The 225,370-nt window shown below is 69.5% G+C and carries 216 protein-coding genes (2 of these 216 cut by a window edge); 111 read left to right on the plus strand and 105 right to left on the minus strand.

All coding sequences use genetic code 11. From position 1 onward, the window contains the following. From mutM to BM228_RS00840, 4 genes are all read right to left on the minus strand, one after another. Window positions 1–863, minus strand: the 5' portion of a protein-coding gene (gene mutM, locus BM228_RS00825; protein ID WP_092036266.1) for a bifunctional DNA-formamidopyrimidine glycosylase/DNA-(apurinic or apyrimidinic site) lyase. Its footprint begins 28 nt before the window's first position; the window shows 863 of its 891 coding nt (coding positions 1–863); the start codon lies at window positions 861–863; its stop codon lies beyond the left edge, outside the window. A 124-nt stretch (window positions 864–987) separates the two neighbouring features. After that, window positions 988–1,632, minus strand: a complete 645-nt coding sequence (locus tag BM228_RS00830) for a Smr/MutS family protein (protein WP_092036268.1) — start codon at window positions 1,630–1,632, stop codon at window positions 988–990. Continuing rightward, a complete protein-coding gene (gene mltA / locus BM228_RS00835) occupies window positions 1,629–2,810 on the minus strand; it encodes a murein transglycosylase A (protein WP_092036270.1) in 1,182 nt (393 codons plus the stop codon). Before mltA ends, BM228_RS00830 begins: the two co-directional genes overlap by 4 nt. An 18-nt stretch (window positions 2,811–2,828) precedes the next feature. Then, window positions 2,829–3,545, minus strand: a complete 717-nt coding sequence (locus BM228_RS00840; protein ID WP_092036272.1) for a Tim44/TimA family putative adaptor protein — start codon at window positions 3,543–3,545, stop codon at window positions 2,829–2,831. Window positions 3,546–3,884: 339 nt separating this feature from the next. Here BM228_RS00840 and secB point away from each other — a divergent pair, with 339 nt between their 5' ends. Next, window positions 3,885–4,385: a protein-export chaperone SecB gene (gene secB, locus BM228_RS00845; protein WP_092036274.1), complete on the plus strand. Its 501-nt coding sequence runs from the start codon at window positions 3,885–3,887 to the stop codon at window positions 4,383–4,385. Between the two features lie 28 nt (window positions 4,386–4,413). On the opposite strand, the gene BM228_RS00850 is transcribed toward secB, so the two are convergent. Continuing rightward, window positions 4,414–5,289, minus strand: a complete 876-nt coding sequence (locus tag BM228_RS00850) for a LysR family transcriptional regulator (RefSeq protein ID WP_092036275.1) — start codon at window positions 5,287–5,289, stop codon at window positions 4,414–4,416. 91 nt (window positions 5,290–5,380) lie between these two features. Here BM228_RS00850 and BM228_RS00855 point away from each other — a divergent pair, with 91 nt between their 5' ends. The 4 genes from BM228_RS00855 (at window position 5,381) to BM228_RS00870 (ending at window position 8,271) form a co-directional block, all read left to right on the plus strand. Beyond that, on the plus strand, window positions 5,381–5,941 hold the full coding sequence (locus tag BM228_RS00855; RefSeq protein ID WP_092036720.1) for a DUF4865 family protein: 561 nt from the start codon (window positions 5,381–5,383) through the stop codon (window positions 5,939–5,941). Window positions 5,942–5,956: 15 nt separating this feature from the next. After that, complete coding sequence (locus BM228_RS00860; RefSeq protein ID WP_092036277.1) at window positions 5,957–6,349, plus strand: tautomerase family protein; 393 nt, start codon at window positions 5,957–5,959, stop codon at window positions 6,347–6,349. An 87-nt stretch (window positions 6,350–6,436) separates the two neighbouring features. Beyond that, window positions 6,437–7,669, plus strand: a complete 1,233-nt coding sequence (locus BM228_RS00865) for an MFS transporter (protein ID WP_092036279.1) — start codon at window positions 6,437–6,439, stop codon at window positions 7,667–7,669. 95 nt (window positions 7,670–7,764) lie between these two features. Next, a complete protein-coding gene (locus BM228_RS00870; protein WP_167367626.1) occupies window positions 7,765–8,271 on the plus strand; it encodes a GNAT family N-acetyltransferase in 507 nt (168 codons plus the stop codon). A 21-nt stretch (window positions 8,272–8,292) separates the two neighbouring features. On the opposite strand, the gene BM228_RS00875 is transcribed toward BM228_RS00870, so the two are convergent. The 6 genes from BM228_RS00875 to BM228_RS00905 form a co-directional block, all read right to left on the minus strand. Beyond that, on the minus strand, window positions 8,293–9,168 hold the full coding sequence (locus BM228_RS00875) for an RNA polymerase factor sigma-32 (RefSeq protein ID WP_007559662.1): 876 nt from the start codon (window positions 9,166–9,168) through the stop codon (window positions 8,293–8,295). A 351-nt stretch (window positions 9,169–9,519) separates the two neighbouring features. Continuing rightward, on the minus strand, window positions 9,520–10,116 hold the full coding sequence (locus BM228_RS00880; protein WP_092036283.1) for a CarD family transcriptional regulator: 597 nt from the start codon (window positions 10,114–10,116) through the stop codon (window positions 9,520–9,522). Between the two features lie 556 nt (window positions 10,117–10,672). Then, window positions 10,673–11,011 (minus strand): ferredoxin FdxA, encoded by a 339-nt coding sequence (fdxA, locus tag BM228_RS00885; RefSeq protein WP_092036285.1) that lies wholly within the window; start codon window positions 11,009–11,011, stop codon window positions 10,673–10,675. 217 nt (window positions 11,012–11,228) lie between these two features. Further along, window positions 11,229–11,522: an RNA-binding S4 domain-containing protein gene (locus tag BM228_RS00890; RefSeq protein WP_092036287.1), complete on the minus strand. Its 294-nt coding sequence runs from the start codon at window positions 11,520–11,522 to the stop codon at window positions 11,229–11,231. Window positions 11,523–11,531: 9 nt separating this feature from the next. Further along, the gene (locus BM228_RS00895) at window positions 11,532–14,861 is read right to left on the minus strand and encodes a helicase-related protein (protein WP_167367627.1); all 3,330 of its coding nucleotides are present in this window, start codon (window positions 14,859–14,861) and stop codon (window positions 11,532–11,534) included. Window positions 14,862–15,358: 497 nt separating this feature from the next. Next, on the minus strand, window positions 15,359–16,036 hold the full coding sequence (locus BM228_RS00905; protein ID WP_208611965.1) for a TetR/AcrR family transcriptional regulator: 678 nt from the start codon (window positions 16,034–16,036) through the stop codon (window positions 15,359–15,361). A gap of 24 nt (window positions 16,037–16,060) precedes the next feature. Here BM228_RS00905 and BM228_RS00910 point away from each other — a divergent pair, with 24 nt between their 5' ends. Continuing rightward, a complete protein-coding gene (locus tag BM228_RS00910) occupies window positions 16,061–16,417 on the plus strand; it encodes a darcynin family protein (RefSeq protein ID WP_092036291.1) in 357 nt (118 codons plus the stop codon). 10 nt (window positions 16,418–16,427) lie between these two features. Here BM228_RS00910 and BM228_RS00915 read toward each other — a convergent pair whose 3' ends face one another. Beyond that, window positions 16,428–16,718, minus strand: a complete 291-nt coding sequence (locus tag BM228_RS00915; protein WP_092036293.1) for a DUF1330 domain-containing protein — start codon at window positions 16,716–16,718, stop codon at window positions 16,428–16,430. Between the two features lie 78 nt (window positions 16,719–16,796). Beyond that, window positions 16,797–17,660 (minus strand): DUF3108 domain-containing protein, encoded by an 864-nt coding sequence (locus BM228_RS00920; RefSeq protein WP_092036726.1) that lies wholly within the window; start codon window positions 17,658–17,660, stop codon window positions 16,797–16,799. Window positions 17,661–18,036: 376 nt separating this feature from the next. Here BM228_RS00920 and rpmB point away from each other — a divergent pair, with 376 nt between their 5' ends. After that, window positions 18,037–18,339: a 50S ribosomal protein L28 gene (gene rpmB, locus BM228_RS00925; RefSeq protein WP_058190906.1), complete on the plus strand. Its 303-nt coding sequence runs from the start codon at window positions 18,037–18,039 to the stop codon at window positions 18,337–18,339. Window positions 18,340–18,432: 93 nt separating this feature from the next. Here rpmB and BM228_RS00930 read toward each other — a convergent pair whose 3' ends face one another. After that, window positions 18,433–18,888 (minus strand): MarR family winged helix-turn-helix transcriptional regulator, encoded by a 456-nt coding sequence (locus tag BM228_RS00930; RefSeq protein WP_092036295.1) that lies wholly within the window; start codon window positions 18,886–18,888, stop codon window positions 18,433–18,435. 79 nt (window positions 18,889–18,967) lie between these two features. Here BM228_RS00930 and BM228_RS00935 point away from each other — a divergent pair, with 79 nt between their 5' ends. Further along, window positions 18,968–19,450: a carboxymuconolactone decarboxylase family protein gene (locus BM228_RS00935; protein WP_092036297.1), complete on the plus strand. Its 483-nt coding sequence runs from the start codon at window positions 18,968–18,970 to the stop codon at window positions 19,448–19,450. Between the two features lie 27 nt (window positions 19,451–19,477). Here BM228_RS00935 and cobT read toward each other — a convergent pair whose 3' ends face one another. From cobT to BM228_RS00955, 4 genes are all read right to left on the minus strand, one after another. Next, window positions 19,478–21,385 carry a cobaltochelatase subunit CobT gene (gene cobT / locus BM228_RS00940; protein WP_092036299.1) on the minus strand — a complete coding sequence of 636 codons (1,908 nt, stop codon included), beginning with the start codon at window positions 21,383–21,385 and terminating at the stop codon, window positions 19,478–19,480. Window positions 21,386–21,391: 6 nt separating this feature from the next. Continuing rightward, window positions 21,392–21,901, minus strand: coding sequence for a DUF29 domain-containing protein (locus tag BM228_RS00945; RefSeq protein WP_244536978.1), 510 nt, complete (start codon window positions 21,899–21,901; stop codon window positions 21,392–21,394). A 5-nt stretch (window positions 21,902–21,906) separates the two neighbouring features. After that, the gene (cobS, locus tag BM228_RS00950) at window positions 21,907–22,890 is read right to left on the minus strand and encodes a cobaltochelatase subunit CobS (protein ID WP_092036301.1); all 984 of its coding nucleotides are present in this window, start codon (window positions 22,888–22,890) and stop codon (window positions 21,907–21,909) included. Window positions 22,891–23,100: 210 nt separating this feature from the next. Then, window positions 23,101–23,724 (minus strand): J domain-containing protein, encoded by a 624-nt coding sequence (locus tag BM228_RS00955; protein ID WP_092036303.1) that lies wholly within the window; start codon window positions 23,722–23,724, stop codon window positions 23,101–23,103. 109 nt (window positions 23,725–23,833) lie between these two features. Here BM228_RS00955 and BM228_RS00960 point away from each other — a divergent pair, with 109 nt between their 5' ends. From BM228_RS00960 to BM228_RS00975, 4 genes are all read left to right on the plus strand, one after another. Continuing rightward, the gene (locus BM228_RS00960; protein WP_092036305.1) at window positions 23,834–24,130 is read left to right on the plus strand and encodes a BolA family protein; all 297 of its coding nucleotides are present in this window, start codon (window positions 23,834–23,836) and stop codon (window positions 24,128–24,130) included. A gap of 149 nt (window positions 24,131–24,279) precedes the next feature. Beyond that, a complete protein-coding gene (gene arfB, locus BM228_RS00965; protein WP_092036307.1) occupies window positions 24,280–24,711 on the plus strand; it encodes an alternative ribosome rescue aminoacyl-tRNA hydrolase ArfB in 432 nt (143 codons plus the stop codon). 121 nt (window positions 24,712–24,832) lie between these two features. Then, window positions 24,833–25,219, plus strand: a complete 387-nt coding sequence (locus tag BM228_RS00970; protein WP_092036309.1) for a MerR family transcriptional regulator — start codon at window positions 24,833–24,835, stop codon at window positions 25,217–25,219. A gap of 20 nt (window positions 25,220–25,239) precedes the next feature. Further along, window positions 25,240–25,668, plus strand: a complete 429-nt coding sequence (locus tag BM228_RS00975; protein WP_092036730.1) for a carboxymuconolactone decarboxylase family protein — start codon at window positions 25,240–25,242, stop codon at window positions 25,666–25,668. Window positions 25,669–25,683: 15 nt separating this feature from the next. On the opposite strand, the gene BM228_RS00980 is transcribed toward BM228_RS00975, so the two are convergent. Both BM228_RS00980 and BM228_RS00985 read right to left on the minus strand, forming a co-directional pair. Beyond that, window positions 25,684–26,478 (minus strand): YoaK family protein, encoded by a 795-nt coding sequence (locus BM228_RS00980; RefSeq protein WP_092036311.1) that lies wholly within the window; start codon window positions 26,476–26,478, stop codon window positions 25,684–25,686. A 67-nt stretch (window positions 26,479–26,545) separates the two neighbouring features. Then, window positions 26,546–27,493, minus strand: a complete 948-nt coding sequence (locus BM228_RS00985; protein ID WP_092036313.1) for a class I SAM-dependent DNA methyltransferase — start codon at window positions 27,491–27,493, stop codon at window positions 26,546–26,548. Between the two features lie 68 nt (window positions 27,494–27,561). Here BM228_RS00985 and BM228_RS00990 point away from each other — a divergent pair, with 68 nt between their 5' ends. The 4 genes from BM228_RS00990 to BM228_RS01005 all read left to right on the plus strand — a co-directional run bounded on the left by BM228_RS00990 (window position 27,562) and on the right by BM228_RS01005 (window position 31,887). Further along, the gene (locus BM228_RS00990) at window positions 27,562–28,617 is read left to right on the plus strand and encodes a ligase-associated DNA damage response exonuclease (RefSeq protein ID WP_092036315.1); all 1,056 of its coding nucleotides are present in this window, start codon (window positions 27,562–27,564) and stop codon (window positions 28,615–28,617) included. Further along, window positions 28,614–30,491, plus strand: coding sequence for a cisplatin damage response ATP-dependent DNA ligase (locus tag BM228_RS00995; RefSeq protein ID WP_092036317.1), 1,878 nt, complete (start codon window positions 28,614–28,616; stop codon window positions 30,489–30,491). Before BM228_RS00990 ends, BM228_RS00995 begins: the two co-directional genes overlap by 4 nt. Then, window positions 30,488–30,955 (plus strand): secondary thiamine-phosphate synthase enzyme YjbQ, encoded by a 468-nt coding sequence (locus BM228_RS01000; protein WP_092036319.1) that lies wholly within the window; start codon window positions 30,488–30,490, stop codon window positions 30,953–30,955. Before BM228_RS00995 ends, BM228_RS01000 begins: the two co-directional genes overlap by 4 nt. A 140-nt stretch (window positions 30,956–31,095) precedes the next feature. After that, on the plus strand, window positions 31,096–31,887 hold the full coding sequence (locus BM228_RS01005; protein WP_092036732.1) for a flagellar hook basal-body protein: 792 nt from the start codon (window positions 31,096–31,098) through the stop codon (window positions 31,885–31,887). 16 nt (window positions 31,888–31,903) lie between these two features. Here BM228_RS01005 and BM228_RS01010 read toward each other — a convergent pair whose 3' ends face one another. The 3 genes from BM228_RS01010 to BM228_RS01020 form a co-directional block, all read right to left on the minus strand. Further along, a complete protein-coding gene (locus tag BM228_RS01010) occupies window positions 31,904–33,442 on the minus strand; it encodes an efflux transporter outer membrane subunit (RefSeq protein WP_244536979.1) in 1,539 nt (512 codons plus the stop codon). A 140-nt stretch (window positions 33,443–33,582) separates the two neighbouring features. Next, the gene (locus BM228_RS01015; protein WP_092036320.1) at window positions 33,583–36,732 is read right to left on the minus strand and encodes an efflux RND transporter permease subunit; all 3,150 of its coding nucleotides are present in this window, start codon (window positions 36,730–36,732) and stop codon (window positions 33,583–33,585) included. A gap of 16 nt (window positions 36,733–36,748) precedes the next feature. Further along, window positions 36,749–38,062, minus strand: a complete 1,314-nt coding sequence (locus tag BM228_RS01020; protein ID WP_092036736.1) for an efflux RND transporter periplasmic adaptor subunit — start codon at window positions 38,060–38,062, stop codon at window positions 36,749–36,751. A gap of 297 nt (window positions 38,063–38,359) precedes the next feature. On the opposite strand from BM228_RS01020, the gene BM228_RS01025 reads away from it, so the two are divergent. The 4 genes from BM228_RS01025 to BM228_RS01040 all read left to right on the plus strand — a co-directional run bounded on the left by BM228_RS01025 (window position 38,360) and on the right by BM228_RS01040 (window position 44,809). After that, on the plus strand, window positions 38,360–39,361 hold the full coding sequence (locus BM228_RS01025) for a CobW family GTP-binding protein (RefSeq protein WP_092036322.1): 1,002 nt from the start codon (window positions 38,360–38,362) through the stop codon (window positions 39,359–39,361). Between the two features lie 165 nt (window positions 39,362–39,526). Continuing rightward, complete coding sequence (locus tag BM228_RS01030; protein WP_092036324.1) at window positions 39,527–40,012, plus strand: hypothetical protein; 486 nt, start codon at window positions 39,527–39,529, stop codon at window positions 40,010–40,012. Between the two features lie 97 nt (window positions 40,013–40,109). Next, window positions 40,110–41,411 carry an O-antigen ligase family protein gene (locus BM228_RS01035; RefSeq protein WP_244536980.1) on the plus strand — a complete coding sequence of 434 codons (1,302 nt, stop codon included), beginning with the start codon at window positions 40,110–40,112 and terminating at the stop codon, window positions 41,409–41,411. An 80-nt stretch (window positions 41,412–41,491) separates the two neighbouring features. Continuing rightward, entirely contained in the window at window positions 41,492–44,809 is a 3,318-nt protein-coding gene (locus tag BM228_RS01040) for a PAS domain-containing protein (RefSeq protein WP_092036738.1), read from the plus strand. A 7-nt stretch (window positions 44,810–44,816) separates the two neighbouring features. Here BM228_RS01040 and BM228_RS01045 read toward each other — a convergent pair whose 3' ends face one another. The 7 genes from BM228_RS01045 to BM228_RS01075 all read right to left on the minus strand — a co-directional run bounded on the left by BM228_RS01045 (window position 44,817) and on the right by BM228_RS01075 (window position 49,525). Then, complete coding sequence (locus tag BM228_RS01045) at window positions 44,817–45,122, minus strand: hypothetical protein (RefSeq protein WP_092036326.1); 306 nt, start codon at window positions 45,120–45,122, stop codon at window positions 44,817–44,819. Then, entirely contained in the window at window positions 45,119–45,430 is a 312-nt protein-coding gene (locus BM228_RS01050; protein ID WP_092036327.1) for an EthD family reductase, read from the minus strand. Before BM228_RS01050 ends, BM228_RS01045 begins: the two co-directional genes overlap by 4 nt. Before the next feature lie 182 nt (window positions 45,431–45,612). Next, window positions 45,613–45,894 carry an addiction module antidote protein gene (locus BM228_RS01055; protein WP_092036329.1) on the minus strand — a complete coding sequence of 94 codons (282 nt, stop codon included), beginning with the start codon at window positions 45,892–45,894 and terminating at the stop codon, window positions 45,613–45,615. A 2-nt stretch (window positions 45,895–45,896) separates the two neighbouring features. Next, entirely contained in the window at window positions 45,897–46,178 is a 282-nt protein-coding gene (locus tag BM228_RS01060; protein ID WP_425284885.1) for a type II toxin-antitoxin system RelE/ParE family toxin, read from the minus strand. 144 nt (window positions 46,179–46,322) lie between these two features. Continuing rightward, on the minus strand, window positions 46,323–47,654 hold the full coding sequence (locus BM228_RS01065) for an NAD(P)/FAD-dependent oxidoreductase (protein WP_092036331.1): 1,332 nt from the start codon (window positions 47,652–47,654) through the stop codon (window positions 46,323–46,325). A 159-nt stretch (window positions 47,655–47,813) separates the two neighbouring features. Further along, the gene (gene maiA, locus BM228_RS01070; protein WP_092036334.1) at window positions 47,814–48,461 is read right to left on the minus strand and encodes a maleylacetoacetate isomerase; all 648 of its coding nucleotides are present in this window, start codon (window positions 48,459–48,461) and stop codon (window positions 47,814–47,816) included. A 152-nt stretch (window positions 48,462–48,613) separates the two neighbouring features. Continuing rightward, window positions 48,614–49,525: an aspartate/glutamate racemase family protein gene (locus tag BM228_RS01075; protein WP_167367629.1), complete on the minus strand. Its 912-nt coding sequence runs from the start codon at window positions 49,523–49,525 to the stop codon at window positions 48,614–48,616. A gap of 846 nt (window positions 49,526–50,371) precedes the next feature. Between BM228_RS01075 and moaB the strand changes: the two genes are divergently transcribed. Further along, window positions 50,372–50,929 carry a molybdenum cofactor biosynthesis protein B gene (gene moaB / locus BM228_RS01080; protein WP_092036338.1) on the plus strand — a complete coding sequence of 186 codons (558 nt, stop codon included), beginning with the start codon at window positions 50,372–50,374 and terminating at the stop codon, window positions 50,927–50,929. On the opposite strand, the gene BM228_RS01085 is transcribed toward moaB, so the two are convergent. Further along, window positions 50,919–52,373, minus strand: coding sequence for an amino acid permease (locus BM228_RS01085; protein WP_092036340.1), 1,455 nt, complete (start codon window positions 52,371–52,373; stop codon window positions 50,919–50,921). The two genes, moaB and BM228_RS01085, sit on opposite strands and share 11 nt — an antisense overlap. Window positions 52,374–52,511: 138 nt before the next feature. Beyond that, window positions 52,512–53,042 (minus strand): hypothetical protein, encoded by a 531-nt coding sequence (locus tag BM228_RS01090; protein ID WP_092036342.1) that lies wholly within the window; start codon window positions 53,040–53,042, stop codon window positions 52,512–52,514. A gap of 130 nt (window positions 53,043–53,172) precedes the next feature. Here BM228_RS01090 and BM228_RS01095 point away from each other — a divergent pair, with 130 nt between their 5' ends. The 3 genes from BM228_RS01095 (at window position 53,173) to BM228_RS01105 (ending at window position 59,589) form a co-directional block, all read left to right on the plus strand. Beyond that, window positions 53,173–54,288, plus strand: a complete 1,116-nt coding sequence (locus tag BM228_RS01095) for a PA0069 family radical SAM protein (RefSeq protein ID WP_092036344.1) — start codon at window positions 53,173–53,175, stop codon at window positions 54,286–54,288. A gap of 389 nt (window positions 54,289–54,677) precedes the next feature. Next, window positions 54,678–56,810, plus strand: coding sequence for a methyl-accepting chemotaxis protein (locus BM228_RS01100; RefSeq protein WP_092036346.1), 2,133 nt, complete (start codon window positions 54,678–54,680; stop codon window positions 56,808–56,810). 424 nt (window positions 56,811–57,234) lie between these two features. Further along, complete coding sequence (locus BM228_RS01105; protein ID WP_092036348.1) at window positions 57,235–59,589, plus strand: membrane-bound PQQ-dependent dehydrogenase, glucose/quinate/shikimate family; 2,355 nt, start codon at window positions 57,235–57,237, stop codon at window positions 59,587–59,589. A 128-nt stretch (window positions 59,590–59,717) separates the two neighbouring features. On the opposite strand, the gene BM228_RS01110 is transcribed toward BM228_RS01105, so the two are convergent. The 3 genes from BM228_RS01110 to BM228_RS01120 all read right to left on the minus strand — a co-directional run bounded on the left by BM228_RS01110 (window position 59,718) and on the right by BM228_RS01120 (window position 62,289). Next, window positions 59,718–60,320 carry a ribonuclease HII gene (locus BM228_RS01110; RefSeq protein WP_092036742.1) on the minus strand — a complete coding sequence of 201 codons (603 nt, stop codon included), beginning with the start codon at window positions 60,318–60,320 and terminating at the stop codon, window positions 59,718–59,720. A 95-nt stretch (window positions 60,321–60,415) separates the two neighbouring features. Further along, window positions 60,416–61,462: a glycosyltransferase family 4 protein gene (locus tag BM228_RS01115; RefSeq protein ID WP_092036350.1), complete on the minus strand. Its 1,047-nt coding sequence runs from the start codon at window positions 61,460–61,462 to the stop codon at window positions 60,416–60,418. 11 nt (window positions 61,463–61,473) lie between these two features. Further along, a complete protein-coding gene (locus BM228_RS01120; protein WP_092036352.1) occupies window positions 61,474–62,289 on the minus strand; it encodes a UDP-2,3-diacylglucosamine diphosphatase in 816 nt (271 codons plus the stop codon). 546 nt (window positions 62,290–62,835) lie between these two features. Here BM228_RS01120 and BM228_RS01125 point away from each other — a divergent pair. The 8 genes from BM228_RS01125 (at window position 62,836) to BM228_RS01160 (ending at window position 73,359) form a co-directional block, all read left to right on the plus strand. Beyond that, window positions 62,836–64,044, plus strand: coding sequence for an aminotransferase class V-fold PLP-dependent enzyme (locus BM228_RS01125; protein ID WP_092036354.1), 1,209 nt, complete (start codon window positions 62,836–62,838; stop codon window positions 64,042–64,044). Between the two features lie 103 nt (window positions 64,045–64,147). Then, complete coding sequence (locus BM228_RS01130) at window positions 64,148–65,092, plus strand: D-2-hydroxyacid dehydrogenase (protein WP_092036356.1); 945 nt, start codon at window positions 64,148–64,150, stop codon at window positions 65,090–65,092. A 191-nt stretch (window positions 65,093–65,283) separates the two neighbouring features. Beyond that, a complete protein-coding gene (locus tag BM228_RS01135; protein WP_092036358.1) occupies window positions 65,284–66,144 on the plus strand; it encodes an NADP-dependent methylenetetrahydromethanopterin/methylenetetrahydrofolate dehydrogenase in 861 nt (286 codons plus the stop codon). 12 nt (window positions 66,145–66,156) lie between these two features. Then, on the plus strand, window positions 66,157–66,798 hold the full coding sequence (gene fchA, locus BM228_RS01140) for a methenyltetrahydrofolate cyclohydrolase (RefSeq protein WP_092036360.1): 642 nt from the start codon (window positions 66,157–66,159) through the stop codon (window positions 66,796–66,798). A gap of 238 nt (window positions 66,799–67,036) precedes the next feature. Continuing rightward, on the plus strand, window positions 67,037–68,215 hold the full coding sequence (locus BM228_RS01145; protein ID WP_092036362.1) for a malate--CoA ligase subunit beta: 1,179 nt from the start codon (window positions 67,037–67,039) through the stop codon (window positions 68,213–68,215). A 14-nt stretch (window positions 68,216–68,229) separates the two neighbouring features. Next, window positions 68,230–69,120 (plus strand): succinate--CoA ligase subunit alpha, encoded by an 891-nt coding sequence (sucD, locus tag BM228_RS01150; protein WP_092036364.1) that lies wholly within the window; start codon window positions 68,230–68,232, stop codon window positions 69,118–69,120. A gap of 138 nt (window positions 69,121–69,258) precedes the next feature. Beyond that, complete coding sequence (locus BM228_RS01155) at window positions 69,259–72,021, plus strand: phosphoenolpyruvate carboxylase (RefSeq protein WP_092036365.1); 2,763 nt, start codon at window positions 69,259–69,261, stop codon at window positions 72,019–72,021. 366 nt (window positions 72,022–72,387) lie between these two features. After that, entirely contained in the window at window positions 72,388–73,359 is a 972-nt protein-coding gene (locus BM228_RS01160) for an HpcH/HpaI aldolase/citrate lyase family protein (protein ID WP_092036367.1), read from the plus strand. A 124-nt stretch (window positions 73,360–73,483) separates the two neighbouring features. Here BM228_RS01160 and BM228_RS01165 read toward each other — a convergent pair whose 3' ends face one another. The 4 genes from BM228_RS01165 to BM228_RS01180 all read right to left on the minus strand — a co-directional run bounded on the left by BM228_RS01165 (window position 73,484) and on the right by BM228_RS01180 (window position 76,139). After that, window positions 73,484–74,335, minus strand: a complete 852-nt coding sequence (locus BM228_RS01165) for a glycosyltransferase family 2 protein (RefSeq protein ID WP_092036368.1) — start codon at window positions 74,333–74,335, stop codon at window positions 73,484–73,486. Further along, a complete protein-coding gene (locus BM228_RS01170; RefSeq protein ID WP_092036370.1) occupies window positions 74,332–74,925 on the minus strand; it encodes an SAM-dependent methyltransferase in 594 nt (197 codons plus the stop codon). Before BM228_RS01170 ends, BM228_RS01165 begins: the two co-directional genes overlap by 4 nt. Beyond that, entirely contained in the window at window positions 74,922–75,659 is a 738-nt protein-coding gene (locus BM228_RS01175; protein ID WP_092036371.1) for a PIG-L deacetylase family protein, read from the minus strand. Before BM228_RS01175 ends, BM228_RS01170 begins: the two co-directional genes overlap by 4 nt. A 156-nt stretch (window positions 75,660–75,815) precedes the next feature. Continuing rightward, window positions 75,816–76,139, minus strand: a complete 324-nt coding sequence (locus BM228_RS01180; RefSeq protein ID WP_244536981.1) for a helix-turn-helix domain-containing protein — start codon at window positions 76,137–76,139, stop codon at window positions 75,816–75,818. A gap of 240 nt (window positions 76,140–76,379) precedes the next feature. On the opposite strand from BM228_RS01180, the gene BM228_RS01185 reads away from it, so the two are divergent. Beyond that, the gene (locus tag BM228_RS01185) at window positions 76,380–76,898 is read left to right on the plus strand and encodes an META domain-containing protein (protein ID WP_092036373.1); all 519 of its coding nucleotides are present in this window, start codon (window positions 76,380–76,382) and stop codon (window positions 76,896–76,898) included. A gap of 118 nt (window positions 76,899–77,016) precedes the next feature. Then, on the plus strand, window positions 77,017–77,181 hold the full coding sequence (locus BM228_RS34445; RefSeq protein WP_167367630.1) for a hypothetical protein: 165 nt from the start codon (window positions 77,017–77,019) through the stop codon (window positions 77,179–77,181). Window positions 77,182–77,220: 39 nt separating this feature from the next. On the opposite strand, the gene BM228_RS01195 is transcribed toward BM228_RS34445, so the two are convergent. Together BM228_RS01195 and BM228_RS01200 are read right to left on the minus strand one after the other, a co-directional pair. Then, window positions 77,221–77,400: a hypothetical protein gene (locus tag BM228_RS01195; RefSeq protein WP_092036376.1), complete on the minus strand. Its 180-nt coding sequence runs from the start codon at window positions 77,398–77,400 to the stop codon at window positions 77,221–77,223. Between the two features lie 178 nt (window positions 77,401–77,578). Then, entirely contained in the window at window positions 77,579–77,857 is a 279-nt protein-coding gene (locus BM228_RS01200) for a hypothetical protein (RefSeq protein ID WP_092036378.1), read from the minus strand. Between the two features lie 135 nt (window positions 77,858–77,992). Here BM228_RS01200 and BM228_RS01205 point away from each other — a divergent pair, with 135 nt between their 5' ends. Then, the gene (locus BM228_RS01205; protein WP_092036380.1) at window positions 77,993–78,526 is read left to right on the plus strand and encodes a gamma carbonic anhydrase family protein; all 534 of its coding nucleotides are present in this window, start codon (window positions 77,993–77,995) and stop codon (window positions 78,524–78,526) included. A 323-nt stretch (window positions 78,527–78,849) separates the two neighbouring features. Here the strand turns inward: BM228_RS01205 and ppa are convergent, their stop codons facing one another. After that, on the minus strand, window positions 78,850–79,383 hold the full coding sequence (gene ppa, locus BM228_RS01210) for an inorganic diphosphatase (protein ID WP_007559546.1): 534 nt from the start codon (window positions 79,381–79,383) through the stop codon (window positions 78,850–78,852). Between the two features lie 111 nt (window positions 79,384–79,494). Next, window positions 79,495–80,001 carry a GNAT family N-acetyltransferase gene (locus BM228_RS01215; protein WP_091858452.1) on the minus strand — a complete coding sequence of 169 codons (507 nt, stop codon included), beginning with the start codon at window positions 79,999–80,001 and terminating at the stop codon, window positions 79,495–79,497. 193 nt (window positions 80,002–80,194) lie between these two features. On the opposite strand from BM228_RS01215, the gene BM228_RS01220 reads away from it, so the two are divergent. Further along, window positions 80,195–80,920 (plus strand): tyrosine-protein phosphatase, encoded by a 726-nt coding sequence (locus tag BM228_RS01220; protein ID WP_092036746.1) that lies wholly within the window; start codon window positions 80,195–80,197, stop codon window positions 80,918–80,920. A 6-nt stretch (window positions 80,921–80,926) separates the two neighbouring features. Here the strand turns inward: BM228_RS01220 and BM228_RS01225 are convergent, their stop codons facing one another. The 4 genes from BM228_RS01225 to BM228_RS01240 form a co-directional block, all read right to left on the minus strand. Then, on the minus strand, window positions 80,927–81,196 hold the full coding sequence (locus BM228_RS01225) for a BrnA antitoxin family protein (RefSeq protein ID WP_092036382.1): 270 nt from the start codon (window positions 81,194–81,196) through the stop codon (window positions 80,927–80,929). Window positions 81,197–81,209: 13 nt separating this feature from the next. Continuing rightward, on the minus strand, window positions 81,210–81,506 hold the full coding sequence (locus BM228_RS01230; RefSeq protein WP_092036384.1) for a BrnT family toxin: 297 nt from the start codon (window positions 81,504–81,506) through the stop codon (window positions 81,210–81,212). Between the two features lie 66 nt (window positions 81,507–81,572). Next, window positions 81,573–82,430: a prephenate dehydratase gene (locus tag BM228_RS01235; RefSeq protein ID WP_092036386.1), complete on the minus strand. Its 858-nt coding sequence runs from the start codon at window positions 82,428–82,430 to the stop codon at window positions 81,573–81,575. A gap of 12 nt (window positions 82,431–82,442) precedes the next feature. Continuing rightward, window positions 82,443–83,186: a 3-deoxy-manno-octulosonate cytidylyltransferase gene (locus tag BM228_RS01240; RefSeq protein WP_092036388.1), complete on the minus strand. Its 744-nt coding sequence runs from the start codon at window positions 83,184–83,186 to the stop codon at window positions 82,443–82,445. A gap of 289 nt (window positions 83,187–83,475) precedes the next feature. Between BM228_RS01240 and BM228_RS01245 the strand changes: the two genes are divergently transcribed. Continuing rightward, the gene (locus BM228_RS01245) at window positions 83,476–84,441 is read left to right on the plus strand and encodes a c-type cytochrome (RefSeq protein ID WP_092036390.1); all 966 of its coding nucleotides are present in this window, start codon (window positions 83,476–83,478) and stop codon (window positions 84,439–84,441) included. Between the two features lie 57 nt (window positions 84,442–84,498). Then, on the plus strand, window positions 84,499–85,716 hold the full coding sequence (locus BM228_RS01250; protein ID WP_092036391.1) for a multidrug effflux MFS transporter: 1,218 nt from the start codon (window positions 84,499–84,501) through the stop codon (window positions 85,714–85,716). 257 nt (window positions 85,717–85,973) lie between these two features. Here BM228_RS01250 and BM228_RS01255 read toward each other — a convergent pair whose 3' ends face one another. Beyond that, entirely contained in the window at window positions 85,974–86,195 is a 222-nt protein-coding gene (locus BM228_RS01255) for a hypothetical protein (RefSeq protein ID WP_092036393.1), read from the minus strand. Window positions 86,196–86,820: 625 nt separating this feature from the next. Between BM228_RS01255 and BM228_RS01265 the strand changes: the two genes are divergently transcribed. Next, entirely contained in the window at window positions 86,821–87,543 is a 723-nt protein-coding gene (locus BM228_RS01265; RefSeq protein WP_092036397.1) for a Crp/Fnr family transcriptional regulator, read from the plus strand. Window positions 87,544–87,705: 162 nt separating this feature from the next. On the opposite strand, the gene BM228_RS01270 is transcribed toward BM228_RS01265, so the two are convergent. Next, window positions 87,706–88,209 (minus strand): GNAT family N-acetyltransferase, encoded by a 504-nt coding sequence (locus tag BM228_RS01270; RefSeq protein ID WP_092036399.1) that lies wholly within the window; start codon window positions 88,207–88,209, stop codon window positions 87,706–87,708. A gap of 239 nt (window positions 88,210–88,448) precedes the next feature. Between BM228_RS01270 and BM228_RS01275 the strand changes: the two genes are divergently transcribed. Beyond that, window positions 88,449–88,946, plus strand: coding sequence for a MarR family winged helix-turn-helix transcriptional regulator (locus BM228_RS01275; protein ID WP_092036401.1), 498 nt, complete (start codon window positions 88,449–88,451; stop codon window positions 88,944–88,946). A gap of 19 nt (window positions 88,947–88,965) precedes the next feature. Then, window positions 88,966–89,340: an antibiotic biosynthesis monooxygenase family protein gene (locus tag BM228_RS01280; protein ID WP_092036403.1), complete on the plus strand. Its 375-nt coding sequence runs from the start codon at window positions 88,966–88,968 to the stop codon at window positions 89,338–89,340. A gap of 15 nt (window positions 89,341–89,355) precedes the next feature. Here the strand turns inward: BM228_RS01280 and BM228_RS01285 are convergent, their stop codons facing one another. Beyond that, the gene (locus tag BM228_RS01285; RefSeq protein ID WP_092036405.1) at window positions 89,356–90,552 is read right to left on the minus strand and encodes an MFS transporter; all 1,197 of its coding nucleotides are present in this window, start codon (window positions 90,550–90,552) and stop codon (window positions 89,356–89,358) included. Window positions 90,553–90,614: 62 nt separating this feature from the next. Here BM228_RS01285 and BM228_RS01290 point away from each other — a divergent pair, with 62 nt between their 5' ends. From BM228_RS01290 to argC, 3 genes are all read left to right on the plus strand, one after another. Then, the gene (locus tag BM228_RS01290; protein ID WP_092036407.1) at window positions 90,615–91,427 is read left to right on the plus strand and encodes an AraC family ligand binding domain-containing protein; all 813 of its coding nucleotides are present in this window, start codon (window positions 90,615–90,617) and stop codon (window positions 91,425–91,427) included. A 67-nt stretch (window positions 91,428–91,494) separates the two neighbouring features. Next, a complete protein-coding gene (locus BM228_RS01295) occupies window positions 91,495–92,106 on the plus strand; it encodes an NIPSNAP family protein (protein ID WP_092036409.1) in 612 nt (203 codons plus the stop codon). 320 nt (window positions 92,107–92,426) lie between these two features. Next, window positions 92,427–93,404 (plus strand): N-acetyl-gamma-glutamyl-phosphate reductase, encoded by a 978-nt coding sequence (argC, locus tag BM228_RS01300; protein ID WP_092036411.1) that lies wholly within the window; start codon window positions 92,427–92,429, stop codon window positions 93,402–93,404. Between the two features lie 85 nt (window positions 93,405–93,489). On the opposite strand, the gene BM228_RS01305 is transcribed toward argC, so the two are convergent. The 7 genes from BM228_RS01305 to BM228_RS01335 form a co-directional block, all read right to left on the minus strand. After that, entirely contained in the window at window positions 93,490–94,593 is a 1,104-nt protein-coding gene (locus BM228_RS01305) for a microcin C ABC transporter permease YejB (protein WP_092036413.1), read from the minus strand. A 7-nt stretch (window positions 94,594–94,600) separates the two neighbouring features. After that, entirely contained in the window at window positions 94,601–96,454 is a 1,854-nt protein-coding gene (locus tag BM228_RS01310; protein ID WP_092036415.1) for an extracellular solute-binding protein, read from the minus strand. Beyond that, window positions 96,451–98,328, minus strand: a complete 1,878-nt coding sequence (locus tag BM228_RS01315; RefSeq protein WP_092036417.1) for an extracellular solute-binding protein — start codon at window positions 98,326–98,328, stop codon at window positions 96,451–96,453. Before BM228_RS01315 ends, BM228_RS01310 begins: the two co-directional genes overlap by 4 nt. A 457-nt stretch (window positions 98,329–98,785) precedes the next feature. Continuing rightward, window positions 98,786–100,870, minus strand: a complete 2,085-nt coding sequence (locus BM228_RS01320; RefSeq protein ID WP_092036419.1) for a hypothetical protein — start codon at window positions 100,868–100,870, stop codon at window positions 98,786–98,788. A 211-nt stretch (window positions 100,871–101,081) separates the two neighbouring features. Further along, window positions 101,082–103,901 (minus strand): DUF4159 domain-containing protein, encoded by a 2,820-nt coding sequence (locus BM228_RS01325; RefSeq protein WP_092036421.1) that lies wholly within the window; start codon window positions 103,899–103,901, stop codon window positions 101,082–101,084. Between the two features lie 7 nt (window positions 103,902–103,908). Further along, window positions 103,909–104,820, minus strand: coding sequence for a DUF58 domain-containing protein (locus BM228_RS01330; RefSeq protein ID WP_092036423.1), 912 nt, complete (start codon window positions 104,818–104,820; stop codon window positions 103,909–103,911). A 2-nt stretch (window positions 104,821–104,822) separates the two neighbouring features. Then, window positions 104,823–105,827: an AAA family ATPase gene (locus BM228_RS01335; protein WP_092036748.1), complete on the minus strand. Its 1,005-nt coding sequence runs from the start codon at window positions 105,825–105,827 to the stop codon at window positions 104,823–104,825. Window positions 105,828–106,117: 290 nt separating this feature from the next. On the opposite strand from BM228_RS01335, the gene BM228_RS01340 reads away from it, so the two are divergent. Both BM228_RS01340 and BM228_RS01345 read left to right on the plus strand, forming a co-directional pair. Next, complete coding sequence (locus BM228_RS01340) at window positions 106,118–109,225, plus strand: rhamnan synthesis F family protein (protein WP_092036424.1); 3,108 nt, start codon at window positions 106,118–106,120, stop codon at window positions 109,223–109,225. 17 nt (window positions 109,226–109,242) lie between these two features. After that, window positions 109,243–110,778, plus strand: a complete 1,536-nt coding sequence (locus BM228_RS01345) for a glycosyltransferase family 2 protein (RefSeq protein ID WP_092036426.1) — start codon at window positions 109,243–109,245, stop codon at window positions 110,776–110,778. Window positions 110,779–111,073: 295 nt separating this feature from the next. Here the strand turns inward: BM228_RS01345 and BM228_RS01355 are convergent, their stop codons facing one another. After that, window positions 111,074–112,345: an FAD-dependent monooxygenase gene (locus BM228_RS01355; protein ID WP_092036430.1), complete on the minus strand. Its 1,272-nt coding sequence runs from the start codon at window positions 112,343–112,345 to the stop codon at window positions 111,074–111,076. 95 nt (window positions 112,346–112,440) lie between these two features. On the opposite strand from BM228_RS01355, the gene tesB reads away from it, so the two are divergent. The 3 genes from tesB to BM228_RS01370 all read left to right on the plus strand — a co-directional run bounded on the left by tesB (window position 112,441) and on the right by BM228_RS01370 (window position 115,813). After that, a complete protein-coding gene (gene tesB / locus BM228_RS01360) occupies window positions 112,441–113,340 on the plus strand; it encodes an acyl-CoA thioesterase II (protein ID WP_092036432.1) in 900 nt (299 codons plus the stop codon). Between the two features lie 565 nt (window positions 113,341–113,905). Then, complete coding sequence (locus tag BM228_RS01365; protein WP_092036434.1) at window positions 113,906–114,244, plus strand: P-II family nitrogen regulator; 339 nt, start codon at window positions 113,906–113,908, stop codon at window positions 114,242–114,244. Window positions 114,245–114,310: 66 nt separating this feature from the next. Next, entirely contained in the window at window positions 114,311–115,813 is a 1,503-nt protein-coding gene (locus BM228_RS01370) for an ammonium transporter (RefSeq protein ID WP_092036436.1), read from the plus strand. Between the two features lie 327 nt (window positions 115,814–116,140). Here the strand turns inward: BM228_RS01370 and BM228_RS01375 are convergent, their stop codons facing one another. Together BM228_RS01375 and trmD are read right to left on the minus strand one after the other, a co-directional pair. After that, entirely contained in the window at window positions 116,141–117,307 is a 1,167-nt protein-coding gene (locus BM228_RS01375) for a phosphoserine transaminase (protein WP_092036750.1), read from the minus strand. 352 nt (window positions 117,308–117,659) lie between these two features. Then, on the minus strand, window positions 117,660–118,388 hold the full coding sequence (trmD, locus tag BM228_RS01385) for a tRNA (guanosine(37)-N1)-methyltransferase TrmD (RefSeq protein ID WP_092036441.1): 729 nt from the start codon (window positions 118,386–118,388) through the stop codon (window positions 117,660–117,662). A gap of 75 nt (window positions 118,389–118,463) precedes the next feature. On the opposite strand from trmD, the gene BM228_RS01390 reads away from it, so the two are divergent. Next, the gene (locus BM228_RS01390; protein ID WP_092036752.1) at window positions 118,464–119,183 is read left to right on the plus strand and encodes a class I SAM-dependent methyltransferase; all 720 of its coding nucleotides are present in this window, start codon (window positions 118,464–118,466) and stop codon (window positions 119,181–119,183) included. Between the two features lie 58 nt (window positions 119,184–119,241). On the opposite strand, the gene rimM is transcribed toward BM228_RS01390, so the two are convergent. The 5 genes from rimM to BM228_RS01415 are packed head-to-tail and all read right to left on the minus strand — an operon-like array spanning window position 119,242 to window position 122,456. Then, entirely contained in the window at window positions 119,242–119,937 is a 696-nt protein-coding gene (gene rimM, locus BM228_RS01395; RefSeq protein WP_092036443.1) for a ribosome maturation factor RimM, read from the minus strand. A 12-nt stretch (window positions 119,938–119,949) separates the two neighbouring features. Next, window positions 119,950–120,312 (minus strand): 30S ribosomal protein S16, encoded by a 363-nt coding sequence (gene rpsP / locus BM228_RS01400; RefSeq protein WP_007559476.1) that lies wholly within the window; start codon window positions 120,310–120,312, stop codon window positions 119,950–119,952. Between the two features lie 4 nt (window positions 120,313–120,316). Next, complete coding sequence (locus BM228_RS01405; RefSeq protein WP_092036445.1) at window positions 120,317–120,652, minus strand: chorismate mutase; 336 nt, start codon at window positions 120,650–120,652, stop codon at window positions 120,317–120,319. Next, window positions 120,649–122,211 (minus strand): signal recognition particle protein, encoded by a 1,563-nt coding sequence (ffh, locus tag BM228_RS01410; protein WP_092036447.1) that lies wholly within the window; start codon window positions 122,209–122,211, stop codon window positions 120,649–120,651. Before ffh ends, BM228_RS01405 begins: the two co-directional genes overlap by 4 nt. Before the next feature lie 17 nt (window positions 122,212–122,228). Continuing rightward, the gene (locus tag BM228_RS01415) at window positions 122,229–122,456 is read right to left on the minus strand and encodes a glutathione S-transferase (RefSeq protein ID WP_092036449.1); all 228 of its coding nucleotides are present in this window, start codon (window positions 122,454–122,456) and stop codon (window positions 122,229–122,231) included. Between the two features lie 296 nt (window positions 122,457–122,752). On the opposite strand from BM228_RS01415, the gene BM228_RS01420 reads away from it, so the two are divergent. The 8 genes from BM228_RS01420 (at window position 122,753) to BM228_RS01455 (ending at window position 129,620) form a co-directional block, all read left to right on the plus strand. Beyond that, complete coding sequence (locus BM228_RS01420; protein WP_092036451.1) at window positions 122,753–123,382, plus strand: ATPase; 630 nt, start codon at window positions 122,753–122,755, stop codon at window positions 123,380–123,382. Window positions 123,383–123,688: 306 nt separating this feature from the next. Then, window positions 123,689–124,810 (plus strand): aromatic ring-hydroxylating oxygenase subunit alpha, encoded by a 1,122-nt coding sequence (locus tag BM228_RS01425; protein WP_092036453.1) that lies wholly within the window; start codon window positions 123,689–123,691, stop codon window positions 124,808–124,810. A 105-nt stretch (window positions 124,811–124,915) separates the two neighbouring features. Then, a complete protein-coding gene (locus tag BM228_RS01430) occupies window positions 124,916–125,152 on the plus strand; it encodes a DUF6894 family protein (RefSeq protein ID WP_092036457.1) in 237 nt (78 codons plus the stop codon). 76 nt (window positions 125,153–125,228) lie between these two features. Continuing rightward, on the plus strand, window positions 125,229–126,290 hold the full coding sequence (locus tag BM228_RS01435; RefSeq protein ID WP_092036459.1) for an MBL fold metallo-hydrolase: 1,062 nt from the start codon (window positions 125,229–125,231) through the stop codon (window positions 126,288–126,290). A gap of 128 nt (window positions 126,291–126,418) precedes the next feature. Further along, window positions 126,419–128,038 (plus strand): ABC transporter substrate-binding protein, encoded by a 1,620-nt coding sequence (locus BM228_RS01440; protein WP_092036460.1) that lies wholly within the window; start codon window positions 126,419–126,421, stop codon window positions 128,036–128,038. A 101-nt stretch (window positions 128,039–128,139) separates the two neighbouring features. Next, window positions 128,140–128,391 (plus strand): hypothetical protein, encoded by a 252-nt coding sequence (locus BM228_RS01445; RefSeq protein WP_092036462.1) that lies wholly within the window; start codon window positions 128,140–128,142, stop codon window positions 128,389–128,391. Window positions 128,392–128,570: 179 nt separating this feature from the next. Beyond that, window positions 128,571–128,984 (plus strand): lanmodulin LanM, encoded by a 414-nt coding sequence (lanM, locus tag BM228_RS01450; RefSeq protein WP_092036464.1) that lies wholly within the window; start codon window positions 128,571–128,573, stop codon window positions 128,982–128,984. Window positions 128,985–129,284: 300 nt separating this feature from the next. After that, entirely contained in the window at window positions 129,285–129,620 is a 336-nt protein-coding gene (locus tag BM228_RS01455) for a hypothetical protein (protein ID WP_092036466.1), read from the plus strand. 229 nt (window positions 129,621–129,849) lie between these two features. Here BM228_RS01455 and BM228_RS01460 read toward each other — a convergent pair whose 3' ends face one another. Then, complete coding sequence (locus BM228_RS01460; RefSeq protein ID WP_092036468.1) at window positions 129,850–130,203, minus strand: hypothetical protein; 354 nt, start codon at window positions 130,201–130,203, stop codon at window positions 129,850–129,852. 85 nt (window positions 130,204–130,288) lie between these two features. On the opposite strand from BM228_RS01460, the gene BM228_RS01465 reads away from it, so the two are divergent. Continuing rightward, complete coding sequence (locus BM228_RS01465) at window positions 130,289–130,711, plus strand: DUF1810 domain-containing protein (RefSeq protein WP_092036470.1); 423 nt, start codon at window positions 130,289–130,291, stop codon at window positions 130,709–130,711. Window positions 130,712–131,161: 450 nt separating this feature from the next. Then, entirely contained in the window at window positions 131,162–131,521 is a 360-nt protein-coding gene (locus tag BM228_RS01470; RefSeq protein ID WP_244536983.1) for a hypothetical protein, read from the plus strand. Between the two features lie 63 nt (window positions 131,522–131,584). Here BM228_RS01470 and BM228_RS01475 read toward each other — a convergent pair whose 3' ends face one another. Together BM228_RS01475 and BM228_RS01480 are read right to left on the minus strand one after the other, a co-directional pair. After that, window positions 131,585–134,047, minus strand: coding sequence for a PBP1A family penicillin-binding protein (locus BM228_RS01475; protein WP_092036474.1), 2,463 nt, complete (start codon window positions 134,045–134,047; stop codon window positions 131,585–131,587). A 134-nt stretch (window positions 134,048–134,181) separates the two neighbouring features. Next, window positions 134,182–134,841, minus strand: coding sequence for an HdeD family acid-resistance protein (locus BM228_RS01480; RefSeq protein ID WP_092036475.1), 660 nt, complete (start codon window positions 134,839–134,841; stop codon window positions 134,182–134,184). Window positions 134,842–135,040: 199 nt separating this feature from the next. Between BM228_RS01480 and BM228_RS01485 the strand changes: the two genes are divergently transcribed. Together BM228_RS01485 and BM228_RS01490 are read left to right on the plus strand one after the other, a co-directional pair. After that, entirely contained in the window at window positions 135,041–136,291 is a 1,251-nt protein-coding gene (locus tag BM228_RS01485) for an HlyD family secretion protein (RefSeq protein ID WP_092036477.1), read from the plus strand. 5 nt (window positions 136,292–136,296) lie between these two features. Next, the gene (locus BM228_RS01490) at window positions 136,297–137,916 is read left to right on the plus strand and encodes a DHA2 family efflux MFS transporter permease subunit (RefSeq protein ID WP_092036479.1); all 1,620 of its coding nucleotides are present in this window, start codon (window positions 136,297–136,299) and stop codon (window positions 137,914–137,916) included. A 71-nt stretch (window positions 137,917–137,987) separates the two neighbouring features. Here BM228_RS01490 and BM228_RS01495 read toward each other — a convergent pair whose 3' ends face one another. Further along, window positions 137,988–139,241 carry a transglycosylase SLT domain-containing protein gene (locus BM228_RS01495; protein ID WP_092036481.1) on the minus strand — a complete coding sequence of 418 codons (1,254 nt, stop codon included), beginning with the start codon at window positions 139,239–139,241 and terminating at the stop codon, window positions 137,988–137,990. A gap of 323 nt (window positions 139,242–139,564) precedes the next feature. Between BM228_RS01495 and BM228_RS01500 the strand changes: the two genes are divergently transcribed. From BM228_RS01500 to BM228_RS01550, 11 genes are all read left to right on the plus strand, one after another. Beyond that, window positions 139,565–140,755 (plus strand): inositol-3-phosphate synthase, encoded by a 1,191-nt coding sequence (locus BM228_RS01500; RefSeq protein WP_092036483.1) that lies wholly within the window; start codon window positions 139,565–139,567, stop codon window positions 140,753–140,755. Continuing rightward, window positions 140,755–141,660 carry an HD domain-containing protein gene (locus tag BM228_RS01505; protein ID WP_092036485.1) on the plus strand — a complete coding sequence of 302 codons (906 nt, stop codon included), beginning with the start codon at window positions 140,755–140,757 and terminating at the stop codon, window positions 141,658–141,660. Before BM228_RS01500 ends, BM228_RS01505 begins: the two co-directional genes overlap by 1 nt. A gap of 63 nt (window positions 141,661–141,723) precedes the next feature. After that, the gene (locus BM228_RS01510) at window positions 141,724–142,905 is read left to right on the plus strand and encodes a class I SAM-dependent methyltransferase (protein ID WP_092036487.1); all 1,182 of its coding nucleotides are present in this window, start codon (window positions 141,724–141,726) and stop codon (window positions 142,903–142,905) included. Next, window positions 142,905–143,900 (plus strand): Gfo/Idh/MocA family protein, encoded by a 996-nt coding sequence (locus BM228_RS01515; RefSeq protein WP_092036490.1) that lies wholly within the window; start codon window positions 142,905–142,907, stop codon window positions 143,898–143,900. The genes BM228_RS01510 and BM228_RS01515 overlap by 1 nt, the downstream gene beginning before the upstream one ends. Window positions 143,901–144,124: 224 nt before the next feature. Then, on the plus strand, window positions 144,125–145,726 hold the full coding sequence (locus BM228_RS01520) for a YcaO-like family protein (RefSeq protein WP_092036492.1): 1,602 nt from the start codon (window positions 144,125–144,127) through the stop codon (window positions 145,724–145,726). Next, window positions 145,723–146,595, plus strand: coding sequence for a sugar phosphate isomerase/epimerase family protein (locus BM228_RS01525; RefSeq protein ID WP_092036494.1), 873 nt, complete (start codon window positions 145,723–145,725; stop codon window positions 146,593–146,595). The genes BM228_RS01520 and BM228_RS01525 overlap by 4 nt, the downstream gene beginning before the upstream one ends. 148 nt (window positions 146,596–146,743) lie before the next feature. Then, the gene (locus tag BM228_RS01530) at window positions 146,744–147,982 is read left to right on the plus strand and encodes a glycosyltransferase family 4 protein (protein ID WP_092036496.1); all 1,239 of its coding nucleotides are present in this window, start codon (window positions 146,744–146,746) and stop codon (window positions 147,980–147,982) included. Window positions 147,983–147,998: 16 nt separating this feature from the next. Further along, complete coding sequence (locus BM228_RS01535) at window positions 147,999–148,757, plus strand: PIG-L deacetylase family protein (RefSeq protein ID WP_092036498.1); 759 nt, start codon at window positions 147,999–148,001, stop codon at window positions 148,755–148,757. After that, window positions 148,747–149,364 (plus strand): uracil-DNA glycosylase, encoded by a 618-nt coding sequence (locus tag BM228_RS01540; RefSeq protein ID WP_092036500.1) that lies wholly within the window; start codon window positions 148,747–148,749, stop codon window positions 149,362–149,364. The genes BM228_RS01535 and BM228_RS01540 overlap by 11 nt, the downstream gene beginning before the upstream one ends. A 148-nt stretch (window positions 149,365–149,512) precedes the next feature. Next, window positions 149,513–150,601, plus strand: a complete 1,089-nt coding sequence (locus BM228_RS01545) for a lysylphosphatidylglycerol synthase domain-containing protein (protein ID WP_092036502.1) — start codon at window positions 149,513–149,515, stop codon at window positions 150,599–150,601. A gap of 22 nt (window positions 150,602–150,623) precedes the next feature. Next, window positions 150,624–151,886, plus strand: coding sequence for an ATP-binding protein (locus BM228_RS01550; RefSeq protein WP_092036754.1), 1,263 nt, complete (start codon window positions 150,624–150,626; stop codon window positions 151,884–151,886). Here the strand turns inward: BM228_RS01550 and BM228_RS01555 are convergent. After that, window positions 151,877–152,479 carry a glutathione S-transferase family protein gene (locus BM228_RS01555; RefSeq protein WP_092036504.1) on the minus strand — a complete coding sequence of 201 codons (603 nt, stop codon included), beginning with the start codon at window positions 152,477–152,479 and terminating at the stop codon, window positions 151,877–151,879. The genes BM228_RS01550 and BM228_RS01555 overlap by 10 nt on opposite strands. 142 nt (window positions 152,480–152,621) lie before the next feature. Here BM228_RS01555 and BM228_RS01560 point away from each other — a divergent pair, with 142 nt between their 5' ends. The 4 genes from BM228_RS01560 (at window position 152,622) to chrA (ending at window position 158,185) form a co-directional block, all read left to right on the plus strand. Next, entirely contained in the window at window positions 152,622–155,096 is a 2,475-nt protein-coding gene (locus BM228_RS01560) for a heavy metal translocating P-type ATPase (protein ID WP_092036506.1), read from the plus strand. Beyond that, entirely contained in the window at window positions 155,093–155,584 is a 492-nt protein-coding gene (cueR, locus tag BM228_RS01565) for a Cu(I)-responsive transcriptional regulator (RefSeq protein WP_092036508.1), read from the plus strand. The genes BM228_RS01560 and cueR overlap by 4 nt, the downstream gene beginning before the upstream one ends. Window positions 155,585–155,648: 64 nt before the next feature. Continuing rightward, the gene (locus tag BM228_RS01570; RefSeq protein ID WP_092036510.1) at window positions 155,649–156,821 is read left to right on the plus strand and encodes a M20 aminoacylase family protein; all 1,173 of its coding nucleotides are present in this window, start codon (window positions 155,649–155,651) and stop codon (window positions 156,819–156,821) included. Beyond that, window positions 156,818–158,185, plus strand: a complete 1,368-nt coding sequence (gene chrA, locus BM228_RS01575; protein ID WP_092036756.1) for a chromate efflux transporter — start codon at window positions 156,818–156,820, stop codon at window positions 158,183–158,185. The genes BM228_RS01570 and chrA overlap by 4 nt, the downstream gene beginning before the upstream one ends. Window positions 158,186–158,194: 9 nt before the next feature. Here the strand turns inward: chrA and BM228_RS01580 are convergent, their stop codons facing one another. Continuing rightward, entirely contained in the window at window positions 158,195–159,595 is a 1,401-nt protein-coding gene (locus BM228_RS01580) for a leucyl aminopeptidase family protein (protein ID WP_092036512.1), read from the minus strand. A 129-nt stretch (window positions 159,596–159,724) separates the two neighbouring features. On the opposite strand from BM228_RS01580, the gene BM228_RS01585 reads away from it, so the two are divergent. The 4 genes from BM228_RS01585 to BM228_RS01600 all read left to right on the plus strand — a co-directional run bounded on the left by BM228_RS01585 (window position 159,725) and on the right by BM228_RS01600 (window position 166,614). Further along, a complete protein-coding gene (locus BM228_RS01585; protein ID WP_092036758.1) occupies window positions 159,725–160,549 on the plus strand; it encodes a CDC27 family protein in 825 nt (274 codons plus the stop codon). 337 nt (window positions 160,550–160,886) lie between these two features. After that, window positions 160,887–163,586 carry an aconitate hydratase AcnA gene (gene acnA, locus BM228_RS01590; RefSeq protein WP_092036514.1) on the plus strand — a complete coding sequence of 900 codons (2,700 nt, stop codon included), beginning with the start codon at window positions 160,887–160,889 and terminating at the stop codon, window positions 163,584–163,586. Between the two features lie 163 nt (window positions 163,587–163,749). Further along, window positions 163,750–164,436, plus strand: a complete 687-nt coding sequence (locus BM228_RS01595; RefSeq protein WP_092036515.1) for a metal ABC transporter permease — start codon at window positions 163,750–163,752, stop codon at window positions 164,434–164,436. Between the two features lie 480 nt (window positions 164,437–164,916). Further along, window positions 164,917–166,614, plus strand: coding sequence for a methyl-accepting chemotaxis protein (locus tag BM228_RS01600; protein ID WP_092036517.1), 1,698 nt, complete (start codon window positions 164,917–164,919; stop codon window positions 166,612–166,614). A gap of 173 nt (window positions 166,615–166,787) precedes the next feature. Here the strand turns inward: BM228_RS01600 and BM228_RS01605 are convergent, their stop codons facing one another. Beyond that, complete coding sequence (locus BM228_RS01605; protein ID WP_092036518.1) at window positions 166,788–167,450, minus strand: 3-oxoacid CoA-transferase subunit B; 663 nt, start codon at window positions 167,448–167,450, stop codon at window positions 166,788–166,790. A 179-nt stretch (window positions 167,451–167,629) separates the two neighbouring features. Then, on the minus strand, window positions 167,630–168,367 hold the full coding sequence (locus BM228_RS01610; protein ID WP_092036520.1) for a CoA transferase subunit A: 738 nt from the start codon (window positions 168,365–168,367) through the stop codon (window positions 167,630–167,632). A 314-nt stretch (window positions 168,368–168,681) separates the two neighbouring features. Here BM228_RS01610 and BM228_RS01615 point away from each other — a divergent pair, with 314 nt between their 5' ends. Together BM228_RS01615 and BM228_RS01620 are read left to right on the plus strand one after the other, a co-directional pair. After that, window positions 168,682–170,481 carry an AsmA family protein gene (locus BM228_RS01615; RefSeq protein ID WP_092036522.1) on the plus strand — a complete coding sequence of 600 codons (1,800 nt, stop codon included), beginning with the start codon at window positions 168,682–168,684 and terminating at the stop codon, window positions 170,479–170,481. 65 nt (window positions 170,482–170,546) lie between these two features. Beyond that, window positions 170,547–171,326 carry a DUF1499 domain-containing protein gene (locus tag BM228_RS01620; RefSeq protein ID WP_092036524.1) on the plus strand — a complete coding sequence of 260 codons (780 nt, stop codon included), beginning with the start codon at window positions 170,547–170,549 and terminating at the stop codon, window positions 171,324–171,326. Window positions 171,327–171,330: 4 nt separating this feature from the next. On the opposite strand, the gene BM228_RS01625 is transcribed toward BM228_RS01620, so the two are convergent. Next, on the minus strand, window positions 171,331–172,251 hold the full coding sequence (locus BM228_RS01625; RefSeq protein ID WP_092036760.1) for an MBL fold metallo-hydrolase: 921 nt from the start codon (window positions 172,249–172,251) through the stop codon (window positions 171,331–171,333). Window positions 172,252–172,780: 529 nt separating this feature from the next. Here BM228_RS01625 and BM228_RS01635 point away from each other — a divergent pair. After that, window positions 172,781–172,957 carry a DUF1328 domain-containing protein gene (locus BM228_RS01635; protein WP_007568853.1) on the plus strand — a complete coding sequence of 59 codons (177 nt, stop codon included), beginning with the start codon at window positions 172,781–172,783 and terminating at the stop codon, window positions 172,955–172,957. Between the two features lie 127 nt (window positions 172,958–173,084). Here the strand turns inward: BM228_RS01635 and BM228_RS01640 are convergent, their stop codons facing one another. After that, window positions 173,085–173,285, minus strand: coding sequence for a NepR family anti-sigma factor (locus tag BM228_RS01640; protein ID WP_139234034.1), 201 nt, complete (start codon window positions 173,283–173,285; stop codon window positions 173,085–173,087). A 320-nt stretch (window positions 173,286–173,605) separates the two neighbouring features. Between BM228_RS01640 and BM228_RS01645 the strand changes: the two genes are divergently transcribed. Further along, complete coding sequence (locus BM228_RS01645; RefSeq protein ID WP_058194056.1) at window positions 173,606–174,409, plus strand: response regulator; 804 nt, start codon at window positions 173,606–173,608, stop codon at window positions 174,407–174,409. 455 nt (window positions 174,410–174,864) lie between these two features. After that, window positions 174,865–175,212 carry a hypothetical protein gene (locus BM228_RS01650; RefSeq protein ID WP_244536985.1) on the plus strand — a complete coding sequence of 116 codons (348 nt, stop codon included), beginning with the start codon at window positions 174,865–174,867 and terminating at the stop codon, window positions 175,210–175,212. A 138-nt stretch (window positions 175,213–175,350) separates the two neighbouring features. Here the strand turns inward: BM228_RS01650 and BM228_RS01655 are convergent, their stop codons facing one another. Then, window positions 175,351–175,539, minus strand: coding sequence for a con-10 family general stress protein (locus tag BM228_RS01655; RefSeq protein WP_007568857.1), 189 nt, complete (start codon window positions 175,537–175,539; stop codon window positions 175,351–175,353). 250 nt (window positions 175,540–175,789) lie between these two features. On the opposite strand from BM228_RS01655, the gene BM228_RS01660 reads away from it, so the two are divergent. Next, window positions 175,790–175,996: a hypothetical protein gene (locus BM228_RS01660; protein WP_092036532.1), complete on the plus strand. Its 207-nt coding sequence runs from the start codon at window positions 175,790–175,792 to the stop codon at window positions 175,994–175,996. An 11-nt stretch (window positions 175,997–176,007) separates the two neighbouring features. On the opposite strand, the gene BM228_RS01665 is transcribed toward BM228_RS01660, so the two are convergent. Continuing rightward, a complete protein-coding gene (locus BM228_RS01665; RefSeq protein ID WP_092036533.1) occupies window positions 176,008–176,871 on the minus strand; it encodes an SCO family protein in 864 nt (287 codons plus the stop codon). Between the two features lie 52 nt (window positions 176,872–176,923). On the opposite strand from BM228_RS01665, the gene BM228_RS01670 reads away from it, so the two are divergent. Next, complete coding sequence (locus BM228_RS01670) at window positions 176,924–177,367, plus strand: cyclic nucleotide-binding domain-containing protein (protein ID WP_092036535.1); 444 nt, start codon at window positions 176,924–176,926, stop codon at window positions 177,365–177,367. Window positions 177,368–177,369: 2 nt separating this feature from the next. On the opposite strand, the gene BM228_RS01675 is transcribed toward BM228_RS01670, so the two are convergent. After that, window positions 177,370–177,813, minus strand: a complete 444-nt coding sequence (locus BM228_RS01675) for a VOC family protein (protein WP_092036537.1) — start codon at window positions 177,811–177,813, stop codon at window positions 177,370–177,372. Between the two features lie 159 nt (window positions 177,814–177,972). Here BM228_RS01675 and BM228_RS01680 point away from each other — a divergent pair, with 159 nt between their 5' ends. Together BM228_RS01680 and BM228_RS01685 are read left to right on the plus strand one after the other, a co-directional pair. Next, entirely contained in the window at window positions 177,973–178,665 is a 693-nt protein-coding gene (locus tag BM228_RS01680) for a L,D-transpeptidase (protein ID WP_425284886.1), read from the plus strand. 355 nt (window positions 178,666–179,020) lie between these two features. Further along, window positions 179,021–179,524 (plus strand): thermonuclease family protein, encoded by a 504-nt coding sequence (locus tag BM228_RS01685; RefSeq protein WP_092036762.1) that lies wholly within the window; start codon window positions 179,021–179,023, stop codon window positions 179,522–179,524. A 6-nt stretch (window positions 179,525–179,530) separates the two neighbouring features. On the opposite strand, the gene BM228_RS01690 is transcribed toward BM228_RS01685, so the two are convergent. Continuing rightward, window positions 179,531–180,643, minus strand: coding sequence for an AI-2E family transporter (locus BM228_RS01690; RefSeq protein ID WP_092036541.1), 1,113 nt, complete (start codon window positions 180,641–180,643; stop codon window positions 179,531–179,533). Between the two features lie 320 nt (window positions 180,644–180,963). Here BM228_RS01690 and BM228_RS01695 point away from each other — a divergent pair, with 320 nt between their 5' ends. The 6 genes from BM228_RS01695 (at window position 180,964) to BM228_RS01720 (ending at window position 184,276) form a co-directional block, all read left to right on the plus strand. After that, a complete protein-coding gene (locus BM228_RS01695; protein WP_050734803.1) occupies window positions 180,964–181,272 on the plus strand; it encodes an acyl carrier protein in 309 nt (102 codons plus the stop codon). A 23-nt stretch (window positions 181,273–181,295) separates the two neighbouring features. Beyond that, window positions 181,296–181,763, plus strand: coding sequence for a 3-hydroxyacyl-ACP dehydratase FabZ family protein (locus tag BM228_RS01700; protein ID WP_092036542.1), 468 nt, complete (start codon window positions 181,296–181,298; stop codon window positions 181,761–181,763). Next, on the plus strand, window positions 181,760–182,899 hold the full coding sequence (locus BM228_RS01705) for a beta-ketoacyl-ACP synthase (protein WP_092036544.1): 1,140 nt from the start codon (window positions 181,760–181,762) through the stop codon (window positions 182,897–182,899). Before BM228_RS01700 ends, BM228_RS01705 begins: the two co-directional genes overlap by 4 nt. Window positions 182,900–183,245: 346 nt before the next feature. Beyond that, window positions 183,246–183,455, plus strand: coding sequence for a cold-shock protein (locus tag BM228_RS01710; protein WP_007568877.1), 210 nt, complete (start codon window positions 183,246–183,248; stop codon window positions 183,453–183,455). Between the two features lie 110 nt (window positions 183,456–183,565). Beyond that, a complete protein-coding gene (locus BM228_RS01715; protein WP_007568880.1) occupies window positions 183,566–183,934 on the plus strand; it encodes a DUF6481 family protein in 369 nt (122 codons plus the stop codon). Between the two features lie 141 nt (window positions 183,935–184,075). Next, window positions 184,076–184,276 (plus strand): hypothetical protein, encoded by a 201-nt coding sequence (locus tag BM228_RS01720; RefSeq protein WP_092036546.1) that lies wholly within the window; start codon window positions 184,076–184,078, stop codon window positions 184,274–184,276. 12 nt (window positions 184,277–184,288) lie between these two features. Here the strand turns inward: BM228_RS01720 and BM228_RS01725 are convergent, their stop codons facing one another. Both BM228_RS01725 and BM228_RS01730 read right to left on the minus strand, forming a co-directional pair. Beyond that, entirely contained in the window at window positions 184,289–184,771 is a 483-nt protein-coding gene (locus BM228_RS01725) for a GNAT family N-acetyltransferase (protein ID WP_092036764.1), read from the minus strand. Window positions 184,772–184,773: 2 nt separating this feature from the next. Beyond that, window positions 184,774–185,541, minus strand: coding sequence for an NAD kinase (locus BM228_RS01730; protein WP_092036548.1), 768 nt, complete (start codon window positions 185,539–185,541; stop codon window positions 184,774–184,776). A 146-nt stretch (window positions 185,542–185,687) separates the two neighbouring features. On the opposite strand from BM228_RS01730, the gene cutA reads away from it, so the two are divergent. The 3 genes from cutA to BM228_RS01745 all read left to right on the plus strand — a co-directional run bounded on the left by cutA (window position 185,688) and on the right by BM228_RS01745 (window position 187,181). After that, window positions 185,688–186,032: a divalent-cation tolerance protein CutA gene (cutA, locus tag BM228_RS01735; protein WP_092036550.1), complete on the plus strand. Its 345-nt coding sequence runs from the start codon at window positions 185,688–185,690 to the stop codon at window positions 186,030–186,032. Between the two features lie 192 nt (window positions 186,033–186,224). Continuing rightward, entirely contained in the window at window positions 186,225–186,716 is a 492-nt protein-coding gene (locus BM228_RS01740) for a lipocalin-like domain-containing protein (protein WP_092036552.1), read from the plus strand. 33 nt (window positions 186,717–186,749) lie between these two features. After that, window positions 186,750–187,181 (plus strand): YybH family protein, encoded by a 432-nt coding sequence (locus tag BM228_RS01745; protein WP_092036554.1) that lies wholly within the window; start codon window positions 186,750–186,752, stop codon window positions 187,179–187,181. A gap of 296 nt (window positions 187,182–187,477) precedes the next feature. Here BM228_RS01745 and BM228_RS01750 read toward each other — a convergent pair whose 3' ends face one another. Then, window positions 187,478–188,095 carry an LbetaH domain-containing protein gene (locus BM228_RS01750; protein WP_092036556.1) on the minus strand — a complete coding sequence of 206 codons (618 nt, stop codon included), beginning with the start codon at window positions 188,093–188,095 and terminating at the stop codon, window positions 187,478–187,480. A gap of 300 nt (window positions 188,096–188,395) precedes the next feature. Here BM228_RS01750 and BM228_RS01755 point away from each other — a divergent pair, with 300 nt between their 5' ends. Beyond that, a complete protein-coding gene (locus tag BM228_RS01755; protein WP_092036558.1) occupies window positions 188,396–189,004 on the plus strand; it encodes a cupin domain-containing protein in 609 nt (202 codons plus the stop codon). A 68-nt stretch (window positions 189,005–189,072) separates the two neighbouring features. Here the strand turns inward: BM228_RS01755 and BM228_RS01760 are convergent, their stop codons facing one another. From BM228_RS01760 to croR, 12 genes are all read right to left on the minus strand, one after another. Further along, window positions 189,073–190,209 (minus strand): glycosyltransferase family 2 protein, encoded by a 1,137-nt coding sequence (locus tag BM228_RS01760; RefSeq protein WP_092036560.1) that lies wholly within the window; start codon window positions 190,207–190,209, stop codon window positions 189,073–189,075. Then, complete coding sequence (locus tag BM228_RS01765; protein WP_092036766.1) at window positions 190,206–190,961, minus strand: lysophospholipid acyltransferase family protein; 756 nt, start codon at window positions 190,959–190,961, stop codon at window positions 190,206–190,208. The genes BM228_RS01760 and BM228_RS01765 overlap by 4 nt, the downstream gene beginning before the upstream one ends. A gap of 523 nt (window positions 190,962–191,484) precedes the next feature. Further along, window positions 191,485–193,014, minus strand: a complete 1,530-nt coding sequence (locus BM228_RS01770; protein ID WP_092036562.1) for a phytoene desaturase family protein — start codon at window positions 193,012–193,014, stop codon at window positions 191,485–191,487. A gap of 103 nt (window positions 193,015–193,117) precedes the next feature. Next, window positions 193,118–193,960 (minus strand): type 1 glutamine amidotransferase, encoded by an 843-nt coding sequence (locus BM228_RS01775; protein WP_092036564.1) that lies wholly within the window; start codon window positions 193,958–193,960, stop codon window positions 193,118–193,120. 132 nt (window positions 193,961–194,092) lie between these two features. Beyond that, window positions 194,093–194,662 carry an RloB domain-containing protein gene (locus BM228_RS01780; protein WP_092036566.1) on the minus strand — a complete coding sequence of 190 codons (570 nt, stop codon included), beginning with the start codon at window positions 194,660–194,662 and terminating at the stop codon, window positions 194,093–194,095. Continuing rightward, complete coding sequence (locus BM228_RS01785) at window positions 194,659–195,870, minus strand: AAA family ATPase (RefSeq protein WP_092036568.1); 1,212 nt, start codon at window positions 195,868–195,870, stop codon at window positions 194,659–194,661. Before BM228_RS01785 ends, BM228_RS01780 begins: the two co-directional genes overlap by 4 nt. A gap of 97 nt (window positions 195,871–195,967) precedes the next feature. Beyond that, window positions 195,968–197,176, minus strand: coding sequence for an ABC transporter permease (locus tag BM228_RS01790; RefSeq protein WP_092036570.1), 1,209 nt, complete (start codon window positions 197,174–197,176; stop codon window positions 195,968–195,970). Then, a complete protein-coding gene (locus tag BM228_RS01795) occupies window positions 197,173–198,153 on the minus strand; it encodes an ABC transporter ATP-binding protein (RefSeq protein ID WP_092036572.1) in 981 nt (326 codons plus the stop codon). The genes BM228_RS01790 and BM228_RS01795 overlap by 4 nt, the downstream gene beginning before the upstream one ends. A gap of 4 nt (window positions 198,154–198,157) precedes the next feature. Then, window positions 198,158–198,550, minus strand: coding sequence for a DUF2141 domain-containing protein (locus BM228_RS01800; protein ID WP_092036768.1), 393 nt, complete (start codon window positions 198,548–198,550; stop codon window positions 198,158–198,160). 50 nt (window positions 198,551–198,600) lie between these two features. Further along, window positions 198,601–200,190, minus strand: a complete 1,590-nt coding sequence (gene crtI / locus BM228_RS01805) for a phytoene desaturase family protein (RefSeq protein WP_092036574.1) — start codon at window positions 200,188–200,190, stop codon at window positions 198,601–198,603. Window positions 200,191–200,576: 386 nt separating this feature from the next. Continuing rightward, window positions 200,577–201,344, minus strand: a complete 768-nt coding sequence (locus BM228_RS01810) for a TrmH family RNA methyltransferase (protein ID WP_092036770.1) — start codon at window positions 201,342–201,344, stop codon at window positions 200,577–200,579. A gap of 64 nt (window positions 201,345–201,408) precedes the next feature. Next, window positions 201,409–201,882 (minus strand): 3-hydroxybutyryl-CoA dehydratase, encoded by a 474-nt coding sequence (croR, locus tag BM228_RS01815; RefSeq protein ID WP_092036576.1) that lies wholly within the window; start codon window positions 201,880–201,882, stop codon window positions 201,409–201,411. Between croR and BM228_RS01820 the strand changes: the two genes are divergently transcribed. The 3 genes from BM228_RS01820 to BM228_RS01830 are packed head-to-tail and all read left to right on the plus strand — an operon-like array spanning window position 201,881 to window position 203,548. After that, window positions 201,881–202,084: a hypothetical protein gene (locus BM228_RS01820; protein ID WP_092036578.1), complete on the plus strand. Its 204-nt coding sequence runs from the start codon at window positions 201,881–201,883 to the stop codon at window positions 202,082–202,084. The two genes, croR and BM228_RS01820, sit on opposite strands and share 2 nt — an antisense overlap. Beyond that, entirely contained in the window at window positions 202,062–202,679 is a 618-nt protein-coding gene (locus BM228_RS01825) for a cation efflux transmembrane domain-containing protein (RefSeq protein ID WP_092036580.1), read from the plus strand. The genes BM228_RS01820 and BM228_RS01825 overlap by 23 nt, the downstream gene beginning before the upstream one ends. An 8-nt stretch (window positions 202,680–202,687) precedes the next feature. Further along, window positions 202,688–203,548 (plus strand): metallophosphoesterase, encoded by an 861-nt coding sequence (locus BM228_RS01830; RefSeq protein ID WP_092036582.1) that lies wholly within the window; start codon window positions 202,688–202,690, stop codon window positions 203,546–203,548. A gap of 164 nt (window positions 203,549–203,712) precedes the next feature. Here the strand turns inward: BM228_RS01830 and BM228_RS01835 are convergent, their stop codons facing one another. Further along, window positions 203,713–205,398 (minus strand): methyl-accepting chemotaxis protein, encoded by a 1,686-nt coding sequence (locus BM228_RS01835; RefSeq protein WP_092036583.1) that lies wholly within the window; start codon window positions 205,396–205,398, stop codon window positions 203,713–203,715. A gap of 235 nt (window positions 205,399–205,633) precedes the next feature. Between BM228_RS01835 and BM228_RS01840 the strand changes: the two genes are divergently transcribed. Together BM228_RS01840 and BM228_RS01845 are read left to right on the plus strand one after the other, a co-directional pair. Beyond that, entirely contained in the window at window positions 205,634–207,295 is a 1,662-nt protein-coding gene (locus tag BM228_RS01840; protein ID WP_092036585.1) for a Na+/H+ antiporter, read from the plus strand. A 151-nt stretch (window positions 207,296–207,446) separates the two neighbouring features. Continuing rightward, entirely contained in the window at window positions 207,447–208,328 is an 882-nt protein-coding gene (locus BM228_RS01845) for a transporter (protein ID WP_092036587.1), read from the plus strand. 12 nt (window positions 208,329–208,340) lie between these two features. On the opposite strand, the gene BM228_RS01850 is transcribed toward BM228_RS01845, so the two are convergent. Continuing rightward, on the minus strand, window positions 208,341–208,664 hold the full coding sequence (locus tag BM228_RS01850) for a TM2 domain-containing protein (RefSeq protein WP_092036589.1): 324 nt from the start codon (window positions 208,662–208,664) through the stop codon (window positions 208,341–208,343). A 98-nt stretch (window positions 208,665–208,762) separates the two neighbouring features. Next, a complete protein-coding gene (locus BM228_RS01855) occupies window positions 208,763–210,208 on the minus strand; it encodes a homospermidine synthase (RefSeq protein WP_092036591.1) in 1,446 nt (481 codons plus the stop codon). A gap of 384 nt (window positions 210,209–210,592) precedes the next feature. Between BM228_RS01855 and BM228_RS34450 the strand changes: the two genes are divergently transcribed. The 3 genes from BM228_RS34450 (at window position 210,593) to BM228_RS01865 (ending at window position 215,023) form a co-directional block, all read left to right on the plus strand. Continuing rightward, window positions 210,593–210,769 carry a hypothetical protein gene (locus tag BM228_RS34450; RefSeq protein WP_167367631.1) on the plus strand — a complete coding sequence of 59 codons (177 nt, stop codon included), beginning with the start codon at window positions 210,593–210,595 and terminating at the stop codon, window positions 210,767–210,769. A 101-nt stretch (window positions 210,770–210,870) separates the two neighbouring features. Continuing rightward, window positions 210,871–211,539, plus strand: a complete 669-nt coding sequence (locus tag BM228_RS01860) for an invasion associated locus B family protein (RefSeq protein WP_092036593.1) — start codon at window positions 210,871–210,873, stop codon at window positions 211,537–211,539. 139 nt (window positions 211,540–211,678) lie between these two features. Further along, window positions 211,679–215,023 carry a hypothetical protein gene (locus BM228_RS01865; RefSeq protein ID WP_092036773.1) on the plus strand — a complete coding sequence of 1,115 codons (3,345 nt, stop codon included), beginning with the start codon at window positions 211,679–211,681 and terminating at the stop codon, window positions 215,021–215,023. A gap of 275 nt (window positions 215,024–215,298) precedes the next feature. Here the strand turns inward: BM228_RS01865 and BM228_RS01870 are convergent, their stop codons facing one another. The 6 genes from BM228_RS01870 to BM228_RS01895 form a co-directional block, all read right to left on the minus strand. Continuing rightward, window positions 215,299–216,747, minus strand: coding sequence for a TadE/TadG family type IV pilus assembly protein (locus BM228_RS01870; RefSeq protein ID WP_092036595.1), 1,449 nt, complete (start codon window positions 216,745–216,747; stop codon window positions 215,299–215,301). Beyond that, the gene (locus BM228_RS01875; protein WP_092036597.1) at window positions 216,732–217,427 is read right to left on the minus strand and encodes a TadE/TadG family type IV pilus assembly protein; all 696 of its coding nucleotides are present in this window, start codon (window positions 217,425–217,427) and stop codon (window positions 216,732–216,734) included. The genes BM228_RS01870 and BM228_RS01875 overlap by 16 nt, the downstream gene beginning before the upstream one ends. Beyond that, the gene (locus BM228_RS01880; RefSeq protein ID WP_092036775.1) at window positions 217,427–217,963 is read right to left on the minus strand and encodes a TadE/TadG family type IV pilus assembly protein; all 537 of its coding nucleotides are present in this window, start codon (window positions 217,961–217,963) and stop codon (window positions 217,427–217,429) included. The genes BM228_RS01875 and BM228_RS01880 overlap by 1 nt, the downstream gene beginning before the upstream one ends. 185 nt (window positions 217,964–218,148) lie before the next feature. Beyond that, the gene (fliP, locus tag BM228_RS01885; protein ID WP_092036599.1) at window positions 218,149–218,922 is read right to left on the minus strand and encodes a flagellar type III secretion system pore protein FliP; all 774 of its coding nucleotides are present in this window, start codon (window positions 218,920–218,922) and stop codon (window positions 218,149–218,151) included. Window positions 218,923–218,942: 20 nt separating this feature from the next. Continuing rightward, window positions 218,943–220,010 (minus strand): flippase-like domain-containing protein, encoded by a 1,068-nt coding sequence (locus tag BM228_RS01890; protein ID WP_092036601.1) that lies wholly within the window; start codon window positions 220,008–220,010, stop codon window positions 218,943–218,945. 63 nt (window positions 220,011–220,073) lie between these two features. Beyond that, window positions 220,074–220,523 (minus strand): hypothetical protein, encoded by a 450-nt coding sequence (locus BM228_RS01895; protein WP_092036603.1) that lies wholly within the window; start codon window positions 220,521–220,523, stop codon window positions 220,074–220,076. A gap of 181 nt (window positions 220,524–220,704) precedes the next feature. Here BM228_RS01895 and BM228_RS01900 point away from each other — a divergent pair, with 181 nt between their 5' ends. Then, window positions 220,705–222,018 (plus strand): KpsE/RkpR family capsule polysaccharide export protein, encoded by a 1,314-nt coding sequence (locus BM228_RS01900; protein WP_092036605.1) that lies wholly within the window; start codon window positions 220,705–220,707, stop codon window positions 222,016–222,018. Between the two features lie 154 nt (window positions 222,019–222,172). Further along, complete coding sequence (locus BM228_RS01905) at window positions 222,173–222,454, plus strand: hypothetical protein (RefSeq protein WP_092036607.1); 282 nt, start codon at window positions 222,173–222,175, stop codon at window positions 222,452–222,454. 12 nt (window positions 222,455–222,466) lie between these two features. On the opposite strand, the gene BM228_RS01910 is transcribed toward BM228_RS01905, so the two are convergent. Next, window positions 222,467–223,162 (minus strand): ArsR/SmtB family transcription factor, encoded by a 696-nt coding sequence (locus BM228_RS01910; RefSeq protein ID WP_092036609.1) that lies wholly within the window; start codon window positions 223,160–223,162, stop codon window positions 222,467–222,469. Between the two features lie 200 nt (window positions 223,163–223,362). Here BM228_RS01910 and BM228_RS01920 point away from each other — a divergent pair, with 200 nt between their 5' ends. After that, entirely contained in the window at window positions 223,363–224,622 is a 1,260-nt protein-coding gene (locus tag BM228_RS01920; protein WP_092036613.1) for an MFS transporter, read from the plus strand. Window positions 224,623–224,645: 23 nt separating this feature from the next. Here the strand turns inward: BM228_RS01920 and flbD are convergent, their stop codons facing one another. Next, on the minus strand, window positions 224,646–225,370 hold the 3' portion of the coding sequence (flbD, locus tag BM228_RS01925; RefSeq protein WP_092036615.1) for a sigma-54-dependent transcriptional regulator FlbD. Its footprint extends 637 nt past the window's final position; only the last 725 of its 1,362 coding nucleotides appear in the window; the start codon falls outside the window, past its right edge; its stop codon occupies window positions 224,646–224,648.

The following is a 225,370-nucleotide window of genomic DNA, read 5'->3' on the forward strand; positions in this document are numbered from 1 at the left end:
AAGAAGGTCGAGCGGTTCGCCTGCACGATCCGGGTGATCGCGCCGCCGCAACCCGGGTGGCGGCAGGGCTCGCCGACCCGGTCGTAGACCCGGAAGGCGTGCTGGAAGGCGCCGGCGCTGCCATCGGTATGGGCGTAGTCGCGCAGGGTCGAGCCGCCGGCCTTCACGGCTTCCTCCAGCACCTGCACGATCGCCTTGGCGAGGGCGTTAGCCTTGGGCGTCGGCCGCCCGTCGGGCTTGGCGAGGAGGCCGGCCGGAGTCTCCGGGTGGAGGCGGGCCCGGTGCAGGGCCTCGCAGACATAGATGTTGCCCAACCCCGCGATCAGGCGCTGGTCGAGGAGCGCGGCCTTGAGCGGCGCGATCTTGTGCCGGAATAGGCCGGCGATCACCGCCCCGGTCAGCCCGTCCAGGGGCTCGATCCCCATGTTGGCGAAGTGGCGGCAGCTTTCCAGGGTCTCGCTCGGAACAAGGTCCATGAAGCCGAAGCGGCGGGCGTCGTTGTAGGTCACGGTGGCGCCGGTGCTCATCGCCATCACGACGTGGTCGTGCTTGGGCGTGCCCTGGGCGCCCTCCAGGTAGAAATCCCCCGGCGACAGGTTGCTGCCGTCCGGCAGGGCCACGTCGAACCGGCCGCTCATGCCGAGATGCATGATCAGCGTCTCCCCCGAATCGAGGGCGGCGGTGAGGTACTTCGCCCGGCGCGCGAGACCGGTCACGGTCCGCCCCTCCAGCCGCGCCGCGAATCGCTCGGGGAACGGGAAGCGCAGATTCGGCCGGCGCAAGGTGACCCGGCTGAACCGGGCACCGACCATCGCGGGCACCAGGCCACGTCGTACCGTCTCGACCTCGGGAAGCTCCGGCATCTTTTTTCCGAGACTTTTTCGTTGGATCGCATGCGCACGCGGTCCGGATATCGAATTCTTCGACGAGAACGGCAACGGCGCGGTTTGCCGCCCTTCTCTGCGAAGAGTACGCGAAGGCTGGTGCTCAACGCCGGCGAAGTCTGACGTAGAGTGCGCCGCCGCCGCCGTGATGCCGGGCCGCCTCTTCGAAGCCCAGCACGATGCCCCGCAGCTCGGCGCCCCGCAGCCAATGCGGCACGCTGCGCCGAAGCACCCCCCGCTCGGCGAAGGCGTCGGGATAGGCGGAGCCGCCCTTGTCCCGCCCGCCCTTGCCGGTGACCACCAGCACATAGGCATGCCCGGCGGCCCGGCACCGCAAAAGGAATCCGGTCAGCGCGGCATGGGCTTCGGCCTGGACCATCCCGTGCAGATCGATCCGCGCCTCGACCGAAAGCCGCCCCCGGCGCAGCCCGACCTTGGCCTGCCGCTCCAGCCCCGACGGCGGGGCATGGCTCTGAGGCGGCGCCTGGTAGGGCGCGGCGGTGACCTTCTGCGGCAGGGCGCTCGCCGGCTTGGGCGGCGGCTTCGGACGGGGTTTTTTCGGTGTCGGGCTCGCCGACGGCTTCAGGATCGGCGCCGCCAGCGGCGGCATGGTCGCAGTCGGTGCTGGCGGGATCTCGGGCGGCGGAGGCGTCGCCCGGCTCGCCAGCGGCGTCACCAGCTTGGAGATCTCGCCCCAGAGCCGGGCCTCCCCGGCGGTCAGCCGGCGCGTGCGGCGCGGCGGCCTCACGGCGCGACCTCTTTAGCGAGCTTCGGCAGCAGCACCACGAAGCCAATGGCGTCACGCAGGTTTCCGGCCGCGACCCCGGCCTGCGACCCGGTGCCGACGAACAGGTCGCCCCGGGCCGGCCCGACGATCGCCGATCCGGTATCGGCGGCGATCACGAGGCGCCCAGTCTCGCCCAGCGCAGCGCCGGGAAGCGGCCCGACCAGCCAGAACGGCAGCCCGTAGCGCCACAAGCCGCCATCCACCGCGAGGCTGCGCCCGGGCGTCAGCGGTGCATTCGCGGCACCGGGCGGCCCGAGCGCTGGGTCGTCCACCGACGCGAGGCGGAAGAAGATGTAGGAGGCGTTGGCGCGGATCAGGCGGCGCGCGGTCTCGGGATGCGCCCGCAGCCACGTCGTCCAGCGGGCGAGCGTCAGGCCCTCCAGGGGCAGGTGACCCTCCTGCACGATCAGCTTTGCCACCGCCGTGTAGGGCTGGCCGTTGCGCCCGTCATACAGCACCCGGACCGCCCGACCGTCCGGCAGGCGGACACGGCCGGAGCCCTGGACTTGCAGCACCAGCAGGTCGACCGTGTCGCGCAGCCACAGGATCGGTCGGGCCTGCGCGTCCAGCGCCCCATCCTCGATGGCGGCCCGGTCGGGATAGGGCGCGAACCCTTCCGCGGTGGCGCGGGCGGCCCGCAGCGCCGGGTCGAGTCCGGGCCGGGTCTCGCCGGGGCCGAGGGACACGAGGTCGTCCGGCCGGGCGAGCACCGGCGTCGGGAAGTCCGGCCCCTGTGTGAGCGAACCCTCCAGTTCCGGCTCGAAATAGCCCGTCAGGAAGCCTGGCCGCTCGGCCCCCGGCTTCACCACCCGGAACGCCTCGAACCGATCCCGGAAAAACGCAGCCGCAGCGTCAGGCGCGACAGCCGCGGCATCCGAGCAGGCCGCCGACAAGGCCTCGGCGGCGCCCGCCACCCCCGCGGGCTGCGGCAGGAGTGGAGGCGGGGCGGCACAGACCCGGCGGAACGCGTCGAGTGCCGCCGCGGGATCGGGGCCGGGAAAGCCCGGCAGGGCCTCGAAGGGTACCAGCGTCAGGACCGCACCGCCGATCTCGGCGGGAGCGGCTAGTGCCGAGCCAGCTAGGAGCGTCGCGAAGAGGGCGGTCGGGAGCCGTCCGGACCAGGCACGCAGGTTGGGCACGGCAACGGAATCACGAAATCAGGCGCCGGCCTCGGTGGCCACGAGTTGCCAGTTCGGGTCGCGCGAGCCGAGGGTGCGCGCGAAGGTCCAGACGTCCGGCACCTCGACCACGGTCTCGGCGCTGCCGTCGACGACCTTGCCCTCGGCGTTGCGGGTGGCGGTGATGAGGTTCGACAGGAAGCGCACCGTGATCTGCGCCACTCGGTTGCGCACCTCGATGGCGACGATCTCGGCCTTGTCGATCGAGACGAAGGTGGTCTCCAGGGTCTGCCGGTTGCGCTCGCGCTCGGCGATCGCCCGCTCGAACGCCTCGCCGACCTCTTTCGAGAGAAGGCCCCGTAGGGTCTTCCGGTCGCCCTTGGCGAAGGCGATCATGATCGTCTCGTAGGCCGCCTTGGCGCCCTCGATGAAGGCGCGGGGGTCGAAGCCGGGCTCCGCCTGCACGGCGGCCTCAAGGCCGCGGGCGATCTCGGAGCCAGGCTCCGCGATGCCCCGCCAGTCGCGCGCTGTCGCAGCAGCCGGGGCCGGTGCGGGCTGCCCCCGGTCGGCACCGGGCAAGCGCACGACGTTGTCGCCCTCGGAGCGGGCCTGCGGCTCGGTGCGGCTGCGGTCCACCGGCTTGAACGGCGAGCGCTCCGCGCCGGTCTTCTGGCCGAGCACCGAACGCAGGCGCCAGATCACGAAGACGGCGAGCGCGAGAAAAATGATCGTCGTAACGTCGAAGCTGTCCTGCATCACCGATCCGATGGTGGCCGCGGCGGGACCCCGTGCCCCTTGCCGAGGTCGTGCGCGGTGCGGCGCCGGCAAAGCGCTCGCGGGTCTAAGCGACTCATAACTGACCAACGCGCAAGGAGCGAGCCGGTTATACCGGTGCGGAACGCCGCGATCCCCATGCCGCGATGGATATGGGTCTCCGACACCGCCGCCGCCAGCGCCACGCCAGCCTGCTGCTTGTCCGTCCCCGGCGCGCGTGTTAGCGGCGCTGCCTTCCGGGCCGCTTCGCGGTGCCGTTCAGCGGCTTCCGCCGCGACAACCCGGGCCGGCCGTGCCGGCCCATCGAGAAGGATGATCCGCATGGCCGACTCTCCGGCAGCCAACGGCAACGGCGGCGGCATGCCGCAGGGCGACGCGCCGACCATCAACGCGCTGGCGCAGTACACGAAGGACCTGTCCTTCGAGAACCCGAACGCGCCGCGCTCGCTGCAGCCCAAGGAAGGCCTCGGCCCGCAGATCAACATTCAGGTCAACGTCACCGCGCAGCAGCTGTCCGACACCGATTTCGAGGTCGAGCTGACGCTGGAAGGCGACGCCAAGATCCAGAACGACGTGCTGTTCGCATTCGATGTGAAGTATGCGGGCGTCTTCCGGATGGTCAACATCCCGGCCGACCAGCTTCATCCCGCCGTGATGATCGAGTGCCCGCGGTTGCTGTTCCCCTTCGCCCGCCAGATCGTGGCCGAGGCGGTGCGCAACGGCGGCTTCCCGCCGCTCTACATCGATCCGATCGATTTCGTTGCACTCTATCGCCAGAAGGCCCAGGAAGCCCAGGGCGCCGGCGGCCCGCTGGCTTCCTGAGGATTGAGAGAATGTCCCGGCGCGCCCGTCAGCGGCCGCCGGGACCGCGATAGGCCGCCGCCAGGGTGCGCAACGCCTCGGCGGGCCGCCCGGTGAGCCTCCGGGACCGCAGCACGATCCAGGTGAGCGGCAGTTCCGGCAGACACAGCCGCGCGCCGATCTCCACGGCACCCGGCGGGGCGGTGCTCGGCGCCAGGGCGGCGATGGCGAGGCCCGCCGTGACAGCGGCGCCGACGGCCAGTACGCCGCCGCCGACGAACACTTCCGTCCAGGGCAGGCCGGCTGCGTCGAGGGTGCGGGCCGCCGCCGCCCGGACGTTGCAGGGTCCCGACAGGCCCGCGAGCCGCAGAGGCTCGCCCAGCGGAGGGGCCGGGAAGTCAGGCGCCGCGAACCAGCCGAGGCGCTCCTGGGCCAGGATGGTCCCGCCGCGCTCGGGCTTTTCCTCGGTTCGCAGCAGCACCGCGTCGTAGCCGCCCTCGCCAGGGGACTCGAAGGCGGAAGCGAGGTCCCGCGAGGGGGCGATCCGCACCTCCGTGATCAGGCCCGCTTTGTCGAGCCCGAGGCGTCGGAGCAGAGCGGGCAGGTTCGGTCCGGCCACGTGATCGCTGATGCCGAGGCACAGCCGAGCCGGCACGTCGCCCGCGATCTCCGACAGGGCGTCTTCATGCGCCTCCAACAGTCGCCGCGCCGCCGGCAGGAACGACTCGCCTTTCCGGGTCGTGGTCACGTGCCGGGGCGTGCGATCGAGCAGCCGCTCGCCCAGCCGATCCTCCAATCGCTTCAGCCGCAGGCTGATCGCTGCCTGCGAGGTGTCCAGCGCCTCGGCGGCGCGCGTGAAGCTGCCGAGATCGACCACCCGCACGAAAGCCAGGACGCCGTCGAGGTCGAGGGGGCGGAGCAGCATCACAAGCATCCGTTATGAAAGATATTCTCAGTGATATCTCGCTCTTATGATTGTCGCCTGCAACTCTGTCGGCGCGACAGAGGAGGGGACGATGCTTGTTGCACGCTACCGGCACCGCTTGCCGGCCGATTATCCGATGGACCGAATCCGCGCGCGGGTCGCCGAACGGGCGCCCGCCTGGGACGTGATACCCGGCCTCGTCTTCAAGGCGGTCACCGTCGAGGAGCGCGCGCGCGGCGCGGCGGCGAACGCCTATAGCTCGCTCTATCTGTGGCGCGACGCCGGTGCGGCGGCCGAATTCCTTATCGGGCCAAGCTTCCGGGCCGTGATCGAGAGTTTCGGCCGCCCGCAGATGGAGACATGGCTTCCGCTCGACGTAAGCCTCGGCGCCGCCACGACCACTCTTGCCCTGTCCGAGGAGACGCGGCTGGTCGGCCTCGACGAGGATCTCGGCCAGTTGCGGGAGACCGAGCAGGTCCGGGGACGGGACATCGCCGGGCACCCGGGCGTCCTGGCCACCGTGGTCGGGCTCGAACCCGTCACGTGGCGGCTGACGCGCTTTACCCTGCAAGCCGACCGAGGCGATGCCCGATCCGGCCCCGAGGTCGCGCATCTCGCCGCCCCCGGCCTCGCGGCCCTCCGCGGTCTATGAGGGAGGCTTGATGCGATGCCCATCATCCGCATTTCCCTGCGCGCCGGCACGCCTCCAGCCCACCGCACCGCGCTCGTGGAGGGCGTCTATGCGGCCCTGCGCGAGACCTTCGCCGTGGCCGAGGGCGACCTGTTCGCCTTCGTCCATGAGCATGAGGCGGCGAACTTTCATTACGGGCCGGACTATCTCGGCATTCACCGCAGCGACGAACTGGTGACCATCCAGATCACCGCCAACGCCACGCGGACCACGGCGCAGAAGCGCGCGCTCTACGCTGCCATCGCCCGCAACCTCGGGCGCGAGCCGGGGGTGAAGCCAGCCGACGTGCTCGTGAACCTGATCGAGGTCGCCCCCGAGAACTGGTCGTTCGGCGACGGGCTGATGTCGTACGGGCCGCCGGACCCGTGACGGCGCGGAAGATGGAAAGGACGAGCCGGGCTTGACCGTGGCGGGGCCGGAGTCCAGGTCCGGGGCCCGCCGCCAGACCTGGATCGCATGAGCCCCACCGCGCATCTCGCTTTGATCAACCTGTTCATCGGCGACATCCAGGGCGGCCTCGGGCCGTTCCTGGGGACGTGGCTGGCGCAGGCCGCGTCCTGGAGCCCGGCGCGGGTCGGGTTCGTCATCACTCTGGTCGGATTCGGGACGCTGTTTCTGAGTGGCCCATTCGGAGCCCTGGTCGATCGCTTTCCCCGCCCGCGCCTGCTGGTGGCACTCGCCTGCGCGGCGATCCTGGTGGGTACGCTCCTGCTCCTGCCGGCGCGCAGTTTCTCCGCGGTGCTCATGGCGCAGCTGCTCGCCGCGGCCGGCGGCACGCTGCTGCTTCCGGCGGTGGCGGCTCTGACCCTCGGGATCGTCGGGAAGGACGGGTTCCCCAAGCAGCAGGGCCGCAACCAGGCGTTCAACCATATCGGCATCCTGATCGCAGCCGGAGGCATCAGCCTCGGCACGAGCACGTTCGGCCCGGCCATCGCTTTCTGGGTGCTCGGCGGCATGGCGGTCGCCGCGATCGTCGCGACCCTGACGACGCCGGCCGGCGCCTGGAACCGCCGCCGGGCCGTGGGCTGGCAGGAGGATGCGGAGGACGAGCCACAGCGCAGCGGCATCCGCCAGGTGCTGGGCAACCGCCGCCTGCTGGTGCTGACCGTGGCGCTGACGCTCTTCAACCTCGGCAGCGGCGGCATGCTGTCCCTGCTCGGCCAGAAGCTGGTCGCCACCGCGGCCGACGCCACGACTTGGACCGCGCGCTACGTGATGGTGGCGCAACTCGTGATGGTGCCGGTGGCCCTGTTCGCCGGCTCCCTGGCGGATCGGCGCGGACGGCGCCAGCTCCTGATGGTGGCCTTCGCGGTGCTGCCGGTGCGGGCGGTCCTCTCGGGCGTGATCGACGATCCGGTCTGGCTCATCGCCGCGGAAGTGCTGGACGGCGTGGCCTCGGGCATCGTCGGCGTGGCGGTGCCGGTGATCGTGGCGGACCTGACCTGGGGCTCCGGCCGCACCCAGACGGCGCTCGGCAGCGTCAACGCCGTGCAGGGCGTCGGCGGCGCCCTGTCGGGCTGGTATGGCGGCCTGTCCTACACCGTGTTCGGCTGGACCGGCGCGTTCCTCGCCCTCGGGGTACCGGCTCTCATGGCCCTCGCGCTGGTGATCTGGCTCGACGCCACCCCCGAGCCCGGTCGGCGCAGGCGCCGGCGGGAACGGCGGGGCGCGGCGATCCAGGGGGCGTAGGTTTTCTCCGGGCTGCTGACTTTTCGTGCAGCCTTATGCTGCGGGGAGAAGGAGCGATGAGGGATCGGTCCCGCGTATCACTCGTGGCGGTCACCTTGGACGACCTGCGCACCGTGGACGCCGTCTTCGACGATCTCACCGCCTATTCGATGCGGGTCGATGGCGTGCCGCGACGGGCGGATGCCGCTTCCGCGTTCGTGACAGCCCTCCCGCCGGGATGTGCGCCGCGCAACAAGCACGCCTTCCTGGCGCGATGCGACGACACGGCCATCGGTCTTCTGGATCTCATCGACGGCTACCCGAAAGCGGGAACGGCCTTCATCGGGCTCCTGGCGATCCGTCAGAGCGCCCAGGGATCCGGCCTCGGGCGCATGCTTTGCCAGGCGGCAGAGCGGTTCGCTCGGGATACCCTGCAAGCGCAAAGCCTGCGTTTGGCCGTGGTGGAGACCAACCCGGTGCTAGGCTTTTGGACGCGGATGGGATTCGGACCGACCGGTGAGATCAAGCCGTTCCAGGGCGAGCGCATCACCACCCGGGCCATTGGGATGGAAAAGCAGCTTCGAAAACACGAAAACCCGGCCTGTGAGGCCGGGCTCGCTTGAAGAAAGCCGTACGTCGGATGATCAACCGATATGCGGGCTGCCGGTGGCGGCGGGGAACCGGTCGGCCAGGGCGCGGCGGAGCTTTTCCAGGGCGCGGTTCTCGATCTGGCGGACCCGCTCCTTCGAGATGCCGAGGCGCTGACCCAGAGCCTCCAGGGTCGCCTGATCCTCGGCGAGGCGGCGCTCGCGCAGGATCCGCAGCTCCCGCTCGGACAGGACCGTCAGCGCCTGCTGCAGCCAGCTGAGGCGCCGCTCTCCGTCGACCGTGGCGCTCACCGTCTCGTCCGGCAGCGCGGCCCCGTCGACCAGAAAGTCCATGCGCTCGGAGGAGGCGTCGTTATCCTCGCCCACCGGGGCGTTCAGCGACATGTCCGGCCCCGAGAGGCGGGCATCCATCAGGGCCACGTCGTCGCGCGAGACGCCGATGGCGGTGGCGATGCGGCGGTGGATCTCGTCGCCGACATGCTCCTCGGTGGATTGCATCAGCCGGGCGCGCAGCCGGCGCAGATTGAAGAACAGGGCCTTCTGGGCCGAGGACGTCCCTCCGCGGACGATCGACCAATTGCGCAGGATGTAGTCCTGGATCGAGGCCCGGATCCACCACGTCGCGTAGGTCGAGAACCGGACATCGCGCTCAGGCTCGAACCGGGCGGCGGCTTCCATCAGGCCGACGTGACCTTCCTGGACCAGATCGGCCATCGGCAGGCCGTAGTGACGAAAACGCCCCGCCAGGGCGATGACGAGGCGCATATGGGCTGAAATCAGGCGGTGCAGCGCGCGCTCGTCGCGATTGTCCTTCCAGCGGACGGCGAGGCCGCGCTCTTCTTCCCGTGCCAGGAAGGGCGCCTCCATGGCAGTCCGTATGAACTGCCGTCGAATTCCAGCGATATCAGCCATCCCGCCTGCCTCTTGTTGCCGAGTGCTGTTGCGGCGCCGAACGGAGCGTCCAACCCGCAGGGCGTCACCGAACGGCGACGCCAGGCAACCGACAACGGAAGGCAAAACACGAAAGTTCCGCCGCAACCCTTCGCAGTGCGACAGCGGGACGGCCACGTTTTCGTGTGCCGCTGTCAGAAGATGGGTTTCGGCGTCGCGCCGTCCAGTCCCCGACCCTCCGATCCGATGCGAAAAGCGACGGACCAAAGGTCATCGCGCCGCATCTGTCTCCCATCGAACGGAACGCAGACAGGCATAAAAAAAGCCCGGCCGCTGAGGGCCGGGCTTTGATCGTCGTGGGAAAAAGGCGCCTCAGGCGGCCACTTCCTGGATGTCGTCACCCTCGCCGTCGGCCTCAGCCTCGGGCTCGGCCTCCTTGGCGCGGCGCGGCGACTTGGCGAGGCTCTGCTCAATCAGCTTCAGCGCCTCGGTCTCGGTGATGCGGTTCACCGACGAGATCTCGCGCACGATCCGGTCGAGGGCGGCCTCGTAGAGCTGACGCTCGGAATAGGATTGCTCAGGCTGAGCCTCGGAGCGGAACAGGTCGCGCACCACCTCGGTGACCGCGAGCAGGTCGCCCGAGTTGATCTTCGCCTCGTATTCCTGAGCCCGGCGCGACCACATGGTGCGCTTGATCCGGGCACGACCGGTCAGCACGTCGAGCGCTTTCTTCACCAGCTCCGGCTCGGCGAGCTTGCGCATGCCGACGCTGTTGGCCTTCGCGGTCGGGACGCGCAGGACCATCTTGTCCTTCTCGAACGAGACGACGAACAGCTCAAGTTTGTAGCCCGCGATCTCTTGCTCTTCGATCGCGGTGATGCGACCGACGCCGTGGGCCGGATACACGACGGCCTCACCGGTCTTGAAGCCTTGCCGGCCTGCGGTCGTCGTCTTCTTGGCTGTGGTCATGCGAGAAGGGCCTCCACTGGCGCGCGACGCTCCGCGCCGCGCAAAACCGTGTTCTTCCGGGCGGGACACCCGGTTTGCCTCGCCGTTCCGGAATCCCCGCCTCAAGAAGGCTCGGATCCGGGTGGTCCCCGGCGCGACCGTGCAAACACCGGAACATCCGCCGAAGTCACCTTCGGCGGTCGTTCGCGTACCACCCCACGTAATTCACGAAAGCGAAAGGCATTTCGGCCGGAGGGAGCACGTCTGGCGCGAGCGACGGCAGGCGGATTGTGTATCACAATCCGGCGCGCAGATCAAAGCATCCCTGAAGAAGCGCGCGCGGTCCGGGCACGGCCTCGAAAGAGTTTTACACCGGCTTGGCCGGAGAGGAATGACCTGCCCGCGGCTCAGGGCTTCGCTTGACGCAGGTCGAATAGGGTCAGCGTCACGATCCACAAGCGGCAGGCGATCCGATAACGGATCGCAACATCGTGAGGCGATGCGTTATCCAGTTTCTGCACCGTCCCGGTCGTCGTTTTAACGCCGTCCCGTCGACCGGGCGGCGCCATCGCAGGCGTCAGTCGCCAGAGCCGGGATTAGGGGAGAAGTGTGCCTCGAGCTTTCCGGCAACGCCGTCCCACTCCTTGGCGTCGCCCGGAGCGTCCTTCTTCTGAGTGATATTCGGCCAGCTCTTGGCGTAGTCGGCGTTAAGCTTCAGCCAGGTCTCGAGGTTCGATTCCGTATCCGGCTTGATGGCCTCGGCGGGGCATTCCGGCTCGCACACGCCGCAATCGATGCACTCGTCCGGGTGGATGACGAGCATGTTCTCGCCCTCGTAGAAGCAGTCCACCGGACACACCTCGACGCAGTCCATGTACTTGCACTTGATGCAATTGTCGGTGACGACATAGGTCATCGGTTGTCTTCGTCCCAAAAATTCTGGTCTGCCCGGGCGGAGCCTCGGAGGCCCGCACGCCCAGGTGGCGCCGCGATGCTGCGCCGCAAAACCCGGCGTCGAACCGGGTCCCTCGGAAGTCGATGGCTCTAGACCCTGCCTATCGGGCTGACAAGCGCGCGGGTGTCCCAGGGCACCCCTGATCCGGTTCTCGCCCGGACGCTGTGGCGCCGGCTCATCACTCCGGCGGCTCGATCGTGATCTTCGTGCCGGCGAGGTCCTCGTAGAGAAGCTGCGCCTCCGGGGCGGGCCCGCGGCGCTCGCCGAGGCCGAGCACGCGCACAGCCAGGGTCGCGTGGGGCGCGGCCACCGTGACGACATCGCCGATCACGATGCCCTTGGCCGGGTTCTCGGCCCGGGTGCCGTTCACCCGAACGAAGCCATCCTCGGACAGGCGCGCGGCCAGGGCGCGGGTCCGCGCGAACCGCGCGAACCACAGCCACTTGTCGAGCCGCTGCCGACCGTCGCGCATCCGCGGGCGTCAGCGCTTCCCGCCGTCGCCGGCTTCGAGCTGCGCCTTCAGCGCGGCCAGCTTGGCGAAGGGCGAGTCGGGATCCGGTGCCCGCTCGCGCCGAGGCGGGCGCTGGTCGGGCCGGGGCGCCGCATGGCGCTGCTCCGCATTGCGCTGGTCGTCCCGGCGCTCCGGACGTCCGCCCTCGAAGCGCTCGCGCCGGGGGCCGCGGTCCCGACCGGTCCGGGGACCGCCCTCGTTGCCGGGGCGCTCGCCGCCTTCGGCCCGCCGCTGCTGATCGGGACGCCCGCCTTCCGGACGACCCGGACCCTGGTGCTGGCCCTGCTGGCCGCCGTCGCGCCCACGACCCGCCCCGCGCGGGCGGTTCTGCGGCCGGGGATGAGCCGGGCGCTGGTGGCGCTGCAGGCGCCAGACTTCGATCAGGGGCTGCTCCGCGGTCGCCTCGTCTGTCGTAGCGGCGGCCTCAGCGTCGGGCGCTTCCGCGCCGGCCGTGGTCTCGCTCGCATCCGGCTCGGGTGAAGCGGCCGGCTCGGACGATTGGATGGTCTCGGAGCCCTGCGCCTCGGCAGCCTGTGCAGCTTCGGTCGGGGCCTCCTCCGCCTCCGACGCGGGGACTGCCTCCGGCTCGGCTTCGGCATGCGCCGCGACGGGCTCGGCCTCCACCGGAGCTTCGGGGGCGGATGCGCCCTCGGCTTCGGAGCTGGCCTCGGCGGCGACGGCGGGCTCGGCGTTCTCAGAGGCCGAGGCCTCGTCGCCTGTTGCGTCCGACTCCGCGACCTGCGCGGCGGCTTCCGCCTCTTCGCCGGTGGACTCGCCGGCCGATGCCTCACCGGTCGCCCCGGCCTCGCTCGCCGCAGCGGGGGTGACCACAACCGGGGCCGTTGCGGCCGCCGGCAGCAGCGGCACCGTGATGGCCGGACCGGGGCGGGCCTCCAGGGAGTAGCCCAGCGACTTCAGGATCGAGGCGAAATCCTCGCCCGAGCAGCCGACCAGGGAGGTCATGCCGACGGTCGCCACGAAGCCGTCGCCGTCGGCGGTGCCCTCCGGCGGGGCGCCCGGCGTGGTGCCGGGGCGATAGGCGATGGCCGGGCGAATCAGGTCGGCCAGCCGCTCCAGGATATCGACCCGCACCGCCCGCTCGCCGCTGACGCGGAAGCCGGCCGCCCGGTAGAGGCCCTTGGCGATCTCGCGATCGACCTTGATCGAGGTCCGGCCGGAGCCGGCCAGATGCGCGATCTCGTCCAGCCCGCGCTGGTCGAGGCCGCCGTTGCGCAGGGCCCAGAGCTGGGCCGCCAGAGTCCGCGGCGCCGGCTTCAGCAGGGCCGGCAAGAAGATGTGGTAGGCGCCGAAGCGCACGCCGTGCCGGCGGAGCGCGCCGCGCCCCTCCTGGTCGAGGCTGCGCATCTCCTGGGCGACCTTCGACCGCTCCAGCACGCCGAGCGCCTCGACCACCTGGTAGCCGATGCCCTTGGCCAACCCGGTGAGGTCGGCCGCGGTCTCGAGCTCCATCAGCGGGCCGAGCAGGCGCACGATCATGGCCTTCAGCCAGGCATCGAGGCGGCCCTCGACCTTCTCGCGATGCGCGCCGGTCAGGCTGTCGTCGGCGAGCAGGCGAATCTGCGGCGCGAACAGCTTCTCGCCGGGGGTCAGCTTCGCCACCGGCGCACCGGTCCAACGAATCGTCCCGTCATGCGCGAGCACGAGGGTGGAATCGGCGGTCGCCGCGAAACGATCGGCCCGGGCCTCGATCTCCCCGGCGAGCGCCTTCTCGGCGGCGCTCCTCAGGGTCTTGGCCTCGTGCCCCTCGGCGCTGGCATCGGGGACGAATAGGAATCCATGCAGGTGACCGACATGCTGACCCTCGACGGTGACGTCACCGTCGGCGGAAATTTGGGCTTCGAGCATCGTGTTCTCTCTCAGGCGCCGCATCAGGACGCTTGTGCGCCGGTCGACGAAGCGGCTCGCGAGGCGTTCGTGCAGGGCGTCTGACAGCCTGTCCTCTACCCGACGTGTCTCGCCCTGCCAATGTTCTGGGTCGCGGAGCCAGTCGGGGCGGTTCGCCACGAAGGTCCAGGTGCGTCCCTGGGCGATCCGGCGGGACAGCGTATCGATGTCGCCGTCGGTGCGGTCGATCATCGCCACGTGCTCGGCGAACCACGTGTCGGGGATGCGCCCGGCCATGCCCTTCATGAGGAAACGGAAGAGCTGCGCTACCAAGTCGGCATGCACCTGCGGGTGGACCTTGCGGTAATCCGGCACACCGCAGACGTCCCACAGGCGCCTGACCGTCGCCTGGCTCCCCGCCATGTCCCGGATGTCGTCTTCCCGCATCAGGATCTCGAGGGCCTGCTGGTCCTCGCCCATGGGTGCACGGGTGAGGCCCGATTCGCGCGGGTGCTCGTCGAGGCTCGCCTGGAGCGCCTCCAGGGTGCTGAAGCTGAGATCCGGGTTGCGCCATTGCAGGATGCGCAGCGGGTCGAAATCGTGATTCTCCAGCCGCTCGACCATTTCCGGCTCGAAGGGCGGGCAGCGCCCTGTGGAGCCGAAGGTCCCGTCCGCGAGGTGGCGGCCGGCCCGGCCGGCGATCTGGCCCATCTCGGCGGGAGTCAGCTTGCGGAAGCGGGTGCCGTCGTATTTCCAGTTCGCCGCGAAGGCGACGTGGTCGACATCGAGGTTGAGCCCCATCCCGACCGCGTCGGTGGCGACGAGGTAATCCACGTCGCCCGCCTGGTACATCTCGACCTGGGCGTTGCGGGTGCGCGGCGAGAGCGCGCCCAGCACCACAGCGGCGCCCCCGCGCTGGCGCCGGATCAGCTCGGCGATGGCGTAGACTTCTTCCGCCGAGAACGCGACGATCGCGGTGCGCCGGGGCAGGCGGGACAGCCGCTTCTCGCCCGCGAAGCTCAGCTGCGACAGCCGCGGCCGGGTCGTGGTGTGGACGTTGGGGATCAGGCTCTGGACCAGCGGCAGCATGGTCGAGGAGCCGATCAGCAGCGTCTCCTCCCGGCCGCGCAGGTAGAGCAGGCGGTCGGTGAAGACGTGGCCGCGATCCATGTCGGCGGCGAGCTGGATCTCGTCGATAGCGACATAGGCCACGTCGAGGTCGCGCGGCATCGCCTCGATCGTGCAGATCCAGTAGCGCGGCCGATCGGGCTTAATTTTTTCTTCCCCGGTCACCAGCGCGACCTTCTCGGGCCCGACCTTGGCGACCACCCGCAAATAAACCTCGCGGGCGAGCAGCCGCAGGGGCAGCCCGATCATGCCGGTCGGGTGCGCGAGCATCCGCTCGATGGCGAGATGCGTCTTGCCGGTGTTGGTCGGCCCGAGAACCGCCGTCACGCCGCGGGCGCGGACGTCGCGCGGCAGGGACCGGCGGGGGAGGGGGCGAAGCGGCGCGTCGATGGTCGGCGGTTCCTTCGGGCGGGAAGGCCGGCGCGGCGCCGTCTGGCGCGGGCAGGGAGTTTTAGGCGGCCGGTCGCGTCAGGGACGGTAGGGCCGCGTCGGACCTCTCCCATATGGGATATCACCCGGGCCGCTGCCAACCTGCGGCATAATCAGCGGATAGACGTCGATCTGCGTCGCCGGGGATCCGGGCTGGGGCGCGAGATCGGCGCAGAGGGTGTCGGGCACCGCGACCAGCGGGCCGCGCCGCGGCGGCTGATGCTCGATTACCTGTGCCGACGAGAAGGCGTCCCCGCCGCACCCGGGATCCGCCGACCCGGCGATGAGGGGCCGGGCCGCGGCTGATCCGGCGAAGGCGAGAGCCGCGAGGGCGAGGGCGGTTCGGAGGCGATGCGGGCACATGCGCGGATCGTCGCCCAAAAGAGGAAAGATTTTCAGAGCGCTGCGAACGGCAGCCCGAGATAACTGAACACCGCGCGCAGGACCCGATGTTCCAGCGCGTCGCCGGCCCGCTCGCCGCGCTCCCCGGCGGCATCGACCATGCCCCGCACGAGCGCGAACAGGTCGCCCGCCGCAATCTCAGCCTCGACCGGCGGCGCGGGTTCGAGGTGCCCCAGCAGGGCCAGCAAGGCGCCCGAGATCGCCCGGGTGACCGCATCCAGACTGTCGGCGAGCTGGAGCCGGTTCTCCTCCCGGTCGAGCAGTAGGGCGAGGCGCGGCCGGGACATCTGGTGGGCGACCGCCGCCTGTACGATCCGGCGCAGGCCGAGTTCCGGCGTCTCCGCCTCGGTGGCGGCCTGCACGGCCGCGATCAGCAAGCCGGTCTCCCGCGCCACCAGGGCCGCGGTCAGCGCCTCCTTGCCGGGAAAGTACTGGTAGACTGAACCGACCGAGACGCCGGCCCGCTCGGCCACGGCGTTGGTCGTGTAGCCGGCGAGCCCCCGCTCCTCCAGAACGCGAGCCGCGCCTTCGAGGATCGTCCGCACCGTCTCGGCGGATCGGGATTGTTCCGGGCTTTTCCGGGGCTTGAGCGCCGGCCCCCGCGCCGTCCGGCCGGTCATGAACGCGAGTTCGGCGCCGGGTCGCAGGGAGGCATCATCCGGGCGTTCCAACAGACCCACGGAGCGGTCAATTCCATGTCCGACCAGACCTTCAATCCTAAGCTCACCGTCTTCATGCTGGTGAAGACGTCGCCCGAATGGCTCGCCCTGTCGATCGACGACCGCTTCGCCCAACTCCGCGCGGTGTTCGAGCCGATCCTGCGCCGCCACGCCGAGTCGGTGAAGCTGCGATTCTACGATGCTGAATTCTACACCGCCCGCGTGACCGACCTGTGGGTCTGGGATGCGAGCGACCACCACGCCTACGAATGCGTGGTCGAGGCTCTGCGCGAGACCGCGTTCTGGGACCGGTGGTTCACGATCGTCGAGATCATCCCGGCGGTCGAGAATGCCTACGCGACGAATTACGGCCGGGCGCCCCTGGCGGCGTAGACGCGTCGCCTCAATCGGCGCCCTCGACCAGCACGACCTCGCCGATGCCGGCGGGCAGGCGCTTGGCCTTGGCCGCCTGATAGTCCGGCGAAAAATAATAGGCCCGCGCCGCGTCGTAGGAGTCGAATTCCAGCACGACGTTGCGCGGCCGCGCCTCACCTTCCAGCGCCTCGCAGCGGCCGCCCCGCACCAGGGGCTTGGCACCGTGGAGCCGCATCGCCGCGGAGGCCATCTCGGCATAGGCCGCGTAGGTTTCCGGATCGGTGACCGTCATCCGGACGATGATGTAGCCCTTCGCCATGATCCTGCATCCTCCCTGTCGCGGCGCACGCGATGCCGGGAAAGAGGCCGCCGGTCAAAGGCGAATCGCGGCCGCGACCTACTGCCCGGGCAGGCTCGCTTGGGCGACGCTGGCGCCGGCCGTCCCATTGGCGGCGCCCTGGGTCCAGCGCGTCGCCTCGATGATGTTGGTGCCGATCGTGGTGAGCACCGAGATGCGCAAGGGAATCAGCGCCCGCGTCCCCTCGACGGGGGCGAGCCAGACCGACATCTCGCGGTTGTCCTCCATGAACTTCACCCCGGGCCGGTCCGGCCGGTGGCCGGCCACCGCCTGATAGCGGGCGGTGCAGACCAGGACCGGGCCGGCATAACCGGGCTTCTGCACGTCCCGGGTCTCGGCGTAGCTCAGCACCACGTTGAACCGGGTCGCGCCGTCGAACACCGGCAGGGTCCGGTTGCAATTGGCCGGATCGAGTGGCTCGCCCCGGCCTTGGGCCGGCATCAGCAGCGCGCTCACCGGATCCATGATGCCGCGCTTGTGGGCGGCCGTGACCGGAACCCGGTCCTGCATGTCCACCAGCGGCGGCGTGATCTCGGCCTGCACGACGTTGCCGTGGGCCAGCGCCATGCGCACCGCGATCCCCGAACTCGCCGTGTGGGTCGCGATCGAGAAGGCGCCGGGCTGCGGCGCGGCCGAAAAGGTGCCGGAGGCCCGGGCCGAGCCCTTGCCGCCTGTGATCGCCCCGACGAGGCCGGTCAGCACCGCCGAGACATCCATGAGGTAATGGTCGCGCTCGAAGCTGCCGGCGAGTCGCGCGGTGCCGATCGGCAGGCCCGCGAGGTTGATTCCGTAATCGACCGTCACCGTCGCAGGCGCGGCGGCGGCAGCCCGCTTCGCGCGCCGGGCGGCATCGGCCGGGGCACCGAGCGCCGCGAGGGCGAGCACGGTCCCGAGAAGGCGCATCGTCAGCGGCTTGATCGTCCGACGGACAGGCGTGGCGCTCATGATCCGGATCGCATCCCAGGAAACGCGGACGAAATTATCGGTTGCGAGATGATCTCGCGAGAGGGGCTCTCGGTACCGGCGCGGCGCTGGCCTTCGTCGAGCCGATGAGGGTTATATCCCGGTATCGTGGTTAACAGACCGTTGGGCGCCGAGGCGACGTCCGATCGATCGGTCCGGAGCTTGACGCATCGGGGCCAGGTCGCCTATAGGCTCGCGCCTTCAACAGGACTCCGCTGGACCTGGAATACGTATCGGGCGCCGCCCGCTGCGACGATGATCGCGCCGCTTGCGATCGGGTCTTCTCGGGCGGAACGAGACGGGAATTTTAGTCATCATGGCGCGCCGCTGCGAACTCACCGGCAAGGCCGTTCAGGTCGGCCACCTCGTGAGCCACTCGAACCACAAGACCAAGTGCCGGTTCCTGCCGAACCTGTGCAACGTCACGCTCCAGTCGGATGCGCTGGGCAAGCGGGTTCGCCTGCGCGTCACCGCGCACGCCCTGCGCTCGGTGGAGCACCGCGGCGGCCTGGACGCCTTCCTGATCAAGGCCGGCGAAGGCGACCTTTCGCAGACCGCCCGCCTGCTGAAGCGCGAGATCCACAAGAAGCTCGCCGAGACCCCGGCCGTCGCGGCCTGATCTCGCGCGCTTCCGCGCCTTTCATCGATCGGACGATGCAAACCGCCGCGGCAGGGCATGCCGCGGCGGTTTGCGCTTGCCTGCGCCTGACCCCTATCTGGTCTCCGGCTGCGCGATTCGCGTCAGCCATTGTCGGATCGCCGCCTGCGCCTCGGGCGCGAGATCGCGCAGTATCTCCGCTTCCAGCGCATAGACGCGTTTCTTCGCGCCTTCGAGCATCGCCTCGCCCGCGTCCGTCAGGGCGATCGTCTGGATGCGGCCGTGAACCCGATGTGGTGTCCGCACGATGAGGCTGGCCTTCAGCAGATTTGCGACGATGACGCTCATGGTCTGCGGGGTCACGAGGGCAAGGCGCGCGAGATCCGCGCTGCTGTGGCCGGGATAGGCGGCCAGCATCGTCAGGACGGAGAATTGCGGCAGGGTCAGGCAGAGGCCGCTCAGCTGCTGTTCGACGTGCTGGCGATGCGCATGGGCCGCCTGCCGCAGCAGATAGCCCAGATGCCCCTCGACGCCGCGCTTGCCTTCTCCCGCCTCCGGCAGATCATCCATGGCATCGGCCCTTGCCGGTTATCAGCGTTCTGATATGTTGTTCGTGTTTTGATAATAGCGCGAATGGCGGGGGCGCACCATGTCCGAAGTGACGCTGCACGATGAGGCGGGCTTTTCATACGACACGTTCAGGAACTCGGTCCCGGCGGCTCACGCGGCGCTGCTCGCCCTCGGCGAGGCCGTGGATGAGGCCGGCCTGGATAAGCGCCTGAGCGAGATCGTGAAGATCCGCGTCTCCCAGATCAACGGTTGTGCGTTCTGCGTCGGCTTTCACCTCGACACGGCGCGCCGCCTCGGCATCGCCGACCCGATTCTCGACGCGATCGCCGTCTGGCGCGACAGCCCGGTCTTCTCGGCCCGCGAGCGCACCGCCCTGGCCTGGGCCGAGCACCTCACCCGTATGGCCGACGGCGCTGCGCCCTCGCACTCCGCCGAGCCGCCCAGCGCGCTGCTCAGCCGAGACGAGACGCTGCTGCTGACCGTCGCGATCGCCGCCATCAACGCCTGGAACCTCATCGCGGGCGGCCTGCATTTCTCGCCACTCGCCCAGCGGGCGGCCTGAGGGTCGCGCCGGGCACCCCGCAAACCGTCAGCGCCGTCCGCCCGCCGCGCGCAGGGCCCGGCCCGTGGGCGCGGATGCGTTGTTCTCCTCGAACAATTCGGCCAGCTTCTCCGTCATGGCGCCGCCCAGTTCCTCGGCATCGATGATCGTCACGGCCCGGCGGTAATAGCGGGTGACGTCGTGGCCGATGCCGATGGCCAGGAGTTCCACCGGCGAGCGGGTCTCGATCTCCTCGATCATCCAGCGCAGGTGCCGCTCGAGGTAGTTGCCGGCATTGACCGACAGGGTCGAGTCGTCGACCGGCGCGCCGTCCGAGATCACCATCAAGATCTTGCGCTGCTCGGGCCGCCCGAGCAGGCGCTTATGCGCCCAGTCCAGGGCCTCGCCGTCGATGTTCTCTTTGAGGAGACCTTCGCGCATCATCAGCCCGAGATTCTTCCGGGCCCGGCGCCAGGGCGCGTCCGCCGACTTGTAGACGATGTGGCGCAGGTCGTTGAGGCGGCCCGGGTTCGGCGGCTTGCCGGCGGCGAGCCAGGCCTCGCGGCTCTGGCCGCCTTTCCAGGCCCGGGTGGTGAAGCCCAGAATCTCGACCTTCACGCCGCAGCGCTCAAGCGTCCGCGCCAGGATGTCGGCGCAGGTCGCCGCCACGGTGATCGGCCGGCCGCGCATCGAGCCGGAATTGTCCAGCAACAGCGTGACCACGGTGTCGCGGAAATTGGTGTCCTTCTCCTGCTTGAAGGAGAGGGGCTGATACGGGTCGATGACCACGCGGACGAGCCGGGCCGGATCGAGCTGGCCCTCCTCCAGATCAAAGTCCCAGGCGCGGTTCTGCTGGGCCAGGAGCCGGCGCTGGAGCCGGTTGGCGAGGCGCCCAACGACGCCTTGAAGGTGCGAGAGCTGCTTGTCGAGGTAGCTGCGGAGGCGCGACAGCTCGTCGGCGTCGCACAGCTCTTCGGCGTGGATGATCTCGTCGAACCGGGGGTTGAACACCCGGTATTCGGGCCCGCGCGCCTCGTTGCCTTGGCGCGTCGGTGGTCGCGAGGCCTCGGAGGCCTCCTCGGATTCCGCGTCCTCGGACTCGTCGGGCAATTCGCCCGATGGCGCGTCGGCGGATTCCTGCGCGCCCTCCTCGATCTCGTCGGAGGCTTCCTCCGAGGTCTCGATCTCGGCGCGCTCGCCCTGGCTCTTCTCCTCGGAATCGCCCTCGCTCGGGTTCTGCTCGTCGTCCTGGGCGTCGTTCTCGTCGTCGTTCTCGTCATCCTCGGCGTCGAACGGCGTCTCGTCGGACATGTCGAGGGAGGTCAGCAGGTCGCGCACCGAGCGGGCGAACTTGCGCTGGTCCTCGATCGACCCGATCAGGCCGTCGAGGTTCGGTCCGGCCTTGGCCTCGATATGCGCGCGCCACAGCTCCACGATCTTGGAGGCCGCTTCCGGCGGCCGCTGCCCGGTCAGGCGCTCACGCACCATCAGGGCGACGGCATCCTCCATGGGGGCATCGGCGCGGTCGGTGATGGTCTCGTACTTGCCGCCGCGATGGTAGCGGTCCTCCAGCATCGCCGTGATGTTGCTGGCGACGCCGGTCATCCGCCGCGAGCCGATCGCCTCGACCCGGGCCTGCTCCACAGCATCGTAGACCGCGCGGGCGGCGGCGTTCTCGGGGGCGAGCCGGCGATGCACCGCGATGTCGTGGCAGCCGAGCCGCAGCGCCATGGCGTCGGCATTGCCGCGCAGCACCGCGACATCCTGCGCCGAGAGCTTGCGGGGCGGCTCGGGCAGCCGGGCCTTGTCGCCGGTCAGCGCCGGCCGGTCGGTGGCGTAGGTCACCTCGACCTCGGACCGGCGGGCGATGGCGCGCAGGCACCCCGCCACCGAGCGCTTCAGGGGCTCGGCCACGGATTCGCGACGCTCGCCGGGCTTGCGGTTGGAGATGGACATGCAGGGCTACGTCTTCATCGAATCGAGGTCGAAGGGGCGCTCAAGCAGATCGTCCCAGGTGTAGGGACATTCTGAAGGGAACTCGCCCGGCGGGAGGTGGCATTCATCCGCCGCCCAGTTGCGTGAGATTGGATAGATCTCGTCCCGCATCGTGTTGAGATGCGGCTTCAGACCCGGGTTCTTCCGCAGAATTTTTGCGTACCGGAGGCGCTGCTCGCGGATCGAGTAGATCCAGCTTGGCGTGCGCTTCTCCGGCTGCTGATCCCATTTGAGCATGTGCATGATGAGAACGCGCAACGCGCTTTCCATCTGACTGTATTGCGCGCTCCCCACGTCGCTCAGCTCCTCGGCGATGTTGTCGAGGTCGAGCGCGTCCACCCGGCCGGCGCGGAGCAGCGCCACCTGCTCCTGGACCCAGGTGTAGAGGTCGTCCGCATAGCGCGTCCGCCCATCGGCATGCGGAGCCGCCAAAGCGTCCTCGCGTGTCGGAGCCGGATGCGCCATCGCGTCCTCCATGCGGTTCAGCTCAGGGCGACGTTCAGCGCGCTCTCGGGCAGTTCCTTGCCGAAGGCGCGCTGGTAGAATTCGGCTACCAGGGTCCGCTCGAGCTCGTCGCACTTGTTCAAGAAGGTCACCCGGAACGCGAAGCCCACATCCTTGAAGATGTCGGCGTTCTCGGCCCAGGTGATGACCGTCCGCGGGCTCATGACGGTGGAGAGATCGCCGTTCATGAACGCGTTGCGGGTCAGGTCCGCCACCCGCACCATCCGGTTGACGATGTCGCGGCCCTGGTCATTGCGGTAGTGCACCGCCTTCGAGAGCACGATATCGACCTCGCGGTCGTGCGGCAGGTAGTTCAGGGTCGTCACAATCGACCAGCGGTCCATCTGGCCTTGGTTGATCTGCTGCGTGCCGTGATAGAGGCCCGACGTGTCGCCAAGGCCCACGGTGTTGGCAGTGGCGAACAGCCGGAAGGCCGGGTGCGGGCGGATCACGCGCTTCTGATCGAGCAGCGTCAGGCGGCCAGACAATTCCAGCACGCGTTGGATCACGAACATCACGTCCGGCCGGCCGGCATCGTACTCGTCGAACACCAGGGCGACGTTGTTCTGCAGCGCCCAGGGCAGGATGCCGTCCTGGAAGGCGGTGATCTGCTTGCCGTCCTGCAGGACGATGGCGTCCTTACCGACGAGGTCGATGCGCGAGACGTGGCTGTCGAGGTTGATCCGCACGCAGGGCCAGTTCAGCCGCGCGGCGACCTGCTCGATATGGGTCGACTTGCCGGTGCCGTGATAGCCGGTGACCATCACGCGGCGGTTGCGCGCGAAGCCGGCCAGGATCGCCAGCGTCGTCTCCCGATCAAAGATGTAGTCCGGATCGAGATCGGGAACGTGCTCCTCCGGCTCGGCATAGGCCGGAACCTTGAGGTCGAGGTCGATGCCGAAGACCTCGCGGACGGAAACGGTGCGGTCGGGCAGCGCGGCGGGCGTGTCGTCAGAGAGCATTCGGGACCTCGTGAGGCGCGGAAACTCCAGCCCGAGGGAATGGAGCCTCCGCACGGAAGAACGTCGAGCCGGGCATCCGCCGCGGGGCGGACTCACATCTTTAAACGGCGACGCTGTGCGGCGCCACCGATCGGCACCAGCCCCATATAGGGTCGCGCCGCGCGGTTTGCCCTATCGTACGACCGGATCGGCCTGCATCGTTCGTGCCGCTCAGCAGAGCCCGGCGGCGCGCAGCACGTCGTGGGCGCGGATGATGTCGCGCAGCCGCTCCTCGAACGAGCGGTCGCCGCCATTGGCATCGGGGTGGAAGCGCTTCACCAGCGCCTTGTACTGCGCCTTAATGGCGGGCCCGTCGGCCCCCTCTTCAAGGCCCATCACGTCGAGGGCGCGGCGCACCGTGGCGGTGCGGCGGGGTTTTTCCGGCTCCGGCTGGCGGGCGCGGCGGCGTCCCTCGACGCCGGCGCCGCGCAGGATGCCGAGCGGATCGACATAGGCCCAGTCCCGGGTCGGCTCCTCGGCCGGCTTGCCCTGGCCGGCGGGGTTCACCCCCATGGCCCAGGTCGGGCGGTGCCCGATGATCGCATCCTTCTGATAAGCCTGGACGGCGGCATCGTTCATGCCGTCGAAGTAATTGTAGCTCGCATTGTAGGCGCGCACGTGATCGATGCAGAACCGCCAGTACTGGCCCTCCGCCTTACGCCCCTTCGGGGCTCGGTGCAGGCCCGGCTGCGTGCAGCCCTGAGCCTCGCACGTGCCGTCGGCCGCGGGCTTCGGCTCGTCGCAGGACGGTTTTCTGATCCGGATGCTGTCGAACAGGCGCGAGTTGAGATCCATGACGGGCCGATTATGAGGGGGCAAACCGGAGACACAAGGGCACCGGGCCTGATGACGCATGCGCGGGATCGGGCTTGACGGATGCCGGCGAATTAGAGGTGAGGGCGCGATGGCTGACGGGATCGGTGAGGACGGCACCCTGCGGGGCTGGATGGAGGCGAAACTGCGCGCGGAACTCGCGCCGGCTCACCTCGACGTGATCGACGAATCGCACCTGCATGCGGGCCATTCCGGGGCGCGGCCGGGAGGCGAGACCCATTACCGGCTCGACATCGTCGCGTCGGCCTTCGAGGGCAAGAGCCGCGTGGAGCGGCACCGCCTGGTCAACGCCCTGCTGGACGACGCCTTCAAGCGCGGCCTGCACGCCCTGGCCTTGCGCGCCCGGACCCCGGCCGAGGCCGCCTGAAGCCGGCAACGGATTGGCAACGGATTAGGACGTGAGGATATGGCGATCGTGGCTCCGGTTCGCACCCCCGAAACCGTCGGCTCCGCCCCGGAACGGGTGTTCCGGCGCACCCGCGAACGGCCCGGATCGACCGCAGGCCGGAGGTCGCCATGGCCCTGCGGGTGAACGCGCGGATCGTCATCGAGGACGACGAGATCGAGCTGTCGTTCATGCGCGCCTCGGGGGCGGGCGGGCAGAACGTCAACAAGGTCGAGACCGCGGTCCAGCTGCGCTGGTCGATCCTCGCCTCGCCCTCGGTCGATGAGCGGGTCAAGGCGAACCTGTACAAGCTCGCTGGCCGGCGCCTGACCAAGGACGGCGTCCTGGTCCTGTCCGGGCAGCGGCACCGGACCCAGGAGCGCAACCGGGCCGACGTGCTGCAGCGGCTGGTCGACCTCGTGACCGAGGCGGCCAAGCCGCCGCCGCCGATCCGCCGCGCGACCAAGCCCACCAAGGGCTCGAAAGAGCGGCGCATCGGCGCCAAGAAGAGCCGCGCCGTGATCAAGCAGGGCCGGGGCAGCTACCGGGATTCCGAGGGCTGATCTGGGTTTGGCGCGTCGCTCGCCCAAAGACCCATGATCTCACAGAGCCATCGCCGCACGCTCGCTTGACGTGGAGCGCACTCCAACACGTAAACCGCATCGGCGCAGTGAGTCTCGCCCGATGAAGATCAGCGACTTTTCAATCCGAAGCGGCCTCAGCACCGATACGCTCCGCTATTACGAGCGGATCGGCTTGCTGCCCCGAACCGCGCGCGATGGCGGCGGCCGGCGCAGTTACGGTGCGGATGATCTCGCCTGGGCGCGCTTCCTGAGCAAGCTCCAGGCGATGGACATGCCGATCCGCGAACGGCTCGAATACAGCCGCCTGCGATCCAGGGGCGACGCCACTCTCGGCGCGCGTCGCGCGATGCTTGAGGCGCACCGGGCCGCCCTCGTCGCGCGCCGGGACGAACTGCGCGGGCTCATCGCGGCCCTCGACGCGAAGATCGCCCATTACCACGACCGAGAAGTCCAAACCCAAGAAACTCAAACCGGAGACAGCCTATGATGGTCGATCGACGCACCGTGATGGCCGGCGCGGCAGCACTTCCGCTCGCGGATGGATCCAGCGCTCCTGAAGGCTCGCTGCCGCAGGACCGCTATGAGCGCGGTCTGGCCCAACTCCGGGCCATCAGCGGATCACAGGGTGCCGCCGTGGTCGAGAGCCTGCGCGACATCGCCCCCGATCTCGGCCGCTACATCGTCGAGTTCGCCTATGGCGACGTGTTCGCGCGTCCCGGGCTGGACGTGAAGACGCGCGAACTGATGACCGTCGCCGCGCTCACCGCAATGGGAACAGCCGCCCCGCAGCTGAAGGTCCACATGCGGGCCGCGTTGCGGGTCGGGGCCTCGCGGCAGGAGATCGTTGAGACCGTGATGCAGATGATCCCCTATGCCGGTTTTCCCGCGGCGCTCAATGCCATCGGCACCGCGCGCGATGCCTTCGCTGCCGAGTGAGCAGGCTGAGGCCGCTCAATGAATCGCGTCGATCACCTGCGCCTTCGGACTGGCGTCGGGGGCGGGGGCCGAGCCGGCGACTAAGGTGCTACCGGGCTTGGCGATGGTCAGCGCGATCGCGATCAGCGCCAGCAGTGCGGCGAGGCCGGCGGGGAACAGGAAGGCGGATTCGCCGTAGCGGATGTCGAGCAGGCCACCGAGCACGGCGCCGGTGCTGAGGCCGGCCCAGAGCGGCGCCTGGATCCAGAACGAGGGCGCCACCGTGCCGAGCAGCAGGTTCGCGCAGCCAGTGCCGAAGCGGACCACCGCGCCGGTGACGTAGGTCAGCGCCAGCGAGCGGCCGCCCTCGTCCTGCAAGGTCGCATTCTGGAGCCCCAGGGCCAGCACGATCGGGTAGGCGTGCAGCGGGTAGGCGAAGGTGCCCCAGGGCATCAGCAGGCCGCCAGCCAGCAGCAGCGCCTGGAGTGTCAGCAGGACGGCGAGACGCCAGCGCCCGACCCAGGCGGCGATCAGCGTGCCTAGGAAGGCGCCGAAGCAGAACAGGCTGATGGTACTGGCGACGCGGGTGACGTTCTCCCAATCGCCGTTCGACACCGCCACGCCGAAGCGCGTGGTGTTGCCCGACATGAACGACATGAACAGCTGCGAGAATTCCAGGAAGCCGATGGAATCGGCGCATCCCGCAAGGGTCGCCAGCGCGATGGCGAAAAAGATCCGCGTTCGGGGATCTGCTGGGAAGGAACGGTCCACGGGCAGGTCGGGCTTGCGCTCCTGTGCGCCGCCATCGTTCCTGCCGCCGAAATCCGCCATGCTGGTCCCCAGTTCCACTGCCGCGCTTGATGCGACCGACTGACAATGGACGAATAGCCGAGCGGTTTCATGCCGCGGTGCGCCGCAACACAACGACGCGGCCCGGCACCGGCTGGCCGTTCTCCCGCCGGACATCGGCCGGGTGCAGGGTTAGAATCTCCAGGCCGGCCGGGCTGGCTGAGTCGGCAATATGGGAATCCGCATGGGCGTAGCGCCCGTCTGCCCCCAGGGCCGCGCCGTCGCCGTCCTTGGATTGCACCGTGAAGGCCGCGATTCCGCCGGGTCGCAGGACGCGGGCGATCCCATCGAGTACGGGCGCAAGGTCCGCCACGTAGATCAGCACGTCCGCTGCGAGGCATAGATCGGCGGAGATCGAACCCTCCCCCGCCAAAAACGCCAACAGATCGCCCTCGGCCAGTCGGTCGTAGAGCGGCCGGCCGTCCTGCGTCTTGGCGCGAGCCAGGGCCAGCATCCCGGGGGAGAGATCGACCCCGGTGAGATGCCCGACCCGGTCGCGGATCGCCGCGCCCATCAAGCCGGTGCCGCAGCCGAGATCGAGCGCGACGTTGAACCGCCCCGGTTCGACGGGCAGGGCGTCCAGCACGAGTTGCGGGCCGACATAGCCGAGCCCGTCGACGAGATGGCGTTCGAAACGCGGGGCGTAGCCGTCGAAGAGCATTCGAATATAGGCCGGCGACAAGGCCGGCAGGCCGCCGCCTTCGCCGAGTCGGACGAGATGCGCCCGCACGCCGAGCGCATCGTCGGGATCGATGTCGAGGGCGCATGCATAGGCCCGCGTCGCGGCGGCCCGCAGAACCGGATCGTCGGTTTGCGCGGCCAGGCCTTCCCGGGCGCGGCCGAGCAGCAGCCAAGCCGGGGCGTAGCGGGGCGCGATCTCCAGGGCCTGCTCGGCGAGATCCGCGGCCCCGGAGAAGTCGTGGTCGGCGAGGCACGCCTCGGCGTAGCGATAGCGGCGGTCGGCGAGGAGGTCGCCGGAACTGTGTTGCGGGGCCATGCGTCTGCCGGGTCGGGGGCGCCTATATACCGGGGCCACCGGCGGACTCCACCCGCACCAAGGACCCGATGCCGACACGCGCGAGCGATCTCCTCACCCTGACCCGCGAGGGCCTCTATTGCCCGCTCGGGGGCTTCCACGTCGATCCGACCTGGCCGGTGGAGCGGGCGCTGATCACCCACGGCCATGCCGACCACGCCCGGGCCGGCCACGGCCACGTGCTGGCGACGCCCGAGACCCTGCGGATCATGGCGGTGCGCTACGGCGAGGAGTTCTGCCGCCAGCGCCAGGAGGCCCGGCTCGGCGAGGCTCTGCGCATCGGTGACGTCACGGTGCGCTACGCGCCCGCCGGCCACGTGCTCGGTTCCGCCCAGATCGCCATCGAGCGGGACGGCGTCCGCGTCGTGGTGTCGGGCGACTACAAGCGGGCGCCGGACCCGACCTGCCTGCCCTTCGAGGTCGTGCCCTGCGACGTGTTCATCACCGAGGCGACCTTCGGCTTGCCGGTCTTCACCCATCCGGACACGCGCGACGAGGTCCGCAAGCTCATGGCCTCGGTGGCCCTGTTTCCGGAGCGCGCCCACATCGTCGGCGCCTACGCGCTGGGCAAGGCGCAGCGGGTGATGGCGCTGCTGCGCGAGGAGGGCTGGGACCGGCCGATCCACCTGCACGGGGCGATGGAGAAGCTGACCGAGCTGTACAAGCGCGAGGGCATCCCCCTGGGCGATACCCCGAAGGTCGTGGCCGCCGACCGCAAGGACCTGCACGGCGCCATCGTCATCTGCCCGCCTTCGGCCATGCAGGACCTGTGGTCGCGCAAATTCCCCGATCCGGTGACATGTTTCGCCTCGGGCTGGATGCGGGTCCGCGCCCGCGCCCGCCAGAAGGGCGTCGAGCTGCCGCTGGTGATCTCCGACCATTCCGACTGGCCGGACCTGTGCCGCACGATCCGCGATACCGGGGCCGGCGAGGTCTGGGTGACGCACGGCCAGGAGGATGCCCTGGTCCATTGGTGCGGGACCCAAGGAATCAAGGCGAAGCCGCTCCACATGCTCGGCTATGGCGACGATGGCGAGGCGGAGCCGGCCCCGGCCGATGCTGCCGAGCCGGAGGTGGCGGCGTGAACGACTTCGCCCATCTCCTCGACCGCCTCGCCTACGAGCCGCGCCGCAACGCCAAGCTTCGGATGCTCCAGGACTTTTTCGCGCGCACCCCGGATCCGGAGCGCGGCTACGCGCTGGGCGCCATGACCGGCACGCTGAATTTCCGCGAGGCCAAGCCGGCCCTGATCCGCGGCCTGGTGGAGGAGCGCATCGACCCGGTGCTGTTCCGCCTGTCGCACAACTACGTCGGCGATCTCGCCGAGACCACGGCGCTGATCTGGCCCTCGACGCCTCTCCCTCCCCCCTCTGCGGGGGAGGGTACCCTGCGGAGCAGGGGGGGAGAGGGGCAGCGCGACGATTCCGACTATGAGGCCCGTCGCGACTTTTCCCGCACCGTCGCTCCCCTCTCCCGACCCGGCCTGACGGCCGGCTCACCCTCCCCCGCAGAGGGGGGAGGGGATGCGCGTGGGGGGATCGGCCACAACAACCCGCCCCCGCACGTCCCGACCCTCGCCGAGGTCGTCGAGACCTTGGCGACCATCCCGAAGCGGGAGCTGCCCCGCCATCTGGCCGAATGGCTCGACGCCCTCGACGAGACCGGGCGCTGGGCGCTCCTGAAGCTCGTCACCGGCAACCTGCGCGTCGGCGTCTCGGCGCGGCTCGCCAAGACCGCGGTCGGCGCCCTCGGCGGCCACGAGGCGGATGCGGTCGAGGAGGTCTGGCACGGTCTGACGCCCCCGTTCGAGACCCTGTTCGCCTGGGTCGAGGGCCGGGCCGAGCGGCCCGAGACCCTGAATCCGGCCCCGTTCCGGCCGCCGATGCTGTCCTATCCGATCGAGGAGGAGGCCGATCTCGAGAAGCTCGAGCCGGAGGCCTTTTCGGCCGAGTGGAAGTGGGACGGCATCCGCGTCCAGCTCGTCGGCGGTCGCGACCGGGCGGGCGCCCAGGTCGCCAAGGTCTATTCCCGCACCGGGGAGGACATCACCGGGGCGTTCCCAGATCTCGCCGAGGCGATCACCTTCACGGGGACGCTGGACGGCGAGCTGCTGATCCTGCGCGAGCGCCGGGTCCAGAGCTTCAACGTGCTGCAGCAGCGCCTGAACCGGAAGGCCGTGACCGGCAAGCTGCTGGAGGAATTCCCCGCCCATGTCCGGGCCTACGACCTCCTGACGCTCGACGGCGACGATCTGCGGGCTGAGCCGTTCGCGACCCGCCGCGAGCAGCTGGAAGCCCTGGTCACCCGCCTCGACCATGCCCGGATCGACATCTCCCCCGTGGTCCCGTTCGCGGATTGGGAGGCGCTCGCCGCCGCCCGGGCCGACCCGGCCTCCGTGGGTGCCGGGGAGGATGCGGACGCGATCGAGGGCGTGATGCTCAAGCGCCGCAACAGCCCCTACCTGCCGGGCCGCCCGAAGGGGCCTTGGTGGAAGTGGAAGCGCGAGCCCCATATCGTCGATGCGGTGATGATGTATGCGCAGCGCGGCCATGGGAAGCGCTCGTCGTTCTACTCGGACTACACGTTCGGGGTCTGGCGGGAGGCGCCGGAGGGCGGCGACGAGCTGGTGCCGGTGGGCAAGGCCTATCACGGCTTCACCGATGCCGAGCTCGCCAAGCTCGACCGCTACGTCCGCAACAACACCACCAAGCGGTTCGGGCCGGTGCGCGAGGTCACCCACGGGCACGAGGCCGGCCTGGTGCTGGAGATCGCTTTCGAGGGCGTGCAGCGCTCGACCCGGCACAAATCCGGCGTGGCGATGCGCTTCCCCCGGGTCAGCCGCATCCGCTGGGACAAGCCCGCCGCGGAGGCCGACCGGATCGACGTGCTGGAGCGGATCCTCGCCCGCGGCGAGCGCGAGATCGCTCCGGGGGCTACGCTGACGGAGACGGATGCATGAGGCAGGGTAAGTTCGGTTCGGTCGAGCCTCTGGCCGCTGGCGCGGTGGAGCGCCACGCGAGCGGCCGCCTGACCATCGCGACCCCGGGGCCGGGCTTCACGGACTTCACCAGGGCGGTGGCCGAGTTCGTGCGCGGCAGCGGCATCCGGGACGGGCTCGTTACGGTCTTTTGCCGGCACACTTCGGCCTCCCTGACCATCCAGGAGAATGCCGACCCGGACGTGCAGACCGACCTCATGACCGCGCTCGACGGCTTCGCCCCGCGCGGCGCCCTTTACGTCCACGGCGCCGAAGGGCCGGACGACATGCCGGCTCATATCCGCACGCTGGTGACGGATTCCGCCCTGAGCATCCCCCTGGTCGAAGGCAGGCTGGCCCTGGGCACCTGGCAGGGGATCTACCTGATCGAGCACCGCGACCGACCGCATCGGCGGGAGATTGTGGTGAGTGTCATCGGGGCCTGAGCCCGGAGATCCATGTTCGGTCCGTCCCGGCATCGGTCAGGGAGCAACATTCGCTGACACACCGCCGGTTAACCATGCTGCGCCTCTATGGGCCGGTATAGGATCGGTTTGGTGGGCCGGTCTCGGGAATGGAGACCCCGATGGGCCTTTACGACGCGCTCTCGAATGCGGTGGCCGGCGCCTCGGCGCAGTCCTTCGCGCTCAACAACATCTCCGGGAACATCGCCAACACCCAGACGGCGGGGTTCAAGACCACGGAGACCAGCTTCGCCGACATGCTGGCCCAGACCACGCCCAAGGCGCAGACGAGCGGCGGCGTCTCGACCAGCACCCGCGACACCCTCGGGATTCAGGGGATGATCCAGTCCACCGGGGTCTCGACCAACCTCGCCATCTCGGGCAACGGCTACTTCGTGGTCCGGTCGAACACCGGCACCCCCCAGAGCCCGACCTTCACGGGCGAGACCGCCTATACGCGGCGCGGCGATTTTTCCCCGGATTCAAGCGGCTACCTGGTCAACGGAGCGGGCTATTACCTGTTCGCCGGCCCCTCGGCGACGGCGCCGGTCCAGGTCCCCACCGGGGCGAACACCCTCGCGAGCCTCGCGGTCTCGCCCGCCGGCACCCTCACCGGCACGGCCGCGGATGGCAGCACGCAGCCGCTCGGCTCGCTGACGCTGGCGCAGTTCGGCGGCCAGGACAACCTGACCTTTCTCGACGGCGGCACCTACGTGGCCAACGGCCGGTCCGGGACGCCGAGCTTCGGGCTCGACGGCGCGACCATCGCGGCCGGGTCGGTGGAGCAGTCGAATGCCGGCATCTCGGACCAGTTCTCCAAGATGATCGAGACCCAGCAAGCCTACACGGCCAACACCAAGGTGATGAGCGCCGCAGACCAGATGCTGCAGGACGCCATCGCGATGGATGTGTGAGGCCTGACGGCGCGCCTCACAGGAACTTCAGCGGATCCGTCTCGGGCGGGGGCGGAGCCACGTCGTTGCGGTTCCACCAGCCGCCGCCCAGCGCCACGAACAGGGCCGCGCTGTCGGCGTATTGGGTGGCGCGGGCGCCTGCCGAGGTGACCAGCGCCGAGAGGTAGCCCTGCTGGGCGATCAGCACCTGCGTCGAGGTGACGGCGCCCGCCGTGTACTGCTTGCGGATCAGCCCGAGGCTCTGGTTGGTGGCGCTGACCGCGGCATCGGCGGCCGCCACCGCCTTGGCGTCGGCCTGGAGCGCCCGCAGGGCGTCGGCAACGTTCTGGAAGGCGGTGATCACCGTCGCCTTGTACTGGGCCTGCGCCTGGGTCAGCGTCTCCTCCGCCGCCCGCTGGCGCCGGAACAGGGTGCCGGCGTCGAAGATCGGCGCCGTCGCCTGGCCGATGATCGTGAAGAACGCCGCCCCAGGGTTGGTCACCTGCGCGAGCCGCACGGCGCTGGAGCCGCCTGTGGCGGTCAGGCTGAATTGCGGCAGGCGGTTCGCCACCGCGACGCCGACGCCGGCGCTCGCCTGCTGGACCAGGGCCTCGGCCGCCTTCACGTCGGGGCGCTGCTGCACGAGGCGCGAGGGCAGGCTCACCGGCAGCTTGGTCGGCAGGCGCAGGGCCGCGAGCTGGAAGGTCTCCGCGATCTCGTCGGAGGGAAGCCGGCCGGCCAGCGCCGTGAGCAGGTTGCGCTGCTGCGCCAGCTGCTTCTCCAGGGGCGGCAGCAATTGCTGCGACAGGGCCAGGGCGGCCTGCTGCTGGACCACGTCGGCCCCGGCGATCTGCCCGAGCGAGAGCTGCTTGTTGTAGAGCTGCAGCACCTCGGTCTGCGCCTGGATCACCTTGCGGGTGGCGTCGATCTGCGCCCGCAGGGCCGCCTCCTGGATGGCGGCGGCGACGACGTTGCCGGTGAGGCTGAGATAGGCCGCCTCCAGCTGGAAGCGCTGGTTCTCGGTGGTGGCCTCCAGCGATTCGATCTGGCGCCGGTTCCCGCCGAACACGTCGGGATTGTACGAGACCACGGCCTGCGGCGTGTAGAGGCTGTAGAGGTAGTTGGTCTGGTTGTTGAGCGGCGATTGCAGGTCGAGGCCCGGTGCCAGGATGCCCTGCGCCTGCGGGGTCGCGGTTAGGCTCGGGTAGAGCGTGCCCTTCTGGGCGAGCACATTCTGCTGCGCGATCCGCAGCGAGGCCTGCGCCGCCTCCAGGGTCGGGTTGTTGGCGAGCGCCTGCTCGACCAGCTGGTTCAGGGCCTTCGAGTGGAACAGGGTCCACCACTGGCCCGGAATGTCGGCCCCGGAGACGAAGCTCTGGTCCGCCGAGCCGCCCTGGCGGGTGCGGATGTTGTCGGCGGCCGAGGGGTTCTTCAGCGGCTCCTTGGTGTAGCGGCCGACCGGCGGCGCCTCGGGCGGCACGAAGTTCGGGCCGACCGCGCAGGCCGATAGGGACAGGGCTGCGGCCAGCACAGCGGCCGCACGACCGCACCGGTTCGGCGCCAACCCCACCATCATGCCCCCGAAACCCCTCCCTCGGTAGAGCGTCCGGGCGCACGGCCAAGTCAATCCGACGGTGGCGCGATCCCGCGCGCCGGACCGGCCCTGTGGTGTTCCGGTCACGTGTCGCCCCCCGGCTCGCGCCGCCCAGATCCGGCTCATGCCGCGGCCCGATGCTCCGTCCGCGCCCGCGCATTTGGGTTCGGGCGGCGCCGCGAGAACAGCGAGATCAGCACCGGCACCACCACCAGGATCAGGTTCGGAGCCAGGATGATGCCGCCCACCACCACCAGGGCCAGCGGCTTCTGCACCTGCGAGCCGATGCCCGTGGACACCGCCGCCGGCAGCAGGCCAACGCAGGCGGCCACGCAGGTCATCATCACCGGGCGCATCCGCACGATCGCGGCGTTCCACACCGCTTCCTGGCGCTGCCAGCCCTCGTCGAGGAGCTGGTTGTAGTAGGCGAGCAGGATCACGCCCTCCATGGTCGAGATGCCGAACAGGGCGATGAAGCCGATCGCCGCCGAGATCGAGAACGGCGTGCCGGTGAACGCCAGGGCGAAGATGCCGCCGATCATCGCCATCGGGATCACCGAGAGCGTCAGCAGCATGTCCGCCACCGACGAGAAGTTGATGAACAGCAGGAGTGCGATCAACAGCAGGGTGACCGGCACGACCAGGCTGAGCCGGGCTGCGGCCTCCTTGAGGTTGGTGAACTGCCCGACCCACTCCATCCGGTAGCCCGGCGGCAGGTCCACCGCCTCGGCGACCTTGCGCTGCGCCTCGATCACGGCGCTGCCGAGGTCGCGCCCGCGCACCGAGAACTTGACCGGGATGTAGCGCTCCTGGTCCTCGCGGTAGATGAACGAGGCGCCCGAGACGAGGTCCACGTCCGCGATCTCGGAGAGCGGCACCTGGATCACGCCGCCATTGGGGTTCTGGGCGCCCACCGCGATGTTGCGGATGCCGGCGAGCGACGAGCGGTATTCCTTGGCGAGCCGCACCCGCATGGAGAAGTGCCGGTCGGAGCCGTATTCGTAGAGGTCGCCCGCGGTCTGGCCGCCGATCGCCGCCTGGATCGTGGTGTTCACGTCGCCGATGGACAGGCCGTAGCGGGCGGCCTTGTGGCGGTCGACGTCGATCCGCACGGTCGGCTGGCCGAGGGATTCGAACACCGCCAGGTCGGTGATGCCGGGCACCGTCGCGAGCGTCGCCTTGACCGCGTTGGCGGTCTTGGTGAGCTGAGCGAGGTCGCTGCCGTAGATCTTGACCGAGTTCTCGCCCTTCACGCCCGAAGCAGCCTCCTGGACGTTGTCCTCGATATATTGCGAGAAGTTGAACTCGATCCCCGGGAACTCGCCCTCCAGCTTCTTGCTCAGGTCGCGGATCAGGGTGTCCTTGTCGAGCCCCCGGCGCCACTGGTCGATGGGCTTCAAGGGCGCCAGGATCTCGACGTTGAAGAACCCGGTGGCGTCGGTGCCGTCGTTGGGCCGGCCCTGGTGCGAGATCACCGTGACGACCTCCGGGACCTCCTGGAAGATCTTGCGCAGGCGCTGGACGTAGGCGTTGCCGGCCTCAAGCGAGATCGAGGACGGCATGGTGCCGCGCACGTAGAGGTTGCCCTCTTCGAGGCGCGGCAGGAATTCGAGGCCGAGGTTCCGGGCCGCCAGCCCGGAGACCAGCAGCACCGCCAGCATCACCGAGAGCGCCAGAACCCGGTTCTTCAGGCCGAAGGCCAGGATGCGCTCGTGTCCGGCGCGCAGGACCCGCACGATCAGGGTGTCGCGCTCCTCCAGCTTCCGGGGCAGGATCAGCGCCGACAGGGCCGGCGAGACCGTGAAGGTCGCGAGCAGGCCGCCGACCAGCGCGTAGGCGTAGGTCTTGGCCATCGGCCCGAAGATGTGGCCCTCGACGCCGCTCATCGTGAAGAGCGGCAGGAAGCCCAGGATGATGATGATGGCCGAGAAGAAGATCGCCCGGTTCACCTCGACGCCCGCGATGGCGATGGTGCCGAGCCGACCTTCGAGCCCCCCGGGTGCCTGCTGACCCTCGGTATGCTCGGGTTCGGCGAGGTGCCGGAACACGTTCTCGACCATGATCACCGTGGCATCGACGATCAGGCCGAAATCGATGGCGCCGAGCGACAGAAGGTTGGCTGAATCGCCCCGCACCACCAAGATCAGGATCGCGAAGCCGAGGGCGAACGGGATCGTGGCCGCCACGATGATCGCGCTGGTGAGCGAGCCGAGGAACAGCCACTGCACGATGAACACCAGCACTACCCCGAACACGAGGTTGTGCATCACCGTGTGGGTCGTGGTGTGGATCAGGCCCGAGCGGTCGTAGATCCGCTCGATCTTCACGTCGGGAGGCAGGATCGTCGAGTTGTTGATCTTGTCGATCTCGGCCTCGACGCGCTCCAGGGTCGGCAGGCTCTGGCCGCCGCGGCTCATGAGCACGATGCCCTCGACCACGTCGGGCTGGTCGTCGTGGCCGACGATGCCGAGACGCGGTGCGTTCGACACCCGCACCTCCGCCACGTCCCGCACCAGCACAGGCGTGCCGTTGACGAGGCTGATCATCGTGTCCCGGATGTCGTCCATGTCGCGGATCAGGCCGATGCCGCGCACCACCGCGGATTGCTGGCCGACATTCAGGGTCTGGCCGCCGACATTGATCGAGGCGTTGTTCAGCGCGGTGGTGAGCTGGACCAGGGTCAGGCCCTGGGCCTGCAGGCGGTTCAGGTCGACCGCGACCTCGTATTCCTTGGCCTTGCCGCCGAAGGCGGTCACGTCGGTGACCCCCGGGATCGCCTTGAACCGGCGCTGGAGCACCCAGTCCTGCAGGGTCTTCATGTCCATGGGCGAGTAGCCCGCCGGGCCGACCAGCTTGTAGCGCATGATCTCGCCCACCGGGCTCGTCGGCGAGATCTGCGGGGTGGCGCCGTTGGGCAGGCTCGGGGCCTGCGACAGGCGGTTGAGCACCCGCTGCAACGCCTGTTCGTACGTGTACTCGTAGTTGAACTGGACCTTCACGTCGGACAGGCCGAACAGCGAGATCGTCCGCACAACCTGCGCGTTGGGGATGCCGGCGAGCGCCACCTCCAGCGGAATGGTGATGTAGCGCTCGATCTCGTCGGCGGACTGTCCCGGATTCTGGGTGATCACGTCGACCAGCGGTGGCACCGGGTCGGGATAGGCCTCGATGTTGAGTTGCGTGTACGCGCCGTAGCCGATGCCGAGCATCACCACGAACAACAGCACCACCAGCACGCGCTGGCGCAGCGAGAAGACGATCAGGCTGTTCATCGCCCGGGATTCCCGCTCAGGACGCCTTGTCGCCGGTGGCCGCCCGGTCGATGAACAGGGCTCCCCGGGTCACGATCTGATCGCCCGCCTGCAGGCCCTCGACGACCTGGGCGTTGTCGCCGTTGATGACGCCGAGCTTGATGTCCCGCGCCTCCACGGCGCCGTCCTGGCGGGCGACCCAGACATGGGTGCGGTCGCCCTCGTACACGATCGCGGCCAGAGGCACGCTCGGGCTGGGCTCGCCCTTGCCGGTGATGATCGTGTAGGTGGCAAACATCTCCGGGCGCAGCACCCGGTCCGGGTTGTCGACCTCGCTGCGCACCGCGAGCCGGCGTGTGGCCGGGTCGAGGCTCGCGGCCATGTAGTTCACCCGGGCCTTGAACACCCGCGCGCCGAAGCCCGCCACCTTCGCCTCGACCTCCTGGCCGATACGGATCTTCGGGATCTCGCTCTCGCGGACGTTGGCGACGAGCCAGACCGTGGACAGGTCGCCGATCACGAAGACCGGATCGCTGGAAGCCGAGAGGAACTGCCCGGTGCCGACCTTGCGCTGGACGATCGTGCCGGCGATCGGTGCCCGGATCTGGGTCTCCGGGCTGAGGCGGCCGTTCTTCTCGTAGGCGGCGATCTCGGCGTCGGATTTGCCCAGCAGCCGCAGGCGGTTCTTCACCGCGTCGAGGGCGGCTTCGGCGGTCTTCAGGTCGCTCTGGGCGGCGATCACGTCGTTCTGCGCCGACTGGTAATCCTTCAGCGCCACGGCGTGGGCCTGGAACAACTCCTGCTGGCGCGCCGCGATGGTCTGGTCGAGCTTCAGCAGGGCCTGCTGCTTCTGGAGATTGTTCAGGGCCGCCTGGTAGTCGTTCTGCGCCTGGACCATGTCGGTGGCCTCCAGCGTCAGCAGCACGTCGCCGGCTTTCACGTCGTCGCCCGCCCGGGCCAGCACCTTGGTCACCCGGCCCGCATAGGGCGAGACCACCGGCACGTTGTCGTCGTCGTTAAGCGCGATCCGCCCCTCGGCGGCGCCCTCCGGCCGGAACACCTGGGTCGCCACCGGCAGGATCTCGAAGGCGGCACGCTGCTCCTTGGTCGGGCGAAAGACGCGCTCGACCGCGCCGGCCTTCTCGACCTCGATCCCCGCATCGGGATTGCCCGATCCGAACAGCGAGGCGACCACGCCGGAGGCGGCTTCGCGGGCACGGTCCGAGACCGCGAGCGCTACGCCACCCGCGGCCACGAGCAGCACGAGCACGATCAGCAGCCACGGCACGCGGCGCCCCCGCGCCGACCCGGCGCGGGCCTCATCCTGTTCCAGCGGATTGCGGGCGTCCATGCGAAAGATCTTTTGGGACCGGGCGAAGGAACCGGGATGGCGGACGAGGGACGATTCGCGCAAGAACTCCGCTCGCTTCAATGCGATCGGTGGCGCTTTTCTAAGGCAGCCGCCCCGAGACGAATCGGGGGACATCGCGTGCCTAGAGCAAAGCTCGACTGATCCGCAATCGATTGGGAGGCCCTGGTCGCGAAACCGTGTGGCTGTGCCTTCCTTCGACGGGATTTGTTACAATATGACAACGACCGCGGGCCAGCAGCCCTAACCCATCCCGCAGATCCGATCGAAGAATCCGCCATGACCGACATGAGTTCTGCTTCCGCCCCCTCAGGTTCGAGCGCCGGCAAGATCCCGGTGACCGTGCTCACCGGCTATCTCGGCGCCGGCAAGACCACGCTGCTCAACCGGATCCTCACGGAGAACCACGGCAAGCGCTACGCCGTGATCGTCAACGAGTTCGGCGAGATCGGCATCGACAACGACCTCGTCGTCGGCGCGGACGAGGAAGTGTTCGAGATGAACAACGGCTGCGTCTGCTGCACGGTTCGCGGCGACCTGATCCGGATCATGGACGGGCTGGTGAAGCGCCGGGGCAAGTTCGACGCGATCATCGTCGAGACCACCGGGCTGGCCGACCCGGCCCCGGTCGCCCAGACCTTCTTCGTCGACCAGGATGTGGGCGACGCCGCCCGCCTCGACGCGGTGGTGACCGTAGCCGACGCCAAGTGGCTCTCCGATCGGCTGAAGGACGCGCCCGAGGCCAAGAACCAGATCGCCTTTGCGGACGTGATCCTGCTCAACAAGAGCGACCTCGTCTCGCCGGAAGACCTCGACCGGGTCGAGGCGGAGATCCGCGGCATCAACCCGCTGGCCACGCTCCACCGCACTCAGAACTGCGCCGTGCCGATCGAGGCCGTGCTGGAGCGCAACGCCTTCGACCTTGACCGCATCCTGGAGGTGGAGCCCGAATTCCTGGAGGAGGGTCACCACCACCATCACGATTCCGAGATCCAGTCGGTCTCGGCCCGGATCGGCGGTGAGGTCGACCCGGAGAAATTCATGCCCTGGATCTCGAACCTGACCCAGGTCCAAGGGCCCGACATCCTGCGCTGCAAGGGCATCGTCGCCTTCCCGAACGAGCCGAAGCGCTTCGTCTTCCAGGGCGTGCACATGATCCTCGATGGTGACGTCCAGGGGGATTGGCGGCCGGACGAGCCCCGGGTGTCCCGGGTGGTGTTCATCGGCCGCAACCTCGACCCGGTGGCGATCCGCGAGGGATTCGAGGCCTGCCGGGTCTGACGGAGGGCCGTCCTGGTCGGCCCGAACATCCGCCGTCGGCAGCCTCGGGTTGCCGGAGGCGCCAAACGGCGCCTGTCAACGCCTATATATTGACCAGCTACCGGAGCGATTACCCCTGAGATAGCGTATCGGATCAACTCGATACCGACCCGAGGGCTATTCGCTATGGTACGTCTGCTTCTCACCGCCGCCGTATTCGCTTGCGGCGCCGGAGCGCTCGCCACGCCGGCGGCGGCCCTGTCCGCCAAGGATTGCTCGACCAAGTATCAGGCGGCCAAGCAGGCCGGGACGCTCAACGGCCGGACGTGGAACGACTTCCGCAAGGCAGAATGCGGTGTCGACGCGTCCGGCACGACGGCCAATACGGTTCCGAACCCGGTGGCGCCGGGCGCGACCAAGACCGCCGCTCCGGCTCCCGCGCCGGCCGCCCCGGCGGCAAGGCCTCCCGCCGCCGCACCGGCCGCCGGCACCGTCGCATACCCGTCCGCCGTCGATCCGAAATACGCGAGCGAATCCGCCGGCAAGGCCCGGATGCACACCTGCCTGGACAGCTACAACGCGGCCAAGTCCGCCGGGACGTTGGGCGATGCGAAATGGATCCAGAAGGGCGGCGGCTACTACTCGGTCTGCAACAAGCGGCTGAAGGGCTGACGACGAGCCCGGTCAGCCGCGAAGCCGATTCTCAACCATTGGATGTCATGGACTCCGATGCGGGCCTGCGTAACCGGCCCGCGGAGTCCGCGTATCCATGGCTCACATCGCAGCGCCCGGAGTCCCGGTCCCGGCAGGCTTCGCCTCCGGGCTGCCGCTCATCGCGGTCGTCCACGGGCTGGCCAAGGCGCTGTTTGCGGCCTTCATCTTCTTCGCCTGCTTCGCGTTCTCGGAAACCTCGCCCTACGACGCGGTGGCGATCCCGACGATCCTGCTGTGGCTCTGCCTCGGCGTGCGCCTGCACCGGGGGGCGGTGCCGCTGCTGGCGCTGCTGCTGCTCTACCTGGGGGCGATCGTCATCGCCCTGTTCCCGTACCTGAACGAGGAGTTTCCGGTCACCTGGACGATCCAGCTGATCTACCTCGTGGTCACCTGCCTGTTCTTCGCGATGTTCTTCGCGGAGGACACACAGGCCCGGATGGAACTGGCCCTGAAGGCCTACACGGTGAGCTGCGTGTTCTCGGCGGCACTCGGCATCGTCGGCTACCTGCAATGGCTCGGGATCGAGGACCTGTTCTACAAGTACGACCGGGCCTCGGGGACCTTCCAGGACCCGAACGTGTTCGGCTCGTTCCTCACGCTGGGCGCCCTCTACCTGATGCACGGGCTGCTCACCGGCTCGACCCGGCGCCCGCTGGTGTCGCTGGCCGGCCTGCTGATCATCATGGCCGGCATCTTCCTGTCGTTCTCGCGCGGGTCCTGGGGCGGCAGCGTCGTCGCCGTCCTGCTGATGGTCGGCTCGGTCTATGCCGGCAGCGGCTCGATCCGCCTACGCCGCCGGATCGTGCTGCTGACGCTGGCGACCGTCGTGCTCGGGACGATCGCGGTGATCGGCCTCCTGTCGGTCGAGCACGTGCACAAGATGTTCGAGACCCGGGCGGCGCTGGCCCAGGATTACGATCAGGGCGAGACCGGCCGCTTCGGCAACCAAGTCCGGGGCCTGGCGATGCTGCTGGAGCGCCCGTTCGGCATGGGGCCGATGCACTGGCGCCTCGTCTTCGGGCTGGAGCCGCACAATTCCTATATCGGCTCGTTCGCCAATGGCGGCTGGCTCGGCGGCGTGGTGTTCATCGGCCTCGTGCTGGCCACGAGCTTCGTCGGATTCCGCCTGCTGGTGCGGCCCTCGCCGGTCCGGGCGCATGCCCAGATCGTCTGGCCGGCGCTCCTGATGTTCTTCCTGCAGGCGTTCCAGATCGACATCGAGAAGTGGCGCCACGTCTACATGATGCTCGGCATGGTCTGGGCGCTGGAGGCGGCTCGGCTGCGCATCCCCCGGGTCCGAGACATCGGCAGCCCGCGTGATGCCAACGTGATCGCGCGCGGCGCCAGGTCCGCTTGAAACGCGGTCGCGGCCGGGTCATCGCTCCTGCCAGGACGCAGGCGATCGCCGAATGGCAGATCCGCTCCCGGAGACGGTTGGTGAGAGCACTTGCGAACGATGAAGCGGCGCGGCTTGCGGCCCTCGATGCCCTCGGCATCGTCGGCACGCCGACCGAGCCGCATTTCGACGCCGTGTGCCGCACCGCCCGGCGTCTGTTCGGCGTGCGCAGCGCCTTCGTGGGCTTCATCGACGACACCCAGCTCTGGTTGAAGACCCCCTGCCTCGACGTGCCGACGACGAGCCCGCGGGAACTCGGCCTGTGCGAGCACACGATCCGCAGCGACGCCATGCTGATGGTGCCCGACACGCGGGCCGATCCGCGCTTCCGCGACCTGCCCGGCGTCGCCGCCCCGAACGGGTTCCGGTTCTACGCCGGCATCCCCTTAAGCCTGGCGCCTGGGATCCGGATCGGCACGTTCTGCCTGATCGACCCGGAGCCCCGCGCCGGGCTCTCGGAAGCGGACAAGGACGCGTTCCGCGACCTCGCCGAGATCGTGATCGCCCATCTGCGGCTGACGGAAGCCAATGCCAAGCGCAGCCACGAGATCGCCCAGGCCGCGATCCGCGAAGCCCTGATCCGGGAGCAGCATCGCGAGATCAACGCGCGGTCCGAGGCCCAGGCGGCGGCGAACCACCAGCTCACCATGGCCGAGCAGCTCGCCAGCGTCGGCAACTGGCGGGTGGATTTCGCCGACGGGCAGCCGATCTGGTCGGAGAGCCTCTACGAGATCGCCGGCCGCGATCCCCGGGAGCCGGCGCCGGCACTCTCCGACTTCGCGCAGATCTATCACCCCGACGACCGGGAGCGGCTGGAGGGGATCGTCACGGACGCCATCGCCCGCGGCGGGAGCTTCGATTTCGAGGCGCGCCTGCTGCGGCCGGACGGCGAGATCCGCGACGTGGTCGTGCGCGGCGTGTGCCGGGGCGCGGGCCCGGTGACCGGTCTCATCGGCGTGCTCATCGACGTGACCGTGCGGCGGCGCGCCGAGGACGAAGTCCGCCGCAGCGAGCTGCGCTACCGCGGCCTCGCCGAGACCCTGCCGCTGCTGATCTGGACCATGCGGGTCGGCGACGGGCAGGCGACCTACGCCAACGCGCAGTTCCACGCCTATTACGGGCCGATCGGGCTGGACCGAGCCGAGCGCCTCGCCCGCAACCACCCGGAGGATGCCGCCGCCATGGAGGCGGCTTGGCGCGAGGCGATCGAGACCGGGATCGGCTACAACGGCCAATGGCGGATCCGGCGCCATGACGGCGCCTACCGGTGGCACAAACTCTCGCTGATCCCGATCTACCTCGACCCGGACGACGGCACCGTGGTGGAGTGGCTCGGCACCGCGCTCGACGTCGACGACATCGTCACGGCGCGGCTCGCCGTCGAGGAGGCGCGCGGGCTCTTAGGCATCGCCCTCGACGCGGCCGACGCCGGCACCTGGGATTGGGACATGCGCACGGGGCTCGCCACCCTGAGCCTCGAGAGCGCCCGGATGCACGGCCTGCCCGATACCGGCCAGGCGCACACGATGGCGGCAGCCGCCTGGACGGCGCTCCTGCATCCGGAGGATGCCGGCGACGTCTGGAACGAGATCCGGCGCGCGGTGGAGACCTCCTGCGCCTTCGTCGCCGAGTTCCGCGTCGGCGAGCGCTGGATCTACACCCGCGGGCGCACGCAGTTCGGCCCCGAGGGCCAGCCGCAGCGCATGGTCGGGCTCCATCTCGACATCACCGACCGCAAGGCCGCCGAGGCGGCCCTGCGGGACGCGACCCGGGACGCGGAGGCGGCGCGGGCGGAAGCCGAGCGGGCGAGCGCGGCCAAGAGCGAGTTCCTGGCCGCGATGAGCCACGAGATCCGCACGCCGCTCAACGGTATCCTGGGCTACGCCGACCTGCTCCTCGACGAGAGCGCCATCCGGGACGAGGACCGGCGCCGCCTGGAGCTGATCCACAGCTCGGGGGCGGCGCTCCTCACCGTCGTCAACGACATCCTCGACTTCTCGAAGATCGAGGCCGGCGAGTTGACCCTCGACCCGGTCGGCTTCCCGCTGGCCGCGATCGTGGACAGCACGGTCTCGATCGTCCGGGGCAGCGCGCTCCGGAGCGGCCTGCGGATCGAGGCGCAGATCGACCCGGCGCTCCCGGGCGTCGTGATCGGCGATCCGGGCCGCCTGCGGCAGGTGCTGCTCAACCTGCTCAACAACGCCGTAAAGTTCACCCCCGAGGGCTCCGTCACCGTCACGGTGCAGCGGGAGGGTGAGGGGATCGCCCCCGGTGGCGGCCCCGGCGACGCGATCCGCTTCGCGGTGACCGACACCGGCATCGGCATCGCGCCGGCGCAGCAGGAGCGCCTGTTCAAGCGCTTCAGCCAGGTCGACGGTTCGATCAGCCGGCGCTTCGGCGGCACTGGGCTCGGGCTGGCGATCTCCCGGCACCTCGTCACGCTCATGGGCGGCGAGATCGGCCTGGAGAGCCGCGAGGGGGAGGGCTCGACCTTCTGGTTCCGCCTGGTCTTGCCGCGCGGCACCGATTCCGTCGACGCGCTGCGCTTCGAGGCCTCGCGGCCTCCTCCGCCCAAGGCATCCCGGACGCCCCCGGCCGGGCCGTCGCTGCGCTTGCTCCTGGTCGAGGACGTGCCGCTCAACCAGGAGCTCGCCTGCGCCGTACTCGAATCGCAGGGCTACACCGTCGAGGTGGCAAGCGACGGCGGCGAGGCGATCGCGGCCGTGGGCCTGTCGATGGCCGAGGGGCGCCCCTACGACCTCGTGCTGATGGACGTGCAGATGCCCGGCGTCGACGGGCTCACCGCAACCCGCCGGATCCGCGCCCTCGCACCGCCGGCCTGCGACGTCCCGATCGTGGCGATGACAGCCAACGTCCTGCCGGCGCAGGTCGCCGAATTGCGCGAGGCCGGGATGGACGACCATGTCGGCAAGCCGTTCCGCCGGGCCGACCTGTTCGCCACGATCAGCCGCTGGACCGCCCCCGGCGCCCGTCGGCCGGTGCGCCCGGAGGCGCCGCTGCGCACCGCGCCGGTCGATCCCGCGGTGCTCGACGCAGCGGTGCTCACCGACATGGAGGCGAGTTTCGGCATCGACCAGGTCGGCGCGCTGCTTGATCTCCTGGCCAACGAGCTGTCCGAGCGGTTCCGGCCGAGCGAGACCGACCGCCTCCAGATCGCCCACGACGCCCATGCCATGGTGGCGGCCGCCGGGCTCCTGGGCTTCGTCGGCCTGTCGAGCCTGTGCCGCGAGGTCGAGGCCGCCGCCCATGCGGGCGCCGACCTCGTGCCGCTGATCCGTCGCCTGGAGGTGCAGCGGGCGACGACGTTGCGGGCGATCCGCCAGCTGCGGGCGGCCTGAACCGGCCCTACGGCTCCTCCGCTTCCGGCAGCGGATCGCCAGTCCAGATCGTGGCGAAGGCGGCGAGCTGGCGGGCATCCGCGAAGGCCGCCACGGTCACGTCGCGCTCGGCCGGCATCGCCCCCGGAAAGGGCGCGAGCAGGACCCTCACCCGGGCGAGGCGACCGCCGGGGGCGTTCGCCTCGATCCAGGCTTGCGCCTCTGGGGTGAACCGCTCGGGCCCATCGAGGGCCCGGGCATCGGCGCGCAGCACGACCACGTAGGTGCCGAGGCTCGGATCGGCCTGCTGGACCGCCTTGACGATGTCGATCACGGGCTCTCCGCGAAGTCGTTGATCTGCACCTGGGCCTGCGCCGTGGTGAAGTTCGGGATGTCGGCGAAGATTTCCTCGCCGTGGGCCGCGACGGCCTTCTTGAACGCGTCGATCGATTCGAAGGTCAGCAGCGCCATCACCTGGAACGGGGCCGCGCCGCCATCCGGGGTGCCGACGCCCTTGACCACTTTCGCTTCATGGAGGCCCAGAGCCGACCAGCGCTCGCGCACCAGCGGCATGTGGTGCCCGAGATAGTAGCCCATGTCGAAACTCGGTCCGGTCGGATACATCACACTGACCAGGATCATGCCGTCATCCTCCCTGTTGCGGCCCCCGAGTGTCCGGGGTGCCGGTGGAATCCTAGTATCATCCCGAAAGGTGGTTGCCGGCTTTCGGAAAAACAGTGAGCACAAGAGCTTCGACGTGGACGAACGTGTCGGGCGTGACGACCTGCCGGATAGCGGGACCCCTCTGCTTGTTCAGGGGTCGATCACGCCGCCACGGCGAGGCGCACACCGAAGGCTTTCAGGACACGCAACAAGGTGTCCAGCGTCGGATTGCCGGTGTCGCTGAAGGCTTTGTACAGCGCCTCGCGGCTGATCCCCGTCTCGCGGGCAAGGGCCGCCATGCCGTGCGAGCGGGCTATGGTGTTCAATGCACCCAGCAATTCCTCCGGCGTACCGTCCTCAAGATAGGCATCGAGATAGGCTGCGATGTCGGCCGGGGTTTTTAGCACCTCGGCCGCATCCCAAGGCTTGGTTTCGAGTGCCATCGTCAAACCTCCCGCGCCATGGCCTTGGCCCGTTCGATGTCCCGCGCCTGTGAGCCCTTGTCGCCGCCGCACAGCAGGATCACGACGACATCGTCGCGCAGGGTGTAATAAACCCTGTATCCAGGCCCGAGAGAGAACCGTAATTCGCTCACACCATCGCCGATAAACTTTGCATCGCCAAGGTTACCCTGTGCGATACGGTCGATCCGCTTGGTGATCCGCGCCCGCGCCTGGACATCTCGCAAGGCCCTCAGCCAAGCGAGGAATTCGCCGGTGCGAAGCACTTGGAATATGTGAAATTCCGTACACACCCACCGGCGAGATGTCAACTATAGTTCACATCTCGCCGCACAGGATCCTGTTCCCGACCTGCTCGACTTCAACGTCCGTTCACTCTCCCTGCCGCGGCCACCTGGGTGCAGGAAACTTCAATGCAGCTTCACCCGCGACTCGGTCTGGCGGGTGAGCGCCCGGGCTAGGGCGTCGAGCGCCGTCTTGACGCTGCCATGGAGCGCGCGCTCGTGCATCTTGTAGAGCGAGCGGTACATCATCCGGGCGAACAGCCCGGCAATGAGCATGTTCTTGCCCCGGACGAAGCCCATGAGGCTGCCAACCGTCGAGTATTCGCCGAGCGACACCAGCGAGCCGAAATCCTTGTATTTGAACGGCTTGAGGGGCTTGCCGTCGATCTTTGCCTGGATCTGGCCGATCAGGTGGCTGGCCTGCTGATGGGCGGCCTGGGCCCGGGGCGGCACCGGCCTGTCCGAGCCGGCTTCGACGAGGTAGGCGCAATCGCCCATCGCGAAGATGTCCGGGTCGCGGGTGGTCTGCAGGGTCGGTGTGACCACGAGCTGGTTGGTCCGGGTGGTCTCCAGGCCGCCGATGCCCTGCAGGAAGGGCGGCGCCTTCACGCCGGCCGCCCAGACCACCAGCTCCGAGGGAATGAAGGTGCCGTCGGCGAGCTGAACGCCGTCGGCCCGCACCTCGGTCACCCGCGCCTGTACGCGCACATCCACCCCGATCTTGTGCAGCAGCTGCATCACCTCGACGGAGAGGCGCTGGGGCACCGCGGGTAGGATCCGGTCGGCGGCCTCGACCAGGGTGATGCGGATGTCCTTGCTCGGGTCGATCCGGTCGAGGCCGGTGGAGACCACGTGGCGGAAGGTCCGGTGCAACTCGGCGGCGAGTTCGGTGCCGGTGGCGCCGGCGCCGATCACCGTGACGTGGAGCTGGCCGGGACGGACCGGTCCGGCCTGGGTGTGAGCCCGCAGGGATGCGTTGACGAGGCGCTGGTGGAAGCGGACCGCCTGGTCCTGGGTGTCGAGGGCGATGGCGTGCTCGGCGACTCCGGGCGTCCCGAAATCGTTGGTGGTCGAGCCAACCGCCATCACCAGGGTATCGTAGGCCACGGAGCGCTCCGGCGTGACCTCGCGCCCCTCCGGATCGTGGCTCGCGGCGAGCCGGATCGTGCGCGCCTCCCGGTCGAGCCCGGTCATGCTGCCGATCCGGTAGCGGAACCCGTGCTTGTGGGCGTGGTGCAGGTAATCGACGGCGTGGTGGCCGATATCGAGGCTGCCGGCCGCGACCTCGTGCAGCAGCGGCTTCCAGATGTGCGTCCGGGCGCGGTCGACCAACGTGATATGCGCGCGCTTGCCGCGCCCGAGCTTGTCGCCGAGCTTCGTCACCAGCTGGAGCCCGGCGGCGCCGCCGCCGACCACGACGACGCGATGCAGGCCGGACTCGTTCTCGACGGGGACCATCGACACCCTTTCTTCCCACAGGCCTGGATTGACGTCCCGCCCGGATTAAACGCCTCGGACGCCCGCTTGCCACATATGCCCGCCGAGCGCACGCGTGACCAGCGCACGCGCGATCGGGGGCAGGCGCGACGGGTGTACGCGGAGATCTGGTTCCCGGCTTCAGGCGCCGGGCGCGCCGGGCTGGCGCAGGGGATGGGCCTCGGCGACTTCCGGCAGGGCGAGGCAGGCCTCGGCGATTCGCGCGACCGTCGGGTAGGCGGCCGTGTCGACGCCGAAAATGCCGGTCCCGACCCAGAGGCTGACGAGGCAGAGGTCGGCGTGGCTTACCGCGTCACCTTGGCAGAAGCGGCCGGTCCCCGGCTCGTTGGAAAGCCGGGTCTCGAGGGTCTTCAGCCCAGTCTCGAAGGCGTTGCGGAGGAAGGCCAGCATCCGCTCCCGGGGCAGACCGTACTCCTCCATCAGGAAGGTGCGCACCCGCGGCACGTAGAGCGGGTGCGTGTCGCAGGCGACGACCTGGGCGAGCGAGCGCGCCCGGGCCCGCGCCCGCGGTGCCTCGGGCAGCAGGCGGACGCCGCCCCGCGTCTCCTCCAGGTAGTCGAGGATCGCCAGGGATTGGGTCAGCGGCGGCCCGTCGCCGTCGAACAGGGCCGGTACCGCGCCCTGCGGGTTGATGTTTCGGAATTCCGGCTTGTGCTGGTCGCCGGCATCGAGGTCGATGAAGGTCTCCTCGTAGGCGATGCCCTTCAGCTTCAGGGCGATCCGGACCCGGAAGGCGGCGGCCGAGCGCCAGTTGCCGTACATGTGCATATGTGGGGTTCCGCCCTGCGGTGTCTTCGGCACGATTTACGCGCGCGAAGACACCGCACTTCGCCGCCCGCGGCAAGTCGCGATGGCCGGCAGGTCTCCGGGCCGAGTGCAGGCCGGCGCTCGGATGGAGGACGTCAACGTCGCGCGCGAGGTCACCCGCGGCTACGAGCGGGGTGTCCGCTGTCCTCAAACCCCAATCGTGCAGCGGCTTTGCGCGTGCGCTTGGAGTCGCGGCGAAAACCGTCAGGACGGGGCCTAGCGAACGAGATTTTCGCCGTGTCGTCAGCGGCTTCATGGCCGAATGCTGCAAACGTGGGCTGCGCCGCGTCGGACAGGGACTTGCCGGACCGCCCGATGGCCTCGTCCGCGACACACCATCTCGCGGCCGCCGCGGCATGAATCTTGGCCGTATGAAGTACGGGCATCGGATTGGGCTTGTTGAACGCCAGAGCTATCTCCGGCGAGGCCACGACGACCCCATCGACGCCCTGCGCCTCAAATTCGGACATGATGCGGCTATAGGTCTCGATTCCGAGCAACGTACTCTCGCCGTTGTAGATTCGATTGCAGATCGAGTAGTCGATATTCACCCATAACCCCTGGTCGGGCAGCACGACATCTACGCCCTCGGACCCACGAATGAGACTCCGGTAATAGGAGCCGCTCATCGTCGACGAAGTCCCGATAAAGCCGACCTTCTTCGAGGACAGGCGCCGGATCTCTTCGGCAAGCGCATCGCGGAGCTGGATCACGGGGATGCCAAAATAGATTGGCGCGTCTTCAAGGGCGCAATGAAGGGTATCGCTGGTGATCATCAAGCCGTCCACGCCTTCGAGAAGAAGATTCGAGACAGCCGTCTTGATCTGGTCGGCGATCAACGGCCGAGTATCTTTCGACAGAAGGCGGATGATGGTATCCGGATCGAAACTCCACATCACCAAGTCCGCGGCAGCGCGGGTGTTGGTCAAATTCATGACCTCACGATTGATCATCTGGTGGCATTCGATCGTCGAACGCCGGCTCAACCCACCGAGCACGCCCAATTTTTTTAGTCTGATGGTCATCGTGTGCTCCCCCCGTCGAGCCTTGTGGCGGATGATTTCACATCCAAGCCGAAATTCACGCGCGTTCGCTGGAACATGCGCGGTGCATGCCTCATTCCTCGGCGAATCCTTGGGCATATGCCCGGAGTGCGAATGAGGTATCAGACGCGAATGTGACCGAGATCCGCGCCTGGAACGTCGCCGTCCAGGCTCAATAGTTCTCTTGATTGGATGAGGATCTGGGCGCGATTCGTGCGCAAAACTCCCGGTCGCGGTATCGTTTCGAAGTCGGGACGCGGTCTCGGCTTCGGTTTGGGCGCGCGGGAGACTGCCTATCGTGTCAGCCAGCGACGAGCCGTAGCGATTTTCAGCGCCGCGGCCGGTGCACAGTGAACGCAAGCCGAGAAAAGTCAAAGACTTTATGTCGATTTGTTTCAGGCGATAAAATATTATATCCGTAACACCTACTTGCTGTTTGGCATGCTAATTGAACCGGAGTAAAGAAATAAATAAGACTTCGATGTAGTTGGATTAAGATTTGGCAAAAGTTTCATACAAATACTTATCTGTTTTGTCCTGTCTGCCACATTTTCGTGAGCATATTTTGCGGGCCGCATCTGAATAGTTTTATTCTAAAAAGTTGATTTGTGATTGCGCTAATCCGTAGTGGCTGGAACGCAAGCGTGTGGGCATTATCGATCCCGGCAGGATCGCTGCTTCGCCACCTGCGAGGAACGCGTGAGACCCGCGACAGGTTCAGCGCTTCTCCCCCCTCCCTCGCGTCGAGGCTCGGTGGCATCCCCAAGGGGGCGACAACCGACGGGCGGCGGCCCACATATCGAGGATCTGTCCCGGAGAGCCCTTACGATGGCCGATCAGCCCGATGCCCGCCGTTTCATCCCGCTGGGAATCGCGGTGCTCACCGTCTCCGATACACGGCGGATCGAGGACGACCGCTCGGGCGATACGCTCAGCCAGCGGCTCACCGAAGCCGGCCATCGGCTCGCCGCCCGGGCGATCGTGCCGGACGAGATCCCAGCGATCCGCGTGCAGGTCGAGGCGTGGCTGCGCGACCCTGCGGTCGATGTGGTGATCACCACCGGCGGCACCGGCTTCACCGGTCGCGATGTCACGCCGGAGTCGCTCGAGCCGCTGTTCGAGAAGCGGATGGACGGTTTTTCCGCCGTGTTCCACCGGATCTCGTACGACAAGATCGGCACCTCGACCCTGCAATCCCGGGCCACCGCCGGGGTGGCGCAGGCGACCTACGTGTTTGTGCTCCCGGGCTCGCCCGGGGCGTGCCGGGATGCCTGGGACGGCATCCTGGCCCAGCAACTCGATTACCGGCACCGCCCCTGCAACTTCGTCGAGATCATGCCGCGGCTCGACGAGCACCTGCGGCGGGGCGCCAGCATCACGACGTGACCGCGTTGCCCTCCTTGCGGCGCAGGACCGAGTGCCTGCGGGCGTAGAAGAAGTACACGACCAGCCCGATCGCCATCCAGATTACCAGGCGCAGCCAGGTATCAAGGGGCAGGCCGGCCATCAGCAACAGGCAGAACAGGATGCCGAGGATCGGCACCACCGGCACGGCGGGCACCCGGAACGGGCGCTTCATGTGCCGGTCGGTCCGCCGCAGATGGATCACCGCGCCGCAGACCAGGATGAAGGCGGCGAGCGTCCCGATACTCACCATCTCGCCCAAGATGTTGATCGGCACCAGGGCCGCCACCAGGGCGACCGCGACCCCGATCAGCGCCTGGCTGCGATAGGGCGTCTGGTAGGTCGGGTGGACATGCGCGAACAGCTTCGGCAGCAGCCCGTCCTGGGCCATGGTGTAGAAGATCCGGCTCTGGCCGTAGAGCAGCACCAGGATCACCGTGGTCAGCCCGGTCAGCGCCCCGAGCTTGATCAGCAGGGCGAACCAGCCGATGCCGATGACGTCGACGCCCTTGGCGATCGGGTCGGGGACGTTCAACTCCTTGTAGGGTACCAGCCCGGTCAGGACCGCGGCCACCAGCACGTACAGGATCGTGCAGACGATGAGCGAGCCGAGGATGCCGATCGGCATATCCTTCTGGGGCTTGCGCGCTTCCTGGGCGGCAGTGGAGACCGCGTCGAAGCCGATGAAGGCGAAGAACACCACCCCGGCCCCGCGCAGGACGCCGCTATAGCCGTATTGCCCGAAGCTGCCCTCGTTCGGCGGGATCAGCGGGCTCCAATGCGCCGTGTCGACATGGCCCCAGCCGAGCGCGATGAAGGCGACCACCACGGTGAGCTTCACCGCCACCATGATGTTGTTGAACCGCGCCGATTCCTGGGTGCCGCGGATCAGCAGGATCGTGATCAGCGCCACGATCACCACGGCCGGCAGATTGAACAGCGCAGTGCCGCCGCCGTCGATCGGGGTGCCCGGCGCGTGCGCGAACCGGGCCGGGATCACGAGGCCGACGTCCTTCAAGAGGCTCGTGACGTAGCCCGACCAGCCCACCGCCACGGTGGCGGCGCCCATGGCGTATTCGAGGATCAGGTCCCAGCCGATCAGCCAGGCGAAGAACTCGCCCAGCGTCGCGTAGGTGTAGGTGTAGCTCGACCCGGCTACTGGGATCAGCGCGGCCATCTCGGAATAGCACAGGCCGACGAACGCACAGGCGATGCCGCCTAGCACGAAGGACAGCATGATCCCGGGCCCGGCATATTGCGCCGCCGCCGTGCCGGTGAGCACGAAGATGCCGGCCCCGATGATCGCCCCGACGCCCATGGCGGTGATCGAGAGCGCGCCGAGGGATTTCGAGAGCTGCTCCTCGCCCTCGCCGCTCTCCAGGATGTCGTCGACGGATTTCCGCCCCATCAGGCCCGAGGACTCCATCGGCGTATCCTTCCTCGTGGCGCCATGGGAACGGCGCGCGCCTGTAACCTTCAATTCAGCAAGTTTTCTGCCACGGCGCCAGGAATTTCCCCGGATCTACGGCGGATAACGCCAAGTCGCGCTGCGACATTCTGTCGATCAGGGCCGGTCGATTCGGGCGATCAGCGGCCGGATCTTGAGGCGCGGCGCGAACACCGCGCCGGCCCTCAGCGCCTCCCGCCGCACCACGTCGCCGGCCCGGGCGCGCTTGGCGCCGATTAGGGCCTCGATCCGGCCGACGAGACGGTCGCTCAAGCCTGCGGCGGGGCGGTGCAGCCGGCCGAGCCCGGTCTCCGGCCGAGCGGTGCCGATGAAACGGTCGAGGGTGCGGATCCAGCCCTCGGCCGGGACATCCCCGGCCTCTAGGCACAGCACCCAATCCCGCCGCGCCGCCGCGGCCCCTGCGGCGTAGGGGCTGCCGCCTTCGTGGAGGACCAGCGCAGCACCGGTGGCGTCCGCGATGGACGCCGCCGCCTCGCTCTCCCGTCCGGCCACGATCACCGCATCGCCGACGAGACCGCCGGCGACGCCGGATACCAGCACGCTGAGCGTGTCGGCCAAGCGATCGATCGCGTCCGGATCGGCCGGGTCGGCCAGGAAAGTCACCGCGGAGAGCATGAGCGCGCCCATAGCCGATTTTGCGCCGCGGTAAACCGGTGCACGGTGTCTCGACCAGGCTTGGCCTCAATTGCCTGAAATTGAGGCGTTGGCCGGCCACGTGTTCGCTTTATGTTCCACGTGAAACACGGGGCGGAGCAGCATGGCTGAGATTGGGGACGGATCGACCCTCCGGACACCCGTGCGGCTGGGGCCAAGTACGCGGCCCTTGGAAGCCCGGCGCGGCCGCGGCGCCACCGCCAACCCGACGAGCCGCTACGAAACCGCCAAGCGTGAGATATTTCAGGATCCCGATTGGGAAACTGACGCGCCCGCACCCCTGCGCACCCAGGTCACGCTGGAGCGCGCGGCGCGGATCATCGCCCGCAACACCTCGCCGGACATCCCGTTCGACCGGTCGATCAACCCGTATCGCGGCTGCGAGCACGGCTGCATCTATTGCTACGCGCGCCCGACCCATGCCTGGCTCGGCCTGTCGCCGGGGCTCGATTTCGAGTCGCGGATCTTCGCCAAGCCCGATGCCGCGCGGCTGCTGGCACAAGAACTCGCCGCGCCGGGCTATCAGCCGGAGACGATTGCGCTCGGCACCGCCACCGATCCCTACCAGCCGTTGGAGCGGGAGCACCGCATCACCCGCGCGGTGCTGGAGGTGCTGCAGGCGGCCCGCCATCCCGTCGGCATCACCACCAAGTCCGATCTCGTCCTGCGCGACCTCGATATCCTGGCCGAAATGGCCGCGGACAACCTCGTGCTCGTGGCGATCTCGCTGCCGACCCTCGACCCGCGCCTCGCCCGGTTGCTCGATCCGCGGGCGCCGCGGCCGGAGAAGCGGCTCGCTGCGATGCGGCGCCTGAGCGAGGCCGGGGTGCCGGTGATGGTCAACGTCTCGCCGATCATCCCGGGGCTGACCGACCACGAGATCGAGGCGATCCTGGCCTGCGCCCGGGAGCATGGCGCCAGCCGCATCGGCCACGCCCTGCTGCGCCTGCCGGGTGAGGTCGCCGACCTCGTCGCCGACTGGTTCGCCGAGCACTATCCCGAGCGCCAAGCACGGGCTTTCGCGCTGCTGGCGCAGGCGCGGGGCGGCCGCGAGAACGACCCCCGATTCGGCCATCGCTTCCGCGGGGAGGGGGCCTATGCCGAGATGATCGGCCAGCGGGTCCGCCTCGCCGGCACCCGGCTCGGCTTCGCCTTCGGGCGGATGGGGCTGAACCGGACGGCGTTCCGCAAGCCGGGGGCGCAGCTCGCGCTGTTCTGAAGCCGGCTCAGGCCGCCCGGACGTTCACAGGCCCCAATGCGCGAGCGCAATGCCGCGTGCCTCGCACAGCTGGGATGCATTGGCCGCGTCCCGACACGCATGACCGGGCACCATTCCTGGCGTCCAGACGACAGCGAGGATCAGATTTGAGCGCCACGGACTCAGATGACAGCTCGGCCGGCATCCCGATCTGCCGCGGTGTAGTGCATCGGCTTGAGGCAAAGCAATCCTAATCGGCGAATATGTATTGATATAGAATGTCATAAATATGAGTTGCGACCGACATAGCTCGGATGGCATAGAATATTATTCTGAAAAAGACCTTAGATTTGTTCTGGATCGCAATCGCGAAAAAGCCTAGCGATTCAGTTTTTACGGAAGCGACTTCGATGTCTCGCGCGCCGCACCCGTCGTTCACCCGCATCGCTTTGGCGAAATTATCGATCGGCAAGATCCTGTGCGCGATCCTGCTCGCGATGAGCGTCATGCTGCTCGGCTCGGGCGTGACGACCTTGCGGGACGCCCAGATGCAGGCCGATCAGAGCCGCCGCGTGGTGGCGCTCACGGAGGCGAGCCGGACGCTCCTCCAGGATCTGCTCGCCATCCGCATGGAGCGCGGCCGCACGCTTCAGGCCCTCAAGGCCGCTGAACCGATTCCCGCCAAGGATGTCGCGTTGATCGCCACCCAGCGCGCGACCCTGGCGAGCGGGGTCGATCGGCTCGGGAATCTGGCCCGCGAGGTTGAGGTGCCCTCGGTCCGGGAGAAGGCCGAGTTGGCGCAACGAGCCTACGCGGCCCTGCTCGAGCTGCGCCCGCAGGTCGATGCCGCCCTGGCGGTGCCGGCAGCGCAGCGATCCGCGGGCACGCTGCCGCCCTTCGCGCAGGCGTCTCAGGCGCTGCTCGATGCGTTGATGGCGGCGAACGACGCGGTCGATGCCGCGATCCCGCGCGGCGACGCGACCCTGGCCCATTACCTCGATCTGAAGCGCGCGGCCTGGACGTCTCGGGCCCTGATCGGCGGTGTGGTCGTGCGGATCGAGCTCGCGGTCGCCGCCGGCACGCCCTGGTCGCAGGCGGATATCGTCGCGGCGTCCGAGGAGCGGGGGCGCCTAGCCGGCGCCTGGGACGGCGTGGTCCGGACCGCCGCCGACGAGACGGCGGACACGGTCCGGGCGGCCTTCCGCAAGGCCAAGGCAGACAATTTCGAGGGCGAGGCGGCCGCGCGCCGACAGGCTGCCACGGAGGCGCTCACGCAGGGCCGGCCGACCGGATTGTCCATCGACGAATTGCGCACGCGCCAGACCGCCGAGGTGAACACGATCGCCGACCTCGCAAGCGCGGCCCTCGACGCGCTGGTCGATCGGGCTCGGGCGTTGACCGAGGACGCACACGCCACCCTGCTGCGGACCGTCCTGTTCCTCGCCGCCGCGATCCTGCTGACCGGGATCGGCACCCTCGTGGTGGTCCGCTGGGTGCTCCGACCGATCCGCAGCATGACCGAGGCGATGCGGGCGCTGGCCGCCGGTGACGCCTCGATCGTTGTCCCGGCCCAGGAGCGCCAGGACGAGATCGGCGCCATGGCCGCCGCCGTCCAGGTGTTCAAGGACAACCTGATCCGGACCCGACAGCTCGAAGCCGAGGCGGACGAGGCGCGCCGCGCGGCCGAGGAGCAGCGCCGGGCGGTCACGCGGCAGATGGCGGAGGCCTTCGAGGCCGCGGTGTCCGGCATCGTCACCCAGGTCTCGTCCGCCGCCACCGAGCTGCAGGCCACCGCCTCGCAGATGACCGCGAGCGCTCAGGAGACCGCCAGCCAATCCGGCACGGTGGCGGCGGCGGCCGAGCAATCCGCCTCCAACGTCAACACCGTGGCGAGCGCTGCGGAGCAGCTCGGCAGCTCCGTCGAGGAGATCGGCCGGCAGGTGCAGGATTCGACGATCCTCGCCCAGCGGGCGGTGGGCGAATCCGACCAGACCGCCGCCCTCGTCTCCGAGCTGAGCGCCGCCGCCGCCCGGGTCGGCGACGTGGTGCAGCTGATCGCGTCGATTGCGGCGCAGACCAATCTCCTGGCCTTGAACGCCACGATCGAGGCGGCGCGCGCTGGCGAGGCGGGCCGGGGCTTCGCCGTGGTGGCGACCGAAGTGAAGGAACTCGCAGGCCAGACCGCCAAGGCGACGGAAGAAATCGCCAGCCAGATCGGCCGGATCCAAGGCGTCACCGGCGAGGCGGTGGGCGCGATCGGCACGATCACCGGCCGCATTCGGGAGATCAACACGGTCGCGACCACGATCGCGGCGGCCGTGGAGCAGCAGGGAGCGGCGACCCGGGAGATCGTCCGGAACGTCACCCAGGCGACCGCCGGGACCCAGGAGGTCACCGGCAACATCGCCGGGGTGGCCCAGGCCGCCGAGCAGACCGGCGCGGCAGCCGAGCAGGTCCTCGCCTCGGCAACCGGCTTGTCGCGCCAGTCCGAGCAACTCTCGGCCGAAGTCGATCGCTTCCTCGCGACCGTGCGGGCCGCCTGAGCGCGGATCGCTTCTTGGTGCCCACGTCCCGTTCCGATCGTGCCGGCCTGTGTCGTCCGTCGCATGCTGGCTTCGGGCGTGTTCGCGTTCGATCGATTCCCTCTCTCCCTCATTCCATCAAGGAAACAGAGCGTCGTCCCGCGGCGCCGCCGCTGCGGCGGTGAGCCAATATCCGCGCGTCGGGAGCGCTCACGGAGCATGAGAGCAGGTCCGGCCGGCGAAACCGGCGCCGCAGGGTGGGCCGATGATAGATCCCAGTCCAGCTATGCAATGACATGAACATAAAATCGGATATCTGCAGGAAAGCAAAAATAAATAATCGACGTCCTGCAAAATGATGCATGGTAAAACATATAAAAATGTCGTTGACCGGTGTGAGACTCAAGATAAAGAGGCGCGTATCTCACACGGTTGAGTTTGTTCGATGCATCGACCCAAAACGCTTGCCGATGGAGCGCTGATCCTGCTCGGGATCGTGCTGTTTCTGATCGGTGGAGTCTTGGCCGCCGGCGGGATATATTTGGCCTGGCTTGGCGGCAGCTGGTATTTCGTGGCCATGGGCGCTGCGATGCTCGTCTCCGGCGTTCTGGTCGCTCAGCGCCGGCGCGCGGGGGCGTTGCTCTACGGGGCGGCCTTCGTCCTGACCGGGGTCTGGGCGGTCTGGGAGGTGGGGTTCGCGTTCTGGCCGCTCGTGTCGCGGCTGTTCGCCCTGGCGGTGCTTGGCTGCGCGGTCGCGCTGTTGGTGCCGTTGCTCGATCGATCCGGCGGCGTGTGGCGCCGGGCCTCCCTGGGCATCGCCGCCGCGCTGGCGCTCGGCTTGGTGGCGACGACGCTGCGGGCCTTCCAGCCGGTACCGATCATCGCCGCGACCGAGGTTGCGGCGGTGCATCCCGCGACCCAGGCGGGTCCGCAGGTCGATTGGACGGCCTGGGGCAACACCACGGGCGGCACCCGCTTCGCCGGACTGACGCAGATCGACGCCACCAACGTCGCCAAGCTCGAGCCGGCCTGGACCTTCCGCACCGGTGATGTCGCGATCAGCAACGGCTTCGGCGCCGAGGACCAGACCACGCCGCTGCAGATCGGCGACACCGTCTATGTCTGCACGCCGAACGACATCGTCATCGCGCTCGACGCCGATACCGGCACCCAGCGCTGGCGCTACGACCCGAAGGCGAGCGCGCCGCAATGGCAGCGGTGCCGCGGGCTCGGTTATCACGACGCGGGCGCTTCAGCCGGTGACAAGGTTTGCCCCCGCCGCCTGCTGCTCGCCACGATCGACGCGCGCCTGATCGCCCTCGACGCCGCCACCGGCCAGCCCTGCACCGATTTCGGCGACGGCGGCACGGTCGACCTCAAGACCGACATGGGCGAGGTCAAATCCGGCTACTACACGCAGACCGCCGCGCCGCTGATCGCCGGCGATCTCGTGGTGGTCGGCGGCCGGGTCGCCGATAATATCGAGACCGGAGAGCCGGGCGGTGTGGTCCGGGCCTTCGATGTCGGCAGCGGCGAATTGCGCTGGGCCTGGGATCCGGGCAACCCGGCGACGACCCGCCTGCCGCCGCCCGGCGAGACCTATACGCGCGGCACGCCCAACGTCTGGACCAGCATGGCCTACGATCCGGCCCTGGGCCTGATCTACGCGCCGACTGGCAACGCGACGCCGGACTTCTTCGGCGGCCATAGGACCGCGGAGGACGACGCCACGAACTCGTCGATCTTCGCGCTCGACGCCGCGACCGGACGGCCGCGCTGGCACGTCCAGCTCGTGCATAAGGACCTGTGGGACTTCGACGTGCCGGCCCAGCCGGCCCTCTACGACGTTCCGGACGGGAAGGGCGGCACCGTGCCGGGGCTGATCGCCGCGACCAAGCACGGCCAGATCTTCTTGCTGAACCGGGAGACCGGGGCGCCGATCGCGCCGGTCACCGAGCGGCCCGTGCCGCAGGGCAACGTGCCGGGCGAGCATTACGCGGCGACGCAGCCCTTCTCGGAGATGCCGTCGATCGGCACCGAGACCCTGACGGAAGCCGACATGTGGGGGGCGACGCCGTTCGACCAGCTCCTGTGCCGGATCCAGTTCAAGGGCATGCGCCACGAGGGGACCTTCACCCCGCCGGGCTTCGACACCGCCCTCCAGATGCCGGGCTCGCTCGGCGGCATGAACTGGGGCAGCACCGCGATCGACATGACCCGGGACTACCTGATCGTGAACGACATGCGGCTCGGCCTGTGGAACCGGTTGATCGCGCGGGATCAGGTCGAGACCGGCAAGGCCGCCGGCACCGAGATGGGGATGTCGTCGATGCGCGGCACGCCCTACGTCTCCGTCCGGAACCGCTTCGTGTCGGCGCTGAACATCCCGTGCCAGAAGCCGCCCTTCGGCACCCTGACGGCCATAGACCCGAAGGCGCGGCGCATCGCCTGGCAGGTTCCGCTCGGCACGGTGGAGGATACCGGGCCGCTGGGGATCAAGATGCACCTGCCGATCCCGATCGGCCTGCCTTCGCTCGGCGGCTCGCTGGTGACCGGCTCGGGCCTGATCTTCTTCGCCGGAACCCAGGATTACTACCTGCGGGCGTTCGAGGCCGCGACCGGCCGCGAGGTCTGGAAGGGCCGCCTGCCGGTGGGCAGCCAGGGCGCGCCGATGACCTACCGGTCCCCGAAGACCGGCCGGCAATACATCGTGATCACCGCTGGCGGCGCCCGCCAATCGCCCGATCGCGGCGACTACGTGGTCGCCTACGCGCTGCCGGGCGATCCCGGATCGAAGTGATCCGGCTCGAAGACGGCAAAATCGGGGTTCCCAAAGGGCAAGCCCTTTGGCGGGGTTCGGGGGCGGAGCCCCTGAGAGATCTGCAGGGCTCCGCCCTGCACCCGCAAAAGGTCTCGACCTTTTGAAACCTAGCCGAACCCGCGGGTAAAGCTGAGGCGGTGGTGGGGGCTCCGGCCGAGCGTCGTCAGGCCGACCCGGTGGATAGCCGTGCCGTAGCCGACATTGCGCTCCCAGCCGTAGCCCGGATGGCGCTCAGCGAGGCGGCGCATGAGGTCGTCGCGAAAGACCTTGGCGACGATCGAGGCGGCGGCGATCTGCGGCACCAGCCCGTCGCCGCCGACCACCGCCCGGCCCGGCAGGCCGGGCAGGGCATCTCGGCCATCGACCAGGACCGGCGCCGCGATCCCGAGGCGGGACACCGCCCGCAGCATGGCGTCGAGGGTCGCGGCGCGGATGTTTATGCGGTCGATCAGCGCCCGGGAGCCCGCCGCCACGGCGACGCGGGCATGGGCGCGGACCAAAGGCGCCAGCTGCGCGCGGATCGGCTCGGGCACGCGCTTGCTGTCGTCGAGGGCAGCCAGCAGGGCAGGGGGGATCGCCGTCGGTTCGAACCAGACCGCCGCGACCACCACGGGGCCGCACAGGGCGCCGCGCCCGACCTCGTCACAGCCGATCACGGCCGGGTAATCGGCGGCCCGGGCCGGGTCGAAGGGCGACGTGAGGGCGGGCAGTCTCTTCCGGGTGAGGGGCGTCGTCTTCACGGGCGGCGGTTTCTGAACGGGCACGATGGCGCCGTCCTGCCATCCCGCGCGGCCGCCGTCACCGGTCAGGCGGCGTTCCGGGTCCCGCGCTCGCCGCCATGCGCCTCGATGATGTTGCCGAAGAACTGGTCGGCGCTGACATCCCAGCCCCGGCGCAGGGCCTCCTGCCGGCACTCGGCCCGGGACAGGCGGAGCGCCGCGAGCGCCGCCGCACGCAGATCCTGATCGAGCATGCCCACGCGAGTCCCGCTCAGCACGTCGTTGGGGCCGGGCACCGGGAAGGCCGCGATCGGCAGGCCGCAGGCCATGGCCTCCAGGAGCACGATGCCGAACGTGTCGGTGAGGCTTGGGAACACGAAGGCGTCGCAGGCGGCGTAGACGGCGGAGAGCGCCGCCCCGGTTCGCGTGCCGAGGAAGTGTGCCTTCGGGGCCAGCGCCTGCAGCCGCGCCCGGTCCGGCCCGTCGCCGACGACGATCTTCGTGCCAGGCAGGTCGAGGGTGAGGAAGGCCGCGATGTTCTTCTCCACGGCGAGCCGGCCGACATACAGGAACAGCGGTCGGGGCAGCCCGGCGAGCTCAACCGGTGGCAACTCGCCCGGCGCCGCCGGCCGGAACCGCTCGGTATCGACCCCGCGGGTCCAGCGCATCAGATGGGTGAAGCCCTTCGCCTCGAGCTCCGCCTGGAGGGAGGCGGTGCTGACCATCGTGCCGCGCGCCGCCCCGTGGAAGCGGCGCAGATAGGCGTAGGACCACGCCTCCGGCACCGGGAGCCGGGCGGCGAGGTATTCGGGAAAGCGGGTGTGGTAGCTCGTGGTGAAGGGAAGGCCATTGGCCAGGCAGTGGCGCCGGGCCGCGAAGCCGATCGGTCCCTCGGTGGCGATGTGGACATGGCTCGGCCGCTCCTTGGCCCAGCGCGCCGCCACCCGGTCCCGTCCGGCCAGGGCCAAGCGGATCTCCGTGTAGCCCGGCAGGGGCAGGGAGCGGAAATCCGCCACCGTGAGCAGGGCCGTCTCGAAACCGTGCTCGGGGGCGCGGCGGACCATCTGCTCCAGGGAGCGGACGACGCCGTTGACCTGCGGGTGCCAGGCATCGCTGGCGATCAGGAGCTTCACCGCGCGGTTCCTCACGCCACCGCGCGCCGGCCCGTCACCGCCCGCGGCGCGGCTTCGGCCTCGCGGGCCCGCAGGATGCTCGGATAGTGCAGCACCTCGATCCGGCCGTCGTAATGCTCGATCAGGCCGGTGCAGGATTCGACCCAGTCGCCGGTGTTGAGGTAGCGTAGATCCCCGATCGCCCGGTCGGCCGCGTGGTGGATATGGCCGCAGATCACGCCGTTCGCGCCCTGGCGGCGCGCTTCCTCCGCCAGGATGGTCTCGAACCGGCCGATGAAGCTGACGGCGTTCTTCACCCGCAGCTTCGCCCAGGCCGAGAGCGACCAGTAGGACAGACCGACCCGCCGCCGGATCCGGTTGATCACGGTGTTGAGGGTCAGCGCCAGGGTGTAGGCGCCGTCGCCGAGATGGGCGAGCCAGGGTGAGTGGCGCACGACCATGTCGAACTGGTCGCCGTGGATCACGAGATAGCGCCGCCCGTCGGCCGCCTCGTGGATCGCGGTCTCGGCGATCTCGATGCCGCCGAAATTGGTGCCGACATAGTCGCGCAGGAACTCGTCGTGGTTGCCCGGCAGATAGACGATCCGAGCGCCCTTGCGCACCTTGCGCAGGAGCTTCTGGACCACGTCGTTGTGCTCCTGCGGCCAGTACCAGCCGGAGCGCAATTGCCAGCCGTCCACGATGTCGCCGACCAAGTAGACCGTGTCGGCATCGTAATCGCGTAGGAACGACAGCAGCATGCCGGCCTGGCAGCCGCGCGTGCCGAGATGCAGGTCGGACAGGAACAGCGTCCGGACCCGGACCGGCATCTCCTCATCCTCGGCCACGTCACCCTCCCGACGGTCGAACGGTCGGGGGGATCCAGAACGCGATCACGTCTCAGTTTGATGACGCGGAGCCGGATCGCTGTGGGGTGTCTTGGTGCGGTGCGGGGAAAGTCCTCAAGCCCGAATAGCTGACGTTGCGGCGCACAAAAAATTTTTTTGCCACGATCCCGAAGTTTTTCCGGTTTTGCTTCCCAGCTTCGCCGCCTCATAATACCAGCAACCGGTGGCTCGGCGTGAGCCGGGCCGGATGCGTACTGGAAGGCGGCCAGGGTGCCTTGAGACGAGGCGCCGTAGAACGGGACGGCATTTCGGAGGCGACCGGCGCGCGGGGGCGTGCCGCGACGCGAGCGGCACCAGGCCGCCTGCCGCTCCGCTGAGCCCCCCGATCCACGGACGACGCGGATGGTGTTCGGGGAGTCGCGGCCAGTGCCGCGGCTGCCGGTGCCGCTCGCAGGATGCCCAACACGGCCGCCAAGGGCGCCAAGGACGTTTGAACGAACCGGCGCGGGTCCGCCCGCGCACAACGAATTTTTTGGAGGAAACACCATGGCCGCAACCCGGCGCCCCGGTCGCAACCATCTCTTCATCCCGGGCCCCACGAACATCCCGGACCGCGTCCTGCGCGCGATGCACGTGCCGTCCGAGGATCACCGCTCGCCGAGCTTCCCCGAGCTGGTGAAGCCGCTGCTGCAGGATTCCAAGATCGTGTTCGGCTCGACCGCCGGGACGATCATCCTGTTCCCGTCCTCGGGCACCGGCATCTGGGAATCGGCCCTGTCCAACACCCTGTGCCGCGGCGACAAGGTGCTGACGTCCCGCTATGGCCAGTTTAGCCACCTCTGGGTTGACATGGCCCAGCGCCTCGGCCTCGAGGTGATCGTCCAGGAGGAGGAGTGGGGCACCGGTGCCGATCCGCAGAAGATCGAGGAGGCGCTCCGGGCCGACAAGGATCACGCCATCAAGGCCGTGATGGTCGTCCACAACGAGACCGCAACCGGCGTCACCAGCGACATCGCCGCGGTCCGCAAGGCGCTCGACGCCGCCGGCCACCCGGCGCTGCTGTTCGTGGACGGCATCTCGTCGATCGGCTCGCTGCCGTTCTACATGGACGAGTGGAAGGTCGATTGCGCCATCGCGGGCTCGCAGAAGGGCTTCATGCTGCCGGCCGGCCTCGGCCTGATCTGCATCAGCCCCAAGGCGCTCAAGATCGCCGAGGGCGGCGCGGGCCGCAACGACCGGCTCGGCCACGCCTACTTCGCCTGGAAGGACCAGCTCGCCGCCAACGCCACCGGCTACTTCCCCTACACCCCGGTCCTGCCGCTGCTCTACGGCCTGCGCGAGGCCCTGGCGATCGTGAAGGAGGAGGGGCTGGAGAACATCTACCACCGCCATCACGTCCTCGCCGAGGCGACCCGACAGGCGGTGGCGGCCTGGGGCCTCAAGCCCTGCGCCAAGGAGCCGAAGTGGAACTCCGACACGGTCACGGCGATCGTGGTCCCGGAGGGCGCCGACGCCGCCAAGGTGATCACCCACGCCTACGACCGCTACAACCTCTCGCTGGGTGCGGGCCTGTCGAAAGTCGCCGGTAAGGTGTTCCGGATCGGCCACTTGGGTGACCTGAACGAGCTGTCGCTGCTCGGCGCCATCGCGGGCGCCGAGATGGCCATGCTCGATTGCGGCATCAAGGTCACGCCGGGCTCGGGCGTCGCCGCCGCGTCGAGCTACCTGCGCGAGAATCCGCTGCACAAGGCGTGAATCGCGCCCGTCGTCGAAGCGGGGCCGGCTTGCCGGTCCCGCTTCGGCGCGCAAGTAAGAACAAGAATCCCGAGGAAACTGCCCGTCGCCCGAGAGGGGATCCATGACGAAGAAAATCGTGTTCCTGGACCGCGAGTCCCTCGACGCGACGGTCCGGCCGTTCAGCTTCCCGCACGAATATGTGGAGCACGACTCGACCTGGACGCCTGAGGACACGGTCGCGCGGCTCCAGGGGGCCGAGATCGCGCTGATCAACAAGGTCCCGATGCGGGCCGAGACGTTGAAGCAGCTCCCCGACCTGAAGCTGATCGCGGTGGCCGCCACCGGCACCGACGTGGTCGATAAGGCTCAGGCGAAGGCCCAGGGCATCACCGTCGTCAACATCCGCAACTACGCGTTCAACACCGTGCCCGAGCACGTGGTCGGGCTGATGTTCGCACTCCGCCGGGCGATCGTGCCCTACGCCAACTCGGTGCGGCGCGGTGATTGGGCGAAGTCCACGCAGTTCTGCTACTTCGACTACCCGATCTACGACATCGCCGGCTCGACGCTGGGCATCGTCGGCTACGGGGCACTCGGCAAGTCGATCGGCAAGCGCGCCGAGGCGCTCGGCATGAAGGTCCTGGCCTACGACGTATTCCCGCAGGACGGCTTGGTCGATTTCGAGACGATCCTGACGCAGTCCGACGTGATCACGCTGCACGTGCCGCTCACCCCCGAGACCAAGGGGATGATCGGCGCCGCCGAGCTCAAGCGGATGAAGAAGAACGCCATCCTGATCAACACCGCCCGGGGTGGGCTGGTGGACGAGGCGGCGCTCCTGGCCGCCCTCAAGGACGGCACCATCGCGGGCGCGGGCTTCGACGTCGTCGCGCAGGAGCCGCCGAAAGACGGCAACATCCTGTGTGAGGCCGACCTGCCGAACCTGATCGTCACCCCGCACGTCGCCTGGGCCAGCAAGGAAGCGATGCAAATCCTGGCCGACCAGCTCGTCGACAACGTCGAGGCGTTCGTCGCGGGTAAGCCGCAGAACGTGGTCGAGGCTTAAGGCTGGGCCGCTGACGTCGCGCTCCGTCATTCCGGGGCGCCGCAGGCGAGCCCGGAATCCAGAGCCGCTAACGGTGCAAGATCTTGCTCTGCCTGTGGTTCTGGATCCCGGGCTCCGCTTCGCGGCCCCGGGATGACGGGCCGAGTGATTTGAACACATGATGCCCGCGAACCGGGCAGGGGAATGAAAAAATGAAGAAGCTGCTGTTCCTGTTCGACACCGATGCCGTGCCGAACGTGTTCGACACGGTGGTCGGCTACGACGGCGGCGCCGACCACATCACCGGCTACGGCGGCGTGAATCCGGACAATGTCGGCGCGCTGGTCGATGGCACGATCTACACCCGCGGCGGCTCCGAGAAGAAGTCGACGGCGATCTTCGTCGGCGGCGGCAGCATGGCGGCCGGCGAGGAGCTGTTCACCGCCGTCAAGAAGCGCTTCTTCGGCCCGTTCCGGGTCTCGGTCATGCTCGATTCCAACGGCTCCAACACCACGGCCGCCGCGGGCGTCGCGCTGGTGGCCAAGGCCGCCGGCTCGCTCCAGGGCAAGAAGGCCGTCGTGCTGGCGGGCACCGGCCCGGTCGGCATGCGCTCGGCCGCGTTGCTCGCCGGCGAGGGCGCCGAGGTCACCATCGCGGGCCGAGCGCTGGACAAGACCCAGGCCGCCGCCGACCAGATCAACAAGCGCTTCAAGGTCAACGTGAAGGCTGCCGCCACCCCGGACGAGGCTTCCCGCGTCGCCCTGGTAAAGGGCACGAACCTCGTGTTCACAGCGGGCGCCATCGGCGTCGAGCTGCTGCCGGAGGCCGCCTGGGCCCAGGAGTCGTCCATCGAGTTCGTCGCCGACTACAACGCCCAGCCCCCGACCGGCATCGGCGGCATCGAGGTGATGGACAAGGGCAAGGACCGCAACGGCAAGAAGGCTTTCGGCGCGCTCGGCATCGGCGGGCTGAAGCTCAAGCTGCACCGGGCCTGCGTCGGCCAGCTCTTCGAGAGCACCGAGCAGGTGCTCGATGCCGAGGAGATCTACGCCCTCGCCAAGAAAATGGCTTGAGAGGAGGCGCCGGTGAGCGAAACGCGTCCCCCCGAATCCGACAGCATCGATAAGTTCCTGACGGAGCTGGCGAGCGCCGCGCCGACCCCCGGCGGCGGCGGTGCTGCGGCGATCTCCGGCGCCATGGGCGCGGCCCTGGTGTCGATGGTCTGCAACCTGACCATCGGCAAGAAGAAGTACGTCGAGGTCGAGGCCGAGGTGAAGGATGTGCTCGCCCGGTCCGAGGGCCTGCGGGTCGTGCTCACCGGCATGATCGGCGAGGACGTCCAGGCCTTCGACGCCGTGATGGGCGCCTACGGCCTGCCCAAGGGCACCGACGACGAGAAGGCAGCCCGCGCTACGGCGATCCAGGCGGCACTGAAGACCGCGACCGACGTGCCGCTGTCCTGCTGCCGGGCCTGCCGCACGGTGATCGACCTCGCGGCGATCACCGCCGACAAGGGCAATCTCAACGTCGTCTCCGATGCCGGCGTGGCGGTGCTCTCGGCCTATGCCGGCCTGCGCAGCGCGGCGCTGAACGTCTACGTCAACGCCAAGGGGATCGAGGACCGGGAGTTTGCCGACGAACGGCTTCAGGAGCTCGAAGGCTTGCTCGCCGAGGCGGGTGCGCTGACCGAGAAGGTCTACGGCGTCGTCAAGGCCAAGGTGAACTGAACCAGGCCGCACCCGCCGCGGGCGCCGCAAATGGATCGACAGTGAAGGCCGGGTGCATCATGCGCCCGGCCTTTCTTTTTGCCGAAATGCTGCGTTGCAATAGTGGATACGATTTGTTGTGCAGCCGCGAAAAAGCCCGTCTGAACCGATGGATCAAAAAATTTGACGGGCGTAATCTTCCTGTTCAACTAAAGTAGACGGCGACAAACGGCGGCAACGACCGCGGAGGAGGCGCCGAATGGACGTCCACGAGTACCAAGCCAAGGAGCTGCTCGCGAGCTTCGGTGTGGCGGTCCCGAAGGGCGCCATCGCGTTCAGCCCGGACCAAGCGGTCTACGCCGCGACCGAGCTCGGCGGCTCGTTCTGGGCTGTGAAGGCGCAGATCCATGCCGGCGCCCGCGGCAAGGCCGGCGGGATCAAGCTGTGCCGGACCTACAACGAGGTCCGCGACGCCGCCAAGGAGCTGCTGGGCAAGCGCCTCGTCACCCTGCAGACCGGGCCCGAGGGCAAGCCGGTTCAGCGGGTCTATGTCGAGACCGCCGACCCGTTCGAGCGCGAGCTCTATCTCGGCTACGTGCTGGACCGGAAGGCCGAGCGCGTGCGCGTCATCGCCAGCCAGCGCGGCGGCATGGATATCGAGGAGATCGCCGCCAACGAGCCGGAGGCTCTGATCCAGGTCGTCGTCGAGCCGGCGGTGGGCCTGCAGCAATTCCAGGCCCGGGAGATTGCCTTCCGGCTCGGCCTGAACATCAAGCAGGTCTCGGCCGCGGTGAAGACCATCATGAACGCCTACCGGGCGTTCCGCGACTGCGACGGCACGATGCTGGAGATCAACCCACTGGTCGTCACCAAGGACGACCGGGTGCTGGCCCTCGATGCCAAGATGAGCTTCGACGACAACGCGATGTTCCGCCGGCCGGGCATCGCCGACATGCACGACCCGTCGCAGGGCGATCCGCGCGAGGCCCAGGCCGCCGAGCACAACCTCAGCTATATCGGGCTCGAGGGTGAGATCGGCTGCATCGTCAACGGCGCCGGGCTGGCCATGGCGACCATGGACATGATCAAGCACGCGGGCGGTGAGCCGGCGAACTTTTTGGATGTCGGCGGCGGGGCGTCGCCTGAGCGGGTGGCGACGGCGTTCCGGCTGGTGCTTTCGGACCGCAACGTCAAGGCGATCCTGGTCAACATCTTCGCCGGCATCAACCGCTGCGACTGGGTCGCCGAGGGCGTCATCCAGGCCGCCCGGGAGGTGAAGATCGACGTGCCCCTGGTGGTGCGGCTCGCGGGCACGAATGTCGAGGCCGGCCAGAAGATCCTGGCCGAGAGCGGCCTCGACCTGATCACCGCCGACACCCTGTCGGACGCGGCGCGCAAGGCGGTCGACGCCTGCGACGCCGCCAAGAAGAACCGCTGAGGGGAGACCACGCCATGAGCATCCTCATCGACGAGACCACCCCGATCATCGTCCAGGGCATCACGGGCGACAAGGGCACCTTCCACGCCCAGGAGATGCTGGACTACGGCACGAACGTCGTGGGCGGCGTCACCCCCGGCAAGGGCGGGCGCAGCCATCTCGGCCTGCCGGTGTTCAACACCGTCAAGGAGGCGGTCGCCGCCACGGGCGCCACCACGTCGATCACCTTCGTGGCGCCGCCCTTCGCGGCGGACGCCATCATGGAGGCGGCCGATGCCGGCCTGCGGCTGGTCTGCTCGATCACCGACGGCATCCCGGCCCAGGACATGATGCGGGTGAAGCGCTACCTGATGCGCTACCCGCGGGATCGCCGGACCATGGTGGTCGGCCCGAACTGCGCCGGCATCATCTCGCCCGGCAAGGCGATGCTCGGGATCATGCCCGGCCACATCTACCTCAAGGGCAATGTCGGGGTGATTTCCCGCTCGGGGACCTTGGGCTACGAGGCCGCCTCGCAGCTCAAGGAGCTCGGCCTCGGGATCTCGACCTCGGTGGGCATCGGCGGCGACCCGATCAACGGTTCGTCGTTCCTCGATCACCTCGCCCTGTTCGAGACCGATCCGGACACCGACGCGGTGCTGATGATCGGCGAGATCGGCGGCCCACAGGAGGCCGAGGCCTCGGCCTGGATCCGGGACAACATGTCGAAGCCGGTGATCGGCTTCGTGGCCGGGCTCACCGCGCCGAAGGGCCGTCGCATGGGCCATGCCGGGGCGATTATCTCGGCGGCCGGCGACAGCGCCGCCGAGAAGGCCGAGATCATGCGCTCCTACGGCCTCACCGTGGCGCCCGATCCCGGCTCCTTCGGCCAGACCGTCGCCGACGTGCTCGCCCGGGCGGCTTGAGATCTTCCCTCCCCCTTGTGGGGAGGGACCGAGGGTGGGGGTGGTGCAGAAGGGATCGGATCGCTGGATCCTGCGCCACCCCCACCCCTACCCCTCCCCGCAAGGGGGAGGGGAGCGCACCGCGCTCAAGGTGGCTCCATGACCCGTACCCTCCACGCTTCCCCCGGCCTCGCCGAGGCCAGCGCCTTCGCGCCGCCGGTGATCACCGGCACGTCGGCCGAGCAGGCTCTCGACATCCTGTTCCAGGCCCTGCTCGACGTCGCCCGCCGGCACGACCCCGATCTCGAAGCGGTGCTGCACGGCACGGCCGATATCTCGCGGTTCTCGCCGGAGATGCTGGCCCGCGCGCTCCAGGTGCAGGGCATCTGGTTCCACCTGATCTCGATCGCCGAGCAGAACGCTGCGATGCGGCGGCGGCGCCATATCGAGCGCACGGAGGGCCGGGCGGCGCTCAGCGGCTCCTTCGCCAAGGTGTTCTCGGACGCCCGCGCCCAGGGCATCCCCCCGGAGAAGATCCAGGCGCTGCTCAGCGACCTGCGCATCCGGCCGACGCTCACCGCGCACCCGACCGAGGGCAAGCGGGTGACGGTGCTGGAAAAGTTCCGGCGGATCTACCTCGTGCTGCGCGAACTGGAGATGCCGCGCTGGACCGACCGCGAGCGCAACGGACTCATGAACGAGCTGCGCGACCAGATCGAGCTGGTCTGGATGACCGGCGAATTGCACCTGGAGAAGGCCACCGTCGAGCGGGAAGTCGCCTGGGGGCTGCACTTCTTCGACGAGACCCTGTTCGAGATGCTGCCCGAGACCATGGACACCCTGGAGGAGTCCCTGGCCGAGGCCTATCCCGGCACGCCGTTCAAGGTGCCGCCGTTCTTCCAGTTCGGCTCGTGGATCGGCGGCGACCGGGACGGCAATCCCTACGTCACCGCCGCCGTCACCCGGCAGGCGCTCCACCGCAACGCGCTGGCCTCGCTCAACCGCTACCGGGACGGCGCGCGCGAGCTCGGCCGGACGCTCTCGCTCACCGAGCGCGCGCTGCCGCTGCCGGCGACGTTCCGTCAGGAGCTCGACCGGCAGCTCGCCGAGAGCGGCCAGGCCCGGGCGATTGCTCGGCGCAATCCCGGCGAGCCGTATCGCCAGTACCTCACCTGCGTCCTGCGCAAACTCGACGCGACCATCGCCCGCAACGAGGGGCAGCACCCGTCCGGCCCCGATTATGCCAGCGCCGACGGCCTGATCGAGGATTTGCGCGTGCTGGAGCGCGGGCTGGAGGACGCCAAATGCGGTGCCCTCGGCCGCGATCTGGTGCGGCCGGTCCGCCGCATGGTCGAGATCTTCCGCTTCTCCACGGTCCGGCTGGACCTGCGCGAGAACACCACCCGGACCACCGAGACGCTGCAGGCGCTCTGGCGCCAGCGCAACGGCGAGGGCGATCCCCCGGCTTTGGGCTCGGCCGCGTGGCGGCAATGGCTCGACGCCGAGCTGGTCCGGCCCCGGGATCCGGAGCGCTCCTTCGAGAACCTGCCCGACGCCGCCCGCGAGACGCTGGCGACCTTCGCGCTGGTGGCCGAGATGCGCGAGAGCCTCGACCGGGAGGCGTTCGGCGCCTTCATCCTGTCGATGACCCGCTCGGTGGAGGATGTGCTCGGCGCCTACCTGCTGGCGAAGGAGGCCGGCGTGTTCCTCGACGCCGCCGGTCCGGAGATCCGCCCGGAGATCTGCCCGCTCGCGATCGTGCCCCTGTTCGAGACCATCGACGATCTGCGCGCCGCCCCGGCGATCATGCGGGAACTCCTCACCGTGCCGGTGGTGCGCCGCTCAACCCGCTGGCAGGGCGGGGTGCAGGAGGTGATGATCGGCTATTCCGACTCCAACAAGGATGGCGGCTTCGTCGCCGCCAACTGGGAGCTGTACAAGGCGCAGAGCAAGCTGACCCGGCTCGGGCAGGAGCTCGGTGTCGGCATCGCGTTCTTCCACGGCCGCGGCGGCTCGGTGAGCCGGGGCGGCGTGCCGACCCATCGGGGCATCATGGCCCAGCCGCCGGGCTCGATCCGCGGCCGGTTCCGGACCACCGAGCAGGGCGAGGTCGTCTCGTTCAAATACGCCAACCGCGGCACCGCCGCCTACCAGATGGAGCTGCTGGCCGCTTCGGTCTTCGAGCATGCCCTGGCGGGCGACGGCGAGCGGGCGAGTGTCGGCCACGACGACGCCCTGGAGGCGTTGGCCGGCGCCTCGCGGGCCGCCTATGTCCGGCTGCTCCAGACCGACGGGCTGGTCGATTACTTCCAGTCGGCCAGCCCGCTGGACGAGATCGCGCTTCTGAACATCGGCTCGCGCCCGGCCCGCCGGTTCGGCGCCCGCTCGCTCTCGGATCTCCGGGCGATCCCCTGGGTGTTCGCGTGGTCGCAGAACCGGCACGTGATCACCGGCTGGTACGGGGTCGGCTCGGGGCTCGCGAGCTTCCTCGACGTGCGTGGCCGGGAAGGCGAGGCAAGCCTGAAGCGCCTGTTCCAGGACTCCCGCGTGCTCCGCCTTGTCCTCGACGAGGTCGAGAAGACCCTTATGATGGTCGATCTCGACATCGCCCGCGCCTATGCCGGCCTCGTCCCCGACGCGAGCGTCCGGGACCGGATCTTCTCAATGATCGAGGCCGAGTACGCGCTGACCCGCGAGATGGTGCTGCGCGTGAGCGGCGGCTCCGACTTGGCCGAGCGCTTCCCGCTGTTCCGCGACCGGCTGAAGGGCCGGCTGCCGACCATCAACCAGGTCGGGCGCGAGCAGGTCGAACTGCTGGCCCGCTACCGCGCCGAGACCGACGAGGACCGGCGCGAGGCGGTGAAGTCGGCCCTGCTCCTGTCGATCAACTGCATCGCGGTCGGCTTCGGCTCGACCGGGTGAGGGGAGGGGCGAGGTTTTCCAGAGAGTGCGTTTCGAATCTGACACGCGCTCTCCCTCCCCCCTCTGCGGGGGAGGGTGGCCCCCGAAAGGGGGTCGGGAGAGGGGACGACGGTGCAGGATAAAGCTCCGGCTCGCACACCTGCTCCGCTTTTCACGGAAGCCGGGTTCCCCTCTCCCGACCCCTGCTGACGCAGGGGCCACCCTCCCCCGCAGAGGGGGGAGGGAGCGCGGGTGTCACGACCCGATGGATCGGCTTGAAACGCGGATCCTCGCTCTGTCGCGAAGCTTAACGTGCGCCATTTCCACCGTCGGGCGTGTCCAGCCCAACGGCGGCACCAGAACCGTTACCAGGAGAGAGAAACACCCATGAGCTTCACCCTGATCCAGCAGGCCAAGCCGCGCCTGCACCGCTCCGAACTCGCCGTCCCGGGCTCCAACCCGACCTTCATGGAGAAGTCCGCGTCTTCGGCCGCCGATGTGATTTTCCTCGATCTCGAGGATGCGGTCGCCCCCGACGACAAGGAGAAGGCCCGCACCAATATCATCCAGGCGCTCAATGACCTGGATTGGGGCAACAAGACCATGATGATCCGCATCAATGGTCTCGACACCCACTACATGTACCGCGACGTGGTCGACATCGTCGAAGCCTGCCCGCGGCTCGACATGGTGCTGATCCCCAAGGTCGGCGTGCCGGCCGACGTCTACGCCATCGACGTGCTGGTCACTCAGATCGAGCAGGCCAAGAAGCGCGACAAGCAGATCGGCTTCGAGGTGCTGATCGAGACCGCCCTCGGCATGGCCAATGTCGAAGCGATCGCCCAGTCGTCGAAGCGTCTCGAGGCGATGTCCTTCGGCGTCGCCGACTACGCCGCCTCGACCCGAGCCCGCTCCACGGTGATCGGCGGCGTGAACCCGGACTACTCCGTGCTCACCGACAAGGACGAGGCCGGCAACCGGCAGACCCATTGGCAGGATCCGTGGCTGTTCGCCCAGAACCGCATGCTGGTGGCCTGCCGCGCCTACGGCCTGCGCCCGATCGACGGCCCGTTCGGCGATTTCTCGGATCCGGACGGCTACCGCTCGGCGGCCAAGCGCTGCGCGGCGCTGGGCTTCGAGGGCAAGTGGGCGATCCACCCCTCGCAGATCGATCTCGCCAACGAGGTGTTCACGCCGTCGGAGGCCGAGGTGACCAAGGCCCGCCGCATCCTGGAGGCCATGCAGGAGGCCGCCAAGGCCGGCCGCGGCGCCGTCTCCCTCGACGGCCGCCTGATCGACATCGCATCGATCCGCATGGCCGAGGCGCTGATCGAGAAGGCCAACGCTATGAAGGGGTAGGGTTTTCGCCCCCTTCCTAGCGGGCTGATGGGTTCAGGCCGCTCCAGATGTGGCGCCGGTCCCCTCTCCCGCACGGGAGAGGGAGTGCGTCGCGGCTGAGGTCACTGGCCGCGACGCACTCCGTTCAGAACGGCCGCGCATCCGGCAGGCGCGCTGCCGCCATCTCGGCCGGGGTTGGGTCGCGGTGTACCGTGATCCCGTTCGACCGGTCGGCCGCGATCAGGCCGAGACGGGCGAACCCGTCGAGCCAGCCGTCCATCGGCCAGAAGCCGTGGCGGGCGTGGAAGCGGGCGGCGTTGGCGACGATGTCGCGAAAATGCTGAAGCGGCGGGTCGTAGCTCGCATGGTGCTGATGATAGGCCCGCGGGCCGCCGAGGAACAGGATCGGCACGCCAGCCCTGTCCGCCCGGAACGCCAGGTCGGTATCCTCCGCGCCGTAGCCGGAAAACGACTCGTCGAAGCCGCCGATCCGGTCGTAGGTCGCGGCCCGCACCGCGAAGGCCAGGGACCAGAACAGTCCGGGTTGCGGCGCGGGCGCCACGATGCCGGCGGGCGGGAAGGCGCGCACCGGGTGCGGATGGCCGAGCCGATCGAGTTCGGCCTCCTCCCAGCCATCCGTGACCGCGCCGGCCGGCAGGTAGCCGATCTCGCAGCAGATCAGGGCGTCATGCTCGGCCACCGCCCGGGACAGGCCGGCGACCAGTCCGCGGGACGGGATGCAATCGACATCGAGGAAGACCAGCGTGTCGGTCCGGGCTGCCCGGCGCCCGGCATTGCGCGCGGCGGCGAGCGGCAGGCCGTCCCGCGGGAATGGGACCCGTTCGACCGGGAACGGCAGGTCCGGCAGAGGGGCGTCGTCGCCGCCGATCTCGACGACGATGCAGGCCTCGGGGGGCGTGCCGCGCCCGAGGCCTTCGAGCAGGCGCGCCAGATGCGCGCCGCGGCCCTTGTTGAGGGTGATGACCGTGGTGCTCACAGGGATTCTCCGGCCCGCAGCACGTCGAGGCGGTACTTGTCGGTCCGGTCCTGGTGGAGCAGGCGCGCGAACGGCGCCGCCTGTGCGATGAAGCTCTCGGCGGCCTCGTCGCCCGATTGCGGATAGTCGGTCTCGCCGATCCAGTGGACCAGCACCATGTCGCCGCCCGGCTCGATGGCGCCGCCGACGCGTCGGACCAGTTCGGTAAGGTCGGGCGGGGCGAGGAAATACAGGAACTCGGAGAGCACGATCAAGTCGAACCGCCCCTCCGGCCAATCCGCCGGCACGGCGCCCTGGCGGATCTCGACGGTGGGCCGGTCGGCACAGCGGGCCCGGGCAGCCTCGACGGCGGTCGGAACCAGATCGCTCGCCAGGAGGCGGTCGCAGCGCTCTGACAGGGCGCGGGTGAAGACCCCGATCGCGCAGGCCGGCTCGAAGGCAGCGCGATAGCGCGCCCGCGGCAGGCAGGCCAGCGTCGCCGCGTACTTGTCGCGTTCGTAGGAAGAGGTCGCGAACTTCCAGGGGTCCGGATCGCTGGCATAGATGCCGGCGAAGTAATCCACCGGGAGAGTCTCCGTCGCCCGGCTCATGCGGTCACCGCGACGAAGCGTTCGTAGGGTCCGCTGAGCCGGTCGATCATAGCCGGCTCCAGGCGAAAACCCGTGGGATCGTCCGAGATCAGGTCGGTGGTCTGCGATTCATGCGCCGCCACCGCCCGGGCCTTGGTTGTCCGATAGGCCGAGACATCCAGGCGGAAGCCCTGCGGTGTCGGTCCGACCTCGGTCTCCGGCGGCAGCGTCCAGCCCCAGACCGGGTATTCGTAGATGGCCACGCCCGGCATCAGCGGCCGGGCCAGCCCGACGATGGCGGCCGACGCCTTGTGGTCGCAATGGGGATCGTGCCGCCAGGTCACGAACACCGCGCCGGCCGCGCAGGCGGTCGCAGCCTGCGCCACGGCGTGGGCGGCCGCCTCGGCTTCCGGGCCGGCGCCCGGCACATGGGCGTCGGGCAGGCGCAGGAAGGTGACGGCTTCTGGTGCGAGGCCAAGGATCGCCACCGCCCGGAGCGTCTCCGCCTCACGCAGGGCGCGCAGCTTGTCTGGCGGATAGAGCTCGGAATGGGTGTGCGAGCCGCAGCCATCGCTCGCCACCACGAGGCGCACATCCCGTCCGGCGGCGCGCGCCGCCGCGATCAGGCCGCCGCAGCCCAGGCTCTCGTCATCGGGATGGGGCGCGACCACGACGAGACCGCCCCGCTCGACCAGGGTGTCGAGCCCCGCCACCGGAAGCGCGTCGGCGGCCGCCAGGAAGGCGTCGGCCCGCATCAGCGTGCCCCTGCCGCGGCTTGCACACCGGTGCGGATCGGGCTGTCGAGGAGAAGGGTCACGGATCGCTCCTGGGACGGCGGGCGGATCGAGCCGCCCAGCTATCGGCTTCGGCGGCTGAACGCGTCATGAGCGACGCCGAGCCCCGGCTTTTCCCTAGCGATCGTTCTCGGTGGTGAGCGCGCCGAGCCGAACGCCCTCGTCGGCATTGGCCCGGGCGGCCAGATGGACGCCGGGATTCGGCGCGTCGTCGAACACCGCGCCTGCCGCGCACAGGGCGCTGCGCAGGGCCTCGATCTGCCCGCTCGGCGGGTCGCCGTAGCCGCTCTCGAAGTCGCGCACGAACCGCTCGTCGAGGCCGACCTTGGCGGCGAGGTCCGCCTCGGACCATCCGAGCAGACCCCGTGCCGCCCGCGACTGCGCCGGGCTCATCGCGGGCGCGCTCGCCCCGGCCTGTCCGCCTTCGTCAGATCCTGCCACGTCGTCCTCCATCCCGTGCTGTGACCGACAACGATATCCGCCGCGGATCGTTTCCGGCGTGCGCGCGATGCGACGCGACCATAATTGTGCTGAATTTCCATCGCATCCGCGGGGGCGTATGGGTTCGGGGCGGCCTCGACGCGCGAATCACGGGCGTTGGGCCGGCATGCGCCGTTGGCGCGGCGCCCTCGATGGACGATAAGCCGAGCGCCGTGCGCGCGCGTTTGAGGGGCTGAAACGATGAGAGCGGTGCTGATCGCCACCTTGGCTTGTGCCGTGATGGCCGTGGACCTGACCGCAGCGACCCAGGCCCAGGCCCAGATGGGCGGCGGCGCGCCCACCGGCTTCGGCCGCGGCAACCGCCGCCCCGGCGGCGAGGACGAGAAGAAGCCGCAATACGTGCCCGGCACGAAGGCGAGCGAAAAGATCTTCCCGCTCGACTCGACCTGGACGGCGGTGAGCCTCAACGGCAAGCCGTTCACCGGCGGCGACCGGCCGAGCTTCATCATCGACAAGCAGTACCGCGCCCGCGGCTATGGCGGCTGCAACACCTTCGCGGCCACCGCCTTCCCGCTGAAGGACCAGCACCTCGCGGTCGGCCCGCTCGCGCTGACCAAGAAGAGCTGCGACAAGGGCCTCGCGGCCACTGAGCAGGCCTTCTTCGTCGCTCTCCGCACGGCGGCGGTGTGGGATCTCGTCGGCTCTCAGCTGGTGCTGAAGAGCCCGAACGGCGAGCTGAAGTTCGACCGGGCGCTCTGAGCCCCCGCGACGCCGGCCGCCTTAACGACGGGTTCACCACGCCGCGCGAACCCGCCGGCCGATTCAGACGCTCTTGAGAGCCGCCGGCCTTTTCTCCTCGGGCATCGAGGAGGCGCGCATGGCGATCGGGATCGGTTTCGGACGCGAGGAGACGCTGCGCCCCGGCGTATCGCGGCCCCTGCGCTTCACCGCGCCGCCCGCGTTTCATGCGCCCGCGCTCTGGCTCGCCGCCGCCGTGCCGGCCGTGGCTACACTGTTGCTGATTGCACGGCTGGCCGTCTGAGGATCGGGTGACGGACAGCGCCGCGCGACGCAGACCGGATCACTCCCCGTCGCGCGATTCCTTCTCCTCGTCCGCGTCAGGCGCCGACTCCTGATTGGTCGCGGCCTGGGCATGCGACATCACCGGCGGGAACAACGCCGCCAGACCGGCGGCGACCCCGTAAAGAATAGGATGCGCGTTCAAGCCCACACGGGGCGGGTTCAGATCGTCTTTGATCATAATCATGGTTTCCGGTCTCGCGCCTGTGCGAGCAACGGTCCGTGTTGACGTGCTTGCTGTTGAGCCGTTGGAGCAGGTTCAATGCTGCGTGCCGCGTTTTGTTGCCGCAGGATCGAGATTTTTTCTCACATAGATTTATCCGGCCACCCTTGGGGTCCGACCGGATCATTTCGAGATCTCAACCACGCCGCCGAAGCACCGGCCCGGGCCGGGCATCCGGGATGCGGCAGGTGGCCGGAAGCACGTCGAGGATTACGGCGCTCGGGCAGCGCGCCCGGCACGTCTCGGCCGCTTCGATCTGATCGCCCCCACAGGCATCCGCGAAGCACAAGGTGGCGAGGTCCTCGCAGGTCGCCCGAAAGCCGCCGGCCCGTGTGCGCTCGTTCCAATCCGCCGCCGAGGCGGTTTGCGCCAGCAGCAGGCCCGCGAGGCCGATCGATGCCGTGATCCGTTTCACGCTTGCACCTCGCGTCCGATTGGGGGTTCAGCCTAGCATTGGCAGGTGAGCCGGGCCTGTGCCATTCCGGCGACAGGCGATGCCCATCGTCGGCCTCGACGCCGGCGGATCTCAGCCTCGGGACGGAAGCCAGCCATGCCGCTCTACGCCCTCGACGAACACGTGCCGCAGCTTGCCGATCCCGACCGGGTATGGATCGCCCCGGACGCCCAAGTGATCGGCCGCATCCATCTCGGCCTCGATGTCGGCATCTGGTTCGGTGCGGCGCTCCGCGGCGACAACGAGCCGATCCGCATCGGCGACCGCACCAACGTGCAGGAGGGCGTGATCATGCATGTCGATCCCGGCTTCCCGCTGGTGATCGGCGCGGATGTCACGGTGGGCCACGGCGCCATCGTCCATGGCTGCACGATCGGCGACGGCAGTCTCGTCGGCATGGGCGCGACGGTGCTCAACGGCGCCAGGATCGGCCGGGGCTGCCTGATCGGGGCCAACGCCCTGGTCACCGAGGGCAAGGACTTTCCGGATCACAGCCTGATCGTCGGTGCTCCGGCCAAAGCCGTGCGCACCCTCGACGCCGAGGCGGTGGAGGGCCTGCGCCAAGCGGCCCAGCGCTACGTCGAGAACGCCCGTCGCTACAGAGCCGGCTTGCGCCGCATCGATGGGTGAACGCAGGTAGCCAGCTTACCCATCGCGTTCAGCGGTCAGAGCCTGAAACACGCCGTTTTCCCCTCCCCCCTCAGAGGGGCTACGGGCCACACAGGTTTCGGTCAGAGCCGTGATCTGTCGCTGGCACAGGAGGCGCAGGTCCCCTCTCCCGTGCAGGAGAGGGACAGGGTGAGGGATGCGACCTCTCCGGAAAGTTCCCGCCCCTCACCCCAGCCCTCTCCCGCACGGGAGAGGGGGCGCCTCGCGGCCTGCCGCAGCGCCTGCGTAAGCAGAAGCCCGCAAAGGCGGGAGGGTAAGTCGAGGTCTGCCTGCCGTCTAAAAAACTACTTCTTGGCCTTCGCCCGCTCGATCGCTTCCTCGATCAGCCGGTGGGCCTCTTCCTTGTCGCCCCAGCGGACGAACTTGACCCACTTGCCGGGCTCCAGATCCTTGTAGTGCTCGAAGAAGTGCTGGATCTGCTGGATCGTGATGTCGGGCAGGTCGGTGTAGTTCTCGACCCGGTCGTAGCGCTTGGTCAGGTGGCGGGAGGGCACTGCGATGACCTTCTCATCCTCGCCGCCCTCGTCCTGCATCACCATCACGCCGACCGGCCGCGCGCTGATGATCGCGCCGGGCAGCACCGCGCGGGTGTTGGCCACCAGCACGTCGCAGGGATCGCCGTCACCCGACAGGGTGTGCGGGATGAAGCCGTAGTTCCCGGGGTAGAACATTGGCGTATAGAGGAACCGGTCGACGACCAGCGCGCCCGATTCCTTGTCCATCTCGTACTTGATCGGCTCGCCGCCCAGCGGCACCTCGATGATGACGTTGACGTCGTGCGGGGGCTTCTTGCCGAGCGGGATGGCGTCGATGTTCATGGCGTATCGCTTCCGGGATGCGGCTTGCGCCGCTTCCCCGACCTCTTAGATGCCCGGCTCCACGATGCAAATCAGTATCGGCGCGAGGACGGCGACGAGTCCCAAGAAACGTTAGCTGAACAGGTATCCGACCTTGGGCAGCGCGACCCCCGCCACCCGGTCCAGCACCCGCGGTCCGGCCTGGCCGCCCAGCCCCTCGTAGAAGGCCCCGGCCCGGGCGTTGTCCTCCAGGCTCCAGACGCCGAGCCGGGTCAGGCCGTGATCGGCGAGATCGTTGCGGACTGCCTTGAACAGGCGGCGTCCGAGGCCGACGCCCTGGTATTCCGGGAGCAGATAGAGTTCGTCGATCTCCGCCTCGGTGCCGAGCGCCCGGCTGCGGGTGCGCCCGTAGGCGGCGTAGCCGACCACCCGCTCGCCGGTTTCCACCAGGGCGATCGGCCGGCCGCGACGCAGGGCGCTGCGCCACCAGGCGCGGTCGCGTCCGGCGATCAGCCGCTCCAGGGCCACGCCGGGGATGATGCCGCGATAGGCCTCGCGCCACGAGGCATCGAACACCGTCGACAGGCTGCCGAGATCGGCCTCGCGAGCCCGGCGGATGCTCGTGGTGCGCGTGCTCATGGGTTTCGGCCTTCCCCCGTCGACCGTCGGATAACCCGCGCGGCCCGCCCAGGTTCGATCCCGATCCGGGCAGAGTGAAGGCAAGATCGACGCCGTTTTTCGAGACTTGCCCATTGCCTACGACGATGAGGGTGAATTGCCGGCCTTCCGGGCGGCTGTTAGAGCCGGCTCCCGATTCCGCGGCAGCCTCATCGTGTTCAACCGCTTCCTCAAGCCCGAGACGCGCTACGCGCGCCGCATGGCCCGGATCGCCCGCTTCGAGCGGCCGATCGCCGGCCCCGGCGACCGGCTGAAGGCCTGGGCGAACATGCTGTTGATCGATCACGGCGTGTTCCGGCTGGCCTATCTCAACCGCCACCGGGTCGGATCGGGCCGGCTCTGGCGCTCGGCCCAGCCCGGGCCGCACCAACTCGCGCGCTTCCGCGCCGAGGGCGTGCGCACGATCATCTCTCTGCGCGGCGGGCGCGAGCACGGCTCCTGGCCGCTGCAGCGGGAGGCGTGCGAGCGCCACGGGCTCACCCTGGTCGAGTTCGTCCTGCGCTCACGCGAGGCCCCCGACCGCGCCACCCTCTTGGCCGCCAAGGACTTTTTCGCCGGCATCCAGTACCCGGCGGTGATGCACTGCAAGTCGGGCGCCGATCGGGCCGGCCTCGCCTCGGCCCTCTATCTGATCCTGCACGAGAACCGCCCGGTGGCCGAGGCCGCCCGCCAGCTCTCGGCCCGCTACGGCCATCTCCGCTTCGCCAAGACCGGCATCCTCGATGCGTTCTTCGCGCGCTATCTCGTGGAAGGCGAGGCCAGGGGCGTCGATTTCCTGACCTGGGTCGAGACCATCTATGACCCGGAGGCGCTCAAACGGGATTTCAGGCCGGGGTTCTGGTCGGATCTTGCTGTGGACCGAGTGCTGCGGCGGGAATGATTTTCGCTACCGCCGCTTTTCCTGCGCTCTCACGTAGCTCTTGAGCACCGCGTTGATCCGCGACTGATAACCCTTTCCGGCGCTCCGGAAATGTCGCAGCACGTCCGCGTCGAGGCGCAGCGTGATCTGTTCCTTCGTCTCGACGGACGCCGGCAAGGCCTCGTTCCAGAAACCCGGCGGGATCAGGCCGGCATCGGGATCTGCAGCGGCGCGTCGCTCGATCTCGGCATCGTCCAGGGCCTTGAATGCCGGGCTCAACGGGTCCGCCGCAGGCATGTCGGCAAAGCCTTCATACCGGACGGTCGCTGCCCGCTCTCGAACGCGCTTCGGCGTAGACTTTCCTGTCATGGCGGCTCGCCTTCCATGCCGAAATGATGCGGATGTCGCCGTCACGCTGAACGTACACCACCCGCAACACCGCTACGTCGTACAGGCCCAGGCTGATGAACCGGCGTTCGCCGTAGTCGCGTCGCAGTTCTTCGCGCGTCAGCCGGAAGCCGCGGAAGATCTCGGCAGCCTGTCGGAATCCGATGAGATGCTTGGCCTGATTGGCTGCATCCTTCTCGGGATCCCATTGAAAGCCCATGGCGAAGCGTAGTTACGGATTGTTGTTACCGCAAGCTGCGATAACAGGCCTGAACTGCGAAGCCCGCTACTCCGCCGCCGGCCTTGCCGCCTCGCGGAAGGGGTGCGCCGGGTAGGTGCCGACCACCCTGAACTCGCGTGAAAAATAGGCGAGCTCGTCCAGCGCCCGGGCGAGGCCCGGATCCTCCGGGTGGCCGTCCACCTCCGCGTAGAACTGCGTGGCCGTGAACTCGCCGTCCATCATGTAGCTCTCGAGCTTGGACATGTTGACGCCGTTGGTCGCGAAGCCGCCGAGCGCCTTGTAGAGGGCGGCCGGGATGTTGCGCACGCGGAAGACGAAGCTGGTCACGCACGGGCCGGTCTCGGCCGCCACGGGTTCGGGGTCGGGGGAGAACACCACGAAGCGGGTGGTGTTGTGCGCCTCGTCCTCGACGTCGCGCTCCAGAATGTCGAGGCCGTAGACCTCGGCGGCCAGCGCCGGCGCCAGAGCGGCCCGGCTCGGGTCGCCGATCTCCGCGACCTCGCGGGCGGCACCCGCGGTGTCGCCAGCGACCACGGCCTTCAGGCCCAGCCGGCGGACGATCCGCCGGCACTGGCCCAGCGCGTGGACGTGGCTGTGCACGGTCCGCACGGTCTCCAATGCGGTGCCCGGCAGGACCATCAGCTGAAAATGGATCGGCAGGAAGTGCTCGGCCACGATGTGCAGCGGCGAGGTCGGGATCAGGTGGTGGATGTCGGCCACCCGGCCGGCGATCGAGTTCTCGATCGGGATCATCGCCCGCTGCGCCCGGCCCTCCGTGACCGCCGCGAACGCGTCCTCGAAGGTCGGGCACGGCAGGGGCGTCCAGTCCGGGAATGCCTCGGCGCAGATGATGTGCGAGTTGGCCCCGGGCTCACCCTGGTACGAGATGGTGCGGTCGGTCATCGGGAATGCGGTTCAGTTCAGGCGGCGGGTTTGGAGCAGGGCGCGGGCGCGCTCCAGGTCGGCGGGGGTGTCGACGCCCAGCGGCAGGTCGTCGACGATGACGGCATTGATGCGCATACCGGCCTCCAGCGCGCGCAGCTGCTCCAGCTTCTCCCGGGTCTCCAGCTCCCCGGGAGGCAGGGCGACGAAGCGAGTCAGCGCCGTGCGGCGATAGGCGTAGAGCCCGATATGGTGCCACAGCGGACCCTCGCCCCAGGGGGCGCGGGCGCGGGTGAAGTAGAGCGCCCGCAGGCGGCCCGGGCCGACCTGATGGCCGACCAGCTTGACCACGTTGGGGTTGTCCGCCTCGTGCGCATCGGTGATCGGCGCGCAGAGCGTGACGATGTCCACGGTCCGATCGGAGAGCGGGCCGATCGAGGCGCCGATGATCGCCGGGTCGATGGTCGGCAGGTCGCCCTGCACGTTGACCACCACGTCGTGGCGTCCCTCCGGATCGATGGTCTCCAGCGCCTCGGCGAGACGGTCCGAGCCGGATGGGTGATCGGCCCGGGTCATCACCGCGATGCCGCCGGCGGCCTCGACGACTTGGGCGATCTCGGCCGTGTCGGTGGCCACCACCACAGGGCCGATCCCGGCCTCCATGGCCCGGCGCCAGACATGGACGATCATCGCCTCGCCGGCGATCTCAGCCAGCGGCTTGTTCGGCAGGCGCGTCGCGGCGAGGCGGGCCGGAATCAGGACGAGGGGATCGGACATGAAAGATCGGGGATCAGGGGCTCGCAGCGGAGCGCGGCTGCTTAACAGGCCTGTTCTCGGTTGTCGTCCCTCGCGCCGAAGTGAGCCTCCCTCTCGCGATCCGGCAAAATGATGCCGCCGGGTGACAAGCTCGGCGTTTTGGCACGGGGGTTTTGTCCCGCGACGGCACGGATCCCCCAACCACCATTGTCAAGATCGTGCCGGAACGGCTAAGCACCCTTGAAATCTTCCAAGGTCCTGTGTCCCGGCGTGCCTGCCCGTGACGGCATGGGCAGATCGAGAGAAGAGCATGAACTCATTCGAGGTGAACAAAGTGCTCGGTGCCGTGCTTGGCGCCCTGTTGTTCGCGGCCGGATCGGGTTTCGTCGCCGAACTGATCTACCATCCCAGACCTGCCGGAAAAGCCGGCTACGACTTGCCCGAGCCGGAGCCGCAGGCCGCCGCCGCGACTCCGGAGGCCAAGGTCGAGCCGATCGCCGTCCGGCTCGCCAGCGCCAATGCCGAGAAGGGCGAGGCCGGCACCAAGGCCTGCCGGGCCTGCCACAATTTCGAGAAGGGTGGCCCGAACAAGGTCGGCCCGGACCTGTACGGCGTGGTCGAGCGCCCGAAAGGCGGTCATGCCGGCTTCGAGTACTCGGCGGCCCTGAAGGGGAAGGGCGGTACCTGGACCTATGACGACCTGGATGCGTTCCTGACCAGCCCGAAGGGCTATGCCCCGGGCACCAAGATGGCGTTCGCCGGCATTGCCTCGCCGCAGGAGCGGGCCAACGTTATTGCCTACCTGAACAAGAACGCCGACAGCCCCAAGCCGCTGCCGGTGGTCGAGAAGACCGAGGCGAAGCCGGAGGCGGCCCCCGCCGCCGCCAAGCCCGAGGACAAGCCTGCGCCCGCCCCTGAAAAGCCGTCTGCCGACAAGCCGGCTGCCGGCAAGGCCTCCGAAGGCAAGGACAGCCCCGCCAAGCCCGCCGACGTCAACACGGCCAAGCCCGTCGAGGAGAAGTCCGCCGGCAGCCCCCGCGCGCCGAGCGAATCGAGCGACCGCAACGCCCCGGCCCCGCCGGCCAATGCCCATGACGGCGATCAGCAGGGCACGCCGTCGAGCCTGATCCCGGCCGAGCCGACCGCGCCGTCCTCCCCGGCCGCCAAGGAGCCCCCGGCTCAGGCCAATCCCGAGGCGGTGGACCGCGCCAAGAACCTCGAAGTCGATGGCCCGACCAAGGACCTCAACGCGCCGCTACCGACGCCGAAGGAGTAGCGGCGGCGAACAGGCCGGGCTCAGGCCCGGCCTTTGCCTTTAGGCGTCCGCGACCCGATGTCAGGCCGGGTCAGACACCGCGAAGGACTCCCCTTGCCCGATCGAAGTCCCGACCCGGCGGGGCGCCGAGCGCCCCTGCCGTTGCTCGTTGCCGTGACCATGACCGGCACGGTGGCGCTGCACATCTTCGTGCCCGCGCTCGCCACCGCCGCCGCCGACCTCGGCACCACGACGGCCGCCGCGCAGCTCACCATCACGGTCTACCTGATCGGGCTCGCGGGCGGTCAGCTCCTGTACGGTCCGCTCTCGGACCGGTTCGGGCGGCGGCCGATCCTGATCGGCGGGCTGGGCCTCTACCTGGCCGGGCTGCTGCTGGCGATCCCGGCTCAGAACATCGGCACCCTGCTGGTGGCGCGGGTGCTGCAATCGCTCGGGGCCTGTGGCTCCCTGGTGATCGGCCGGGCGATGGTGCGGGACGTCTCGACCCGCGAGGACGCGGCCAAGAAGCTCGCGATCCTGACCACCGCCATGACCCTTACGCCGGCTCTGGCCCCGGCGATCGGCGGGGTGGTGAACGAGGCGTTCGGCTGGCGCGCCGTGTTCGTTGTGCTGGCCGGGATCGTGGCTCTGCTCGGCGCCCTGGTGGTGTTCACGCTGCCGGAGACGAATAAGCATAAGGTGGCGCTGCCCGGTTTCGTGGCGATCCTGGCGGGCTACCTGCGGCTCGTGAAGATCCCGGTATTCCGCGCCTACCTGGTGGCGGGGGCCTGCGGCGGCACCAGCCTCTACGCCTTCCTGGCGGTGGCGCCGTTCCTGCTGGTGGACCGGCTCGGGCGCTCGTCGCAGGAGGTCGGGTTCGATTGCCTGATCGTGGTGTTCGGCATGGTCGGCGGCGCCGTGCTGGCGAGCCGGCTCGCGGCGCGGGTGCCGATCCGCAAGGCGGCACGCAGCGGCAACCTGCTCTGCATCGTGTCGGCGCTGACCCTGCTGCTGATCGACCGGACAGGGATGCTCGGCGTCGTCAGCCTGATCGTGCCGCTCTTCGCCTACGCGGTCGGGGTCGGCCTGCTCAGCCCCAACGCGGTGGCCGGGCTGATGAACGTCGATCCGCACGCGGCGGGCTCGGCCTCCAGCCTCTACGGCTTCACGCAGATGACCTTTGGGGCTCTGTTCACCGTTGCGGCCTCGGCCTGGCCGGCGACGTCGGCGACGCCTGTGGCGCTGGCGCTGCTCACGGCGGGCCTCATTGCCGCATTGGCGCTGCGTCGCGCGTGAGTTGAGCCCCGTGGCGGTGCGGACAACGTGTCCGCGGCACGGTGTCCGGGCCGAACTCGGGCGCTCGGTTGCGGCGGCTTTCACGATGTTACAGGTCGCGCAAAAGTAGCGCACGGTCTCGCGTCGAAAACCTGCGATCCCTGAAGATTTTTAGTAGGCGAAGCGTTGGCCTGCCGCCATGAGACTGCTTAGGACCCGCGCTGCACCGCGAGGAAAACGCCGCTCATCGGCGGACTGGCGATGGGATTGCATGGGGATCAACCCCGGTCGTCGCGCTGTTTTGCTAGCGACCCCAGAGCATCGCGCAATGGATTGTTCTGGGCCTGCGACAGCGACAAATCCTGCGCGATCTCCCGGGCGACGACGTGCAACAGGACCCGGATCAGCATCTTCATCTGAGGAGTGCCGTGATCATCGATGACGGCGTGAGCCGCAATACACGCATCTGCGATGGCATCCAGATCAGAAGCCCGATTCATTGCATGTCCAACTCGTAAGGTGTTTGGCGTCGAGTTCTGAAAGGTAAGAATTTTACATTCTGGTCTCTTTCATTTGAATCATTGTATTTTTATTACCGTTTTGCAAGCGACTTGACAGTGATAAGGTGCTCTCATCGCCGCTACGGCGCGATTTATTGGTCGAGATGCCGCAATGGATATGAAGACTCCTGACCCCCTGGGTACGATGCCGAGCGCCCGGACCTTCGGAAAACTCGATGCCCTGGCGGCGGCGCTCGGCTGTTCGACCACCCTGTTCTTTGAGACGTCCGACGGGCCGTCCACGGGTCATACGGCGCAACTCCTCCAGATGTGGCTGGCAATCCGGAGCCCCGAGGATCGACGGGCCGTCTTCGCCTGCGTGCAGGAGATTTTGAAGGCGCAAGCGGACAATCCTCGTTCGAGATGAATGGTCAGAAACTAAACATGCATTGGTTTCATAATAAAATCGAGCAGAATTTCTATCAAATTTTGGCAAAACTACAATAAAATTCATACAGCACTTGTGATTTTTGCGAGGCATACCATTTCAAAGTCATCGCCGGCCATGATTCGGGCGCTGGTGATTGAGGGACATTGTGTGCTCTTGCCCCAGCACACGAGCAACATGGCGGCCCCCCACCAATCGGACGTGCGCAACCGCCTCCTCCGGATGCTTCTCCCGGAGGATTTCGCGGCGTTGCAGCCGGCGCTGCATCTCCAGGAGATGCGCCTGCGGCACGTGCTGATCTCCTCTCATACGACGATCGAGGCGGTCTACTTTCCGGAGGTGGGCTTCGTCTCGATCACCAACGATGAGCCCAGCGGCCGGGTCGAAATCGGTCTGATCGGCCGGGAGGGTCTGGTCGGCGCCGCCCCGATCCTGCTCGACGACGACCGCAGCCCGCATACCCACTTCGTGCAGATGGCCGGGCACATGCTGAGCCTCAACGTGGCGGTGCTGCGGGCCGAGGTGGCGCGGCGCCCGGCCCTGCGCCGGCTGCTGCATCGCTTCATCCAGGCGCAGTTCGTCCAGACGGCCCAGACGGCCTTCGCCAACGCGCGGGGCAACACGGCGACCCGCCTCGCCCGGTGGTTGCTGATGTGCCACGACCGGATCGACGGCGACCAGATCACGGTCACGCAGGATTTCATGTCGTTCATGCTGGGCGTCGAGCGTCCGGGCGTGACGGCGGCCCTGCGGACGCTGGAGAAGGACGGCTTCGTGCGGAAGCGCCGCGGCAGCGTCGAAGTCACCGATCGTGACGGGCTCCTCGACTATGCCGGGGACGGCTACGGCACGGCGGAGACCGAGTACGCGCGCCTGATCGAAGGACGCGTCGAACCGTAGGTTTAGAACGGCGACGAAGCCCGGGATTCCGAAGGGCTCAGCCCTTTGGGGGGGGCCGTGCCCCCGAGAAACCTTGACGCCACCAGGGCTCCGCCCTGGACCCGCAAAAGGGCTCGCCCTTTTGAAACCATGACTTATGGGAGTCGCGTGGGGCGCGAGAGTTCAGGTTCGCACCGCCTCGACCAAACCCGACACGCCCGCGCAGAAGCCGCTCGTCAGTTCCAGCCATAGGAGCCTAGTTGGGTCCACCGGTCCCGGCAGGGTCAGGCGGCCCGGCGGGATCGGGCTGAAGCCGAAGCGGCTGTAATAGGGCGCGTCGCCCACAAGGATCACTAGACCTTCGCCCGCCTGCCGGGCGGCCTCGATCGCCGCGCGGGTCAGGGTGCCGCCGATGCCGCGGCCCGCGAAGCTCGGATCCACGGCCAGCGGGCCGAGCATGACGAAACGCACGGCCCCGGTCCGCACCGGCCCCATTCGCACCGAGCCCACCAGAAAGCTGCCGACCGAGGCGGTGACGCCGAGATCCCACCGCTCGATCGCACCCTCGCGCAGCCGGTAGGCGGTGCGCGCGAACCGTCCGGGACCGAAGGCCCGGGCCTGAAGCCGCTCGATCGCAGGAGCGTCCTCCGGCCGCTCGGGCCGGATGACGAGGGAGAGTGTGGTCACGGCTTGCTCGCAACTCGGAACCGCCGCCGCGTAGCAGCGCCCGCCCGGGGCGGCAAACGGCGCCGCGCGGGATCGACACGGTGGTGCGGGATCCCCCTCAATCCACAACGGGTGGAGATTCGATGCGGACAGCTGAAGGCGTGTGGCTTCATGCCGGCCCACAAGACCTTCTCACTTCAGCCAAAGTGACAACGTGCTGTCAATTTGACAGCACGTTGCGAACGTTTATGATCCCGAGAATGACACAAGCGGAGTCCTTTACCGCCAAGCCGGCTGTTCGGCGCCGGGATACGCTGACGGACCTCGTCATCGACGTTTTCCGGCTCAACGGCGCCCTGCTCGCCTCCGGCGACGCTTTGGTTGCGGATCTAGGCTTGACCAGTGCCCGCTGGCAGGTGCTGGGCGCCATCGCATTCGCATCGGTCCCGCTCCCGGTGGCGCACATCGCCCGCAACATGGGTCTGACCCGCCAGGCGGTTCAGCGCTCGGTCGACGACATGCGCGCAGACGGTCTCGTCCGCCTCGATCCGAATCCGCACCATCGGCGCGCTATGCTGATCAGCATGACCGACCTCGGCGAGGCCGCCTATCAGGCTGCGAGCCAACGTCAGAGATCCTGGGCTGAAGCCCTGGCCGCCGGCCTCCCGCCCGAGAATATCGAGGCTGCCCGTGATCTCCTGCGCCTGTTGCAGCGTCGCCTCGACAATCCCGCCGCCTCAGCCCCCACCGCGCAATGATCGAAGGAGACTTGCTGACATGCCGAATTTTATCGAGATGGACCGCACCGTCACGCTAGCCGACCAGCTCAAGAATGAGGATGCCGGTGGGCCGGTGGTCCTCGTCAACACGTTCGTCGTGCCGCCCGAGGATGCCGAGCGCCTGCTGACCGCTTGGAGCGCCGACGCCGCGATCATGAAGCGCCAGCCGGGCTTCATCTCGACCCAGCTGCATCGCGGCATCGCCGGCAGCGGTGCATTCCTGAACTACGCCGTCTGGGAGTCGGTCGCGCAGTTCCGGGCGGCGTTTTCGAACCCGGAATTTCAGGCCCGACTCGCCGATTACCCGCAGAGCGCGACGGCCAGCCCGCATCTGTTCCGGCCGATCGCAGTCCCGGGCATCTGCGTCGCCTGAAGCCGGGCCGGCCTCCTACTCCGCCGCTGCCAGGGCGGCGCGCGGCCCGCCCTGCGTCAGCTTCAGGAACCCGAGCGCCGAGAGCCAGATCACCGCGCCACAGGTCGCCGCGATGCCGAGCACCAACGCGAAGCCGCCGCGGTCATGCAGCACCGCGATCGCCGGGACCACGAAGCCGCTGGCGGTGAAGCCGACGAAGTAGCGCACGCTGTAAGCCCGGGCTCGATAGGCCGGCGGCACGTAGCGGGCGATCATCGCATCGTTGATCACCACCTGCCCGTAGATCGCCGTCATGGCCAGCATCAGCCCGGCGAGCAGCGGCAGGCCGGTAGAAAAGGCTGCGAGGCCGAGTCCTAGCGGCTGCAGCACCGAGAGCGTCACGAACAGGGACGGCAGGCTGAACCGGTCGATCAGCCGGCCCATGGCGAGCTGCATCAGAGCCCCGAACAGGAAGACCACGGTGGCGAGCGAGCCGATCAGCGCCAGCGGCAGCGCTTGGCCGACGCCCTCGTCGATCACCTTCGGCAGGCTGATCGTGGTCAGGTTGAAGGTGACGCCGCCGGCGAAGATCGCCAGAGCGTAGAGGGCCATCAGCGCGAAGGGCCGGCTCACCGCGATTGCGGCCGCCCCCCCGGCCTTCTTGCCGCCGGCTTCGCCGTCGTTCGGGACCAGCGCCAGGAAGGCGGCGCCGCAGGTGAGGCAGACGAGGCCCGGCACCACGAAGGCCGCCCGCCAGCCGGCGGTGGCGGCCAGCAGCGCGGTCACCCCCGAGGCCGAGGCGGCGCCGAGATTGCCCCAGACGCCGTTGACGCCGAGGTCGCGCCCGAGCCGGCGGGCATGGGTCACCAGCATGGTCGAGCCGACCGGGTGGTAGATCGCCGAGGCGAGGCCGAGCACGCACAGCCAGAGCGAGAAGCTCAGCGGCGTCGTGGCGCTCGCCACCCCGAGGCAGGACAGGCCGTAGCCGAAGAAGAACACCGCCAGCATGGTGCGCCGGCCGAACCGATCCGCCAGCCAGCCCATCGGCAGCGAGCACAGGCCGAAGGCGACGAAGGCGCCGGTGGCGAGCCCGATCAACTCGCCGTAGCCGAGCCCGGTCTGGGCCGCGATGGCGATGACCGCGGTCGGGTAGATCAGCAGCACGAAGTGGTCGAGGGCATGCGCGACGTTGACGAAGCGCAGCGTGCGGCGGGACAGGGTTTCCGAATCCATCGCGGCATATCCTCCGGGATCGCCCCCTGATACCCTGGCCCGATGGAGGTGTCGGGCCGGATATGGATGCGAACGGGCCATTTTTGCTGGGTGGTCCGGAATGCGCCCGACGCTCCACCGACGCCGCCGACTATCAGGACGTGCCCCGCGCGGTCGCGGTGATGCCCAAGACCTATCCGGCCGGGATGCGGCTGGACCGGCATTTCCACCCGCGCGCGCAACTCCTCTACGCCACGGAGGGCCTGATGATGGCCTCGGCCGAGGACGGCACCTGGGTTGTGCCGGAGGGCCATGCCCTGTGGATCCCGCCGCGCCTGCCGCATGCCGTGGCGACCCATGGCGCGGTGGCGATGTGCTCGGCCTATCTCGAGCCGGCCGCGGTGTCGGCCTTCCCGGATCGCTGCCGGGTGATCCTGGTCTCGCCGCTCCTGGCCGCAGCGCTCGCGGCGCTGGGCGCGGAGCCGGTTCTGTACGACGAGGCCGGCCGCGGCGGCCACCTCGCCGCCCTGGTGCTCGACGAGATCGGCCGCGCCCCCGAGACGCCGCTCACACTGCCGCTGCCGCGGGATGCCCGCCTGCGCCGGGTCTGCCTCGGCCTGATCGCGGATCCGGCCGCCGCGGACGACCTCGACGCCTGGGCCGACCGCGCCGGGGCGAGCCGGCGCACGCTGACCCGGCGCTTCCGCACCGAGACCGGCCTCAGCTTCGGCGACTGGCGCGCGCGAGCCCGGGTGATCCGCGCGCTGGCCCTCACCGCCGAGGGACGCCCGGCGGGCGCTGTCGCGGCGGCGGTGGGCTACCGGAGCGCGCAGGCTTTGCGGAGCACGGTGGCGCGGGTGCTGGGCAGTGGGGGAAGCACTGTAGGTCCCGTGTGACCCTCGCCCCGAGATCGCGGTGATCTAGCTTCAGCCGGGCGACGCAAGCGAACGGAGGCGCCCGGCCATGCTCTACGAACTCGCTACGCTGTCCTGCCCGTTGCTAGCGGTCGGCCAAGTCTCCGAGCGGGCGCGAGCCTGGACCGCCGAGACGGAGACCGGGACGCTGCTCGGCTGCTGGCGCACCGAGATCGGCACGCTGGGCCGGGTCGTACTTCTGCGCGGCTTCGAGGCTCCCGAAGCGATGAATGCGGAGCGGCGGCGCGCCCTGATGAACCCCGCGCCGTTCCACGCGGGCGATCGCCTCACGGCTCTGACCATGGACAGTTACGCGCCGTTCCCGTTCCTGCCGCCGGTGCGGACTGGCCCGCGCGGCGGCGTGTACGAGTTCCGGACCTATCGGCTCAGGCCTGGGGGCCTCGCGCCGACGCTGGCGGCCTGGGAGGCGGCGATCGAGCCGGCCAAGCCCTACACCGCGCATCTCATGACCAATATGTACGCCCTCGATGGGGCTCCCCGGATCACGCACATCTGGGCCTTCGCCAGCCTGGAGGAGCGCGCGACGCGACGCGCGGACGCCTATGCCTCCGGCGCGTGGCCCCCGAAGGGCGGCCCCGACCAGATCCTCGAGGCCACCTCGACTATCGCCCTGCCGGACCCGGGCTCGCCGCTATCATGAGTGGTAGGTCTCGTAGGTTAGATCCGGGGCTTGAGACCCGTCCTGAAGGTCCGACCGGGTGGTCAGCAGACATTCCGCTTGACGATGAAAGTGGGTGGCGACAGTGTTTCAGAACATGACCAGGAACGAGACCCTTCGTGACCGACGCCGTTGCACCCAAGCGGCGGCTCTCGGGGCTGCGCGTCGTTCTGCGTCCTTCCGCGTGGTGACGGCCTCCCTGTAGGTCCCACCCCTGGAACGGCCCCGGCCCGCATTCCTGAACCCCCGCAGCCCTCGGCTCCGGGGGTTTTCTTTTGCCCGAACCCCGGAAGGATACCACCATGAGCCTACGCGTCGGCATCGTCGGCATCAGCGGATTTGGCGGCGGCGAGGCGATGCGCCTGATCGCGAGCCACCCGTCCTTCGAGCTGGTCTACGCCGCGGGCGAGGGCAGTGCCGGTAGCCGGTTGGCGGATCGCTACCCCGGCGTGCCGGCCAAGCTCGCCGAGCTGGTGATCGAGAAGTGGGACCCGGAGGCCCTGCCGAAGCTCGACGTGCTGTTCGCGTCGCTGCCCACGGGCACTTCGGCCGAGGCGCTGGCGCGCGTCCCCAAGGACGTGAAGATCGTCGATATCGGCGGCGACCACCGCTACGTCGCGGGATGGACCTACGGCCTGGCCGACGTCTGGCCCACTGAGATCGCGGGGCAGGGCCGCGTTGCCAATCCCGGCTGCTTCCCTGCGGCGACGCTGACCGCGCTGGCGCCGCTGCTGGCCGACAAGCTGATCGAGCCCGGCAACATCGTGATCGACGCCAAGACCGGCATCTCCGGTGCCGGCCGAGGCGGCGCCGACAGCCGGTTCGGCTATGCCGAGAACAACGAGAACTTGGTGCCCTACGGTCTGCTCAAGCACGTCCACATGCCCGAGATCGCCACGACGATCGAGCGGCTGAGCGGCGGCAGCGCGGCCGGGCTGGTGTTCACGCCGCATCTGGTCCCGATGACCCGCGGCGTCCTCGTTACCGTCTACTGCCGCGGCCGCGCCACCACGGACCAGTGCCTGGCTGCGGCCCGGCGCTTCTACGCCGGGCGGGCCTTCGTCCGCGTGACCGAAAAGCCGCCGCAGACCAAATGGGCGACCGGCTCGAATCTCGCATTCGTCAGCTATGCGGCTGATCCGGAGCGCAACCTGGTGATTGCGATGGGCGTGGTCGACAATCTCGGCAAGGGCGCGGCCGGGCAGGCGGTTCAGAATGCGAACCTGATCTGCGGCCTGCCGGAAACCGCGGGGCTGGACGGCGTACCCGTATGGCCGTGACGAAGGCGGTCTTGCCGGCAGCTATTCAATACCACACCACTTCAGATTGGAACCGGCCGGCATCCGATGTCGCCCGATCGGCCCCTCACGTCGCGCGCGCGGAAAAATCGATCCGCGGGTCGATCCAGACGTAGATCAGGTCCGAGAGCAGGTTCACCGCCAGCCCGAGCAGGGAGAAGATGTAGAGGGTCGCGAACACCACCGGATAGTCGCGGCCGACGATCGAGCGGAACGATAATTCGCCGAGGCCGTCGAGGGAAAAGATCGTCTCGATCAGCAGCGAGCCGGTGAAGAAGGCCGAGATGAAGGCGCCGGGGAAGCCGGCGATCACGATCAGCATCGCGTTGCGGAAGACGTGGCCGTAGAGCACGCGCCGCTCGGACAGGCCCTTCATCCGGGCGGTCAGGACGTATTGCTTGCGGATCTCGTCGAGGAAGGAATTCTTGGTGAGCAGGGTCGAGGTGGCGAAGGCGCCGATCACCAGGGCGGTGAGCGGCAGCGCCATGTGCCAGGCATAGTCGGTGAGCTTGTGCCAGGCGGAGAAACTCTCCCAGCCCTCGCTGGTCAGGCCGCGCAGCGGGAACCACTGGTAGAACGAGCCGCCGGCGAACAGGATGATCAGCATCAGCCCGAACATGAAGCCCGGGATCGCGTAACCGATGATCACCACGAAGGAGGTCCAGCGGTCGAACCGCTCGCCATCCTTGACGGCCTTGCGGATGCCGAGCGGGATCGAGATCGCGTAGGACAGGAGCGTCATCCACAGGCCGAGCGAGATCGAGACCGGCAGGCGCTCCTTGATCAGCTGGATCACGGTGACATCGCGAAAATAGCTGCGGCCGAAATCGAACCGCGCGTAGTCCCAGAGCATCTTGGCGAAGCGCTCGGGGGCCGGCTTGTCGAAGCCGAACTGCTTCTCCAGCTTGGCGATGAAGTCCGGGCTCAATCCCTGCGCGCCGCGGTAGCGGGAATTGCTCTCGCCGCCGCCTGCTGATCGACTGCCTCCGCCGAGATCGCCGCCGCCGCCGGTCACCCGCGACAGGGCGCCGTCGCCCTGGCCCTTCATCTGCGACAGCACCCGCTCCACCGGGCCGCCGGGGGCGAATTGCACGATGGTGAAGGTGATCAGCATGATCCCGAACAGGGTCGGGATCATCAGGCCGATGCGGCGCAGGATGTAGCCGAGCATGATCGTCCTAGTCCCGCCCGATCCGCTTGGCCTTGTCGGCCTCGTACCACCAGGTGCCGGGGGCGCCGAGATCGTATTTGGGCGGGTTCGCCGGGCGGCCGTAGATATCCCACAGGGCGAGGCGGTGCGCGCCGGAATACCACATCGGCACCCACAGGCGCTGGGCCCGCAGCAGCCGGTCGAGGGCCCGGCACGCCGTAGTCAGCGCGGCCCGGGACTTGGCATCCGCGATGGCCGTGAGCAGCGCGTCGATGGCCGGATCGGCGACGCCCGAAAGGTTGTTGGAGCCCTTGGTGGCGGCTGAGCGGGAGCCGTAGAGCTCACGCAGCTCCGTGCCCGGCGTCACGCCGCCGGAGAAGCGCCGGGAGGTGACGTCGAAGTCGAAATCGTTGACCCGGGCCTGGTACTGCGACGGATCGACGGTGCGGTTGGTCGCCTTGATCCCGAGCAGGCCGAGATTGCGGATGAACGGCTGGGTGATCGCCTGGAAGACCGGATCGTCGTCCAGGAATTCGATGGCCAGGGGCTTGCCGCCCGGCAGCACGAGGCCCCCGCCCTGGCGGGTGCAGCCCGCCTCCCGCAGCAGCGCGTCGGCGCGCTTGAGCAGCGCCCGGTCCTGGCCGGACCCGTCCGAGACCGGGGGCATCCAGGCCTCGGCGTACACCTCCGGGGGCAGGTCCTTGAACGGCTCCAGGAGGGCCAGTTCCTCGGCCGAGGGCTTGCCGGTGGCCTTGAGGTCGGAATTCTCGAAGAATGAGGCGGTGCGCGTGTAGGCGCCGTACATCAGGTTGCGGTTCGACCATTCGAAGTCGAAGCACAGGCCGATCGCCTCGCGGATGCGCGGATCGCGGAACGGCTCGCGGCGGGTATTGATCCACCAGCCCTGGGTGCCGCTGGGCCGCGCATCCGGCACGGTCTGGCGGATCACGCGGCCCTCGGTGGCGGCGGGGAAGTCGTAGCCGGTGGCCCAGACCCGGGCGGTGAATTCCTCGCGGAACGTGAAGGCGCCGCTCTTGAACGCTTCGAAGGCCACGGTGCGATCACGGAAATATTCGTAGCGGATCGCGTCGAAATTGTTCTGCCCGGCCGTCACGGCGAGGTCGGCCGCCCAGTAATCCGGGACCCGGTCGAGCCCGATGGAGCGGCCGGGATCGACGGCGCCGACTTGGTAGGGACCCGATCCCAAAGGCGCCTCGAGGCTCGACGCCTCGAAGTCGCGGGCCCCGTAATAGGCAGCGGAAAAGATCGGCAACTGCGCCACGAACAGCGGCAGGTCCCGGGCGCGGCCCTCCGCGAAGGTCACGACGAGGGTGTCGTCGCCCTCGGCCCGGGCGTCGGTCATCGGCCGGATCACCTCGGCGATGGAGGGGTGGCCCTTGTCGCGCAGGAGCTTGAGGCTGAAGGCGGCGTCCCGGGCGGTCAGCCGCGAACCGTCGTGGAATCGGGCCTGCGGGCGCAGCGCGAAGGTGTAGGTCAGGCCGTCGGGGCTCACCGTCACGGCGCGCGCCACCAGCCCGTAGACTGAATCCGGCTCGTCCAGCGCCCGGACCATCAGGCTGTCGAAGGTCTGGTCCAGCCCGGCCGCGCCGTCGCCGCGCAGAACGTAGATGTTGAGCGTGTTGAAGGTGTTGAGCGCCTGGTTGCCGATCGTGCTGACGAGCTGTGTCGAGAACCGGCCACCCTTCGGGGCGATCGGGTTCACGTAGTCGAAATGCTCGAAGCCGGGGCCGTATTTCAGCTCGCCGAAGCTCGACAGGCCGTGGCGTTCCTCCGCGGCGGCCCAGGCGGGGCGCAGGGCAGCGAGGGCGCCGGCGCCCAGCACGAGGCCGCGCCGGCTCGGCCGCCAGGGGCGGCGGCTCAACGCGGGGCTCCGGTCTTGGCGGCCAGTTTCTCGTCGTACCACCAGGTCGTCGGGAAGCCGGACCCGGCATAGCGCGGCAGGATCCCCGGATGGCTGAACCGGTTCCAGCGCAGGGTCCGCTGCTCGCTGGCCGACCATTGCGGCACGACGTAATCGTGCGCCAGAAGCACCCGGTCCAGCGCCCGGGTGGCGGCGACCAGGCCGGCCCGGTCGGGGGCGTAGATCACCTTCTCGATCAGCGCGTCGATGCCGGGATCCTTGATCCCGATCAGGTTGCGCGAACCCGGCTTGTCGGCCGCGGCCGAGCCCCAGAACTCGCGCTGCTCGTTGCCGGGCGACAGTGACTCGCCCCAGGCGTTGCCGATGATATCGAAATCGAAGTCGCGGACCCGGTTCTGATATTGGGCCGCATCGATCACCCGCAGGGTGGCGTCGATGCCGATGAGCTTGAGCTGCGCCGAGAAGGGCAGGATCACCCGCTCGAACGCGTTCTGGAATTCCAGGAACTCGACGGTCAGAGGCGCACCCGTGGCCTTGTCGACCATCTTGCCGCCGCGTAATTCGTAGCCGGCTTCACGCAGCAGGCCCACGGCCTCGCGCAGGTTCTTGCGCACGGCCTCCGGCGTGTCATTCACCGGGTTGGCGTAGGGCGTGGTGAAGACCGAGGCCGGGATCTTGTCCTTCACGCTCTCCAGAATCGCTTTCTCCTCGCCTTCCGGCAGGCCCGAGGAGGCGAGTTCCGAGCCGAAGAAATAGGAGTTGATGCGCTTATAGAGGCCGTAGAACAGGGCCTTGTTCATCTCCTCGAAGTTCATCGCCAGGTTGAAGGCCCGGCGGACCCGCGGGTCCTTGAATTTGTCCCGGCGGGTGTTGAACGCGAAGGCCTGCATGATACCCGTGCCGCGCTCCGGGAACGCCTCCTTGATCAGGCGGCCCTCCTTCACGGCCGGGAAGTCGTCGTAGGCGGTGGCCCAGTTGCGGGCGATGTTCTCGGCCCGGAAGTCGTAGAGGTCGCCCTTCAACGCCTCGACCAGCACGGTGCCATCGCGAAAGTACTCGAAGCGCTCGGTGTCGAAGTTGTTGCGCCCGGCATTCACCGGCAGGTCCTTGCCCCAATAGTCCGGTACGCGGGCGTAGGTGACGCTGCGGCCGGGCTCGAACTTGGCGAGCCGGTAGGGGCCGGAGCCGAGCGGCGGCTCCAGGGTGGTCTCGGTGGGATTGCGCGGCTTGCCGTTGGCGTCCTTGCCCTCCCACCAGTGCTTGGGCAGCACGCGCAGCTGGCCGATCACCTGCGGCAGCTCGCGGTTGCCCTTCTCGGTGAAGGTGAAGGTCACCTCGTGCGGCCCGGTCGCCTCGGCCTTGGCGACCGTCTGGTAATAGGCGGCGTAGAACGGGCTGTTCGCCTTCAGCACGCCGTAGGACCAGACCACGTCCTCGGGCGTGATCGGTTTGCCGTCATGCCAGCGGGCATTCTCGCGCAGGCGGTACGAGACCGAGCCGAGATCGGGGGCGATCCGCACCGCCTCGGCCAGAAGGCCGTAGGAGGTGAACGGCTCGTCCAAGGATTCGGTCATCAGCGTATCGTAGATCTGCTGGACCCCGCCTTCGAGGTCGCCCTTCAGGCCGGCGACGACGATGTTGAAGTTGTCGAAGCCGCCCTGCGCGCCGAGCCGGACCAACCCGCCCTTTGGGGCGCTGGGGTCGGCATAGTCGAAATGCTTGAAGTCGGGGCCGTATTTCGGCTCGCCCATCAACGTGATGGCGTGGGTCCACTGGCCAGTGGCCGCCGGCATCGCGGCCGGTTCCTGTGCCCGGGCCGGGGCGAACTGGAGGCAGGCGACCAAGAGCGTCGCGGCGAGGAGGCGTCCAGTCACGGGCAGGCTGTCTCCATATCGGCGCACCGTGCGGTGCGGGAATTCGAGCTTTCGAAGGGTCTTAGGCCGGGTGCAGCCCGGGCGTCGAGGTCACATCTTTGTCGGTCGGTGCGCGACTGGGGCGTGACGCGCCGCACAGGACCTTTTCGACCAGCTGGATGCCCACGCCTTTCTTCCCCCGCGGCTACGATGTTCACACATCGTCGTCCGGAAGGCGGAACGCGCTCTCCTCCCCCTTGTGGGGAGGAGTTGGAGGTGGGGGTGGTGCAGAAGGCATCGCTGCGCCTTATCCGGCACCACCCCCACCCCTGCCCCTCCCCACAAGGGGGAGGGGAAAAGCGTGATGTTTCAGATGCCTGCTGCTGAGCCTGAGGTGTAATTCTGCTAGCCCCCCTAAGAAGAGCGAGGGAAAGCGTCGCGGTTGGGGAAGCGGTGGCGTGTCGCCGTGTCACAAAACTCAAACCGCCCGCCCGCGGCGCCCCTCGACCAGCCACATGGCGAGCACGGCGGCCGCGAGCGCCGCCAGAGCGGCGAGGCCGAGGGCCAGCGGGTAGACCTCGACACCGCGGATATTGGCGCTGTCACTCGGGCGGAAGCCGATCCAGTCGCCGCCGGCCAGGCGTCCGCTGCGCACGGTGGCGAGCCGCGGCACCTGCGTGGTGCCGCCGGCATCCGCGACCCGGCGGATCGAGCCGCCGGAACCCTCCGCCACCGCCTTCAGGCGCTCGGTGTCGCTGAACACGTCGGCGAGCTCGCGCGGGTTGGCCGGGCCAACGCTGACGAAGGCCACGAGACTGCCCGAGCGCAGGGTGTGCAGCCCCAGTGCCTCGGCATCAAAGGTGGCGCTGAACAGGCCGGGCTCGCCGGGCTTGAGGGTCAGCGTCGTGATCTTGCCGGTGGGGCCGGTGACGGTCACCGGCTCGACCTGCTCGGCCATGGTCTGGCGCTCGACGCGCACTTCCCGGCCGCGGCCGGTGGTCTGCGCCCTCAGTGCTTCCTCTTCGAGGGCCGGCTCCTTCATCAGCCAGTGGGCCAGGCGGCGCAGCAGGTCGAGATAGGGGCCGCCCTCCTGATAGCCCCGGGCCCAGAGCCAAGCATGGTCGGACAGGAGCAGCGCGACGCGGCCCTTGTCCTCCCGGGACAGGGCGAGGAGCGGCAGCCCCTCGGCGCCGGACAGGATCGGCTGGATGCCGGGCCGGGTGCGGGCCTGGACGATACGCAGCCAGTCGCCCCAGGCGGGCGGGTTGGCGTCCGAGCCCGGCAGGTCGCGGGTGACCGGGTGGCGCTGGCCGATCTGGGTCGGCGTCGCCTTGTAAGGGCGTTCGACCACGCGCCCGTCCGGATCGCCCGGCAGGATGCCGGCGAGCCGCGTGCGGGCCAGGCTGGCCGGGCCGGCATATTCTGGTCCGGCGGCGACGAGCAGCGCCCCGCCTTCGCGCACGTAGCGGACGATGTTGTCGAAATAGGCCTGCGGCAGCACGCTCTGGTTGGCGTAGCGGTCGAAGATGATCAGGTCGAAATCCTTGATCTTCTGGACGAACAGCTCGCGGGTCGGGAAGGCGATCAGCGACAATTCGGAGATCGGCGTGCCGTCCTGCTTCTCCGGCGGGCGCAGGATGGTGAAGTGCACGAGGTCGACGTTGGCGTCGGACTTCAGGAGGTTGCGCCAGGTTCGCTCGCCCTGGTGCGGCTCGCCAGAGACCAGCAGCACCCGCAGCTTCTCGCGGATGCCTTCGATCGGCAGGACCGCGCGGTTGTTGACCGTGGTGAGCTCACCCGGCAGCGGCTCGACTTCGATCTCGACCACGTTCGGGCCGCCATGCTCGATCCGGGTGGTCAGCGCGAAGGGCTTGTCGGTGGCGACGTCCCGGCGGTCGATCTCCTCGCCGTCGCGGCGGACCGTGACCACGGCGTGGCCGGTGCCGCCGCGCTCCATCACCTCGGCGCGGATCGTCAGGTCCTTGCCGACGATGCCGAAGCGGGGGGCCTCCAGGAGCTTGATCTGCCGGTCGCGCTCGTCCGGATGGCCGGTGACCAGCACATGGAGCGGCGCCTTGATGCCGAGCTGGGCCATCGAGACCGGAATATCGTGGACCACGCCGTCGGTGAGCATCACGATCCCGGCGAGACGCTCGGGCGGCACGTCGGCCAGCGCCTGGCCCAGGGCCGTGAACAGCTTGGTGCCGTCGTCGCCGTCCTTGGCGTCGGGCACGTCGATGAAGCGCGGCTCGATATTGGTCAGCGCCCCGAAGCGGCGCTGCAATTCGGCCCGGACCGCGTCGGTCATCTGCGGCCGGTCGCCGAGCGCCTGGGATCCAGAGCGGTCTACCACGATGGCGGCGATGTCCTTCACCGGCTCCCGGTCTTCCCGCACCAGAGCGGGGTTGGCGAGGGCCGCCAGGACCAGGGCGAGCACCAGGGCGCGCAGCAGCGCCGTCCGACCCCGCGCCACGAAGGCGAGCACGGCCAGGACGACGACGATCAGCCCAAGGGCGGCCAGGAGCGGCCAGGGGAGGAGGGGGGCGAAGCTGAGGCTCAGCATGGCGTGCAAGCCTCCAAGATGCGCGTGAGGGTGGCCGTGCGCCCATCAAACCCCCTCATCCTGAGGTGCCGCGTCAGCGGCCTCGAAGGAGGGCTCCAGGGATCGCCGAGCCGGCTGGAAAGCTCCTTCGAGGCGCCCGCTGCGCGGCCGCACCTCAGGATGAGGGGATCTGATGGGAGCGAGCGTTGCCCGGGAAACGTGGCGATGCCTGTCACTGTCCGAGCCGCTCCAGCAGCGCGGGCACGTGGACCTGGTCCGCCTTGTAGTTTCCGGTGAGCGTGTAGATCACGATGTTCACGCCGCCCCGGAAGGCCATCTCGCGCTGGCGTTGGTCGCCGCCGACCACGGGGTAAAGCGGCTCGCCGCGGCGGCCCACAGCCCAGGCGGCGGCGAGGTCGTTGCCGGTGATGATGATTGGGCTGACGCCGTCGCCGGCCCGGGCCGGGCGGCGCTCGGCGCCCTCCGCGGCGGGGGGCAGGGCCTCCACCCAGGTCTGCCCAGTGGCGTAGCGGCCGGGGAAGCTGTCGACGAGGTAGAACGCCTTGGTCAGGACGTGGTCGAGGGGCACCGGCTCCAGCTCCGGCACTTCGAGGGTCGCCAGCATCTTGCGCAGGTAGGCCGCCTCCGGGGAGGGCGGGCCGCCCGGGCGGGCGGTGAGCGCGTCGCGGGTGTCGAACAGGACCGTGCCGCCGTTGCGCATGAAAGCGTCGATCTTGCGGATCGCCGCCTCGGAGGGCTGAGGCCGGGACGGCGCGATCGGCCAGTAGATCAGCGGATAGAAGGCAAGCTCATCCTTGGCGGGGTCGATGCCCGCGGGCTCGCCCGGTTCGAGGGCGGTTCGCGAGGCGAGCATCTGGGTCAGGCCGGTCAACCCGGTCCGGCTCGCCTCGTCGAGGGCCGCATCGCCGGTGATCACGTAGGCGAGCCGCGTGACCAGGGACGATTCGATGCCGTTCGGCCGGTTGGCGGGCGGCTCCTCGGCGCGCAGGGGCTGCGCCGGCAGGGCGGCGAACAGCAGCAGGCCCGCGAAGGCCAGCACCGCCGGGCGTCCGCGCAGGCGGCTCGCCCAGGCGGAGCGACGCAAGAAGCCGCCGAGCCACAGGCCGGCCAGGGTGTCGAGGGCGAGCAGCAGCAGCGACAGGGTGAACAGGGTCGGGCGCAGATCCAGGGTCTCGGCTCCGGCGAGGGTTCCGATCCGGGCGCCCTCGAGCGCCGCGGTGTCGAGGGGTTTCAGGCGGTCGTCGGGCTTCAGCGCGTTGACGCTGATGCCGCCATCGGCCGGACCGTAGAAGCCGGGCGGGTGCTCGGCGTTCCCCCGGTCGGCATAATCGGCCGCGACCGCGGTGGCCGAGGCGGGGGGCGAGCCGAGCGCCCCGAACCCGTCCAGCGTCGCCCGGGGGGCGAGCACGATCGCGGAGGCGCGATTGGCCTCGCCGACGGGAGGCGCCGAGGCGCCGGCGAGCCCGACCACGCGCCGGAGCATGTCGATGAACAGGCCCGAGAGCGGCAGGTTCGACCAGGTCGTGTCGGCGGTGACGTGGAACAGCACCAGCGTGCCCTGGCCGCGCTTCTGCGCGGTGACGATCGGCGTGCCGTCCTGCAGGGAGGCCCAGGTCCGGTTGGGGAGGTCGCCGTCCGGCTCGGCCAGGATCTGGCGGCGCACGCCGATATCGGCCGGCGGGGTCAGGCCGGCGAACGGGCTCTCGGGTGGGAACGGTGCCAGGGTCTTGGGGCTGTCCCAGGACAGGGTGCCGCCGAGCGTCCGGTTGCCCCGGCGCAAGCGAACCGGCACCAGCGGATCGTTGCCGGCGGCGAGGCGCGGGCCTGCGAAGCGCAGCAGCATGCCGCCAGCCTTCACGAAGCTCTCGACCCGGGCGGTGGTCCGCTCGTCCAGCGCGCCGACATCGGCGAGCACCAGCACCGAGACTTGGTTGTCGAGGAGCTGGTTGATCGAGTCCGCCGTGCCTTTGGCGCCGCGCGCCTCCTGCACATCCGCGAAGGGCTGGAGCGCCCGGGCGAGGTAATAGGTCGGCGCCAGCAGCGGCTGGGCCTGGTCGAGGGTGCCGCCGAAGACGAGGCCGACCCGGCGGCGCTTGCCGCGCTCGTCCTGGAGCACCACGGCCCCGGCCGAGCGCTCCCCGGCGATCTCCAGGCGGCTAATGCTGTTGCGCAGCTCCACGGGCATCTCGAAGGCGGCCGTGGCCTCGGTGGCGTCGCCCGCGAAGGCAATGTCGCGCTCGGCGAGCGGCAGTCCCTTCTGGTCGAGCGCCCGGACGACACCGGTGTCGCGTCCGTTCGGGGCGGCTCGCAGGGCCCGGACCGTGAGGGTGCCGCCGGTCTCGGTGGCGGTGAGCGCCAGGGCCGGCGGCCTGTCAGCGCGCAGAACGGTCAAGGCGGCGCCGCTGCCGCCGACGAGGTCGGCCAGGCCCTTGGCGAAGCGCTCGTGGCTGGCGCCGGCGACGCCGTCGCTGATCCAGACGAGGCCGGCGCCGCGGTTCTTCTCCAGGAACATCCCGATGCTGGCGAGATGCGCGTCGCGGGTCGGCAGGATCGGGCGCGGCGCCAGGGCGCGCAGGCGCTCCAGGGCAGCGGCGGGCGTCTTGGCCTCGAAGGCCGCGGGCGGCTCGGCCAGACCGATCACCGCTACGGGCCGTCCGTCCCGGGCGGCGCCCTCGACGGCGTCGGTGGCGACCCGCAGCCGGTCGCGCCAATCGTGGGCGGCGGCGAAGCCGTTGTCGAGGAGCACGAGGAGCGCACTGCGCCCACCGCCGGCCCCGACGCCGCCGGGATTCCAGACCGGGCCGGCGACCGCCAGGATCAGGGCGGCGGCGATCAGCAGGCGCAGGAGCAGCAGCCAGGGCGGGGTGCGCGCCGGCGTCTGCCGCTGCGGGATCAGGTCGGCGACGAGCTTGAGCGGCGGGAACTCGATCCGGCGCGGGCGCGGCGGCGTCACCCGCAGCAGGAACCACAGGGCCGGCAGGCCGATCAGGGCGGCGAGCGCCAGGGGCGCCGCGAAGGTCAGACCCAGCATGGCGGCCTCACTCCGGGCCGCGCGCGGCGATCAGCGTGGCGAGCCGCAGGGCCGCCTCACTCGCCGGGCGGTCGGTGCGGTGGATGGTGAGCGTCCAGCCCTGCTGGCGGGCGATCGCCTGGAGAGCGGCGCGGTGTTCGGCGATGCGGGCGCGGTAGCGGTCGCCCCAGGCGCCGGCATCGCCGATGTCGAGGCTGAGCCCACCTTCGAGATCGTGCAGCACCGCCTGGCCGGTGAACGGAAACGTCTCTTCGATGGGGTCCACGACCATCAACAGGTGGCCGCGGCTGCCCCGCCCGGCGAGGCTTTGCACGGCGGTCGCGATCCGGTCGGGATTGGTGAGGAAGTCGCCGATCAGCACCACCTCGTCGAACCGGGCCGGGCTCGCGCGGGGCGGCAGGTCCTGCTCCAGGCCGGTTTTGTCGGCGACCAGCGCCTGGATCATCCGCTCGACGATGCCCCGCGAGGCGGTGGCCCGGGTGAGACCCAGGAGCCCGACCCGCTCGCCGCCCTCGACGAAGGCGTCGGCGAGCGCTAGCCCGAGGACCAGGGCCCGCTCGACCTTGGGCGCCGATGCCAGGTCCGACGCAAACCCCATCGAGGCGGAGCGGTCGATCCAGAGCCAGATGTTGTGGGCCGCCTCCCATTCGCGCTCGCGCACGTAGAGCCGGTCATCCCGGGCGGAGCGGCGCCAATCGACCCGTGCGGCGGCCTCGCCGGTGACGAAGGGGCGGAACTGCCAGAAACTCTCGCCCGGCCCGGCCCGGCGGCGGCCGTGCAGGCCGTGGGCCAGCAGGCTCGACACCCGCCGCGCCTCCAGGACGAGGCGGGGCATTTTTTCGGATAGGGCGGTCGCGCCCTCGCTCTCGCGCCTGCCGGGGGTGCGCCGTTCGGAGCCGAGGGCGTGTGTCCCGACCAAGGCTAAAGCTTCTCGGCGAGCTTGCCGATCAGGCCCTCGATGGTCTCGCCGTCGGCGCGGGCGGTGTAGCTGAGCGCCATCCGGTGCTTGAGCACCGGCTCGGCCAGGGCCTTCACGTCGGCCACGGAGGGCGCGACTCGGCCCTCGATCAGCGCCCGGGCGCGGGCGGCGAGCGTCAGCGCTTGGCTGGCGCGGGGGCCGGGACCCCAGAGCAGCTTGTCCTTGACCAGTGGATCGCCGCCGTCGGGCCGGGCGGCGCGCACGAGGTCGAGGATCGCCTCGACCACGGCCTCGCCCACGGGCAGCCGGCGCACCAGGCGCTGGGCGGTGAGCAACTGCTCGGTGGACATCACCGCGTGCGGGCGCACCTCGTCGATGCCGGTGGTCTCGATCAGGATCCGGCGCTCGGCGGCGCGGTCGGGGTAGCCGACGTCGATCTCCAGCAGGAAGCGGTCGAGCTGGGCCTCGGGCAGGGGATAGGTGCCCTCCTGCTCGATCGGGTTCTGGGTGGCGAGCACGTGGAACGGCCGCGGCAGGTCGTGGCGGGCGCCGGCCACCGAGACGTGGCCCTCCTGCATGGCCTGGAGCAGGGCCGATTGCGTGCGCGGGCTCGCGCGGTTGATCTCGTCGGCCATCAGCAGCTGGGTGAAGACCGGCCCCTGCACGAACCGGAAGGCCCGGCGGCGCTCGGCATCCTCCTCCAAAATCTCGGTGCCGAGGATGTCGGACGGCATCAGGTCCGGGGTGAACTGCACACGCCGCGCGTCGAGGCCGAGCACCGTGCCCAGGGTCTCCACGAGCTTGGTCTTGGCGAGCCCCGGCAGGCCGACGAGTAGGCCGTGACCGCCCGCCAGGATCGTCACCAGGGCGAGGTCGACGACCTTCTCCTGCCCGAAAATCACCCCGTGGATCGCGTCGCGCGCCTGACCCACCGCGGCGAGGCAGGTCTCCGCGGTCGCCACGATGCCGTCGTCGAGGCTGGTGGCCGGGCTGATCGCCTGCGTCATGCGGTTGTCCGTCTCCTGTCCGGGGCTCCGGAGAACCCCGTCGGTCATCCGGCCAATGTGGGGCCGTTCGCACCGGGCTGGCAAGGTCGGGATCGCCGCACGCGATTCGGGCGGGATTATCGGCGGGTTGGGAACCGCTGCGCGGCGGCCCCGCGACACGGCCCTTGGCGCAGGCCGGCCGGACCATTAGGAAGGCGCGCGAGCCGGGGCGGCCGGCTGAACTTCCTGATGTCTCTCGCGGATTGCGGCGTAGGCAGCACAGCGGGCCTCCCGCGTATCCGGTACTCACCATGCGCCTTCGAGATGTGTTCGTCGCCGGGCCCGCGCGGTCCCTCACGCGCCCGCTGGCCCGGCGCCTGAAGCGGCGGCGGACGAACGAGCCCCGCCAGGCGGATCTGGTGGCGGCCGTGAAGGCCTCGGGCCTGTTCGATCCGGCTTGGTACGCGCGGCGCTATCCCGACGTGGTCGGGGAGGGGATCGACCCGGCCGTGCATTACGCGGTCCATGGCGGGCGCGAGGGCCGCTGGCCGTCGCCCCTGTTCCACGGCGACCGCTATCTCGACGCCGTCCCGGGCCTGCGCGCCGAGGGCGTGAACCCGCTGATCCACTATATCGAGCGCGGCGCCGATGCCGGCATCGCCCCCAATCCGCTGTTCGACCCCGACTGGTACGCCGCGCGCTATCTCGGAGGCACCGACGCCCGCGCCCGGGCGTTCTTCCACTTCGTGAAAAGCCCCGACACCGATCCGTCGCCGCTGTTCGAGTCCGCCTGGTACCGGTCCCGCTACCCGGACGCCCGAGAGGCGGGCGGCATCGCGCTCGCGCATTACTACGAGACCGGCCGGAAGCAGGGCTACCTGCGCAATCCGGAGGAGTTCGCCGGGCTGTCGCGGCATGTCGACCTGATCCGCCGCTCCGGCATCTTCGACGCCGAATTCTACCGCGGGCGCTGCCCCGAGGCGGAGACCAGCGGGCTGGAGCCCCTGGAGCATTACGTGATGGCCGGCGGCTACCGCCGCTACGCCCCGCATCCCCTGTTCGATCCCGACTGGTACGCCGCGCAATCGGTTGCGGTGCGCGCCGACAGCCTCAACCCGCTGGTGCATTTCATCGAGCACGGCGCCCGGGAGGGGCTCGATCCCGGACCCTGGTTCGACACGCGTTGGTACACGAAGACCTATCTCGCCGACGATGAGACGGGGGCGAACCCGCTCGCGCATTTCCTGGCCGACAATGGCCGGCGCACGAGCCCGTCCCCGCGCTTCGACGCGCCCTGGTACCTCGCTCGCTACCCCAGGGTCGCGGCGCTCGGGCTCAACCCCCTGGTCGACTACGTCACCACCGGGCTGGAGGCGGGCCGCCTGACCCGCCGGGTCGCCGGTGCCGCGGTGCCCGAGGCCGCGGACGCCCGCCTGTCCTGCCTGAAGCGGGAGCCGCGCCGGCACGGCCGCACCGCCCTGTTCATCACCCATGCGCCGGAGGGGCGCATCCGCGGCCATGTCGAGCCCTACCTGCGGGCGTTCGCCGAGAACGGCATCGACATCGTGCTGATCATCGCGGCCGACCAGCACAAGACCGTGGTGCCGGAGGCGATCCTGACGCTCTGCGCCTCGGCCTACCTGCGCGAGAACACCGGCTTCGATTTCGCGGCCTGGGCGCATGTCCTCCTGGAGGACGATGACCTGCTCGATTCCGAGACCCTGTATCTCGCCAACGACAGCCTAGTCGGGCCCCTCGACAGCGGCGACTTCGCCGGGCTGCTGGCGAAGATCGATTCCTACCCGGAGGCGGTGATCGGGCTTGCCGACAATTTCTACTACAGCCACCACCTGCAGAGCTTCTTCCTGGCCCTGAAGAAGCGCTGCCTGTCCTCCTACGCGTTCAACCACTTCATCCAGTCGGTGGCGAACTGGCCGGACAAGAACATCGTCATCACCGAGTACGAGCTGACCTTCTCCGGGCGGATGCGGGCCGCCGGGCTCGGGATGCGCAGCCTGTTCTCGGCCCAGAACAAGCACATGACGCTGGTCAACGACCCGCGCAATAACCGCACCCTGTTCGACTGGGAGAACATGCTCAGCCAGGGCTTCCCGTTCGTGAAGCGCTCGCTCTTGGGCGAGCACGCCGCGATCGGCGGCGCGGCGGTGCGCGCGGCGATCGAGGAGCGCGGCTTCGACCTCGACCGGCTCGACCAGACCTTCACCTATCCCGGCCCCAAGATCTGGGCCGATCTGCGCAAGCCCCAGGCGCCGGAGCGGCCCCTGCGGGTCTCCTACGTCTCGCCGATGAACTACGCCAACGGGCTCGGCGTCGCGGCGCGCAGCTACGTGCGGGCGCTGCACCGGGCGCCCTTCGCCCTGAACGTGCATCCGATGGAGCGGTCGTTCCACGTCCATGCCCGGGTCGGGCCGGGCTGGCAGGCCCGGACCTTCTCGGGGGCGCCGGACGTCGCCCTGGTGCATTTCAACGGCGACAGCTGGCACTCCCTGATGAGCGCGCGGCAGCTCGACATCGCCGCGAGCGCCCGGCTCAAGATCGGGCTGTTCGTCTGGGAGACCTCGCATGTGCCCGGGGGCTGGCTGCCCACCGTGGACGGCCTCGACGCGATCTGGGCGCCGACCGAGTTCTGCGCCGCGATCTTCCGCCAGATCACCGACATCCCGGTCGATGTCGTGCCCTACGTGGTTGAGAACGAGCCCGGCGAGCCGGCGAGCGCCGCCGCCAAGGCCAACCTGTGCAAGGCGTTCTCCATCGACCCGGCCAAGAAGATCATCCTCTACGCCTTCGACGGGTCGAGCTATCTCGCCCGGAAGAACCCGCACGCGCTGATCCGGGCGTTCCGGGCCGCGGGGCTGGCGCAATCCGGCTGGCAGCTCGTGCTCAAGACCAAGCACGTGTTCGACCTGCCCGACGAGGGCAAGAAGCTGCTCGACCTCGTCGGCAAGACCGGCGACGTGGTGGTGATCGACCAGCCGCTCTCCCAGAACGAGCTCGGCGCCCTGTTCGAACTCTGCGCGGTCTACGCCTCGTCGCATTCCTCGGAAGGCTTCGGCCTGACGATCGCCGAGGCTATGGAGATGGGCAAGGTCGTGGTCGCCACCGATTACGGCGGCAGCCGCGACTTCCTCGACGCGACCTGCGGGTTCCCCGTGAAGGCGGAGGTCACGGCCCTGGACCAGACCTACGGGCCATATCTGCGCGGCGCCGAATGGGGGCAGGTGGACGAGGCCGACCTCGCCCGCGCACTCACCGACGCCGCCCGGACGGTGACCAGCGGCGACGCCGCGCGGATCGGCGCCGCCGCCCGCGCCCGGATCCGCGAGCGCCTGTCGATCGGCGCGGTGGCCGCCGCCATGGAGGCGAGCCTGTCTCGTCTTCTCAAGGCCGAACGTAGCTGACGCCCGGGAGACGCGCCGTGCTGAACAAAAAACCGGTCCCGGCCCCGTCGGCCTCATGGAGCGCCCGCGCCTGGCCGGACGCGATCCTGCCGCTGCCCCTCGACGAGCGCTTTCACCCGGTCGACGAGCGCAAGCTCGGCCAGGTCGCCGCCGGTGCGCTTCCCGCCTGCCGGGCGGTGTTCGTGGCCCCGGCGGCGTCCGAGCTGCACCCCGACCTGTTCGAGCCGATCCTCGCCGCGATGGCCGAGCGCCCGGATATCGGCATCTTCTACGGCGACGACGCCGTGGTGGACGGCGCGGGCCAGGTCCGCAGCGTCCATTGCAAGCCGGCCTTCAACCCGGCCCTGCTCATGGCCGACGACTATATCGGCTTCCCGCTGGTGATCCGCGTCTCGGCCCTGGCAAGCCTCAACCCGGATTTCGGCCGGCGCACCGGCAACGCCGCCTGGTTCCGGCTGCTGCTCGACGCGGTCTCGGCGGGCATCGGCATCGACCGGATCCCGCAGACGCTGATCGCCTCGCCGCTGGCGCGCCCGAAGGCGAAGCGCGCTGCCCGGGCCGACGTGCTCGACCGCTGGTTCCAGGGCTCGGGCGCCCCCCTGCGCACCGCCCCCGGCCTGACCGCGGACACGCTGGAGATCCGCCGCAGCCTCGATGTGCGCCCGCCCGTGACGCTGGTTGTGCCGACCGCCCAGAGCCGCCCCCGGGACGAGGACGGCCGGGTGATCGAGTCGGCCAAGCCCCACGTCATCAACTTCCTCGACAGCCTCGGCCGCAGCACCTACCCGGCCGACCGGATCCGGGTTCTGATCGGCGACGACAAGGCGGACGACGCGATCTATCGGGGCCGCTCCGACCGGTTCGCCGTGACCCGCCTGCTCACCACGCGGCCCGAGGGCGCGCCGTTCAACTACGCGGCCAAGATGAACACCCTCTGGCGCGCCGCCGAGACCGACCTCGTCATCCTGATGAACGACGACCTCGTGGTGCGCCGCGCCGGCTGGATCGAGGCCCTCCTGACCTTCGCACTGGACCGCGGCGTCGGCGGCGTCGGCGGGCGGCTGCTGTTCCCGAGCGGCAAGATCCAGCATGCCGGCATGTTCGGCGGCATCTTCGATGTCTGCGCCCATCCCTGGTACAACCGCGACGCCGCCGAGCCCACCTACGGTGACTGGGCGCTGGCGCAGCGCGACTGCTCATCGGTGACCGGCGCGCTGTTCGCCACCCGCAAAGCGGTGCTGGAGGCGGTGAACGGCTTCGACGAGCGTTTTGCCCTCGACTTCAACGACGTCGATCTGTGCTTCAAGCTGCGGATGCTCGGCTACCGCATCGTCTACACGCCGTTCGCCGAGATGGCGCACCACGAGAGCGCCTCCCGCCAGACCAGCTTCGCCCCGGGCTCGCAGATCTCGCGCTTCCTGCGCCGCTGGCACGACGTGCTCACCGACGACCCGGCCTACAGCCCGCAGCTGCGCACCGACACCGACGTGGTCGCGCCCCGGGCCGATGCAGCCCGCTGGGTGACGGAACGGAGAGCGGGGCAGACGGCCTGAGGCTGCCAAGTTCGAGACGGTGCGCCGCTCCTCCTCATGGATCGGGTAGCGAAGCCAAAAGGTGCCGGACGAAGCGCGGGTCCCCTCTCCCGTGCGGGAGAGGGACAGGGTGAGGGGTGCGACCTCTCCGGAAAGTCCTGGTCCCTCACCCCAACCCTCTCCCGCACGGGAGAGGGCGCGCGTTGCGCCTCACAGATGCCGACCTGCGAGCACCGGAAATCTGGGACAGACAGGGCGCTTGTCATGTCTGAACGGCGCCTCTTGTCGAACCGTAGACGCGTTGAAGTTTGATCCCTTACAGCGCCTCGCCGCGCATCAGCCGGGGCCGGGTGCCCCGGGAGGCCGCGGCCTCGCCGATGAAGAAGCGCTTGAGCCGGGGCAGCCGGTCGACGATCCCGAGGCCGAGGTCGCGGGCGAGCCGCAGCGGCAGGGCGTCGTTGGAGAACAGCCGGTTCAGCCCGTCGGTCGCCGCCGCCATGGCGAAGCTGTCGAACCGGCGGGCGCGCTCGTACTCGCGGAGCACGTCCGGGCTGCCGGGATCGAGCCCGAGGCGCAGCGCCCCGGTCACCGCCTCGGCCAGAGCGGCGGCGTCGGCCAGGCCGAGATTGAGGCCCTGGCCGGCGATCGGGTGGATGACATGGGCGGAATCCCCCAGCAGCGCCAAGCGCTCCGCCCGGAACGCCCGGGCGATGCCGAAGGCCAGCGGATGCCGGCTCGGGCCGTGCTCCAGGGCCAGCTTGCCCAGGTCCAGGGTGAACCGGCGCTCGATCTCGGCCAGCACCTCGTCAGGCTCGCCGGAGAGCAGCGCGTCGGCCTCGTCGGCCCGCTCGGTCCAGACGATCGAGGAGCGGTGGCCGAGGGACCCGCCGTCCCGCAGGGGCAGGATCGCGAACGGTCCGGCGGGCAGGAAATGCTCGAAGGCTCGGCCCTGGTGCGGCCGGGCATGCCCGATCGTGGCGACGATGCCGACCTGCGGATAGGACCAGCCGACCCAGCCGATCCGTGCCGCCTCCCGCAGCCGCGAGCGCGCCCCATCGGCGGCCACCAGCAGGTCGGCCTTGAGGGTGGCGCCCGTGGTCAGCTCCGCCCGGATCGCCGCGCCCTCCGGCACCGCCCGCACCACGCCTCCGGTAACGATCTCCACCCCTGCGTTCCGGCAGGCCTCGGCCAGCGCCTGCGCCAGGGGCTCAGCCTCGACCATGTGGGCGAAGGGCTCGCCCGCCGCCCGATCGTCCTGATCCTCCGTCTCCGGCCCGAAGGTCAGGAAGACCGGCCGGACCGGGTCGGCGATTCGGCTGTCGCTGATCACCATCTCGGCGATCGGCTCGGCGACGGTCGCGATCCGCTCCCAGAGTCCGAGCTGCCCCAGCATCCGCCGCCCGCCCGCCGCCAGCGCGTAGGCGCGGCCGCGATGCCGGGCGGGATCGGCGCCGTGAGGGTCGATCACGGTTACGGCGAGCGCCGGGCCGTGGGCCTGCTTGAGCGCGAGCGCCAGCGCGAGGCTGGCGAGGCCGCCCCCGGCGATCAGGAGGCTGCGGCTGCCGGGGCGGGGCGTCTGGGCCGTCATCGTCACGGATCTCCGATCTGGGGGCCGAGCGCGTGGATCGCTCCGCCCGAAAGGCCTATGTCGCGTTTGGACGACGAACGGAAACCCCGCGACTCATGACCGACGCCACCACCGACGCGCTGACCGACGCGGTCGCCGAGCTCATCGCCATCCTCGACCTCGAGCGCCTCGAGGTCGACCTGTTCCGCGGCCAGAACCCCAAGACTGGCTGGCGCCGCGTCTTTGGCGGCCAGGTGGTGGCGCAGGCCCTGGTGGCCGCCACCCGCACGGTGCCGGACGACCGGCCGGCCCATTCGCTCCACGCCTATTTCATGCTCCCGGGCGATCCCCGTGCGCCAATCGTCTACGAGGTCGAGCGCATCCGCGACGGCCGCAGCTTCACCACGCGACGGGTCAAGGCGATCCAGCACGGCCGGGCGATCTTCGCCACCACAATCTCCTATCAGGTCTCCGAGGGCGGGTTCGAGCACCAGCCGGCGATGCCCGATGTCGCGGGGCCGGACGGCCTCCTCGACGGCAAGGCGCTGGCGGCCTCCGGCGCCACCGGCATGCCAGAGGCGGTCGCCGCCTATTTCGGTCGCGAGCGCCCGATCGAGCTGCGCCCGGTCGATCTCGACCGCTACATCGCTCGCCGCAAGGACGGGGCGCCGCCGGAGCCGGTGTTCAATGTCTGGCTGCGCGCCGCTTCCGCCCTGCCGGACGATCCGGCCCTGCACCGGGCGGTGCTGGCCTACGCCTCGGACATGACCCTGCTCGACGTGTCGCTGATCCCGCATGCCAGTTCGGTGTTCGATCCCAATATCCAGGCGGCGAGCCTCGACCACGCCCTCTGGTTCCACCGCCCGGTCCGGGTCGATGACTGGCTGCTCTACGCCCAGGACAGCCCGGCCGCTGGCGGCGCCCGCGGCTTCGCCCGAGGCCAGATCTTCGATCGCGCCGGCAATCTCGTCGCCTCGGTGGCGCAGGAGGGTCTGATCCGGCCACACGGGGGATGACGTCACGGCGCAGGACGGCGCCTCGCGAGGTGGATCCTTGTCCGATCCAGGCTGCGACGGCTGCAAGCCGAACCACCTCGTCATCCCGCGGCGCCGAAGGCGAGCCCGGGATCCAGATCCGCCGGCAGTACCAGACTTTGCGCCACCTGCGTCTCTGGATTCCGGGCTCCGCTTCGCGGCCACCGGAATGACGGAATGGGCGCTGAGGCGAGGGGGGTCGCTTAGAACCCGAGGGCGACGATATCGCCATCGCGCGCGGATTAAGGTACCTTCTGCAACGTGCGTTGCGAAAATGCACCGCTCGTTTCTGCCCATTTTCCAGTCGTTTGCGCGCCATCTGGGCACTTTGCGGACGCGACCTGCCCAATGCGTCGCCCGAACCGATCATTTCCTGAGCATAAGCCGGTCATTCCAAAAAGTTCCCGGTTCCGCTTGCGTGGCATAGTCCTTGAATGGCCCCGCTCAACCGCGGGCCAGCCCGGTTCAGCGGGCGGTCCGGATCGGGCCGTCGCGCGACTCGGGCGACGGCATCGGTTCCCAGGGACTTGGTAAGGGGGCGCCGCCCATGAAGATCGTGATGGCCATCATCAAGCCGTTCAAGCTGGAAGAGGTGCGCGACGCGCTCACCGGAATCGGCGTCCACGGACTGACGGTGACGGAAGTGAAGGGCTACGGCCGCCAGAAGGGCCACACTGAGATCTACCGCGGCGCGGAATACGCGGTGAGCTTCCTGCCCAAGCTCAAGATCGAGGTCGCGGTCGCCTCCGACCTGACCTCCAGCGTCATCGACGCCATCGCGGGTGCCGCGCGCACCGGCCAGATCGGCGACGGCAAGATCTTCGTGCTGCCCCTCGAGAAGGCGGTGCGCATCCGGACCGGCGAGACCGACGCCGACGCTCTGTGAGCCGGCCCGCCGACAGCCTCGACCTTTACCCAACGCTCAACGAATCGTGACCGGAGCCACCTGTCCATGAAAGTTCGCAATGCCCTCATGCTCGGGTTGGGAGGCGCGGCGCTCGCCGCCCTCCTGATCGAGCCGTCGCTCGCGCAGACCCCGGCGCCGGAAGCCGCGACCGCGGCCCCGGCCGCCCCGCTGCCCAACAAGGGCGATACCGCCTGGATGATGATCTCCTCGGCGCTGGTGCTCATGATGAGCGTTCCGGGCCTGGCCCTGTTCTACGGCGGCTTGGTGCGCACCAAGAACATGCTTTCGGTGCTGACCCAGGTCTTCGCGATCGTGTCGATCGTCGGCCTGCTCTGGGTGTTCTACGGCTACAGCCTCGCCTTCACCAATGGCGGCGGCATCAACGACTTCGTCGGCGGCCTGTCCAAGGCGTTCCTGAAGGGCATCGACGCCAATTCGACGGTGGCGACCTTCTCGAACGGCGTCGTGATCCCGGAATACGCCTATCTCTGCTTCCAGATGACGTTCGCCATGATCACGCCCGCGCTGATCGTCGGCGCCTTCGCCGAGCGGATGAAGTTCTCCGCGCTGGTGGTGTTCACGATCCTCTGGGTCACGATCATCTACTTCCCGATGGCCCACATGGTCTGGTACTGGGCCGGCCCGGATGCAGTGGGCAACGCCGCCAAGGCGCTCGCCGCCGCCACCGACGACGCCTCGAAGGCCACCGCCCAGGCGGCCCTGGACGCGGTCAACAAGGATGCGGGCTTCCTCTTCCAGAAGGGCGCCCTCGACTTCGCCGGCGGCACCGTGGTGCACATCAACGCGGGCATCGCCGGCTTCGTCGGCTGCCTGATCATAGGCAAGCGCATCGGCTACGGCCGCGACCTGCTCGCCCCGCACTCGCTGACCATGACCATGATCGGCGCCTCGCTCCTGTGGGTCGGCTGGTTCGGCTTCAACGCCGGCTCGAACCTCGAGTCCAACGGCACCGCCGCTCTGGCGATGCTCAACACCTTCGTGGCGACCTGCGGCGCCGCGGTGGCGTGGCTGTTCGCCGAGTGGGCGCTCAAGGGCAAGCCGTCGCTGCTCGGCATGCTCTCGGGCGCGGTCGCCGGCCTCGTGGCCGTCACCCCGGCCTCGGGCTTCGCCGGCCCGATGGGCTCGATCGTGCTCGGCCTCGTGGCTGGCGTGGTCTGCTTCCTGATGTGCTCCACCGTGAAGAACGCGCTCGGCTACGACGACTCGCTCGACGTGTTCGGCGTGCACTGCATCGGCGGCATCCTGGGCGCCCTGGCGACCGGCATCCTGGTCGACCCGAACCTCGGCGGCGTCGGCATCCCCGACTACACCTCCAAGCCGGGCGAACTGGCCGTGGGCGCCTACGACATGGTGAGCCAGCTCATCATCCAGGCGGAAGCGGTCGGCCTGACCCTGCTGTGGTCGGGCATCGGCTCGGCCATCCTCTACAAGCTCGTCGACCTGACGATCGGCCTGCGGGTGACCCAGGAAGAGGAGCGCGAGGGCCTCGACATCGCCGATCACGGCGAGCGCGCCTACAACTACTAAGACCAACCGGCGCGGCCCTCCGGGGCCGCGCCGCCGACATGGAGAACCCCGGCTCCGTAAGGGCCGGGGTTTTTTGTTGTTCGTCGCACACCGTCATTGCGAGCGGAGCGAAGCAACCTAGGGAAACGCTACATCCGGAGATCGCGCGCTGCACTGGGTTGCTTCGCTCCGCTCGCAATGACGGGAACGCTGCGTTTATCTCGCAGGATCTTCCCATCGCTCCCGCTCATCCTGAAGGGATACAGCGCGGGCCTCGGAGGAGGACTCTTTCGAAGCTCGCCTGCGCCTTCGCCTCAGAGTGCGGTAGCGGGTGGGGGCAGTGACCCGCTAAGCCGCCCGGCTCAGCGCCGCCTTCTCCTCCGCGAACGCCCAGTCCAGCCAGGGCGTCAGCGCTTCGAGGTCGGCCGTCTCCACGGTGGCGCCGCACCAGATCCGCAGGCCCGCCGGGGCGTCGCGGTAGGCGCCGATGTCGAGGGCGACGCCTTCGCGGTCCAGGCGCTCGACGATGCCCGAGGCCAGGGCCGCCACCGCCGCGTCGCCGCGGGCGAGGACGTCCGGGTCGGCGATCACCAGGCAAACACCGGTGTTCGAGTAGGTCGCGGGATCGACCGCCAGCGGCGCGATCCACGGTGTCCGGGCGACCCAATCGTAGATCACCTTGGCGTTGGCGTCGGCCCGGGCGTGGAGCGCCGGCAGGCCGCCGATCCGCACCGCCCAGTCCAGGGTGTCGAGGTAATCCTCCACCGCCAGCATCGAGGGCGTGTTGATCGTGTCGCCCTTGAAGATGCCCTCGATGAGCTTGCCGTCCTTGGTGAGCCGAAAGACCTTCGGCAGCGGCCAAGCCGGGACGTGGCTCTCCAGCCGCGCCACCGCTCGGGGCGAGAGGATCAGCATGCCGTGCGCGGCCTCGCCGCCCATCACCTTCTGCCAGGAGAAGGTGACGACATCGAGCTTGTCCCAGGCGAGCGGCTGCGCGAAGGCCGCCGAGGTGGCGTCGCAGATCGTCAGGCCCTCGCGGTCGGCGGCGATCCAGTCGCCGTTCGGGACCTTCACGCCGGCGGCGGTGCCGTTCCAGGTGAAGACCACGTCGCTGGTCTTGGTGTCGATCGCGGCGAGATCCGGCAGCACGCCGTAGGGCGTCTGGTGGATCTTGGGCGCGATCTTGAGCTGCTTCAGAGCGTCGGTGACCCACTCCTTGCCGAACGCCTCCCAGGCGGCGATCTCCACGGGCTTCGGCCCGAGCAGGGTCCACATCGCCATCTCGACGGCGCCGGTGTCGGAGGCCGGCACGATGCCGATCCGGTAATCGTCGGGCACCTGCAGGATCGAGCGGGTCAGGTCGATCGCCCGGCCGAGCTTGGCCTTGCCGAGCGGCGAGCGGTGCGACCGGCCGAGCGCGGCGTCGGCCAGGGCGGCGGGCGTCCAACCCGGACGTTTGGCACAGGGGCCGGACGAGAAATGGGGAACGCGCGGGCGCCTGTCGGGTCGGCTCATCGTCGGATCCATCCTTGCAGATGGGCGCTCCTCGGCGGGGAGGAGTGTCCCGGCCCGGGGATGCGCCCAATCCGGGCCTCTGGCAAGCGCTTGTCCGCGCTGCAGTCTTCGGTGCGTGCCCCCGCCCGGGACAGGCTGTTCGCCACTGCGGAACCGTCGATTAAGCTTGGGGCGTTAGCCTTAATGCCGTGCCGTGTTGCGTTCGAGGTACGCTGATGTCTTTCCACAGTGCTGCGATAGTGTCGGCCTGGTCAGTTTTACTTATGGTTATCGGCGCGTTAGCGACCCGCCTGGCCCTGGCGGGCCGGCTCCGGCGTCCCGCCGCGCAGCCGCTCCAGCTCGATCCGCTGGATTACGACCTCGACGGACCGGTGATCGATTTGGAACCCGCCTGAAGGTCCGGCCGCCGCTCGGCGGTGATTCGCTCGGCCTGTTCCCGCCGCCAGCGGGCGATGGCCCCGTGATTGCCGCCCGACAGCACCTCCGGGATCGGCCGACCCTCCCAGTCCCGGGGCCTGGTGTAATGCGGATATTCGAGGAGGCCGCCCTCGAAACTCTCCTCGATCCCCGATTGGGCCTTGCCCATCACCCCGGGCAGGAGCCGCACGCAGGCATCGAGCACCACCAGGGCGGCGATCTCGCCGCCCGAGAGCACGTAATCGCCGATCGAGACCTCCTCCAGGCCGCGGCCGGCGATGACCCGCTCGTCCACCCCCTCGAACCGGCCGCAGACGATCAGCGCCCCCGGTCCGGCGGCGAGCTCGCGCACCCGGACCTGACTCAGCGGCCGGCCGCGGGGGGACATCAGCAGCCGGGGCCGCGAATCGTCCGCTTCAGTCGCGGCGTCGATGGCGGCGGCGAGCACATCGCAGCGCAGCACCATCCCGGCGCCGCCCCCGGCCGGCGTATCGTCCACCGCGCGGTGACGGCCGAGCCCGTGCTCGCGGATGTTGCGGGCCTCCAGGCTCCAGTCGCCCCGGGCGAGGGCGTCGCCGGACAGCGACACGCCGAGCGGCCCCGGGAACATCTCCGGGTAGAGGGTGAGGATCGTGGCCCGCCAGGGCGTTTCCGTGCGCGTCATGGCGCTTGATCGCGCGTGGGGTGCGGCACGGTCAACGGCCCGGGCACCGTTGGCCCCCGCGGCGGGTTGTCGGCGATGATCCGGATCATGCTCCTCCTCTCCGTCGCGCTGGCGGGACCGGCCCTCGCGGCGGGTCCGCTGGCGCCTCCCGGCGCTCCGGCGAGCGCGTTTCCGAAGCCCGACCGGCCGGTGGCCGAGATCGTGGCGCCGCAATGGTCCTCGGAGGCCGAGCGGGACAAAGCCGGCGAGTTCGATGCGGTCGCCCGCGGGATGGGCATCGCCCCCGGCGAGACCGTGGCCGATATCGGCGCCGGCAGCGGCTACTACGTCGTGCGCCTGAGCCCGCTTGTCGGGCCTAACGGCAAGGTCCTGGCCGAGGACGTGACTCCCGCCTACCTGGCGAGCCTGGAACGGCAGGTGAAGGGGCTCGGCAACGTCACGGTGGTGCGGGGCGAGGCCCATGATCCGCGCCTGCCCTCGGCCTCGGTCGATGCCGCGATCCTCGTGCACATGTACCACGAGATCGCTCAGCCCTTCGGCCTGCTGCACAACCTCGCACCGGCCATGCGCCCAGGCGGCCGGGTCGGCATCGTCGATGCCGACGACATCCCCTCGCGGCACGGCACCCCGCCGGCGCTCCTGCGCTGCGAACTCGCTGCCGCCGGTTATCGCGAGACCGGGTTCCAAACCTTGAGCGGCGGCGCCTATCTGGCGGTGTTCGCGGCGCCAGCGCCAGAGAACCGGCCGAGCCCGGAGACGATCCGCCCATGCCGGGATGCCGCGACGCCGCGCTGACCGGTTCGGGTCGCGCGGTCAGAAATCCGGCGTGTGGGCGGGTATATCCCAAAAAACCTCAGCCCGGATCGTCGGCGGGCTTCTCCCCCACCGGCGCGAAGAAATCCTCCGGTAGGACGACGGTGACGCGCCGCTGCGGGAGATCCAGGACCGGCACGAAGGCCTTGGTGAAGGGCAGGAGCGCCGTCGCGCCGCCCGCGGCGGGGCGGAGTTCGAGGAGGTCGCCGCCGCCGTAATTCGGCACCGAGACGACCGTGCCGATGACGGTCCCGGCCTCGTCCACCACGGTGGCGCCGATCAGGTCGGCGGCATAGACCTCGTCGTCATCCTCGGGCTCCGCCAAGCGGTCGCGGGGGATGAACAGGGCGACCCGGTTGAGCGCCTCCGCGGCGTTGCGCCCGCCGATATCCTTGACCCGGGCGATCAGCATGTCGGGGGACGAGCCGGGAGCGGTCCGCACGCCGGACAAGGTCAGCGTGCGCCCGTCCGAGGTCAGGAGCGGGCCGTAGCCGGCGATCGCCAGGGGATCGCCGGTGTAGGATTTGAGCCGGATCTCGCCGTTCAGCCCATGCGCCCGCCCGAACTCGCCCAGCAGGACGAGGTTCGGGTCGGGCGGCACGGGCGGTGCCGCCGGCTTGGGGGCCGGCGCTTTGGGCGAGGTTGCGGCTTCTGGCGCGATGGCGCCGATAGCCGTGCCAGCGCGGCCGCGGCGACCGCCGTCGCGGGAGAATGAACCTGCGGGGCGGCGCGCCATGGCGCAGCCGCCTTACGCGGCGGCGTCCTCGGCGGGCGCTGCGGCCTTCTCGGCGCGCTTGGTCGCGCGCTCCTTGGCCTTCTCGCCCGGCTCGGCCTTCTGCGGGTTGTTGCGGGTCGGGCGCTTGGCGAGGCCGGCCTGGTCGAGGAAGCGCAGAACGCGGTCGGTCGGCTGCGCGCCCTTGGCGAGCCAGCCCTGGATCTTCTCGGCATCGAGCTGGATCCGGGCCGGATCGTCCTTGGCCTTCATCGGATCGTAGGCACCGACCTTGTCGATGAAGCGGCCATCGCGCGGGGCGCGGGCGTCGGCGACGACGATGCGGTAGTAGGGACGCTTCTTCGCGCCACCGCGCGTGAGACGGATCTTCAGGGCCATTGGTTTACGACTTTCTCTCGGTGTCGATCGCCGACTCGTGCGTCGCCGCGATCGTCTGGTGGTGCCGGATGACTTCCTTGACCACGAAGGCCAAAAACTTCTCGGCGAAATCGGGGTCGAGCTTTGCCTCGACCGCGAGCTTGCGGAGCCGGGCGACCTGACGCGCCTCCCGGTCCGGATCGGAAGGGGGGATCCCCTTTCGGGCCTTGAGCTCGCCGACCCGCTGCGTGCAGCGGAAGCGCTCGGCGAGCAGATGGATCAGCGCCGCATCGAAATTGTCGATGCTGTCGCGCAGGCGCGCGAGTTCGGGATCGACCGCCTGGGCCGCCAGCACGCTCATTTCTTCTTCCCCGGCATGAACCCACCGAGACCGGGCAGCTTCGGGCCGCCGAGGCCGGGCAGCCCCGGCATCTTGGGCATCCCACCCCCGCCCAGGCCCGGCGGCATCGGCGGCAGCTTGCCGCCGAACTGCTTTTCGATCTGCGCGATCTGCTCCGGGGTCGGCTCCGGCATGCCGGGCGGCAGGCCGGGCATGCCGCCACCCATTCCACCACCGCCGAGCCCGAACATCGAGCCGAGCGCCTGCCCGATGCCGCGTTTCCCGGAGCCCATCGCCTTCATCATATCGGCCATGGTCCGGTGCATCTTCAGGAGCTTGTTGATCTCCGAGACATCGACGCCCGAGCCCGCCGCGATGCGCTTCTTGCGGGAGTTCTTCAGCAGGTCCGGGTTCTTGCGCTCGTGCGGGGTCATGGACGAGATGATCGCCCGCTGGCGCTTGAACATCTTCTCGTCGAGGTTGGCGCCCTCGACCTGCTTCTTCATCGCGCCCATGCCGGGCAGCATGCCCATCAGGCCGCCGATGCCGCCCATCTTCTCCATCTGGGCGAGCTGCATGGACAAGTCTTCGAGATCGAACTTGCCCTTGCGCATCTTCTCCGCGGTGCGGAGCGCCTGCTCGTGGTCGATGGTCTCGGCGGCCTTCTCGACCAGGGAGACGATGTCGCCCATGCCGAGGATGCGGTTGGCGACGCGGGCCGGGTGGAACTCCTCCAGCGCGTCGACCTTCTCGCCGGTACCGACGAGCTTGATCGGCTTGCCGGTGACGGCGCGCATCGACAGAGCCGCGCCGCCGCGGGAATCGCCGTCCATGCGGGTGAGCACGATGCCGGTGACGTCGAGGCGTTCGTCGAAGGCGCGGGCGGTGTTGACCGCATCCTGGCCGGTGAGCGCGTCGGCGACCAGCAGCACCTCGTGAGGCCGGGTCGCGGCCTTCACCTCGGCCGCCTCGACCATCAGGGCCTCGTCGACCGTGGTGCGGCCCGCGGTGTCGAGCATCACCACGTCGAAGCCGCCGAGCCGGGCCGCCTCCATGGCGCGCTTGGCGATCTGCACCGCCGACTGGCCGGCCACGATCGGCAGGCTCTCGACGCCGACCTGCTTGGCGAGCACCGCCAGCTGCTCCATGGCGGCCGGGCGGCGGGTATCGAGGGAGGCGAGCAGGACGCGCCGCTTCTCGCGGTCGGACAGGCGCCGGGCGATCTTGGCGGTGGTGGTGGTCTTACCCGAGCCCTGGAGGCCGACCATCAGAATCGGCACCGGGGCGGGGGCGTTCAGATCGATCACCTCGGCATCGGTGCCGAGCATCGCCACCAGCTCGTCATTGACGATCTTGACGACCATCTGGCCGGGGGTGACCGACTTGAGCACGACGGCGCCGACCGCCTTCTCCTTCACCCGGTCGGTGAAGCCGCGCACGACCTCCAGGGCGACGTCGGCTTCCAGCAGGGCGCGGCGCACTTCGCGCATCGCCGCGGTGACGTCGGCTTCGGTCAGGGCGCCCCGGCGGGTGAGCCCCGAGAGGATGCCGGAGAGGCGGTCGGACAGGCCTTCGAACATGGTTTCTCGGACCCGCTTTACTGTTCGAGGCCGGCGCGCTCGACGCGGCGCGCTTGGAGGGCGGCCTCGAAGCTGCGCACGGCGCTCGCGAACTTGTCCCGGCAGTCCGGGTTGCAGAAGCCGACCACGGCGCCGTTATAGAGCGTCAGCGAGTCAGCCGAGATCGGCTTGCCCGACCAGGGGCAGGTCTCGTTGATCGCGTCCGCGATGTTCAACGCAGCTTGGGTCACGGCGTCTTGGGGCATGTGAGGGCCTCGACCGGCGGATCCCGACGAAGCGGATCGGCCCAACACAGATCGCGCCCGAGGGCGCGGACGCGCTGTCGGGCGTTGACCTCCGGCCTCAGGGGACCGGTCGGCTTCGTGTCGTGACGATCTGCTACGGATCGGAAGCGCGGGAGGTAGCGGCGGCGGCGGGAAAAGTCAATTTTCCGTCTTCTCGGTCGCCAACCATCTCAGGGTTGAAGCCGTCCATTAACTTTTACGGATCGTTAAGCATGTTGGGACTCTGATCGGGCAGCACCCGTTCAGGACGACCGCCGATGTCGGAACCCGCCCGCACCTTCCCGCTGCACGAAACCGGCAGCCGCATCGCCCCCGGCCCGCTGCGGGACTGGCTCGCGACCATGAAGACCCACAGCCCGGCCGAGCCGCGCGGCGCCGACCGGGCGGAGGAGGCTCAGCCGGAAGCCAAAGCCCCCCTGGCTGCCGAGACGGCCTGGTCGCCCCGGCTCGTCGCCCAGCCCGACGGGTCCGGCGCCGCCGCGGAGGAAGCGGACGTGTCCGAGCTGATGGCCGAGAACCTGATGCTCAAGGCCAAGCTGCGGCTGGAATTCGAACGTCAGGACGAGCTGCAGGCGATTTTAGCCGAAGAGATCCGCGTGCTCCGCGAGCATATCCGCGAAGAGATCGGCTCGATCGAGGATCTGCGCGCCGAGCAGGAGGAAGTCCGCGCCGAGCGCGAAGAGTTCCGGAGCGAGCGCGAGCGGTTCCGCCAGGAGCGCGAGCACATGCGCATCGAGCGCGACCGGGCCGTCAGCGAGCGCGACGCGCTGCGGGCCGAGCGCCACGCCATCGCGGCCGAACGCGATGCCCTGCGCGAGGAGCGCGATCTGTGGCGGGCTCGGACCGAGGCCTTGGCCCAGCCGCTGTTCCAGGCTCCGAAGCGCTGAACATTTAAGCCCTGAAAAGCCGAAGGGCCACCCGTGAGGGTGGCCCTTCCATTGCCGAACCGTCATGTCCGGCGGAACTGTCCCGAAATCGGGGCTCAGACGCGTCTTAGAGCGACGCGCCGGAGGCGACGGTCCAGGTCCGGTAAGCCGAGACTGACGGCTGATGACAATGAGACACTGGATCACCTCCTTTCGTTCGTTGCGGGTGAGGCGAAGGTAGGTGGCTCCTGCCCGCTTGTGAAGCCCCGCGGCTGCGCCCGTTTGTCCTCCCCGGGACGGCGCTTCCGCCCCCGGTCCGGCGGGCGTATGACGGGCGCTCCGAGGACAGCCCGAAAACCCTTGACCGCTCCCGTCACGTCCCTGCCGCGTCCCGCCGAGGATGCCGCCCTCGACCCCGAGGCCATGCGCCAGCCGCTCGGCAACGCGTGGTACTGCGTCGGCCAGTCCCGCAGCCTCGGCCGAACCGGGCTTCGCGCCGTGGAGCTGAATGGCGAGCAGATCGTGCTGGGCCGCGCCCCGGACGGCACCGCCTTCGCCCTGCGCGATCGCTGCCCGCATCGGGGCATGGCCCTGTCGAAGGGACGCTTCGACGGCGACACGCTGATGTGCCCGTTCCACGGCTGGCGCTTCGGTACGGATGGGCGCTGCCGCGATGTGCCGACCCTCTCCGAGCACGACGCCGCCGATTTCTCCCGCATCCAGGTCCAGCGCTTCCCGGTCTGCGAGAGCGCCGGCTTCCTGTGGGTGAACCCGCATCTCGGCCCCGCCGCCGGCGCGGTGCCGACGGTGCCGGAGCTGGATTTCGAGCCGGCGGGGTCTCTCGTCGTCGAGCTCGTGGTCGAGGCCTCCTATGATCTCACCACCCTGAGCCTGGTCGATCCAGGGCACGTCGCCTTCGTGCATGACAGCTGGTGGTTTCGCCCCTCGAAGCAGCTACGCGAGAAGGTGAAGACCTTTCAGCCGGTGCCGCACGGCTTCGTCATGACCAGCCATGCCACCACGACGAGTTCGCCGGTCTACCGCCTGCTCGGCGGCGTGCCCGAGGTCGAGATCGAGTTCCGCCTGCCCGGCGTGCGGCTGGAGCGCATCCGCGCCGGCGCGAAACGCGTGGCCAACTACACCTTCGCGACGCCGCTCACGCCGGACCGCACCCTGCTCACCAACGCCCTCTACTGGAGCATGCCGGCGCTGAACCTGCTCAAACCCATCGCCCGGCCGCTGATGCGGCAGTTCCTGACCCAGGACCAGCAGGTGCTCCAGCACGCGCAGGACGGCCTCGACCGCAAGCCGACCATGGTGCTGTTCGGCCAGGGCGATCTGCCTTCGCAATGGTATTTCCGACTCAAGCGCGAGGCCCTGGAATCGGCCCGAGCCGGTCGCGCGTTCGTGAACCCGCTGGAACAGCGCGAACTGCGCTGGCGCTCCTGATTTGTAGGACAGTTTTAGGCGACTATTCGGGACGAGTAACGCTCTATTAACCACAATTTGCGCACTGATATCAGCGAATTACCACTCATGAGACGCTGCGCGCCGATGCCTCGCTTCTTCATCGATCTCCATGACGGTTCCCAGCCGGTCCGCGACGAGGTCGGCTTCGACCTGCCGGATCTGCCGGCGGCCCGCGCCAAGGTGACCCGGATCATGTCGGCGATCGCCCGCGACATGCTGCCCGATGTCGAGCGCCAGGATTACGTCGCCTGCGTGCGCGATACGGTCGGCAAGGTGGTGTTCCGTGCGCGCCTGTCGCTCGCCGCGGAAGCCGTGGAGTGACGCAAAGTCGGCCCTGAGGCTGCCCGTCGCGGCCGGAAGAGCTTGACCACGGCGCCGGGCCGGCCATCTCCGCTCTATGAAACGGCGCAGCCTGCTCACGGTCGCGAGTGCGGCCACGGTCATGACGCTCGGCGGCGTCGGCTATGCCGCCCACCGCCGGGGCAAGAACCCGTATTATCGCGGGCCGAAATCCGACCATTTCGACGGGCTGCGGTTCTTCCTGCCGGACCAGGCCACCGACAAGTCCCTGCCGGACGTGCTGCGCTGGCAGGCCAAGCGCCAGCGCGAGCCCTGGCCGAAGAGCTACCCGAGCCCGCTTCCCGCCGACCGGCCGCCCGAGCGCAGCGGCTCGCTGCGCGTCGTGCTGATCGGCCATGCGAGCTATCTGGTGCAGGTCGCCGGCCGCAACATCCTGATCGACCCGGTCTTCGCCAAGCGCGCCAGCCCGCTGCGCTTCGCCGGCCCGAAGCGGGTCAACCCGCCGGGGATCGCGTTCGCTGACCTGCCTCCGATCGATGCGGTCCTGATCACCCACAACCACTACGACCATCTCGACGGGCCGAGCCTCGCCCGGATCTGGCAGGCGCACCAGCCGTTGATCGTGGCGCCGCTCGGCAACGACACGATCCTACGCAACTACGACGACACGATGCATGTCGAGACCCGCGACTGGGGTGAGTCCGTCGACCTCGGTGATGGCTTGGCTGTCCACTTGGTGCCGGCCAACCACTGGTCCGCCCGCGGCGTGCAGGACCGGCGCATGGCCCTGTGGTGCGCCTTCGTGATCACCTCGGCCCAGGGCGTCCACTACCATGTCGGCGATACCGGCTTCGGCGATGGCGGTCTGTTCCGCGACATCCGCGCCCGGTTCGGGGCCCCCCGGCTCGCGACCCTGCCGATCGGCGCCTACGAGCCGCGCTGGTTCATGCAGGCTCAGCACGTGAACCCGGCCGAGGCCGTGGAGGCGTTCGCGCTCCTCGGAGCCAAGCAGGCGCTGGGCCACCATTGGGGCACGTTCCAGCTCACCGACGAGGGGATCGAGCGGCCCGTCGAGGCGCTGGCGGCGGCGCTGGACGCGCAGGGCATCGCCCCCGAGCGGTTTCTGGCCCTGAGACCCGGGCAGGTCTGGGCGGGCTGAGGGTCGGAATACCGGCTGCTGCAGCGTTGGGCACGATGCATGCAAGATACCGTATGCAGCCCGCGGCGGTACTTCTCGACGGAGGAGGGCGCTGACGGGCGGCGCGTCCCCTTCTGCCGAGAGACACGATGGATCCGATCAAGCCGACACGCCGCGCGCTCATGGCCGGGGGCGCCGCCCTGACTGTCCTGGGTACGGCGGGCCGGGCCGGCGCGCAGGGCGCGGCTGCCGGCAGCCTGACCTACGGCATCTCGATGACCGACCTGCCGCTCACCACCGGCCAGCCGGACCGGGGCGCCGGCGGCTATCAGTTCACCGGCCTGACCCTGTACGATCCCCTCGTGGCCTGGGATCTCGGCATCGCCGACCGGCCCGGCACGATGGTCTCCGGCCTCGCCACGTCCTGGGAGGTCGACAAGGCGGACCCCAAGGTCTGGATCTTCCACCTGCGCGAGGGCGTGACATTCCATGACGGCTCGGCCTTCGATGCCGACGCGGTGATCTGGAACTTCGACAAGGTCCTCAACAAGGAGGCACCGCATTTCGACCAGCGGCAGGCCGCCCAGGTCCGCCCGCGGCTGCCGGGGGTTGCGAGCTACCGGAAGCTCGACGCCAAGACCGTCCAGGTGACCACCAAGAATCCCGACAGCCTGTTCCCCTACCAGATGCTCTGGTTCCTGATTTCCTCGCCCGCGCAATACGAAGCGGTCGGACGCGACTGGGCGAAATTCGCGTTCCAGCCTTCGGGCACCGGCCCGTTCAAGATGGGCCAGCTGGTCCCCCGGGTCCGCCTCGAATTGTTGCCGAACGCCGGCTACTGGAACCCGAAACGGGTGCCGAAGCTCTCCAAGCTGACGCTGACCTGCGTGCCCGAGGATCTCGCCCGGGTGAACGCACTGCTCTCCGGCAATGTCGACCTGATTGAGGCGCCGGCCCCCGATGCGGTGCCGCGCCTGAAGGCGTCCGGCATGCGCGTCGTCGGCAACGACACGCCGCATGTCTGGAACTACCACCTGTCGATGCTGGAAGGCTCGCCTTGGCGGGACCTGCGCCTGCGCAAGGCCGCCAACCTCGCCATCGACCGCGAGGGCGTCGTCCAGCTGCTCGGCGGCCTCGCGCAGCCGGCGGTCGGCCAGATGCAGACATCGAGCCCGTGGTTCGGCAAGCCCAACTTCCAGATCAAGACCGACGTCGATCAGGCGCGCAAGCTGGTGCAGGAGGCCGGCTTCTCGGTACAGAACCCGGTGAAGGCCACGATCATGATCCCCACCGGCGGCACCGGGCAGATGCTGTCCCTGCCGATCAACGAGTTCGTCCAGCAGAGCTGGGCCGAGATCGGCATCCAGGTCGAGTTCAAGACCGTGGAGCTGGAGGTAGCCTACACGGCCTGGCGCCAGGGCGCGGCAGATCCGAGCCTCAAGGGCATCACCGCCGGCAACATCGCCTACGTCACCTCGGACCCGTTCTACGCGATCCTGCGCTTCTACGATTCGAAGCAGATCGCGCCGGGCGGCGTGAACTGGAGCCACTACCGCAATCCGGAGGTCGATGCCCTCTGCGACAAGGTCAAGGCCAGCCTGGATCCGGATGAGCAGAACAAGTTGCTTGCGCGCATCCACGAGATCGTCGTCGACGACGCGGTGCAGGTCTGGGTGGTGCACGACACCAATCCGCACGCTTTGTCGCCACGGGTGAAGGATTATGTCCAGGCCCAGCACTGGTTTCAGGACTTGTCGAACTTGGCGTGAGACCGGTCGGATCCATGCGATGCGGTGGGGAAAGCCTCCGGCGAATCGGGAACGATCCTCACGAGACTGTGTTGGGCCTCCAACGCACGAAGGAGTGTCCCATGAAGACCCTGCTCGCCGGCGCCATCCTGGCCGCCTCCCTCGCGACCGTCGTTCCGGCTTCGGCTCAGCGCATCGATATCGGACCCGACGGCCCCAGCGTCGATCTGCGCTCCCGCGGCCAGCGGGAGCGCGACTTCCGGCGCGAAGAATATCGCCGGGATCGCGATCGCGCCTACGACGACGACCGGATGTATCGCCGCCAGCGTTTCGAGGATGACCGTCCGGTGGTCCGCCGCGGCTACGGGTACTGAGCCTGTCGTCCGACAGATCTCTCGACGACCGTTAGTTTCGAAAGGGGTCGGCATCCGCCGGCCCCTTTTTCGCGTCCTCGACCCCTCCGAAGTCCGCGTTGCGCGATCAATTTCGCACTTGCAGCAACGCCGACGCACGATTAGGAAGATCGCGCATCATATTTCGGGAGAATTTGGCAATGACTCTTCGTTTCATCAGTGGCTTCGCGGCGGTCGCGTTCGCCGTCACCGGTCTCGCAGTCCCCGCCGCGCTGGCCAAGCCGGTGAGCGGAGCCAGCGCCGTCAAGATGATCGACACCGACAATGACGGCACCGTCGATCTCAAGGAAGTGGAGGCTGTGGCCTCTGCGACCTTCGATCGTCTGGAGAAGGATGCCGACGGCACCCTCGACGCCAAGGAGCTGAAGGGCCGCCTGAGCAAGGCCGGCCTGAAGCAGGCCGATCCGGACAACGACGGCACCATCGACAAGAAGGAATACCTCGCCGCGGTCGGCGAGCGCTTCAAGGCGGCCGATCCGGATGGTGACGGCACCCTCGACGCCAAGGAGCTGAACTCCAAGGCCGGCAAGGCGCTGCTCGCCCTGATCAAGTAATCGTGCCCGGGCGCTCCTGGAGCGCACCGACAAACGACGACGCCCCCGTGGATCGATCCGCGGGGGCGTTCTTGTTTTCAGCCACGAATGCCTCACCGATGCGCGGGCTGCGCTTTCCGGCTCTTCTGCATCTGTTGGTTGTGGATCCGGCGTCTTGGATGTTGCATTCATCACCTCGTTACGGTTTCAATCCTCGGACGGAGGCACCATGAACCTGCGATGCCCGGAAGATGTGCAGGTTGGCGGTTGACGGATCGCAACCTGTAGGTGCAGTTTGGGGGCGGTTGGGGGGCCGATACCATGCGCAACGATACGCCCGAAGACGCCACAAGCCTGGAACTGCTCGCGGAGATGCGGGCCATGATCGACGCCGCGCGCCAGGTCATCGAAGTGTCGCAAGCGGCGCCTGATCGCCCGGCCGCAGTGGCAGTGCCGGAGCCGCTATCCGCGGAGATCCCGAGCGAGCCATCGGACTTGCTCGGCGACATCAGCGACAACCTGCTCGTCGCCTACCATCTCGCGAAGTATGACGGCGATCCGCTGACCGTGGCGCTGATCGAAAAGGTCCTGTTCCATGTCGGGCGCCGGCTGGCACGGGGCATGTCGCCCGCGGATGTCGGTATTCCCTGTCACTGAAGCGTTCGCCGCCGGAGTGGCATCAGCCCTGTCATTCCGGGGCGCAGCAGGCGAGCCCGAAATCCAGAGACTCCGACGATGCAAGGGCTTGCTCCACCTAAGGTTCTGGATTCCGGGCTCCGCTTCGCGGCCCCGGAATGACAGGGCCGTTGATAGACCTGCGGCTGCAAAGATCGGTCGTTTGCGGCAAGCAGGACAGTCCGGATCGAATACCTCGAAAGGGCTGCCACTAGCGCGTTTGCGTCAGGCGGCTTCGCATCAGAAAAAGTACGGCGGCGATCGCCCAGGCGGTGCAGGTCGGGGCCAGCCATTGCTGCAGGTTGGGCAACGACCAGCCGTACAGGAACTCGGCGCCGAGATGCGCCTGAACGGCATCCCAGCCGGCATGCTTGATGTCGTGCTCCCGTTGCCCGGCCTCCCGGCCGAAATAATAGGTCGAGACCACGAGAGCGGCGGTGGCCTCGGGCCGGGGCGCCCGCAGCCCAATCATCGCGGCGGCGATGCCGGCGGTCTCGGGTAGGGCCGTGAGGGCGTGGCTCGTCGCCGGGTTGGCGATCATGAAGCCGAGGAGCGTGTCGAGCATCGGGACAGGTTACACGGATCCCCCGGCGCCGGGCGCATCCGATCGGCCGCCGCCGGGTTGATGCCGTGCAGACCGGAGCGGGATCATGGCCGAACCGTACAACCTCGAGCGTTTCGTCGCCGCGCAGGAGGGCGTCCACGAGCGGGCGCTCGCCGAGTTGCGGGCCGGGGAGAAGCGCAGCCATTGGATGTGGTTCATCTTCCCGCAGATCGCCGGTCTGGGCTCCAGCCCGATGGCGCAGCGTTACGCCATCGGCTCCCTCGACGAGGCCCGGGCCTATCTCGCCCATCCGGTGCTCGGCCCGCGCCTGCGCACCTGCACGGCGGCGGTGAGCGGCGTCACCGGCCGCTCGGCGCACGCGATCTTCGGCTCGCCCGACGATATGAAATTCCGGTCGAGCATGACCCTGTTCGCCCGCGCCGCGCCGGAGGAGCCGCAGTTTGCGGAGGCGCTGGCGAGGTATTTCGGCGGTGAGCCCGACCCATTGACGTTGGCCAAGCTCGACTGAGCTTCAGCACGCGGCAAGCCGGAATGCGCGGCACCGCGCTGCGAGCTGGCACGACCACGCTGCCGGTCGGCGGCGCGATCGCGGCCGTCGTTTGGGGCGTCTCTAGGCGCCGACTCACTGGCTTGTATTGCCCATGCGGCAAAGGCGCGGTGGCCGCTTTTGGAGGCTCGCCGAGGTGGGACGCCTGGTGCCGCGCCGGCTCCAGTCTGCATCCCGATGAGAATTTCTTATTGATGGAGCTGAATTTTTTGACTGTGGCTAAAAATATATAGATTATATCGATCGATTATCTCGCGTGTATATATGAATTCCGAAAAATAATACGGAGAAAGACTGTGTGATCGATAGGTGTGCGCGCATGGACTGTTGCGTGCGGGCCATAGCGCGGCTCCGGCACCTGCGTATGTTGCCCTCGAAATCAGGGGGACTTCCGTGTCATCGAGATTCGTCTTGGCGCTGCTTGCTTCGAGCGGCCTGTCTGCTTGCGCGTCGTCGTCGGATAAGGTCGCCGCGACCTACGTATCGCCGATCCAGTATGCGAGCCTGTCGTGCCGGCAGATCGCGGAAGAATCGGCACGGGTCTCCGTCCGGGCATCGCAAGCCGCCGGGATCCAGGACAAGAAGCGCACGGATGACCAAGTGGTCACGGCGGTCGGCGTGGTCGTGTTCTGGCCTGCCCTGTTCTTCATCGATGGCGACAACATGCACACCGCCGAGCTGAGTCGTCTGAAGGGAGAGATCGAGGCGCTGGAGCAAACCTCGGTCCAGAAGAATTGCGGTATCCAGTTCCAGCGCCAGCCCGCCTCCTGAAGCGCCATCGGCACCGCGCGTTAGAGTGCCGATCTTTGCGGACGCGACCGCCGGGCGAACGCGTCACCGCCCCCACAGGCCGACGCGCTCGGCCCGGGCCTGCTCCTCGGCGCCGAGCAGGTCCGGGGGCGCATCCTCTGTGGCGCGGGCGCCGCCGGCCGTGAGGATCAGGGCGGCGAGGTCGTCACCCTCGATCCGGCAGCGGCCCGTGGCACCGTCCGCGACGGTACAGACCACCTCGCGGCGGCGCAGGTAATTGGCGAGCTGGCGGGCGAGATGGCCGCGCTCGCCGACGACGCCGAGCAGCCGCACGGTCCGCCCACGCAGCGAGAGCGTTCCCGTGTCAACCACCTCGGGCACGCCGCGAAGCTCGGCGGATGCCACCTGGGTCGGAGGCTGCACCGGCGCTGCGCCCGGCGCCGGCTCGGCCCTCTCCGCCGACGGGCGGGGCTTGCCCTTGGCGAGCTGCGCGGAGGCGCGCTGGATGAAGTCGTGAAAGATGCCGGCCGGCATCTCGCCGCCGAACATCCGGTTCATCGGGCTGTCGTCGTCGTTGCCGATCCAGACCCCGACCACGAGGTCCGGGGTCATGCCGACGAACCAGGCATCGCGGAAATCCTGGCTGGTGCCGGTCTTGCCGCCGATGATCTGGCCGGGCACCCGCGCCGCCCGGCCGGTGCCGGATTCGACCACCGCCTGGAGCGAATCAAGCATCATCTGCCGCGGCTCCTGCGCCAGTTGAGCGGTCGGCGCCGGATCGGCCCGGACGTAGAGCGGCTGCGGCGCCGCGCCGCGGATCGCGTGGATGCCGAAGCTCGCCAGCGGCGCGCGGCCGGAGAGCACGGAGCCGTAGGCGCGGGTCATCTCCAGCAGGCTGACCGTGCCGGAGCCGAGGACGAGGCTCGGCACGTTCGGCAGCTCGGACTGGATCCCCAGCTTGCGGGCGGTGGCGATCACCGCCGGGATGCCGACCTCCTGCCCGAGCTGGGCCGCCACCGTGTTGATCGAGAGCGCGAATGCGGTCCGCAGGGGCACCGACCCGCGATAGCGGCCATCGTCGTTCTCGGGCTCCCAGTCGCCGATCCGCACCGGACGGTCGTCGAGCACGGTCTCGGGCGTCAGGCCCTGCTCGTAGGCCGTGAGATAGACCAAGAGCTTGAACAGCGAGCCCGGCTGGCGCTTCGCCTGGACCGCCCGGTTGAACTGGCTGTCCTCGTAATCCCGGCCGCCGACCATCGCCAGGATCGCGCCGGCCTTCGACAGCACGACCATGGCAGCCTGGCCGACCTTGCGCTTGGCCCCGTCCTTATCGAGGCGACGGGCGACGACGCCCTCGGCGAGGCTCTGCAGGTCGAGGTTGAGGGTCGAGCGGACAATCATGTCGCCGTCGGTGCCGGCCAGACGCTTCACGTCGCCGGCGATCATGTCGAGGAAGTAGTTGGTGCCGGGCGGCGCCTCGGGGGGCGACTTCAAGGTCACGCTCTGCTTGCGGGCCGCATCGGCCTGGGCTTGCGTGATCGCGTGGGTCTCGACCATGGCCTGCAGCACCACGTCGGCCCGCTCCTTGGCACCGCCGAGGTTGCGGGTCGGGGCGAGCTGCGAGGGCGCCCGCACCAGCCCGGCCAGCATGGCAGCCTCCGGCAGGGTCAGAGCCTTGGCGGGCTTGCCGAAATAGCGCCGGGCCGCCGCGTCCGCCCCGTAGGCGCCGGCGCCGAAATAGGCGGCGTCGAGATAGCCGAGCAGGATCTCGTCCTTGCTCATGGTCGACTCGACCCGGAGCGCCAGGAACGCCTCCTGGACCTTGCGCCAGAGCGTCTTCTCCTGGTTCAGAGAGGTCAGGCGGACATATTGCTGCGTGATCGTCGAGCCGCCCTCGCGCACGCCGCCGCCGACGGCGTTGCGCCACGCGGCGCGAGCCAGCCCGCGCAGGTCGATGCCCCAGTGGCTGTAGAAGCGCCGGTCCTCGATCGCCACGATCGCCTGGGCGAGATGCGGGGGTAGGTCGCCGGCGGTGAGCTTCTGGCCGCGGAAGCTGCCGCGCGTGGCGAAGACCCGCCCGTCATCGGCCTCGACGGTGATCGCCCGCTGGCCGGTCTCGACGACCGCGCCGCCGAGCGGCGGCAGGGTCACGAGGGCGGCGAGCAGATAGATCGCCAGCGCCAGGGCAGGCAGCAGGATCGCGGCGCCGACAGCGAGCAGCGCGGGCCGGCGCCGCAGGCGGCCGAAGCGCCCAATCCCGGCAGGCGCGCGCATCGCCGCGTCCGCTCCCGCGGGCGGGTCGGCGACGACGGGCTGCACGCGATCGCGCCTCCGCTCAAGAACGCTGACGGCGCGCGCGGAGGCTGCCTGTCCAAGGCGCAGGAGGCTGCGCCCGGCGGCGGCGATCAGGATCCACAGATGGCGGAACAAGTCGCGGGCGGCGCGTCCGGCCTCGCGGGCGGCTTTGCGCGGGTCCGGCGTGTCGGCCCCGGGCTCCTGTCTGGAGCCCGGATCGGTCGGGGCGCGCTCGGGCGCGTCTGGCGTCATCGCGATGCGTGTTCCGGGACCGGCCTCTCCGGTCCACGGAGGGTTCTAAGCTGCATTCGGCTGCAAGTCCCACCAACAAAGGGATGACGCCAGCCTTCGGGCTCGACCGTGGGATGCGCGCCACGCGACCCGGTCTACCGCCCGACCACTTGCCCGGCAGCCCCGTGCCGGCTGCGCAGCTGGAAGGCGAGGATCAGCAGGAGCACACCGAACGCGAAGCTGTAGGCGCCGATCCACCAGGTCAGCACCAGGGCCGACATGCCCGGCTCCAGGATCAGCGCGATGCCGAACAGGATCGAGACGAGGCCGCCCAGCCCCAGCCACCAGCGCCCGTAATGCAGGTGCAGCCGGAAGGCGGCGGCGATCATCAGGCCGCCAGTCACGAGTGCCCAGGCGGCGAGCAGCAGCACGAACGCCCAGACCGCCGCCCCCGGCACCAGCACGGCGGCCACGGCGACGATGATGTCGACGATGCCTTCGAGGAGCAGGAAGCCCCAGCGCTCATGCCGCTGCGCGGCCCGCACCGCGCCGACGATGGCGAAGATGCCGTCGACCAGCGTGTAGCCGGCAAACAGCAGCACCAGCGACAGCACGAAGGCCTCCGGCGCCGCGAAGGCCACGATGCCGAACAGGATCGCGATGACGCCGCGCAACGCGATGAGCCACCAGTTGCGGGCGAGCGACGCGCTCATGGCGTCGAGGCGGGCGGCTCCGGTGAGCGGGATGCCGGAGGGCGACGTCGCGGTCGAACCGAAACCTGAGCCCTGCGGTGTCGGGGACGGGGTGCTGGTCATAGCGGAACTCCCAAGCGCGCCGGGCGCGCGTGCCCGGTCGGCCCGCCCGCAGAACGCTGCACTGCGACAAGCGTTCCTGCCCCGTGGCGTTCCCCAGGCGGAACCTTGGCGCGGCCGCCGACTTTTGCTGACCGAGGCGGGCATGAGTACAGCCCGGCCGCCGCGCGGCGGCCGGCCCATCCGGTGGTGATGAGACGCCATGTTTGACGATCAGCGGCAGGCTGCCGAGCCCGCGTCACGTCCGCTGCCGGCCGAGGGCCGGCCCGAAGCGCCCGATCGCGACATTCTGGATCTCGGCCGCGGCAGCTCCCGCCCGGAGGGCGAGACCGCGCGCAAGCCGGCCCCAGACGACGACGAAGGCCAGAGCGCCCCGGACGAAAAATCCGAGGACGACACCGAGCCGGAGGACGAGGAGCAGCGCCCGAACATCCTGCGCCGCCATCCCTGGGCGTTCCTGCTCGGGGGCCTCGCGGTGCTCGCCCTCTGCGTCGGCGTGTTCTTCTACTGGCTCCTGTACATGCACCCCTACGAGAGCACCGACGATGCGTTCGTCGATGCCCGCAGCATCTCGGTCCAGCCGAAGGTCGGCGGCTACCTGGTCGAAGTGCCGGTCACCGACAACCAGCATGTCGAGGCCGGACAGATGCTGTTCCAGATCGATCAGCGCGACTACCGGATCGCCCTCGAACAGGCCAAGGCGCAGGTCGTGGCCGACGAGGCGGCGATCAAGAACATCGACGCCCAGATCCAGGCCCAGTACGCCAATATCGACGTGTCCAAGGCGCAGATCGCTACCGCAGAGGCGGCGCTGAAATTCGCTCAGGAGGACGCGGCTCGCTACAAAGATCTCGCGGAGCGTGGTTCCGGATCGGTCCAGCAATCCCAGTCGGCGACCTCGACGCTGCAGCAACGCCAGGCTTCGGTGCAGAGCGCCAATTCCAGCCTGGTCGCGGCGCAGAAGCAGATCGGCTCGCTCCAGGCCCAGAGGGCCTCGACCGAGGCGCAGATGGCCCGCGACAAGGCGCAGGTCGAGCAGGCCGAGCTGAACCTCGGCTACACCACGATCCAGGCGATGCAGCCCGGGCGCGTCGTGCGGCTGACGGGGGGCATCGGTGCCTTCGCTCAGGCCGGCCAGAGCCTGTCGATGTTCGTACCCGACGACGTCTGGGTGACGGCGAACTACAAGGAGACCCAGATCACCGATATGCGGCCCGGCCAGCCCGTGGACCTCGTGATCGATGCCTATCCGAGCCGCACGATCCACGGAACGGTGGCCTCGGTCCAGCCGGGTTCGGGCACGGCCTTCAGCCTGCTGCCGGCTCAGAACGCCACCGGCAACTACGTGAAGGTCACGCAGCGCATCCCGGTGAAGATCGTGGTCAAGGACTGGCCGACGGATGTCGCGATCGGCCCCGGCATGTCGGTCGTCCCCACCGTCACGGTGCGGTGACCGCCATGGCCGGCACGGGCCAGGCATCTTCCGGCAAGTCGTCCTCCGCTAAGGCCCCGGGCGGCCATAACCCTTGGCTGATCGCCGGTGTGGTGGCGCTGGCGACCTTCATGGAGGTGCTTGACACCACCATCGCCAACGTCGCCCTGCGCTACATCTCGGGCGGCCTCGCAGTCGGGCCCGACGAGGCGGCCTGGGTGGTGACCAGCTACCTCGTGGCCAACGCCATCACGCTCACCGCGTCGAGCTTTCTGGCCAAGCGCTACGGCCGCAAGGCGTTCTTCATGTGGTCGGTGGGCCTGTTCACCATCGCGTCGATCCTGTGCGGCTTCGCCTGGAGCCTTGAGTCGCTGCTGCTGTTCCGGGTGCTGCAGGGGCTGGGCGGCGGCGGCATGGCGCCGCTGGCGCAGTCGATCCTGGCGGATTCGTTCCCGCCCGAGAAGCGCGGGCAGGCCTTCGCGCTCTACGGCGTCGCCATCGTGGTTGCGCCGGTAATCGGCCCGACGCTCGGCGGCTGGCTATCGGACAATGCCTCCTGGCACTGGTGCTTCCTGATCAACGGGCCGAACGGCGTGATCGCCCTGGGCCTGATGTACTGGCTGATCGAGGACAGCGACGCCGCCAAGAAGGAGCGCCGCGCCCTGGTGCGCAAGGGCATCCGGTTCGACATCGTCGGCTTCCTGCTGGTCGCCCTGTTCCTCGGCTCGCTGGAGGTGATCCTCGATGAGGGCCAGCGGAAGGACTGGTTCGGCACCTCAACCCTGATGAACGTGTCGGGCGTGCTGATGGTCGTCTCATTCATCGTGATGATCCCGTGGCTCCTGAACCACAAGAACCCGGCGGTCGACCTGCGCCTGATCGGGAATCGCCAGTTCGGCTCCTGCTTCCTGGTGATGATGTTCACCGGGGCGATCCTGATCTCGACCACGCAGTTCATCCCGCAGATCACGCAGGAATATTACGGCTACACCGCCACCCTGTCGGGACTCGTGCTCGGCCCGGGCGGCATGGTCACGGTGGTGATGATGTTCCTCACCGGGCGCGCCTCGGCCTACGTGCAGCCGAAATGGCTGATCGCCGCCGGTATGACCATCGTGGCGCTCGGGATGTACGACCTGACGCGAATCAACGGCACGACCACCTTCGCGTTCTTCGCCTGGTCGCGGGTCTATATCGGCATCGGCCTGCCGATGGTGTTCCTGTCGATCACCTCGGCCTCCTACGAGGGCCTGCGCAAGGACCAGACCGACCAGGCCTCGGCGCTGATCAACGTCGCCCGCAACGTCGGCGGCTCGATGGGCGTCTCGCTCGCCCAGAACATCCTGGCCTATCGCAGCCAGTTCCATCAGAGCCGGCTGGTCGAGAGCGTCAACCCGGCGGCGCCCGCCTACCAGGAGACCATGCGGCAGGCGACGCAGTACTTCTCCGAGCACGGCTATGCCGGCGTCGAGGCGCAGAGCCAGGCGACCGCCTGGATCGGCAGCGTGCTCCAGACGCAGGTGGCCTATTGGGCCTATATCGACGTGTTCTGGGTCTTGGGCCTCGTCGCCGCCTGCGCGGTGCCGCTCGCCCTGAGCCTGAAAACGGTCAAGCTGGGCGGCGGCGCCCCGGCAGGAGGGCACTGACGTCTGCGTCAGTGCAGCGTCCCGACAGGTGGGTACCGGCTCTCGGACAGACGGGATGCAACATCGACGACCTACACGCCGTCCGGCGGAAGCGCCTCGGTCACCGCGACGCGACGATCGTCCGGGCCTTGGCCGGCCTCGTTGGCCGCGGTCTCGGTCGGGGCGGGCGCCTTGTCCACGGCGCCGGCAACGGCGGCAACGCCCTGGTAGCGGGTCAGGCGGCGGTCGATCATGTCGTCGATCCGCCCGTGCAGCTCCGCCACCGTTAGGCTGCGGCGCTTGCCGCCGCTCTTCTCGGTGAACAGGCTGCGATTGGCCCGGGCGGCGCTGCGGAACTCGCGCCCGGCCACCTCGTCGGGCTTCTCGGAGGACAGCGACAGGAAGCGCCCGGCGCTGGCGGTGCCGAGGAAATGGGCGAGGTACAGCTCGGTGGTGGTGAGCGCCCGCCCGACCTTCGCCTCGATCCGCTCTCGGTCGCGCTTGATCAGCTCGGCTGCCATCAGGGCGGCGATTCGGGGATCGTTGCGCAGGCCGAGGACGCGGGCGCGCATGGGGCCGGCCACGGTGATCGCGGAGCCGCGACCCTTCACGGCGGCGGCTTCCTCGGCGAGCCCGTAGCGGGCGCCGTAATCGCGGATCATCTCCAGCCAGGTGCGGGCGACAAACTGGAACAGGCCCTGGGCCGAGGAGGTCCCGGCCTTGGCATCCGTGTCGAAGCTCGATTCCTTGTCGGCCAGGGCCATCATGTAGACCGGATCGACGCCGGCCTCGTCCGAGGCCTTCACGATCGTGTCGACCACCTTGCGCGGCACGCTGCGCTCGCCGAACCGGACCGCGTCCGCGCCCTGCTCCTGGGTCACCCGGGGCAGGGTCGCGAGGTCGTCCTGGATCAGCGCGGTGGTCGCCGGCTCCTGATCTTCCACAGGCAGGCCGGACCAGGCCTCGCCGCCCTCGACCGGATTTGCGTCCGAGAGACCGGGCCGGAGGCCCTGATCCGGTTCGCCCGCCGGCGTCCAGCCCGTCTCGCTCTCGGCGGCGAGCGCCTGGGCCGCGCGCGGGCTCGCATCGATCCGGTCATGGGCCTGCGCGGACGGCGCGAAGAAGGCCGGCGCGAAGGCCGCCTGCGGCAGCCCGAACCCGGCGGCGACGCCCAGGGCCAGTGTTCCGATGAAGCGGCGAAGGCCGCTGCGGCGAAGTGACCGGCGCTCGTTCCCGCGCCCGGCCCGCGGCAGCCACGCCACGGATTCAGTCTCACAAAAGCTCGCGCTGGGCACGAGTCGGCTCACGTCGTCGGCGCAACGCGCCGGCTCCGGGAAAACCCCCATCACTGGTCCTCTTCAGAATGTCCCTTGTGTCGGCCCGGCGTCTGGCGGCCGGGTCCTTTGAAGCGGCGGCCCTATCGGCGCCGGCCGTGACCAGAATGGGACGGCTCCGTGATTCAAGCGTGGCACGGTCAACGAAGGGTTAACCCTGCTTTTTGAGGCCGCCTTAACGCCGTGATCCGGCCGCGCTCGGCCCCGGGTCGGCGCAAAGTTGTCGCATTCGACTTGGAACGACCCACATTCGAGCCAGTTAGATATCGCCCCGGGGGGGTCGACTATTCATTTCCGAGACGCGACCCGCGTCCCCACAAGGACACTATTTTCCGATGAGCATGCAGACCGGTCGCCGTGTCGGCGTCGCCTTCGTTGGCATGGGTGGCGCTGTCGCCACCACCGCCATCGCCGGCATCGAGATGATCAAATCCGGCTCGAACCGGCTCGACGGACTGCCGCTCGCCGGCCTCTCCGTGGCGGGCATGGCCGACTACAAGGACCTCGTGTTCGGCGGCTGGGACCTCAACGGCGACGATCTCGCCTCCGCCGCCTCCGGCCACGGCGTGCTGTCGAAGGACGACATCGAGGACGGCGCCCAGGCGCTCAAGGGCATCACGCCCTGGCCCGCGGTCGGCAGCGCCAAGTTCTGCAAGAACATCGACGGCAGCAACCGCATCGTCGCCGCCGGCCACCGCGAGGCGGTCTCGATCATTGCCAGCGACCTGCGGCGCTTCCAGAAGGAGAGCAACCTCGATCAGGTCGTTGTGGTGAACCTCGCTTCCACGGAGCGCTGGCCCGACCTGTCCGACCCGACGCTGAACTCGCCGGAGGCCTTCGAGAAGGGCCTGGATTCCAGCGACGAGGCGATCTCGCCCGCGATGCTCTACGCCTACGCGGCGATCAAGAGCGGCATCCCGTATGCCAACTTCACCCCGAGCGTGGCCGCGGACGTGCCGGCCTTGCTCGGACTGGCCACGGAGATGAACGTCCCGGTGGCCGGCAAGGACGGCAAGACCGGCCAGACCATGATGAAGACGGTGCTGGCCCCCGCCTTCAAGGCGCGCGCCCTCCACGTCGATGGCTGGTTCTCCACCAACATCCTGGGCAACCGCGACGGTCTCGCCCTGAACGACCCGAACTCGCTGCAGTCGAAGCTCAACACCAAGGGCACGGTGCTCGATTCGATCCTCGGCTACCCGGTCGAGGACCACCTCGTGCACATCCACTATTACCGCCCGCGCGGCGACGACAAGGAAGCCTGGGACAACATCGACGTCACCGGCTTCATGGGCCAGCGGATGCAGATCAAGGTCAATTTCCTCTGCAAGGACTCGATCCTGGCCGCCCCCCTGGTCATCGAGATCGCCCGGGTGCTCGATCTGGCGCACAAGCGCGGCGACGGCGGCGTACAGGAGCAGCTCTCGACCTTCTTCAAGGCCCCGATGGTGAAGAACGGCCATGGGCCGGAGCACGCCTTCGGCAAGCAGGAAGCGATGCTCCTCGATTGGCTCGGCGTTCACTGATGTCCGACGCGGCGGCGCCGGCCGCTCTGCGCGAACTCTTCGTCGAGATGAACGACCTTAAGCGCGTCCATTCGGCGGGCCGCGAAGGGTCGATCGCCGAACGGCTGTTCGCACAGGGCTGGAGCCTGCTCACCGGCGGCGCCGCGCCGCAGGATGTCGCCCTCGACATCACCGCGACGACGCTGGCGGCGACCCGGCTCTGCGACCTCGACGCCGCCTTCCTGGCGGCGGCGGGGCTCTCGGAGGCGGCGGCCTCCGCCGTGCTGGTCGCGGGCTTCGACGCCGTCACCGGCAATCTCGACCCGGACCTGCGGGATCGCTTGCGCCGCCGGCTCGCACCGCGCCCGCCCGGCCGGCCCGGACCGGTACCGGCCTTCGTGGCGGCGCTGGCGAAGCAACCGCGGGCGGGGGTGACCTGCCCGGGCCGCGCGCGGATCCTGCTGGAGCCGCCCGAGAACCACGCCGAGCATTGCCTGATCGTCGCGGTCTACGGCGTCTGCCTCAGCCCGTTCTACCGGGCCGATCCCGGCACCGTGTTCCTGGCCGCCATGGCGCATCACTTTCACAACGCCGCGATGCCTGATGCCGGCTTCACCGGCGAGATGCTGCTCGGCGACCATCTCGGCCCGATCATGGCCGTCACCACAGGCTGGGCGATGAACGAGCTGGACGCGCCCCTGCGCGGGGAGGTCGAGCGCGCCCGAGCCGTGCTGCCGGACGACGCCACCGCCGAGGGGCGCGCCTTCCACGCCGCCGATTGTGTCGACCGGGTCCTGCAGATCGCCCAGCACCTGCGCGGCGCCTCCACCACGATGGCAGCGGTGCTCGACGAGTGGGAGCTGGTGCATGCCGGCCCGGTGAAGGGCTTCCACGACCGTGTCCTGCGCGACATGCGCATCCCTTAGGACCGAACCCGCGTTGTCCGTCAGACCCGGTCGCCCATCTGACGGGGGCGGTCCCGAGAGCCCATGATCCCGTTCGAACTCATATCGCCGCAGACCGGCAACCCGCTGAAGCCCGATGGGCCGCACGCCCTGCGCGACGCCGGCACTGGTGCGCGCTGGCCCGTCATCGATGGCATTCCGTATCTGCGGATCGGCCGCGAGACTCTGGTCGAGCGGGTTCTAGCCCATCTCGACGCGGGCGAGCCCGACGAGGCCCTGGCCGCCCTCCTGGTCGATCAGGACGATTGGTGGAACGGTCCCCCGGCGGATCCGGCCGGGATCATCCAGCTCATCAAGGACCGTCGCCACGCGACGTTGCGGGACGCCGTCGATAAGCTTGGCTGGGGCCGCGTCGGCGATTACTTCCTACATCGCTGGACCGACCCGACCTTTCTGGCCGGCCTGACGCTGCTCGAAGCGCATTGGAACGAGCCGCGCTGCGTCTTCGAATTCGCCTGCGGCATCGGCCACTACCTGCGCGAGCTCGAACGCCGCGGCTGCAAGACCGCCGGGGCCGACGTGGTCTTCGCCAAGCTCTGGGTTGCCCGCCACTGGGTCGTCGGCCCCAAACCGCAGCTGGTCTGCTTCGATGCCGGCTCACCGCACTGGCCCATCCCCGGCGCGCCGGTCGACCTCGTCGTCTGCAACGACGCCTTCTACTTCCTCGACGATAAGGCCGGCCTCCTCGACAACCTGCGCCAGAATGCCGGCGACGATGGCTGGCTGGCGCTCAGCCACATCCACAATCGCGAATGCCCGGGCTTCTCCGCCGGCCGGGCCGTCACCGCCGAGGAGATCGCCGAGCTGTTCCCCGACGCCCTGGTCTATGATGATGCCGAGTTGACCCGCGCCCTGGTCGAGGCCCGGGCGCCGGTGCCGCAGGAGCCGGCGTCTCTGCGGAGCTGCGAGGCGTTCTCGGTGGTGGCCGGCCCCGGCATGCGCCCGGCGCCCCGCGCGGTGGTGGATGGGCTGACTCTGCCGAAGGCCGGGACCGTGATGCGGCTCAACCCGCTCTACCAACCCGAGGGCGGCGGCCACGCGATCCACTGGCCCTCCGACCGCTACCGGGAGGAATACGCACCCCGGGCCACCTACCCCATGCAGACCTCGGCGCCCGAGCAGATCACCTTCGACGGCACCATCGACGGTGCCGAGACGCAGCGGGTCCGCGCCCGCGAATTCGTCGATCTCCCGGAGCGCTGGTGATGGACTCCGTCGGCTGGGGCATCGTCGGCTACGGCTGGGTCGCCCGCGACTACATGGCCCCGGGCATCCGGGCGGCGGGCCACCGCCTCGTGGCGGTCAGCGATCCCAACCCGGATTGCCGCGCGGCGGCGGAGCGCGAAGGCGCCCGCGCCCATGCCGACCTCGCCGGCCTGCTCGCGGAGCCCGAGGTCGAGGCGGTCTACGTGGCGACCCCGAACCATCTCCATCGGGGCGCCGTCGAGGCGCTCGCGGCCGCCGGCAAGGCGATCCTGTGCGAGAAGCCGATGGCGGCGACGCTGGCCGACGCCGAAGCCATCGTGCGGGCGGTTGAGTCCCAAAACATCTTCTACGGCACCGCCTTCGACCAGCGGCACCACCCGGCCCACCGGGCGATCCGCGCCCAGGTCGCTGTCGGTCGGCTCGGCACAGTCACGACGGTGCGGATCGTCTACGCCTGCTGGCTCGGGCGCGACTGGTCGGAGGCCGGCCAGCCCAACTGGCGGATCGACGCCGCGCAGGCCGGCGGCGGCGCGCTCATGGACCTCGCACCCCACGGCCTCGATCTGGTGAATTTCCTCCTCGGCGAGCCGATCGCCGACATCGCCGCCCTGACCCAGATTCGCGCCCAGGATTACGCCGTCGATGATGGCGCGCTGCTGATCGGCCGTACCGCCGACGGCGTACTGGTGAGCTTGCACGTTGCCTACAATTGCCCCGACGCCCTGCCGCGCCGCCGCCTAGAGGTGGGCGGCACCAAGGGCCAGCTCACCGCCATCGACACGATGGGCCAGACGGCCGGCGGATCCCTGACTTTCACGGACGGCGCGAGCGGACGCACGGAGCCGCTGGCCTTCGATGCGGACAACTCGCCTTTCACCGAGCAGGTGCGCGCCTTCGGCTCGGCCCTGCGCCGGCCCGAGGAGCGCGTGGCCTATTCGGCCTCCCGAGACCTCCACACGATGCGACTCGTCGCCCGTGCCTACGGGCAGGGGTAACGCTCTCAAGACAGGATCGCCAACCACGGAACCAGACTCCAGGACGTCCCACCATCACCCTCATCCTGAGGTGCCTGCGTCAGCGGGCCTCGAAGGTGCCCTCCAGAGATCGCGCGGCTGGCTGGAGGCCTCCTTCGAGGCCTCCACTGCGCTTCGGCACCTCAGGATGAGGGGAGGGAAGGGATAGGCCACGGCGCACGGTTCAAGGCAGACGGGAATACGACTTGACCGACACAGCTCTCAGCCACGACCAGGATGACCGCGCTCGCCACGAGCGGATCAAGGCGCCGCGCCCCTATCGGTTCGGCGCCAAGCGCCGGATCGAGGGGCTGCCGGAGGCGCTGCCCGATCCCGTGCGGGCCTATCTCGACGTGCTGCCGGAGGGGCGCATCGTCGGATTCCCGCTGGCGCCGCTTGACCGGACCGGCGTGCCGGTCTGGTTCGTCGCCCTGTTCCTCGACGATCCGTTCTTCGTCGGCGCGATGCCGTCGGGCATCGGCTACGGCGCTACCGACGAGGAGGCGCTGATCGGTGCCGTGGCCGAGATTGCCGAGAACCTGATGCCGTCGCTCGCCGTGCTGCCGCGGGCCAAGGAGCGGGCGAGCTATACCGATCTCGCCCGCGTCTACGGGGCGAAGTCCGTCGCCGATCCGCTCACCCTGTGCCTGCCGGCAGGCTCGCCGGTCGGCCGCGACACCGTGCTCGAATGGACCCCGACCGTCCGGCACCGGACCGGCGAGATCGTGCTGATGCCGCTCGATGTGGCCGCCACCGATTATTTCGAGCTGTCGGAGGGCTACCGGCCCTTCACCAACCTGATCACCAACGGCCTCGGTGCCGGGCCCGACGTACCCTTCGCCCTCGGCCACGGCGTGCTCGAACTGTTGCAGCGCGACGGCAACGGCCTGCTGTTCCGGGCCCTCGACCAGGGCGTGATGCTCGATCTCGACGGGATCGGCCCGGAGAACGCCGCGATGCTGGCCCGGCTGAAGGAGCTGGGCATCCGCGCCCTGCCGAAATTTGCTACCGACCAGTTCGGCCTGACCAACCTCTACGTCGTCGGCTATGATGAAGATCCCGCCCGGGCACCGGCGCCGATCGCCCTCTCGGCCTGCGGCGAGGCCTGCGATCCGGACCGCGAGCGGGCCCTGCGCAAGGCGCTGCTTGAATTCCAGGCGGCCCGGGTGCGCAAGACTTTTGGGCACGGTCCGCTCGACCTCGCCGCCACGGTGACGCCGCCGGGCTATGTCGACGCTTTTATTCAGAAGGCGCTCCCCAGCTTGGATCTGGAGGAGAGCCGCGCCCTGCAGGCGATGCTTGCTTGGATCGAGCTGCCGGCCGCCGATCTCCGGAGCGTGCTCGCCGATACCGTGTACAGCGAGCGCAGCACCAAGCGGTTCTCGGACCTGCCCTCCACCGAGGCGGCCGACGGGCATGCCCGGGGCAGGATCGCCTGCGACCGGCTCACCGAAGCCGGGTTCGACCTGCTCTACGTCGATTGCTCGCCACCGGGCGGCGGCGTCGGCGTGGTCAAGGCCATCGTGCCCGGTCTTGAGGTCGAGACCATGAGCTACTACCGGATCGGCGAGCGCAACACGCGCAAGCTCATCGAGCGCGACCACCCGCTGATCCGCTTCGGCGCTGAGAGCGAGACTCTGCGGCCGGTGCGCCTGACCCCGGAGGCCGTGGAGCGCTTCGGCGGCCAGCCCCTGTTCGACACCGCGCTCGCCGAGCAAATCGTCGGGCGGCATTATCCGCTCTATCGCGAGCCGGAATCGCACCACGCGCCGTTCCGGCTCGCCCAGAAGCAGGGGAGGGCGGCGTGACGCTCCGCTTCGCCTACAACACCAACGGCGCGGCTAACCACCGCCTCGACGACGCGATCCACCTGATCAAAGCGGCGGGCTACGACGGCGTCGCCCTGACGCTCGACATTCACCATCTCGACCCCTTCGCCGAGACCTGGGCGGCGGAGGCCGGCCGGGTGGCGAGCCTGCTGGAGAAGTTGGAGCTGGCCTGCGTCATCGAGACCGGCGCCCGCTTCCTCCTCGATCCGACCGCCAAGCACGAGCCGACCCTGGTGACGGCCGATGCGGCGGGCCGTGCCCGGCGGGTCGGCTTCCTCAAGCGGGCCGTCGAGATTGGCGCGATGCTGTCGGCCGAGGCGGTGTCGTTCTGGGCCGGCGTGCCGAAGCCCGGTGTCGACCACGGCGAGGCACGCCGCCGGCTCGCCGAGGGGCTTCACGAGGTCGCGGCCTTCGCCGAGCAAGCCGGCGTCGTGCCCTGCCTGGAGCCCGAGCCCGGCATGCTGATCGAGACCCTGGACGATTTCACTGCGCTGTCCGTGCCCGGCCTCAAGCTCGCCCTCGACACCGGCCACTGCCTCGTCACCGGCGAGCGCGATCCAGCCGAGGCCGTGCGCGAGTTCGCCGACCGGATCGGTACCGTGGCGATCGAGGACATGAAGCGCGGCAGCCACATCCATCTGCCCTTCGGCGAGGGCGACATGGACGTGCCCGGCGTGCTCGGCGCCCTGGAGGAGATCAACTTCGGCAAGCTGGTCTGCGTCGAGCTGTCCCGCGAGAGCCACCGGGCCGACATGATGATCCCCCAGGCCCTGGACTACCTGCGCGGCTGCCGGCGTCCCGGCCCGGTCCTCGCCACCGAGCAGGAGACGCGGCGGCAATGGCAGTGATGGGACGCGCGCACCTCTCCTCCCCCTTGCGGGGAGGAGCCGGAGGTGGGGGTGGTGCAGGATCGAGCGCCCCGGTGCCGTCTGCGCCACCCCCACCCCTACCCCTCCCCGCAAGGGGGAGGGGATCCTGGCCGTCCGGTGCTGCCCGATGAGAATCCTCTTCCTCAGCCGTCGCTACTTCCCGGCGATATCGGGCATGAGCGTCTACGCGCAGAACCTGCTGCGCGAGCTGGTCGGCGCCGGCCATGACGTGACGATGATCTCGCAGTACCGGGGCGACGCCTTCGGCACCCGGGTCTATGGCGGCGGCCCGCCGCCGCCCGTGCCGGGCGTGCGGGTGATCGGCCTGGAGCAGCTCGGCGAGCAGAGTTCAGGCGATTTCGAGCGCGACATCGCCACCATGGTCGCGGCGATCTGCCGGGCGCACGCGGACAAGCCGTTCGACGTGCTGCACGCCCAGTACGGCTACCCGACGGGCTGGGCGGTTTTGCTCGCCGCCCGAAAACTCGGGGTGCCGAGCGTGGTCTCGATCCAGGGGGGCGACGGCCACTGGGTCGGATCCTGCTGCGAGACCCACCGGGTCGCCATGTGCGAGGTGCTGGCCCATGCCAACGCACTGCTGATCGGCGGCGCCTCCTTCGTGGACGAGGTCTGCGAGCGCCTGGGCTCCGATCCGGCCCGCTTCACCATCGTGCCCGGCGCGGTCGACACCGACCGCTTCGCGCAAGGGACACCCGACGGGCTGCCGACGCCGCATGCCGGCCCGGTGCGGCTGTTCTACCACGGCCGGGTCGACCGCCGGAAAGGCGTGCTCGACTTCATCGCCGCCCTGGCGATCCTGCGCGAACAGGGCACGCCCTTCGCGGCGACGATCTCCGGCATCGGTCCCGACGTGGAGCCTGCGCAGGCGATGGCCGCGGACCTCGCCTTCTCCCCGCGCGAGATCGCGTTCACCGGCTATGCCGAGTACGGCCAGGTGCCGGATCTCTACCGCCGGGCCGATGTGTTCGTCTCGCCGACCTACGCGGAGGGCTTCTCCAACACGATCCTGGAGGCCATGGCGGCCGGGCTCGCGGTGGTCTCCTGCCACGCGGTCGGCGTCTCGGATTGCCTGCGCGACGGCGAGAACGGCCTGCTGGTGAATCCGGGCGACGTCCCGGCGCTGGCGGGCGCGCTCACCCGCATCGTCACCGATGCGGCGCTGCGCCGGAGCCTCGCGATGGCGGGCCTCGAGGAATGCCGCCGGGTCTATTCCTGGAGCGCCGTCGGCCGGCAGATCATGGAGGTCTACGCCCGGGTGCGCCAGGAGCGTCCGGCCACGGACTTCTCCGTCGATCTGCCCAAGGACCCGACCTGCCGGTTCCGCGCCGAACCGCATCTCCTCTGACCGAAAAGCCGCCTGCGTGCCGACAGCCCTCGCCCTCTCGCCCCATCTCGACGACGCCGCCTTCTCCTGCGGCGGGCTGCTCGCCAGCCTGGCGCGGGACGGCTGGCGGGTGGTGATGGCGACGCTGTTCACCGGCAGCGTCGCCGACCCGACAGGCTTCGCGCTCGCCTGCCAGCTGGACAAGGGCCTGTCGGCCGAGATCGACTACATGGCCTTGCGCCGCGCCGAGGATGTCCGCGCCGCCGAAGAACTCGGGATCGCGCCGCCCCGGCACCTGCCGTTCCGGGAGGCGCCGCACCGGGGCTACGGCTCCCCGCCGGAGCTGTTTTCCGAGACGCGGGCCGATGACGGCATCGCGGCCGAGCTGGCGCCGACGCTGTCCGAGCTCATCGCCTCGGAGGATCCCGACCTCATCCTCGCTCCGCAGGCGGTGGGTGGCCATGTCGACCATGTCCAGGCGGTGCACGCCCTGGTCAGCCTCGCCGTGCCGATCCCGATCCTGTGGTGGCGCGACTTCCCCTACACGGTCCGCGAGGCCACGCCCCGGGAGCCCCTGGCCGACCTGTTCGCCGCCCTGCCGGTCCGACGGATGGCCCTGGCTCCCGAGGCCCAGGCGCGGAAACGCGCGGCCTGCGCCGCCTATACGAGCCAGATCGGCTTCCAGTTCGGCGGCGTCGCGGGGCTCGACGCGCGGCTCGCCCGGGAGGAGGGGATCGAGCGCTTCCGCCTCACGGGCCGGCTCGCGGCGCCGATCTCCGGCCTCGATGCCGGTTGAGCCTCAGGCGCCGAAATCCCTGGCTGATCCGGAGGCGCTCGCCGCCCGCCGCGCCCTGATCGACGCGCCGCATATCGCTCCGATCCGAGCCCTGGCCGACAAGATCGCCGCCGAGCGGGGCGCGCCGGTGCCGATCCCCGACCCCCTAGACGGTGGCGTCGGCGCGCGGATGCTGCTGCTCCTGGAGACGCCCGGTCCGGCGGTTCTGCGCACCGGCTTCGTCACCCGCGACAGCGCGAACGGCACCGCCGCCAACCTGTTCCGCTTCCTCCAAGAGGCCGGCATCAAGCGGGCCGACACCCTGATCTGGAACGCGGTGCCCTGGCTGATCCATGCCGCGGGCGCCCTGAACCGGGCGCCGCGCCGGGCGGAAGTCGCCGCAGCTGCGCCCTATCTCGCGCCGTTGCTCGACCTTCTGCCGCGGCTGACCGTCATAGTGCTGGCCGGCCGCTATGCCGGCGAGGCGGCGCCGGCGATCACGGCGCTACGTCCCGGCCTGCCGCTGATCGCGATCCCCCATCCGAGCCCGACCTATGTCTGCACTTCACCAGAGGTGGCGGCCCGGATCCGTCGAGGCCTCTCGGAGGCGGCGGCGTTCCTATCATGAACGCATTCCCGCCTCTTGCCCGGCCTTCCCTGGCCTTGCGCGCCGGTTCGGCCTACATGCGGGGCAACGGGCCGCGGTCCGGGATCTTCCGGCACGGGCGCAGGCCTTCGGCCGGGCCGCGCAGCCGGAAGGGCGGACGCCGAACGGCATGAACTTTCAGGGACAGCACCGGGGACCGGCGGAGCCGGTCGAACCGGTCAAGCAGGACGCCGCCGCGGGCACTGCGCGGAAGAGCTGGCGCGGCCGGTATGCCTGGATCGGCACGGCCGCCAGCATCGTGCTGTTCGCGGTTTCCCTCGGCGTGCTGTGGAAGCTCGTCCAGAGCGTCAGCTGGGCGGAGGTGCGCGCCGCCGTGGCGGCGGCGACCGCCGAGCAGCTCGGCCTCGCCTTCCTGTTCGTCGGAATCAGCTACCTGTTCCTCACCGGTTACGACGCGCTGGCCCTGCGCCAGCTCCGGATCAAGGTGCCCTACCGAATCACCGCGCTCGCCTCGTTCACGAGCTACGCGGTGAGCTTCACCCTCGGCTTCCCGCTTCTGACCGCCGGGACCATCCGCTACTGGATCTATGCCCGCCAGGGCCTGTCCACACCCAAGATCGCGGCGCTCACGGTGATCGCCGGCTTCACCTTCTGGCTCGGCATGGGCGTGGTGCTCGGCCTCAGCCTGATCATCGAGGCCGGCCAACTCGCCGGGCTCGCCTTCACGTCGATCCGGATCAACCAGGGCGTCGGCCTCGCCGCGCTCGGCCTGGTGCTCGGCTATCTGGCTTGGGTCTCGGCCAAGAAACGCAGCATCACGGTCAAGCATTGGCGGCTGGAATTGCCCGGCGCCTCGGTCTCGATCGGCCAGATGATCGTCGGGATCGGCGATGTCTGCGCGGCGGCGGCGGTGCTGTACGTCCTGCTGCCGCAGGAGACGACGCTGGGCTTCACCACCTTCCTGGCGATCTACGTCTTGGCTGCCATGCTGGGCATCGCCTCCAACGCCCCCGGGGGGATCGGGGTGTTCGAGGCCACCGTGCTGCTCGCCCTGTCGAGCCTGCCGCGCAACGAGGTGCTGACCTCGCTGCTGCTGTTCCGGGGCTGCTACTATGTCGTCCCGTTCGTCATCGCCCTGGCGATGCTCGGCCTCTACGAGATCGTGAAGCGAGCCGGCGGCGCGCGCGATCCGGGGCCGCCCGAGGGCGTTGCCGGCCCGTCCGGGCGGCCACGGCCCGACGAACCCGGACCCCGCTGACCGCTCCGGCACGCCGTCGACCATGTCCGACCGTCCGCGCAGTTCCCCGGCCTGGACCGGCGCCGCGATCGCGGTCGGCCTGTTCGCCACCGCCGTCGCCCTGGCCGCCCGCCTCGAACTTCCGCTGATCCTTGCCGGCCTCGGCGCGGTCTGCATCGGCGGCTGGCTCGGCGGGCGGCACCGGGAGGCGCCGCTGCCTCGGCCGGCGGCGACCGCCCAGCGGCACGCCATCGCCGAGGCGCTGCTGGCCCACGTCCCCGACCCAGTCATCCTGGTCGATCGGCGCACCCTGGTGGTGGAGGCCAACCCGGCCGCCCGCGCGCTGCTGCCGGCCCTGCACCAAGCCCGGCCGTTGTCCTTCGCTTTGCGCAGCCCGGAAGTGCTGGACGGCGTCGAGGCGGTGCTCAGCTCCGGCATGCCCCGCCGCGTCGCCCTCTCGACCCGGGTGCCGCTGGAGCGGACCTTCGAGGTCCAGATCGGCGCCCTGCCGATGCCGGACGGGTCCGGCGTCAGCGCGGTGCTATTCCTGCGCGACCTCACCTCGGCCCGGCGGCTGGAGGCGATGCGGGTCGATTTCGTTGCCAATGCCAGCCACGAGCTGCGCACCCCGCTCGCCACCCTGATCGGCTTCATCGAGACCCTGCAGGGCCCGGCCCGCGAGGATCCGCAGGCCCGCGAGCGCTTCTTGGAGATCATGCGCGTCCAGGCCCAGCGTATGACGCGGCTGATCGACGACCTGCTGTCGCTGTCGCGGATCGAGCTGCGCGAGCACGTGGCGCCGACCACCGTGGTCGATCTCGGCGCGCTCGCCCGCCAGATGGTCGATGCGCAGGGGCCGCCCGCCGAGGTTCGGGGCGCCACGATCCGGTTCGAGGACGGGGACGGTCCTTATCCCGTGCCCGGGGATGCCGACGAACTCGCCCGGGTGATCGAGAACCTGATCGAGAACGCCGTGAAATATGGCGGCGGCCATGTCAGCGTCGGCCTGTCCCGGGAGGAGGATCGGCGCCTCGGAAGCCGGATCGTCCTGTCGGTGTCCGACGACGGACCCGGCATCCCGCCCGAGCATATTCCGCGCCTCACCGAGCGCTTCTACCGGGTCGACGTGGCCTCCAGCCGCGCCCGGGGCGGCACGGGCCTCGGCCTCGCCATCGTCAAGCACAGCCTCAACCGTCACCGGGGCCGCCTGACCATCGACAGCACGGTCGGGGAGGGGACCATCGTGCGGGTCAGCCTGCCGGAACACGGCGCCGCCGAGGTGCCGCGCCTGGCCGATCAGGCATAGGGCCCGATCCCGAGGCCGGCCTCGACCCGGGCGATCCAGGCGCGGATGGCCGGGTAGGGCGCGAGGTCGAACCCACCCTCATGGGCCATGCGGGTGTAGGCCACGAGCGCCACGTCGGCGAGGGTGAGGGTGTCGCCTACCAGGAAGGCCGACCGGTCGAGCGTTCCCTGCATCAGCCGCAGGGCGTCCACGCCGCGCTCGGCGAGCCTGGGCTCGAGCTCGTCCGGCGACCGCTTGAGGTAATGGAGCTGGTAGCGGCGGACCGCGATGTAGGGCTCGTGGCTGTACTGCTCCCAGAACATCCATTGTAGCATGCGGGCGCGGGCGCGCGCCGCCTCGGGAATGAGCGCCGAGCCTTCCGCCAGATGGATGATGATCGCGTTCGACTCCGACAGGGTCTCGCCGTCGGGGAAGACGACCAGCGGAACCCGGCCGGCGGGATTCAGCGCCAGGAAGGCCGGTTCGCGCGTCCCGCCGCCCGGCACATCGACGTTGCGCCAGACCGAGGGAATGCCGAGATGATCGGCCACCCATTTGACCTTCAGGCAATTCCCGGAGCCCGGATCGCCATAAAGGATCAGGGGTTCGGCCATCGGCACCCTCGCGTGCAATTCGGGACGACTCTGTCGGGCGGCCCGCGAATTGGCAACGCTGGATGGATCAGGCGGCCCTTGACCTTCCCATGATGGGAAGCCCCATCTGAATGGCATGGCTGCTTCGATCGGAACTGCCCCCATGCCCGACCCTGTCTCCCTGAGCTTCCCCGTCGAGGGGATGTCCTGCGCGTCCTGCGTCGGACGGGTCGAGCGCGCCTTGAAGGCGCTGCCTGGCGCCCGCGACGTGGCGGTCAACCTCGCCACCAACCGCGCCAGCCTCGTCCTCGACGGCGGCGCAAGCCCGGCCGACGCCGCGGCGGCGCTGGCGGATGCCGGCTACCCGGTCCCGGAGACGCAGAGCCTGATCGCCGTCGACGGGATGTCCTGCGCGTCCTGCGTCGGCCGCGTCGAGCGGGCGCTCACCGCCGTGCCGGGCGTCATGGGTGCCAGCGTCAACCTCGTCACCGGCCAGGCCGCGATCCGCCATCCCGAAGGGCTCGTGGCGACCCCCGACCTCGTCACGGCCGTGGAGGCGGCGGGCTACGAGGCCCGACCCCTCGACGCCGGGCCGCGGATCGACCCGGCCACCCGGCGGGAGGCCGAGGGCCGCGCCCTGCGACGCGACCTCATCGCCGCGGCGCTGCTCTCCGCCCCCGTGGTGGTGCTCGACATGGGCGGCCACATCCTGCCGAGCCTGCACGGTGGACAAGCTACGGCCCTGGTCCAGGCCGTGCTGGCGACCCTGGTCCTCGCCTGGCCCGGCCGGCGCTTCTTCCTGCGCGGGGTGCCGGGCTTGGTGCGCGGTCATCCGGACATGAACGCCCTCGTCGCCCTCGGGGCCGGCGCTGCCTACCTCTATTCCCTGGTCTCGACCCTGGCGCCCGGCCTGCTGCCGGCCGGCGCGGTGCATCTCTATTTCGAGGCCAGCGTGCTCATCGTCACGCTGATCCTATTCGGGCGGACCCTGGAGGCCGGGGCCAAGGGCCGGACCGGACAGGCCATCGCCCGTCTGATGGATCTCGCCCCCAGGACCGCCCGGGTGATCCGCGCCGGTGCCGAGATCGAGGTGCCGCTGGGCGATCTCCGCCTCGGCGATGTGGTCCGCGTCCGCCCCGGGGAGCGCGTGGCGGCCGATGGCGTTGTGGTGTCCGGCACGAGCCACGTCGACGAGAGCATGGTCACCGGCGAGCCGGCGCCCGTGCGCAAGGGGCCGGGGGACCGGATGGTCGGCGGCACCCTCAACGGCCGCGGCAGCCTCGACCTGCGGGTCGATGCGGTTGGTGCAGCCACGGTGCTGGCGCAGATCGCCGCCATGGTCGAGCGGGCCCAGGGCGGCAAGCTGCCGATCCAGGCACTGGTCGACCGGGTCACCGGGCGCTTCGTGCCGGCGGTGATCGGGATCGCGCTGGCGACTTTTTTAGGATGGCTGATCTTCGCCCCGGCGCCAGCCCTTGGGCCGGCCTTGGTCAACGCCGTGGCGGTGCTGATCATCGCCTGCCCCTGCGCAATGGGGCTCGCCACCCCCACCGCCATCATGGTCGGGACCGGCCGCGCGGCGGCCCGCGGAATCCTGTTCCGCGACGGCGCGGCCCTGCAGGGGCTGCGCGACGTGCGCGTGGTCGCCTTCGACAAGACCGGGACCCTCACCGAGGGCCGCCCGCGCGTCACCGATCTGTTCGTCGGCGCGGGCCTCGCAGAGGAGGATGCGCTGGCGCTGGCCGCCGGCCTGGAGAGCCGGTCCGAGCATCCGCTGGCCGGCGCCGTGGTGGCGGCCGCGCGCGCGCGCGGCCTCGCCATCCCCGAGTCGGAGCACTTCGAGGCGCTGGAGGGGTTTGGAATTTCCGGCCGGGTCGCGGGTCGAAGCGTGGTCCTCGGCGCGCCGCGCTACCTCGAAAAACTCGGCATCGCTCAGGACACGGACCTTTCCGCCCGGGCCAAGCGCTTGGCCGCGGACGGCAAGAGCCCGATCCACCTGGCCCTCGACGACCGCCACGCTGGGCTACTGGCCGTCTCCGACCCGGTGAAACCGGGCGCCCGTGAGGCCGTGGCGGCACTGAAGGCGCAGGGGCTCGTCGTCGCGATGGTGACGGGCGACGATCCCCGCACCGCCGCCGGGATCGCCAAAAGCCTCGGCATCGACGAGGTGGCCGCCGGCATCCTGCCCGGCGGGAAGGTCGAGGCCGTCCAGCGGTTCAGGGCGGCACACGGGCCGGTGGCCTTCGTGGGCGACGGTATCAACGATGCGCCCGCACTGGCCGAGGCGGATGTCGGGCTCGCCATCGGCACCGGCACCGACATCGCCGTGGAGAGCGCCGATGTGGTTCTGATGTCGGGGGATCCGCAGGCGCTGGTGGAGGCGCTGTCCCTGTCCCGGGCGGTGATGGCCAATATCCGCCAGAACCTGTTCTGGGCCTTCGCCTACAATGCGGCCCTGATCCCGGTGGCCGCGGGCCTGCTGGTGCCGTTCGGCGGCCCGGCCCTGTCGCCGGTCCTGGCCGCCGGCGCCATGGCCTTCTCGAGCGTCTTCGTCCTCGGCAACGCCCTGCGGCTGCGCCGGGCGGGCGGTCGGGCCGAGCCCGCCGAGGCGACCGCGCTGTCGCCGAGGCCCGCATGAGCGCGGGCCCGATCACCATCGGCGAGGCGGCGCGGCGCACCGGCGTCTCGGCCAAAATGATCCGCTGGTACGAGGCGACGGGCCTGCTGCCGCCCGCCACCCGCTCCGAGGCGGGCTATCGCCATTACGACGATGCGGACCTGCACACCCTGCGTTTCGTCCGCCGCGCCCGCGACCTCGGCTTCAGCGTCGAGGCCATCTCGGACCTGCTGGCCCTCTGGCGCGATCGCGCTCGGCCGAGCGCCGGCGTGAAGGCGATCGCCGAGCAGCAGATCGCCGACCTGCGCCGGCGCATCGCCGAGCTGGAGGGCATGGCCCGGACCCTGGAGCACCTCGCCGAAAGCTGCTGCGGCGACGAGCGGCCCGAATGCCCGATCCTGGATGATCTCGCGACGGAGGATCATGCGCCCGCGCCGCGGCGGCACTCCGCCGGGTCGGAGGCTCTCGCGACCCACTCGATGGACCTGCGCACAAAGCGTGGCCGTTGACGCCGCGTCTGGCCCCAGCTTTGCTGGTCCGGCCCAGACCTGAAGGCCACGAAAGCCCGGACCCATGCCCGTCCTCGAACGGATCCGCGACTTCGCCGACACGATGACCACGTGGCGGCACGATCTCCACGCCCATCCCGAGCTGCTCTACGACGTGGAGCGGACCGCGGGATTCGTGGCCGATCAGCTCCGGGCCTTCGGCTGCGATACGGTGGAGACCGGCATCGGCCGCACCGGCGTGGTCGGGGTGATCCGCGGCAACGGCCGGAGCTCGAACCGCGCCATCGGGTTGCGTGCCGATATGGATGCCCTGCCGATCCAGGAGGTGCGCGATCTGCCCTATCGCTCCACCGTGCCGGGGAAGATGCACGCCTGCGGCCATGACGGGCACACCACGATGCTGCTCGGGGCGGCCAAGTACCTCGCCGAGACCCGGGACTTCGACGGTGCCGCGGTGCTGATCTTCCAGCCCGCCGAGGAGGGCGGCGGCGGCGGCGAGGCGATGGTCGAGGACGGCCTGATGGAGCGGTTCGGGATCGAATCGGTCTACGGGATGCACAACATCCCCGGCATGGCGGTCGGCACCTTCGCGATCCGGCCAGGGCCGATCATGGCGTCCACCGACCGCTTCACCCTCACCATCGAGGGGCGGGGCGGCCACGCGGCCCTGCCGCAGAACGCCGTCGACAGCGTGCTGGTGGCGAGCCACGTGATCATCGCCCTGCAGAGCATCGTGTCGCGCAACCTCCATCCCCTGGAATCGGCCGTGATCTCGGTCTGCGCGCTCGATGCCGGCGAGGCGTTCAACGTGCTGCCGCAGAGCGTGACCATGCGCGGCACCATGCGCACCCTGTCCCAGGCCGTGCGCAGCCAGATCAAGGCGCGGATCGAGACCCTGGTGACGGAGATCGCGGGTGCCTTCGGCGCCACCGGCGTGGTCGAGTATGGCTCGAGCTATCCGGTGACCGAGAACCACCCGGCCGAGACGGACTTCATGGCCGGCGTCGCCGAATCCCTCGTCGGGCCTGAGAATGTCGACCGGACGGTAGCGCCGATGATGACCGCCGAGGACTTCTCCTACATGCTCGGCCGCCGCCCCGGCGCCTACATGTTCATCGGAAACGGCGACAGTGCCTCGCTCCACCACCCGCACTACGATTTCAACGATGCCGCGGCGCCTTACGGGGCTTCGCTGTGGGCGCGCCTGATCGAGACCGCGCTGCCCCGGACGGCGTGACCCCTACGGGCGACCCCCGCATCCCGCTCCCGACCCTCCGGCAGGCCGTTCCGGTCTGGCTGCGGGTGGCCGCCCTCTCCTTCGGCGGCCCCGCCGGCCAGATCGCCGTGATGCACCGGATCCTGGTGGAGGAGCGGCGCTGGATTTCCGAGCGGCGCTTCCTGCACGGGCTCGGCTTCTGCACGCTCCTGCCGGGGCCGGAGGCGCAGCAGCTCGCCACCTATATCGGCTGGCTTATGCACGGCCCCACCGGCGGGCTGGTGGCGGGCGGGCTGTTCGTGCTGCCGGGGCTCGTCGCCCTGATGGGCCTGAGCTGGCTCTACGTGCTGTACGGAGCGGTCGTCTGGGTGGAGGGCCTGTTCTTCGGCCTCAAGGCGGCGGTGCTCGCCATCGTGCTGCACGCGCTCTGGCGCCTCAGCGGCCGGGCCTTGCGCCGGCGGGCGGACCGGCTCATCGCGGGGGCCGCCTTCGGGGCGATTTTTTTGCTCGCGGTGCCGTTTCCGTTGGTCGTCGTCGCGGCGGGCATTCTCGGCCTCGTGCTGGGGCGCCGGCCCGCGCCGGGCCCGACCCAAGCGGACGATGCGGCGGGTGACGAGGCCGGTTTCCTGATCGGCGCGGCGATGCTGCCGCGGGAGCACGCGGGGCCGGCGGATTCGCTGCGCATCGGCGCGCTCTGGCTGGCGATCTGGCTCCTGCCGGTGGCCGCCCTGCTGGTGCTGCCCGGGGTGCCCGCGGTCTTCGGGCAGGTCGCCGTGTTCTTCGCCAAGATGGCGGTGGTGACCTTCGGTGGCGCCTACGCGGCCCTGGCCTATGTCGCCCAGCAGGCGGTGGAGCATTACGGCTGGCTGCGGCCCGGGGAGATGCTCGACGGGCTCGGGCTCGCCGAGACCACTCCCGGCCCGCTGATCATGGTGCTCCAGTTCGTCGGCTTCCTGGCCGGCTACCGGGCGCCCGGCACCCTGCCGCCGCTGCTCGCCGGGACGCTGGCCGGCCTGCTCACCACCTGGGTCACCTTCGCGCCCTGCTTCCTCTGGATTTTTTCGGGTGCGCCGCTGATCGGGCGCCTGCGCGGCAGCCGGCTGCTCGCCGGCGCGCTCTCGGCGATCACCGCCGCGGTGGCCGGGGTGATCCTGAACCTCGCGGTCTGGTTCGGGCTGCGGACCCTGTTCCGCGAGGTCCGGACGGTGCCGTTCGGGCCCCTGCGCCTGGACCTGCCTGTGCTCGGCAGCCTCGATCCCACCGCCCTGGCGCTGACGCTGCTGGCGATCCTCGCCGTCTTCCGGCTCAATCTTGGGGCGGTGCCGACCCTGGCGCTGTGCGCCGGGGCCGGGATGCTGCTGCGGCTGACGGGGCTGCTGGCCTGACCCGGCAGGTCAGACCCCGTAGCGGGCCTTGAGCAAGGCGTAGGTCAGACGCGCGGTCTGGACCTCGCCGCCTTCGGGCCGGCCGGGCTTGGTCGAGGGATTCCAGCCGTAGAGGTCGAAATGCCCGTGTGCCTTGGTCTTCGGGGCGAAGCGGCGCAGGAACAGGGCCGCGGTGATCGCCCCGGCGAACGGGCCGCCGGAGACATTGTTGAGGTCGGCCACCTTGGAATCGAGCAGGCTCGCGTAGGGAGCGTGCAGCGGCATCCGCCAGATCGGGTCGATCGCAATCCGCCCGGCCTCCGCGACGGCGGTCGCCAGGGCCTCGTCCTCGGTGAAGAAGGCCGGCAGGTCCGGCCCCAGGGCCACGCGCGCCGCGCCCGTGAGCGTCGAGAAGTCCAAGATCAACTCGGGCGCCTCGGAATCGGCCAGCGTCAGCGCGTCGGCGAGGATCAGGCGGCCTTCGGCGTCGGTGTTGCCGATCTCGACGCTGAGACCGGCCCGGCTGGACAGCACGTCGCTGGGGCGGAAGGCGTTGCCCGCGATCGCGTTCTCCACCGCCGGGATCAGCACCCGCAGGCGGAGCCTGAGGCCGGCGCCCATGATCATGTCGGCGGCGGCCAGCGCCACCGCGGCGCCGCCCATATCCTTCTTCATCAGCAGCATCGCCGATGAGGGCTTGATGTCGAGCCCGCCCGTGTCGAAGGCGACGCCCTTGCCCACGAGGGTCACCCGCGGCGCGTCCTCCGGACCCCAGGTCAGGTCGATCAGCCGTGGCGTCCGCGTCGAGGCGGCACCGACCGCGTGGATCAGGGGAAATTCTTGGGCCAGCTCCTCGCCCTGCGTGACGTCAATCGCGGCGTCGTAGCGCTCGGCCAGGGCCCGGGCGGCGGCCTCGATCTCGGCCGGGCCGAGGTCGTTGGCCGGCGTGTTGATCAGGTCGCGGCCGAGCGCCACTGCGCCGGCGACCCGCTCGACCTCCGCGGCGTCGATCCCGGCCGGCGCCACCAGCCGGGCCTTGGTGCCCCCGGAGGACCGGTAGCGGCCGAAGCGGTAGCTGCCCATCAGCCAGGCCAGGGCGCCCTCGGCGGACTCCGGCGCGTTTTCCAAGCGAAACGCGCCCTCCGGCAGCAGGCCCGGCAACTTGCCGGCGATCAGCCGGTCGTAGGTTGGCGCCGCGGGATCGCCGAGGCCGAACAGCGCCCGGGCGAGACTCCCGTCAGGCCCCGGCAGCAGCGCGAGGCTCCCGGCCTTCGGCTTGAAGCCGATGGCGTGTGCGAAGCTCTTGTGCGCCGGTTCCAGGACGGCTTCGGCCTCGGGCCAGGAGGCCGTCGTCACGAGGGTGACCGGCACCGAGGGCGTGTCGGTGGGCAGCAGGGCGGGATGCGTCGCGGGAGCGTCGGCCTGGGTCATGTGCCTCTCGTGCGGCGGTCGGGCCGGCAGCGGCTTAACCGGTGGTTAGGGTTAACGCTCTATCACCGGCCGGCCGGGAGCGTGAAGCGCGAGCCAGAGCCCGCCCGGCCTGTGCCGGCGGAGCGCATCATGAAGACGGCCCCGACCCGGGTCACCCGGACCCTGGCTTCCCACGTCCGCCGCACCGGCCTCGCTGCCGTGGCTCTTGCGACGCTGGGCCTTGCCGGCTGCAACACCCGCTCCCCGGAAACCACCGGCTCGATCGGCGATCTCGGCGGCCGCCAGATGGCCTCGCGCCCGGAAGCGCCCTCCCGCCAGGATCTCGATGCACTGGCCGAGCGGTTCAACGCCAATCCCGGCGACGGGCGGGCGGCCATCGCCTATGCCCGCGCCCTGCGGGTGAACGATCAGGCGGCCCAGGCCTCCGCGGTGCTGCAGCAGGCGGCCCTGCGCAACCCGCGCGACACGTTCATCCTCGGCGCCTACGGTAAGTCGCTTGTCGAGGCCGGCCGGTACCGCGAGGCGATCGACGTCCTCGCCAACGCCCATTCCCCGGCCTCGCCCGATTGGCGCATCCTGTCGGCGCAGGGCTCGGCCTCTGCGCAGCTCGGTGAGCAGGCGCGGGCCCAGAGCTTCTACGAAGCCGCGCTCAAGATCCGGCCGAACGAGCCCTCGCTGCTCTCGAATCTCGGCCTGTCCTATGCCCTGTCGCGCAACCTCGACCAGGCCGAACAGACCCTGCGGCTCGCCGCCGACCAGCCCGGTGCCGATGCCCGGGTGCGGGCGAACCTCGCCCTCGTGCTCGGCCTCAAGGGTCGATTCGCCGATGCCGAGACGGTGCTGCGCCGGGACATGGGTCCCGAGGAGGCCGCGGCGAACGTCGCGTCCCTGCGCAAGCTCGCCGCCCAGCCGAATCGCTTCAAGGCGCTGTCCGGCACGCCGCAGCAGGGCTGACGGACCCTCAAATCCCATCTGAGCTACTCGCAAAGGCACCCGGGACCGCTCCGCGTCCCGGGCTTTGCCGTGCCGTGGGCACATGCCCACAAGCCCGACAGGGTAGCGCGGCTGTCATCGCAACCCGGTAGCGGCCAGATTCGAAAAGTTCTATATCGACTCCTGGCTGCGCCGCGCGGCTCCACGGGCGTCCAAATCGCCCCCGCGCATCGTCTCCTGCCCGGGCACTCCCGGGGCGGCGCGCGCCCGTCGGGCGCTACACAGGCCGAACACAGACTTCCTAGCGCAGGTCTTGCCTGCGCGTGTTCGACAACCCGCAGCGAGGATAGAACCAGCCGTGCCATCACTCGACAGCTTCAAGGCCCGCCAGACGCTCGAAGCCGGCGGCAAGACCTACACGTATTATTCGATCCCCGAGGCCGAGAAGAACGGCCTCGCATCCGCCACTGCGCTGCCCTTCTCGATGAAGGTGATCCTCGAGAACCTGCTGCGCTTCGAGGACGATCGCTCGGTCCGCAAGGCCGACATCGCGGCGACGGTCGGCTGGCTCGAGCAGAAGGGCAAGGCCGAGGTCGAGATCGCGTTCCGGCCCGCCCGCGTGCTGATGCAGGACTTCACCGGCGTCCCGGCCGTGGTCGATCTCGCGGCCATGCGCGACGCCATGGTGGCGCTGGGCGGCGACCCGCAGAAGATTAACCCGCTGGTCCCGGTGGATCTCGTCATCGACCACTCGGTGATCGTCGACGAGTTCGGCACCCCCAAGGCGCTCGCCGACAACGTCGCCCTGGAATACTCGCGCAACGGCGAGCGCTACACCTTCCTGAAGTGGGGCCAGTCGGCCTTCGACAACTTCTCCGTGGTCCCGCCCGGCACCGGCATCTGCCACCAGGTGAACCTGGAATACCTGGCCCAGACCGTCTGGACGAAGTCCGAGGACGGCTCCGAGGTCGCCTATCCCGATTCGCTGGTCGGCACCGATTCTCACACCACCATGGTCAACGGCATGGCGGTGCTCGGCTGGGGCGTCGGCGGCATCGAGGCCGAGGCGGCCATGCTCGGCCAGCCGCTCTCGATGCTGATCCCCGAGGTCGTGGGCTTCAAGCTGTCGGGCAAGCTGCCCGAGGGCACCACCGCCACCGACCTCGTGCTCACCGTCACCCAGATGCTGCGCAAGAAGGGCGTGGTCGGCAAGTTCGTGGAGTTCTACGGCCCCGGCCTCGACGACATGGCGGTGGCTGACCGGGCCACGATCTCCAACATGGCCCCGGAATACGGCGCCACCTGCGGCTTCTTCCCGATCGACCAGAAGACCATCGACTTCCTGAAGGTCACCGGCCGCTCCGACGACCGGATCGCCCTGGTGGAAGCCTACGCCAAGGCCCAGGGCATGTGGCGCGACGCCAAGACCCCCGACCCGGTCTTCACCGACACGCTGCATCTCGACATGGGCGAGGTCCGGCCCTCGCTCGCCGGACCGAAGCGCCCGCAGGACCGGGTGCTTCTCGACGCCGCCAAGCCCGGCTTCGCGACCTCGATGGAGACCGAGTTCAAGAAGGCCGCCGACCTCGCCCGCCGCTATCCCGTAGAGGGCACGAACTTCGACATCGGCCACGGCGACGTGGTGATCGCAGCGATCACCAGCTGCACCAACACCTCGAACCCGTCGGTGATGATCGGCGCGGGCCTGCTCGCCCGCAACGCCGTCGCCAAGGGCCTGCGCTCGAAGCCGTGGGTGAAGACCTCGCTGGCCCCCGGCTCGCAGGTCGTCGGTGAGTACCTCGAGAAGTCCGGCCTGCAGGAGCCTCTCGACGCGCTGGGCTTCAACCTTGTCGGCTTCGGCTGCACCACCTGCATCGGCAATTCCGGCCCGCTGCCGGAGGCGATCTCAAAAGCGATCAACGACAACGACGTCGTGGCCGCCGCGGTGCTCTCGGGCAACCGCAACTTCGAGGGCCGGGTGAACCCCGACGTGCGGGCGAACTATCTCGCCTCGCCGCCGCTGGTGGTGGCCTACGCGCTCGCGGGCTCGATGCAGATCGACATCACCACCGAGCCGCTGGGCCAGGGCTCCGACGGGAAGCCGGTCTACCTGAAGGATATCTGGCCGTCCTCGGCCGAGGTCCAGCAGTTCATCGAGGAGAACATCACCTCGGCCCTGTTCAAGCGCCGCTACGCCGACGTGTTCGGCGGCGACCAGAACTGGAAGGATGTCGAGGTCACCGAGGCCGAGACCTTCGCGTGGAACCCCGGCTCCACCTACGTGCAGAACCCCCCGTACTTCGTCGGCATGGAGAAGACGCCCAAGCCCGTGGAGGACATCGAGAACGCCCGCATCCTCGGGCTCTTCCTCGACTCGATCACCACCGACCACATCTCGCCCGCGGGCAACATCCGGGCGGCCTCGCCGGCCGGCGAGTACCTGCAGGCGCACCAGGTCCGCGTGCAGGACTTCAACCAGTACGGCACGCGGCGCGGCAACCACGAGGTGATGATGCGGGGCACCTTCGCCAACATCCGCATCAAGAACCAGATGGTCCGGGACCCGTCCGGCAACGTGGTCGAGGGGGGCTGGACGCTGTTCCAGCCGTCCGGCGAGAAGATGTTCATCTACGACGCGGCGCAGAAATACGCCGCGCAGGGCACCCCGCTCGTCGTCTTCGCCGGCAAGGAATACGGCACCGGCTCCTCGCGCGACTGGGCGGCCAAGGGCACGAAGCTGCTCGGCATCCGCGCCGTCGTGGCCGAGAGCTTCGAGCGCATCCACCGCTCGAACCTCGTCGGCATGGGCGTGGTGCCGCTGGTCTTCCAGGGCGATACGTCCTGGGCATCCCTGGGCCTCAAGGGTGACGAGACCGTCACCATCAAGGGCCTGTCGGGCGAACTGAAGCCGCGCCAGACCCTGGTCGCGGAGATCACCTCGGCGGACGGATCGAAGAAGGAGGTGCCGCTCACCTGCCGGATCGATACGCTCGACGAGCTGGAATACTTCCGCAACGGCGGCATCCTGCCCTACGTGCTGCGCTCCCTCGCAGCCTGAGCATCGACCGGGCGGGCCTTCGGGTCCACCCGGACAGTTCCGAGGCGGCGCCATCCGGCGCCGCCTTTTTCACGTTTGGCGCCCGCGTATTGTCTTGCGCGCAATCTTGTTTTCGTCGCCCGGCACCCCATAACCCGGCTCCCGAAGCCAGGATGGGACCCCCATGAAGCACGTCACAAAAACACTCGCCGCCGCCGGACTGACGGCTCTGCTGTCGAGCGCGGCCTTCGCCGCCCAGGTCGAGCGCGTCCGCGGCACCATCGACAAGGCCGAGGGCAGCACGCTCACCATCAAGACCGAGGACGGCAAGTCAGAGACCGTCGATGTCGGCGGTGCGAAGTTCGCCTGGGTCGTCCCGTCGAGCCTCGACCAGATCAAGGACGGCGTCTTCATCGGCACGGCCACCAAGGGCGAGAACCCGATGACGGCCCTCGAAGTCGTGCTCTTCCCCGAGTCGATGCGCGGCACCGGCGAGGGCCATTACGGCTGGGACTCGATCACCGACCAGACCGGCGGCGCCGGCTCCAAGGTGAAGAGCGCCATGACCAACGGCACCGTGAAGGCCGAGACGGCCAACGCCCCGAAGGTCAAGAGCGCCATGACCAATGGCACCGTGAAGGCCGACAAGGCGGCGTCGGGCGGCGAGCGCACCCTGACGGTGAGCTACGGCAAGGACGGGTCCAAGGAGATCGTGGTGCCGTCCTCGGCGCCGATCGTCGCCTTCGAGCCGGCCGACAAGGCGATCCTGGCGCCCGGCTCCAAGGTCTTCGCCGTGGTCGCCAAGGATGGCGCCAAGGCTGAGGGCAAGCTCGTTGCGGTCGGCAAGGACGGCCTCACCCCGCCGATGTGATGTTTGGGAGTCTTCGCGTACCGCGGCCGGCCGGACCGGCCGCGGTACGCGGACTCCTCATCGAAGCTCGGGCGTTCTGCAGGTTCGGAGACGAAGGCTGAACCTGCAGCGTTCGGGCGATGGCGCATCGCCTCCGGGATGGGTCGAGCGTATGCACAAATCATTGGCACGCTCGGGCGCCGTGCAGGGGGAGGGACTGGGCTTTTCACATCCGTGAGCAACGGCCGTGAATCAGCAATCCGTCTCGCAGCAGGTGATCAGTTTTTGGGATAAGTCAATACATATACAATTCTATTCAAATTTTATAAAAGAAAATCGCTAATCAAATTGAAACTTTGTGTGAGAAATCGGTGCGTTATATAACCGGGCAAATTATGTTCGGTTTGTGGGCAGCGTAATCCGGCCGATCTCAGGCGTTGATATTTTCGCGACCGTGCTAGAATATCTGCGATCTAGCATCGAAGACGCGAGACTGGCGCGATGAAATTCTTGCGCGACGCAAAAATTCTTGTGAAGTTTATAATTCCGCTTGCCATTATAGCCTTCACGGCGGGAGGATTGCTCCTCTACGCCCGTTCGAGCTTGATCGCGCAGTCAGGACAGACTCGGCAGATCGTCGATGTGCAGGCCAAGCGCCTCGCGCTGATCCTCAGCCTCCAGATCGATGGCAGCGAGATTTCTGTCCAGGCCCGGAACCTCGTCCTGGAGACGCGGGACTCCCAGATGGCGGGGTACGAGACCCGCATCAAGCAGGCCAAGGCGCACGCCTTCGGCGTCATCGATGAGCTGGGGAAGCTCACCGATACGGCCGAGCGGCGCGCGGCGAACGACGCGCTGCGCCAGACCTTGACGGCGCTCGGTGCGGTCATCGACCGGGTCGTCGCCAGCGCGGAGCAAGGCGACAGCGAACTCGCGCGCGACATCCTGTTGGGCGACGGCAATCCGCTGCGCGCGAAGCTGTGGGAGCTGGCGCGAGCTCGGGTCGAGGTTCTGACGACCGAACTCCAGAACGAGCGCGACGCGTCCGAGCAATCGGCCTCGCGCGCTACCCTCACGCTGGTCGCAGCGGCCTCGATCGGCCTCGTCGTCGCCATCGCGGCGGGCGTGGCGGTGGTCGTCCTGGGCGTTGCGGCGCCCCTCAAGAAGCTGGTCCGGACGCTCGAACGGATGGGGCGCGGGGAGATCGACAGCGACATCGCCGAGGCCGCCCGCGGCGACGAGATCGGCGCGGTCGGGCGTGTGGTCGAGGGGATCAAGCGGATGGTCGCCGAGAGGGCGGCGGAGCAGGCCGAAATCCGGCGCCGCGTTGAAGCGGAGGCTTCGGCCGAGCGCAGGCGCGCCCGGGCCGAGCTGGCCGAGCGCTTCGAGCGGACCATGGGCGGCATCGTCGGTGCCGTGTCGAACTCGGCCTCCGAGCTTCAGAACGCCGCCCAGAGCATGACCGACACTGCCAGCCTCGCGGCGATGCAGGCCGCCACCGTCGCGGCGGCGGCCGAGGAAGCCGCCGGCAACGTCCAGACCGTGGCGACGGCCGCGGAGGAGCTGGGCACCTCGGTTCAGGAGATCGGCCGGCAGATCACCGGATCGGCCGATCTGACCCGGATTGCGGCGCGGGAGGCCGGTGAGACGACTCAGCTCGTCCAGGCCCTGAACCAGACTTCGGTGAAGATCGGCGAGATGGTCGGGCTGATCGCCAGCATCGCCAGCCAGACCAACCTGCTGGCGCTCAACGCGACCATCGAGGCGGCCCGGGCCGGCGAGGCCGGGCGCGGCTTCGCCGTCGTCGCCAGCGAGGTGAAGGAGCTGGCCAGCCAGACCGCCAAGGTTACGGACGAGATCACTGGCCAGATCGGCGCGATCCGGGCGGTGACCGAGAACGCCGTGGCGGCGATCGGGGGCATCACCGGCCGGATCGGCGAGATCGACGGCGTCACCGCCAGCATCGCTACGGCGGTGGAGGAGCAGGGCGCTGCGACCCAGGAGATCGTCCGCAACGTCGCTCAGGCCGCGTCGGGCACCGGCGAGGTGACCAGCAACATCGTCGGGGTCGCGGAGGCGTCCGAGAAGACCGGGGCGGCCGCGACCCAGGTGCTGGGCGCAGCCGCCGTGCTCTCGGATCAGTCCGGGCGTCTGAACGCCGAGGTGGCCCGCTTCCTCAACGGCATCCGGGCCGCTTGAGGAACATTCTTTCGGTCCGATAGCCTCACAAAAATCATGGTTTCAAAAGGTCTTCGACCTTTTGCGGGTGCAGGACGGAGCCCTGCGAGGCCTCGGGGCTCCGCGCACCGAACCCCGCCAAAGGGCCGCAGGCCCTTTGGAAACCCCTGCTCTGGCCGTGTGATCGCGCCGTATCAGGCCGCGAGTGCGACGGTGTAATCCGCCTCAGTCTTCTTGCGGATTTCCTCCTCGGAGACGCCGTCGGCGAGCTCGATCAGCTTCATGCCGCCGTCACCCTTCTTGTCGATCTCGAACACCCCGAGATCGGTGATGACGAGGTCGACCACCTGCGTGCCGGTGAGCGGCAGGTCGCAGGCCTTGAGCAACTTGGGGCTCTCGGTGCCGTCCTTGTTCTTGGCGACGTGCTCCATCACCACGACCACGCGCTTGACCCCGGCCACGAGGTCCATGGCGCCGCCCATCCCCTTCACCATCTTGCCGGGGATCATCCAGTTGGCGAGGTCGCCGTTGCCGGCCACCTGCATCGCCCCGAGGATCGACAGGTTGATGTGGCCGCCCCGGATCATCCCGAAGGAATCCGCGGAGGAGAAGTAGCTCGTCGTCGGCAGCGCGGTGATCGTCTGCTTGCCGGCGTTGATCAGGTCGGCATCCTCCTCGCCCTCGTACGGGAAGGGCCCCATGCCGAGCATGCCGTTTTCGGATTGCAGCTGCACCGACATGCCCTCGGGGATGTAGTTCGATACCAACGTCGGGATGCCGATACCGAGGTTCACGTAGAAGCCGTCTTCCAGCTCCTTGGCGGCGCGCGCCGCCATCTGCTCGCGGGTCCAGGCCATGGTCGTCTCCTGATAGCGTGGCGCGCTCAAGCGCGGCCGGATCTGGCTATGTCCCTCCCCCTTGCGGGGAGGGGGAGGGGTGGGGGTGGTTCAGACGGGACCGCAGAGCCTCATCCGGCACCACCCCCACCTCCGGCTCCTCCCCGCAAGGGGGAGGAGAGAAGCGTGGAGGCGCGCGCCTAATGCGTGCCGCCGCCGGCAGCTGCGGGCGTGCTGTCGCCGCGCTTACGCACGGTGCGTTGCTCGATGCGCTTCTCGCGCAGGCCCACCTCGATGATCCGCTTCACGAAGATCCCGGGCGTGTGGATCGTGTCCGGGTCGATCTCGCCTGGCTTCACGAGGTGCTCCACTTGCGCCACAGTCATCTTGGCGGCGGTCGCCATCATCGGGTTGAAGTTGCGCGCGGTCATCCGGTAGCGGAGGTTGCCCTCGGTATCGCCGGTATGGGCGTGCACGAGGGCGAGGTCGGCGAACAGGCCGCGCTCCATCACGTAGTGCTCGCCGTCGAACTCTCGCACTTCTTTGCCTTCGGCGACCTTGGTGCCGACGCCGGTCTTGGTGAAGAAGGCCGGGATGCCGGCGCCACCCGCGCGGATGCGCTCGGCCAAGGTGCCTTGCGGGTTGAACTCGATCTCCAGCTCGCCCCCGAGATACTGCCGGGCGAACTCCTTGTTCTCGCCGACATAGGACGAGATCATCTTGCGCACCTGCCGCGTGTCCAGGAGCTTGCCTAGGCCGACCCCGTCGATGCCGGCGTTGTTCGACACGATGGTCAGGCCCTTGACCCCCGAAACGCGCACCGCCTCGATCAGCTCGTCGGGGATGCCGCAGAGGCCGAAGCCGCCGCACATCACCATCATGTCGTCGCGCAGCAATCCGGCCAGAGCCGCCGTAGGATCCGTGTAGACCTTCTTCATCGAACCGTCCTTTTCCCGTCCGGTCTGACCCGGCCGAAACCTTGGGAAGCGCGTTTCCTCGGGTCTGCTGTCCCTGATTCCGCTGACGAAATCCAGTACCGGTATCCTCGGCACACATGGCGTCCGGGGCGATCCGTAACCCGCACCGCGTTGGGGAGAGCGCAGCGGCTCGCGCGGCCCCCCGCAGACAAGGCCGGCGGAGCACGCTATGACGTGCACCCAACGAGCAGACCCGACCGGGCCGCGACGGCTTGAGGGGGCTGGCGCGGCACCCGGCCCTCGGCCGCAGCCGCGGCTCGCCCATCCGGAGCACGATGTCGCCCCGACGCCCCATCTTCCTTCTCGCCCTCGCAGGCCTGACCCTGGCGGGCCTCGGCCTGCGGGACTGGCCGGTCGACGGCCGCCGGGCGATGACCTTCGCGGGCGGCGCGCTGGACGATTACGGCCTGACGCTGACCGCCGAGGGCCCGGCGCGCCTCACGCTCCTGCCTCTTCCGCGCCTGTCCCTCGGTCCCGTCCGCGTCGCCGCCGGCCCCACGGGGTCGACCCTCGCCGAGGGCGGAAGCCTGACGATCGACCTCGATCCGCTGGGGCTCCTGGCCGGCCGCGCCGCCCTGGGCGGTCTCCGGCTCGAAGGCGCCAGCCTGTCGCCGGATGCCGAGGCCTGGAGCGTGCCGCTCGCCCAGCTGTCCGCGCGGATGCGCTCGGGCGCGACGCAGCGCCCCCGCTGGCTGACCGTGACCGGCGCCCGCATCGCCGGGGGCGACGAGGCCCGGGACATCGACATCGACCTCGCTTGGCCGTTCTGGAGCGCCTCCGCGGAGGCCCGAGCGAGCCTGACTTGGCGGGGCGTGCCGACGCGGATCGCGCTGACCCATCTGCGGCCCGCCGACATCGTTCAGGGGCTTGCGACCCCATTTACCGCCGCAGTGACGTGGCCCGACGGCAATCTGGCGGTCGACGGCACCGCAAGCCCGCCGCCGAAGGGAGGCGCCCTGCCGGTGCTGGCCGGGCGCGCCCGGTTCGAGAGCCGCGCGCTCCCCGAAACCCTGGCCTGGCTCGGCCATGACGCGCCGCTTTCCTCGCTCGCCGGGGCTTTCTCCCTCGACGGGCGTTTCGAGACTTCGGACCGATCCGTATCCTGGCCGAGCCTGCGCGTTGGGCTCGGTGACGACGTGCTGGAAGGCGCAGGCGCCGTGACCTTCGGGCCGGGGGCCGTGCCGCGGCTCTCGGTCCAGGCGACCCTGGCGGCCGAGACGCTCAACCTCGCGCCGCTGATCGGTGACGTGATCAAGCTGTTCGACGCGGAGGCCGCGCCCCTGGCCCTGGCGCCGCTGACCAAGGGGGATCTCGACCTGCGCCTGTCGGCAGCGGAAAGCCGGGTCGGACCTTTCCAGGTTCAGGACCTCGCCGCCAGCATCCTGGTGCGGGACGCCGCGCTGGAAGTCGCGGTGAACCGCGCCCGCCTCCAGGACGGGACGCTCAAGGGGCGTCTTACCCTGGCGAGCGCCGAGGATCCCGCCGAGACCGAGGTGCGGATGCAGGGCAGCCTGGATCGGGTCGATGTTGGGGCTCTGCTCGGCGAGATCGGCGGCGGCCGCTGGATGAGCGGCCCCTTGCAGGGCCAAGTCACTCTGGAGGGCAGTGCCCGGGACAGTGCCGGCCTGCTCGCTCATCTGGGGGGGCGTGCCACGCTGGCCATCGACGGCGGCACGATCTCGGGCCTCGACCTAGCCGAGGTCGTCCACCGCAACGGCGCCGTCCCCGCCGGGGCGCTCGCGCGCCGCAACGGCCGGACCGCCTTCGAGCGTGCCGCGATCACCCTGCGTTTCTCCGACGGGATCGGCGAGTTCGCCGAGTCCGGCCTGCGCGGGCCGAGCGTCGGGGCCAACCTGCAGGGTCAGGTCTCGCTGCCCGGGCGGCGGATCGAGGCCCGGGGCGATCTGGCGCTTCGCGCCGCCGACCCGTCCCGCGGCCTCCTGTTCGAGGTTTCGGGGCCGTGGGACGCGCCGACCGCGCTGGTCGTTCCCCACGGCGAGGCGATGCTGCCCGATCCCTTCAAGGTTCCGGCCGCCCTCGGGCTGAGCGGCAACGCCCGCGCCTACGCGCCCTGATGCGGGCGATGGCACCGACGCTCGCCCGATTCTAAGCTTCGGCTTCAACCCAATCCGTGACCCCCATGCGCCCCCTGCTTGTCGAGGAACCCGTCACCCGCGCCGGACCGTTGTCGCGGCAGCTCGCGGTGTTCGCCATCATCGCCACGGGGCTCGCCCTGATCGTGGTGCGCGACCCGCGCGCCGATACCGATGCGGCTTTGGTCGCGCTGGCGGCCGGGCTCTGCGTCGCCCTGGCCGCGGCGGCCGCCTCCGTGTTCGCCTTCGTGCAGGTCTGGCGCGAGGGCGCGCGGGGTCTGGGGGCCGCGCTCGCCGGATTGTTCCTGGCGCTGCTGCTTCTGGGCTATCCGGCCTATCTCGGCTTGCGCGGCCTGCGCCTGCCGGCCCTGTCGGACATTACCACCGACATCGACAACCCGCCGGCTTTCTCGCGCTCGCGCGCCGCCTTCGCGGCCCGGGGCGGGCGCTATCCCACGGATCCCGGCCCCGCGCTCCGCGAGCGCCAGCGCGGCGCCTACCCGCAGATCGCCCCGTTGACCCTCGATATCGGCGCCGACGAGGCGTTCGAACTGGCCCGCAAGGCCGCCCTCAACCGGCATTGGCAGATCGTCGAGGCAATCCGTCCGGGCGGACGCACCGGCAACGGCCGGATCGAGGCGGTGGCCCGCGGACTCATCCTCAACCTGCCCGACGACGTGACCGTACGGATTCGGCCCCGGGCCGACGGCGCTCGGATCGACGTGCGCTCGGCCTCCCGGCTCGGCGGCCGGGATTTCGGCACCAATGCCGACCGGATCCGTGCCTATCTCGACGATGTCGCCAACCTGGCGCTGGCTGTGAAGTAGTCCGTCAGGCCGGCGCGTAGGCGCTGTCGAGACGCGGCGGTCCCTCGCAGGCCACGAGCCCGCGCCCGACCAGATCCTCGAGATGGGCGAAGACCGACAGGGCGGCAGCGCCGTGCAGCCGCGGGTCGAGGCCCTGGTAGATCGCCGCGACCACCTCCGGGATGCGGACATCGCCGGCAACCAGCCGGGCGCGGATCGCCGCCTCCCGCTGGCGGCGATGGCCGATGAGGCAGCGGACGAGACGCGCGGGCTCGCGCACCGGGCCGCCATGGCCCGGCCAGTAGATCGTCTCGCCGCGTCCGCGCAGCTTTTCCAGCGAGGCCATGTAGGCGCGCATCTCGCCGTCCGGGGGCGCTACGATCGTGGTGTTCCAGGCCATCACGTGGTCGCCCGAGAACAGCGCCTCCGCCTCCGGCAGCGCGAAGGCGAGGTGGTTCATGGTGTGGCCGGGGGTCTCCAAGGCCACGAGGGTCCAGCCCGGCCCGGAGACCGTGTCGCCCTCCGCCATCACGCGCTCGGGGGCGTGGGCCTTGTCGGAACTGGCGTCGAGCACCGGCGTCTCGCCCTCCGCCAGGGCGCGGGCGGCCCGATGCGGGCCACAGCCGACGATTGGCGCTCCGGTCCGGGCCGCCAGAAGCCGCGCCCCGGGCGAATGATCGCGATGGGTGTGGGTGACGACGATGGCCTCGACCTGCTCATCGGTGAGATCGGCCAGCAGCGCCTCGATATGGCTGGGATCATCCGGCCCGGGGTCGATGACCGCGACGCGCCGATCGCCGACCACGTAGGTGCAGGTGCCTGTGGCCGTGAACGGGCCACCGTTCGGAGCGATTCGTCGCCGGATCAGCGGCGCCACGCGCTCAAAGCGCCCAGCCTCGGGCAAGGACCGCTCGAAAGTCGGCCCGCTTGCCTCGTCATCCGCCATCGCCACCCCGTGCATGCCCGGGGGTGGTTCTAGAGCCGGGCCCGCTCGCGGTGCAATCGGGCAGAGGTGTCGGGTGCAATTCCCGGAGGGGATGGCTCGCGTGGTTTCAGGGTTGCCGAGCCGCCTTCGCTTCGCTTGCGGCTCAGTCCGCCCGGTGGGACCGGCCGGCCCGCACGCGGACAGGCACCGGAACGGGTGCCGGTATCACGCCGAGACCGAGGGCCGCCGCACGCACAGCGTCGGCAGCCCCATCGACGATTTCCGTCACGCGCGCCGCCAGCGCGTTGGCCTTGGATCGAACGGCTCTCTTTGCAGCTTGCAGCATCTCGGATCCTAGCTCGGACCTAATGATCTCTGTTCGAACGCTACCGTCTGGCTCCCGTTCCGTCACGCATCGTCGCGGGCCGATCCGTAAGCGAGAGGAAAGGGAAGTCCTTTGTCAAGTGCGCGGAACCGAAGCGAAACCTTGGCGTTTTCGAGTCCAGAACGACGCGGCCACCCGCGCCGGTACTTTTAAAGGATACGTACAATGCTCGGTTGGGCCGTAACTTTCCTCGTCGTCGCTCTGGTCGCTGCTCTGCTCGGCTTCGGTGGTATTGCCGGAACCGCGATGGAAGCCGCCAAGCTGGTTTTCTTCGTGGCGATCGTCCTGTTCGCGATTTCCGCGGTCGTCGGCCTGATGCGCGGCCGTTCGCCAACTCTGTAACGCGGTCGTAGCAACTGGCGCTGGCGCCAGGCTGACGAAGCGATTGCGGAAAAGCCGCCGCGAACACCGGCGGCTTTTCCATCTTCAGCGGTATCGAAGCGGAAGACAACACCGGCGGACATGCGGGTCAGGCCTTTTTGCGGTCCCCGCCATCGAGCTTCGCGATCAGTTCGGCGAAGCGATCCGGGACCGGCTGCTGGGCCACGGTGTCGTACATCGCACGCAACTGAGCGGCGAGGCGGTTGCGGGTGTGATCGCTCAGGCCGCCGCGGCCTGCTTGCCGCTCGCCCGGGACGGCAGTGGTGTTTCGCGTGTCGCCCGAGGCGATCGTCGTGGTGCCGGCCGGGGGATCGACGGTGGTTCCAGCATACGGATCTCCTGCGCGGAGGTCCGCGTCCTTCCCCTCGTCCGCCATTCACACGCCCCTTGTTGCCGAAGTCCGCTGGGCCGCATTGTGCTGCGGCTCGACATACGCCATGGCTGCGGCTGCAACGCCCGCCCGCCGGATCGGTTCCGCTGGGGGCGGAACGGAGTGCGGGCCGCCGCGTTGGGCGGTAGGCTGCGCAGGATACAAGCCGGCCCCGGCACGACCTCGGTCGAGGACCGAGGCATCGCGGCCGGGCAACACGGCGAGGCACAGGGGATCGAATGTCGACATCGCAACTCGTGGTACAGCACCTGCCGTACCTGCGCCGCTACGCGCGGGCGCTCACGGGGAGCCAAGTGGCGGGCGACGCCTATGTCGCCGCCACCCTGGAAACCCTCGTCAATGAGCCGGACACGCTCGGCCGCAGCACCAACATCAAGGCCGACCTGTTCCGGGTCTTCACCCGGATCTGGAACTCCCTGTCGGTGAACGGGCGCAGCGAGCAAGTCCAGCACGATTTGCCCGCCGAGGTCCGCCTCGGCCAGATTACCCCCCTGCCGCGTCAGGCGTTCCTGCTCTCCTGCCTCGAGGGCTTCTCGGAGGAAGATGCGGCGATCATTTTGGCCGTGGACGTCTCCGAGGTCCGCGACCTCGTCGATGAGGCCGGCCGCGAGCTCGCCGCCGACATGGCCACCGAGATCCTCATCATCGAGGACGAGCCGCTGATCGCCATGGATCTCGAGGCTTTGGTCGAAGGGCTCGGCCACAACGTCATCGGCGTCGCCCGCACCCGCACCGAGGCGATCAAGATCGCCGGCGAGGGCAAGCGCCCGGGCCTGATCCTGGCCGACATCCAGCTGGCCGACGGGTCCTCGGGCCTGGATGCCGTGAACGATCTTCTGAAGACCTTCGAGGTCCCGGTGATCTTCATCACCGCCTATCCGGAGCGCTTCCTCACCGGCGAGCGGCCGGAGCCGGCCTTCCTGATCGCCAAGCCGTTCCAGCCGGCGAATGTTTCGGCGGTGATCAGTCAGGCGCTGTTCTTCCAGCAGACCGCGCGTCGCCGGGAAGCCAAGACGGCTTGATCGTTCGACGTCGGAGCGGCTTGTCGCTCCGCACCAGCTACGACCTTCGAAAAAGACCCCGGCGCGAGCCGGGGTTTTTTGTTGCGCGCCCACCCTGTCGAACGCGCGCAAAAAAACGGGCCGGAGATGGCTCCAGCCCGTCGAAAAGGTTCCGGCCGATGCACAAGGGGAATGCGGGGAGGACCAGGTGGCCGGGTCTCGATGTAACGGCCAGCGCCCCCGGGAGGTTCCGGAAATTGCGCTTTTTGGGCGAGCGTGGCTTTCGCGACACAGGGGATGGTTGTGGATGACGCGCGTGTGCCGCCGCACCAACAGCTGGGCCGTTGGCGAATACTGAGGGATCGCAAGGACGGGACAGTTGTGGAACCGGCGATTGCAGGCTGCGTTGTTGAAACATCCTGTCAAGCTCTCGTGATGAGGTCGGGGCAATGCTGCGGTCTGGTTTCATTCTGGGCGTGAGTGCTCCCGCGGCTCTTCTCACCGTGCTGGTCCAGCCGGTGGTGCGCGAGACCGCCGATCATTGGTCGCCGCCGGTCATCGCCGCGACCGCTTCCGTGCCGGCGCCGCTGCCGGGCATGCGTCCGGTCTCCCTGGCCCTGAACCCGACCCGCGTCGCCGGTGTCCAGCGTACCGAAGGCCGCTCGGGCCCGGTCGCCGAAGAGGGGCAGGAGCTCGGTATCCGGCCGATCCTCAAGCAACCACCGCAGCCGCGCCGCCTGGTGCGCGAGGGTTGCGAGACCGCGCTCAGTTCCCTGGTCGGCCCCGAAGCACGGCGCATGACCCCGGGCCGCTGCATTTCCTGAGCAAGCCAACCGCTTCGACATACAGCAAAAGGCCCCGCCGGATCGGCGGGGCCTTTTGCTTTGAAGTGGTCTCTACAAACAAGGACGGCGCCGGTCGGGAGACACGGCGCCGTTACGCGACTCGATCGTGGTGGTGGGTCACTCGGCGCGGCCGGTCCCCGTGGATTGGCCACCCTTACGCCCCGCGGACGAAGCCAGTTCGCGGTCCTGCGAGAAAGAACGCTTCTCGGCCGGCACGCTGCGTCCGCCCTTGCTGGCGATCTCGCGCTGCCGCGACAGGTCCATCGAGGCAAAGCCTCGCTTCGAGGTTGAATTCCCGGATGCCATCAGTTCCTCCTCAGGCTTCGCTTCACCCCGCAACAACCTTCAGCAATAACCAAGGTTCCTGTGGCGAGACGTGGCCAAGTTTGGCAAAGCTAAGCTTGGCAGCAACCGCCGACTGTGTGCGGCGTTGATCCGGGATTGACCTGCACGCACTTCCAGGGACGCCCGATGCGGGCCGGCGCACGGCCGGCCTGTTCTCGTTGGGCGCTCGGAGGGAAGCCGCGCCGCGGGCTAGGGAAAAGGGCTTCGCGCGATGACGAACCGCAACATGGTCAAGACCGGTCCGGGATCGGGGCCGGAGGTCCAGCCGAACACGCCGCCGCTGCCGCCCATGCCCGCCCCGGAGGATTCGCCGACGCCGACGACGCGCGAGGAGCCGGTCGACTCGCCGCACCTGAATGCCAGCCCGAACCGCGCGGCTCCCAGCCCGGGAGAGCACGGCCTGTCGACGAAGCGCTGAGGCAGGTCTCCTCAGGCGGCGCGCCTGCGCGTCCGGTGGATCAGGCCAAAGATCAGCACGGCGATCCCCAGGATCGTCGCGATCCCGGCGACCGTGAGGATCCGCTCGACCAGGGGCGTGTAGAGGCCGCGTGCGGCATCGTAGCCGTAACAGAGCAGGGCGAGGCGATCGGCCAGGCCTCCGACCTGGCCCTCGCCGGCTTCCGTGAGGGCGAGGCGGAGATCCCGCCCGGTGAGCGCCAGGGGCGAGAGCACCCGGGCGACCCGGCCGTCGCCGGTGAGCAGCATGGCGGCGGCGGGATGGGCGAAGCTGTCCGTCCCGGCATCGTAGATTGCCGTGTAGCCCAGGGCGGCGGTCAGGGTCGCGACGGCGGCCTCTGAAGCGATCAGAGGGCGGATACCGGCCGCGCGCTGGCCGAGGGTCTCTTTGAGCATGCGGCGCGCCGCCGCGGAATCGTCCCGCGGATCGATCCCGACAAGCACCCATGCGTAATCTTCCGCGGCCAGACCGGTCGCCGCGAGGGCGTCGGCCGCCATCGACAGCATTGGGTCGCAGACATTGCCGCAGGTGTAATCCACCGGCAGCAGCAGGGCGGCGCGCCCGCCCAGCGCCCGGCCCAGCGTGGTCGCCTGGTCGGTCCGCGCATCCGTAACGGCGAGATCGAGGGGCACCCGGGCGCCGGGGGCGGGGGCCGCCGCCACGCGGGCGAGGTCGGCCTGGACCAGGCGCGCCCGGGCCGGTCCCGCACTCGGCAACACGCCGCACAGAATCGTAAGCACGGCGGCGATCAAAGGCCGGAACACCGGGGCTGCGTCGGGAGTGGGACTGGACAAGTTCTTGATGAACCGCATGGATGTCTGGGCCGATCCGGCCATCCGAATACCATCCATGCCCGCGAGGGCGTGAAGCCCCTCGCGGAGCCCGCGAATGACCCTCGATACCGAGGTATCCTCCTTAAGGCAGGTTCCGCTGTTCCGCGAGGTGGAGCCGGCTCGCCTGAAGCTTCTGGCCTTCACCAGCGAGCGCGTGCATTTCGAGCCGGGGCAGCGCTTCTTCGCCCGGGGCGACGTGGCGGATGCGGCCTACGTGATCCTCAAGGGCAGCGCTGAGGTCAGCATCGACGGGCCGGCCGGTCCGATCCGGCTGGCACTGCTCGGGCAGGATGCCCTGGTCGGCGAGATGGGCATCCTGGCCGACCAGCCCCGCTCGGCTACCGTGACGGCGGACTCGGCCGTGACGGCGCTCCGCATTGATCGCGGCGTGTTCCTGGAGCTGCTGGCGCAGTTTCCCCAGATCAGCATCGCGCTGATGCGGGTGTTGGCCCTGCGGCTCGAACAGACCAACCAGGCGCTGGCCGAGAGCCGCGGCTGATCTCACGCGGTCGGATAGGTGATGAATTCCAGGAGCGAGCCGTCCGGATCGCGGAAATAGACGCTGAGGCCAGCCCCCGCGGCGCCGTTCCGCTCGACCGGGCCGAGTTCCACCGGCACGCCGACGGCTTCGAGATGCGCCATCGCCTCCTCGATGGTGCCTGACCAGCGAAAGCACAGATCGCTGTTGCCCGGCAGCACGGGCTGCGCCGCCACCGGTTCCGCCTTCACGCCCGGGCCGTGGCAATTGAGCTGCACGCCGCCGAACCGGTATGCGAAGCCGCCCCCGCGTTCGATCACCTCGGCGCCGACCACATCTTGGTAAAAAGCGTTAGACCGCGCCCAGTCGGTGACGTGGATCACGCAATGGTCGAGGTGGATTGCTGGGCGCAGCGGTACCGCGGGCGCCACCAAGGCGTCGGTCGGAAGCGTCTCGGTCTCGGCCATGATCACCTTCGCGGTTGTCGCACGGGCTTCGGGTCTCGCGTTCTGAATTAGGGCGCAACCGTGGCCGCGGCAGCGGGCGCTCGCGCGCCGCTGCGGCGCAAAAGCTACATCGTCACCGGCGTCGAGACGGTAGGCATGGGGTCCAGGACCGTATCCCGCATGTCAGGACCCATGATCGCAACACGCCCATCGGCCTGGAGCCGAATTCGCCGGCTCCTGCTCTCGCGAATTCTGCTCGCCGTGGTGGCGATCGCCCCGCTGGCGGCCTGCCAGACGCGCCCGTCCCAGCTGGCGCAGGACGATGAATCGGCCTGGTACATCGGCACGAAGGCCGACAAGCCCTACGACATTCCCTTGGTCGACACGGCGCGGCTCGACCCGAAGTACCGCCGCCAGCAGGTCAGCTACAACGGCCCGGAGAAGCCCGGGACGATCCTGGTCGATATCGACCAGCGCCAGCTGCTCCTGGTCCAGGCGGACGGCACCGCGATGCAGTACGGCGTCGGCGTCGGCAAGGCCGGCTTCTCCTGGAAGGGCGAGGCGCGGGTCGGCCGCAAGGGCGTCTGGCCGGATTGGAGCCCGACCGTCACGATGGTCTCGCTCAACCCGGACCTGCCGCGCACCCGCAAGGGCGGCGTCGACAACCCGCTCGGTGCCCGCGCCCTCTACCTGTACCAGGGCAACCGCGACATTCTGTTCCGCATCCACGGTACCAACGAGCCCTGGAGCATCGGCGAGCAGATGTCGTCGGGCTGCGTCCGCATGCTCAACGAGGACATCGCCGACCTCTACGAGCGCGTACCGGTGGGCACCCGGGTGCTGGTGAAGCGCAACGGCAAGTACCGGGCCTGACGCCCGCCGGGCGTGCCTGAAGGCCACTGGTCGCGCCGGGCCTCATGCGATCGGCGCGCGCCCTTTCCCGGGCGCGGGCGGCGCCAGCACGAAGGTGCCTGCCAGGCGGGCCGCCGGGCGCTATCCGCATCTACGGCGGTGCAGCACCGAAAACCCTTTCGCAACCTATCCGCGCGACGCTTCGCCAAGCCCGTTCCGGGATGACGGCCGTGCCGATCCATCGCGGGCAGAACGCACGCGACAGGACGCTCAGGCGTCCCTGGGCGCCAGCGTAGCCGGCAAAATCGCCACAATGGTCGGCGACCCTGAGCAATTCCAAAACCACCTTTGCCGCCCCTTCGTGGACAGCTTTCTGATGACAAGATCGATGCTCGCCCTGCTCCTCCTCTGCGGTCCGGCCGCCGCGGCTGGGACGATCAGCGGGCCCGCGACGGTGATCGACGGCGACACGATCGAGGTGCACGGCACCCGCATCAATCTCTACGGGATCGACGCGCCCGAGACGGCGCAGAGCTGCCAGACCGTGACCGGGCAGGAATACCGCTGCGGTCGTCAGGCTGCGCAGGCGCTGAGCGCGCATATCGGCAGCGGAATCGTCACCTGCGAGCGCCGCGAGGGTTCGGCCGCGGGCGGCATCGCCGGCCTCTGCCTCGCGCAGGGCGAGGACCTGTCCGCCTGGATGGTCGCCAAGGGCTACGCGCTGGCGAGCCGCCATGTGGCTGCGGCCTATACCCGTCAGGAGGGCCAAGCCTGGGCGACCCGGCGCGGCCTCTGGGCCGGGACCTTCGAGAAGCCGGCCGACTGGCGCCAGGACCGGCGTCGCATGGAGGCCTCGGCCGGGCCGGGCGCGGCCGAGTAGGGACGCTCACGCCGTCCGGTCGTGGCCCTCGGTGAACTCCCGCCACAGCAGCACTAGCGCTGCCATCACGGCCGGGCCGACGAACAGGCCGAGCAGGCCGAAGGTCTCGACCCCGCCGAGAATGCCGAGCAGCACCCACAGGAACGGCAGCTTGGTGGTGCCCCCGATCAGCGCCGGCCGGACGAAGTGATCGGCCACGAAGGTCACCACGAGGCCCGCCACCGCCACGACGACCGCCGCCTTCACCGAGCCCGCCGCGACCAGGAGAAGCGCTGCGATCGCGATGGCGACGGCCGCGCCGAACGGGATCATGGCGGCCACCGCCGTGAAGGCGCCGAGCAGCACCGGGTGCGGCACGCCGGCGAAGTAATAGACGACGCCGAGGATGAAGCCCTCGCCGAGCCCGACCAGCACGAGGCCGTCGACGGTGCCGTGCACCGAGGCCACCATCTGCCGCGCCACGCGCTCGCCCCGGGGGCCGAACAGGCGGTCGCAGGCGACCCGGGCCTGCTCCGTCACCGTCCGCCAATCCCGGAACAGGAAGAACAGGGCGACGAGGCTGAAGCCGAACAGCACGATCCGGTGCAGCACCTCGCGCCCGAAATTCCGCGAGGCCCCGACCACCGAGTGGTTCTCGAACCGGTGCAGGAGGTCCGAGCCGGCCTGGGCGTGCCCGAGATTGTCGTTCCACCACGCGGTGGCCTGGGCGGCGCCGTAGGGCAGGTGCTGGAGGAATTCCGGGGCCGGGACGCCGTTCGCCTCGGCGTTGCGGACGAATTCGGCGACGTCGTGGGCTTCGCGCGCCGCCTGCACGCCCAGGATCGCGAGCGGTGCGAGGAATACCAGCGCCACGGCCGTGGTCATCAGCGTCGGCAGCAGCAGGTTGTGCCGGCCCGGCGGGAAGCGCCGCTCCAGGCGGGCGTAGAGCGGCCACAGGGCGATCGCCAGCACCACCGCCCAGGCCAGGGCCGGCAGGAAGCCGTGCAGGATCCAGAGCCCGAGCGCCGAGAGCGCCAGGACCAGCACGACCCGCGCCGCGCCCTGCGAGCGCGCCCGTTCCGGCGGGGGTGGGGCGGCGGCATGCGCCGGAACCGCGACGGGTTGAGCCGTGGGTAACATCCGTTTCGTCTCCTGGCGCTGCGAAGGTTCGCCCGCACGCTGGCTCGAGTCTTCGCGTTTCCGCGATGCGCCGCCGTGAAAGATCGCGTTCCGGCGAAGAATTCCGTGCCGGACCGCGAACCAGCGCAGCAACGCGCCGGGAACCGCCGCGGTTGCCGCCTCCGACCCCCTCGTGTAGAGGTCGCGGCCGTCCGACCGGCCCGCGCAAGTGGGGCCGGTATGCGTATTGGTGGCCGCGCGGGGCGTGAGCGCCGGGTCGCCCGGCGTCGAGGGGGCTCCCCGCCCGACCGATCCGGAAACCGAACAGCCCGCGAGAAGACATGTCCGACGAGCCCGCCCACGGCAGCGCCACCTTCGAGCGCGTGGCCGACATCATAGCCGAGACGGCCGATATCCCGCGGGACAAGATCACCCCGGAGAGTCACGCCATCGACGATCTCGGCATCGACAGCCTCGCCTTCCTCGACATCGCCTTCGCGGTGGACAAGGCCTTCGGGATCAAGCTGCCGCTCGAGCGCTGGACCCAGGAGGTCAACGAGGGCAAGGTCCCGGCGGAACAGTATTTCGTGCTCAAGAACCTGTGCGCGCGCATCGACGCCCTGGTGGCCGAGAAGGCCGCCAAGGTCTGACGCGCTAGAGCCCGACGCCCCCCATGCGCCTCGAATATTTCGAGATGATCGACGCCGTGCGGCACCTCAACCGGGCCGCCGGCCGGATCGAGGCGCTCGCCCGGGTGCCGCTGGAGAGCCCCGTCTTCGAGGGGCATTTCCCCGGCCACCCGCTGGTGCCGGGCGTGTTGCTGACCGAGACGATGGCGCAGGCCTCTGGCTATCTCGTGCTCGCCCATCTCGACTTCACCCGGATGCCGTTCCTCACCGGGGTCGACAAGGCCCGGTTCCGGTCCTTCGTCGGGCCCGGCGCGGAGCTGGTCGTCACGGCAACTCTGGAGCATGACGGCTCGGGCTACGCGGTGACCAAGGCCGCGATCAGCCATGCCGGCAAGCCGCTCTGCGACGCCGAGCTGCGCTTCCGCACCATGCCGTTCCCGGATGGGCTCGACGCGCCGATGCGCGAACGCGCCCGGACCATCGGCCTGTTCCCGGATCCGGTGCAGCCATGACCCGCCCGGTCTTCGTCACCGGCCTCGGCCTCGTTTCCTGCGTGGGGGAGGGGATCGAGGCGCATCTCGCCGCCCTCGACGCCGGCGCGGCGCCCCGGACCGACACCGAGGCTTTTGCACCCTATTGCGTGCATCCGGCGCCCCCGATTGCCTGGGACGGGCAGATCCCGAAGCGCAGCGACCAGCGCCAGATGGAGGCGTGGCAGCGGCTCGGCGTCTACGCCGCGGGCCTCGCCCTCGACTCCGCCGGCGCGAAGGACGATGCCGCCCTCAAGCAGGCGCTCCACCTCGTAGTGGCGGCGGGCGGGGGCGAGCGCGACTACGCGGTCGACGGCGCGATCCTGACGGGCTTGCGCGACGCGGCCGACCCGGGCGCCTACCTGAACGAGCGGCTGCAGAACGACCTGCGGCCGACGCTCTTCTTAGCCCAGCTCTCGAACCTGCTCGCCGGCAACATCGCCATCGTGCACGGGGTCACGGGCGCCTCGCGCACCTTCATGGGCGAGGAAGCATCCGGCGTCGATGCGCTGCGGATCGCCCAGGCCCGGGTCGCCTCGGGCCAGATCGACGCGATCCTGGTCGGCGGCTCCTACAGCGCCGAGCGGCCGGACGTGCTCGTGATCCATGAGATGGGCGGCTACCTCGCCCGCGCGCCCTACCGGCCGGTCTTCGCGCGCGACGCGCAGGCGGAGGGCGGGGCCGGCTTCATCCTGGGCAGCTGCGCGGCGTTCCTGATGCTGGAATCGGAAGCGCACGCCGCCGCCCGCGGCGCCCGGGCGCTCGCCCGGTTGGACCGGGTCGCCAGCGACCGCACCCGACGGACGCCCGGCAGCGTCGCCGGCAGCCTCGAAGCCATGTGGCGGCAGGCCGGTCTGTCGGCGCCGGATCGCGTCCTGTCCGGCGCCACTGGGGTCGCGCCGATCACCGCAGAGGAGCGGGACGCTCTCAGTCGCCTGGCCCCGGGCGCAGACCTCCGCGCGCTCGGCGACGTGATCGGCCACGGGCTCGAAGTCGTTGCCCCGTTCGGCGCGGCGCTCGCCGCCGGCCTCGTTGCGGCGGGAGCAGCCCGGGAGGTGGCGGTGACGACGGTCGGCCATCGCCGTGGCGAAGGTGTGCTGCGCCTGGTTCCGGCCTGACCCGCGCCAGGGGCCGGGCTCGCGGCGCGGCGATACAAGGTCATCCGCATTTCGGCGGCCCGAGCTATCTGTCTGACGGGGCGGATCTTCTGGCCTGATCGCGCCTCTATTCCGGTCGATCGGGCGACTGACGCAGCGATTCTGTTTCGGGCCGAAATATTTCTTCGGACTTGCCAATGCGTCGCCGAAGGTCTATCTCCGGTTTATCGGCACGTGTCCGGATATCTTGGACCGTTACGCCTTCGCAGGGCGGTTCTGACTTTCCTATCGCTATCGGTCGATACCGGTATCCGCTTTTTTGAGCGGGTGCCATTTCTCACTACGCCTGCGAAGATCGAGGAATTCCATGAGCACCGGAACCGTCAAGTGGTTCAACGAGACCAAGGGCTACGGCTTCATCCAGCCGGATGACGGCGGCAAGGACGTGTTCGTGCACGTGTCGGCTGTCGAGCGCGCCGGCCTGCGCGGCCTGAACGAAGGCCAGAAGGTCTCCTACGAGCTGGAAACCGACCGTCGCAGCGGCAAGGAATCCGCTGGCCAGCTCCAGACGGTCTGATCGCCGCTTCGTCGGCCTGTGTCGAAGCCGCTCTTGAGGGAGCGGCTTCTTCGTATTCAAATCCGATTTCGGGACGACGGCGGCCCGCCGCGCCCAACTCAGGAGTGTCTGTGAGCTTTCCGAACAAGCAAGGCGTCGTCGATCGACTGGAGGCCGCCGCCAAGGCGCGGTCCGAGATGCTGGCCCGTTTCCGGGCTCGCCCGACTGCCGATGATCCGGCCGTCCTCGCCCGCCAGTCCGCCCGCCGCGCCGTGGTTGATGCCCGCGAGGCCCGCGCGGCCGAGCGCGCCGCCCAGCGCGAGGCGGAACTCGCCCGTGCCGCCGCCCAGGCCGAGGCCGAGCGCCAGGCCGAGGCCGAGCGCAAGCTCGCCGAGCAGCTCGCCGCACAGGAGCGTGCCAAGGCCCTTCAGGCCGAGCAGAAGCTTCAGCGCGATGCGCGCTACCTCGCCCGCAAGGCCAAGGCCCAGAAGCGCCGCTGAGGCGCCTGCCGCCGAAGGGAATGCCGAACCGGCACGAACGGGCGCGTGAGACCAGAGACTCGGAGCCGTATCCGATCGCATGCGCGGTCGGTGCCCGCCCCGACGGCGTCGCCCTTTCGAACCGCGCCATAGGAGCCCGGCATGACCCATAAATTCAAGATCGGCCAACGCGTCTGCCGCGTGCAGCTCGGACTTCCGGGCGACAAGGGCGGCGGCGAGGTCTTCGAGATCCTGCGCGTCATGCCGGAGGATCAGACCGGCGAGCGCTCCTACCGGATCCGCACGGAAGCCGGCGAGCGCGCGATCCGCGAGAGCGAGCTGGTCGCGGTCAGCCGTCCCTGATCGGCTGCTCCCTCAGAGCGTCCTGAACATCACCAGGGCGTCGACATCGCCCAGCCTCGGATGCCGGAAGGCACCCGGGAGCCGTCCGACCAGGTCGAAGCCGAGGCTCTGCCAGAGCTTGACGGCCCGAAAATTGGTCGAGACCACGAAGTTGAACTGCATCGCCGTGAAGCCGCGCTCGCGCGCTCGATCGAGGGCGTGCACGCCCATGGCCCGGCCGATGCCGCGCCCGGCAGCTTCTGGGCCGGTCATGAAGCCGCAATTGGCGACATGGGCGCCCCCGCCCGCCTGATTGGCGCGGAGGTAGTAGGTGCCGAGCACCACCCCGTCCTGGTCCGCCACGAAGGTCTCGCGGTCCGCCCCCGTCCAGTAGGCCACGGCCTCGGCCTCGCTGAGTCCGGGATCGAGCGCGTAGGTCTCCCCGGCGCGGATGGTCGGCACGATGATCCGGGTGATCGCCTCGTGGTCCGACGTGCGGGCCGCGCGTATCTCCAGGCTCACCCGAACTGTTCCCGCAGGATGCGCTCATCCAGGCTGTGCCCGGGATCGTGCAGCAGCACGAGTTCGGTGGCGCGGTCGAGGGAGGTCTCCACCGTGCAGACCCGGCGGAACTCGGTGTGGTCGGCCACCGCCGCCACCGGGCGATGGGGGGCGTCGAGCACGTCGATCCGGATCCGGGCGTAATCCGGCAGCAGCGCCCCCCGCCAGCGTCGGGGGCGGAAGGCCGAGATTGGGGTCAGAGCCAGCAACTTCGCGTCGAGCGGCAGGATCGGGCCGCCCACCGAGAGGTTGTAGGCGGTCGAGCCCGCCGCCGTGGCGACCAGCACCCCGTCGGCGATCAGCAGGTCCAGCCGGACATGCCCGTCCACGGCGATCTTCAGCTTGGCCGTCTGATGCGTCTGGCGCAGCAAATAGACCTCGTTGATCGCCCGCGCCCGGTGGCTGCGGCCCTCGGTATCGACCACGTCCATCAGCAGGGGATGGATGACGCTGCGCTGGGCAGAATCCAGGTGCTCCAGCAGGTCGTCGTCCCGGAACTCGTTCATCAGAAAACCGACCGTGCCGCGGTTCATCCCGTAGATCGGCTTCGGGTGGTCCATGAAGCGGTGCAGCACCTGCAGCATCAGCCCGTCGCCGCCGAGCGCCACGACGACATCCGCCTCCTCCGGCGGGACATGGTCGTAGCGCCGCATCAGGGCGGCGGCGGCTTCGCGGGCGTAGCCGGTGGGGCTCGCCACGAAGGCGATCTTCTTGGATGTCGACATGGCGTCAGGCGATGCCTGGCCGGGACGTCGGGATCGCGTCGGGGGTCACGTCACGGCTCCAATCTGACGAGCGAACCGCCCGGTTGACGTCGGTGCCCCGCATGCGTCTCACTCCTCGGGCACATGCGCGATCCCGGAGGCATAGCATGGAGCGTCCGCTCCTCGTCTACACCACCTTTCCCGACGCCGCCTCCGCGTTGAATATCGGCGAGGCCCTGGTGCGCGAGCGCCTGATCGCCTGCATCAACGTCCTGCCCGGGATGCTGTCGGTCTACAGCTGGAAGGGCGCGGTGGAACGGGGCGACGAGGTCGCGGCGATCCTCAAGAGCCGTGAGGGCCTGGCCGATGCCCTGTCGGCCGCATTGAAGGCGCGCCACCCCTACGAGACGCCGATCATCCTGCATCTTCCGGTCGCCGGTGCTGATGCCGACACGGCGGCCTGGATTTTTGCGGAGACGCAGCCGGCCGGTGCGGCGCCACCGTCGTCTTGATCGACTCCGGCGTTATACCGCGCTGCGACAACGTCTGGTGAACACGAATACAGCCCTTCAATGCATTCATTGAGGGATGATGCGGAATGTCCGCAAATCGCCTGCGGCGACAATTGACTTCGTGAACATTCAATGCTGAGTTCTCATGACGCCGTAAGTTGAATACGGCTTTATGCCTTGCGGTGGCATGCGATGAGAGGATTGATTGCAATCCTTGCGATCGGATTCGGCATCCCGGCCGCGCAAGCCCTGGAGGCCGACGAGGTGGTCGGAACCTGGCGCCTCGTCACCGCCACGCGGAAGATCGTCGAGACCGGCGAAGTCATCGACGCCTATGGCGGCCCGAAGCCCAATGGCTGGATCAGTTACGGGCGCGATGGGCGGATGATGGTCGTCTGCGCCTTCGAGGGACGCGCGCGGCCCGCCGCCAACGACACGATGTCCGACGCGGATAGGATCCACCTGCACAAGACCTTCTTCGCCTATGCGGGAACGTACACGTTCGACGCCGACCGCGTCACCCACAGCATCGACACGTCCTGGAACGAGGCCTGGACGGGGACATCCCAGGTCCGGCAGGTCGAGCAGAAGGGACGGCAACTGATCTACACGACCACGCCGTTCAAGTTCAACGTCGACGGAAAGCTGAGCGTCATCACGCTGGTTTGGGAAAAGTACCCCTGACCTTCCACTCTGCGGCTCAATAGGGAGGACGACATGTCCCGAACGTATGGTCTGCCGGTGCTGGTTTTCGCCGCCGCACTCATGCCCGGCCTGTGCCGCGCGGAGGCCCTGGAAGCCGATGCCCAGAGCGCGGCGACCAAGTGGGACGAGGCCTACAACCGCGACGACATGGACACGCTGGGCAAGCTCTACACGCAAGACGCCATCGTCGTCACGAAGGGCGCGACCCAGACCCGCGACGGCATCCCAAAGTTCTTCTCCGGCCTCAAGGCGAAGGGCTGGGATGACCACAAGACCACGGTGAAGAACGCCGTCGCGAAGGACAACCTGCTGATCGTCTCGGGCCGCTGGGAGATGACCGGGCCGGTGGAAGGCGGCGCCAAGAAGAAGTTTGAGGGCAATTGGGTGAACGTGCTGGAACGCCAGAAGGACGGCTGGCGGACGGTTCTGCATACGTGGAATTGAGGGGCGCCCGGCGTCCGAAGATTTGATCGCTTGCACCTCTCTTCCGAAGTGAGGCGCCAATCCGTCGGAGCCTGAGTGCAGAAAGGCCCCGCTAGATCGCTCCAGCGAGGCCCGTGCTGAAGTCGGCGCAATCCACCCGCTGGGTCGAATGCCGACTCCCAAAGCCCCTTTCGGGGACACTGCGAATATCGGCTCCGGCTGACGCGGATGCAATCAGAGGCCGAAGGCTGCGCGGATCCGAGCTTCGATGCGTGCCATATGATCTGACAGCAAAGGGCCAACGTCTAAGCGACGCCTCACCCGCCCTGATCGATCAGCCCGAGCCGCGGCACGATGGTGCGCCGGTCGATCACCGCCCCCGGGGCGATCACGGCGTTGGCGCCGATCCGGGCTTCGTCGCCGACGAGCGCGCCGAATTTGCGGGTTCCGGTCTCGATGAGCCGGTCCCCCAACCGGAGGAGGATCGGCCGGTCGGGCGCCTCGTTGCGGTGGTTGGCGATGATCGCGCCGGCTTCGAGGTTCACGCTCGCGCCGAGAATGCTGTCGCCGACGAAGTTGAAATGCGCGGCCGCCGCGCCCGCGAACAGGAACGCGGATTTCAGCTCCGCGCCGGGTCCGACGATGCAATCCGCCTCCAGCCAGCATCCGCCGCGCAGGTAGGCGCCAGTCGCCACGAAGCAGGCCGGCCCGATGATCGCCGGCGGCTTCACGGTCGCGCCGGGTTCCACGATCGCCTGCGCGTGAATCGCGACGCCGTCTCCGACCCGGTAGGTCCCGTCGAGACCGCCGATGCGTTCGGCGATCAAGGCCGCCGCCCGGGCGGTGATCTCCCAGGGGGCCAGGCCGAGCGCGCCCAGCCAGGAGGCGGGATAGCGCGCGATGAGGTCGCGCAGGTCCGGAAGGTCGTCGGCCATGGTCGGTCCGGGAATCGCAGCGGTGATGATCGGCGGCCTCCGATCCTGTCAGCCCGCCTCGCGTGACGCCAGCCACCTGCGCCGAGAGAAGAGATCGAGATTTGAGTTCATGGAAACGCTCGAACGCACGAACTTTCCGCGAATCGCGCCAACATATAATTTGATAAAGGTCAACAATATGAAGATTGAATTGGCTTTTGATTTTAGAATTACAGGCGGATGATTTGGCCCCATCGATGTCTCAGACTATAGGACCTGCGGCGTCGTCTTCGGCGCCGTGAGATTTGGGACGTCGAAACCATGATGTCATTCAAGAAAGCTGGCCGCATCGCGATGGTGCTGTTGGCTTCCGTCGCGAGCGGGACGGGCGTCTCGGCGGCCGGCGACAAGACGAGCGAGCCGCTGATGACCATCGAGGCGGCGCCGTCGGGTCCGGCCGGCCTCACCACGGCCAATCCGCCGGCGCTCCGCTATGGCACTCTCTACGCGGACGCCAAGGGCCAGAGCCACGTCCAGTATTGCGACCTAAAGAACTTCATCTTCAAGAGCTACGCGCCGCCTGCGGCCCCACAATATGTCGGCTTCCCGCCGGGCGAGGTGGCGTCGATCAAGTACGCGATCCTGCCGGTCGGCTATGTCGGCACCTGGCACACGGCCCCCGGCCCGCAATGGGTGATCACCCTGTCGGGGCGCTGGTCGGTCGAGGCCACGGACGGCTCCGTGCTGGAGCAGGGGCCGGGCGAGGTCGAGTTCAACGCCGATACCGGATCGACCCCGCAGGGGCCGGAGGGCCATGTCGGTCACCTCACCCGCCAAGTCGGCGACGTGCCGAACGTTCAGCTGATCGTGTCGCTGAAGCCCCGGAAGGGGAAGCGCTCGACCGATCCGTGCCAGCCGACCGCGCGGTGATCGCCAGGCCTGCCTGACGCTTGCGAGAGCAATCCGGCGGACATGCTCCGCCGGACCCTCGCAAACATTCAGGCGCCGCTGACCGGGTAGGTGCGGCCCTTCCAGGTGGCCGCGCCGGCCCGGACGCCCCGCAGCAGCACGTTCCACTGGATCGCCAGCGCCACCAGCACCGCGGCGGGGTGGAGCGGAATCGTCGCCAGCGGCGCGCGGACCGCCAGGGTGATCGCCGCCCGGGTCGCGAGCGAAAGCGCGCAGGCCGTCGCGGCGAGGATCAGGGCGAGGGGCGGGATAAGGCCGAACGGGCCGGCCAGCACCAGGAGCAGCGGCAGGATCTGGCCGCAGCCCAGGAGCAGGGTCCAAACCGGCAGGGCACGGGGCGTGGCCATGCCCTCATGGGCGTTCTTGGAAAAGCCCGCCCAGGCTTCCGAGAAACCCCGATACATCCGGCAGGTCGCGAGACCCGCCCCGGCCACGAGGTCGGTGCGATAGCCGGCGGCGCGCAGGAGCCGGGGCAGGCGCACGCCGTCGTGCAGGAAGCCGCGGATCGCGCCGTGGCCGCCGATCGCCGCATAGGCCGCGCGCTCGAACAAGATGAGCTGCCCGCAGGCCGCGCCCAGGGCCGGATCCGGGCGGCGGCGCATCAGCGGCACCGGCAGGAAACCGACCAGCAGGAAGTCGATCATCGGCACGGTGAGCAGCTCGCCCAGGGTCTCTGTGCGCTGCCGGGGCACGCCGCTGACCAGCGCCGCACCGGCGCGCCGGGCCCTGGCGGCGAGCGAAGCGGCGGCTTCGGGCTCCAGGCGGACATCCGCGTCGATGAACAGAAGGTGGCGGCCGTTCGCGAGCCCGGCGATGTGGGCGCAGGCGTGGTTCTTGCCGGTCCAGCCCTCGGGCAGCGGCGGCACCGGGGCGACGCGCAGGCGCGAATCCCCGATCGCCCGGACGATTTCGGCAGTCCCGTCCGTCGAATGGTCGTCGCCGACGATCACCTCCACGGGCACGGCCGTGCTGGCGAGGGCGGCCCGCACGGTCCCGGCGATGTTAGCCGCCTCGTTGCGGGCCGGGATCAGGATCGAGACCAGGCCGGGATCGGCCTCGGGCGCGGGCCGGTGCAGGGCGAACAGATTTACCGCGGTCAGGATCGCCGGCAGGGCGGCAGCGAACAGACAGAGCAGGGCCAGCGCCGTGAGGATCGGATCGGTCATCGCCCGGGCTGCCCGTCGCCGACGTGGTGGGCCGGATCGAAGCGGCGCCCGGCCAGCCGCGCGGCGAGGCGCCGCCAGAGATCGTAGACGCCGCCGACGCCCTTGCGCCCCGCGACCAGAGCCCGGAACCGCTCCGGCTCGCGGCTGATCACGTCGGCACTCAGCCGGTCGAGGGTCGCGGTTAGGTCGGCCTCCAGCCGAGCCAGCCGGTCCGCCCGCGGCAGGGCCGCCAACTCAGCGCCCGGGATCCCGGGCCCGAAAGCCGCGAAGGCCTCGGCGCCGCGCTCGTCCCAGAAGGCATATTCGAGGGCGAGCGGCACGAACAGCGTGTCGGGGGCAAGCTCGGCGAGGCGCGCCACGCCCGGGCGCAGGCCGAGGGGGCGGACGCGGACATCGACGAAGCGGCCCTGCGCGGTGATCCAGAGGGCCGTGTCGGCGCGCGCCAGGATCGCCCTGGCGGCGGCCAGGAACTGAGCGGCACCCCGCGGGCTGTCGAGATCGACCCCGAAGGCACCGATCCGCTCGAACACCCGGTAGCGCGCCAGCATGGCGGCATCGAACGGCGCCCGGTTCTCCCGCTGCGGGTAGAGCCGTCCCGATAGCACGATGACCACGGCGGCATCCCACCAGGCGGGATGGTTGCAGTAGATCACCAGCGGGCCGGGATGGTTTGGGGCCGGCGGTTCGCTCCAGAGCGGCATCCGCAGGGCGTCGAAGTGCCGGTGCAGGTAGCGCTCGAACCACGCTTCCATGAAGCGGCGGATCAGGGGCGAGATCGGGCGCAGGGGCGCGGGGGGCGGGGAGGGCACTATCCGAGCCTCCGCGGATGGCCTGATACGGCGCGGGTTTCCCCTCCCGTGCGGGTGAGCGGGGTCAAGGAAGGACGCCTGGATCCTCCTGGGCTGAATGAGAAGTCTCCCCAAGCCAGACGCAGGCCCTCCTTCCCCCCTCTGCGGGTTAGCGGATTCACACTTCGCATTCGGCAGTGAACGCCTGAAACGCCACGGCCTTTCCCCTCCCCCTTGCGGGGAGGGGAAAGGGGTGGGGGTGGTGCAGGAGGCGCCACTGCGCCTCTTCCGGAACCACCCCCACCTCCAACTCCTCCCCGCAAGGGGGAGGAGAGCGCGTCACGCGTTACACAGGCCGATGTGTGAACGTCGTAGCCTCCGCGGGGGAGGGAGCCGCGCCTGAGCACAGCCTTTGTTTTAATCCGGCAGCGATCAGTGAGCTCCGCAGCCTCCCCCGCAGAGGGGGGAGGGGATGGCGGGGTGGAACTCACGCCGAGGCGCGCAGCGTTCCGCGCGCGTCCTGGTCGTGTGCGTCGGCGGCGATCCAGCCGGACATCATCACCATCGGCATGCCGGGGCCGGGATGGGCGGCGCCGCCAGCGAGGTAGAGGCCGCGCACCTGCCGCGAGCGGTTGCCGGGCTTGAACGCGCCCATCACCCGTCCGTGCGAAGCCAGGCCGTAGATCGCGCCGTTGAGCACCCGGTAGCGCTCGTGGATGTCCTGCGGGGTCAGGTGGCGCTCGACGACGATGCGCTCCTCCAGGTCGGGCATGCCGGCGGTGCGCTTGAGCTTGTCCAGGATGGTCCGGCGGTAGTTCTGGAACAGAGGGCCATCCGGGCGCCAATCGTGGTGCGGGCGCAGGTAGGGCGTGTGAACCAAGACGTAGAGGGCCTCGCCGCCCTCCGGCGCCACGCTCGGGTCGGTGGAGGAGGGGGCCGCGAGATAGGCGGTCGGGTCCGGGGCCGGCTCGCCCTTGTTGTAGATGAAATCGAACTCCTCCTCGGGGTCCCGGGAGAAGACGAAATCGTGGTGGTTCAGGTGCTCGTAGCGCTTGTTCAGGCCGAGATAGAGCACCACGCCGGAGCAGGCCGGCTCGGGGTTCTTCTTCTCATAGGCCTTGCCGGCGGCGCCGCCGACGAGTTCGCGATAGGTGCGGACCGAATCCATGTTGGAGATCACCGCGTCAAAGGGCGTCACGCCCTCGGCGGTGCGCACGCCCCGGACCGCGCCGCCCACGGTCTCGATGCCGGTCACCTCGGTGTCGGTCTTGCAGGTGGCGCCGAGTTCCTGGGCGAGCTTGGCCAAGCCCTCGGCCACCGCGCGGGTGCCGCCCATCGGGTACCAGACGCCGTCGGCCATCTGCATGTGGGCGATGGCGCAGAGCACGGCCGGCGCGCCGTAGGGCGAGGAGCCGACATATTGCACGAAGTGGTCGAGCATCTGCGCGAGCCGCGCATCCTTGACCTTGCCGCGGATGGTCGAGGCCACCGAGGCGTGCATGCGCAGGGACAGCACGTCGCGCAGGGTGCCCGGGTTCATGTTCGCCCGGATGTTGATCGTGTCGAACAGGTCCTCAACCGGCTTCCAGAAGAAGAATTTTTCAGAAACGCCGTGCAGATGCTCCGAGATGGAGAGGAATTTTTTGTAGCCGTCGCCGCTGCCGGGGGCGAAGCGATCCATGTCGCCGGCCATGCGCGCGACATCCTGCATCAGGTCGATGCGGCTGCCGTCGTCGAAGAAGCAGCGCCATTGCGGGTCGAGACGGCGCAGATCCATGTAGTCGTGGACCGAGCGGCCGGCCTCGGAAAAGATCCGCTCCAGCACCCGGGGCACCGTCAGGATGGTCGGGCCCATGTCGAAGCGGAAGCCGCCCTCGTGGAGCACCGCCGCCTTGCCACCGAGCCAGCCGTTCTTGTCGTAGACGGTGACGCGGTGGCCCCGCGCGGCGGCGACGCAGGCGGCCGCGAGTCCGCCGAGCCCGCTGCCGATCACGGCGACCGTCGAATCCTGGCTCATCCTGATAGGTCGCTCCCCGGGCCCGTCACAGCGTGGCCCGCGTCTCGAAGCTAGACGCGAGACCCCGTGGGTCAACGCGCCACCCGGTCGCGGGACCGGCCGTTCAGGCCCTGTCTGTGGACAGCTGGGCCAGGAAGTTACCGATCTCCCGGCGGCGCTGGTCGGCTTCGAGCACGTCCGGGCCGAGGCCGTGGCGCCAGGCGAGGCGGCGCGCGGCCTCGGGATCATCGCCCTGGAGGCTTGCGATCTCGTCGGCATAGGCCGCCACCGCGTCCAGATCCTCGGCGAGGCCGGCCTCGACGATCGCGGTATCGCAGAGGCGCAGCATCGCGCCGACTTCCTCAAGATCGAGTTCCGGGTGGTACTGCGTGCCCCAGAACCAGCCGGCCCCGTGCCGGATTTCGATGGCCTGGACGCCGAGCACCCGATTGCCCGCCAGGACCCGCGCCCCCGGAGGCGGCTCAAGCACCGCGTCCGAGTGGATCGCCGGTGCGTCCCAGACCGCCGGGCGGCCGGCCAGCAGCGGATGGGTCCGGCCTTCCTGGGTCGGGGTGATCGCCCGGGCGAAGCCGTATTCCGGCCCGCGCGGATTCTCCGCGGCATGGCCGCCGGCGACGGTGGCCGCGACTTGGACGCCCCAGCAGGATCCGAACACGGCGAGTCCCACCTCCAGGGCGCTCCGCATCAGGTCGAGCTGGCGGGTCACCGCCGGCGTGCCCTCGGAGACCTTCAGGGTCGAGCCCGTGAAGATCAGCCCGTCGAAGTCCGACAGATCCTGCGGCAGGGCCGCGTCGGCATCGGCCGGATTGAGGAAGCGGCAGGCGGTCTCGGGGGCGAGGTCGTGGACCACCACGGCGTAGGATTCGGCCGAGGTCCGGCCCGTGGCCGCGACGTGCCGTTCGCGGGCCGCCCGATCGTTGCCGTCGGCGATGAGCAGGCGGAGCATGGATGTCTCACAGTGTGGGGCGCGGACCCTGCCCGATCGGCCGGCCCGTGTCCGGGTACGGCTGGTCGCAGGCGCGGCGCGGATCGTCGCGGCTGGGCAAAATGGCCCGCGCGCAGGGCAGCACCGGCTCGATCAGAGATCAGGAAATTCAATCTCCGCTAGAAAGGCTCGCAATTCCGAGTCCTGCAAGGCTGCCCGCGCCACATCGGCGACGCCGATCAGTGACGCAAGGCGCGCCGCCGGCAGGCCTTTCCGATAGGCCGGCCAATGCCTGCGAAGCTCGGCTTCCGCTTGGCGAGCATCGCTCGGCCGCAATGCTTCACAACCCAAAATATGGCGCAGCAAAAGGGCCTCGTGGCACGGGGTCTGCCAAATGATGCGGATGTCGTGGTCGCGAGCCAGGTTCCTGAGCCGGACATCGCGCTCGGCAACGGCTCCGCGTGTATCGCTGTCGATGAGGACCGCCCGAACGGCATACGGGCCGTTTCGCGCTGAGCGTTGTTCGAGCACTGCGACGGCCCGTTCGACGAGCGCCAGCGGATCTCCCGCGCCCGGCTGCAGCACGGCCGTGTCGAGGTGGATGCGTTTATGTCGATCTTCCGTCAGGCGCGCGAGCAGCGCGCCGTAGCTCTGTTCGCTCTCACCTTCACAGCCCAGAAAGACGCGGCGGCGGAGCGGAATGCGGGGGCGCCGCGACCTCATCCGATTTGTGGGACCGCCCCGAAGGCACCGCCAAGATATTTTTTGTAATAATTGTCATTGCGGCGAACAGATTGAACGTCTCGCAATCCGTAGACGCTTGAAAGGCCTCGACTGTCTTTTTCGACGAAATAGACTTCTTCCTTGGTCAGGTCTTCGAGCACGGACGCGTTGTGGCAGCTCATCCAGAGCTGGGCATTCTTGGGGTTGCGTAGGGGATCGTGAAACCAGCGCACGATTTCAGGGAGGATCAAGGGGTGGATCGCTGCGTCGAGTTCATCGAGGACAGCTAAACCGCCTCGATCGAGGGCCGAGGCAATGTAGGGGAAAATTTTCAGAAACTGACGTGTTCCGTGGCTCTGGTTCGACAACGGCATCGGCAAAGCCAGCCCATGATGCGTAAAACTGGCCTCCGGTCCGCGATCTCCGGGATTGAGACTGAACGATTCGATGCCCAGATCGATGCGCTCGATTTCTCGATTGGCTCTCGCGAGCCAGTGCGGATTCTTGGCGAACAAGCCGATCATGGCACCCTCTGCCAGATCGATCTTCTCGATCAGAATGTTGCAATTGACTTCGTTAGCCAAGCTCCAGATCGCTTTGGAGTAGGGGTGATCAAGCTGTGCCAAGGTGGCGATGACGCTGGCGTTCGGGCGCAAAATCTTCTCAAGGGGCTGTTTGTAGCCAGTCAATCCGAAAGCCTTGCCGGTGATGACATCCCCGTTCGGCGAGCGCTCGAACAATCTGATACGTCTCGCCGACCAAGATGGCCGGTAGGAAAGGCGCTCGCTGACGACCCGCGTCTCGCTCCCTGCTTTGATCGCCAATTCGTAGGTGTATCCGCACTGGGCGGCTTCCGGATCGTCGATGCGCGTTATGTCTTCGACGCCGCCAATCTCGATGGCCAGATAGGTCGGCTCATCGAGCATCTCGGGATCGTTGAACGGATAGAGCGGCATGCGCGTATCGCGGGGGGCCGAGAAGCTGTCCCGGACGAACCAAGCGATGAAGGCGAGCGCCTTGAGGACGTTCGACTTGCCGGATGCGTTCGCACCGAACAAGGCGACGACTTTGGGTGCGGTCTCAGACGCACCCGCCCAGATCGGTGCCAGACGGCCACCCGCGTCGGCACTTGATGCACTGCTGCGCAGGTCGATGACCTGCCGATCGCGGAGCGAGTAGAAATTCGCGATCTCGAGTCGATACAGCATCGCATCCTATGATCCTTCAGCACGCATTTTGCGCGCCTGAAAGGCCGTATTCAACGAAATTCTGTCGTGTTGCTTCGCTCGGGTGTCGCGGGCGGGTTCAAACTGTGCGCCGGGCCACCAGGCCGAGCGCCAAGCTCAGCCCGCACAGGGTCAGCACGCCCATCACCGCGAAGGCCGGGGCCGCGGAGCCGAACCCTTCGCCCAGCGCGTTCTGATAGGCCTCGATCGCCCAGGCGTTGGGCGTGAGCCAGCCCGCCTGCTGCAGCCAGGGGGGCATCAGGAAGCGCGGCACCATCGAGCCGCCCACCGCGGAGAGCAGCAGCACCCCGAAGGTCGAGGCGAGATGGGCCTGCTGGCGGGATGCCGCCAGCGCGCAGGCGGCGAGCGCCAGGCCCGCGGCCATGGCCGAGACCAGCAGGCAGGCGGTGAGGAAGGCCGGCCAGTGCGGGCCGATCTCGACGCCGTAGAGAAGCCCCGCGGCCAAAAAGATCAGGCCGGCCTGGACCATGCCTTGAAGGGTCAGGAAGCCGAACTTCCCGAGCACCACCACCGGCAGGCCGCCGGGGCCGGCCATCAGGCGCTCAGCGATGCCGGTCTCCCGCTCTTCCACCAGCGACAATGCGCCCTGCATGGCAGCGAACAGCAGGAACACCGCAGTGATCGCGCCGGCGTAGTAGCTGACCCTGGCGTTGCCGGTGCCGGCGGCGGTACTTTGGCGCTCGACCAGGGAGGCAAAGCTGAACGGCTCCTTCTTGGCCCGCTGCTCGGCGAAGGCCTCGTCGAGGAAGCGCCGCTCGTCCGGGCCGATCTTGCCGGTGCGCTCCACGTCGGCGACGATGCGGGAGAGCACCACGTCGGGCAAAGCCTCGTTCAGCACGCGCTGGAGCTGGCCCAGGGCGATCGGCGTGGCGAGCGCCTTGGCGGGGTTCTCGACCAGCACCACCGGCTGGTCCGCGGGGCCGGGTGCGGCGTCCGAGGGCGCGGCGATCAGGTCGCCCCGGAGCGCCAGGGCGACGTCGACCGCGCCCGAGCGCACGGCTTGGGTCACGTCCGCCAGATTGGCCGCCGGCAGGCGGGTGACGCGTAAGGACGGGTCGGCCACGAGGGCGTCGGCGAGGCGCTGGGTGGCCGCCGTCCGGGCGAAGTCGGCAAGGCCGAGATGGATGCGGATCCGGTCCCCGGTCGCCCCAGAAAAGATCGCTGCGAAGATGACGAAGATCACGGTCGGCAGCACGAACGCCATCACCAGGGCGGCGCGGTCGCGCAGCAGGCTCAGCGCCATCACCCGGAACGCGGCGCCGATCATCCGGCCGCTCCCGCCCGGCGCGGCTCGGAGGCCCCACGGTCCGCAACCTCCCGGGGCCGGATCGCGTCGAGGTACAGCGTCTCCAGACGCGGGGCGCGAACCCGCACCTCCGCCACCGGCACGCCCTGCGCCCGCAGGGACCCGAGCAGCGCCGCGCCGTCGAGGCCGGAGCGCTCCACCGAGCGCCAGGTGAGGCCGTCCGGATCGGCCGGCGCGAAGCCGGCCCGGCGCAGCACCGCCTCGGCAGTCCCGTCCGCCGGAACGGTTAGGCTCAGCTCGCGCTCGGGCGCGCCGACCCGCAGCTGCGCCAGCAGATCGGCGAGGCGCCCTTCGCGCACGATCCGCCCCTGCGCCAGGAACGCGACCCGGGAAGCCAGGCGCTCGGCCTCGGCGAAATCGTGGGTGGCGATCAGGATCGCGGTGCCCGCCGCCTTCAACCGGTCCAGGACCGCGTGGATCGCCGCCCTTGCGGCGAGGTCGACGCCGCTCGTCGGCTCGTCGAGCAGGACGAGGCGCGGCCGGTTCATCAGGCTCGCCGCAATGTTGACCCGCCGCCGGTAGCCGCCGGAGAGGATCCCGACCGGGCGCTGCGCCACATCGGCGATGTCGGCCATCTCCAGGGCTGCCGCGACGGCCGCGCGCCGGTCGCGCCAGGCCACGCCGGCGAGCTGGCCGAAGATCCCGAGATTTTCCGCCACGGTGAGGCGCGGATAGAGGGCGATCTCCTGGGGCACCCAGCCGATGCTTCGGCGGGCGCGGCCCTCCCGGAACGGGTCGGCGCCGGCCACCCGCACCGTCCCTGCGCTGGGTGCCAGGCGGCCCGCCACCAGGCGCATCAGCGAGGATTTGCCGGCCCCGTTCGGCCCGAGCAGCGCCAGGGTCTCGGCGGCGTCGAGATCGAGATCGATCTGTTCCAGCACCCGCCGCCCGCGCAGGTCGAGATCGACGACCGCGATCCGTACGAGGGGATCGCTCACCCCGTCACCGCCGCGGCAGGGCGCGGGCGAGGCGCACCCGCACAGAGACGCCGGGCTCCTGCAACGCGAAGACCGCATCGGAGAAGTCCGGCCGCGCCCGGCGCGCGACGGCGCCGGAGAAGCCGTAGGGTTCGAGCGGCAGGCCGAGCCCGGTGCGGTCGAGCTGGCCGTTGCCGTTCGTGTCCTGGAAGGCCGCCACCGCGTAGGGGCCCGGAGACAGATCGCGGAACGTGAACAGGGCCCGGCCGCCGGAGGCCGTCGCCGCGTCGCCCCGGGTGCAGAACGGCTCGGACAGGCCGCCCTGGCAAAGGGCCACCCGGACCGGGCCGCCGCCGGGCTCGATCCCGTCGACCTCGACCTGGAGGCTCGCGGCCGCCGCCGGCAGGGCCGGAAGCATCGCGACGGTGCAGAGACCGGCGGTGAGCGCCGCCCGGCCCGGCGCGCCGATCACGAGGCCTCGCCGGAGGTCGCCAGCGGCGCCGTGTCGGGGATGCCGGCCTGGGACGCGGCGCGGGCGCCGGCCAGCTCCTCGATCAGCAGCCGGGCTGAGATGCGCGCCCCCTCGTAGATCACCGGCAGACCCGAGCCCGGATGGGTGCCGCCGCCCACGATGTAGAGCCCCGGCCCGAACCGGTTGTGCGGCCGGAAATACAGCATCTGCATCAGGTCGTGGGCGAGGTTGAAGGTGGCGCCCTCGTGGACCGCGAAATCCTCCTCCCATTGGGTCGGGTCGATGATTCGCTCGTAGCGGATGCGGGATTCGAGATCCTCCAGGCCCAGACGCTTCAGGCGCTCCAGGATCAGGGCGCGGTAGCTCGTGCGGGTTGCCGCCCAGTCGATCCCGGCCTTGAGGTTCGGCACCGGCACCAGGACGTAGAGGGCGGTGTGCCCGGCCGGCGCCATGCCGCCGTCGGTATAGCCGGCATGCTGGACGTAGAGGGAGGGCTGCATCGGCAGCGTCCCCTCGGTGATCTCCCGGATGTTGCGCTCGTAGCCGTCGGCCAGGAGGATCGTGTGGTGCCCGAGGCTGTCGGGCACTTTCCCCTCGACCCCGAGATACAGCATGAAGGTCGAGCAGGAGAGCCGGGCCTTCTTGATCTTGGCGTCGCGCCAGCGTGGCCGGTGCCGCTCCGGCACGAGGGCGCGCATCACCTTAGCGAAGTCGCCGTTGATCAGAACCGCGTCGGCGTTGAAGGTCTCGCCGTCGGCCACGACGCCGCTGGCGCGCTTCCCGTCGAACAGCACCCGCTCGACATTGGCGTTGAGCCGGATGTCGACGCCCATGCGCCCGGCCAGGCCGGCCATCGCCTCGGAGACCGCGCCGCAGCCGCCCACCGGGTGATAGACCCCGTGCTCGTATTCCAGGAACGACAGGATCGTGAACAGGCTCGGGCACCGGAACGGCGACATGCCCAAATATTTGGTCTGGAACGAGAAGGCGAGGCGCACGCGCGGATCGGCGAAGTAGCGCTTCAGGTCGCGGTCGACGCTGCGGCCGGGATGCAGGTGGGGCAGGGCGGCGAGCATCGCAGGGCTCGCCATGCTGCGCAGGGTGTGGAAAGCCTGCTGCAGGATCGGCTTAAAGTAATCGAGCTTGGTCCGGTTCTCGGTGAAGAACGCCTGGACGTTCTTGGCGTCGTCCGGCGCCAGGCGGGCTATCTCCGTCTCCATCCGGGCGATGTCGCCGGTGGCGCGGATCGTGCCGGTGATGCCGTCCTCGCCTTCGAAGACCAGGTGGTATTGCGGATCGAGTCGCTCGAGCTTGACGTGGTCCTCCAGCCGCTCGCCGCAACTCGTGAAGATGTCGGCCAGGATCTGCGGGTAGAGGAAGAAGGTCGGGCCGATGTCGAACTTGTAGCCGCCCGGCGCCGACACGGTCTTGGTCCGGCCGCCGACCTGGGCGTCCTTCTCGAACAAGGTCACGTGGATCCCGGCGCGAGCCAGCAGCAGGGCCGAAGCCAGGCCGCCGGGACCGGCGCCGACCACGGCCACCCGGCGACCGGTCAACGCCCGCAAACCATCCCCAGACTGAAGCAACGCCGTCGACTCCCCTCGCAACCCCCAACCTCTATCGGCCAAGCTAGCCTCGCAACGCCCCACGACAATTGCAGCCGTTTGTCGCGCGTTCGGTGCCGGACGAAAAGGGATGGGCTCCAGCTCTTTCAAGGTGTTTGGCATAGCGATTCGGGCGAGACGCTACGCGCTCTCCTCCCCCTTGCGGGGAGGAGTTGGAGGTGGGGGTGGCTCAGACGGCACCGCTGCGCCCGATCCGGCACCACCCCCACCCCTGACCCCTCCCCGCAAGGGGGAGGGGAAAGCGCCCAGTTTTCAAAGTGTTGGCATGAGTGGGAGACGTGTGAAGCTGCTCGGCAAAACGTCCCGATCGCAACCCAATTAAACACCTCGAAAGGGCTGGTATGGGTTCAAACCGCCGAAACGAGCCGGCCCTGGCCGCGGGCGATCGTCTGGAGAGCGATCCCCGCCGCAGTCGCCACGTTGAGCGAATCGAAGCCTGGGGCCATCGGAATCCGAACCGGGCGGGCTCGACTGAGCGTGGTCGCATCGAGGCCCGGCCCCTCGGTCCCGAGGATCAGCAGCACCCGTGCCGGCACCGCGAGAGCGTCGAGGGATTCGGCCGCACCTGGGGTGAGCGCCAGGGCTTCGAGGTCGAGGGCTTCGGCCAGGGCCAGCCAGTCCTGCTCAGGCGCGAGCCGGGCGAAGGGCTGGATCAGCGCGGCGCCGGCCGAGACCCGGATGCTCTTTCGGTAGAGCGGGTCGCAGCTCGCGGCGTCGAGCAGCACCGCGTCGGCCCCGAAGGCCGCGGCGTTGCGGAAGGCCGCGCCGACATTGTCGTGGTTGGTCAGGCCCGCGAGCCCGAGCACCAGCGCGGGGGCGGGGGCCGGCGGCACCAGGGCGGCGGGATCGGGCTCCGGCCCGCGCAGCCCCACGGCCAGGACCCCGCGGTGGATCGGGAAGCCCGTCACCGCGCTCATCACCGGCTTGGCGGCAAGATAGACCGGCGGCGGCTCAGCAGAGGCGGCCACGTCCGGGGCGAGGCCCGGCCAGCGCTCCGGGGCGAGCAGGATCGACTCTGACCGGAACCGGGCGCGGGCGCCGAGCAGCAGCCGCAGGGTGACCTCGCCCTCCACGATGAAGCGCCCGGCGCGTCCGACGAGGTCGCGCTCACGCATCTTCGTGTAGGGTTCGAGGCGCGGGTCGTCCGGGTCCGCGATCGTCTCCGCGGCCTCGTCCACGTCAGCCCTGCTGACGCTCGGTGCGGATCGCGAGCGGGTCGGCCTCGGCCTTGGTCGGCACCTTCACCAGCGCCTCGCCGTCGAGGACGGTCTCGCCGGCCACGGAGCAGCGGCAGGCGAGGCGCGCCCGGCGCCGCTCCGGCATCAGTTCGGCGACCGTGACCGTGACGTCGACGATGTCGCCGATGCGCACCGGCGCGCGGAAGTTGAGGGTCTGCGAGATGTAGACCGCCCCCGGGCCCGGCAGGCGGGTGCCGAGCACCGCCGAGATCAGTCCGGCCGTGTACAGGCCGTGGGCGATGCGGGTGCCGAACGGCGTGCGTGCGGCGAAGTGCTCGGACAGGTGGATCGGGTTGCGGTCGCCGGTGATCTCGGCGAACCCGACCACGTCGGAGGACGCGATGGTCTTCGAGAGGGTTTCCGACAACCCGACCTCGAGATCCTCGAAATAGAGCACGCGCAATTCGGGCAGCATGGCTCGGCAGACCTCCGGTTCCGGCCGGTCGCTTCTCTGGCGCAGCCGGCTCGACAAGACCGGTTCGCACGATCGCGCCGCCGAATCCACCCGGACAAAGGCGTATGAGTTCTGGAACTTTCTTGAGGCGCGGACAGGGTTTTCTCAACAGGCGCTCGACAGGGGCGCCGCACTCGGCGATGACGCGTTCCGTGACCGCTGACCCTGCCGCCCGGCGCGAGCCGCCCGCCCTGCGCCCGGTCGTCGCCCGCGTGGCGGCGCTCAACCTCGGCTATTTCGGCGTCGAGATCGCGGTGGCGCTCGCCATCGGCTCGGTGGCGCTCATCGCCGACAGCCTCGACTTTCTGGAAGACGCGGCGATCAACCTGCTGATCTTCGCCGGCCTGTCCTGGAGCGCGCGCAATCGGGCCCGGCTCGGCACCGCCATGGCGTTCATCCTGCTGGTGCCGGCGCTCGCGACCGCCTACGCGGCCTACGACAAGTTTGCCGACTTCGTGCCTCCGGCGGCCCTGCCGCTGACGCTGACCGGCCTCGGGGCTCTGGCGGTGAACCTGACCTGCGCGCTGATGCTGGCCCGGCACCGGTCCGGCTCGGGCAGCCTGACCCGGGCGGCCTATCTCTCGGCCCGCAACGACGCCTACGCCAATCTGGCGATCATCGCGGCCGGGCTGGTCACCGCCCTTTATCCCAGCCCCTGGCCGGACCTGATCGCGGCGGGCGGCATCGCGCTGCTCAACGCCGATTCTGCCGCCGACATCTTCCGGGCCGCCGCGGCCGAGCGCCGGGCCGCGAAATAGGCAGATCCATGCGCATCTTCCCGATCTCCGACCTGCACCTGGAACGGCGGCGGCTCGACCTGATCGCGCTGCCCGAGGAGCCATTCGACCTGCTCGCCTGCCCCGGGGACCTCTACGAGGGGCATCCCGAGCGGGGATTGGCTGCCCTGGTGCATCTGGCGCAGGGCAAGCCGATCGTGCTGGTGCCGGGCAACCACGAGCGCTACGCGCCCACGGGCGACACGCGCAATACTCCTGAGCTGCTGGCGGCACTGGAGGCGGAGGTCGTCCGGGTGAATGCGCTCGGCGCGCGCATCCACCTCCTCCAGGGCGCACAGGCCTGCGTGATCGATGGCGTGCGCTTCGTCGGCACCACCCTGTGGAGCGACTGGCACCTCGCCGGGCGCTGGCTCGCCGCCGATGCGCCCGACCGCCCGGAGGATCCGGTGGCCTATGCCGCCGCACGCATGACCGATCCGGTCACCGGCTCGCGCGAATATCTCGGCTCGATCCGCAAACAGGATGGCAGTCCGTGGCAGCCCGCGGACGCCATGGCGGCCCATGCGGCCGAGCGCGCGGCGCTGCACGAGACGCTCCGCGTGCCCCATGACGGACCGACCATGGTGGTGACCCATCACCCGGCAAGCCCCCTGGCGGCCGATCGCTACCGGGACCAGCCCGGCGTGCCCTGGTGGGTGCCGGCCTTCTACGCCAGCACCGCGCTGGACGACCTGCCCGATAATGAGCGGCCGGAGCTCTGGATCTCGGGCCATTTCCACGCCGGCCACGATCTGCGGATCGGCCGCTGCCGCTGGGTGTCGAACCCGGTCGAGGGGCAGAGTTACCGGGCGGATTTTTGTGTGACGGTCGGGGCGGAGGGCAAGGTTTAAGGTGTCCTCCGTCATTTCGGGCTCGCCTGCGGCGCCCCGGAATGACGGCGTTGTTTATCGATCTGCCACCTGCATCGCAGGTACCATGGAAATAGTTCGGTCAATCTGGGCCTGACCGGCGAACATCTGTCGCCGATCGGACCCACGCGATTGCTCCAAAAAAATCAGGCGGCGCGGACGGTGGCGAGGAAGTTCCGCACCTCTGCCGACAGATGCTCGGACTGGCGCGACAGGGCGGAGGCCGCGGACAGGACCTGGGACGCCGCGGCGCCGGTCTCGTCGGCGGCCCCGGCCACGCCGGCGATGTTCGTCGTCACCTCGGCGGTGCCGCTCGCGGCCTGTCCGACGTTGCGCACGATCTCCTGGGTCGCCGCCTGCTGCTGCTCGACGGAGGCCGCGATCGCGGTGGCGACGCTGCTGATCTCCTGGATCCGGGCTGTGATTCCGCCGATCGCCGCCACGGCCTGGCCGGTCGAGCCCCGGACCTGCGCGATCTGTCCGGAGATCTCCTGCGTGGCCTTGGCGGTCTGCTCGGCGAGCGCCTTCACCTCGGAGGCGACCACGGCAAAACCCTTGCCGGCGTCTCCGGCGCGGGCGGCCTCGATGGTCGCGTTCAGGGCAAGCAGGTTGGTCTGCCCGGCGATGGTCGAGATCAGCCCGACCACGTCGCCGATTCGTCCGACCACCGTGTTCAGCTCCTGCACCAGCGCCCCGGTCTGATCGGCCTCGGACACGGCCATCCGGGCCAGCTGCGCCGAGCCATCGACCTGCCGTCCGATCTCCTGGACCGACGAGCCGAGCTCTTCCGCGGCGGCCGCCACGGTGTTGACGTTGGACACCGCCTCCTCGGCCGCGGCCGCGACCGTGGTCGACTGGCTGGCGGTCTGAGCGGCGGTGGCGTTCATCGTCTGGGCGGTGGATTGAAGCTCCGTGGCCGAGGCCGAAACCTGGCCGATGATGCCGCCGACCGCCGCCTCGAAGCTGTCCGCCATCTGGCGCATGCCGGCCTTGCGCTGCGCCTCCGCTTCCAGCCGCGCCTGCGCGGTCTCCGTCTCCAGGCGCCGGGTCTGGATCATGGTGTCCTTGAAGATCTGGACGGCCCCCGCCATCGCGCCGACCTCGTCGCGCCGCCCGACGGCGGGAATTTCGGTCGCGGTGTCGCCCGATGCGAGCTGATGCATGGCCGCGGTCATGCGTCCGAGCGGGCGGCTGATCTCCAGGACCAGCATCACGACGGCGCCGATCGCCAGGATCGCGGCCAGCGCCAGGAAGCCCGTCATCTGCCGGTGGGCGTGGTCATAAGCGTCCTGCGCCTCCGCGCCGCTGGCCGCCGCCGCCGCACTCTCGCGGTCCGACATCGCGACGAGGGTCGCGATGGTCGTCCGGATCGTATCCGACATCGTGGTGTTGTATTGTTCCTGGGCGCCGGTGAGGTCGCCGCGCTCGGCCCGCGCGAATCCGTCGGTCTGCTGGTCCAGATACGTGGCCCATTGCCGTTCGAAGGTCTTGTAGAGCTCGCGGGCCGCGTCGGTCTCCAGGAGGCTCGCGTAGCTGGCCTGATAGGTCCGCAGTTCGGCGAGGCGCCGCTGGATCGAGTCGAAGGCGTCTTTTCTCTGCTCGGGCGACTTCGCCGTCAGAGCACGGCTGCCGTTGACGCGGATCCGTAAGGTCACGACCTGGATGCCGGTGAGGGCCTGCGCGGCCGGCAGGCGGCTGGCGCGCATATCCGTGGCGACACGATTGATCGTTTCAATGTGGTAGTAGGACAGCGCGGCCAGGCTGCAGATCAGAGCAAGCATAACCGAAAAACAGATGATCAGCTTGCCTTTGATTGACATAAAGTCGAGCATTATATTTCCGAGGTAGATCTACACGGGCGCTCTCTGCGCTCTTCAAATGCTATATAATGATTTCTAAAACTTCGGATTAATCGATCGGCGCTGTTTGGATCGATCGCCCATACGGCACCGTCGATCGCCGGCATCCCGCAGCCCGGCAGATGCTACAAGGCCCGATCCCGGCCATCCGCGCATCACCCGGTCGACGCCTCCCGAGGGGAAGTCGGCCCTCGTTCGAAAGACACGCATGGAAAGCGTCACCGTCGTCCTGGCCCTGTTGCTGTCCGTGCTGGTGAGCGGCGCGCTGGGCCGGCTGGTCCCGCTGCCGCTGCCCTTGATCCAGATCGCGATCGGCGTGGCCCTGGCGCTGGGGCCGTTGCCCAGCACGGCCCTCGATCCCGAGATCTTCTTCCTCGTCTTCCTGCCGCCGCTCCTGTTCCTCGACGGCTGGCGCATCCCGAAGCGCGACCTGTTCCGCAACGGACGGACAGTCCTGGCCCTCGCCCTGGGACTGGTGGCGCTGACCGTGCTGGGGATCGGCATGCTGATCCACGCCATGATCCCGGGCATCCCGCTGGCGGTCGCCTTCGCGCTCGCGGCCGTCCTGTCCCCGACCGACCCGATCGCGGTCTCGTCGGTGGCCGCGCAGGCCCCAGTGCCGCGGCGGCTGATGCACATCCTCGAAGGCGAGGCCCTGCTGAACGACGCCACCGGCCTCGTCTGCCTGCGCTTCGCCATCGCGGCGGCGCTCACCGGGACCTTCTCGCTGTCGGAGGCCGCGACCACCTTCGTCTGGCTGGCGCTCGGCGGCCTCGGCATCGGCGCCGCCACGACCTTCCTGTTGATGGGTGCGCAGGACCTCCTGCGGCGGCGGACCGGCGAGGATCCGGGCCTGCAGATCCTGTTCAGCCTGCTCACGCCGTTCGGCGCGTATCTCGCCGCCGAGCATGTCCACGCGTCGGGGATCCTGGCCGCGGTCGCGGCCGGCATCGCCATGACCTACGTGGAGATCCAGGGGCGCAGCCTCGGCACCACCCGGGTCCGCCGCACCGCCGTGTGGGACACGGTGGCGCTGGCCGCCAACGGCTCGATCTTCGTCCTGCTCGGCGAGCAGCTGCCCGAGGTCCTCGGCCACGCGGTCAAGCAGGCCGACGTGCAGGGCGCCGGCTGGCTCGTGGCCTGGGTGCTCGCCATCACGGCGGGCCTGATGGCGATCCGCTTCGCCTGGGTCTGGGTCTCGCTCTACTTCGTCCTCGTGAAGGCGCATCGCCGTGGCGAGCGGCGCGAGGGCCTGACTTGGCGGCTCGTAGCCGCCACGACGCTCGCCGGCGTGAAGGGCGCGATCACCCTGGCCGGCATCCTGACCCTGCCGCTCACCTTGAAGGACGGCACGCCGTTCCCGGCCCGGGATCTCGCGATCCTGCTGGCGATGGGGGTGATCCTGACCTCGCTGCTGCTGGCCAGCACGGTCCTGCCGCCGCTGCTCCGGGGCCTGCGCCTGCCGGCCGATTCGAGCCACGACGCTGAGGAGGATTCCGCCCGCGCCGCCGCGCGCCACGACGCCGTGACGGCGATCGAGGCGCTGCAACATCGCCTGGTCGAGGAGCAGGAGGACGCCTCCGTCGCGGTGGAGGCCGGCGCCCGGGCCATGGACCGTTACGAAGGCCTGGAGGCGCCGACGGCGGTGTCCCGGGAGGGCGGCGGCCGCGCCCGGCAGCTGGCCGTAACGGAAAAGCGCCTGCGGCTCGCCGGGATCGAGGCCGAGCGCCAGGCGCTCTATCGCCTGCGCCGCTCGCGGGCCATCGACGACGTGGTCCTGCGCCAGCTCGTCCGCGAGGTCGACCTGGTCGAGGCGCGGCTGCTGGCCTGGAATCCCGCCGGGCGGGATCTGCCGACGCCGCGCAGTTGAGGTGCGGGCGGATTAGTCCCAACGAGCCGGCCCAGAATGTCGAGCGCGTGTCGTTCCGCACAGCTTGGCCGTAAAGCCGGGATGAGCGCGGTTCGACCGAGCGTCCTTCCCTGATCGGCCCCGAATTCTGGGGCTCTGGCTCGGGGTTGTGATGACGGGATTTGGCCTGGGATTACGCGGGGTCGCGTCGGCTGCACTTGCCATTTACGGTTCTGGCGTTGCAACCTCTGCTCATGCTGCTTCCGCGGCCCAGCCGGGCCAGACCATCGGCCTGCCGGTGGGCGCGCAGCTTCCGGTCGGCCTGTACTTCGTGAACCTGTCGAGCTTCGGCACGCGCAGCGCGCGGCCGGGCGACACGTCGACGAACGTCAACCTGCCGACTTTCGCATGGGCGACGCCCTGGGCCATCGCGGGCGGGCGCCTTCAGTTCTTCGTCACCCAGCCGGTGGTGGCCGCGACCCTCCAGGGGGCGCCCTACCAGAGCGGCATCGGCCAGCCGCTGCTCGCCGCCCAGCTAGCCTGGGATCTCGGCCACGATGTCGGCGTCAGCTACTTATTCGGCGGCTACCTGCCGATCGAGACGCGCTTCCTGACCCAATCCGCCTCGCTGACCCACCGCTTCGCGATCAGCTACACCGGCCAGGATTGGAACCTGACCGCGAACCTGCTCCACGGGATCTTCTTGGAGACGCGCTCGCCCTTCGGCACCCTCTACCCGGACTACCTGAACCTGGATCTCACGGCGGCGAAGAAGTTCGGGAAGTGGCAGGTCGGCGCCGTCGCGTTCGGGTCCACCGATCTGCCGACCGGGGTGTCCAGCTATCTGCCGCAGGGCCAGATCGCGGTGGGCGGCCTGGTCGGGTACAATTTCGGGCCGGTGAACCTGCAGGCCTACCTCACCCGGGACGTGGTCCAGCGCAATTACCGCGGCCGCGAGACCCGCGGCTGGCTGCGGGTGATCGTGCCGCTCTACCAGGATAAGGACGAGGTCGAGCCGAACCGCACCCTGGTGACGCGCCGGCAGGCCGAATAGCCGGGCCGGGGCTCAAACCGCAGCGGGTGAGGCCAGGGCCGCGCCACCGGCGGGGAGGGTCGGTCCAAGTTCCTGCGTCAGGCGTGCGCGCAGGCTGGCCTGCTTCGCGCGCACCAGCCCGGGAATCAGGAACAGGTCGATGACGAGCCAGATGAGCCCGACGGCAATGCAGTTGAGCAAGATCTGAAGGATCGCAGTGCCGGTCCGGCCGAGATAGAACCGGTGGGCCGAGAAAAAGCCCAAGAAGAACCAGAGCACGTAGGCCAGGACGACGCTCGGTCCTTCGTTGGCGACGCGCTGCTCGATCAGGATCTTCTCTTGGGTCGTCGCTGTCATCTGTCGTGCTCCCCCCTCAAGTCACGGCTAAGCTTGAGACAGGGGGCGCCCGAAAGCAAGGCCGGGCCGGCAGACAGGATCCGCCGGCCCGGGAGACCTCAGCCGTGCACCAGCACGTTGCGGAACTGCCAGGGATCGCTGGTGTCGATGTCCTCCGGGAACAGGCCCGGACGGTCGGTGAGCGGGGTCCAGTCGGTGTAGACGCCCACGACCGGGCCGAGATACGGGGTCTGGACCTCCAGGCAGCGGCGGAAATCCATCTCGTCGGCCTCGACGATGCCGGCCTCCGGGTTCTCCAGGGCCCAGACCATGCCGGCGAGCACCGCCGAGGTCACCTGCAGGCCGGTGGCGTTCTGGTAGGGGGCGATCCGCCTTGTCTCCTCAATGGAGAGCTGCGAGCCGTACCAGTAGGCGTTCTTGGCGTGGCCGTAGACCAGCACGCCGAGCTCGTCGATGCCGTCGACGATCTCGTTCTCGTTGAGGATGTGGTGCTGCTCCTGCACCTTGGCGGCGTTGCCGAACATCTCGTGGAGCGAGAGCACGGCGTCGTTGGCCGGGTGGTAGGCGTAGTGACAGGTCGGGCGGAAGACGGCCTGATCGCCCTCGCGCACCGTGTAGTAGTCGGCGATCGAGATTGCCTCGTTGTGGGTCACGAGGAAGCCGAACTGCGCGCCGGCGGTGGGCACCCAGGTGCGCACGCGGGTGTCGGCGCCCGGCTGCAGCAGGTAGATCGCGCAGCGCGAGCCCTTCTCCTGCTCGCGGGCATTGGCGGGCTTCCAGGTCTCGTGCGTGCCCCAGCCGAGCTCGGCCGGCTGATTGCCCTCGGAGACGAAGCCCTCCACCGACCAGGTGTTGACGAACACGCCCTGGGGCTTGGGGTTCTTGGCGCGCTGGGTGTCGCGCTCGGCGATGTGCACGCCCTTCACGCCCAGGGTCTTCATCAGGGCGGCCCACTCCTCGCGGGACTTGGGCTCGGGCGTGGTGACGCCGGTATCCTTGGCGATGTTCAGGAGCGCCTGCTTGACGAACCACGAGACCATGCCGGGATTGGCGCCGCAGCAGGAGACCGCCGTGGTGCCGCCGGGCTTCTGGGCGCGGGCGTCGAGAATGTCCTGGCGCAGTGCGTAGTTGGTGCGGTCGCCCTGGCCCCGGCTCTTGTCGAAGTAGAAGCCCGGCCAGGGCTCGGCCACGGTGTCGATGTAGAGGGCGCCGAGCTCGCGGCACAGCTCCAAGATCGCCCGCGACGAGGTATCGACCGACAGGTTCACGCAGAAGCCCTGGCCGCCGCCCTCGGTGAGGAGGGGCGTGAGCACCGCGCGCAGGTTCTCCGGGGTCAGCGCCACCTTCTCGAAGCGCAGGCCGTGCTTCTCGGCGAGCGCCCGGTGGGTGTCGACCGGGTCGATCACGGTGAAGCGGGCGCGATCGTACTCGAAGTGCCGTTCGATGAGCGGCAGGGTGCCGCGTCCGATCGAGCCGAAGCCGATCATCACGATGGGACCGCTGATGCGGCCATGGATCGGGTGACGGGACGGCTGTTCGGTCATGAAAAAATCCTTGTCTGGCGGACGCCTGAGGTCCGCTCTTTAGCTCGCGAGCGGGTTATGGCGCGCGTGTGACAGTGGGGCGACAGGCGTGATGCGCGGCCTGCGCCGGCGCGTACGTCGAATCCGGTCGTCGGAAAGCCGCTCAATGGCGGCTCACCCGCCGACGGTCAACTGCGCTGCACCATAGACGGTTAAGGCGCCGTTGAGGATCGGCGCGCGTCAGTATGTTCGCAGCGCATGTGGCCTGCGCGCAAAGGCGAGTGGTGAGCAGTGTTCGCATGGCTCATATTGCGGTGCAGCAAAGGTCCCGCAGAACGATCGACTTCCAAAATCGTCACCCTCGGGGCCGAGGAAACGTCCGGGATCCTGATCTTCGGAGTCGTCATGCTCGCTTTCATCGCCACCCGCATCCCCGGCCCGGTCGCCGAGACCGCCGACCGCGATCCCGGCATCCTCACCCTCGTGTTCACCCTGGCCCGCGCCGTCCGCACCGGGGCCGAGGCCGCGTTCGCGCGCCGCTGTGCCCTCGCCGAGGCTGCTGGCGGACCGAACCCGCTCTGAAACCCCACGACGGGGTGGACCGGCATCGGCCGGCGATTGCCTCACCCCGGCTGGGACGTTAGGCGGCTTTGCCGTCAATGGCCCCGGGGGATCGTGATTCTATGTCGACGTTTCGAGCGGTCGTTCGCCTCAGTCTGACCGCGACGCTGCTGCTTGCCGTTCCGTTCGCGTCGCCGCGTGCCCAGGATGCCGAGTCCGAGGCGCCGGCCGCCGGTGACGCGCCGGCCAAAGCCAAGCCCAAACCTAAGCCGAAGCCGCCCGCTCCGAAGCCGGCGGCCAAGCCGGCTGCCGCCGCCACGCCCGCTGCAGCGCACGCGACCTGGCCCACCGGCGCCAGCACGGTCAGCGAGAGCTACGGCGACTGGACGATGACCTGCACCCGCCCGAGCGAGAAGGTCACCTGCATCGTCGCCCAGTCCCAGGGCGATTCGCAGACCGGCCGGCGCAAGTTCGGCGTGGAACTCCAGGTTCCGAATGACGGCCGCTCGGAAGGCATCGTGCTGATGCCATTCGGCCTGTCTATCGAGGCCGGCGTGACCTTCAAGCTGGACGAGCAGACCCTCGGCAAGGGCGCGCCCTACAATATGTGCGTCTCCGACGGCTGCCTCGTGCCGATCAGCTTCCCGACCCTGGCGCTCGACGGCATGCGCAATGCCAAGCAGCTGTTCGTGACCGGCCAGAAGGCGAGCGGCACCGAGCCAGCCACCATCACGGTGCCCCTCGATGGCTTCCCGCAGGCCCTGGACCGCGCGGTCGCCCTCAGCGGCTGAGGCCGATCGGACCGGATCCGGCTAATCCCCGGGTTACGGTTAAGCCAGCGTTAGCCGCGGTGCCGCAGGATGAGTCCCATGTGTGGCGCCGGGCGCCGTGGCCCGAGGGGCCGCGCGCCGGGATTGGGTCGGCGAGGCGATGGGCTCCGAGGGCAGGCGATCCCGGATCGGCCGATATCTCGGCACGCGGCTGGCCCGCGTGTCCCTGCCCGCGCTCGTCCTGCTGGCGGCCATCGACCCGGCGCTCGCCGCCCGGCTGATCGGCGCCAAGGGCAGCGAATCGGGTACCGGTGCCGGCGGCTATGGCCGGATCGTGCTGACCTTCGACAAGCCGGTCACCGTCAAGGCGAAGCTCGCCGGCGGCATCCTGCTGCTGAGCTACGGCGAGCGGGTCGCACCCGGTCCCGAGCGGCTGTCCGAGGAGATGCCGGCCTTCGTGTCCACGGTCCGGCGCGATCCCGACGGCTCGGGCTTGCGGGTCGCGCTGCAGCGGCCGTTCCGGACCAATGTCCAGTCGGCCGGGGAGCGGGTGTTCGTCGATCTGCTGCCGGAGGGCTGGTCCGGCCTGCCGCCGCCGCTTCCCCTCGAGGTGGTGGCCGAACTCGCCCGCCGGGCCCGGGTCGCCGAGGAGGCGTTGCGGGCGCGCACGCCGCCGCCGGTGCGCAAGCCGCTCAGCCTGGAACTCGCCCGGCTCCCGACCCTGACGCGCCTGTCCCTGCGCCTGCCCGACGACGCGGTGGCGACGGTGACCGCGGAGGGCCCGACGACGCGCCTGCGCGTGGCCGGAGCCTGGACCATCGATTCGAACGACGCCCGCGGCCGCCCGCGGCCCGGCATCGCCAAGCTCGCCACCGAATCCGACGAGGGCTCGGCCAGCATCCTGGTCACCCCCGCCGAGGGGTTCATCCTCACCACGGAGCGCGAGGACGGGGCCTACACGATCGATGTCGCGACCAAGGCGCCGCCGGAGGCCGCCAAGTCCAAGGCCGCCGACGTGCCCGGCCCGGCCGAGTCGAGCGTCGCAAAGCCGGCCGCACCCGTTCCGGCGCCGACCCGGAAAGCCGAGGCCCCGGCCGTCCCGGAGGCCGCACCCGATGCGCCGCCGAAGCGCCAGGCCGGCGCCGGCCTGGTCTTCCCGTTCCAGACCCTGCCGCCCGCGGCCCTGTTCGAGCGCGGCGGCGTCGCGACGCTGGTGTTCGAGACCGCCGAGCCCGTGACCGTGCCGGCGAGCCGCCAAGGCCTCGCGCCGGTGGGCGCGCCGGAGCGGATCGGCGCAGCCACGATCCTGCGCTTTACGGTACCGCCGGGGCGGCTGGTCGATCTGGCCGCCGTCACCACCGGGACCAGCTCGGCCTGGGAGCTGTCGGCGGGGGACGCGCTGAGCCCGAGCGACAGCCTCGATCCGGTCCGCAAGCCGGACCCGACCAGCCGGATCACCGTCGCGCTGGCGCTGCCCCGGCCGGGATCGGCGACTTGGCTCGACCGCGACGGCGAGCGCATCGCCGTGGTCACCTCGGCGGCGCAGCGCATCATCGGCAATCCGAAAAACCGCCGCTTCGTGGATTTCGAGATCCTGCCGAGCCGGCACGGCGTCGCGGTGCTGGCTGGCGCCGACGACCTCGCGGTTCGCCCCCAGCTCGACGGGGTGACGATCGGCCGGGAGGGCGGCCTCGCCGCCTCCACGGCCGCCCGCAAGGCCGATCCCGCCCTGGCCGAAATCGGCACCCTCGCGGTCCCGCCCGATGCGTGGGATCGCGCCCGGGCCGGCAATATCCGCGAGACCCTGCGGGCCCTGGCCAACGCGGCCGCGACGGTGCCGCCCGCCCTGCGCGGCCCGGCGCGGCTCGCGTATGCCCGCGCCAACATCGCCAACGACTTCGACCTCGAAGGACTTGCGGCCCTGGAGGCGGCGGCGGCCGACGATCCGCTGCTGGCGACCCAGCGCGAAATCGCGATCCTGCGCGGTCTGGCGCTGGTGCGGAGCGGGCGCAACGCCGAGGCCCTGAAGGCCCTGTCGGCGACGCAGCTCGCCAGCGACCCGGAGGCCGCCCTGTGGCGGGCGATGGCCGCCGCCGGGCTCGGCGACTGGAAGGCGGCCGAGACCGGCTTCCTCACCACGCTGCCGCTGTCCGAGAGCTATCCCCCGGACCTCGCGCAGCAGATTCGCGCTCAGGCGGCGGAATCGGCCATCGAGAACGGCGATGCCGAGACCGCCGCCGCCCGGGCCGAGGACGCACCCAACCTGCCGCCCTGGATCCGCGACCGGCTCGCCCTGGTCCGCGCCCGCGTCTCGGAGGCCACCGGCCAGACCGAGGCGGCGCTCGACGCCTATACCCGCCTGGAGAAGGTCGGCCAGCGGCCGGTGGCGGCCGAAGCGCAATTGCGCGGCGCGCTCCTGGCCCGCGCCTCCGGCAAGCTCGAACCGAACGCGGCGATCGACCAGCTGGAGCGGCTGGCGCTCACCTGGCACGGCGGCCCGACCGAGACCGGCATCTCGGTCGGCCTGGCGCGGCTCTATCTCGGGGCCGGACGCTGGCGCGACGCCTTCACGGCGCTCCGCCGGGCCCAAGCCTTCGCGCCGAACGACGCCGCCACCCAGGCGCTGGCCCGCGAGGTACGCACCGCCTTCGAGAACCTCTACCTCACCGACAAGGGCGATACGCTCTCCGGGGTCGACGCGGTGGCGCTGTATTTCGATTTCCGCGAGCTCGCTCCGATCGGGCGGCGCGGCGACGAGGTGGTGCGCCGGCTGGCCGACCGCTTGGTCGGGCTCGACCTCCTCGATTCGGCCGCCGACCTGCTCCAGTACCAGATCGACAACCGGCTCACTGGCCCGGCCAAGTCCGCCGTGGCGGCCCGGCTCGCCACGATCCGGCTGATGGACGACAAGCCGATGCGGGCGCTGCAGGTGCTCGACGCCACCAACCTGCCCGAGCTGCCGGGCGAGCTGAAGCGCGCCCGCGCCCTGGTCCGGGCCCGAGCCCTCTCGGACCTCACCCGCACCGACCTCGCCCTGGAGACGATCGAGGACGAGAGCGGCCCGGATATCGAGCGCCTGCGCGCCGACATTTTCTGGGGCGCCCGCCGCTGGCGCGAGGCCGGTGAATCGCACGAGGCGCTGCTCGGCGAGGCCTGGCGCGCCGGCCGGCCCCTGGATGAGCAGGCCCGAGCCGACGCGGTCCGCGCCGCCATTGCGTACGACCTCGCAAGCGAGGTCATCGGCCTGGAGCGGCTGAAGGCGAAGTTCTCCGAGGCCATGGCCGAGAGCCCGGACGCCCGCACCTTCGCGCTGCTCACCGGCGCCAACCCGACCCGCAATCCGGAATTCCGCGCCATCGCGGCCCGCGCCACCAAGGCCGACACCCTGTCGGCCTTCCTCGCCGAGTACCGCAAGCGCTACCCCGAGACCGCCTTGCCCGAGCGCGGCGCGGCGGCCGGCGAGCGCCAGAGCAGCGTCGAGACCCCGGGCACGCCGCCGGGCTGAGGGGCTTTCTCTGCACAGTGACCGTCGGGCGCAGCCAGCGGCGAGGCAACAAATTTGTCCCGCCCCTAAGCGCCCATTCGAGCCGCCGACCTGCGATGAGTAGTTCTCAGCCGTGCGGATCGTCGAGGCCTGATCCTGGGCCTCAATCGCCCCACCCGTCATTGCGAGCGCAGCGAAGCAGCCCAGTGCAGCGCGCGATCCCCGAAGGTGGCGCTTCTCTAGGTTGCTTCGCTGCGCTCGCAATGACGGGGAGGATTACTTGGAGAAATCGGCCCTCACTGCGTCAGCCGCGCGACCTGCAGCGCTTGGTCGAACATCGCGTTGAGCGAGCTCTTGATGTCGTCCGGGCTGTTGGCCGTGTAGAAATACCCCGGCGAGGCGCAGCTTTGCAGGGGCGTCGCCAGGGTCGGGCTGAAGGCGTTCACCTTCTTGTTCTCTCCGGCGACGATCCCGCCGTAATCCTTGAAGGTGATGATGTTGTACGGGATGTAGAGGATCGAGATCGTCGCTCCGGCATTCTTCAGCGCCGTGCAGAGCGTCGGATCGATCTGGGATGGCGTCGACGTGTCGAAGTCGGCATTGCCGTAGCCCGAGAATTTCGAGGGGTTGCCGGGGTAGTAATACTTATTGTTCTTGTAGACGTAATAGTGCTGACCGTTCTGCATCCCGTCGGTGATCAGGAAGACGAACGGCTTGCGCGCATTGATGCCGGAGCCGTCACCGAACCCGCCGGCATTGGTGATCGCGGTCTTCATCTGCGGCAGGACGACCTCGAAATGCGTGCCGCCGGAGCCGATGCCGGTGCTCGGGTCGTTGTTCGTGTAGAGTTGGGTGGTCCCGGTATCGAGCAGGCTGGTCAGGGCGAGGGGCCAGGACAGGGTGCACTGGGCGGCGGTGTTCAGGGTGGCGATCGAACTGTTGATGTCGGCGAGCGTGCCCATCTGGTTAATGAACGGGTACAGGCCGACGCGGTACTGGTTCGCCACCGTCGGGTTGGCGGCCCGCTGGATCAGCGAGCAGACCGCGTTGTTGACGGCGTCGGACCGCAACTGGATCTTGCCCGCGGCGAGGCCCCAGCCGTCATTGCCGGGATAATGGCAGGCGAACTGGCAGCCCTGCTGGTAATCCCACTTCATGTCGTTGTTTTTGGAGGCGAGCTGGGTCATCCCGGCCGTCGTCGCCGGCAGGCCCATCGAGCCGGACACGTCGAGCAGCAGGTAGAAGTCGAGATAGCTCGCGAGATCCGCCGAGGCCGTGACCGTGTTGGAGAAGTTGGTGGTCGGGGTCCGGAAGATCTGGCCGAAATTGTTCTTCACCGTGGCGCTGTAGACCACCGTCGACTTGAGGGTCTGGCTGGTGCGCACCAGCTGCGGCGTCTGGAGCTGCACCTGCGCGAACGGCACGGTGCCGGCATTGACCGTGAAGGCGCTGGTCGCCTGCGCGATGCCGGCCGCGATGGCGTTGGCGGTGACGTTCGCCTGGGTCGGGTTGGCGGCGATATAGGCCTTGGCGGTCGCCACCGCGGCGATGGCGGCGGCATCCGCGGCGGCGTCGAGCTTCGCCTTGTCGGTGATCGCCACGCCGTAATCGACCCCGTAGCCGAGCAGGCCGACCATCGGCAGCAGGCTCAGGGCGAACAGGATCGTGACGTTGCCGGAGCGCGCCCTCGAAAGGGGCGCCGCCCGGTCAACGAGGCTGCGCGCGCGGTTCAGAAACCCGGGCATTTCACGGCGATCCCATCGTTGCCCGCCGGGTCGAAATTGACCATCGAGGCGTAGCGCGGCTGCACGTACATCGAGCGGGCGATCCGAACGGCGGGGATGAACCGCGCGCCGAAGGACGGCCGGAAGGTGAAGACCACGTCGACCGCCACGATCGAGCCCGGTCCGAAGACCGAGCGCGGCAGCGTCGTCCGGTTGGGCGGCGCGGTGTCGGCGGCGGGCAACTGCGGGGTCACGCAGGGCCGGTAATTGCCCCCGCTGGTGCCCGAGCTCGTCCAGGCGACGGCGGCCGTGTAGCAGGCGCTCAGGTCGCTGCCCGAGCAGTTCGACGCCGTCTGGTTGAACGCGATAGCGGCGTAGGTGATGGCGATGTCCTGCCACCATTGCAGGCCCTGCCGTGGCCCGTCCTTCATCAGGTACGGGAACAGGACCAGGGCGGAATCGAAGCTGAAATGCAGGTCGGCGGCGTTGACGGTCGCCACCGTCGAGCCCGCAGGCGGCATCGCCTGGGAGATCATCTGGCTGATCGACTGGGCGACCAGCCCGACCTTGCGGCTGGCGTTGACGTAGGTGACGAGTTGGATGCCGCCGAGCATCAGGACCAGCAGCACCGGCAGGATCAGGGCGAACTCGATCGCCGAGACTGCTCGCCTGTCCCGGAGGAAGCGCCGACCGCCCGCCATCAGAACAGCTCGTTGCGGAACGCCGCCGTCGAGATCGTCAGGTAGGCCGGGGCGCCGTTGAAGGTCGCGCCGCCGCCGAGCATCGACGCGAAGGCGGAGGGCAGGAAGGTGATCGGATAGATCACCAAGAGGTACTGGTACTGCCCGCGGGTGCCGAGGGTGTACTGGCCGGAACCCGGGGTCAGGGGCGGGATCGCCAGGCCGCTGAGGTCGGACTTCACGTAGGTGTAGTAGCCGCTGGAGGAGGAGCCGGTCGGCACCACGTACAGGTTCACGACGAGGTTGCTGCATTTCAGCGTCGCCGGCAGGTTGCGGCACAGCGAGGCCTTGAAGCTCGCCTGGTCGAGGGCGCTCGCCTGGGCCGCCCCGGTGAGGATCTGCCGGGCGGCTCGCGTCGTGGCGTAGTCCAGGAATTGGTTGATGAACAGGATCGTGGCCACGGTCATGACGAACAGCAGGGCCAGGATGAACAGCATCGCGACCAGGGCGAACTCGACCGCGGCCGCCCCTTTCCGATCGCGAACGTAGTGACGCATGAAAAACATGCGCTTAGGTAGCGAGAGATTGCTAAACCGAAGTTAAAACGGACTTCCAGACTCTATAGACTTACCTTGGTGAATCTTGAGCGGTATCCGGCCTGATCGCAATGGGCCGGCCTCTCCAAGTCATTGTCAGGGCGCGACGACTGGCGCCGAACCAGTCTCCACTTCGGCGGCGTGCACTATCCGCCGTAGCTCTGGACCAGCGAGCCGGCCACCAAAGTCCAGCCGTCGACCAGCACGAAGAAGATCAGCTTGAACGGCAGGGCGACGGTGGCGGGCGGCACCATCATCATGCCCACCGCCATCAGCACCGAGGCGACCACAAGGTCGATCACCAGGAACGGGATGAACAGCAGGAAGCCGATCTCGAAGGCGCGGCGCAGCTCCGAAATCATGAAGGCCGGGGTCACGATCTCGAGGCCGACATCCTCCGGGCCCTTGGGCACCGGCACCTTGGCGAGGTCGAGGAACAGCTTCAGATCCTTCTCGCGCACGTTCTTCAGCATGAACGTCTTGAACGGTGCCGAGGCCCGCTCGAAGGCCTGGGCCTGCGTGATCCGCCCGGCGACCAGAGGCTCGATCCCGGCGCTGTAGGCTGCCCGGCCAGTGGGGGCCATCACGAAGGCCGTGAGGAACAGCGCCAGGCTGACGATCACGGCGGTCGGCGGCGCCGTCTGGGTGCCGAGCGCCGAGCGCAGGATCGACAGCACCACGACGATCCGGGTGAAGGCGGTGGCCATCACCAGCACGGAGGGCGCCACCGCCAGGATCGTGATCAGCGCGACGAGCTGGAGCGCCCGCTCGGTGGTGCCGCCCGCGCCGAGATCGACGCTGAGGCTCTGGGCCAGGGCGGGTCCGGTCGCCAGCCCGGCGCCGGCCAGCCCGGCGAAGCCCAGGATGCGGAGCTTCCGAACAACGGATTGTCTCGCGTCGCCGGCCGGCGCGTCATCCATCGGGGTCACGGGCATCGGGGTCACGGACGGTCGCAGGTGGGGGTGGCCGGGCGCACGTCCGTGCGCCGCGCCTCAAGGTTCTGCCAGACCAGCAGCGCCGGCAGGCCGAGCACGACATCCGGGATCCGGCGGGCGAGGGACAGGGCGATGGCCGTGCCGGCATCGATCCCGAACAGGCCGCAGACCAGCACGAGGCCGCCCTCCTGAACGCCGAGCCCGCTCGGCACCAGGAAGGCCGCGGCCTTGATCGCCTGGCTCAGCGCCTCGATGACCAGGACCTCCGACAGGCTGAGATTCTCGACGCCGATGCAGGTGAGCACGACCGCGACCTCGGCGGCGCCGAGCAGCCAGGCCAGGGCGTGGAGGGCGAAGGACTGGACGAGGCGGCCCCGCCGCTCCGCCGCCCAGACGGTGTCGAGCGCCCCCTGGATCCGCGGGGCCGGCTCGGGACGGGCCTCCGTTTCGCGCACGAAGCGCCGGCCCAGGGCGGCGATCCGGTCCTCGACCACACGCACGATCCCGGTGCGCTGGAGCGCGAAGAAGGCCGCCACCGCCAGCCCCGCCACCGCGAGGGTCCGCAGCGTCCAGTGTGCGAGTTCGGCGGCGGCCGGACCCTCGACCTGGCTCAGCAGACCGGCGCCGAGGCCGGCGAACAGCGCCAGGGTGCCGACCTGGAACAGCATGTCGGCGAGCACCGAGGCCGCCGCCAGGGATCCGGCCACGCCCCAGAAGGTCAGGAGCCGGGCGCCGAGCACGTCGCCGCCGACCGAGGCTACGGGCAGGAGCACGTTGATGCCCTCGCGCACGAAGCGCAGGATCAGGCAGGCAGAGGCCGGCGCGGGCGACAGCCCATCGAGGATGCGCGCCCAGGCGAGGCCGCAGACCAGCACCACGACGGCCCGGACCAGCGTGACGCCGGCAAAGCCCACGAACCCGATCCGCCCGAACGCCGCGGCCACCGCCGACAGGTCGTTGGTCGCCACGAGCCAGATCGCCAGGCCGAGGCCGATCAACGTGCCGAACAGGGGCAGCCGGCGCAGCACCACGAGGCCGAGGCGGCGCGTCCGGGGGGCGCGGTCGCCGCTCACGGCCGGCCCGCGGGTGAGGTACGCCAGATGGCGGGCAAGGGCGAGCGCTCCAGGTTGCGCCAGTCAAGCATCCGGCGGCGATTCGGTCGGTGGCACCGCCGCTAGGGGTGTATTGGGGCCGAATTCAGGGGCGCGCCGCCGCGGTAGCACGGGGCGGAGCACTGCGGCGAGGGCATCCTGGGGGGCGGCCTCGGGATCGAGCAGGACGACGCGGCCCTCCGCGAGGCTCGCCCCCGTGGCCACGGCCACCGCGCGTTTCGGGCAGGGCCCGAGACAGCCCGACTCGACGATGCAGAGCTTGGTCCGCCCGGTGAGCAGCCCGTCCTTGGCCGCCTGCTTGGCCGCGCCCTTCAGCATCGCCCGCACCGCCCGCGGGCGCAGGCCCTGGCGCTTGGCGCATTTGGCGCAGACCACCACGACTTCCGCGAGCTTGGTCTTGGCCGATCTGGTGAGGGCCGGGCGGCCGGCAGGGCGGTCTCCGGGGCCGGGGGAGACGCGAGGGAGTGTCATCATCGAGAGACTCTACGGCGCGATACCGGGGCCGGCTACGTTGCCCGTCGCCGCGGTGCGGCAGGGGCGGGGGGCGGTGCCTTAAAAAGGGCCTAAAAGAACGGGATTCCGACCCTGCGCACGGGCCGTCCTCCGGCCGGTTTCGCGGTGGCGGATCCGGCGCAGACCCAGGAACAGTGAGCGGATGAGCTTCGACGACGTCAAGGACGACACGCGCGACGGCGAAATCGTGACGTTCGCCCCATCGACGATGACCGAGCTGCGCCACGGCGCGGAGACGATCCGGCCGGTCCCGGAGAAGCGCGGCGCCCGGGCGCTGGTGGCCGCGGCGCGCGAGCGCCTCGACTGGACCCGCCTGCCCGGCCTCGGCCAGCGCCGGGAGGACACGTCGAGCTACGGGGCGCGGGTGATCCGCCGCGTGGGAATGTTCGTACTGCTGCCGACCCTGGTGGTCGGCCTGTACCTGTTCGTCTTCGCGTCCAACCAGTACATCGCCGAGGCGCAGTTCACGGTGCGCGGCAACGTCGAGCCGATGGAGAACATCTCCCTCGGCCAGTACACGAACCTGATTCAGAAGCACAACAGCCAGGACAGCTTCATCGTCCGCGACTTCATCGCCAGCCAGACGCTGGTGGAGGCGCTGGAGAAGAGCATCGGCATCTCGAAGATGTTCTCCCGGTCCGAGGCCGATTTCTGGGCCCGGTTCGATCCGAGCGACCCGATCGAGGACCTGACCAAGTACTGGCGCAAGCACGTCGACGCCCATATCGATTCGATCTCGGGCGTGATCCGCCTGTCGGTACGCGCCTTCACCCCGCAGGACGCCCTGACCATCGCCCGCGAGGTGGTGAGCCGGTCCGAGGCGCTGATCAACGACATCTCGAAGCGCGCCCAGGCCGACATGGTCAAGCAGGCGCAGGCGGATGCGACGGTGGCGGAGGAGCGCCTGCGCAAGGCCCATCTCGCGCTGCAGAGCTTCCGCAACCAGTGGGGCGTGATCGACCCGGTCAAGACCGCCGAGGGGACGCTGACCACCCTGACGATCCTGCGCAAGGAAAAGCTCAAGCTCGAGACCGATCTGCAGGTGCTGCGCGGCTCGAATCTGGACGAGCGCTCGCGCTCGATTCAGACGCTGGTCGCGAACATCGCCGCCATCGAGCAGCAGATGAAGACGCTGCAGGATGAGCTGACCAATGCCGGCCGGGTCGCGGGCGGCGGCACCAACCTGACCGAGGCGCTGCTCCAGTACGAGGGCCTGCTGGTCGAGCGGACGATCGCGGAAAAACTCGAGGAATCGGCCCACATGCTGCTCGACCGGGCCCGGGTCTCGGCCAGCAAGCAGCACATCTTCCTGGCGACCTTCGTGCCGCCGGTCCTGCCGACAGACAGCCTCTACCCCGAGCGGGGCCATTCCCTGATCGTGGCGTTCTTCTGCTTCTTCGTGCTCTGGAGCTCATCCTCGCTCCTGATCGCCGGCATCCGCGACCAGCGGATGTGAGTCGGCGCCTCGTCCTGAAGGCCGGTTGCCGGCTTTCGGGATGATGTCGTAGGACACCGGCGGCGCGGGGTCTGGATCCCGCGCCGCGCGGTCTGTAGAGGGAAACGACCCGGCGCCCGGGCCTCCCCGATCGATGAGCGAAGTCTAACGGTCCATGTCGGATTTCTCCGATCTCGTCGCGAAGGCGATCCAGCCCTCGATGAGCCGGGCGGAGCGCGAGGCGGTCTACACCGTGGTTCGGCAGGCTGTGCTCCGCTTGCAGGAGCGCGAGGCGCTGCCCCCGGACGACCCGCGCGTCGCGCTGCAGCGCCACCTCGTCGAGGAGACGATCCGCGACGTGGAGGGCGACGTCGCCCGCTACGAATCCCTGCGCAAGCTCGACGCCGCTTTCGCGGCCCAGACCGAGGCCCACAAGGCGTCCCGCAACGGGCGCTGACGCGGGCCGGGCTCAGGACGCCGCGGGCGGCCTGATATCAAACAGGTCGTGGAAGGCCCGCCAGCCGGCGGGCGTGACATCGAGCGCCCGCGAGCCCGGCTGCCGGCGGACCCAGCCCCGCTGCAGGCTATGCGTGCACAGCGCGGCGCCCAGTCGACCGGCGAGATGTGGGCGGCGCTCGCTCCAATCCAGGCATGGGCGGCACTGAAGCTTCGCCCGCCCGCCGACCACCGCGTCGAGACCGAGATCCGCCAGCCGATCCAGGCCCGCTTCCGTGACCAGCGCCCCGTCCTCGGCGATCTCGACCCAGTTCCGTGCGACCAGAGCATCGGCGAGCTGGACGCCGAGCCAGCCGGCCATGTGATCGTAGCAGGTTCGCGCCAGGCGCAGACGCGCGTCCCGCGGTCCTGTCCGCGGACGCTGCGCGGTCGCGTCCGAGGCAAGAAGCATGAGGCTTTCCAGCAGCCGCGCGACCTCCGGGCCGGCGAGGCGGTGGTAGCGGTGCCGGCCCTGCTTCGACACGGTCACGAGGGAGGCCGCTGCGAGTTGCGCGAGATGCCCGCTTGCCGTCTGCCGGGTGATCCCGGCGGCCTGCGCCAGTTCGGAGGCCGTCAAGGCGCGACCGTCCATCAGGGCTTGCAGCATGGCCACGCGCGCCGGATCGCCCACCAGGGCGCCGACCTGCGCGACCGAGACCGTCGTCACCATCGCTCCACCTCGCGGATCCGATCGTAGCGCGCTTCCACGGTGGATGCTTCGGCACTCACCGAAGCATCCGGCCGGTTTCCTCGGCGATAGGGCCGGCCTGGGGCGGCGATCCCGACGACCTCCGAGGCCGAGCGCGGGACCGCCGGATCGGGCGGCGTCTCCCGTCGCCCCATTCACTCCGATCGCGTGGAGTTTCGGGTATGGGCAGCCCATCGGGCTTCTATGGCTGGCATATCGTGGCCGCCGCCTTCATCGTCGCGGTGTTCGGCTGGGGTGTCGGCTTCTACGGGCCGCCGGTCTACCTGGAGGTGGTCCGGCAGGCCCATGGCTGGCCGATCACCCTGGTGTCCGGGGCCGTGACCCTGCATTTCCTGGCCGGCGTCGGCATCGTCGCCAACCTGCCGGTGCTGCATCGACGCTTCGGCTTGCCCGCCGTGACCTTCGCCGGGGCCGTGGTGCTGGCGTTCGGTGTCCTGGGCTGGGCTTGGGCTCAGACCCCCGGGCAGCTCTACGCCGCTGCGCTCCTGACCGGCGCGGGCTGGCCAGCGTTGGGTGCGGCAGCCGTGAACGCCATGATCGCCCCGTGGTTCGTCGCACGGCGCCCGGCCGCTTTGAGCATGGCCTATAACGGCGCGAGCATCGGCGGGGTCGTGTTCTCCCCGCTCTGGGTTGCGTTGATCGGCCGGGTCGGCTTTCCGGCGGCGGCCCTGATCGTCGGCGCCGTCATGGTCGGCACGCTCGGCCTGCTCGCGCAGATCGTGCTGCCACGGACCCCCACCGCCCTGGGCCAGGTTCCCGATGGCGATGCCGGTGCAGCCGCGAATCCGAAGCTGGAGAACGCCCCCCTGCGCCCCGTGGCGCGCCTGACGCGCGACCGGGCGTTCCTGACGCTGAGCCTCGGCATGGCCCTGGCGCTGTTCGCGCAGATCGGCCTGATCGCCCAGTTCGTCTCCGTGCTCGTGCCCGCTCTGGGGACGCAGGGGGCGGGCCTTGTGGCCGGGCTCAAGACCGCGGCGGCCATTGCCGGGCGGATGCTCGTCGGCTGGTGCATGCCGGCCGGTGCGGATCGCCGCGGCGTCGCAGCCGTCAGCCTGCTGGTCCAGGCGCTGGGCTGCGGCACGCTGATCCTGTCCGGCAGCACCGATGTTCCGCTGCTGCTCCTCGGGATCGTCCTGGTCGGATCCGGCATCGGCAATGCGACCTCGCTGCCGCCGCTCATCGCGCAGGTCGAATTCGCCCGGGCCGACGCGCCGCGGGTGGTCGCACTGATCGTGGCGATCTCGCAGGCCGCCTACGCCTTCGCGCCGGCGCTGTTCGGACTGCTGCGGCAGCTCGGATCGGACAACGCGATCTTCTGGGCCGCCGCTGCTATCCAACTCGCGGCAAGCGGCGCCTATCTCGCGGGTTGCCGCGCTTGCAAGCTGCGCCGGGGTGCGATCGGGCCGCTTCCACGCGCGTGAGACGGCCTCGCGTCCAAGACAGCTCAGCCGTAAGCCGCGCTCGCCCGGACGGCGCCGGGCTCGGCCACGTCGAGGCCGGCCGAGACGTATTCGTTGAGCTTGTTGCGCAGGGTGCGGATCGAGATGCCGAGGATCTTGGCCGCATGGGTGCGGTTGCCGAGGCAATGGTCGAGGGTGTCGAGGATCAGGTCGCACTCGACCTGCGCCACGGTCCGGCCGACCAGGCCGCGGGTGGCGGCCTCGGCGGCCTGGACGGCGCGGCCGGCGAGCCCTTCCGTGGCGATCGACTCGCCGTCTGGGGACAGGATCGCGTCGGGGCCGATCTCGGCGCCCGAGGCCAGCAGCACCGCCCGGTGCAGGGTGTTCTCGAGCTCGCGGACGTTGCCGCGCCAGGGATTTTTCAGCACCAGCGCCCGCGCCTCGGCGCTGAGCGGGCGGGCCGGCATGCCGTTCACCTCGGCGTATTTCCGGGCGAAATGGGCGGCGAGCTCCAGGATGTCGGCCGGCCGGTCGCGGAGCGCCGGCAGCTTCAGCGAGACGACGTTGAGCCGGTAAAACAGGTCCTCCCGGAAGGTGCCCTTGCGGACTTCCTCCATCAGGTTGCGGTTCGAGGTCGCGAGCACCCGGATATCGACCCGCACCGGGGCGGTGCCGCCGACCCGGTCGATCACCCGCTCCTGCAGGGCGCGCAGCAGCTTCGACTGCAGGCGCACATCCATCTCGGAGATCTCATCGAGCAGCAGGGTTC

Origin of the sequence: Methylobacterium pseudosasicola (assembly GCF_900114535.1) — a bacterium.
In the GTDB taxonomy this organism is placed as follows: Bacteria; Pseudomonadota; Alphaproteobacteria; order Rhizobiales; family Beijerinckiaceae; genus Methylobacterium; species Methylobacterium pseudosasicola.

Coding starts and splice junctions, on each gene's coding strand:
- BM228_RS00920 (WP_092036726.1), bottom strand. CDS start 17,660: ATGCGCCTTCTCGGGACCGTGCTCGCCCTCGCGGCGCTCGGTGCCCCG.
- BM228_RS01840 (WP_092036585.1), top strand. CDS start 205,634: ATGGAAAGCGTCACCGTCGTCCTGGCCCTGTTGCTGTCCGTGCTGGTG.
- BM228_RS01445 (WP_092036462.1), top strand. CDS start 128,140: ATGAAGACCCTGCTCGCCGGCGCCATCCTGGCCGCCTCCCTCGCGACC.
- BM228_RS01745 (WP_092036554.1), top strand. CDS start 186,750: ATGTCCCGAACGTATGGTCTGCCGGTGCTGGTTTTCGCCGCCGCACTC.
- BM228_RS01810 (WP_092036770.1), bottom strand. CDS start 201,344: ATGCGTGAGCGCGACCTCGTCGGACGCGCCGGGCGCTTCATCGTGGAG.
- BM228_RS00980 (WP_092036311.1), bottom strand. CDS start 26,478: ATGGCGGATTTCGGCGGCAGGAACGATGGCGGCGCACAGGAGCGCAAG.
- BM228_RS01655 (WP_007568857.1), bottom strand. CDS start 175,539: ATGGCATCCGGGAATTCAACCTCGAAGCGAGGCTTTGCCTCGATGGAC.
- ffh (WP_092036447.1), bottom strand. CDS start 122,211: ATGTTCGAAGGCCTGTCCGACCGCCTCTCCGGCATCCTCTCGGGGCTC.
- BM228_RS01865 (WP_092036773.1), top strand. CDS start 211,679: ATGGGCTCCGAGGGCAGGCGATCCCGGATCGGCCGATATCTCGGCACG.
- BM228_RS01095 (WP_092036344.1), top strand. CDS start 53,173: ATGGCTGAGATTGGGGACGGATCGACCCTCCGGACACCCGTGCGGCTG.
- BM228_RS00930 (WP_092036295.1), bottom strand. CDS start 18,888: ATGGATGATCTGCCGGAGGCGGGAGAAGGCAAGCGCGGCGTCGAGGGG.
- BM228_RS00990 (WP_092036315.1), top strand. CDS start 27,562: ATGCCGACACGCGCGAGCGATCTCCTCACCCTGACCCGCGAGGGCCTC.
- BM228_RS01495 (WP_092036481.1), bottom strand. CDS start 139,241: ATGGGGGTTTTCCCGGAGCCGGCGCGTTGCGCCGACGACGTGAGCCGA.
- BM228_RS01125 (WP_092036354.1), top strand. CDS start 62,836: ATGGCCGCAACCCGGCGCCCCGGTCGCAACCATCTCTTCATCCCGGGC.
- ppa (WP_007559546.1), bottom strand. CDS start 79,383: ATGAACATCGACGCCATCCCGCTCGGCAAGAAGCCCCCGCACGACGTC.
- BM228_RS01365 (WP_092036434.1), top strand. CDS start 113,906: ATGAAGATCGTGATGGCCATCATCAAGCCGTTCAAGCTGGAAGAGGTG.
- BM228_RS01155 (WP_092036365.1), top strand. CDS start 69,259: ATGACCCGTACCCTCCACGCTTCCCCCGGCCTCGCCGAGGCCAGCGCC.
- BM228_RS01880 (WP_092036775.1), bottom strand. CDS start 217,963: ATGCGTCACTACGTTCGCGATCGGAAAGGGGCGGCCGCGGTCGAGTTC.
- BM228_RS01055 (WP_092036329.1), bottom strand. CDS start 45,894: ATGGCACTCGAAACCAAGCCTTGGGATGCGGCCGAGGTGCTAAAAACC.
- maiA (WP_092036334.1), bottom strand. CDS start 48,461: ATGCACATGTACGGCAACTGGCGCTCGGCCGCCGCCTTCCGGGTCCGG.
- BM228_RS00945 (WP_244536978.1), bottom strand. CDS start 21,901: ATGGAGGACGCGATGGCGCATCCGGCTCCGACACGCGAGGACGCTTTG.
- BM228_RS01720 (WP_092036546.1), top strand. CDS start 184,076: ATGACCCATAAATTCAAGATCGGCCAACGCGTCTGCCGCGTGCAGCTC.
- BM228_RS01845 (WP_092036587.1), top strand. CDS start 207,447: ATGACGGGATTTGGCCTGGGATTACGCGGGGTCGCGTCGGCTGCACTT.
- BM228_RS00975 (WP_092036730.1), top strand. CDS start 25,240: ATGGCCGGCGCGGCAGCACTTCCGCTCGCGGATGGATCCAGCGCTCCT.
- BM228_RS01750 (WP_092036556.1), bottom strand. CDS start 188,095: ATGGCCGACGACCTTCCGGACCTGCGCGACCTCATCGCGCGCTATCCC.
- BM228_RS01605 (WP_092036518.1), bottom strand. CDS start 167,450: ATGGCCTGGACCCGCGAGCAGATGGCGGCGCGCGCCGCCAAGGAGCTG.
- BM228_RS01130 (WP_092036356.1), top strand. CDS start 64,148: ATGACGAAGAAAATCGTGTTCCTGGACCGCGAGTCCCTCGACGCGACG.
- BM228_RS01820 (WP_092036578.1), top strand. CDS start 201,881: ATGGCTCGGCAGACCTCCGGTTCCGGCCGGTCGCTTCTCTGGCGCAGC.
- BM228_RS01665 (WP_092036533.1), bottom strand. CDS start 176,871: ATGGCCGGATCGGCCCAGACATCCATGCGGTTCATCAAGAACTTGTCC.
- BM228_RS01195 (WP_092036376.1), bottom strand. CDS start 77,400: ATGATCAAAGACGATCTGAACCCGCCCCGTGTGGGCTTGAACGCGCAT.
- BM228_RS01295 (WP_092036409.1), top strand. CDS start 91,495: ATGCTCTACGAACTCGCTACGCTGTCCTGCCCGTTGCTAGCGGTCGGC.
- BM228_RS01085 (WP_092036340.1), bottom strand. CDS start 52,373: ATGGAGTCCTCGGGCCTGATGGGGCGGAAATCCGTCGACGACATCCTG.
- BM228_RS01075 (WP_167367629.1), bottom strand. CDS start 49,525: ATGACCATCAGACTAAAAAAATTGGGCGTGCTCGGTGGGTTGAGCCGG.
- BM228_RS01105 (WP_092036348.1), top strand. CDS start 57,235: ATGCATCGACCCAAAACGCTTGCCGATGGAGCGCTGATCCTGCTCGGG.
- argC (WP_092036411.1), top strand. CDS start 92,427: ATGAGCCTACGCGTCGGCATCGTCGGCATCAGCGGATTTGGCGGCGGC.
- BM228_RS01440 (WP_092036460.1), top strand. CDS start 126,419: ATGGATCCGATCAAGCCGACACGCCGCGCGCTCATGGCCGGGGGCGCC.
- BM228_RS00840 (WP_092036272.1), bottom strand. CDS start 3,545: ATGCAGGACAGCTTCGACGTTACGACGATCATTTTTCTCGCGCTCGCC.
- BM228_RS01850 (WP_092036589.1), bottom strand. CDS start 208,664: ATGACAGCGACGACCCAAGAGAAGATCCTGATCGAGCAGCGCGTCGCC.
- BM228_RS01455 (WP_092036466.1), top strand. CDS start 129,285: ATGCGCAACGATACGCCCGAAGACGCCACAAGCCTGGAACTGCTCGCG.
- BM228_RS00910 (WP_092036291.1), top strand. CDS start 16,061: ATGTCCGACCAGACCTTCAATCCTAAGCTCACCGTCTTCATGCTGGTG.
- trmD (WP_092036441.1), bottom strand. CDS start 118,388: ATGACGCGCACGGAAACGCCCTGGCGGGCCACGATCCTCACCCTCTAC.
- BM228_RS01480 (WP_092036475.1), bottom strand. CDS start 134,841: ATGACCAGCACCCCGTCCCCGACACCGCAGGGCTCAGGTTTCGGTTCG.
- BM228_RS01215 (WP_091858452.1), bottom strand. CDS start 80,001: ATGAGCACGCGCACCACGAGCATCCGCCGGGCTCGCGAGGCCGATCTC.
- BM228_RS01420 (WP_092036451.1), top strand. CDS start 122,753: ATGTCGGAACCCGCCCGCACCTTCCCGCTGCACGAAACCGGCAGCCGC.
- BM228_RS01025 (WP_092036322.1), top strand. CDS start 38,360: ATGACCGACATGAGTTCTGCTTCCGCCCCCTCAGGTTCGAGCGCCGGC.
- BM228_RS01730 (WP_092036548.1), bottom strand. CDS start 185,541: ATGTCGACATCCAAGAAGATCGCCTTCGTGGCGAGCCCCACCGGCTAC.
- BM228_RS01175 (WP_092036371.1), bottom strand. CDS start 75,659: ATGCGGGCCGACGCCTTCCTGGCGGCCGCCGACGCGCTTCCGGTGGCG.
- BM228_RS00880 (WP_092036283.1), bottom strand. CDS start 10,116: ATGACCACAGCCAAGAAGACGACGACCGCAGGCCGGCAAGGCTTCAAG.
- BM228_RS01710 (WP_007568877.1), top strand. CDS start 183,246: ATGAGCACCGGAACCGTCAAGTGGTTCAACGAGACCAAGGGCTACGGC.
- BM228_RS01405 (WP_092036445.1), bottom strand. CDS start 120,652: ATGAGCGTGCTGGCGGCCCAGGCGGTCGATCCCGAACTCGCGCGCCTG.
- BM228_RS01700 (WP_092036542.1), top strand. CDS start 181,296: ATGCGCCTCGAATATTTCGAGATGATCGACGCCGTGCGGCACCTCAAC.
- BM228_RS01580 (WP_092036512.1), bottom strand. CDS start 159,595: ATGACCCAGGCCGACGCTCCCGCGACGCATCCCGCCCTGCTGCCCACC.
- BM228_RS01430 (WP_092036457.1), top strand. CDS start 124,916: ATGCCTCGCTTCTTCATCGATCTCCATGACGGTTCCCAGCCGGTCCGC.
- BM228_RS01050 (WP_092036327.1), bottom strand. CDS start 45,430: ATGATCCTGGTCAGTGTGATGTATCCGACCGGACCGAGTTTCGACATG.
- BM228_RS01170 (WP_092036370.1), bottom strand. CDS start 74,925: ATGAGCCGGGCGACGGAGACTCTCCCGGTGGATTACTTCGCCGGCATC.
- BM228_RS01370 (WP_092036436.1), top strand. CDS start 114,311: ATGAAAGTTCGCAATGCCCTCATGCTCGGGTTGGGAGGCGCGGCGCTC.
- BM228_RS01600 (WP_092036517.1), top strand. CDS start 164,917: ATGAAATTCTTGCGCGACGCAAAAATTCTTGTGAAGTTTATAATTCCG.
- BM228_RS01340 (WP_092036424.1), top strand. CDS start 106,118: ATGCGCCTTCGAGATGTGTTCGTCGCCGGGCCCGCGCGGTCCCTCACG.
- BM228_RS01680 (WP_425284886.1), top strand. CDS start 177,973: ATGTCAGGACCCATGATCGCAACACGCCCATCGGCCTGGAGCCGAATT.
- BM228_RS01900 (WP_092036605.1), top strand. CDS start 220,705: ATGAGCTTCGACGACGTCAAGGACGACACGCGCGACGGCGAAATCGTG.
- BM228_RS01280 (WP_092036403.1), top strand. CDS start 88,966: ATGCCGAATTTTATCGAGATGGACCGCACCGTCACGCTAGCCGACCAG.
- BM228_RS01860 (WP_092036593.1), top strand. CDS start 210,871: ATGTCGACGTTTCGAGCGGTCGTTCGCCTCAGTCTGACCGCGACGCTG.
- BM228_RS01895 (WP_092036603.1), bottom strand. CDS start 220,523: ATGATGACACTCCCTCGCGTCTCCCCCGGCCCCGGAGACCGCCCTGCC.
- BM228_RS01145 (WP_092036362.1), top strand. CDS start 67,037: ATGGACGTCCACGAGTACCAAGCCAAGGAGCTGCTCGCGAGCTTCGGT.
- BM228_RS01830 (WP_092036582.1), top strand. CDS start 202,688: ATGCGCATCTTCCCGATCTCCGACCTGCACCTGGAACGGCGGCGGCTC.
- BM228_RS01160 (WP_092036367.1), top strand. CDS start 72,388: ATGAGCTTCACCCTGATCCAGCAGGCCAAGCCGCGCCTGCACCGCTCC.
- BM228_RS01320 (WP_092036419.1), bottom strand. CDS start 100,870: ATGCTGAGCCTCAGCTTCGCCCCCCTCCTCCCCTGGCCGCTCCTGGCC.
- rpsP (WP_007559476.1), bottom strand. CDS start 120,312: ATGGCCCTGAAGATCCGTCTCACGCGCGGTGGCGCGAAGAAGCGTCCC.
- BM228_RS01800 (WP_092036768.1), bottom strand. CDS start 198,550: ATGCTTCCGGCCCTGCCGGCGGCGGCCGCGAGCCTCCAGGTCGAGGTC.
- BM228_RS01490 (WP_092036479.1), top strand. CDS start 136,297: ATGGCCGGCACGGGCCAGGCATCTTCCGGCAAGTCGTCCTCCGCTAAG.
- BM228_RS00935 (WP_092036297.1), top strand. CDS start 18,968: ATGTCCGAAGTGACGCTGCACGATGAGGCGGGCTTTTCATACGACACG.
- BM228_RS01250 (WP_092036391.1), top strand. CDS start 84,499: ATGTCAGGCCGGGTCAGACACCGCGAAGGACTCCCCTTGCCCGATCGA.
- fdxA (WP_092036285.1), bottom strand. CDS start 11,011: ATGACCTATGTCGTCACCGACAATTGCATCAAGTGCAAGTACATGGAC.
- BM228_RS01020 (WP_092036736.1), bottom strand. CDS start 38,062: ATGGACGCCCGCAATCCGCTGGAACAGGATGAGGCCCGCGCCGGGTCG.
- BM228_RS01305 (WP_092036413.1), bottom strand. CDS start 94,593: ATGCTCGGCTACATCCTGCGCCGCATCGGCCTGATGATCCCGACCCTG.
- BM228_RS00960 (WP_092036305.1), top strand. CDS start 23,834: ATGGCTGACGGGATCGGTGAGGACGGCACCCTGCGGGGCTGGATGGAG.
- BM228_RS01465 (WP_092036470.1), top strand. CDS start 130,289: ATGGCCGAACCGTACAACCTCGAGCGTTTCGTCGCCGCGCAGGAGGGC.
- BM228_RS01290 (WP_092036407.1), top strand. CDS start 90,615: ATGGATGCGAACGGGCCATTTTTGCTGGGTGGTCCGGAATGCGCCCGA.
- rpmB (WP_058190906.1), top strand. CDS start 18,037: ATGGCGCGCCGCTGCGAACTCACCGGCAAGGCCGTTCAGGTCGGCCAC.
- BM228_RS01585 (WP_092036758.1), top strand. CDS start 159,725: ATGAAGACGGCCCCGACCCGGGTCACCCGGACCCTGGCTTCCCACGTC.
- lanM (WP_092036464.1), top strand. CDS start 128,571: ATGACTCTTCGTTTCATCAGTGGCTTCGCGGCGGTCGCGTTCGCCGTC.
- BM228_RS01225 (WP_092036382.1), bottom strand. CDS start 81,196: ATGCCTGCGGCGGACCCGTTGAGCCCGGCATTCAAGGCCCTGGACGAT.
- BM228_RS01015 (WP_092036320.1), bottom strand. CDS start 36,732: ATGAACAGCCTGATCGTCTTCTCGCTGCGCCAGCGCGTGCTGGTGGTG.
- BM228_RS01245 (WP_092036390.1), top strand. CDS start 83,476: ATGAACTCATTCGAGGTGAACAAAGTGCTCGGTGCCGTGCTTGGCGCC.
- BM228_RS01425 (WP_092036453.1), top strand. CDS start 123,689: ATGACGGGCGCTCCGAGGACAGCCCGAAAACCCTTGACCGCTCCCGTC.
- BM228_RS01135 (WP_092036358.1), top strand. CDS start 65,284: ATGAAGAAGCTGCTGTTCCTGTTCGACACCGATGCCGTGCCGAACGTG.
- BM228_RS01255 (WP_092036393.1), bottom strand. CDS start 86,195: ATGAATCGGGCTTCTGATCTGGATGCCATCGCAGATGCGTGTATTGCG.
- rimM (WP_092036443.1), bottom strand. CDS start 119,937: ATGGCGCGCCGCCCCGCAGGTTCATTCTCCCGCGACGGCGGTCGCCGC.
- BM228_RS00850 (WP_092036275.1), bottom strand. CDS start 5,289: ATGCTGCTCCGCCCCCTCGACCTCGACGGCGTCCTGGCTTTCGTGCGG.
- BM228_RS01515 (WP_092036490.1), top strand. CDS start 142,905: ATGGACTCCGTCGGCTGGGGCATCGTCGGCTACGGCTGGGTCGCCCGC.
- BM228_RS00865 (WP_092036279.1), top strand. CDS start 6,437: ATGAGCCCCACCGCGCATCTCGCTTTGATCAACCTGTTCATCGGCGAC.
- BM228_RS00890 (WP_092036287.1), bottom strand. CDS start 11,522: ATGCGCGACGGTCGGCAGCGGCTCGACAAGTGGCTGTGGTTCGCGCGG.
- BM228_RS01390 (WP_092036752.1), top strand. CDS start 118,464: ATGATCCGGATCATGCTCCTCCTCTCCGTCGCGCTGGCGGGACCGGCC.
- BM228_RS01755 (WP_092036558.1), top strand. CDS start 188,396: ATGATGTCATTCAAGAAAGCTGGCCGCATCGCGATGGTGCTGTTGGCT.
- BM228_RS01690 (WP_092036541.1), bottom strand. CDS start 180,643: ATGTTACCCACGGCTCAACCCGTCGCGGTTCCGGCGCATGCCGCCGCC.
- secB (WP_092036274.1), top strand. CDS start 3,885: ATGGCCGACTCTCCGGCAGCCAACGGCAACGGCGGCGGCATGCCGCAG.
- BM228_RS01740 (WP_092036552.1), top strand. CDS start 186,225: ATGAGAGGATTGATTGCAATCCTTGCGATCGGATTCGGCATCCCGGCC.
- BM228_RS01855 (WP_092036591.1), bottom strand. CDS start 210,208: ATGACCGAACAGCCGTCCCGTCACCCGATCCATGGCCGCATCAGCGGT.
- BM228_RS01775 (WP_092036564.1), bottom strand. CDS start 193,960: ATGCTCCGCCTGCTCATCGCCGACGGCAACGATCGGGCGGCCCGCGAA.
- BM228_RS00955 (WP_092036303.1), bottom strand. CDS start 23,724: ATGGATCTCAACTCGCGCCTGTTCGACAGCATCCGGATCAGAAAACCG.
- BM228_RS01825 (WP_092036580.1), top strand. CDS start 202,062: ATGACGCGTTCCGTGACCGCTGACCCTGCCGCCCGGCGCGAGCCGCCC.
- croR (WP_092036576.1), bottom strand. CDS start 201,882: ATGCTGCCCGAATTGCGCGTGCTCTATTTCGAGGATCTCGAGGTCGGG.
- BM228_RS01920 (WP_092036613.1), top strand. CDS start 223,363: ATGGGCAGCCCATCGGGCTTCTATGGCTGGCATATCGTGGCCGCCGCC.
- BM228_RS01275 (WP_092036401.1), top strand. CDS start 88,449: ATGACACAAGCGGAGTCCTTTACCGCCAAGCCGGCTGTTCGGCGCCGG.
- BM228_RS01375 (WP_092036750.1), bottom strand. CDS start 117,307: ATGAGCCGACCCGACAGGCGCCCGCGCGTTCCCCATTTCTCGTCCGGC.
- BM228_RS01695 (WP_050734803.1), top strand. CDS start 180,964: ATGTCCGACGAGCCCGCCCACGGCAGCGCCACCTTCGAGCGCGTGGCC.
- BM228_RS01705 (WP_092036544.1), top strand. CDS start 181,760: ATGACCCGCCCGGTCTTCGTCACCGGCCTCGGCCTCGTTTCCTGCGTG.
- BM228_RS01770 (WP_092036562.1), bottom strand. CDS start 193,014: ATGAGCCAGGATTCGACGGTCGCCGTGATCGGCAGCGGGCTCGGCGGA.
- fliP (WP_092036599.1), bottom strand. CDS start 218,922: ATGGATGACGCGCCGGCCGGCGACGCGAGACAATCCGTTGTTCGGAAG.
- BM228_RS01870 (WP_092036595.1), bottom strand. CDS start 216,747: ATGCCCGGGTTTCTGAACCGCGCGCGCAGCCTCGTTGACCGGGCGGCG.
- BM228_RS01030 (WP_092036324.1), top strand. CDS start 39,527: ATGGTACGTCTGCTTCTCACCGCCGCCGTATTCGCTTGCGGCGCCGGA.
- arfB (WP_092036307.1), top strand. CDS start 24,280: ATGGCCCTGCGGGTGAACGCGCGGATCGTCATCGAGGACGACGAGATC.
- cutA (WP_092036550.1), top strand. CDS start 185,688: ATGGAGCGTCCGCTCCTCGTCTACACCACCTTTCCCGACGCCGCCTCC.
- cobS (WP_092036301.1), bottom strand. CDS start 22,890: ATGCTCTCTGACGACACGCCCGCCGCGCTGCCCGACCGCACCGTTTCC.
- cueR (WP_092036508.1), top strand. CDS start 155,093: ATGAGCGCGGGCCCGATCACCATCGGCGAGGCGGCGCGGCGCACCGGC.
- moaB (WP_092036338.1), top strand. CDS start 50,372: ATGGCCGATCAGCCCGATGCCCGCCGTTTCATCCCGCTGGGAATCGCG.
- BM228_RS01635 (WP_007568853.1), top strand. CDS start 172,781: ATGCTCGGTTGGGCCGTAACTTTCCTCGTCGTCGCTCTGGTCGCTGCT.
- BM228_RS01265 (WP_092036397.1), top strand. CDS start 86,821: ATGGCGGCCCCCCACCAATCGGACGTGCGCAACCGCCTCCTCCGGATG.
- BM228_RS01415 (WP_092036449.1), bottom strand. CDS start 122,456: ATGCCCCAAGACGCCGTGACCCAAGCTGCGTTGAACATCGCGGACGCG.
- BM228_RS01325 (WP_092036421.1), bottom strand. CDS start 103,901: ATGCTGGGTCTGACCTTCGCGGCGCCCCTGGCGCTCGCCGCCCTGATC.
- BM228_RS00970 (WP_092036309.1), top strand. CDS start 24,833: ATGAAGATCAGCGACTTTTCAATCCGAAGCGGCCTCAGCACCGATACG.
- BM228_RS01555 (WP_092036504.1), bottom strand. CDS start 152,479: ATGGCCGAACCCCTGATCCTTTATGGCGATCCGGGCTCCGGGAATTGC.
- BM228_RS01645 (WP_058194056.1), top strand. CDS start 173,606: ATGTCGACATCGCAACTCGTGGTACAGCACCTGCCGTACCTGCGCCGC.
- BM228_RS01760 (WP_092036560.1), bottom strand. CDS start 190,209: ATGACCGATCCGATCCTCACGGCGCTGGCCCTGCTCTGTCTGTTCGCT.
- tesB (WP_092036432.1), top strand. CDS start 112,441: ATGACCGACGCCACCACCGACGCGCTGACCGACGCGGTCGCCGAGCTC.
- BM228_RS01235 (WP_092036386.1), bottom strand. CDS start 82,430: ATGACCGACCGCACCATCTCGTACCAGGGTGAGCCCGGGGCCAACTCG.
- BM228_RS01485 (WP_092036477.1), top strand. CDS start 135,041: ATGTTTGACGATCAGCGGCAGGCTGCCGAGCCCGCGTCACGTCCGCTG.
- sucD (WP_092036364.1), top strand. CDS start 68,230: ATGAGCATCCTCATCGACGAGACCACCCCGATCATCGTCCAGGGCATC.
- BM228_RS01540 (WP_092036500.1), top strand. CDS start 148,747: ATGCCGGTTGAGCCTCAGGCGCCGAAATCCCTGGCTGATCCGGAGGCG.
- BM228_RS01185 (WP_092036373.1), top strand. CDS start 76,380: ATGAGAGCGGTGCTGATCGCCACCTTGGCTTGTGCCGTGATGGCCGTG.
- BM228_RS01505 (WP_092036485.1), top strand. CDS start 140,755: ATGTCCGACGCGGCGGCGCCGGCCGCTCTGCGCGAACTCTTCGTCGAG.
- BM228_RS01570 (WP_092036510.1), top strand. CDS start 155,649: ATGCCCGTCCTCGAACGGATCCGCGACTTCGCCGACACGATGACCACG.
- BM228_RS01010 (WP_244536979.1), bottom strand. CDS start 33,442: ATGATGGTGGGGTTGGCGCCGAACCGGTGCGGTCGTGCGGCCGCTGTG.
- BM228_RS01005 (WP_092036732.1), top strand. CDS start 31,096: ATGGGCCTTTACGACGCGCTCTCGAATGCGGTGGCCGGCGCCTCGGCG.
- BM228_RS01090 (WP_092036342.1), bottom strand. CDS start 53,042: ATGGGCGCGCTCATGCTCTCCGCGGTGACTTTCCTGGCCGACCCGGCC.
- BM228_RS01035 (WP_244536980.1), top strand. CDS start 40,110: ATGGCTCACATCGCAGCGCCCGGAGTCCCGGTCCCGGCAGGCTTCGCC.
- BM228_RS01875 (WP_092036597.1), bottom strand. CDS start 217,427: ATGGCGGGCGGTCGGCGCTTCCTCCGGGACAGGCGAGCAGTCTCGGCG.
- BM228_RS01550 (WP_092036754.1), top strand. CDS start 150,624: ATGTCCGACCGTCCGCGCAGTTCCCCGGCCTGGACCGGCGCCGCGATC.
- BM228_RS01780 (WP_092036566.1), bottom strand. CDS start 194,662: ATGAGGTCGCGGCGCCCCCGCATTCCGCTCCGCCGCCGCGTCTTTCTG.
- BM228_RS01205 (WP_092036380.1), top strand. CDS start 77,993: ATGCCGCTCTACGCCCTCGACGAACACGTGCCGCAGCTTGCCGATCCC.
- BM228_RS01620 (WP_092036524.1), top strand. CDS start 170,547: ATGCGCCCCCTGCTTGTCGAGGAACCCGTCACCCGCGCCGGACCGTTG.
- BM228_RS00860 (WP_092036277.1), top strand. CDS start 5,957: ATGCCCATCATCCGCATTTCCCTGCGCGCCGGCACGCCTCCAGCCCAC.
- cobT (WP_092036299.1), bottom strand. CDS start 21,385: ATGTCCATCTCCAACCGCAAGCCCGGCGAGCGTCGCGAATCCGTGGCC.
- BM228_RS01835 (WP_092036583.1), bottom strand. CDS start 205,398: ATGCTCGACTTTATGTCAATCAAAGGCAAGCTGATCATCTGTTTTTCG.
- BM228_RS01530 (WP_092036496.1), top strand. CDS start 146,744: ATGAGAATCCTCTTCCTCAGCCGTCGCTACTTCCCGGCGATATCGGGC.
- BM228_RS01660 (WP_092036532.1), top strand. CDS start 175,790: ATGACGAACCGCAACATGGTCAAGACCGGTCCGGGATCGGGGCCGGAG.
- BM228_RS01765 (WP_092036766.1), bottom strand. CDS start 190,961: ATGGAAGCGTGGTTCGAGCGCTACCTGCACCGGCACTTCGACGCCCTG.
- BM228_RS00985 (WP_092036313.1), bottom strand. CDS start 27,493: ATGGCCCCGCAACACAGTTCCGGCGACCTCCTCGCCGACCGCCGCTAT.
- BM228_RS01335 (WP_092036748.1), bottom strand. CDS start 105,827: ATGACGCAGGCGATCAGCCCGGCCACCAGCCTCGACGACGGCATCGTG.
- BM228_RS01785 (WP_092036568.1), bottom strand. CDS start 195,870: ATGCTGTATCGACTCGAGATCGCGAATTTCTACTCGCTCCGCGATCGG.
- BM228_RS01670 (WP_092036535.1), top strand. CDS start 176,924: ATGACCCTCGATACCGAGGTATCCTCCTTAAGGCAGGTTCCGCTGTTC.
- BM228_RS01625 (WP_092036760.1), bottom strand. CDS start 172,251: ATGGCGGATGACGAGGCAAGCGGGCCGACTTTCGAGCGGTCCTTGCCC.
- BM228_RS01100 (WP_092036346.1), top strand. CDS start 54,678: ATGTCTCGCGCGCCGCACCCGTCGTTCACCCGCATCGCTTTGGCGAAA.
- BM228_RS34445 (WP_167367630.1), top strand. CDS start 77,017: ATGGCGATCGGGATCGGTTTCGGACGCGAGGAGACGCTGCGCCCCGGC.
- BM228_RS01595 (WP_092036515.1), top strand. CDS start 163,750: ATGAAGCACGTCACAAAAACACTCGCCGCCGCCGGACTGACGGCTCTG.
- BM228_RS01000 (WP_092036319.1), top strand. CDS start 30,488: ATGAGGCAGGGTAAGTTCGGTTCGGTCGAGCCTCTGGCCGCTGGCGCG.
- BM228_RS01905 (WP_092036607.1), top strand. CDS start 222,173: ATGTCGGATTTCTCCGATCTCGTCGCGAAGGCGATCCAGCCCTCGATG.
- BM228_RS01510 (WP_092036487.1), top strand. CDS start 141,724: ATGATCCCGTTCGAACTCATATCGCCGCAGACCGGCAACCCGCTGAAG.
- BM228_RS01910 (WP_092036609.1), bottom strand. CDS start 223,162: ATGGTGACGACGGTCTCGGTCGCGCAGGTCGGCGCCCTGGTGGGCGAT.
- BM228_RS01500 (WP_092036483.1), top strand. CDS start 139,565: ATGAGCATGCAGACCGGTCGCCGTGTCGGCGTCGCCTTCGTTGGCATG.
- BM228_RS01460 (WP_092036468.1), bottom strand. CDS start 130,203: ATGCTCGACACGCTCCTCGGCTTCATGATCGCCAACCCGGCGACGAGC.
- BM228_RS00915 (WP_092036293.1), bottom strand. CDS start 16,718: ATGGCGAAGGGCTACATCATCGTCCGGATGACGGTCACCGATCCGGAA.
- BM228_RS01685 (WP_092036762.1), top strand. CDS start 179,021: ATGACAAGATCGATGCTCGCCCTGCTCCTCCTCTGCGGTCCGGCCGCC.
- BM228_RS01475 (WP_092036474.1), bottom strand. CDS start 134,047: ATGACGCCAGACGCGCCCGAGCGCGCCCCGACCGATCCGGGCTCCAGA.
- BM228_RS01545 (WP_092036502.1), top strand. CDS start 149,513: ATGAACTTTCAGGGACAGCACCGGGGACCGGCGGAGCCGGTCGAACCG.
- BM228_RS01065 (WP_092036331.1), bottom strand. CDS start 47,654: ATGGTCCCCGTCGAGAACGAGTCCGGCCTGCATCGCGTCGTCGTGGTC.
- BM228_RS01790 (WP_092036570.1), bottom strand. CDS start 197,176: ATGATCGGCGCCGCGTTCCGGGTGATGGCGCTGAGCCTGCTGCGCGAC.
- BM228_RS00875 (WP_007559662.1), bottom strand. CDS start 9,168: ATGGCTGATATCGCTGGAATTCGACGGCAGTTCATACGGACTGCCATG.
- BM228_RS00855 (WP_092036720.1), top strand. CDS start 5,381: ATGCTTGTTGCACGCTACCGGCACCGCTTGCCGGCCGATTATCCGATG.
- BM228_RS01230 (WP_092036384.1), bottom strand. CDS start 81,506: ATGGGCTTTCAATGGGATCCCGAGAAGGATGCAGCCAATCAGGCCAAG.
- BM228_RS01435 (WP_092036459.1), top strand. CDS start 125,229: ATGAAACGGCGCAGCCTGCTCACGGTCGCGAGTGCGGCCACGGTCATG.
- BM228_RS34450 (WP_167367631.1), top strand. CDS start 210,593: ATGCTCGCTTTCATCGCCACCCGCATCCCCGGCCCGGTCGCCGAGACC.
- BM228_RS01560 (WP_092036506.1), top strand. CDS start 152,622: ATGCCCGACCCTGTCTCCCTGAGCTTCCCCGTCGAGGGGATGTCCTGC.
- BM228_RS01610 (WP_092036520.1), bottom strand. CDS start 168,367: ATGAAGAAGGTCTACACGGATCCTACGGCGGCTCTGGCCGGATTGCTG.
- BM228_RS01240 (WP_092036388.1), bottom strand. CDS start 83,186: ATGTCCGATCCCCTCGTCCTGATTCCGGCCCGCCTCGCCGCGACGCGC.
- BM228_RS01675 (WP_092036537.1), bottom strand. CDS start 177,813: ATGGCCGAGACCGAGACGCTTCCGACCGACGCCTTGGTGGCGCCCGCG.
- BM228_RS01615 (WP_092036522.1), top strand. CDS start 168,682: ATGTCGCCCCGACGCCCCATCTTCCTTCTCGCCCTCGCAGGCCTGACC.
- BM228_RS01355 (WP_092036430.1), bottom strand. CDS start 112,345: ATGACGGCCCAGACGCCCCGCCCCGGCAGCCGCAGCCTCCTGATCGCC.
- BM228_RS01285 (WP_092036405.1), bottom strand. CDS start 90,552: ATGGATTCGGAAACCCTGTCCCGCCGCACGCTGCGCTTCGTCAACGTC.